This is a genomic window from Xanthobacter wiegelii (assembly GCF_043193855.2).
Taxonomy (GTDB): Bacteria; Pseudomonadota; Alphaproteobacteria; order Rhizobiales; family Xanthobacteraceae; genus Xanthobacter; species Xanthobacter flavus_A.
On the sequence record NZ_CM195529.1, the window covers coordinates 2,037,711 to 2,267,149 of the forward strand.

The following is a 229,439-nucleotide window of genomic DNA, read 5'->3' on the forward strand; positions in this document are numbered from 1 at the left end:
GCTACGACGCCCGGGGCCATGGCGAGAGCGCCGCGCCGGATCAGGTCTATGCCATGGGCGATCTCGGCCGGGATGTGCTGGCCATCATGGACCGCCTCAGTCTCTCCACCGCCGATTTCTGCGGCCTGTCGCTCGGCGGCATGGTGGGCCAGTGGCTGGCGCTGAACGCGCCGCAGCGCCTCACCCGCCTTGTGATCGCCAACACCACCGCCCATGCCGGGCCGGCGCGTTTCTGGGATCATCGCATCAAGGCGGTGCGCAAGGACGGAACCGGGCCGATTGCCGATTCCGTCATCGACAGCTGGTTCACGCCGCAGTTCAAGGCCCAGCGTCCGGCGCGGGTGGCGGAGGTCCGCGCCATGGTCACGGGCACGAACCCCGCCGGCTACATGGGCACCAGCGCCGCCATGCGCGATATGGATTTCCGCGCCGACCTTCCGCGCATCGCCACGCAGACGCTGGTCATCGTCTCGGATGGCGACCGCTCCACGCCGCCGGCCTGGGGCGAGACCATCGCGGGCGCCATTCCCGGCGCGAAGCTGGCGCGGCTGCCCGGCGGGCATCTCTCCGCCATCGAGCAGCCTGAGGCTTTCGCGCGGACCGCTTCTGCATTCCTGGGATAGCCGCGCGCCTGCGCCGCGCCCGCCGGGCGTGACATCGCACGGCGCTTGTGGAAGATGCCGCGCAAAGGCATGGAGGCGCGGCATGGCATCCCTTCACGGCGGTCCGGACCACGATCACGATCATGGCGGCCAAGGCCTAGGGTCCCACGACCACGGCTCCCACGACCACGCGGGTCACGACCATGGCGGACATGCGCACGCCGGACGTGCGCACGGTGGCCATGCCCACGGCCACGGCGGTCACGGCCATTCCCATGCCCCGCCGGATTCGCTCCGCGCCTTCGCCATCGGGGCCGGGCTGAATCTCGGCTTCGTCATCATCGAGGCGGGGTTCGGCTTCTGGTCCGGCTCGCTCGCCCTGCTGGCGGATGCGGGGCACAATCTCTCCGACGTGCTCGGCCTGCTGCTCGCCTGGGGCGCCGCCTGGCTGTCGCGCCGCGCGCCGACGGCGAAGCGCACCTACGGCTATGGCCGCTCGTCCATCCTCGCCGCGCTCGCCAATGCGATGCTCCTGCTGGTCGCCACCGGCGGCATCATTCTGGAAGCCTTCGGCCGCATCTCCCACCCCGAGCCGATCCAGACCGGCGTCGTCATGATGGTGGCGCTGGCGGGCGTGGTCGTGAACATCAGCACGGCGCTGCTGTTCATGGCGGGTCGCAAGGGCGACCTGAACGTGCGTGGGGCCTTCATCCACATGATGGCCGATGGCGCGATCTCGCTCGGAGTGGTGGTCGCGGGCGCGGTGATCGCACTCACCGGCTGGCTGTGGCTCGACCCGGTGGTGTCGCTGGCGATCTCCATCGCCATCATTGCCGGCACCTGGGGGCTGCTGAAGGACAGCGTGAACCTCGCCATGGACATGGTGCCCGAGGGCATCGACCCTGCAGCGGTGGAAGCCTATCTCGCCGGGCGTCCCGGCGTGAGCGAGGTCCACGATCTCCACATCTGGGGCCTCAGCACCACGTCCGTGGCGCTCAGCGCGCATCTGGTCCGGCCGGGCGCCGACCTCGACGACGATTTCCTGTCGGCGACCTGCGAGGGGCTGAAGGCGCGTTTCGGGATCGTCCACCCGGTGCTTCAGGTGGAGCAAGGGCGCATGCAGTGCGCCCTCGCGCCGAAGGACGTGGTGTAGGGGAGGGCGCGGGGATCAGGCGGCCTTCGGCGCCTGCAATCCTTCCAGCGCCTCGCGGGCGATGGGCAGAAGGCCCTCGCCGCCGTGAGCCACATGCTCGGCGATCTTGGTGCGCATGCGCGGGTCCCAGAACTTCCGGATGTGGGTGCGCGTCGCCTCCACCGCCGCCTCGTGCTTCTGCGCGGCGAAGGCGGTGGCGATCTGGTTGGCCATGTAGACGAGCTTTTCGGTCGAGTTATGCGACATGGTCCCGTTCCGATGACGCGGGCGCGATGCGCCCGGGATGGGTGAAAATCTCGAAGCCGTCGTCGCGCACGATGGCGGCAAGGGTGATGCCCGCCGCTTCCGCCGTGCGGATGGCGAGTGAGGTGGGTGCAGACACCGCCGCGATCACACCCACGCCCAGCACCGCCGCCTTCTGCACCATCTCGATGGAGACGCGGCTGGTGAGCAGGAGGAGCCCACGGGCGGTGTCGAAGCCCGCGTCGGAGGCCATCCCGACGAGCTTGTCCAGGGCGTTGTGGCGGCCTACATCCTCGGCGAGGGCGAGGATGCCCCGGCCGGGTTCGAAATAGGCGGCGGCGTGCACCGCGCGGGTCTCCCGGTTCAGCGCCTGGAGGGGGCCGAGGGCGGCCATGGCGCCCAGCACAACGTCGGGCGCGAAGGAGGCCGTGGTCGTGACATGGGCCGCGGGCTTCACCGCCTCGGACAGGCTCTCCACCCCGCACAGGCCGCAGCCGGTGGGGCCGGCGAGCGCGCGCCGCCGGGCGGAGAGATGCTTCATCTTCTCCTCAGCGATCCACATGCGCGCCTCGATGCCCTCATCGACGACGATCACGTCGCGGGAGAGAATCTCCTCCTTCGCCGCGACGATGCCCTCGGTGAGCGCAAATCCCAGCGCGAAGGCGGCGATGTCGGTCGGGCTCGCCATCATCACAGCATGTGTGGTTCCGTTGAAGGTGAGGGCCACCGGCACTTCCTCCGGCACCGCGCGGGTGCCGGCGGAGAGCGCACCGTCCCTGATCTGCACACGCTCCACCCGCCGCGCCGGAGGGGGCGCGGGGAGGTCTGAGGGGAGCGGGCAGGTGGGTTCGTCGGTCATGGTTTCATTCAGATGGGGGCACCTGAGGGCGGCGGGAAGGGGTTGCACTCCGCTTAGCTCCCCTCTCCCCTTGCGGGAGAGGGGCCGGGGGTGAGGGGGGCAGGGTCTTTCCGTCAGCGCTTGATTTTGAGGAGAGGGAGGTTAACCCCTCACCCCGGCCCTCTCCCGCAAGGGGAGAGGGGGCGCGAACGTATGGGGCGGCTCCCTCCCCGGATGGGCGCTGACCTCTCACTCCGCCGCGATGCGGCGGCTCTTGCGGCTGAGGTCCTCGTATTCCTCCTGCCACTGGGTCGGGCCGTTTGAGGGCGAGATCTGCACCGCCGTCACCTTGTATTCCGGGCAATTGGTGGCCCAGTCGGAATAGTCGGTGGTCACCACGTTGGCCTGCGTCACCGGGTGATGGAAGGTGGTGTAGACCACGCCGGGCGAGACGCGATCGGAGATCACCGCACGCAGCGAGGTGGAGCCGGCGCGGCTGTCCAGCTTCACGAAATCGCCGTCGCGGATGCCCCGCAGCTCGGCATCGTGCGGATGGACTTCCAGCACGTCCTCCGAATGCCAGACGGAGTTCTCGGTGCGCCGGGTCTGGGCGCCCACATTGTACTGGCTGAGGATGCGGCCGGTGGTGAGCAGCAGCGGGAAGCGCGGCCCGGTCTTCTCGTCGGTGGGCACGTACTCGGTGAGCATGAACTTGCCCTTGCCGCGCACGAAGCCGCCGATGTGCATGATGGGCGTGCCTTCCGGCGCCTTCTCGTTGCAGGGCCACTGCACCGAGCCCAGCTCGTCGAGCAGCTTGTAGTTGACGCCGGCGAACGAGGGGGTCAGCGCCGCGATCTCGTCCATGATCTCGGACGGATGCTGGTAGTTCATGGGGAAGCCCAGCGCGTTGGAGAGCATCTGGGTGACCTCCCAGTCCGCGTAGCCGTTCTTCGGCGCCATCACCTTGCGGATGCGCTGGATGCGGCGCTCGGCATTGGTGAAGGTGCCGTCCTTCTCGAGGAAGGAGCAGCCCGGCAGGAAGACGTGGGCGTAATTGGCGGTCTCGTTCAGGAACAGGTCCTGCACCACCAGGCACTCCAGCGCGGCAAGGCCGGCCGAGACGTGCTTGGTGTCGGGGTCGGACTGGAGGATGTCCTCGCCCTGCACATACATGCCCTTGTAGGTGCCTTCGACCGCCGCATCGAACATGTTGGGGATGCGCAGGCCCGGCTCCTCGTCGAGCCCGACGCCCCAAAGGGCCTCGAACGCGGCGCGGGTGGCGTCGTCCGAGATGTGGCGGTAGCCCGGCAGCTCGTGCGGGAACGAGCCCATGTCGCACGAGCCCTGCACGTTGTTCTGGCCGCGCAGGGGGTTCACGCCCACGCCGTTGCGGCCGATGTTGCCGGTGGCCATGGCGAGGTTGGCGATGGCGATGACGGTGGTCGAGCCCTGCGAATGCTCGGTCACGCCCAGCCCGTAATAGATCGCGCCGTTGCCGCCGGTGGCATAGAGCCGGGCCGCGCCGCGCACCGCCTCGGCGGAAACGCCGGTATACTTCTCCACCGCCTCGGGGGAGTGGCGCTCCTCGGCAACGAAGGCGGCCCATTCCTGGAACTCGTCCCAGTCGCAGCGCTCGCGCACGAACTGCTCGTTCACCAGCCCTTCGGTGACGATGACATGGGCCATGGCGGTCACGATCGCCACGTTGGTACCCGGGCGCAGCGGCAGGTGGTAGGCCGCCTCGATATGGGGCGAGCGCACCACGTCGGTGCGGCGGGGATCCACCACGATCAGCTTGGCGCCCTGGCGCAGCCGCTTCTTGAGGCGCGAGCCGAACACCGGGTGGCCGTCGGTCGGGTTGGCACCGATGATGAGCACCACGTCGGTTTCTTCGACGCTGTCGAAATCCTGCGTGCCGGCCGAGGTGCCGTAGGTCACGGAGAGGCCGTAGCCGGTGGGCGAGTGGCAGACGCGGGCGCAGGTGTCGACGTTGTTGTTGCCGAAGCCGCCGCGGATCAGCTTCTGGACGAGGTAGGTCTCCTCGTTGGTGCAGCGCGAGGAGGTGATGCCCCCCACCGAGCGCTTGCCATACTTCTCCTGGATGCGCTTGAACTCGGAGGCGGCATAGGCGATGGCCTCCTCATAGCTCACTTCCTTCCACGGCTCGTGGATGGAGGAGCGGATCATGGGCTTCAGGATGCGGTCCTGATGGACCGCATAGCCATAGGCGAAGCGGCCCTTCACGCAGGAATGGCCACGGTTCGCCTTGCCGTCCTTGTAGGGCACCATGCGCACCAGCTCGTCGCCGCGCATCTCGGCCTTGAAGGTGCAGCCGACACCACAATAGGCGCACGTCGTCACCACCGAATGCTCGGGGGTGCCGATGTTGTACATGGCCTTCTCGTTCAGCGTCGCGGTCGGACAGGACTGCACGCAGGCGCCGCAGGAGACGCACTCCGAGGTGAGGAAGCTCTCGTCCATGCCCGGCGAGACGCGGCTGTCGAAGCCACGGCCGGAGATGGTCAGCGCGAACGTGCCCTGCACTTCCTCGCACGCGCGGACGCAGCGGTTGCAGACGATGCACTTCGACTTTTCATAGGTGAAGTAGGGGTTGGACTCGTCCTTCCCGAGCTTCGTGTGGTTCTCGCCCTCGTAGCCGTAGCGCACGTCGCGCAGGCCGACGACGCCGGCCATGTCCTGCAGCTCGCAATCGCCATTGGCGGAGCAGGTCAGGCAGTCCAGCGGGTGGTCGGAGATGTAGAGCTCCATCACCCCCTTGCGGATCTTCTTGAGCCGCTCGGTCTGGGTCTTCACCACGATGCCGTCCGCCACCGGCGTGGTGCAGGAGGCGGGCGTGCCATTGCGGCCCTCGATCTCGACGAGGCACAGGCGGCAGGAGCCGAAGGCGTCGAGCATGTCGGTGGCGCAAAGCTTGGGGATCTGGTTCCCCACCTCCATGGCGGCGCGCATGATGGAGGTGCCTTCCGGCACCTGCACCTTCATGCCGTCTATGGTGAGCGTGACCAGCTTCTCCGACTTGGAAGCCGGCGTGCCGTAGTCGATTTCGTGGACGAGGGACATGTCGTTCCTCCAATTATTCTGCGGCGGCCGGCAGCTTCGGCGTGGCGCCGAAGTCTTCCGGGAAATGGGTGAGGGCGCTGACGACGGGGTAGGGCGTGAAGCCGCCGAGCGCGCAGAGCGAGCCGAGCTTCATGGTGTGGCAGAGGTCTTCCAGCAGGGCGAGATTCTGCTCGCGCTTCTCGCCGGCGACGATCTTGTCGATGGTCTCGACGCCACGGGTGGAGCCGATGCGGCAGGGGGTGCACTTGCCGCAGCTTTCGTGGGCACAGAACTCCATGGCGAACTTGGCCATGTGGGCCATGTCCACCGTGTCGTCGAACACCACGATGCCGCCGTGGCCGATGAGCGCGTCCTTGGCCGCGAAGGCCTCGTAGTCGAACGGCGTGTCGAACTGGTGCACGGGCAGGTAGGCCCCGAGCGGCCCGCCCGCCTGGACCGCCTTCACCGGACGGCCGGACGCCGTGCCGCCGCCGATCTCGTTCACCAGATCGCCCAGCGAGATGCCGAACGCCGTCTCGAACAGGCCGCCATGCTTGATGTTGCCGGCAAGCTGGATGGGCATGGTGCCGCGCGAGCGGCCCATGCCGAAGTCGCGATAGAACTTGCCGCCCTTGTCCAGGATGATCGGCACGGTGGCGAGGGAGACGAGGTTGTTGATGACCGTGGGCTTGCCGAACAGGCCCACATGGGCCGGCAGCGGCGGCTTGGCGCGCACGAGGCCGCGCTTGCCCTCAAGGCTCTCCAGCAGCGAGGTCTCCTCGCCGCACACATAGGCGCCCGCGCCCATGCGCATTTCCATGTCGAAGGAGAGGCCCGAGCCCATGATGTTGTCGCCGAGCAGGCCCGCCATGCGGGCCTTCTCGATTGCCTTCTCCATCACCACGAAGGCGATGGGATATTCCGAGCGGCAATAGACGAAGCCCTTGGTCGCGCCCACGGCGAGGCCGGCAATCGTCATGCCCTCGATGAGGCAGTAGGGGTCCGCCTCCATGATAAGGCGGTCGGCGAAGGTGCCGCTGTCGCCCTCGTCGGCGTTGCAGACGATGTACTTCTGGTCGGCCGGGGCGGCCGCCACCGTGCGCCACTTGATGCCGGTCGGGAAGCCGGCGCCGCCACGGCCGCGCAGGCCGCTCTCGAACACCTCTTCCACGGTTCCGGACGGTCCAAGATCGATGGCGCGCTTCAGGCCACGGTAGCCGCCGTGCGCCTCGTATTCGGTGAGGGAGAGCGGATCGATGATGCCGATGCGGGCGAAGGTGAGGCGCGTCTGCTTCTTCAGCCAGGGCAGCTCATCCACCACGCCGATGCACTTGGGGTGATCGGCGCCGTGCAGGAAGCCGGCGTGCAGCAGCTCATCCACCTCGGCGGGCGTCACCGGGCCATAGCCAATGCGGCCACGCTCGGTCTCGACTTCCACCAGCGGCTCCAGCCAGAACATGCCGCGCGAGCCGTTGCGGGTGATGTCGGCGGTGATGCCGCGGGCGAGGAGGCCGGCCTCAAGTCGCTTGGCGACGCGGTCGGCACCGCATGCGATGGCGGTGGCGTCGTTGGGAACGAAGATGCGGGGGGACTTCATCACACCTCTCCGAAGTGCTTGCCGGCGGCGACGCACTCGGCGATTTCATCGACGGTGGCGCGGTCGAGGCGGCCGACCAACTGCCCGTCCACCAGAGCAGAGGGGGCGCAGGCGCACAGGCCGAGGCAATAGATGGGTTCGAGCGTCACGCGCCCGTCGGCCGAGGTCTCGCCCATGGCGACGCCCAGCTTCTCTTCCGCATAGGCGGTGAGGGCGGTGCTGCCCATGGCCTGGCAGGCCTCGGCGGCGCACAGCTTCACCACTGTGCGGCCCGGCGGCTCGCGGCGGAAGTCGTGATAGAAGGTGAGGACGCCATAGACCTCGGCGCGGGAGAGGTTGAGCGTCTCCGCGATCATCGGCACCACCGGATCGGGCACGAAACCGAACGTCTCCTGCATGGCGTGCAGGATCGGCATGGTGGCGCCGTCGAGATGCTTGTGCTCCGCGATCACCTGCGCTGCGCGCTCGGTGTTCCAATCCTCATAGACCGCCATGGACGTCTCGCTTTCCCCAACTGTCCGAGGCCGCGTTGCCGCCGCTTCGTATTGCTTGGAGGAAAGTGTGTCACACGCGGGCCTTCAATCAAGGCAGCTGTGGGATGTTGCGATAGAACATTTCTATCAAGAGGCTTGCGTTCAAGACCGTCCCTGACCGCATTTCAACGCGCTGGCCTGCGTCAATCCGGTCAGTCTGGGATGGTTCTTGGTATATTGATCGTGTTTTTCTATGCGGACACGATTTTGGGAGCGGCGATTGCCGTCCCTTATTGTTGCATTGCAGCAATGGCTGGATCGGCCAATGTGGCCTGCTCCAGCTTCGGCGCGATGCGGCGGGCTTCCGCAACGAGAGCAGCGGTAATGGGCGTCGTCGGCTCGCGATGGGGCACCACAAGGCCGATGGAATGGGAAATGTCCGGCTCCAGGATCGGGATGGAGCGCACCGTGGAGGTCAGCCCCAGCGAATCCGCCAGCATGGCGGGCATCACGCTCGACCACAGTCCCGTGCGCACGTGGGTGAACAGCACGATCATGGAGTTGGATTCCAGCGTCGGCTTGTGGCTGGCGCCGGCGGCGGCGAGGAGATTGTCCACGATCCGTCGGTTCTGCATGTCAGGGGTGAGAAGGGCGAGCTGCAGCTCGGCCACCTCCGCCCAGGTGACGCTCTCACGGTCCCCGTATTTGGCATCGGCGGCGGTGACGAGGCGGTAGCGCTCGCGATAGAGCGGCACGGTGTTCACCCGGCCGAGCGGCTCGTTGTCGAGATAGGTGAGGCCGGCGTCGATCTCCAAATTCTCGAGGTGGTTCAGGATCTCGATGGAGGTGCGCGAGATCACCGTGAAGCGCACGTCCGGATGGCGCGCGCGGAACGGGGTCGTCAGCGCCGCCACCATGGGCAGAGCGGTGGGAATGGCGGCGATGCGCAGGGGGCCGGCGAGGCCGCGTTTCAGCGCATCGATGTCCTGACGCATGGCGCGGGAATCGGCCACGATGCGCCGCGCCCATTCCAGCGTCCGCTCGCCCTCGGGCGTGAAGCCCATGAAGCGGGAGCCGCGCTGCACCAGCAGCACGCCGAGCGTGTCCTCCAGCTGCTTGATGCCGGCGGAGAGCGTGGGCTGGGTGACGCCGCAGGCCTCGGCCGCCCGGCCGAAGTGGCGTTCACGCGCAAGTGCGATCAGGTATTCGAGCTTGTCTATCATGCCGCCATATCAGTGCGGCGCGGGGGCGTGCGCAAGGCGCCATCGTTGCCGCACCGCAGCGGCTCGACATCTCATCCACTTCAATCGAACACCACCGGCATGGTCGGGGAAGCGGAGCTGCTCTGTCCGGCGGTAACCGGGAGGTGCATTAGATGATTCGCGCAACCCTACTCTCGCGAACGTGACCTTGAGCAGAGGAACCGTCCCCAGCCAATTAAGGTTATATTAGGGATGGCGATGGTGCGGCGGACCATCAGCCGGAATCGGGGAAAGGGAGTCCCGCGATGCCCCGCGTTGCCAATGGTTCCGTTCTGATTTCCGTGGTCGTGATGATGCTTGCCGCGCTGCTGGTGGCGACGCCTACCCTCGCGGTGTTGACGCAGCCGCACGAGCGCCCGGCCGAGACGCCGAGGCCGCCTGTTCAGCACGTGTCCGCCTTCGCCTGAGATCGTACTGCGCTGATGCTTGGCTGAGGCTTGCGGGGCCGCTTTCTTCGGCGCTGCGCCTCAAGCCCGCGAGACAGCCTTGGAGCTGGCGAAGGTGGGGGGTGCCTGCGGCTTCGCGCGTGTCACGCTCCATTCTTTCCCGCGAATGCTGAAATGCGCACGCGGCGCCGTTCTGCGGGGGCCGCGTGACAGAGGGCTTGCGACGCGCGGTCGGGGGCTAGCCGCCGGGCGTTCCTGAAAATGGGTGGAGACATGGCGGTGCGATTGGGGCAAGGCGTACAGCATGTCGGGCTGGCTTGCGCGGGGAAGGGGCTGCGAGCGCTGCTTTCCGCCGTCGCGGTCGGGCTGATGCTGGTTCTGGCTCCGCTCGGCAACGACGCATGGGCTCAGTCGCGCGGGCTGTTCCCGTCCCACGGCGGCTCACCGCTCGGCGACTTCTTCTCAGCCCTGTTCGGCGGACGGCCCTCCTATCGTCCTGTGGAGCAGCCTCGCATCATCGTGACGCCCCGCATCATCTACGGTTCGCCCAGCTATAGCGGCGGCGGCCATGGCTATTGCGTGCGGACCTGCGACGGACGCTATTTCCCGCTTCCCGGTCGCGCGGGGGCGGAGAAGAGCGATCTCGCGCAATGCGCCGCCTTCTGTCCCGCCGCCAACATGACCGTGGTGAGCACGTCTGACCCCGCGCGCGGCATCGATGGCGCTGTCACCCGCGACGGCAAGCCCTATTCGGAGCTGCCCAATGCCTATGTCTTCCGCCAGCGTCTGGTGGAGGGGTGCACCTGCAACGGCAAGGTCGGCGGCCTCACCCATGTCGATGTGATGGCGGATCCCACCCTGAAGCGCGGCGATGTGGTGATGACATCCGAAGGCAGCCGCGTCTTCACCGGTAAAACCAAGGCGCCGCCCTATCGCGCCGCGGATTTCGTCGAGCCGTCCCGCTTCCCCGATCTGCCGCGATCCATGCGGGCGCGGCTCGACGAACTGACGGTGGCCTCGCGATAGGCGCTGCCGCTAGCTCTTGGGCGGCTGGCGTTCGAGGTTCAAGGCGACCGCGGTGCGGATGAGGGCCTTGAACGCTTCGGCATCCACCTCATCGCCCTGGCGGATGTCGATGGCCCGGCGAGTCCCGCCGCCAAGGCTGGCATTGAAGAGCCCGGCGGGATCATCCAGCGCCGCGCCTCTGGCGAAGGTCAGCTTCACATAGGCCTTGTAGACCTCGCCCGTACACAGGATGCCGGCATGTTCCCATGTGGGCACGCCGGCCGGATTGGTGGGCTTCACCCACTTCACCGCTTCGGTCACCTCGGGATCGGCCTCGTGGATCAGGGCGCGCACGCGGGCGAGGACATCGCCGCGCCAGTCCGCGAGCCCGGCGATCTTCTCGTCGATCCGGCCGGTGGGGGAAGCGGCATCACCCATGCGTTCTTCCTGGCTGCCCAAGCGCCGGCCTTGCCGCCCTGACGTTCAGACGGCGGCCCGGCTGCGCGACGATTTGCGATTGCGGCGGACGGCGCCGCCCGCCGAAGCGCTCTCGGCCGCGGCGTCGGCCATGTCGGCGTCGGCCATGTCGGCGTTGGTTATGTCGGCGTCGGTCATGTCGGCGTCGGGGGCCTCTTCCTCGTCTGCGGGCGCGTCTGTCTGGTCCAGAAGCGAACGAATGCGCGCGGCGAGATCGCCGGCGGCACCGTCGGCCACTGCCTGGCGAATGGGCGACCCGTCGCCCTCCATCCGGGCGGTCAAAGCGGCGAGGCGTGCGGCGAGGTCGGCCATGCTTTCGCGCAGGAGCACGTTGTCTGCCGCGTTGGCAGGAGCAATTTCGCTCGCAAGGGGGACGGGAGCCGGCGGGCCGCTATCGGCGCTGCGGCGCTGCACGGCTTCTTCCATGAGGGCATGGTCGGCCTTGAGCATGCGCAAGGCATCTTCCAGCCGCCGGTTCTCGGCCTCGGCCGCGACGAACTCGCTGGCGCGGCGCTGCTCGAAGGCGTGGACCACGGCGCGGTTGGCGTCGAGATCGGTCTCGGCCGTCGCAAGCGACTGGGCCAGCCGGTCGCGTTCGGCCTCAAGGGCGGCGATGGCCTGAGCGCGCGCCTCGCTTTCCGCCACCTTCAGGGCGAGGGCTTCCTGCGCCTCGGTGAGATCGGTCGAAAGCTCGGTCGCCGCCTGGGCGGCGATGGCACGGGCCTCAAGGGTCGCGGCGCGCTCTGCGTCCAGGGTGGCAGAGGTCTCCTCCAGCCGGCGCGTGGTGTCGGACAGGCGGGCGCCCAGGCTCGCCACGTCCGCTTCCAGGGCGGTGATGCGCGTGCGGGCGGCGGCGAGAGCCTCCTCGCGCGCCTTCAACGCCTCGGCCTGCGCGCGCGCATCGCCGGTGAGCGTGCCGTGCGCGGCTTCCAGCGCGGCAAGGGCGGCGACACGATCGGCCAGCGCCTCTTCCAGACGGGCGACCGTCGCCGTGCAGTCGGTGAGCTGGTCCTGCGTCTCGCCCAGCAGCACGTCGCGCTCGGCGCTGGTTGCCTGCAGTAGGGCGTGCTGGGCCTGGAGGGTCTTCAGCTCGCCCTCCAGCTCGAAAGTGCGTTGACGCTGGGTCTCGATGGTGGCGGCATTGGCGACAATGGTGTCGCGCATGGCGTCGGATTGCAGCTCCAGCCGCCGCTGATTGAGCGCGAAGAAGGCGCGCTGCTGGTCCTTGTCGGCCTGCACCTCGAAGATCGAGATGGGAACCGCCGCCTCCACCCGCTTGGTGGTGAGCCGGACGGCCCGGTGCCAGACGGCGGGCAGCACGAGCAGAGCCACGAGCGTGGCGATCAGCACGCCCAGCATGAAGTACATGATCTGCTCGATCACGCGCGCACTCGCCCTTCGCCTAGAGGCACGCCGGCAAGGACACCGCCGTCACCTGAGCCGCGCCTGCCCGTCGGCGGGCGCCAGCGCCATTCATGCCATGGCCCGCGCGCCCGTGCCAGCGCCGTGCGCGGGGGAACTGCTCAGAAGGGGTTCCAGGTGGGGTTGGGGGTGAACTTGAGGTAGCCGAGGTTGGCGCCGAGGCGCACGCCCACGCCCGAGCGGATCGGAACCACCACGATGCCGTCGGCGCCGAGCGCGGTCATGCCGAATCCCGCCACCAGATAGGCCGAGCCGGAGATGCCGCCGAAGCGGCGGAAGATGTCGTCCACGCTCTTCAGATTGTAGACGAGGATCATGGTGCGGGCGCCGTCGCCGCCGAAATCCCAGCCGACGGAGGGGCCCTGCCAGTAGACCTTCATGTCGCCGGCATTGCGGGTGTAGAGCACGCCTTCGCCGTAGCGCAGGCCGCCGATGAACGCGCCGGCGCCTTCCTGCCCGAGGATGTAGCCGTTCGGCTGGCCCCACTGGCCCACCGCCTTCTCGATGGACAGCGCCAGCCCGCGGGAGACGCTGCCGAAGAACGAGTGGCCCTTGCTCACCAGTTCGTTGGTTGAATAGTTCTGTGGCGCCGGCCCCTGTTGTGCGGCGGCCGGGGTGAGCCCGGCGGCGAGCGGCAGGCCAGAGACAACGCCCATTGCGACCGCGAGCGCGCGGGCGGTCTTCAGGAGGCGTGAAGAGAAGCGCACGGAAGCAAAGCGCAAGGGAGAAAAGCGCATGGGGTCTCTCGCGGTGGGCTTCGGCCGAAGGGCTTCAGCAGGCGGGCGGGCGGCGGACTCGCAAACGACGGACATTCGAATCGGCCCGATTATGGCGAGCAGTGTGACCGGGCAAAGGCGCTCGGTCGCTTGTCCCGCGCCGTTGCGCCACAATCACCATCGTCGCTGCGTGTTATCGCGACGTTAATCGGCGGAGTTCGCCCGCGCCGGGCCGCCGGCGCCCCAGGCAATGAAGCCGTGGACCTTGTAGCCGTTTTCTTGATGCCCATAGGTGAGCGGGCTGCCATCCGGGCGGGTCACGCTGCCGCCGGCCGCCGCCACCAAAGCGTGGCCGGCCGCGCTGTCCCATTCCATCACGGTCCCGAGGCGGGGATAAAGGTCCACCTTGCCCTCGGCGAGCAGCCCGAACTTCAGCGCCGAGCCGGCGGGAATGCGCTCGGCCACCGCGTAGCGGCCGATCAGGGCGTCGGTCGCGGGATCGCCATGGGAACGGCTCGCCGCCACCACGATCGGACCTTCGGGCACCCTGCGGCAGCCGATGGGCGTCCAGTCCTGCGCATCCACCGCGGCGCCCGGCGCGCGGATGGCGCGGAAAGCGGCGCCCGGCCGGCCGGCGAACAGCAGCGCCCGCGCCGGGGCATAGACGACGCCGAGCACCGGCGTGCCATCCTCCACCAAAGCGATGTTCACCGTGTACTCGCCGTTGCCGGAGATGAATTCCTTGGTGCCGTCGAGGGGGTCCACCAGCACGAAGCGGTTGCCGCAGTTCACCTGCGCCCCCAGCGCCATGGCCTCCTCTGCCACCACGGGAACGCCGGGCAGGAGGCGGGCCAGCGCGGCGCAGATGATCGCCTCCGCCGCATGGTCGGCCGCCGTCACCGGGCTGAGGTCCGCCTTGTGGCTGGGGTCGATGCCCTCGGCCTCGATGCGCCGGATGGCAACGCCGGCCTCAAGCGCCGCCTCCGCCAGCCCCGCGAGGATGGCGGCATCGGTGGGCGCGGGGGAGCGGGGAGGGCGCTGGGTCATGATGGGTCTCGATCGTCTCGCTTCAGGCGTCTCTAGACGGGCGCGGACCCCATGTCGATGCGGGGCGGCGATGCGGGGGGGCGATGCGGCGGGCGGGCCGGCGCCGCTTGTGGCCCTTCCCGGCAGCGGTGTATCAGGGCCGGCCGTCCTTCGAGACGGATTCGCTGTTCGAGACGCATGCGGTGCCCGGCGCCGTCTCCGTCGCCGCCCCGGGAAACGTCATGTCCGCCGACGCCCCCCGCATTCCGCTTGCCGTTTCCGCCCTCGATCTCGGCGCGCTCCTGTGCTCGCGGGTCTGCCACGACGTCATCAGCCCGGTGGGCGCCATCGTCAACGGCCTCGAGGTGCTCGAGGATGAGAACGCCGCCGACATGCGCGACGTCGCCCTCGACCTCATCGCCAAGAGCGCCCGGCAGGCCTCGGCCCGGCTTCAGTTCACCCGGCTCGCCTTCGGCGCGGCGGGCTCGGCCGGTGCGCGGCTTGATACCGGGGATGCCGAGCAGGTGGTGCGCGGTGTCATCGAGGATCAGCGCACGGCGCTGGAATGGACGCTGCCGCGTGTGCTGCTGCCCAAGAACCGGGTGAAGCTGCTGCTCAACCTCGTGCTGCTGGCCGGCACCACCGTGCCCCGCGGCGGCGTCATCCGCGTCACCGGGGCGGGGGAGGGGGACGACGTGACGTTCGCCCTCGTCTCCACCGGCCAAAGCGCCCGCATTCCGCAGGGGATCGAGGCACTGGCCAACGGCACCCTGCCCGAGGGCGGGCTCGACGCCCATTCCGTGCAGCCCTTCTATGCCGGCCTGCTGGCCAGCGACTGCGGCCTTTCCATCGGCTTCACCCAGGACGGCGATACGGTTACCCTGACCGCTGCCTGATCCTATCCGAGGACGTGGCATGAGCGTTGCCGCCCGGCTTCTCCTGCTTGTCGCGCTGCTCTGCGGCGCGCTGGGGCTGGTGGCTGCGGTGACGGTGGCAGCGACCGGCGTCGCCATGGCCCACGCCGGTTGCCCGCATGAAACGGCGCGGGCGGCTCCGGCGGCGGGAAGCGCGCACACGACCGGTGCCGGTGACGCGACGGTCCATGTCGCGTCGGGACCGTCAGTGGCATCCGCGACGCATCATCCGTCGCCCGCAAAGGCGCGACTGGCTTCGCCGGCTGAATTTCCGATCCATTCCCACGCAGGCGGCCCGTCGATGCCTTCCGGCCCGTCCTGCTGCTCCGGTTCGGGTTGTCTGATGACCTGCCACTGGGTCGTGCCGACGCTCGACCTCGCGCCCGGACCGGACGGTCCCGGCCAACGCGTCGGCTTTGCCCTGTCGGGCGAACGGCCGGCTGTTGGACCCGAGGTCCAGCTCCCGCCCCCGCGACACCAGGCCTGACGGCCACGGTGCCGGCCCCAGGGCGCCGAACACGTGTTCCATCTATGAGGAGAGACCCATGCGGTCCCGCATCTTCGCGGCGCGCCTTGGCGCGGCCGTGCCTTTCACCCTCGTTGCCGCCGTCTGCGCCGGCATCCTGTCCATCGCCCCGGCGGCGGCTCAGTCGGCCATGCCCGGCGGGCACGACATGCACAACATGTCCCCTGCCATCGGCACCCCGGCTGCCGCCGACACGCCCTCCACCGCCGCGTTCAAGACGGCCGGGGCGCGGATGCACAAGGATATGGACATCGCCTATTCCGGCAACGCCGACGTGGATTTCGTGCGCGGCATGATCCCCCACCACGAGGGCGCCGTGGCCATGGCGAAGGTCGAGCTCGCCTTCGGCAAGGATCCCGAGATCCGCAAGCTCGCGGAGGGCATCATCAAGGCGCAGGAGGAGGAGATCGCCTTCATGAAGGCCTGGCTCGCCCGCGCCGAGGCGCGTGCCCCCTCGAAGTAGCCGGCCCCAAACGCATGAGGCCCCGCCGGAGCGGGGCCTCATGTCGAAGCGGGAAGGGGAAAGGGGATCAGACCGCGATGCGCTCGGCGCCGTGCATGGGCTCGCGCAGCACATAGCCACGGCCCCATACGGTCTCGATGTAGTTCTTGCCGGCGGACGCGTTGGCCAGCTTCTTGCGCAGCTTGCAGATGAAGACGTCGATGATCTTGAGCTCGGGCTCGTCCATGCCGCCGTAGAGATGGTTCAGGAACATCTCCTTGGTGAGGGTGGTGCCCTTGCGGAGCGAGAGCAGCTCCAGCATCTGATATTCCTTGCCGGTAAGGTGGACGCGGTTGCCCTCCACCTCGACGGTCTTGGTGTCCAGGTTGACGATGAGATCGCCGGTCTGGATCACCGACTGGGCGTGGCCCTTGGAGCGCCGCACGATGGCGTGGATGCGGGCGACCATCTCGTCCTTGTGGAAGGGCTTGGTGAGGTAGTCGTCGGCGCCGAAGCCGAAGCCCTTCACCTTGTCTTCCGTATTGGCGAGGCCCGAGAGAATGAGGATCGGCGTCTTCACCTTCGCCACGCGAAGGGAGCGCAAGACCTCGAAGCCGGACATGTCGGGCAAATTCAGGTCGAGAAGGATGATGTCGTATTCGTAGACCTTGCCGAGGTCCACGCCTTCCTCACCGAGGTTGGTCGTATAGACGTTGAAGCTCTCGGTCTTCAGCATCAATTCGATGCCTCGGGCCGTAGCACTGTCGTCCTCGATGAGCAAGACGCGCATGGCTATCCCTTTCCTCGCAACTAGCCGAAAGGCGGCGGCGCCGACTTTCGTTGCTCGGCCATCGGGGTGATTCGCGTTACGTGTGTAGAATCGTTAACAGAACTCGATTCCTGACCACAAGAGTCTGCGCAAAAATCTTTGTGCATGGGAGTCAAGACTGACTCCGTTTCAGGCACTTAAGGTTTTTCCACAGGCTCACGCAAACGCCCGACCACCCCTTACCCGAGCCCCTTGATCCGGCGTCCAGCTGATGGCGCGGCGGCGCATCACCCGAACCGTAGCGTCATCATTAACGAAGGCGGTAAACGATTGGTTGCCGCCGGGGCGGTTCGTGCGATTTTCCTGCAACAGCGACGCCGCAGGTAAGGAAAGGGCAACCAGCACAGGACATTCTCATCACCCGGAGGCCCCGGCGCACATGAGCGGGCAGCCTGGCAGAAGCTTGGCAGAAAGCCTGGCAGTCAGCTTGGCAGGCAACATGGGCAATGACCGAAGGGCAGCGTCATAAGTACCGGAGTAGACGCCGATGAAGTCGCGTGACCCCCTGATCCGTGCCAAGCGGTTCCAGATCGACGATGCGCGCCGGCGCCTCGCCCAGATCGACACGATGATTGCCGAGTTCGAGCGCATGGCCCAGGAACTCGACCGTGACATCGCCGCCGAGGAGGCGCGGTCCGGCATTACCGACCCGCGCCATTTCGCCTACCCGCCGCTGGCCCTCGCCGCCCGCAACCGCCGCGACAACCTGCGCCGCTCGGCCGACGACCTCAAGGTGCAGCAGGACGAGGCCAAGGCCACGCTCGCCGAGGCGGAAGCCGACCTCGCCCTCGTGGAGGCGGCCGGCGAGATGGACCGTTCGTCCCGTGTGGACAACGCAACCCGCCGTCCCCCCTTGCGGCCCACCGCGCCGGTGCGGCTCTGAGCGCAGTCCAGCTTGCGTTTCAAGGGGGTAGTGGGGTAACCGTCGCTGCGGTGCGGGAGACGGTTTTTGCCTCCCGCGGCGGATTCCTGCAACCTTAAGGCTTCCATTGGGGACGACCGCTCCGGTAGCTTCTGCACGGCCAAACCCCGAGCACGAGCACTCCGTGACTCCCCACCGCAAAGTCCATGCCCTCGTCGAGGCGGTCGCCGCCGGCGATCTGCGCGCGTTCGAAGAGCTTTACCGGCTGACCAGCCCGAAGCTCTACGGCATCGTGCTGCGCCTGCTGCGCCGGCCGGAACTGGCCGCCGATGCCATGCGGCAGACCTATCGGCGGGTGCGGTCCGAGGCGCATACTTTGCGGGCCAATGAAGATCCCGTCTGCTGGATGGTCTCCATCGCGCGGGGCTGCGCCCTCGACATGGCGTGGCAGAGACCGGTGGGCGACGCCTTCGAACCGTTCGACGCCGCCCAGCGCGGCAGCGACCCTATCGGTTCGCACCATCGCAGCCCGGCCCTGACCCGCCTCCTGACCTGCCTCGGCCGGCTGCCGGAGGAGCGGCGGCGGATGCTGCTGCTCGCCTTCTATGACGGCTGGAGCTACGAGGCGCTGTCGGTCTATTTCGATGCGCCGGCACCGGCCATACGCGCCTGGATGGCCCGCAGCATCCACCAGCTCAACGAGTTCATGGGGCGGCGGTCATGAGCCCGGCCTCGCCGAGCCGCCTGCCGGAGCGCGTGGCGCCCCCGGATGCCGACCGCATCCTCGCCGCCGAATATGTGCTCGGCACGCTGGACAATGACGACCGTCGGCGCGTGCGCGCCCGCTGCGCCGCCGACCCGCAGTTCGCGGGCCTCGTCCGCCTGTGGGAGCGCCGGCTTGCGCCGCTGCATGAACTTGCGGTGCCGGTGATCCCGTCGCCCGAGATCTGGCGGGCCATCGCCTCGGACCTGCGGAGCGCGCCGCCCGCGCTGCGCGGGGCCACCCTGCCGCGCGGGCTGTCACCCTCGCCCGATCCGCCGCGCCGGCCGGCACTGCCGGAAGGCCGACCGCTCCGGTCCGCGGCGGGCACAGGGGAAGGCGCGGTCTCGCGGGTGCGACGGCTGTTCGGCCTCGGCAAAAGCGAACAGCAGGGCCGCGTCGAGCCGTCTCGCGGTGCGGAGAGGGCGTCTCGTCGGCGTTCCTTTCCGCCGCTCGATCCCGTTCCAGCCGCACCGCCCGGCCGGATCACGGAGCCGGACCGTGCGCCCGAGGGGCCGCACCGCGACCTCCGGTCCGCCACCCTCACGCCTCAGGCGGGAGGGCTCGCGCCGCCGCGCCCGACGCTTGCTCCGCCGACCCGGCTGGCGGAGGCGACGGCGCCGCTTCAGCTCGCCCCGCCGCCTCCGCCGCGTCCGCGCCCCACGCCCGAGCCGTTGGCGCCGCCCCCGGCCTTCATGTTCCTTGAGCCCGACCCGCCGCCGGAGCCCATCGCCGAGACACCGTCCGCCGGAAGCGAGCCGCTCGTGGAGGCCGCCTCTGTCCAGCCGGAAGCGGGGGACGGCCAACCGCCGTCCGGGCCGGACGCGGCCGCTCCGGAGGCGTCTGCAGAGCCGCCGGTCCCCGTGGCCCAAGCGGGTGGCGTCGAAGCGGCCGAAGTGCTGGCCCCGCCGGCCGCGCCGCAGGGGGAGCCTGTGGGAACCGCCGAGGCTGTTCCGGCAGCTGAGCTTTCGCTCCCCGCTGAGATTGAGGCCGAGGCGGCGCCCACCGCCATTGACGTTGGCAAGGTCGCAGGTTCAACAGGCGACGAGGAAGGGGAGAGCCAGCCGGAGGCTGCCGGGTCGCCCTCCGCCGAAGCCGTCGATGCGCCTGCGCCCGCCGCCGCGTCCGCTGAGGCGCCCGCAGAGGCGCCATCGATTGAGGCGCCCTCCGCCGATCCTGCCGCCGGCAACAAGGGCGAAGAGGCCCCGCTTCCGGGCTGGGCGACCGAGGTGGCCTCGGGCGAGGTCTCGGCCCTGCCGGACGAGCCGAACGCGCCCACGCGGGTCGTCGTCCGGCACGGTCCCTGGCGCGGCATCGCACTTCTGCTCGCGTTGCTCTGCCTGGGGCTGGGCGGCATCGCGGCCTATCGCGAGTGGGTCTGGCCGGGCGAAGGCTATTGGGTCGCGGTGATGCAGCCTGAGCCCTTGCCGGCGGTGTCGGTGCGGATCGATCCGGACAGCGGCGCCGTGCATGTACGCTCCTTCGCCCCGGCGCCGCCGGAGGGCGAGATCTTCCGGCTGTGGCTCGTGTCGCCCACGTCCGGCGCGCGCCTCATCGGCACCTTTTCCTCCGGCCTGTCGGAGCGCCTGCCCGAGCTTGCTCGACTGGGTCGGAAGGGTCTTGCCGGCACGCAGGTGGTGGTCACGCGCGAGCCGGCGGCCGCTCCGGATCCGTCGAAGGGGCCGGGTGATGCCGTGGTTTACAGGGGGCGGTTGGTCCCGGAATAGGCCGGGTCCCTCCCCGCCGCTTCAGCGCGACGGCCCGGCGGCGATGGCCCCGTGGCCCGGCGTCTCCCGTGGAGCGCTCGGCGCCTCGCCCACCGGCGGAACGGCAACGGCGGTGCGGTTGCGCCCCTGGGCCTTTCCTGAATAGAGGGCGCCATCGGCCGCCACGATGAGGCCGGCGATGGTGTCCGCCCCGCTGCTCCCCGGTACATAGGTCGCGGCCCCGACCGTGAGCGTGACGCCGATGTCGCGCCCCGCGACCTCGCCCAGTTCGGCTTCCACGATCCCGCGCAACCGCTCGGCGATGACGAGCGCAGCCTTGGCGTCGGCACCCGGCAGCAGGATGCAGAATTCCTCGCCGCCGTAGCGACCTGCCACGTCGTTGGTGCGGATGCTCTGCGGCACCAGGGCCGCGAAACGCTGCAGCGCGAGGTCGCCCACGTCGTGGCCGAAGCGGTCGTTGACCGATTTGAAATGGTCGAGGTCGGCCAGCAGCAGCGAGAAGGGCAGGCGCCGAGCCCTGGCGAAGCGCAGCAGTTCCTCGCCACGCTGGAGTACGGAGCGGCGGTTGAGCAGGCCGGTGAGGTCGTCGCGCGAAGCCACCTTTTCAAGCACCATGAACAGGCTGCCGAAAGTCCAGCAGATGGCGAGGCCGAGGCCGACAATGGCGATCAGCACCTCCACAGCGCCGCCATTGCCGGGTAGCGGCATCAGTGCGAACTGGACGCCAACGCCCCGGATCGTGTAGCCGGCGGCCACCACCATCAGCACGATAGACGAAGCGACACGGGAAATGATCGGGCCGCCGCCCGGCACCTGCATCAGGGCGTGTCCCGCCGTTGCGCTCCAGCAGGCAACCAGCAGGGAAATGACGGTCGCGCGGTCGGTGATGTTGTCGCCGCTCCATAGCGACAGGCCGAGCAGGCCTGTGCCCAGCAGCGCCACCGCAGCGACCGTCGCCAGGCGAGGGGGGCGTTCATCGAAGATGCGGATGCCGCTGTAGACGAGGCCCATGCCGACCAGGACGCAGCCATTGCCGATGAGTGCGCTGGCCGGAAGACCGATGCTTGCGCGCGCCGCGAAGAAGACGCAGCCGCAGGTGAGGAAAAGATTCGCGAGCGCCCATATGAAAAGACAGCGCTTCCGCAGCCGCCAGCCGGCCAGAAGTTGCAGGGCTGCCAGCAGCATGCCCACCACGGCCGAGACCGACAGCACAGTCTGGACCTGGAAATCCATATCTGGAGTCGCTCCGGGGGGGCCGTTGGTCCACACGCTGGGGGAAGTACAGGTTGTATGCGCCAATAGCGTGTACTTCGCGTGCGCACAAGCTGGTGATCGTACTATTGTAAGGCTTATTTTTGTTTCTGGACTTCGCCTCCCGCGCTCATGCGTCTCCGGAGCCGTTTTCCTGCCGTCACGCCGTAACGGTGGGCTCGTGCGGCTTTGCACAGGCATTGCCTGGCGGTCGAGGGCGAAGCGGACGGCCGTGCTTCCGGGCCACGCGGCCTTCGTTATGATGCAGCCGCTCGGGGTCGGCGGTGTCGGCCCTTCAGCGATAAGAGCCAGCGAGGACAATATGGCCGACCCGACCCTTCCCCGCCCCGTTGACCGTGCCCTGGACCCGGGCTTCCGCCACGGCCAGTCCACCGAGCCGAACTATTCGGGCGTCACGTCCTTCCTGCGCCGGCGCTATGCCCGCGACGGCGGCGGCGCCGAGGTGGTGGTGTGGGGCGTGCCGCTGGATGTGGCGGTCTCGAACCGGCCGGGCACGCGCTTCGGGCCGAGGGCCATCCGCGCGGCGTCCACGATCCTTGATGGCGATCCCTTCTACCCGTTCGGCTTCGACCCCTTCGAAACGCTGGACGTGTCCGACGGCGGCGACTGCGTGTTCGATTACGGACTGCCGGCCGGCATCCCCGGTGCCATCGCTGCGCAGGCCGCGGCCCATTACGCCCGTGGCAGCCATCTCGTGACCCTCGGCGGGGACCATTTCCTCACCTATCCCATCCTGCGGGCGCTCACCGCCCGTCTCGGCCAGCCCGTGGCGCTGGTGCAGTTCGATGCCCACCAGGACACATGGGACGACAATGGCGACCGGGTCGACCATGGCACCATGATCACCCGTGCGGTGAAGGACGGCTTGATCCGGGTAGACAAATCCATCCAGGTGGGCATCCGCACCCACGCGCCGCGCACCTATGGCATCGAGATCGTCCACGGCAACGTCGCGGGCGAGATGGGGCCGGCGGCGCTGGCACGCCACATCTGCGAGCGGGTTGGGGATGCGCCGGTCTATCTGAGCTTCGATATCGACGCGCTCGATCCGGCGTTTGCGCCGGGCACGGGGACGCCGGTCTGCGGCGGCCTGTCCACGCGGGAGGTGATCGCCTGCCTTCGGCGGCTCGGCGCGCTCGATCTCAAGGGGTTCGATGTGGTGGAGGTCTCTCCGCCCTACGACCATGCGGAGATCACGGCGCTCGCCGGCGCGACGTTGGCCTCGCTCTACCTGTGCCTGCTGGCCGAGCGCAAGGAGGGTGGGCGCTCGCCTGCGCTGTAGCTTCATCCCGCGCGGTGTGCTTGTACCCTTTTGTGGGCGGACGGGATAAGGGAGGACGCTCAGCGCGCGCTGGCTGGATCGGGGGAAGGGAAGAGATGGGAAAGCGGCCAGGCATCTCGGCTTATCTTCTGCCCGCCCTGGGCTTGCTGCTCGCTCTCGTCTTCCTGCTGTGGCCCCAGTTCGGGCCCGGGGCACCGGGCATCCTGCCGGGCGTGCTGGCGGTCGGCTCAGTCGCGCTTCTGTGCGGCTCCGCCTTCTCCGCGGTCGGGCATGCCGACATTGTTGCTGCCCGGCTGGGGCAGCCATGGGGCACGTTGCTGCTCACCCTGTCGGTGACCATCATCGAGGTGTCGGTGATGGCATCCATGATGCTGAACGGCGGAAACAACCCGACGCTTGCCCGGGAGTCCGTGCTGTCGGTGCTGATGATCGTGACCGCCGGCATCGTCGGTCTGTGCCTCCTGCTCGGCAGCATTCGGCACCGCGAGCAGACGATTCAGCAACAGGGGGTGTCGGGCTATCTGTCGGCCATCATCGCGCTCGGCGTGATGCTGCTGATCCTGCCCAATGAGACGCACGCAGGGGCGACGGGTTCCTTCTCCCCTTTCCAGCTCGTCTATATGTCGCTGATCGCTGTCGCGCTCTATGCCGCCTTTCTCTACATGCAGACGGTGCGCTATCGCGAGCATTTCGCCGGGCAGCCGGAAGGCCACAGCGAACCGACGCCGGGCCTCACCAGCTTCCTCGTCGCCATCGGCATGCTGCTGGCAAGCCTCGCCGCGGTGGTGGCGCTCTCCGGCCGGGTCGCCACGACCTTCGAGGATTTCCTGGCCCAGTTCTCGCTTCAGGATCCTGACGCCGTGACCGGTGCGCTGGTCGCGACGCTGATCCTCCTGCCGGAAGGCATCAGCGCGGTGCGCGCCGCCGCGCGCAACCACCTGCAGCACTCGCTCAACATCGCCCTCGGCTCGGCGCTCGCCACAGTGTCGCTGACCATCCCGGCCATGGCCTTCATCAGCGTCATGATCGGACGGCCCATGGTGCTCGGCCTCGACAACGAGGACCGGACGATGTTGCTGCTCACCTTCGTCCTCTCGGTGCTCTCCTTCGGCACCGGAAGGACCAATGCGCTCAATGGCGTGGTCCACCTCATCGTGTTCTGCGTCTATGTGATGCTGCTGTTTGCCCCGTAAAGCGCCGATCCGTCGCGGGCGGCGGTGGACATCGGGCGGGGCGGGTGGCATGTTCCGCGCGACTTGAACGAGGCGCGGGCCGTGAAGAACTTTCTGCTCTACATCTTCACCTGGTGGAACAAGCAGACCGTCGGCACCATGTGGTGGACGAAGCGCTTCGGCGAGTTCGTGGGCGAGGACGAGTTCGGCAATCGGTACTATCGCACCAAGGGCGGCAAGATCGACCCGACGCTCGGCTTCGAGCGGCGCTGGGTGATTTATCCCGGCTATGCGGAAGCCACCACCATCCCGTCGGGTTGGTGGGGCTGGATGCATCACCGCGTCGATACCCCGCCGGTGGATGAGACCTACACGCCGCGCTCCTGGCAGAAGCCGCATCGCCGCAACATGACCGGCACCCCCGGGGCCTATCGTCCCAAGGGCTCGGTGCTGGCTGGTGGCATGCGCCCCCGCGTCACCGGCGACTACAAGGCCTGGACGCCCGGCGAGTAGGCCGTCGCGTCGGCGATCCGCTTATTTCTGCGCAGATCCGGGGGCCAAAGACCGGGCACCTGGCGCTTCCTTCCGGGCGCTTCCTTCCCGGCGCCGCCTTGCCGCCGCCTGAATCGGGCGGTCAGAAGGGGAAAGGGCCGGCCCGCTTCCCGGCCGTCCCTTCTTCATTGCACGGGTCCACAGACTGATGCGCTTCCTCTGCTCCGTTTCCCTGCTGGCCGCCGGCCTGATCGCCGCCGCGATGCCTCAGGCACTGGCGCAGAGCCGTGGCACCATCGAGCAGACGCCGCTTCCCCCGCCCGGGACGATTCCAAACCAGCGTCCGCTGCCCCAGGTGCCGAACAGCGTTCCGGTGATTCCCGCCCCGCAGGCGGCTCCGGCGCAGCGACCCGCAGCTCAGGGCACCATCCAGCGCGGTCCGGCGCCGCCGCCTCCCGCCGCGGCCCAGCAGCCTCCCGCCGTCATGCAGCCGGCCCCTCCCGGGGATGAGGGCGACATGGTGGTGGTGCAGCCGCCGACGCAGAAGATCGCCAACGCCTATGCGGTCTATGCCGGCCTCGACAAGATCACCGGCCGCATCACCTCGTTCGACATCGCCATCGGCGAGACGGCCCAGTTCGGTGCGCTGCAGGTGACGCCACGCGTCTGCTACACTCGGCCCGCCACGGAGACGCAGAACACCACCTCCTTCACCGAGGTGAACGAGGTGACCCTGCAGGGCCAGGCCAAGCGAATCTTCACTGGCTGGATGTTCGCGGCGAGCCCGGGCCTCCACGCCGTGGAGCACCCGATCTACGACGTGTGGCTGATCGGCTGCAAGGCGGCCGCGCCTGTGACGGCACGCGGCCAGCAGTAGAAATCCCCCTCCACCTCAAGCGCGTTCTCCAGCAGCTTGTGATAGTGACGGCGCGGGACCTCCAGCGCCCCGAAGGTCTTCAGGTGCCCCGTGACGAACTGGGTGTCGAGCAGACGGAAGCCACCGGCGATGAGCCGCCCCACCAGATGCACGAGCGCCACCTTGGAGGCGTCCCGCTCGCGGTGGAACATGCTCTCGCCGAAGAAAGCGCCGCCCAGCCGCACGCCGTAAAGCCCGCCCACCAGCTTTCCGTCTTGCCAGGCTTCCACCGTGTGGCAGCGTCCGCGCGCGAACAGTTCGCCATAGAGGCGCCGGATCGGATCGTTGATCCAGGTCTTCTCGCGGCCCTCCTGCGGTTCGGCACAGCCGTCGATCACCGCCTCGAAGTCGCTGTCCACGCGGACCTCGAACCTGTCCGCACGCACCGTCCGGGCGAGTCGGGACGAGACGTGGAAGGCGTCGAGGGGGATGATGCCGCGCCGCTCCGGCTCGATCCAGTAGAGGCCCGGATCATCGGCGCTCTCGGCCATCGGAAAGATGCCGCAGGCATAGGCCTTCAGCAGGACATCAGGCGTGATCTCGACGATCTGGTCGTTCGGCCGGCTCATGGAGGTTCATCCTACCAGCAATTCGAGCGGCCGTATGGCGTGGCGGCGGGTTCGCGCGGTCTGCTTGCGGCTGTTTGCCACGCCTATGGATATCGCTCCGCGTCTCAGCCTCGCTTCAGGAAGTCGCCGATGCGTCGGACCGCCTCCGCCATGTCCGGCCCGGAACCGGCATAGGAGAAGCGCAGGAACTGGCGACCATGAAACGGGTCAAAATCGACACCCGGCGTCGCCGCCACATGGGCCGCGTCGAGGAGGGTCCGCGCGAAGGCGGCCGAATCATCGGTGAAGTCGGACACGTCCGCGTAGAGATAGAAGGCGCCGTCCGCCGGAAGGAAACGCCCGAGGCCGGCGGCGGGCAGCCCTTCGGTGAGGATGCGGCGGTTCTCCACATAGGTCGCCTTCACCCGATCCATCTCGGCCCGCCCCTCAAAGGCGGCATCGGCGGCGATCTGCGACAGGGTGGGGACCGAGATGGAGAAATTCTGCTGAAGCCGCTCCATGGTGCGCGACACGCCGGGCGGCACCACCATCCAGCCCACCCGCCAGCCGGTCATGCAGAAGTATTTGGAGAAGGAGTTGATGACCGTGACGTCGTCGCCGATCTCCACCGCGCTCACGGCTGGAAAGGCATAGTCGAGCCCGTGGTAGATTTCGTCGGAGATGAAGGCCAGGCCGAGGTCGCTGGCGCAGGCGTGCAGCGCAGTGAGGGCGGCCCGGTCCATCATGGTGCCGGTGGGGTTGGCCGGGCTCGCCACCAGCACGCCCTTGAGCGGTGCGGCGCGATGGGCCTCCATCAGGCGCTCGGGGGTGAGGGCGTGGCGATCCTCGGCCCGGGTTTCGATCAGGACCGGCTCGCAGCCAAGCGCAGACAGGACATGGCGGTAGGGCGGATAGCCGGGCGCGGCGATGGCGACGCGGTCGCCCGGCTCGAACAGCGCCAGGAAGGCCAGCACGAAGCCGCCGGACGAGCCATTGGTCACGACAACCCGTTCTGGATCGATGGAAACGCCGTGCTGCTCTCCATAATGCCGCGCGATCCGCGCCCGGAGCGCGGGAATGCCGAGCGCTGCGGTGTAGCCCACCTGTCCGGCGGCGATCGCGGCAGCCGCTGCCTGCCGCGCCACGAGAGGGGCGGGGGCTGCCGGCTGACCGACCTCCAGATGGATCACCTGTCCACCCTGCGCTTCGATGCGGGCGGCATGCTCCATCACGTCCATGACGATGAAGGGCTCGACCGCGCTGCGCCGGGAGAGGAGGGGAAGAACCTGCCGCATTGCCAAAATCCGTTGCGTTCTTGCTGGCGCAAGGCGCGCCGATGCCCGCGCTGCCGTGCTGCCGCCTTATTCTGCCTGTCCCTGAGGCGGGTTCGCCCCAACGTGAAGGCCAGCGGATTGACCTCGGCATGCGCCGAAGCCAGTGTCCGGCAGTCTCGTAGCCTGTGCCTCGGAGCGAGCCAAGGCGGTTCGTCATAGTGATCGGATAACGCCGTGGTCCCTGCGTGAAAGCGGCTTGCGTGGTGGTTGACGGAATGGATCGAGCCAGAGCGGACAAGCAGATCGGATCTGGAAAGCGTGCCGGGCGTGGGCTTCGTGCCGCCGGACGCATGCTTTGCCTTGCCGCCGCGACCGCTTTGCCGCTCCACGCCGCATGGTTCGGCGCGGCGGTGGCGCAGGAACAGGCGCCTCAGAAGGGGCCGCAGACCATCCAGGACACCGAGATCGAGGCGCTGCTGAGGGATTATACCCGGCCCATCATGAAGGCGGCGGGTCTGGCCCAGCAGAATGTCGAGGTGGTGCTCATATCGAGCCGCGCCTTCAATGCGTTCGTGGCGGATGGCCGGCGCATTTTCGTGAATACGGGCGCTCTGGTCGATTCGGTGACGCCCAATCAGATCATCGGCGTGCTGGCCCACGAGACCGGCCACATCGCCGGCGGTCATCTCGCGCGCATGCGCGAGCAGCTGGCCGGCGCCCAGACCATGGCGATCGTCGCCATGCTTCTGGCGGCGGGCGGTGTCGCGGCTGGCGCGACCACCGGTATGAACGGTCGGGATGTGGGCAGCGTCGGCGCGGCGGCGTTGTCGGCCCCGCAGGAAATGATCCGGCGCTCGCTCCTCTCCTACCAGCGCGGCGAGGAAGCGGCGGCCGACCGCTCGGCCGTGAAGTATCTGAATGCCACCGGCCAGTCGGCCAAGGGCATGCTGGAGACGTTCGAGCGCTTCCAGAACGACCAGCTCTTTATCAGCCAGCGCGTCGATCCCTATGTGCTGAGCCACCCCATGGCGCGCGAGCGCATCGGCGCCCTGGAGCAGCTCGCCAAGACGAGCCCCTATTACGACGTGAAGGATCCGCCGGCGCTGCAGGCACGCCATGACATGATGCGCGCGAAGCTCATCGGCTTCATGGAACGTCCCGAGGCGGTGGCCCGGCGCTACCCGCCGTCCGACGGCTCCATGGCGGCGCAGTATGCCCGCGCCATCTCAGCCTACCGTTTCGGCAATGTCGATTCGTCCATCCGCCAGATCGATGCGCTGATCGCCAAGGAGCCCTCCAATCCCTATTTCCAGGAGCTGAAGGGACAGGCTTTGCTGGAGGCCGGGCGGCCGAGCGAGGCGGTCGCACCGCTCCGCAAGGCGGTGCAGATGACCAATGGAGCCCCCCTCATCCGCGCGATGCTGGGGCAGGCTCTGGTGCAGTCCGGCAACCAGAGCTTCACGCAGGAGGCCATCCGCGAACTGGTGCAGGCCACCCAGCGCGATCCCAATTCGCCTTCGGCCTGGCGCTCGCTGGCGCTCGCCTACGGCCGTTCGGGCGATACCGCCAATGCGGACCTCGCGTCCGCGCACTCGTACTTCGCCTCTGGCGACTTCAAGCTGGGCCGTGAACTGGCGGCCCGCGCCCGCACGAAATTTCCGCAGGGCTCGCCCGGCTGGCTCAAGGCCGACGACCTCGTGAATTTCAAACCGCCCGCATCGGCCGCCAACCGGCGCTGATGCTCAAAGACAGCTTTTCACCCAAGGAGCCCCGCATGTTCTCCCCCACGGGCCTGGCCCGAACCGGTTTTCGGCGCCTCGCCGCCCGCCTTTCCGCGCTGGCGCTGGCCGCCCTGCCGGCCGTCCTGCTCGCTGCCAGCCCGGCAGCGGCCTTTACGGACGCGGAAAAGAAGGAACTCGGCGGCATCATCCGCGAGTATCTGATCCAGAACCCGGAGGTGCTCCAGGAAGCCATCTCGGTGCTGGAAAGCCGTCAGATGGTGGCTGACGCCACCCAGCGCAGCAAGGCGGTCGCCGAACTGAAGCCCCTGCTGCTGTCGAGCCCGCGCGGCATCGTCGCGGGCAACCCGCAGGGCGACATCACGCTGGTCGAGTTCTTCGACTACAATTGCGGCTATTGCAAAAAGGCGTTGTCGGACCTTCAGGATCTCATCAAGCAGGACCCCAAGCTCCGCGTGGTGCTTAAGGAGTTCCCGGTGCTCGGCCAGGGCTCGGTTGAAGCCGCGCAGGTCGCCGTGGCCGTGCGCATGGTCGCGCCCGAGAAGTACATGGCCTTCCATCAGGCGATGCTGAACAGCCGCGGCCAGGCGGACCGCGCCAAGGCCCTCGCGGTCGCGAAGGAGGTCGGCATCGACCCGGCGCTGATCCAGAAGCAGGCGACCTCGCCCGAGCTCAACGCCACTCTCGACGAGAGCATGAAGATCGCCGAGGCGCTGTCGCTCAACGGCACGCCGTCCTATGTGGTGGGCGATCAGGTGGTGGTCGGCGCCGTGGGCTTCGACAAGCTCAAGGCCGCCATCGCCGAAGCCCGCACCAAGCAGGCCGGCAAGTAGAAGGGGCGTCACCCGCCCGAGTGCCCGGGGTACGGTCCGGCCTCCCGGGGTCGGCCGTGCTGTGGGCACTCTTTCCATCGGCCGCGCGCACCCCTATAAGGCTGCGACCCGGCCGACAGGAGGCCGGTGGCAGATCACGCACGGATGACAGACACCGTCCACGTCCTGAACGGGCCCAACCTCAACCTGCTCGGTACCCGCGAGCCCGGCATCTATGGCGCGGCGACGCTGGCCGATGTCGAGGCGCTGTGCCGGGCCGAAGGAAAGGCGCTCGGCTTCGATATCGTCTTCCGTCAGACCAATTCGGAAGGCGCGCTGGTGGATTTCATCCAGGCGGCCCGCGGCGCGCGGGGCATCGTCCTCAATGCCGCGGCCTACACCCACACCTCCGTCGCGCTGCGCGACGCGGTGGCTGCGGTTGGGGTGCCGACCATCGAGGTGCATTTGTCGAACGTGTTCGCGCGGGAAGACTTCCGCCACCATTCCTATCTGTCGCCCGTTGCCCGTGGAGTGATCTGCGGCTTCGGACCCCAGAGCTATGTGCTGGGCCTGCGCGCCATCGCCGGCCTGCCGCAGACCCCTTAAGATCCCCCAACGCCCTCGCGCGGCCAGACGGCCGGCCAGAGCCAGGAACATCATGAAGCCCTCCAACCCTCCCATCGACACCGCCATCGTCAAGGAGATCGCCGATCTCCTCTCGGGCAGCGACCTGACCGAGATCGAGGTGGAGCACGAGGGCCTGCGCATCCGCGTGGTGCGCGCGCCCGCCCCTGTTACCATTGCCCAGGGGGCCCCCTACGCCGCGCCTTATCCGGCTGGCGCGCCCGTCGCGGCAGCTGCCCCGGCTGTCGCGGTCGAGGCTCCGGCGGACCTCTCCAAGCATCCCGGCGTCGTTGCCTCTCCCATGGTGGGCACCGCATACCTTGCCGCCGAGCCCGGCGCCGCCCCCTTCATCGAGGTCGGCGCGAGCGTCCGCGAGGGGCAGACCGTGCTCATCGTCGAGGCGATGAAGACCATGAACGCCATCCCCGCGCCGCGCTCCGGCACGGTCACGCGCATCCTCGTGGGCAATGCGCAGCCGGTGGAGTACGGCGAGCCGCTGCTGATCATCGAATGAGCGCGCCCGCGCGGCACGCATACACCGGCACAGACCCACGAGGCAGGCACCCACAAGGTACGCACCGCTGATGTTCAGAAAAATCCTCATCGCCAACCGCGGCGAGATCGCGCTGCGCATCCTGCGCGCCTGCAAGGAGCTGGGCATCGCGACGGTGGCGGTGCATTCCACCGCCGATGCCGACGCCATGCATGTGCGCCTCGCCGACGAGAGCGTGTGCATCGGCCCGCCGCCGGCCCGCGAGAGCTATCTCAACATCCCCTCGCTGCTCGCCGCCTGCGAGATCACCGGGGCGGATGCGGTGCATCCGGGCTACGGCTTTCTCGCCGAGAATGCACGCTTCGCCGAGATCCTCGCCGACCACAACATCCACTTCATCGGCCCCAAGGCGGAACACATCCGCATCATGGGCGACAAGATCGAGGCCAAGAAGACGGCGCAGTCCCTCGGCATCCCCGTTGTGCCGGGCTCCGATGGCGGCATCCACTCGGACGAGGAGGCGCACCGCGTCGCGGCCGGGATCGGCTTTCCGGTTCTGGTGAAGGCGGCCGCCGGCGGTGGCGGGCGTGGCATGAAGGTGGCGATGACCGCCGACGACCTGTCGCAGGCCCTCTCCACCGCCCGCACAGAGGCCAAGGCTGCCTTCGGCGACGATGCGGTCTATCTGGAGAAGTATCTCTCCACCCCGCGCCACATCGAGGTGCAGGTGCTGGGCGACGGCAAGGGCCACGCCATCCACCTCGGCGAGCGCGACTGCTCGCTCCAGCGCCGCCATCAGAAGGTGTGGGAAGAGGCCCCGTCTCCGGTCATCACCGCCGCCCAGCGGGCGGAGATCGGCGAGACCTGCGCCGCTGCCATGCGCAAGCTCGGCTATCTGGGCGTCGGGACCATCGAGTTCCTGTACGAGAATGACCGCTTCTACTTCATCGAGATGAACACCCGCATTCAGGTGGAGCATCCGGTGACGGAGATGGTGACCGGCATCGACCTCATCAACGAGCAGATCCGCGTCGCCGCCGGAGAGCCTCTCACGCTCCAGCAGAGCGATGTGGTGATGGAAGGCCACGCCATCGAGTGCCGCGTGAACGCCGAGCACCCGACCACCTTCCGCCCGTCGCCCGGCAAGATCACGCACTATCACGTGCCCGGCGGCCTCGGCATCCGCGTGGATTCCAACGCCTATCAGGGCTACGTCATCCCGCCCACCTACGACAGCCTCGTCGGTAAGCTCATCGTTCACGGCAAGACGCGCGACGAGTGCCTGCGCCGCCTGCGCCGGGCCCTGGACGAGTTCGTGGTGGACGGCATCGACACCACGCTGCCGCTGTTCCGCACGCTGGTGCGCACCCGCGACGTCGCCGAGGGCCAGTACGACATCCACTGGCTGGAGCATTTCCTGGCCGAGGGCGAGGGCAAGTCCGTCGGCTGAGGCTAGGCGAACTGAGCCCCAACAGATGAAAAAGCCCGGCCAAGTGCCGGGCTTTTTGTCTGGAGAGGTGGGTACCGGTCAGCCGAACTTGGCCGCCCGCTTGAGCTGGGAGGCCGCCGTCGCCAACTCGCGGACCTTGCCAAAGTCACCGGCGCGGATTGCGTCGCTCGGCACGACCCAGGAGCCGCCAACCGCTACCACGTTGGGCAAAGCGAGATAGTCACCCGCATTCGCCGGGCCGATCCCCCCGGTCGGGCAGAAGCGCAGGTGGGGCAGTGGGCCGGCGATCGACTTCAGGAAGGCCGCGCCGCCCGAGGCCTCCGCCGGGAAGAACTTCAGCACCTCGAAACCCAGTTCCGCCAGCCGCATGGCCTCGGAGGCCGTGGCGCAGCCCGCCATGATGGGGATCGGCGCCTCGGTGAAGGCAGAGGTCAGCTCCGGCGTCGTGCCGGGGCTGACGAGGAAGGTGGCGCCCGCCGCGATGGTGGCGTCGATCTGCGCGCGATTGATGACGGTGCCGGCGCCGGCGATGGCGCCCTCCACCTCGGCCGCGATCAGCCGCAGCGCCTCCAGCGCAACCGGCGTGCGCAGCGTGACCTCGATGAGCGGCAGACCGCCCTCCACCAGCGCGCGGGCGAGCGGCACGGCATCCTCAAGGCGCTCGATGACCACGACCGGCACCACCGGGGCCTTGGCGACGAAAGAAAGCGGGCTCGGAAGGCTCATGGGATATCTCCTCTAAATCGGTTGAAGCGCAGTCCGGCTGCCGTGTCGAGCCCCAATCGCCCGGATCATCCCACGTCGAAGGTCACGCCCTGTGCCAGCGGCAGGCTCGAGCCGTAATTGATGGTGTTGGTGGCGCGGCGCATGTAGGCCTTCCAACTGTCGGATCCGGCCTCGCGTCCGCCGCCGGTCTCCTTCTCGCCGCCGAACGCGCCGCCGATCTCCGCGCCCGAGGGGCCGATGTTCACGTTCGCGATGCCGCAATCCGAACCTGCCGCCGAGAGAAAGCGCTCAGCCTCGCGCAGGTCCGTGGTGAAGATGGCGGACGCGAGCCCCTGTGGCACCTCGTTGTTGAGGCGAATGGCGTCGGCGAGGTCGGAGTAGCGCAGCACATAGAGGATGGGCGCGAAGGTTTCCGCCGCCACCGTGTCCGTCTGCGCGGGCATCTCCACCAGCGCCGGGCGAACATAATAGCCATCGAGCGCGAATTCGGCCCCCAGCCGCTCCCCGCCAGTGACGACCCCGCCCACCGCGCGCGCGGCTTCCAGAGCCACCTGCATGGCCTCGAAAGCGCCGGCATCGATGAGCGGACCCACCAGCGTGCCCTCGGCGCGGGGATCGCCCACGCTGACGGAGGCGTAGGCCGACTTCAGCCGGGGCAGGAGCGCGTCATACACGCTGTCGTGCACCATCAGCCGCCGCAGAGTGGTGCAGCGCTGGCCGGCGGTGCCCATGGCCGCGAAGGCGACCGCACGCAGCGTCAGATCGAGGTCCGCCGAGGGGCAGACGATGGCGGCGTTGTTGCCGCCGAGTTCCAGGATCGCCCGTCCGAAGCGCTGCGCCACGCGTGGTCCCACATGGCGGCCCATGGCGCTTGAGCCGGTGGCGGAGATGACGGGCACGCGCGGGTCATCCACCAGCGCCTCGCCGGCCGCGCGGCCCCCCAGCACGAGGGTGGAGAGCCCCTCCGGCACACCACCGAACCGGACGGCGGCGCGGGCGAAGATGGCGTCCACGGCAAGGGCGGTGAGCGGTGTCTTCTCCGACGGCTTCCACACGACGGAATTGCCGCAGACGAGGGCCAGCGCGGCGTTCCATGCCCACACCGCCACGGGGAAATTGAAGGCGGAGATGACGCCCACGACCCCCATGGGGTGCCAGGTCTCCATCATCCGGTGATCCGGCCGCTCGGTGGCGATGGTGAGGCCATGGAGCTGACGGGAGAGGCCGGTGGCGAAGTCGCAGATGTCGATCATCTCCTGCACCTCGCCGAGGCCCTCGGAGGTGATCTTGCCGGCCTCCAGCGTCACCAGCGCGGCGAGGTCCGCCTTGGCGGCGCGCAGTTCCTCGCCGAACAGGCGTATGAGTTCACCCCGTCGCGGCGCAGGTACCATGCGCCATTCCAGAAAGGCGGAATGCGCGCGGCCGATGGCGTCCTGAACCGCTGGAGCGTCCATGTCGGCCACGCGGGCAATGACTTCCCCGGTCAATGGCGTCACCGCCTCCCGCGTGCCCGTGAGGCGATCGTCCGCGATGCCGAGCCGGGCCAGCAAAGCATCCGCATCCGCTGAGATTTCGCCGGTGACGGGAAAGCGCGCCATGGTCGTCTCCTCATTATCGTTTGGCCTGTTCTAGCCGTCCCGAGCGGCGGCGGGAACCATCGTGCGCGGGCGAGGGTTGGGGCGGGAGGAACCGAGGCGCACCCGTGCGCCTCACCATCGCGCGGAGGAAGGAACATGCCCCACGCCAACGACGCCAGCCCCACCAACGCCCAGCCTAGCCAGGCGGCCAACGCGGTTCAGGGTCTCTCCGACACTGAGCTGGACCGCATCCGCTGGCGCGCCCATGCGCTCTGGCGGGAGGATGGCTGTCAGCAGGGTCGCGACCGGGAATATTGGGAGCGCGCGGAGCTGGAGATCCTGAAAGGTCGGCGCTCTTACTGATGGAGGCTTCAAATGCCTGCAAAATCAAAGGCTCAGCAGATGGCAGCGGGCGCCGCTCTCTCCGCCAAGCGGGGTGAGCGCAAGACATCGTCGCTCAAGGGCGCGTCTCGCCAGATGGTGGACTCCATGAGCGAGAAGGAGCTTCATGACCTTGCCGCGACCAAGCAGAAGGGCAAGCCCTCCCATGTCTCCAAAGACTGACCGGTAGGACGCATGGTGCCGCGTGCCTTCTGGAAGGGCTATCTGAAGCTCTCCCTGGTGACCTGCCGGGTGGCCATGACGCCGGCCACATCGGAGCGGGAGAAGGTGCGCTTTCACACGCTGAACCGGGACACGGGCAACCGCATCGTTTCCCGCTACGTGGACGAGAGCTCCGGCAAGCCTGTGTCCGAGGCCGACGAGGGGCGCGGCTACCAGACCGGCGACGACAGCTATGTGCTTGTCGAAGATGAAGAACTCGACGATATCGCGCTGGAGACCACGCGCACCATCGACATCGAGAGCTTCGTCCCCCGCAACACCATCGGCTGGGTCTATCTCGACAAGCCACATTACCTCGTGCCGGACGACGCCGTCGGCGCCGAGGCTTTCTCGGTGATCCGCTCGGCCATGGAGGACACCGGGACGGCGGCGCTGTCGCGCCTCGTGATGTACCGGCGCGAGCGGGGCGTGATGCTGGAGCCGCGCGGCAGCGGGCTCATTCTCTGGACGCTTCGTTATGGCGACGAGGTCCGCGAATTCGACGGCGCGCCGGAGGCCAGGGAGGCGCCGGACAAGGCGGCGCTGGGGTTGGTGAAGAAGCTGATTTCCGAGCGTACGCAAGCCTTTGAGCCGGAGATGGTGCACGATCCCGTGCAGGAGGGGCTGATGGATCTCATCGCCTCAAAGCGCAAGAAGCGTCCGGCGAAGAAGGTTACCAAGCCCGCCCCCGAGGCGCCAACGGGTGGCAATGTGGTGAGCATCATGGATGCGCTGCGCCGCAGCCTTTCGGCTGAGAAGGGCAAGCGGAAGTAAGGGGCCGTTTACTCCGGCAGAGGCACTGCCGCCGCGCGGAAATCTCCCCAAGGGTCATGGCCGAGATTCATTAGTCGCGCCAAGGCGTTGCCCACGGTGAAGTGCTGCGGGCCGATGGCCTCCCCCAATTCCTCCCACGCCAGCGGCATGGACACCGGCGCACCGGGGCGCGCCCGCGTGGAGTACGGCGCCACCGCCGTCGCGCCGCGCTGGTTACGCAAATAATCTATAAGAATCCGGCCCTTACGTTTCGACTTGGTGATGGTGGCGACATAGCGCTCCGGGCTGTCGGCCGCCATCTCCTCCGCCATCTGCTTGGTGAAGGCCTTCAGCCGGGGCCAGTCGGCCTTGGGCTTCAGGGGGGCGCAGACGTGCAGGCCCTTGCCGCCGGAGGTTTTCAGAAAGGCGGAAAGGCCTTTCGCTTCAAGTCGTTGGCGCACCTCCTCTGCCGCGGAGATCACGTCCCGCCATGGCACGTCATCCCCGGGATCGAGGTCCATGGTGAGGAGGTCGGGCCGCTCCCAGTTCGCCAGCGTGGCGCCGAAAGGGTGGATTTCCAGAGCGGCCCCCTGGACCAGGGCGATCAGCCCGTCGAGGTCGCGGATGGCGAGGTAGGGGGCTTCGTCCTTTTCCTTGGGATCGGCGACCTGGAGGATGTTCTTGTCCAGCCCCTTCCACGGATGCTTCTGGAAAAACCGTTGTCCGTCAATGCCTTCCGGACAGCGCACCAATGCCAGCGGGCGGCCGGTCACGAACGGGGCCATGTACCGCCAGACCTGCGCATAATAGTCCGCCAGCCCTTCCTTGGTGAGGCCCACGTCCGGCCAATAGACGCGATCGGGATGGGTGAGACGCACCCGGCGTTGTGGCGCGGCTGGGGCGGAAGTCTTTGTCTCTACAGGGGTTTCTCGGACGATATCGGTCGCCGGCTTGTCCTCCCTGAGGCCGCGGAAGGCGGCGTGGCGCAGGTGGCCGTCGCCGGTCCAGGCGCCGAATTCCACCTCCGCGACATGGAGCGGCTGGACGAAGGTGACGCCCCGCGTCTCCTCCGCGCTCAGCTTGCCGGTGAAGGGAGAAACATCAGTCTTTTCAGAGGCTAGTAGCTTGTAGAGGTCGGCCGCCACGCGCTGGGTGAAGCCGGTTCCGACACGACCGACATGGCGCAGCTTGCCCTTCTCGAACACGCCCAGCACCAGCGAGCCGATGGCAGTGCGCGAGGTGGTGGACGGGACGAAGCCGCCCACCACAAACTCCTGTCTTTCCAGACACTTGGACTTGATCCAGTCACGGGACCGGCCGCTGTGGTAGGGGGCGTTTTTCAGCTTGGAGACCACCCCTTCGAGGCTCAGTCGGCAGGCGTGGGAGAGGACGAGCGCGCCGTCGTCCTCGAAATGGGCGCTGTAGCGCACCTTGTCCCCGTTTTCGCCCACCAGCTTTTCCAGCAAGTCCTTGCGATCCTTGAGGGGAAGGGGTGTCAGATCGTGGCCGTCGAGGTGGAGAAGATCGAAGACATAATAGACGAAGCGGTCGCTGCGGCCCTCCGAGAGATCGGCCTGAAGGGCGGAGAAATCGGTGGCGCCATTGCCGGATTCGACGACGATTTCACCGTCGAAAAGTGCGGTTCGGATGGGGAATCGGGTGAGTTCGGCAGGGATGCCGGTGCCGAATCGATCGGTCCAGTCGAGTCCGGTGCGGGTCAGGAGGCGGACCGCCCCGTTTTCGACCCGCGCCTGGATGCGGTAGCCGTCGAACTTGATCTCGTGGAGGTATCTGGAGCCGGCCGGTGCCTTGGTCGCCAGAGTGGCGAGGGCGGGCGGCACGAAGGCGGGGAGGGGGGCGTTCTTGGCGCCTTTCGGGAGAGCGAGGGACGCGGGCGTGCCGCTCTTCGCACCGGGCGTCTCCGGAGCGGCGCCGGTGGCCTTCGCGGGCGTCTTGCGGGTGCTCTTCGCGGCCGGTCGGGCTGCCGGCTTTTCAGCGCGCTTCCGGGGCGGCGGATCATCCGGTGAGAGGGCGGCCACGTCCCGGCCGGATACGACCGAGAGCGGCTCCTCCTCCAGGATGTCGGGCGCGTCCTCGGGGCGGGCGAAGGCGTCCTCGGCCTTGATGAGGAGCCAGTTCTCGTTCTTCTCGCCGTTGCGCGGCGCCATGCGCACCAGATGCCAGCGGCCGTGCAGCTTCTCGCCGTCGAGGGTGAATTCCATGTGGCCCTTGGCATAGGCCTTGTGCGGATCGCCGATGGGGGTCCAGGTTCCGCGATCCCAGATGATCACGTTGCCCCCGCCATACTGGCCCTTGGGGATGGTGCCCTCGAAGCCGCCGTAGTCCAGCGGGTGGTCCTCCACATGCACGGCGAGGCGCTTCTCGCCGGGCACGAGGCTGGGGCCGCGGGTGACGGCCCAGCTCTTCAGCACGCCGTCCATCTCCAGCCGGAAGTCATAGTGCAGGCGACGGGCCGCATGCTTCTGGATGACGAACACGCCCTCCGGCCGCGTCGCCGCGCCTTTGCCCTTGCGCTTATCGGCGCCGGAGGGCTCGGGGGTGGCGGCGAAGTCGCGCTTGGCGCGGTAGCGGTCAAGGTCGGCCATGGGTCAGCTCGCCTCTCAGCTCGCCTTGCGGGTGGTCTTGCGGGATGGCGCTGGCTTCTCGGCGGCGGCGTTCTTGCCGGCCTTGGCTTTGGCCGGCGCTTTCTTGCCGCTGCCGGAAGCCTTCCCGCTCGCGCCCCCTGTCGCTTTGGCGCTGGCGCGCTCTGTCGCCTTGGCGCTGGCGCGCAGGGCCTCAAGAAGGTCCACCACCTTCTCTTCCTTGCGCGGCGGGGCCTTCGGGAGGGGCTTGCCTTCCATCTTGGCGCGCACCAGCTCTGCCAAGGCGCTCTCGTAGCGGTCCTGATAGGCCATGGGGTCGAATGTGCCGGCCTTGGTCTTGATGATGTGGGTGGCGAGATCGCGCATCTCGGCGGTGATCTTCACCTCCGGCACGTCGGCGAACGCCTCCTGCGCCGAGCGCACCTCGTAATCGAAGGAGAGGGTGGAGGCGAGCAGCGCGCCGCCTTCCTCGGTCGGGCGGATGAGCAGCCGGCGCACGCGGCGGAACAGAAGCGCCTCGCCCAGCGCGGCGACCTTCTGGGCCGCCATCCCGCGCTTGAGGATTTCGAAAACCTCGGCGGCGGCCTCGTCCACCGGAGCGAGGAAATAAGGGCGGTCGAGATAGACCGTATCGATGCCGTCGCAGGGCAGAAAGGCGTCGATGGAAATCGTCTTGTCGTTGTCCGGAAGAACAGCCGCCGCTTCTTCGGGCTCGATGGTGATGTATTCGCCCTTGGAGACTTCGTAGCCGCGCACCTGCGCGTCGTTTTCCACCGGCTCGCCGGTTTCCTCGTCCACATATTGCCGGCGCAGGCGGTGGCCGCTCTTGCGGCTGACCATGTGCAAACTGATGCGCTCGGACGTGGAGGCAGCCGCATAGAGCCCGACAGCGCAGCTCAGCGCGCCGACGGTGAGAAACCCCTTCCAGCTCGCCCGTGGCGCCATCTCGCCCCTCGTTGCAGGCTTCGTCTGTCAGAGCACACCCGCGCGGCGGCGGGGGCAAGGGAAAATGCCATCCCTTGAAGGACAGTCATGGCCCGGCTTGTCCGGGCCATCCACTCCGCCGCCAGAGATCAAGGACCCCGACTGGGCCGTCCCGTGGATCCCCCGGACGAGCCGGGGGATGACACCGGTGCAAATGGAGGCCGAGCCTCAACCGTGCAGCCGCCGCGCGTAGAAGGTCGCCAGCAGCCGGGCTTCGGCTTCGGACCCCGCGCGGATCGGCGCGGAAGCGTCATCCAGCACCCGCCACGTCCAGCGGCGGTCGTGGCAGTCGAGGCGCGCGACGGGCATGCCGTCGCAGATCAGCACCTCGCTGCCTGCCGCCTTTGCGCGCCATTCGAGGATTGGCTCTGAGCCCGGCGGCGCGTGGAAGAAGCTGCCGGCCTCGTGGAGGAAATGGCGGATGGGTCCGCGGCTCGCTGCATCGTGGTGCATCGAAGGTCTCCTTTGCAGAACCAAGTGGCCGCGCCGCCCTTTGGTTCCGTGCGGTCGCGGCAACGCCCTGTGCCGTTGCGGCGCTTTGGCCGCTCTTGGTCTAGAAGAGGTTTCCGGAAGGGAGAGGCGGCATGATCGCGTTCTATGATGCGGGCGAGGTCGAGGCGGCGCTGACCTATGAGCGCCTCGTGCCGGCGCTCCGGGCGGCCTTCGCGGCGGCGGAGGTGGAATCGCCGGTGCGCGGCGTCCATCACGTCGGCACGGACGAGACGCCCGGCCGGCTCCTCACCATGGCGGCGTGGCGGCCCGGCGCGGTGTTCGGCGTGAAGCTGGTGAATGTGTTTCCGGCCAATGGCGCCAAGGGCCTCGGCGCGGTGCACGGGATCTATACCCTGTTCGACGGCACCACCGGCGTGCCCACCGCCGTCATCGAGGCGGATGCGCTCACCAACCGGCGGACGGCCGCGACCTCCGCGCTTGCCTCCACCTTCCTCTCGCGGATGGACAGCCAGACGCTGACCGTGGTCGGAACCGGCAATCTCGCCTTCCAGCTGGCGCAGGGCCATTGCGCCGTGCGGCCTATCCGCCGCGTGCTGGTGTGGGGCCGCGTGCCGGAGCGCGCCGCCGCCATGGCGGATCGGCTGAAGGCACTAGGCCTGCCGGCCGAGCCCGCGCCCGACCTGTCCGCCGCCGTCGCTGCCGCCGATATCATCACGAGCGCCACCACCTCCGACGTGCCGCTGGTGCTGGGGCGGGACGTGCGGCCGGGCACCCATGTGGACCTCGTGGGCGCCTTCACCCCAACCATGCGCGAGAGCGACGATGCGCTCATCCGCGCCAGCGATGTCTATGTGGACACTTATGCCGGCGCCCTCGGCGAGGCCGGCGACCTGCTGCTGCCGGCGGCGGCGGGGGTGTGGTCCACCGATCAGGTGAAGGCCGACCTCTACGAGCTATGCGCCGGCAGGACGGAGGGGCGGACGGACGCGGACGCCATAACGGTCTTCAAGTCCGTGGGCGCGGCCATCGAGGATCTGGTGGCGGCCGAGCTGGTGGCGCGTCGGCGATAGGTTCCGCGGAGGGCCGGGAAAAGCCGGACCCTCCACCAGTTGCTCGGGCGGGACGAAAAGGCCCTCCGGTCCAGCCGGAGGGCGACGCTCAGGTGCCGCTCACTCCGCCGCGGCGGGCGGGGGAGGGGCGACTTCGGGAGCGGGCGTGTAGATCAGGCCGCCGCCGTCGCGGAACTTCTGGGCCATTTCGGCCATGCCCGCGGAGGCGAGGTTGTCGGCCTGGGCGCGGGCGATGTCGCCGGCTTCCAGCTTCAGCTCCTGCGAGATCTTCATGGAGCAGAACTTCGGCCCGCACATGGAGCAGAAGTGCGCCACCTTGGCCCCCTCGGCGGGGAGCGTCTCGTCGTGGAAGCGCTCGGCCGTCTCCGGATCGAGCGACAGCGCGAACTGGTCGCGCCAGCGGAAGCTGAAGCGGGCCCGGGAGAGCGCGTCGTCGCGGATGCGCGCCGCCGGGTGGCCCTTGGCGAGGTCGGCGGCGTGGGCGGCGATCTTGTAGGAGATGACGCCGGTCTTCACGTCGTCGCGGTCGGGCAGGCCGAGATGCTCCTTCGGCGTGACGTAGCAGAGCATCGCCGTGCCGAACCAGCCGATCATCGCCGCGCCGATGGCGGAGGAGATGTGGTCGTAGCCGGGGGAGATGTCCGTCACCAGCGGGCCGAGGGTATAGAACGGCGCCTCGTGGCAGACCTTGAGCTGCTTCTCCACATTCTCGCGGATGAGGTGCAGCGGCACGTGGCCGGGGCCTTCGATCATCACCTGGCAATCATACTTCCAGGCGATCTCGGTGAGCTGGCCAAGGGTTTCAAGTTCCGCAAACTGCGCCGCGTCGTTGGCATCCGCGATGGAGCCGGGGCGCAGGCCGTCGCCGAGGGAGAAGGAGACGTCATACTGGGCGAGGATCTCGCACAGCTCCTCGAAATGCTCGTAGAGGAAGCTCTCGCGGTGATGCGCGAGGCACCACTTGGCCATGATGGAGCCGCCGCGCGAGACGATGCCGGTGACGCGGTTGGCGGTGAGCGGCACGAAGGGCAGGCGCACGCCGGCGTGCACCGTCATGTAGTCCACGCCCTGCTCGGCCTGCTCGATCACCGTGTCGCGGAAGACTTCCCAGGTGAGATCCTCGGCGACGCCGTTCACCTTCTCCAGCGCCTGATAGAGCGGCACGGTGCCAATGGGCACCGGCGAGTTGCGCATGATCCATTCGCGGATGGTGTGGATGTTCTTGCCCGTGGACAGGTCCATCACCGTGTCGGCGCCCCAGCGGGTGGCCCACACCAGCTTGTCCACCTCCTCCGCCACGCCCGAGGTCACGGCGGAATTGCCGATGTTGGCGTTGATCTTGACGAGGAAGTTCCGGCCGATGGCCATCGGCTCGGTTTCGGGGTGGTTGATGTTGGCCGGGATGATGGCGCGGCCGCGCGCCACTTCCTGGCGCACGAATTCCGGCGTGATATCGGCCGGGATGGCGGCGCCGAGGCCCATGGCCTGATGGTGTGGATGGGCGCCGCCGTTCACCTTGGCGAGGTTCTCGCGGGCGGCGACATATTCCATCTCCGGCGTGATGATGCCGGCGCGCGCATAGGCCATCTGCGTCGGGCGCTTGCCCGGCTTGGCGCGCAGCGGCTTGCGGCCGGAGAGATCGAACTGCGGCAAGGTGGAGGACTGGCCGGCCTTCAGGCCATCGTCCTCGGGCCTGAAGGCCCGGCCGTCCACCTCTTCCACATCGCCGCGCTCGCGGATCCACTGGGCGCGCAGCTGCGGCAGGCCCTTGGTGAGGTCGATGACGGACTGCGGATCGGTATAGGGGCCGGAGGTGTCGTACACCTTCACCGGCGGCTCGGACGGATCGGACAGCCCGATCTCGCGCATGGCGACGCGCACGTCCGGCCGGGTGGCGGACACGAACACCTTGCGGGAATGGGGCAGCGGCCCGGTGGTGACTTTCAGGGAGGACGTCGAGGCTTCGTCCAGCATTGCGGATCTCCGTTCAGCTTGCGCTTTCAACGAGAACCGGGGTGTGAGCTAGGAGACGGGTGCGGGACGACGCTGAGCGCCGGTAAGCACAAGTTCCGATCCCTTCGCCGGTATGACCCGGATCAGGTTCGAAGGGTCATCGCGGCGCCGCGGAAGATGAATTCCGCGAACTTGCGATATCTCAGCCCCTTCCGGGGCCCCCCTTGGAACAAGGCCACTGTGATGTATACGAAAGCCCAATGTCAACGCTGCACCGCAGCGAACGCATGGGGGACGGTCACGCCGATGACGGCGAGCGTTACGCCGCGATGTGGGCGTGGTGCAGGCCCACCCGCTCGTGACCGCGCGATGACATCCGCTCGTCCTTGGCCGACCGCTCATGCTTGCGCGGGCGGGCCTCGGCCTTGATCTGGCGGAGCGCCTCGTCGAGCCTCGTGAGGGCGTCGCTGGCGGCGTGCTCCTCGGCGCAGCTGGAACCGGCTTCCCACGCGGCCTCGTTGCGGAAGTCCTCGGCCTGCGCCAGCTGCGCCAGATAGGCGCGAACATCCATCAGTGCGGCCTGGAGGGTGGTCTGCTGGAGGGTGGTCTGGGAACTCATATCGTTTGCCCTTGATCGTCAATCCGAGCGTTAAGTGATGGTCTAATACGGCCGCCGCGTGGCGAAATAGGGGGTGTCCGAAGGTCATACGCAGCGGAAATCACTCACTTTTCCGCTATCTGCCCCTCCCGCCACAGCTTCCCCAGGGGCGGCATGGCATCAGGAAACGGACAACCCTATTCGCGCGCATATGTGGACACCCGCCGCCGGCGGCTGGCTGCCTTGCGGCCCGCGCGCTAGACTGGTTCGGCGAAAGCCTTGTGAGGCTTGAGAGCCCCTCTGCCTTGATCTTGGCCGGACATACCTAATGGAAGCTTACCACCAGCTCCTGCACCGTATTCTCGACGAGGGCGTGCGCAAGGACGACCGCACCGGCACCGGCACGCTCTCCGTGTTCGGCCACCAGATGCGATTCGACCTCGGGGCCGGCTTCCCGCTCGTGACCACCAAGAAGCTGCACCTGAAGTCCATCGTCCACGAGCTTCTGTGGTTCCTCGCCGGCGACACCAACATCCGCTACCTGAAGGAAAACGGCGTCTCCATCTGGGATGAGTGGGCGGATGCCAGCGGCGATCTCGGCCCGGTCTACGGCCACCAGTGGCGCTCCTGGCCGACGCCAGAGGGCGGCGTGATCGACCAGATCGCGCAGGTGGTCTCGGACATCCGCCGCAATCCCGATTCGCGACGCCTCATCGTCACCGCCTGGAATCCGGCGGACGTGGCGAAGATGGCGCTGCCGCCCTGCCACTGCCTGTTCCAGTTCTACGTGCTGGAGGGCAAGCTCTCCTGCCAGCTCTACCAGCGCTCGGCGGACGTGTTCCTCGGCGTGCCGTTCAACATCGCCTCCTATGCCCTGCTCACCCACATGGTGGCGCAGGTGACGGGGCTCGGCGTCGGCGATTTCGTCCATACGCTGGGCGATGCGCACCTCTATGTGAACCATCTCGATCAGGCCCGCGAGCAGCTTTCCCGCACCCCGCGCGCGCTGCCCGTCCTGCGCCTGAACCCGGCGGCGAGGGACCTCTTCGCCTTCCGCTACGAGGACATCGAGATCGTCGGCTACGATCCCCACCCCGCCATCAAGGCCCCGGTGGCGGTGTAGGACGGGCCACGCTGCGGCGTGCGGGCGCCCACTCTCGACCGGCCTCGCCCATCCCCCTCGCTCTCACGAGCCATCATCCCCCGCCTTGTGCGGGGGATCCACCCAACCGCCCGTCGGCTTTGCGGAACCCGCCACCCCAGCGGCGGAGGTGTGGATCGCCCGGACCAGCCGGGCGATGACGGTGAATGCGCAGCGGTAACCCGTGACAGCGATGACGGTCGTCAGACGATCGTGGCATGGCGTGGATTTTGGTCCAGCTCTGGCCCCCACAGCTCGTTTCCCCGTCGGCTGAACGCCATCTCCAGCCGTCATCCCCCGCCGTGCGGACGATCCACCCCGCCGCGCATCCGGGTTTACGGATGCCGCACCCCCACCGGCCGAAGCGTGGATCTCCCGGATCAGCCGGGCGATGGCGGTGAAAAGCTGGGGCGGCGCCGCAGTCTGGCGTAGAGTGCGCCCGGCGCTGGCCCCCGGCTCGCGTGCACGTTCTTCCCTTGCGTGAGATCGTGCCCGCGGTTGGACTCAATAAGGTGCTAGCAGCCGAACACGAGCGGGCCGCGCGCCCGCATCATGAGGGAGGAAGCCATGGCCGGAACGGGTGATCTTCTCGGGCAGCTCATCGGCGCGGCGCTCGGCTCGGGCAGCGTGCGGGGCGGCGGCGCGCAGCAGGCCGGGGGCGGATTGCCGGGCGGCGGTCTTCCGGGCGGCCTCGGCGACATTCTCGGTCAGGTGCCCGGCGGCGGCGGTCGCGGCGCGCCCGGCGGTGGCGGCTCGGGCGGCAGCGGGCCCGGCGGATTGGGTGACATCCTCGGGCAGGTTCTGGGCAGCGGCGGTGCGCGTGGCGGCGGCGCGCCATCCGGCCTTCCGGGCGGCCTTGGCGATATTCTCGGACAGGTGCTCGGCGGCGGGCGGGGCGCGCCCCAAGGCGGCCCCTCGTCCGGCCCCTCGGGCGGCGCCTCGGCGGGTCCCACCGGCGGGCTTGAGGACATTCTCGGCCAGATCCTCGGCGGCGGGGGCCGACCCTCCGGCGGCTCGACGCGGGGGGGCGGCGTTTCCGGCGGCGCGGGCGGTGGGCTCGGCGATATCGCGGCGGACGCCCTCGGCCGCGGCGGCTCGAACCCGACCGGCGGCTACACCCCGCCGGAGATGCCCTCCGATTATCGCCAGCCGCAGCCCTCGCCGCAGCCCGGCCATCAGCCCTCCGCCGCCTCCGGTGGCAGCGACCTGATGAAATACGGCGGCCTCGCCATCATCGGCATGCTGGCCTGGAAGGCCCTGCGCAAATGGCAGGCCGGCTCCGGCGGGCGCTCGGCCTTCTCCTCCGGCTCGCCGGACGCGGCCTTCTCCCCCGCCGCGGCGCCGGGCGGGCCGGAAGCCTTCTCCGGCGTGCTGCTCTCGGCCATGGCCGCCGCCGCGCAGGCGGACGGGGAGATCGACGAGGAAGAGGTCTCGCGCATCGGCGGCGGGCTGGAGCGCATGGGCACCGCCTCGCCGGAGCGCGACGCGCTGATCGCCATCCTCACCACCCCGGTCGATCCCAACGAGGTGGTGGCCGCCGCGACGACGCCCGAGGCGGCGCTCCAGATCTACGCGGCCTCGGCCCTCGCCATCCGTCCGGACAACGACGCCGAGCACGCCTATCTGGACTGGCTTGCGGGTTCGCTCGGCATCGATCCCGGCCTGAAGGCGCAGATCGACGGCGAGCTGAACGCCTGAGCGGGCGAGCCACGCTCAGGCGCCGCGCGGAGTCACGTCGTGCGACCACGCTCAAACGCCGCGCGGGCTTGGCGTGCTCACGCCATCGTGCAGGCGCCGGCCGTAACGCCGCCGCAGGGGGCGGCGTAAGGGGAGGCGGGCGCCGGACGGGCGTCCGCGCAGTTTCGCCGGAAAGGACCCTATGCCCCTGTTTCACGAGCGCTCCGGCCGTTTCAGCCCCGAGAAGACCCTGTTCCTCGTGTCCAGCATCCTGCCCGCCGTCTGGCTGGTGGGTCTTGCCGCCAACGGCCAGCTGGGCGCGCGGCCGTGGACGGAAGCCATCCATTTCACCGGCCTGTGGGCCATCCGCTTCCTGGCCGTGACGCTGGCGGTGACGCCGCTGCGGCGGCTGTTCAACCTGCCGAAGCTCTATTTCGGACGGCGCATCTTCGGCCTTGCCGCGTTGGGCTACGCGGCGCTGCACCTCACGCTCTACATCATCGATCAGGGCTTCGGCCGGGCGCTGAGCGAGATCGTGCTGCGGGTCTATCTCACCATCGGCGCGGTGGCCGTGGCGCTGCTCGTGGCGCTGGGGGCCACCTCCACCGACGGCGCCATCAAGCGCCTCGGCGCGACGCGGTGGAACCGGCTGCACATGGCCGTCTATGCCATCGCGGTGCTGGGCAGCGTACATTTCTTCATGCAGTCGAAGCTGGATGTGACGGAGCCGGTGCTGATGGCGGGCCTGTTCCTGCTGCTCTTCGCCTTCCGCATCGCGGGGCGCGGCGGGAGGAGCGTGACGCCCCTCGGCATGGCCGGGCTCTCAGTGGTCGGGGCGGCGCTCACGGCGGGTGTGGAGATGCTGTGGTACGCGCTGGCGACGCGCGTGGACCCGTGGCTGGTGCTGGACGCGAACTTTACCCTCGATCTCGGCCCCCGCCCGGCGGTGTGGGTGCTGGCGATCGGCCTCGCCGTCGCGGCGCTCGCCGCCGTCAAGCCGCCAGCGCCGCGCCCGTCCCGGCGTGCGATGGCAGGCAAGGCGGAGGGCGCCGGGGCCTGACATGGGAAAGGAAGGGGGGCCCTGAGCCCCCCTTCCTCCCGCTCGACGCCGGGCTCCCGGCGAAGAGCCCGGCGAGGCTCGCAAGGGGCTCCCCTCTCCCCTTGCGGGAGAGGGGTTGGGGGCGAGGGGTGAACGCTTCCAGGGCTTCGGCCTGCGGGCCATACGGCGCTCACCCCGGCCCTCTCCCGCAAGGGGAGAGGGGGCGCGAACGGCGGGTTAGCGCCAGGGCCTCGACCCTGCCCTCACGCCGCCGCGCGTTCCGGCACCGGCAGGCCGAGCCATTCGGTGTAGAAGGCGTCGATGTCCGGCTCGAAATCGTGGATCACCGGATACCAGGGGGTCGGCGCCTCCACGTCATGGAGCGTGCCGCATTCGGGGCAGAAATATTCCCGGATCACCTGCCACGCGGGCGTCGGGGCCATGAGGCGGGGATAGATCTCCTCCATCTTCTGCGGCGTGTCGCGGACATGGACGCGGGCGTGCAGCTTCCAATTCTCCTTCCAGTCGCAGAAATCGTGGCCGCACTCGCAGCGCACGGTCCACTTCTTCGAGACCTTCTGCTGCACGATGAAGAGCTTCGGGCCGAGCGGCAGGATGATCTTCTCATCCCACGGCACGCGCTCCTGAAGGATTTCCACGTAGGTCACGAACCGCTCGGGGTCCTTCGGCGTGGAGAGCATCTGGTGCAGCGTATCTGGGTCGATCTTGCCTTCCACGAGATCGACGATCTTGGCGCGGGTATAGGACATGGTTTCCTCCTGATTGGTTTCATTGCGGCGTCATCCCCCGGCTCGTCGGAAGTCGGCTGTTGCCGACTTCCTCATCGGGGAATGGAACCCGGCAACGGCCGGGTTCCGGGGGATCACGGTGCCGCTCATCGGGCCGCATGGGCCTTGGGCACCGCTCTCGCCGCGGGGTGGATGCCCCGGACGAGCCGGGGCATGACGTCAGATGGAAGGGGAAATGCCCCTCACTCCTCCACGAACTGCACGGTGTGCACGTCCGGCAGTTCGGAGATGTCCATGGAGTAGCGCGAGCCGTAGGTGGGCACGCCGATGTCCTCCTCGTTGAGCACCCAGCTCTCCGGCAGGTCCCAGAAGCTCCGGAACTGCTGCTCGAACCTCGGGCCCAGCTTGAAGGAGGCGGCGAACATCTGCTGCACCTGGGTGCCCGCATCCTTGGCGAGGATCTTCTCGCGCTCGCCCTTCATCCACTCGCGGGTGGGGACGGATTTCGCGATGCGATCCTTGCGGATCTGCGCCCGGGCCGCCTTGGTGGCCGCCTCGTCCACCACCACGAGGCCCTCCGGCCCGGTCTTCACCACCACGCCGTAGACATCGCCGGCGAGGCGCTCCAGCACGTAGCCGCCGTTGATGTCGTCGGCCACGGCCTGCGGCTCGCGGTCGAGCGGATCACCGAAGCCGGGGCCGCCGCGCATGTAGTTGAGGTAGAGGTCGTAGTCGGAGAACATCTCCTCGGTGGTGATGGCCTGCTTGTCGCGCTTGATCTGCGCCTTGGGCAGCATCGCGTCCCAGGTGGGGTTCTCCGGGTCCGTGTCGCCGCCGAGCGGGATGTCGGCGCCGGAGGCGATCAGCTCCTTCAGCCCCGTCTTGTGGGCCGCGAAGCGATAGCCGGAGGCGGCGGGATAGCCGCCCATCAGGCCCCAGTCGGACGAGATGTGGCCGTTGCCCATGAAGAACATGGTCCAGTCCTTGGCGTTCCAGACCATGCGCAGGCTCTCGAAGCCGCAGCCGCCGCGATACTTGCCGGAGCCGCCCGAGGACGCCTTGATCTGCCGGCCGAGATAGATCAGCGGCTCGGCCAGTTCCCAGATCTCCATGTCGCCCATGTCGCCTTCCGGGTTCCAGATGGCGGCGGCGTGGGAGAGGCCGTCCTGCACCGCGGTCGCCCCGGTGCCGTTGGCGGCGCACTCGAACGAGTTCACGGCATGGATCTCGTCATACTGGTTGAAGCCGCCGCCCTGCAGCCAGTTGGAGGTGTTGGCGTTGCCCGCATTCACCTCCTCCAGATAGCCGCGGCCGAAATAGGAGCGCGACAGGCCGCGCCACAGGGCCGTCCAGGCGGACACCAGGAAGTGCCACGAATAGGAGAAGGCGACGCGGCGGTCGTCCGGGTTCATCCAGGTGCCCTTGGGCAGGCGGAACTCGGTGCCGTAGGCGGCGCCGTCATTGATCATCTCGGAGGGGATGAGCGTCTGGGTCATCATCACCCAGATGCCGGAGGTGAAGCTCACCTGATGGGCATTGTAGGTGTGCCAGCCCCAGCGGCTCGCGCCCTCGAAATCCAGCCGCCAGGTGCCGTCCTTGCGGATGGTCATCTCGCAGGGCGCGTGCATGATGGTGTCGAGCTTGGCGAAGTCGGAGGGCACCCGCACGTCCTCATGGGCGTAGGGCACGTCCACGAAGCCCACCTGCCGGTAGGTGCCGGGGATGGTCATGGCCTTGATGCGCGCCTGCAGGCCGAGGCGGCCATGCTCCACCGCCTCGTAGGCGAACTTCCAGTAGGCCTCGATGCCCTCTTCCGCGACCACCTCTTCCACCAGCTTGCGGATCATGTGGCAGCCGGCGATGCGGGTGCGCTCGTCCAGCATCCAGTAGCGGGTGGTGCGCACCATGCGCTGGCTCTCGTGCAGCCAGTCGCGGAACAGCTCGTCATTGGCGCCCACCTTGCGGCAGGTGATGGAATAGCCGTCGCCGAAGCGCTGCACCTGCCCCGTGGCCATGGAGCCCGGCCCCACCGCGCCGGTGTCGATGACGTGGGTGACGCCGCCCACCCAGCCGATCAGCTCGCCTTCCCAGAAAATGGGGACGATGGTGTGGATGTCGCAGGGATGGACGTTACCGATCAGACTGTCGTTGTTGCAGAAGATGTCCCGGTCGTGAACGCCCGGATTGGCCTCCCAATTGTTTTCGATCATGTATTTGATGGCCGCACCCATGGTTCCCACATGGATGATGATGCCGGTGGAGGTGAGAAGGCTGTCGCCCGCCGCATTGTAGAGGGTGAAGCACAGTTCGCCCTCCTGCTCCACGATGGGAGAGGCGGCGATCTTCTTGGCGGTCTCGCGCGCATCCACCACGCCGGCGCGCAGGCGGGAGAACAGCTTGTTGTAGAGGATGGGCTCGCTCTCGCGCAGCTCCAGGGTCTTCAGGCCGGCATAATGGCCGGTGGCCTTGGTGGCCGTCATCAGCCGGTCGCGATGCTCTTTGAGCGTCTCGCCGCCCCGGACGATGCCGCGGGTGGCGCCCTCAAGGCTGGTCTGCTTGACGTTGACGTTCATGGGGTCGTTTCCTCTTGAGATTGTTTGGGTTTGCTCCCCTCTCCCCGTGCGGGAGAGGGCATCTTCCCGTTTCTCCCCTCTCCCCTTGCGGGAGAGGGCATCTTCCCGTTTCTCCCCTCTCCCCTTGCGGGAGAGGGGCTGGGGGTGAGGGGTGGGCGGCGCATTGGCCATGGCAGAGCGCTGCGCGTACTCCCCTCTCCCCTCGCGGGAGAGGGGCCGGGGGTGAGGGGGCGGATGTCGCCCGAGGCTCCGCTGCCGGTTCAACCGGCGAGATACCCCTCACCCCATCCCTCTCCCGCAAGGGGAGAGGGGGCCCACCGCTCTGCTTGAGACGCGCCCGCCCTCACACCTCCTTCAGGTGGAAGAGCCGATGCCCGTCGAGCCAGGTCTCGAAACCGTCGGGCACGACGAAGGTGGTCGCGTCGGATTCGATGATGGCGGGGCCCATGACGCGGTTGCCGGGGCGCAGGGATTCCATCTTGTAGAGCTGCGCATCCACCCACTTCTTCTTGCGATAGAACTTGCGGGTGCCGATCTTTGCGTCTTCCGGCGGGGTCTCGCCCTCTTCCGGCTCCTTCGGGATGCGGGGCTTGGGGATCGGCACCATGCCGCGCATGATGGCGCCCGTCACCGAATAGCCCAGCTCCGGCGAGCGGGCGGACGCCGCATAGACGCGGCCATAGGTGGCGTTGAAGGCATCGGTGAGCTGGTCCCAGTCGCCGGCGGTGGCGGCGGAGGCCATGGGGCTCTCGATCTCCAGATCGTTCAGCTGCCCGCGATACTGCATGCGGTAGCCGGGCTGGAGCGTCACCTGGTCGGCCGAATAGCCGTTCAGCTTGAACTCCTCCAGCACGTTGTGGGTCAGCTCTTCCCACGCCGCCTGAAGGGTCTCGGCCGCCTTCACCTTGTCGGCCTCGGGGGCATCGGGGGGCATGTTGATGTCGAGGGACTTGTCGTAGCGATACTCGAAGTCCGCCGCCGCGCAGCCGAAGGCGGAGAAGCCGGCCGCCCAGGCGGGCACGATCACGTCCTCAAAGCCGAGGCCCTCCGTGTAGCCATAGGTGTGCACCGGGCCGGCGCCGCCGTAGGAGAAGCACACGAAGCTCGCCGGCGAGTAGCCCTTGCCGGAGATCATGGAGCGCAGGTAGTCGCGCAGATCGGAGTCCAGCAGCTCGATGATGCCGGCCGCCGCATCTTCCACCGAGAGGCCGAGCTTGTCGGCGATCTGCACCTTGATGGCATCCACCGAGCGCTGCCGGTCCAGCTTCACCGCGCCGCCAAGGAAGTTGTCGGGGTTCAGATAGCCGAGCACCATGTGGCAGTCGGAGATGGTGACGGTCTCGATGCCGCTCTCCTTCCAGCACACGCCCACCCGGTAGCCGGCCGAATCCGGGCCGAGCTTGATGGCGCGGGTGTAGGGATCGAGCCGGATGAAGGAGCCGGCGCCGGCGCCCACGGAATCCATCGCCACCAGCGGCAGGGAGAGAACCAGCCGGGCCATGTCCGGGTCGTTCTTGATGGTCATCTCGCCCTGGGTGATGAGCGCCACGTCGAACGAGGTGCCGCCGATGTCCGAGCAGGCGATGTTCTTGTAGCCGAGCACTTCACCCAGATACTTCGCGCCGATCACGCCGCCGATGGGGCCGGAGACGATGGTGCGGGCCAGCTCCTTCGCCTTCCAGGAGATGGTGCCGCCATGGGTCGCCATCACGCGGAAGTCGAACTTGGTGCCGCGCTCCTTGAAGGCGTTGGAGATCTTGGAGAGCGTCTGGCGCGAGGGCTCGGCGGCGTAGCCTTCGAGGATGGTGGTGTTGGTGCGGTGGGTTTCCTTGCGCACCGGATAGTAATCGGCCGAGGCGAAGACCGGGATCTTCTTGCCGCTCTTCTCCACTTCCTCCAGCACGATGTCGCGCACGCGGCGCTCGTTCACCGGGTTCTTGTAGGAGTGGAGCAGGGAGATGACGATGCCTTCCACATCGGCGGCGATCAGTTCGCGGGCCGCCGCGCGGGCGCTGTCCTCGCGCAGGGGGATCACCTGCGTGCCCATCATGTCGGTCCGCTCGATCACGCCGCGGGTGAGCTGGCGGGGCACCAGCGGCGGGTCGTAGCGGTGGGTGTTGAGGTGGATGCGGTCCTCATAGGCATAGCCGAGGTGGCTCTGCACCGCGCGGCCCATGCGGTGGAAATCCTCCATGCCGCGATTGACGATGAGGCCGCATTTCAGCCCCTTGCGCTGGACCACGCGATTGAGCATCGCGGTGCCGGAATAGACGCCCGTCTGGAGCTGGGCGAGCGCCTCGTGGAGCGACATGCCCCAGTTGGCGAGCCCGTCCTCAGAGGACGCGATGAGGCCGAGGGCCTCGTTCTGCGGCGTGGACTGGGCCTTGCCGACGACGAAGTCGCCATCCTGGTCCACGAAGAAGGTATCCGTCATGGTGCCGCCGGCGTCGATGCCGAGCACCTGGACGCTGCGCAGGTTTCCCACGGGAACGTTCACGCTCGTTTCCTCCCTGTCTTGCCGGCGTTGGATTTTTCGGTGCCGGCTCGCAGCATGAGGGGCAGGATGCGTGCCAATCACGATCGACTGTATAAATGCGAGGATTCTCCTGATATTTGTGCAATGCGTCATGTAATATGAAAGTCTTCGACTGTCCGATTTCCGGACACTTGTTGTCCGCCGCCCGGTCGTTTCAGACGACGACTGCCGCCGGGTCGCCGGCCGGACTTGCGAGCGGCATGAAAGTGCGCGTATTCTCCGGCCAAAGCCGCCGCCGCCGGCCTCGCTGCCGGCGGTCAGAATGCGGCACTTCAGGGAGTGAACCCGCCTGCGGGCGCTGCGGCCACCGGCCAAGGCCGCCCGCCGGCCAATGGCTCAGGCGGCGCACCACGGGAACGCCGCGCCGCCCGGCCCGGAGGGCAGAGCTGGTGCCACATCGCGAGATTGCGCGCGCCTGGGAGGCGTTTCATCAGGACGGCGCGGCCTCCGCCGTCATCCGCCCGGCGGTGATGGCGTCGTGGCAGCGCTCCCGCCTTCATCTCATCGCCGCCGACCGCGCGGCCGCCCCCCTCGTGAGCGAGGCGGAGCTGTTCCGCCGCCGCCACCAGAACAACCGCCTCGTCACCGCCGCCCGCCTCGCCATGGAGGAGGCGCGCCACCTCCTTTCCGATGCCCATTCCATGCTCATCCTCTCCGATCCGGACGGCACGATCCTGGAGGCGGAGGGCGATGCCCGCGCCCTCGATACCGGGCAGGAGGTGAAGCTCCAGCAGGGCGGCCTGTGGTGTGAGGCCGAGATCGGCACCAACGCCATCGGCACCGCGCTCGCCTGCGGGCGGCCGGTGCAGATCCACGCCGCCGAGCATTTCTGCGCCCCCGTCCAGCGCTGGACCTGCGCGGCGGCCCCGGTGCGCCATCCCCTCGACCGGGAGATCATCGGCGCGGTGGACATTTCCGGCTCCACCGACACCTTCAACCCGCAGAACCTCGCCCATGCGGTGGCCCTCGCCCACCAGATCGAGGCGGTGATCGGCCGGCGCATGGAGATGGAGCACGAGCAGGTGCTGCGCCATTTCCTCTCCAAGCGTTCGCTGTGGCTCACCGAGGAGATCCTCGCCTTCGGCCGCTCCGGCGCGCTCATCTATTCCACCGACCGCGCTCTGAAGGAGGCCGCGCGCCGCTCCGACCGGCTCATCACGGACGGGCGCCTCGCCGCCCTCAAGGATGTGACGCCCGACGCCTGGGCGGAGCGCATCGGCCAGCTTCTGCCCGGGGCCAGCGTCGAGATCGTGCGGGAGGATGGCGAGGAGATCGGCGGCGTGGTGGTGCTCCACGCGGCGCGCCGGCCCAAACCGGCCCAGCGCGATCCCGCCCGGGAGCTGGAGCCCCTCGCATTCGACGCCATCATCGGCGAGAGCGCGCTCATGCAGGAGGTGAAGGCCAAGGCGCGCCGCATGGCGGACAGCGGCCTGCCCATCCTCTTGGAAGGCGAGACCGGCGTGGGCAAGGAGGTGTTCGCCCGCGCCATCCACGGCGTGCGCGCGCCGGCCGGCCCCTTCGTGCCGCTCAATTGCGGCGGCCTGCCGCGCGATCTCATCGCCAGCGAATTGTTCGGCTACGAGAAGGGGGCCTTCACCGGCGCCGACGCGGCCGGCAAGCAGGGCAAGGTGGAGGCGGCGGACGGCGGCCTGCTCTGCCTCGACGAGATCGGCGAGATGCCGCTGGAGCTGCAATCCTATCTGCTGCGCGTGCTGGAAGACGGCGTGGTCTATCGCGTCGGCGGCCACACCGGACGGCGGGTGGACCTGCGCCTCGTCTCCATGACCAACCGCGACCTCACCGGCGAGGTGGCGGCGGGGCGCTTCCGGAAAGACCTGTTCTATCGCATTGCCGCGCTGCGCCTGCGCATCCCCCCGCTACGCGAGCGGGGCGACGACGTGCTCCTCCTGCTCGATCACATCGGCCGCAGCGCCGCCGCCCGCGCCGGCCTCCCGCCCCCGCGCTTCACGGACGCCGCCCGCGCGGCGCTCGCCGCCTATGCCTGGCCGGGCAATGTGCGCGAGCTGCGCAACGTGGTGGAGATGCTCATCGCCATGGGCAGCGCCGACGCGCCCATCGATGTCGGCGACCTGCCGCCGGAAATCGCCACCGCCGCCGAGGCCCCACCCCCGGCCACCGATCTGCGCACCGTGGAGGAAGCCGCCATCCGCGCCGCCGTGGAGGCCTGCGGCGGCAACCTCACCCGCGCCGCCCGCCGCCTCGGCATCGCCCGCTCGACACTCTACATGCGCCTGGCCGCGCTGGAGGCGAAGGGGGAGGGGTAGGGGCAGAGTGGCCGAAGGCCCGTCGCCCCATCACCCCGCCAGCATTCCCATCAATACCTCCAGCGCAGTCTCCGGCGTGGCGCGCGGCCAGTCGGGCATCTGGTGGCGGAAGAAGGTGGTCTGCCTTTTGGCATAGCGGCGGGTGTCGCTCTGGCCCTCGGCGATGGCCTCGGCGAGCGACATTTCCCCCCTGAGATAGCGCGTGAGGGCCGGCGCGCCGTGGGCCTTCAGCACCGTGCGGTCGGGCGCGAGGTTGCGCGCGGCGAGGGTGCGGACCTCCTCCAGCGCACCGGCTTCCATCATGGCCTCGAAGCGGGCATCGATGCGCTGGCGCAGCAGGTCGCGGTCGACCTCCAGCACGATCTTCGCGCAGCGGGCGGCATCAAGCACGGGGGGCTGAGCGTCGCGCTGCCAGTCGGTCAGGGAGCGGCCGGTGGCGTGGATCACCTCCAGCGCGCGCAGCACGCGCTGGCGGTCGTTCACCTTCAGCCGCCCGGCGCTCGCGGGATCGACCGCCGCGAGGCGGGCGTGGAGGGCGGCGCTGTCCAGCGCCTCGGCCGCGCCGCGCACCTCGGCGCGCACGGCTTCGGGAATGGCGGGAATTTCGGCAAGCCCCTGCGTCAGCGCCCGGAAATAGAGCCCCGTGCCGCCCACGAACACCGGCAGACGCCCCGCCGCGCGCGCCTCGCCAAGGGCGCGTTTCGCATCCTCCAGCCAGCGGCCGACGGAATAGTCCGTGTCCGCATCCACATGGCCGTAGAGGCCGTGGGGGACCCGCGCCATTTCCGCGACGGTCGGCCGCGCCGTGAGGACGTGAAGATCGCCATAGACTTGCATGGAATCTGCATTGAGGACGATGCCGCCCGTTCGCTCGGCCACGGCCAGCGCGCGTGCCGACTTGCCGCTGGCGGTCGGACCTGCGATGAGCACCGCCAAAGCTTTTCCCCCGTCGAGCTCAGAAAATTCCATGGCCTACGTCGCGACGCTGATTTCAAACCCATCTGCCCCGGCTTTGACCTACGAGGCAATCCATGCCGCCCTTTCCGTGCTGCCCGAGGCGCAGGATCCGGTGGTCCTGGACGAGGGCGTGGCGGTGGACATCCATTTCGCCCCGGAACTCGCGGCCGATGCCGGCGCGCTGGCGGATGCGGTGCGCGGTGCGCTGAACGGCGCCCCCATCGATGTGGTGGTGCAGCTGGAGACCGGCCGGCGCAAGCGCCTGTTCCTCGCCGACATGGATTCCACCATGATCGGGCAGGAGTGCATCGACGAGCTGGCCGACCTCGTGGGCCTGAAGGCGCATGTCTCCGCCATCACCGAGCGCGCCATGCGCGGCGAGATCGCCTTCGAGCCGGCGCTGCGCGAGCGCGTGGCGCTGCTGCGTGGTCTTTCGGCCAGCGTGGTGGGCGACGTGCTGCGCGAACGCATCACCCTGACCCCCGGCGGGCCGGAGCTGGTGGGCACCATGAAGGCGAACGGCGCCTATGCCGCCCTCGTCTCCGGCGGCTTCACGCTGTTCACCCAGGAGATCGCCGCGCGCATCGGCTTCGACGAGCACCGCGCGAACGAGCTGCTGGTGGAGGCGGGCACGCTGGTGGGCAGTGTGGCCGAGCCCATCCTCGGCCGCGAGGCCAAGCTCGCGACGCTGGTTGACCTGCGCGACCAATTGCACCTCGCCCCCTCCGAGACCATGGCCGTGGGCGACGGCGCCAACGATCTCGCCATGCTGGGCGAGGCGGGCCTCGGCGTCGCCTATCACGCCAAGCCCGCCGTGGCGGCGGCGGCCCATGCCCGTGTCGATCACGGCGACCTCACCGCGCTGCTCTACATGCAGGGCTACAGCCGCAACGAGTTCCGGATCGCCTGAGCGGGCGGGGCTGCCGCCTATTGCGCCGTACCCTGGCCGGCGGCGGTGCCCTGCTGGGTCTGGGCGTTCTGCGAGCGGGGCAGGGGGATGACGCGCACCTTGCGCTGGCCCGGCTGCTCGGAGGCGGGGGCGAGCGGGGCGGCGACGGTGGCGGCCACGGGACCGCCGGCGGCGGCCTCGGCGGCGGCGGTGCTGCCGGCCGGGGGCTTGGCGCCGGCCTTGCCGCCCTTGGTCGGGTCGGCGGGGCGCGGGGCGGACATTTCGCGCGCCTGCTCCTCGGTCACCAGAATGTCGCCCTTGCGCAGGGTGGTCTCGTCCTCAAGCCCCGCGAGCGCCTGCGCCCACGACTGGCCGGCCGGCTTGCACGTGCAGGACGGCACCAGCTCCTTGCGGTAGCGCAGGGCGTTGGGCAGCGACATGTAGGACTGGCCGGAGATGCTCACCGCCGACTTGATATCGCCGCTGAAGGTGAACAGCTGCGCGTCCGAGCCGGGGCACAGCCGCTTGCAGAGCTGGTCGTCCTGCGCGTAGCGGCTGGCGTTGGTGGAATTGGCCATGGGGAAGAAGTAGCCGTCGCACGTCCTGACGCACACGGTGCGCGAGTAATAGGTCTTCGGCGTTTCCAGCGGCATCAGGTCGAGGTCGGGCGAGGATTCCTCGGGCTGGGTCTGCTGGGTGCCGAAGATGGCCTCGAAGAAGTTCTTCGGCCGCGCCGGCTCGTTGGCGCGGCGGGCGGCCTGCACGGCGGCGGTGTATTGCGGGCCGCAATTGTTCTGGGCGAGGGCGATGATGAGCGCCCGGCGCTGGCCGCCGGTGTCGGCACCGCCGCGCTCGAGGCCGGCGATCTGCGACCTGAGGCGCGAGACCTGATCGTCGATCTGGTCGCACTGGGGCGGCCGGGGCGGGCCCTGGAAGATGAGGAAGCCGCGCGGCGCATCGCAGCCCATGCCGCGCGCCTGCGCCGTGAGGCGGTCGAGATCGCCGCGGAGCCTGGCGGCCTGCGCCTGCTGGTTGGCGGCGCCGCCGGCGCTGCGGTCGAGGGCCATCAGGGAGCCTTCGAGCTGCTGGCACGCGGGGCTGCCGGCCTGCGCCAGAGCGGTCCCCGCCGTGGTGACGGCGACCATGAGGCCCAGGGCCAGACGGCGGAGCGAACCCATGGCCAGCCGGCCCGTCGTGCCGCTCGCACCCTTCAGGGCAACCGGGCTTCCGGCGCCGATCCCTCGCGCGGACTCCATCCTCAGCTCTTCTCTCCACTGGCGCCGTGCCGAACCGTGACCGGTCCGGCGCCCCTCTATAACCCCACAGCGCGGGGCAATGGTGACGAAACTGTGGCCCCTCGCCGGAAGGTGAGGGGCCGGTCCTGGCCCGCCGTCAGCCCCGGCCGCGCGAGCGGATGTTGTAGCTGTCGAACGCATATTCCGCGATCTGCCACCACACCAGCTGGTCGGCGCGGATGGCGAGCATGGAGTCGAGCGCCTGCTTGAAGGCCGGGTTGGCTGCGGCAAGCTCGTTGTACAGCTCGTAGGACGCCTTGTAGCCCGCCTCCATGATGGATTGCGGGAAGGGCTTCAGCTCAACCCCCTGCTGCACCAGCCGGCGCAGGGCGGGGGGGTTCACCGAATCGTACTTGGCCAGCATCCAGTTGTTGGCGGCCTCGGCGGCGTTGCGGACGATGGCCTGGTAGTGCTTCGGCAGCGCGTTCCACTGGGCGTTGTTGATGACGAGGTGCAGCATGGCGCCGCCCTCCCACCAGCCGGGGTAGTAGTAATATTTGGCCACCTTCACGAGGCCGAGCTTCTCGTCGTCATAGGGGCCGACGAACTCCGCCGCGTCGATGGAGCCGCGCTCCAGCGCCGGGTAGACGTCGCTCGGGGCGATCTGCTGCGGCACCACGCCGAGCTTCGCCAGCACCTGCCCGCCGATGCCGCCGATGCGGAATTTCAGGCCCTTGAGGTCGGCGACGTCGTTCAGCTCCTTGCGGAAGAAGCCGCCCATCTGGCAGCCCGAATTGCCGAGCGGCATGGAGGTGACATTGTACTTGGCGAGCACGCCGTTGATGATCTCGGCGCCGCCGCCGAAGAACCACCACGAGTGCTGCTGGCGCGAGTTGAAGCCGAACGGCACGCCCGTGCCGAAGGCGAGCGCGGTGTCCTTGCCGGTGTAGAAATAGGTGGCGGTCTGGGCGCACTCCAGCGAGCCGCTGGACACGGCATCGAGCGCCTGCAGGCCCGGCACCAGCTCGCCGGCCGGGAAGGTCTGGATCTGGAAGCGGCCGTCCGTGGCCTCGGCCACGTATTTGGCGAAGATCTGCGCGGTGCCGAAGATGGTGTCGAGGGAGCGCGGGAAGGAGGAGGTGAGGCGCCACTTCACCTCGGGCTGGGTCTGCGCGAGGGCGGGGGCGGCGACCGCGCCGGTGGCGAGCGCGGTGGCGGACGCGCCAATGAAGTGGCGGCGCTTGATCTCCATGGATGTGCTCCTTGGGCCGGTTGATCGGCTCTCTGGCTTGGGGCGAACGCGTGTGGGGCGAAAGGGGTGTCACGCGGCGCGCCGGCCGTCAATGTCGGCGCTGAGTGGCACCATGATATTGCGCCGCTCTTCCGCTCAGGGCGGCGCTTCCCATATGTCGGATGCCCGCGCGTTCGGGCGCCGGGCTGAGGCCGCTTTCCGGGGAGTTCCATGACGCACGCTTTCTCGACCGTCCGTCCCACCGTCACCTGCCGTCTCGGCCGCCTCGCACTTGCGTGCGCGCTCGGCGTCGCGGCGCTCGCGGGCGGGCCGGCGCTGGCGCAGGAGCCCGACCTCATCTTCCGCAAGTCCACGGTCTGGAAGTTCCTGACCCCCGACGACAAGCTCGCCGTCTACGGCATCGACGACCCGGTGGTGAACGGCGTGGCCTGCCACTACACCACGCCCGAGAAGGGCGGCGTGAAGGGCATGGTGGGCCTCGCGGAGGAAGTCTCCGACATTTCCCTCGCCTGCCGGCAGGTGGGGCCGATCTCGTTCAAGTCGAAGTTCGAGCAGGGCGACGTGGTGTTCCGCGAGAGCCGCTCCTTCTTCTTCAAGAAGATGCAGATCGTGCGCGGCTGCGACACCAAACGGAACGTGCTCGTCTATCTCGTCTATTCCGACAAATTGATCGACGGCAGCCCGAAGAACTCCACCTCCACCGTGCCGGTCATGCCCTGGGGTGGCAATGCCGACGTGCCGAAGTGCGCGGACTTCCTGAAGTAGCGGCAGGATGAACGCCGCGCGCCCGGGCCGGAGACCTCTCCGCCCGGACGCGCGGCGCGCTGTTCAGAGGAAGTTCACCTTGCCCGTGCCAATGTCGTACATGGCGGCGGCCGACTTCAGCTTACCGGCGGCGGCCCGCTCCGACAGGATCGGTGCCGCGGTCTGCGCCAGCTTGGCGTTCAGCTTCACGTTCTGGTCGCTGGCGGCGGCGAGCAGATCGGCCGGATTGCTCCGCATGGCCTCATAGACGGCCGGGCGGATGGCGTTGACGAGGCTCGGCAGGTGGCCGGGCGGCAAAGTGTTGTCCTTGATGGACGTGATGGTCGCCTGCACCGCCCCGCACGAGGCGTGGCCGAGGACGAGGATCAGCTTCACGCCGAGCACCGCGGTGGCGAATTCCAGGCTCGCCAGGCCGTTTTCATCGATGAAGTTGCCGGCCACCCGGACGATGAACAGTTCGCCCGGCCCCTGGTCGAACACCAGCTCCGGCACCACCCGCGAATCCGAGCAGGCGACGATGGCCGCGAACGGTGCCTGGCCCATGGCGCGCTTCAGGCGGCCGGCGGAATAGTCCGCCTGCTGGGGCGTGCCGGCGACGTAGCGGGCATTGCCGTCCACCAGGCGCTTCATGGCCTCGTCCGGCGTGACCGGGGTGGCCGTGCCGTAGCCGGACTGGGCGAAGGCGGAGGCGGCGAACAGCGGCGCGGCGGCGAGGGCCAGTCCGCCCGCGAGCCCACCGGCAAGCAGACGACGGCGTCCGATGGATGGTGATGAGCACGTCTCGCACATGGGGCAGTCCTCTCCCGGTCACGGTGTTTCTGGCGTGTTTGGACCGGTCCTCCTGCGTGCCGCAGGGGACAGGCCGGCGCCGACCATAGCCGATCCGGTGCGGAAGACTGAAATACCGCGATCACAAAAAGGGGACCTAAAGCATCGCCATGCAACGGCAATTCGCAGCGGGCGGCCGGGAAGGCCGCCGGCTACCGCGAGCAGGTGATGGCCACCGTCTCCGGGCACAGCGGGCCGATGCAGATGGGGGCCGGCGCGGCGACGCTGGACGGTGTGAAGGCGGAGACGTGCGCCGTCACGCGGCCGAAATCGATGACCTGCGTGTAGGCGTGGGTCCGGCACCAGGCCTCGGCCACCTTCTGCCCGCACGGCGCGCCGGAGGCGAGGCAGGCATCGATGGTGGAACCGTCCGAATTGTCGATTAGGAAGATGCGCGTTTCGGCCCTGGCCGGCGCCACCAGCGACAGGCTCGCCACGGCGACGGCGGCGAGGGTTCGGATCAGCGGCATGGACAGGTCGGAACCTCGTTGAAAGCGCGTGCCTGCGCTTGCGAGCGCCGGGACGACGGGCGGGATGGCTGGATACACGCCGAACCCCCGCCCGGTGCTCCAAGGTCCGGATAGTCTCTCGCGCCGGGGCAGGTCAAGCGAGGGACGATAACGATATCCGGAGGTGCGGGGCCGCGCCGGGCGGCGTGAAACATCTTGACGCGCGACCGCGCCCGAACCATTGTCCCGCGCCATGAACGGCGGTCTCGTCACCATCTGCGCCATTGCGGCGATTATTTGCGGTTAGCCGAAAAGCTGGCCGCGGCCGTCCTTTGCTCATCTTCTTAGACAAGGATCTGGACGCCCCGGCCGGTGGACCGGCTTGGCGCTTGTGCTGCGCCATTCGGGGGAACGATCCATGGAGCTCAGGCTCTACAACACGCTGACCCGCTCGAAGGACCTGCTGCGTCCGCTCGATCCCTTGAACGTGCGCATGTATGTGTGCGGGCCGACGGTCTACGACCATGCCCATATCGGCAATGCCCGCCCGGTCATCGTCTTCGACGTGCTGTTCCGCCTGCTGCGGCGCCTCTATGGCGAAAGCCACGTCAAATACGTCCGCAACATCACGGACGTGGACGACAAGATCAACGCCCGCGCCGCCGACCGCTCCATCTCCATCCGCGACCTGACGGAAGAGACCTACCGCTGGTTCCGCGAGGATACGGCGGCCCTGAACTGCCTGCCGCCCACCGTGGAGCCGCGCGCCACCGAGCATATCGAGGAGATGCGCATCCTCATCGAGCGGCTCGTCGCCTCGGGCCACGCCTATGTGGCGGAGGAGCATGTCCTGTTCAACGTGCCCTCCATGCCGGACTACGGCCGTCTCTCCCGCCGCTCTCTGGACGAGATGATGGCCGGCGCCCGCGTGGACGTCGCCCCCTACAAGCGCGACGCCATGGACTTCGTTCTGTGGAAGCCGAGCGCCGAGGGCGTGCCCGGCTGGCCCTCGCCCTGCGGCATCGCCACCCCCGGCCGGCCCGGCTGGCACATCGAATGCTCGGCCATGAGCTGGAAGCACCTGGGCGAGACCTTCGACATCCACGGCGGCGGCATCGATCTCGTCTTCCCGCACCACGAGAACGAGATCGCGCAGTCGCGCTGCGCCTTCCATTCCGGCGTGATGGCGCAGATGTGGATGCACAACGGCTTCCTGATGCTGGAAGGCGAGAAGATGTCGAAGTCCCTCGGCAACTTCGTCACCATCCGCGAGCTGCTGGACGAGTGGCCGGGCGAGGTGCTGCGCCTCGCCATGCTCTCCACCCACTACCGCCAGCCCATCAACTGGACCCGCCAGGGCCTCGGCTTCGCCGCCAAGACGCTGGACAAATGGTATCGCGTCATCGGCGACGTGGAGGCCGAGACGGGCGAGGCCAACCCCTTCGAGACCGAGATCGCAGATCGCCTCGCCGACGATCTCAACACCCCGTCCGTCATCGCCCATCTGCATCATCTCGCCGAGGTGGCCGAGCACGAGGAGGCGTCCTCCGCTTTGCGCCGCCGCTTCAAGGGCGCGGCGAACCTCCTCGGCCTGCTCGGCGACACCGAAACCGGGTGGCGCGCGCGGCAGAAGGAGGCCATTGCCCTCGATGAGGGGGTGATCGCCGACCTGATCGCCCAGCGCATCGCCGCCCGCAAGGCGAAGGACTTCAAGCGCGCCGACCAGATCCGCGAGGAGCTGGCCGCCAAGGGTATCGTGCTGATGGACAACAAGGACGGAACCACGAGCTGGGAGGTGTCGCGATGAGCGCGATCGCTTTGCGCCCCTACCTCCCGGCCGACGCGCCGGCGCTGGCCGACCTGTTCCGCGCCGCCATCGCCGAGCTGACCGGCGAGGATTACGACAGCGAGCAGCAGGAGGCGTGGGCCGCCAAGGCCGACGACGCGGAGGCCTTTGCCGCCCGCCTCGCCGCGAGCCTCACCCTCGTCGCCCTGCGCGGCAAGGCGGTGGCGGGCTTCGTCTCGCTCAAGGACAATGCCCACATCGAGATGCTTTATGTGGCGCCCGACGCGGTTGGCACGGGCGTCGCCAAGGCCCTGTGCGATGCCGCCGAGACGCTGGCCAAGGCGCGCGGCACCCGCAAGCTGACCGTGGACGCCAGCGACACCGCCCTCGGCTTCTTCCAGAAGCGCGGCTACGTCCCCCAGCGCCGCAACATGGTGCCGCTGGCCGACACCTGGCTCGCCAACACGGCCATGGAGAAGACGCTGGGGGAAGACGATGCCGGCCCCCGGCACTGAGGAGCCGAGCGCTGCGAAATCCTCGCGCGCACGGGCATTGCGCGAGAGCATGACCGATGCCGAGCAGAAGCTGTGGCGACTGCTGCGGGATCGCAGGCTGGAAGGGTCGAAGTTTCGCCGGCAGGTGCCGGTGGGGCCCTACATTGCGGACTTCCTCAGCTTCCAGCACCGGCTGGTGGTGGAAGCGGACGGCAGTCAGCATGCGGAGTCGTCGCGCGACGCGGTACGCGATGCGTATTTTGCGGCCAACGGTTTCCGCGTTCTGCGCTTCTGGAACAACGACATCCTCTTGAGGACGGAGTCTGTTCTGGAAGCAATCTACCAGGCTCTGAGAGCCACCCCTCACCCCCAACCCCTCTCCCGCAAGGGGAGAGGGGAGACAGGGCGGGGCAACCCCTCTCCCCTCGCGGGAGAGGGTGGATCGCGGCGTAGCCGCGAGACGGGTGAGGGGGCTGGGGCCGCGCGAGCAGGCGCCGGACGGGGGAAAGAGAAAACAATGCCGACGAAGGAACGCCTCTATCTCTTCGACACCACCCTGCGCGACGGGGCGCAGACCAATGGCGTCGATTTCACCGTGGCCGACAAGCTCCGGGTGCTCTCCCTGCTGGACCGGCTGGGGATGGACTATGTGGAGGCCGGCTATCCCGGCGCCAATCCCACCGATACCCAGCTGTTCGCGCAGAAGCACGAAGCGAAGGCGCGCGTGACCGCCTTCGGCATGACCAAGCGCCCCGGTCGCTCGGCCTCCAACGATCCCGGCGTGGCGGCGCTGCTGGCGGCCAACGCCGACGCCATCTGCTTCGTCGCCAAATCCTCCGCCTATCAGGTGCGGGTGGCGCTGGAGACCACGAAGGAGGAGAACCTCGCCTCCATCCGCGAGAGCGTCGAGGCGGCGATCGCCGCCGGGCGCGAGGCGCTGGTGGATTGCGAGCATTTCTTCGACGGCTTCAAGGAAGACCCCGACTTCGCCCTCGCCTGCGCCCGCACCGCCTACGAGGCCGGCGCGCGCTGGGTGGTGCTGTGCGACACCAATGGCGGCACGCTGCCCCACGAGGTGGAAGCCATCGTCGCCGAGGTGGTGAAGCTGGTGCCGGGCACGAATGTGGGCATCCACGCGCACAATGACACCGAGCAGGCGGTGGCGAATTCGCTGGCCGCCGTGCGCGCTGGCGCGCGGCAGATCCAGGGCACGCTGAACGGCCTCGGCGAGCGCTGCGGCAATGCCAACCTCTGCTCGCTCATCCCCACACTGCTGCTGAAGAAGGATTTCGCCGAGCGCTTCGACATCGGCGTCGGCGAAGAGGCGCTGGGCGAACTCGTCCATGTCTCCCGCACGCTCGACGAGATGCTGAACCGCGCCCCCGACCGCCACGCGCCCTATGTGGGCGAGAGCGCCTTCGCCACCAAGGCCGGCATCCATGCCTCCGCCATCCTGAAGGACCCCGCCACCTACGAGCATGTCGCGCCGGAAAAGGTGGGCAACCGCCGCCGCGTGATGGTCTCCGACCAGGCCGGCCGCTCCAATGTGCTGTCCGAGCTGGAGCGCCTCGGCGTGCCGGTGGACAAGAAGGACCCGCGCATCGCCCGCCTGCTGGACGAGGTGAAGGAGCGCGAGGCGCTGGGCTATTCCTACGAGGCGGCGGACGCCTCCTTCGCGCTGCTGGCCCGCCGCATGTTGGGCTCGGTGCCCGACTATTTCGCGGTGGAGCGCTTCAAGGTGAACGTGGAGCGCCGCTACAACGCGCAGGGCGAGCTTGTCACCGTGGCCGAGGCCATCGTGAAGGTGAAGGTGGACGACGAGACCATGATCTCCGCCGCCGAGGGCAACGGCCCGGTGAACGCGCTGGACGTGGCCCTGCGCAAGGATCTCGGCAAGTATCAGCCCTTCATCTCCGGCCTCCACCTCACCGACTATCGCGTGCGCGTGCTGAACGGCGGCACGGAGGCGGTGACGCGGGTGCTGATCGAGAGCGCCGACGAGACCGGCGACCGCTGGACCACGGTGGGCGTCTCTCCCAACATCATCGACGCGTCCTTCGAGGCGCTGCTGGATTCCATCACCTGGAAGCTCTTGAAGGAAGGCGCGCCGGCGTAGGTTCCCCGGACAAGCGACGGCATGGCCGGAGGCGTTTTCGGAGCCTTCGTCGGGTCAGCGCATGTCCATTCGCGTGTCATCGCCTGGCTCGTCCGGGCGATCCACCCATCCGTCCGCGCAATGCCCCCATAATCGCCCGGCCCAACCGTGGATCGCCCGGACGAGCCGGGCGATGACAGCGGCGTAACTGCCTCCCCTCTCCCTCAGGGTGGAGAGGGCGAGCAGCCTTGACTACTTCCCCGCCAGCGCCTTCAGCGCCGCGAGCACCGCGTCCGTGTCCGCACCCAGCCGCGGACTGGCGCTTTTCGCCACCTGCCGCACGCCGTCGAGCACGATGGGGCTCGCCACGGCCGGAATGGTGCCGCCGCCGGCCTCGGCCAGGTCCACGCGCAGGCCGCGTGCCTTCACCTGCGGGTCCTCGAACACCTGCGAGACCGTATTGATCGGCCCCGCCGGCACGCCCTTCGCCTCCAGCGCGGCGAGGAGATCGTCGCGGGCGAAGGCCATGGTCAGCGCGGTGAGCTTCGGCACCAGCACGGCGCGGTTGGCGACGCGGGCGGGATTGGTGCGGTAGTCCTCTTCCTGCGCCAGCTCCGGCGCGCCGAGCACGGCGCAGAAGCGGGCGAACTGGCCGTCATTGCCGATGGCGGCGATGAAATAGCCGTCCGCGCAGGGGAAGACCTGATAGGGCACGATGTTGGGATGGGCATTGCCCATGCGCTTTGGGGCCTTGCCGGAGGTGAGATAGTTCATGGCCTGGTTGGCGAGCACGCCCACCTGCGTGTCGAGCAAGGCCATGTCCACATGCCCGCCCGTGCCGGTCTCGTCCCGCCGGCGCAGCGCGGCGAGGATGCCCACGGTGGCATAAAGCCCGGTGAAGATGTCGGCGAAGGCGACGCCCACCTTCTGCGGCTCCCCATCCGGCGCGCCGGTGAGGTCCATGATGCCGCCCATGCCCTGCACGAGGAAGTCATAGCCCGCGCGCGGCGCGTATGGCCCGTCCTGGCCGAAGCCGGTGACGGAGCAATAGACGAGGCGGGGGTTCTCTTTCCTCAGGCTCTCGTAGTCGAGCCCGTACTTCTTCAGGCCGCCGACCTTGAAATTCTCGATCAGCACGTCGCTCTGCCGCGCGAGGTCGCGGATGATGGCCTGTCCCTCTTCCGTCTCGAAATCCACCGCCACCGAGCGCTTGCCGCGATTGGTCGCGTGGAAATAGGCGGCGCCGAGGTCCGCCCCGTCCGCCCCCTTCAGGAAGGGCGGCCCCCAGGTGCGCGTGTCGTCCCCGCCGCCCGGCCGCTCCACCTTGATGACCTCCGCCCCCAGATCGGCCAGCAGTTGCCCGCACCACGGTCCGGCGAGGATGCGGGCGAGTTCGAGGACGCGAAGGCCGGCGAGGGGAGGGGAGGCGGGGGAGGGCATGGGGGAGACTCGTTGTGACGAATGAGCCGGATGACGATGGGGGCGTCGCCGCGTCCGCTGTCATCCCCCGGCTCGTGCGGGGGATCCACTCTGCCGTTTGTCAGGCGGCCGGCCAAGCGGCGTGGTGGATGCCCCGGACGAGCCGGGGCATGACGGTTCTTCTGTGGCTCGCAGGCGCTCTCAAAAGAACGCCTGAATCCCCGTGATCGCGCGGCCGAGGATCAGCGCGTGGATGTCGTGGGTGCCCTCATAGGTGTTCACCGTCTCGAGGTTCGCGGCGTGGCGGATGACATGGTACTCGGCGGCGATGCCGTTTCCGCCATGCATGTCGCGGGCGGTGCGGGCGATGTCCAGCGCCTTGCCGCAATTGTTGCGCTTCAGGAACGAGATGGCCTCGATGGGCAGCGTCCCCTCATCGAACATCCGCCCCGCGCGCAGAGCGAGCTGAAGGCCGAGGGCGATCTCGGTGGCCATGTCCGCCAGCTTCTTCTGCACCAGCTGGGTGGCGGCGAGCGGCTTGCCGAACTGCTTGCGGTCCAGCGTGTACTGGCGGGCCGCCGCGTAGCAGGCTTCCGCCGCGCCCATGGCCCCCCAGCCGATGCCGTAGCGGGCGCGGTTGAGGCAGCCGAAGGGGCCGGGCAGGCCGGCGGCGTTGGGCAGGAGGTTCTCTTCCGGAATCTCCACGTCCTCCAGCACGATCTCGCCGGTGATGGAGGCGCGCAGCGAGAGCTTGCCCTCGATCTTGGGGGTGGAGAAGCCCTTCATGCCGCGCTCCACGACGAAGCCCTTGATGGCATTGTCGTGCGCCGCCGACTTCGCCCACACCACCGCGAGGTCGGCGATGGGCGAATTGGTGATCCACATCTTCGCGCCCTTGAGGCGATAGCCGCCGTCGATCTTCTCGGCGCGGGTGCGCATGCCGGCGGGATCGGAGCCGGCGTCCGGCTCGGTGAGGCCGAAGCAGCCGACCCACTCGCCGGTGGCGAGCTTGGGCAGGTACTTCTTGCGCTGCTCTTCCGTGCCGTAGGCGTAGATGGGGTGCATGACGAGGGAGGACTGCACGCTCATGGCCGAACGGTAGCCACTATCCACCCGCTCCACTTCCCGCGCCGCGAGGCCGTAGGCCACGTAGCCGAGGCCGGCGCCGCCATATTCCGCCGGAATGGTGGGGCCGAGGAGGCCCAGCTCGCCCATCTCGTTCATGATCTCGCGGTCGAAGCGCTCGTCGAGATAGGCGGAGGTCACGCGCGGCAGGAGCTTCTCCTGCGCATAGTCGCGGGCGGTGTCGCGGACGAGGCGCTCGTCCTCGGTGAGCTGGCTGTTGAGATCGAAGGGGTCGGCCCAGTCGAAGGTCGGCTTACCGGATGCGGCCATGTGCGTCTCCCGCGCTCGAAGGCACCGCCGGGTGGCGGTTGGTATTTACATTCCAACCAGTCGGTATATAAATATCCGGCGACAGTCAAGGAACACGACGCTGCAGGATCGAGGCGACCACGAACAGGAGGCGCCGGCCCGCCCGGCCCCCGCCCGGCGGCGCGGACGTCCGCCGAAATCGGCCGCGATGCGCGTGGCGGCGGAAGGCGACGGCGCACGCCTGGGCCGTCCGCCGATGATGAACGACCCGCGCGCGGAAATCCTGCGGCAGGCGGCGCAGATGTTCGCGCAGAAGGGCTATGTGGATAGCTCGCTCAGCGAGGTCGCGCGGTCGCTCAATTACTCAAAGGGCGCCATCTACAATTATTTCTCCTCCAAGCAGGAGATCTATGACGCCATCATCATCTATACGCTCACCGGCCTCAACGACGCGTCAGCAGCAGCGGTGAAGCGGGAGGACACGCCCGCCGAGCAACTGAAGCAGTTCATGGTCGCCCACGCGCGCTTCCTCGCCGACAATTACGACTGCTTCGTCACCATGCTGGTGGGCTTCTCCGGCATGGCCAATACCGGGCTGAAGGACGATGCCCTCGCCTTGCGCGACGCCCATGAGGGCCTTCTGCGCCGGATCATCGCGGATGGGGTCGCGGACGGTTCATTCCGGGAGGTCGGCGCGGCCATGACCGGGCGCGCGGTGCTCTCGCTCTTGAGCTGGATGGTGCGCTGGTTCAAGCCCGGCGGCGGCAAGTCGGCCGAGGAGGTCGCGCTGGAGTATCACGATTTGCTGGTGCGCGGGCTGGTCGCCTGAGGGGGCCTCCATAAAGGGCCGTCTCGGCTTTAATTGCCGTCGTGCTCCGGCTCGACCGGAGCACCCATCTCGACATTCGTCCCGGCGGGTGCATGGGCCCTCCGGTCAAGCCGGAGGGCGACGGTGATGATGGGGGAGGGCGGCGTCGCGATGACTGCGCCCTCGCTCACGCCACGCAGGCGAGGAAGCCCTCTTCCAGCAGGTCGCGCTTGAGCTGGCGGCCGATGAAGACGATGCGGCTGAGGCGCTTCTCGTCGTCCTTCCACGGCCGCTGGTGGTCGCCGTCCAGGATCATGTGGACACCCTGGAAGACGAAGCGATCCGGATCGTCCTTGAAGGAGAGGATGCCCTTCGAGCGCAGGATGTTCGGCCCCTCCACCTGCACGATGTTCTGCACCCAGGGGAAGAACTTGTCCGGGTCCAGCGGCTTGTCGGTGGAGAAGGAGACCGACTGGATCTCCTCGTCATGCACCGCCTTCAGCCCGTGGTGGTGGTGGCCGTGATCGTGGTCGTGGTGATCGTGGCCGCAGTCCGGCCCACAGGCCTCGCCATGCTCGTGGTGGTGATGGTGCTGGTCCTCCTCCAGGAAGGCGGGCTCCAGTTCCAGCACGCGCTCGAGGTCGAAGGCGCCCTGGTTCAGCACCTTGGCGATGTCGATCTCGGACTTCTGGGTGCGGTAGAGCTTGGCATAGGGGTTGATGCCGCGGATGCGGGCTTCCACCGCGTCCAGCTCGGGGCCGGTCACGAGGTCGGTCTTGTTGAGCAGGATCACGTCCGCGAAGGCCACCTGGTTCTTCGCCTCGGGCGCGTCCTTCAGGCGGTCGGAGAGCCACCTGGCGTCGGCGACGGTGACCACGGCATCGAGCTTGGTCTTGGCCTGCACTTCCTCGTCCACGAAGAAGGTCTGCGCGACGGGGGCGGGGTCGGCGAGGCCGGTCGTCTCGACGATGATGCCGTCGAAGCCGCCCTTGCGGCGCAGCAGGCCGTCGATGATGCGGATGAGGTCGCCGCGCACGGTGCAGCAGATGCACCCGTTGTTCATCTCGAACACTTCCTCGTCGGCGCCCACCACGAGGTCGTTGTCGATGCCGATCTCGCCGAACTCGTTGACGATGACGGCGAATTTCTTGCCGTGCGGCTGCGACAGGATGCGGTTGAGCAGCGTGGTCTTGCCGGCGCCCAGATAGCCGGTCAGCACGGTGACGGGGATCTTCTCGGCCTGCGTTTCAGCCATGGCTTCACCTTCATGCAAGCGGCGGCCGAAAGGCCGCCGCCGGGGTGCGGAGCGGCGGCCAGAGGGCCGCCGCCGGAGGGGGCGTGCGCCGCTCAGCTCGACAGGGCAGACGAGAGTTGGCGCACGTTGGATTTCATCATGTCGATGTAGGTGCTCGCGGGGCCTTTGTCATCGGACAGCGCGTCGGAATAAAGCTCGCCGCCCACCTTGGCCCCGCTTTCCTTGGCGATGCGCTGGATCAGGCGCGGGTCGGTGACGTTCTCCACGAACACCGCGGGGATCTTCTGCGCCTTGATCTGGCGGATGATGCGGCCCACGTCCTTGGCCGACGCCTCGCTCTCGGTGGACACGCCCTCGGGCGCGATCAGGACCAGGCCGTAGGCCTCGCCGAAATAGCCGAAGGCGTCGTGGGAGGTGATGATGCGGCGCTGCTCGGCCGGGATCTTGGCCATGGCGGTCTTCACCTCGGCTTCCAGCGCGTCGAGCTTCGCGGTGTAGGCGGCGGCGTTCGCGGTGTAGGCGTCGCGGCCGTCGGGATCAGCGGCGATCAGGCCGTCGCGCACGTTGGCCACATAGACCTTGGCATTGGCGATGGACTGCCAGGCGTGCGGATCGATGCCGCCGTGGTCGTGGGCGTCCTTCTTGTCGTGCTTGTCCTTGCCGTGGGCGTGCTTGTCCTTGCCCGCGGGCTTGTCGTCATCGTCGTCGAAGCCGGTGCGGGGCGTGATGCCCTTGGTGGCGACGACGATGGGCGCCTTGGTGCCGGAGGCCTTGATGAGGCGATCCATCCAGCCCTCGAAGCCGAGGCCGTTCACGAACACCACCTTGGCCGCGGCCACCGCCTTCGCGTCGGCGGGGGTGGGCTGGTAGACGTGGGCGTCGCCGTTGGGGCCGACGATGGTGGTGACGGCCACGCGGTCGCCGCCCACCTCCTTCACGAAATCGCCGAGGATGGAGAAGGACGCCACCACGGGCATCTTCTGGGCGGGGGCCTGCGCGAGCGCCGGGCCGGCCAGCGGCAGGGCCAGTCCGGCCGAGAGGCCGGCGGCGAGGAGGAAACGTCTGGAGATCATGGAAATCCTCATCAGGCTTCGAGGTGACGGCGCGGGACGAGGCGGCCGGCAAGCCCGCCGATCGGCCCGAAAATGACGGCGAACGCATAGGCGAGCCCGGCGACCAGGATGATGGACGGGCCGGACGGCGTGCCGAGGTGGTAGGACACGAGCAGCCCCGCCACGCCCGAGCCGAAGGCGATCAGCGTCGCGGTGGTGACGAGGGCCGTGAGGTCGCGCACGAAGAAGCGCGCGGTCGCCGCCGGCAGCATCATCAGCCCTACCGACAGAAGCGTGCCGAGGGCGTGGAAGCCGCCCACGAGGTTCAGCACCACCAGCGACAGGAAGGCGATGTGGCTGACCCCGCCGCTGCGGCTGACCGAGGCCAGGAAGGTCGGGTCCACGCATTCCAGCACCAGCGGCCGCCACACCACGGCGAGGGTGAGGAGCGTCAGGGTGGTGATGCCCGCGATCAGCATCAGCGTCGCATCGTCGATGCCCAGCACGGTGCCGAACAGAACGTGCAGCAGGTCCACGTTGGAGCCGCGCAGCGAGACGATGAGCACGCCCAGCGCCAGCGAGATGAGATAGAAGGCGGCGAGCGAGGCGTCTTCCTTCATGCCCGTCGCCCGCGCCACCACGCCCGCGCCCACCGCCACCAGAAGGCCCGCCGCGAGGCCGCCCACGGTCATGGCGTAGAGATTGAGGCCGGCGAACAGGAAGCCGATGGCCGCGCCGGGCAGGATGGCATGGGCCATGGCATCGCCCGTCAGCGACATGCGCCGCAGCATCAGGAAGGCGCCCACCGGGCCAGCGCCCAGCGAGAGCGCGAACACGCCGGCGAGTGCCCGCCGCATGAACTCGAACTCCGCGAAGGGAGCGATGAAGGTGTCATAAAGGCTCATCGAACCATCCCGGGCCTCATGCCGCGCGAAGGCGGCCGGCCGGATCAGTCATCGTCATGCCCTTGCGCTTGGCCGGGGAGCCGATCCGGTGGGTTGGAGGAACCGGACCGGCCTCGGACGGAGCCCGTGGTCCCCGGCCAAGCGAAAGAGCAGCGATGATGCGTTCAGAAGACCGGTGTCAGCCGGTCGCGAATGCGTGGTCTGGATCGGACCGGCACGCGGCCGGTCGGCGAATATCTCAGGCGGCGTCGGAACAGGGGACGGCGTCGTCCTTCCACGCCTCGCCCATGCGGCGGGCCTTGAGCAGATTGTCCGGGCCGAGCGCCTCGGCCGTCGGGCCCCAGGCCACCGTGGTGCGGGCCAGCAGCAGGGTCTGCGGGAAGGTCGCGCGCACCAGATCGAAATCATGCAGCACCGCGATCACGGTGCGCTTCTCCCCGTGCCAGCGGCGGACCAGCTCCACGAGGTCCGACACCGTCTTGGCATCGAGGGCGGTGAAGGGTTCGTCGAGCAGGATCACGCGCGCATCCTGCAGCAGCAGGCGGGCGAACAGCGTGCGCTGCATCTGCCCGCCGGAGAGCGTGCCGATGGGCCGGTTCTCGAAGCCTTCGAGGCCGACGGCGGCGATGGCGTGCTCGATCTTCTCGCGATCGGCCCGGCCGATGCCGCCGAACAGGCCGGCGCGCCGCCACAGGCCCATGGACACCATGTCATAGACATGGATGGGGAAGCTGCGGTCGATCTCGGCGCCCTGCGGCAGGTAGGCGATCTCGCGCGGGTCGAGGCCATGGCGGTCGATGGTGCCGCCGAGCGGCTTCAGCGCGCCGCCGATGCCCTTGAGCAGGGTGGACTTGCCGGCGCCGTTGGCGCCGCAGATGGCGAGCAGCGCGCCTTTCTCGACCTCACCGGAGAGGTGATGGACGGCCGGGTGGCGCTCATAGCCGAGGGTGAGGTTGCGGAACGAGATCTGCGCGCTCATGCGCCGCCTCCCGTCACCAGCAGCACGGCGCCCCACATGACGAGGATGAGCACGGACGCGAGCGCGAGCCGTCCCGCGAGCGACATGCGCAGCACCGATGCGCCGAGGCGCACGGGCGGCCTGCGGGAGGCCGGAGACGCCGTGTGCGCGTGGTGGTCGTGCCCGTGGTGGTTATGCGCCGCGCCGGCGTGATCGTGCCCTCCGGCGGCAGCGCCAAGGAGCGTGGCGCGCTCCTGCCGGCCGGTCGCCTCAGGGGCGGGCCGCGTCGCTGCGGAGGGGGAAAGGGACAAGGACATGGCGGCCGGTGCGCTGTTTCCGATGGCCATTTGATACAGTGTATCAGGCGCCCTTGTCCAGCCCGCCGTCCCTCCTCCGCACGCATTTGTGCGGTGCCCCATGGTCAGCGGGGCGCCTACTCCGCCGCTGCGGCGAACGCCCGGAAGCTGCCGAAGCTGGTGATATCCCGCGCCCCGTCGAGGGCCGCCGCCTCGGCGAGGAAGCCGGTGACGCGGCTGCCGTCATCCAGTTCCACCTGGCCGAGGCCAAGCGGCGCAGGGATGGTGGCGAGGAGGCGCCCGACGCCCTCGAAGGGCAGGGACCACACCTCCCCCTCCACCGCCGCGCCGTCCGAGTTCACCCGCACCACGCCGGGGCGCGGCACGGCACCGGGAATGAGCTTCATGCGATAGGCCGGCACCGTCTTGGCGGCCCGCACGAAGCGCGCGCCCATGGCCTTGAGATCGCCGTTCAGCGGCATGCCCGAGAGGTGGGCGCCGAACACGCAGACATCGAGCCGTCCCGGTTCCGTGGCGGGCGCGAGCGGCGGAAGGGCGGGCGCTGGCGCGTGGCCGCAGCCGAGAGGGAGGGTGCCCGCCGCGACGAAGGCCCGGCCCAGCGCCGCCATCTCCGCATCCTTCCCGGCGGGGGCGAGGAGGGTGATGCCATAGGGCACGCCGGCGGCGGTGATCTTGGTCGGCACGGCGATGCCGCACAGATCCATCAGGTTCACGAAATTGGTGTAGGTGCCATTGCGCGAATTGAGGCGGATGGGGTCCGCAATCACCTCTTCCACCGTGTAGGCGGAGGGCGCGGTGGGCAGCAGCAGGCCATCGATGCCGGCGAGGATGGGCGCGGCGCGGGCGCGCAATTCCTTGAGCTTGTACATGGCGCGGAAGGCATCCGCCGCGCTGGCCTTGCCGCCCGGCTCGGTGATGGCCCGCGTCACCGGATGCACCGCTTCGGGATCGGTGGTGAGAAGCTGCTCGGCGACGATCCAGCGTTCGGCCACCCACGGGCCCTCATAGAGCAGCCGCGCGGTCTCGGCGAAGGCGGAGAAATCGATCTCCTTCAGCACCGCGCCCAGCGACGCGAAGCGCGCCAGCGCTTCCTCATAAGCCGCGGCGGACTCGGCGTCGCCGAAGAACTCCCGCTGCGCCTCGGGCAGGATGCCCAGCACCGCCGCGGGCGGGGCGGCGGCGAGGGGCGCCACGGGCAGGTCGCGAGAATAGGCGTCTTCCGCGTCGAAACCGGAGATCACGTTCAGCACCGCCATGGCGTCATCGACGGTGAGGGCGAAGATGGAGATGCAGTCCAGCGTCTTGCAGGCGGGCACGAGGCCGGTGTTGGGCACGAGGCCGAGGGAGGGCTTCAGCCCCACGATGTTGTTCAGCATGGCTGGCACGCGGCCGGAGCCGGCGGTGTCGGTGCCCAGCGACACCGGCACGATGCCCGCCCCCACCGCCACCGCCGAGCCGGAGGAGGAGCCGCCCGGCACCAGCTCCGGATTCACCGAATTGCGCGGGATGCCATAGGGCGACCGCACGCCCACCAGACCGGTGGCGAACTGGTCGAGATTGGTCTTGCCGATGATGAGCGCGCCCGCCGCCTTCAGCCGCGCCACGACGGTGGCGTCGCGCTCCGGCACATAGGCGAAGGCCGGGCAGGCGGCGGTGGTGGGCAGGCCGGCGACGTCGATATTGTCCTTCACCGCCACCGGGATGCCGTAGAGCGGCAGCGCCGTGTTGCCGGCGGCCTCCAGCGCGGCGGCCTCGGCCAGCACGTCGGCTTCCGCGCGCAGGGTGATGAACATGGCCGGGTCGTCATGCACCGCAAGCCGGGCATAGACGCCGCGCACCGTATCCGAGACGGAGCGGAGGCCGGACCTGTGGGCTTCGAGGAGGCTGGCGACGGTCTGCATGATCTACCCTGATGACGGCGCTCCACGCGCCTGATGGCAGGGGTCTAGCAGGAACCGCGCCACTTGTATGCAATTTCTGATAATGTGATGTTTATCAATGTCTTGATATAAATACACTGCGCCCCGCAGCGGCCAGATATGCCGCTGCGGGGCGCAGGAAAGACGTCAGATGCCTCAAAATTAGGCTTAACTTACGGGCGCGTCCCGGTCTGGTCCGTCGGCGAGGGGGTGCGGCCGGGAGGGGCGTCGGGCGAGGTGGTCAGCGGCGGGGGATTGCCGCTCGGTACGGTGATGTTCTCCGGCGCGGTCTCGCTCTGTTCGGGCGTGCCGCGATTGGAAAACATGTTCGCCGCGACCAGCGCGAGGACCAGCACGAATGCCGCGGCGATGAGCATGCCCTGGCGTTGCATGGGGCTCTCCTTTTCGTGGATATCGCCCCCTCAACGCCCCGGCCCCGGTGCCGGGTTCCCTTTTTGCGGTCAGTCCCGGAACACCACGGTGCGGGAACCGTTCAGCAGCACCCGGTCCTGCAGGTGCCAGGAGATGGCCCGCGCCAGCACCCGGCGCTCGATGTCGCGGCCCTTGCGCACCAGGTCGTCGGGCGAATCCTGGTGGGAGATGCGCTCCACGTCCTGCTCGATGATCGGGCCTTCATCGAGGTCGGAGGTCACGTAGTGGGCCGTCGCGCCGATGAGCTTCACCCCGCGCGCATGGGCCTGATGATAGGGCTTGGCGCCCTTGAAGCCCGGCAGGAAGGAGTGGTGGATGTTGATGCACTTGCCCGAGAGCTTGGCGGACAGCCCGTCGGAGAGCACCTGCATGTAGCGCGCGAGCACGGCCAACTCCGAGCCGGACGACTGGAAGACCTCCCAGACCTGCGTTTCCTGCTCCAGCTTCGTGGCCTTGGTCACCGGCAGATGATGGAAGGGGATGCCGTCGAAATCGAGGTGGGCGTAGGTCTCGCGCGGGTGATTGGAGACGATGCCGGCGATCTCCATGGGGATTTCGCCGATGCGCCAGCGATAGAGCAGGTCGGCGAGGCAGTGGTCGAACTTGGAGGCGAGCAGCAGCACCCGGCGCTTCTCGGAAACGGGCCGCAGCGTGAAGCTGAGGGAGAAATTCTGCGCCACCGCCGCAAAGCCGGAGCGGATCTCGGCGAGGCTGGCCTCGCCCTCAACCACGTTGAACACCACGCGCATGAAGAAGCGGCCGGTCTCCGTGTCGTCGAACTGCTGCGCCTCCAGGATGTTGCATCCCTTCTCGAACAGGAAGGTCGAGACGCCGGCGACGATGCCGGGCCGGTTGGGGCAGGAAAAGGCGAGGATGAACGGCGCGTTGGGGCTGGTCATGATGCGTCCTTTATGGCGCCGCGCGTCTCACGCAGCCGGGCGCCGGTCTCGGAGGAATTCGATGCGGAGAGGAGGCGCGCGCCGCGCTGCCGTCAACCTCGGTCGGTGCCTTCGAGCGAAAAGCCGTATTCCGCCGCGCTCGTCGCCAGCCAGCGCAGGAAGGCGGGGGCGAAGGTGTTGCCCACCGCGAAGCGATAGCTGGGCGCGTCGCCCCGCTGCCAGAAGGTGACGCCGACATGGGAGACCGGCGTGGTCGCCGCGTCGCCCGGCCGGAAGGCACGGGGATCGAGATCCACCGCCACGCCCTTCGCCAGCGCCTCGCGCACCTTGGGGCCGGTGATGTCGAGCACGAGGTTGGCGTCGCTCTGGTCTGTCACGGCACCGAGGCCGTCGGCCAGCGCTTCAAGGCGCCGGCGCAGCGTCGCGCCGTCGGAGCCTTCGGCGAAGACGAGCCACTTGCCGGGGCCGGTGCCGACGGCCTCAAGGCCCGCCCCGCTGACGGCCTTCGGCGCATCCACAAGGGGCAGGCCGGACGCGGTGGCGGCGGCGATCAGGTCGGCCGTCTTGCCCTTGCGGGCCATGAGCGTCGCGGCGGCAAGGTTCGCCACGACCTGCGCGCTGACGCCGGTGGCGCCTTGAACGCCATAGTGCCCGGCCGGGACGAGGTGGGCGGGGGAGAGGGCGTTGAACAGGTCAGACACGCTGCTTCTCCCCTTCGGGATCGACAAAGTGGGGAGAGCACACCTCGACCTCGATGTCGCCGCCGCGCACCGGGTCATAGGCGCGCAGCTTCTCGCCGATGCGCTCCGGCCCGCGCTTGAGGAGACCGAGGCCGATGGCGTGGCCGAGGATGGGCGACCAGGCGACGGAGGTCATGTAGCCCTCGTCATTCTCGGTTGTGGGGGCGGCACCGAGCGCCAGGAAATGCGCCCCGGCCTTGAGCCGCGCGCTCCGGTCCACCGGCTTGAAGCCAACGAAGGTCGGCCGGTCGGGATCGAGGAAGGCGGGGCGGCCGGCCATCACCCGGCCGATATAGTCCTTCTTGGTGGAGGCCATGCGCCCGAGGCCGAGGTCGCGGGCGGAGGTCTGCCCGGACAATTCACTGCCGGAGACATGGCCCTTCTCGATGCGCAGCACGGCCAGCGTCTCGACGCCATAGGGCGTGATGCCATAGGGCGCGCCGGCCGTCATGATCGCCCGCATCAGTTTGTCGCCGTGGCGGGCCGGGACCGCGATCTCGTAACCGAGTTCGCCGGAGAAGGAGAGGCGGAAGACGCGCGCCTCGACACCGCCCATCACCGTGGTCTGGAGCGCGCCCATGAAGGGCAGGCCGGAGTTGGAGACATCCGCGCCATCCACCAGCTTCGCCAGCACGTCACGGGAGCGCGGGCCGGAGACGGCGATCTGCGCCCACTGCTCGGTGATGGAGGCGAGGCACACGTCCAGCTCCGGCCACAGCACCTGCAGGCAGAATTCCAGATGCTGGAACACCTTGGCCGCGTTGGCGGTGGTCGTGGTCATCACATAATGGTCGTCGGCGAGGCGGGCGGTGGTGCCGTCGTCCATGACGATCCCGTCCTCGCGCAGCATCACGCCGTAGCGCGCCTTGCCGACGCCGAGGGTGGAGAACATGTTGATGTAGACGCGATCCAGCAGCACGCCCGCATCCGGCCCCTGAAGGTCGATCTTGCCGAAGGTGGAGACGTCGATGACACCGACGCTCTCGCGCGTCGCCTTCACCTCGCGGTTCACGGCCGCCTGCCAGTCCTCGCCCGCCTTGGGGAACCACGCGGCGCGCAGCCACTGGCCGGTCTCGACGAACACCGCGCCCTGTTCTTCCGCCCATTTGTGGGTCGGCGTCGGGCGGGTGGGCTTGAAGTCCACGCCGCGATGGTGGCCGGCGAGCACGCCGAGGGCCACGGGCGTGTAGGGCGGGCGGAACACCGTGGTGCCGGTCTCGGGAATGCCCTTGCCGGTCAGCTCCGCCATGAGCGCGAGGCCCGCCATGTTGGAGGTCTTGCCCTGGTCGGTGGCCATGCCCATCGTGGTGTAGCGCTTGAGCAATTCCACCGCGCGAAAGCCTTCCCGATGGGCGAGGGCCACGTCCTTCGCGGTCACGTCGTTCTGCTGGTCCACGAAGGCGGGACCCTTGGCCTGGACCTGCCAGAAGGCCTTGAGGCCGTTGGGCGCGTCGGCCGCGACGGGGGCCGACGCCGCGACGGGGGCGAAGCCCGCATCCTCGGCCGCTGCGGCGCCCAGCGCGGTGCCGTCCGCGAGGCATTCGGCGAGGGTGAGATGTCCGGCCGCCGCGCCCGCCACCGCCATGCCCACCGGCACGGCGCCGGGCACGAAGGCGGCGATGTCCTCGCGCCAGATGGGCTTGCCGCCCTGGTGGCAGGTGATGTTCACATTGGGCGTCGCACCGCCGGAGACGCCCAGCGCCTCCACCGACAGGGTGCGGATGCCCTTGGGCGTGCGCACCGTGATGCCCGACAGGCATTTGCCCGAGGTGGCGATGATCTCGCTGCCGGCGAGGAGATCCACGCCCAGCGCCTTCGCCCGCGCGGCCAGCGCAGGAGCGACAGCCTCCCGCACGTCGGCGATGGCCTCCAGCTTCACGCCGGCCGCGGCGGCATCGAGCAGCGCGGCGACGGCGTGGTCGTTGTTGGCGAAGCCGGCTGCGCGCGGCCCGGCGCCGACGCCGAAGCGCGTGGCATAGGTGGCGAGCGCCAGCGCCGACATCACGCCCGGCCGGTCGTTGCCGGGGAAGACGATGGGCCGGTCGAACGCGCCGGCCGCGAGCACGGAGCGCTTCGCGATGACGCGCCACAGCCGCTGGCGGGGCTGGAAGGGGGCGGGGATTGCGAGATGGTCGCTCACACGCTCCACCGCGCCGAATTCGCCGCCGTCATAGGCGCCGAACACGGTGGTACGCGGCATGAGGCGCACATTGGGCAGGCTCGAAAGTTCCGCGAGGGCGCGCGCCACGAAATCCGCCGCGCTGCCGCCGTCGATCTCGGCCTGCTCGGACAGGAGCCGGCCGCCGAGGCGGAAATCCTCATCCGCCAGCACCACCCGCGCGCCGGTCCGCCCGGCCGCAAGGGCCGCCGCGAGGCCGGCCGCGCCGGAGCCGATGACCAGCACGTCGCAGAAGTGGGTGGCCTTCTCGTAATGGTCCGGGTCCGCCGCATCGGCGGCGCGGCCGAGGCCGGCGGCGCGGCGGATCATGGGCTCGTAGACCTTCTCCCAGAAGGCGGCGGGCCACATGAAGGTCTTGTAGTAGAAACCCGCGCCGAGGAAGGGCGACACGAGCTGGTTGATGCTGAGCAGGTCGTGGTCGAGGGAGGGCCAGCGGTTCTGGCTGGTGGCCTCCAGCGCCTCGAACAGCTCCACGGTGGTGGCGCGGGTATTGGGCTCGCGCCGGGCACCGGAGCGCAGCTCCACCAGCGCGTTCGGCTCCTCCGAGCCGGCGGTGACGATGCCGCGTGGGCGATGATACTTGAACGAGCGGCCGACGAGCCGCACCCCATTGGCGAGGAGGGCCGAGGCGAGCGTATCGCCGGGATGGCCGGTGTAGCTCTTGCCGTCGAAGCTGAAGGAGAGGGTGCGGCTGCGGTCGATCAGGCCGCCTGCGGAAAGCCGGGTCATTCGGCCGCCTCCGTCGCGGTGAAGCGCGTGGCCGTGAAGCGCACTTCAGTGATGGCGTGGGTGCGGGTGTCGCGCGTGACGGTGAGCCAGCGGCGGCAGCCGCCCGCGTGGTACCACAGTTCGTCCATCACGCCGGCGACGTTGTCGCGCTCATAGACATAAGCGTGGAAGGCGTCCGCATCCGCCGGGTCCGGCCGCTTGGGCGCGGCATCGCCGTGATAGGCGAATTCATGGGACGACCTCGCGCCGCAATAGGGACAGGTGATGCGCATGGGTCAGGTCCGGGTGGAGGGGTGAAGAGCAGTTTGGCTCCCCTCTCCCCTCGCGGGAGAGGGGGTGGGGGTGAGGGGGTTGGGCCTTGACCGGCCACGCCGGTGTTGGGCGCAGAAGCCACCCCTCACCCCAGCCCTCTCCCGCAAGGGGAGAGGGAGCCCGAAAGGCGAGAGCGTGCTCCCAGACGGATTGCACTCGGGGCTGTGCCGTCGCTGGTCCGGGGCGCGAAAATCGAGAAGCGCGCCCATCAGTGCAAGTTCGGCTGGGCGCCGACTCCCTTTTCGTCGATCACATGGCCGGTGCGGAAGCGGTCCAGGCGGAAGGCGGCGTTGAAGCGGTGCGCCTCTTCCTTGGCGATGGTCCAGGCGAAGCACCAGCCGGAGGCGGGCGTCGCCTTGAAGCCCCCGTAGTTCCAGGCGGTGTTGAGGAACAGGCCGGGCAGGGGGCCGACATCGATGATGGGCGAGCCGTCCATGGACATGTCCACGAGGCCGCCCCACGAGCGCAGCATCCTGAGCCGTCCGATGAGCGGCATCAACGCCATGCCGCCCTCGGCCACGTCCTCGACCACCGGCAAATTGCCGCGCTGGGCGTAGGAATTGTAGCCGTCGATGTCGCCGCCGAAGACGAGGCCGCCCTTGTCCGACTGGCTGACGTAGAAATGCCCCATGCCGAAGGTGATGACGCCCGGCACCAGCGGCTTCAGCCCTTCCGAGACGAAGGCCTGCAGCGCGTGGCTCTCGATGGGCAGGCGCAGCCCGAGATGCCTGGTCAGCCGCGAGGTGGAGCCCGCCACCGCAAGCCCCACCTTGCCGGCGCGGATGGGGCCGCGATTGGTCTCCACGCCCACCACCGCGTCACCCTCGCGGATGAAGCCGGTGACCTCGCAATTCTGCACGATGTCCACGCCCAGCCGGTCGGCGGCGCGGGCATAGCCCCACACCACGGCGTCGTGGCGCGCCGTTCCGGCACGGGCCTGCATGAGCCCGCCCTTGATGGGGAAGCGGGAATTGTCGAAATCGAGGAAGGGGCAGAGCGCCTTCACCTGTTCGCGGTCGAGCAGCTCGGAATCCGCACCGGCGAGGCGCATGGCATTGCCGCGCCGGGCGTAGGCGTCGCGCTGGCCGTCCGAGTGGTAGAGATTGATGATCCCGCGCTGGGAGACCATGGCGTTGTAGTTGAGGTCCTGCTCCAGGCCCTCCCACAATTTCATGGACCACTCGTAGAACGGCTCGTTGCCCGGCAGCAGATAATTGGAGCGGATGATGGTGGTGTTGCGCCCCGCATTGCCGGAGCCGATATGCCCCTTCTCCAGCACCGCCACGTTGCGGATGCCGTGCTCCTTGGCGAGGTAATAGGCGGTCGCTAGCCCATGGCCGCCGCCGCCGACGATGATGACGTCATAAGAGGGCTTCGGCACCGCATCGCGCCAGGCGGGCGTCCAGCCCTTCTGGCCGTTGAGCGCGTTGGCGATCAGGCTGAATACGGAATAGCGGGACATTGAACCCCTCGGAACCCTCGGGGGTCCCTCGGCGCGGACGCCGATGCACCCCTTTGGAAAAGATATAGCCTCGCCTGAAACCACAGGTAATATAAATCCTGCTTATTCTGTGGGGATGACGGTGCGGGAGCTGCTGCCGTTCGATCTGAAGGCGCTCGAAATCTTCCTCGCCGTCTGCGAGGCCGGCGCCATGGCGGGGGCGGCGCGACGGCTCGGACTCACCCAGCCGGCGGTGTCGCAGGCGGTGGCGGAGCTGGAGACGCGCATGGGCGTCGCGCTGTTCGACCGCAGCGTCCGGCCGCTGGGGCTGACGGCAGCGGGCGGCGTGCTGCGGCAGAAGGCGAGCGCGCTCCTCTCCGAGGCCCGGCAGATCGTGCCGGCGCTGAAGGAGACCGAGCACGGCCGCCTGCCTTTGATCCGTGCCGGCCTCGTCGATTCTCTCTCCCGTGCGCTCTCCGCGCCCTTGGCCGGGCGGCTGTGCGCGGTGGCGGAGGAGGTGTCGCTGCTCGCCGGCCTCACCGCCGCCCATGCCAGTGCGCTGCTCTCCCGCCAGCTCGATCTGCTGGTGGGCGTGGACGAACTCGCCGACATCGAGGGGCTGGAGCGTTTCCCCCTCCTCACCGAGCCTTATGTGCTGCTGCTGCCCGCCGGAGAGACGGCACCCGAGCGGGTGGAGGAGGTGGCGCGGCTCGCCTTGCGCCTGCCGCTGGTGCGCTTTTCCGCCCGCTCGCGCACCGGCATCGAGGTGGACCGGCACCTGAGGCGCCTCAAGCTCGATCTGCCCCGGCGCCTGGAGTTCGACACGCCGTTCGGCGTCTCCGCCACGGTCGCGGCCGGGGAGGGGTTCGCGGTGACGACACCGCTCTGCCTTTACGAGGCGGGGCTCGACGGCGACCGGCTCCGGTGCGCGCCGCTGCCGGGGCCGGCCTTCTCCCGCAGCCTCACGCTGATCGGCCGGCGGCAGGAACTCGGCCGCCTGCCGCGGGAGGTTGCGGGCTTCTGCCGGCAGACCCTGGAGGATGACGTGTTGCCGGCCCTGCGCGCGGCGCTGCCATGGCTCGGCGAGACGCTGCGATAGATGGCGCGGCTACTTGGCCCTTGCGGTCAAGGTCACGCTTTGTGATGGCTCTCGATGGGCAAAATAAAGTCGAGGGTCCGGCCTCACGTTAAGTTTGTGCGGAAAAGTCCAGCGGGGACGAGGGCCGTGCCCGCTGTCGGCCGATGCCGTTTAATGATACCCCTGCATCCGTTTCGGGAGTTAACGTGAAACGGGGTGGGGACATCATGCGGCTCGGTGGACTTTTATTTGCGGCGGTAATCCTGGCTGGGTCGGCCTCTGCGGCAGGCGCCCAGACCATGAGCTATGCGCAGGCCGGCGCGCTCCTGGCGCGCAGCTGTGGCGCGGACATCAACAAGTTCTGCTCCAATGTGAACCTGGGCGAGGGCAAGCTGCTCGCCTGCATGGACGGCAAGATCAATCAGGTCAGCGCCCAGTGCAAAGCCGACTATGCGATGGCGAAGGCCTCCATCGCCCAGCGGGACGCGGCTCAGGATTCCATCGCCGAGGTCTGCTCGGCGGATACGGCGCGCCTGTGCCCCGGCATGGTGCCGCAGGACGGCAATCTGCTCTCCTGCCTGCTCCAGGCGACGCGCGTGGTGAGCGACAAGTGCAACGCCGCCATCACCAACGCCGGCTACCGCTGAGCGTCCGCTCCACATCCTCGCACTCGAACGAAGGACGCTTCGCGATGACCTCGCCTCTGACCCGCCTCGCGCTGGCCGCGCTGCTCGCCGCCGCCGTGCCGGTCCTCACCCCCGCGCATGCCCAGACCGCCCTCTCCGACAGCCAGATCCTCCAAGGGCTGCAAGGCCTCAGCGAGAAGGCCCCGACCATCACCGCGCAGCAGCTGCGCACCATGGTCCAGACCCACATGGCCCAGAATCCGGGCGAGCAGCTCTCCCGCCCGTCGCTGGCGCTGAAGCTGGACCAGCTGCCGCAGATCAACGTGCAGATCCAGTTCCGCCTCGGCTCGGCGATCATCGAGCCGTCGTCCTACGGCACGCTCGGCGCCATCGCAGATGCCATGCACAATCCGATCCTGCACGGCTATAAATTCCTCGTCACCGGCAACACCGACGTCACCGGCCCGCGCGACGTGAACCTCAAGCTCAGCCAGGCCCGCGCCGACGCGGTGGTGAGCGCGCTGGTCAGCGTGTTCAACATCAATCCCACGCGCCTTGAGGCGGTGGGCCTCGGCGAGGAAGTGCTGCTCGATCCGAAAAGGCCGACCGATCCCATCAACCGGCGCGTCCAGATCTTCACCGTGGGGCGGCTTTCGCCTGGCATGGCCTCGCGCTGAGGCCAGCTCTCATCCGGACGTGACAAAGGCGCCGTCCCCTCGGGGGGCGGCGCCTTTGCCGTTTGAAGCCGCCGGGCCGGACTATTCGGCCGGGGTGGCCATGGCTTCGGCGGTGTGGTCCAGCTGCTCCTCGTGCAGCGCCTTGTCCATGACGATCTGCTTGGCGATGAAGGCGACGAAGAAGACCAGAGCGATGACCGAGAACAGCGGCTCGTATCCGGCGAAGGGGTAGACTTCCGCCATCTCGGTGAGCTTGGCGAGGGAGGTGACGCCCGTGTTCATGGATGATGTCCTTCAAACAGGGTGAAAGGAAAGGCGGGCCCGGCGCGGGCCGGGCTCCGGAAGGCGCGTTGCTCTCACTCTTGGAAAGAGAACGCGTCATCCGATCTGATGGCGATGCAATCAGATCGGCGCGTGCTCTAGAGCTTCGCCTCCTTGCGCTGGATGGTCTCGAAGGCGGCTTCCATGCCGGAATGGTGCGGATAGGTTGCCGGGACGTGCTTGCCGTCGAGACCCTTGACCTCCGCCGCCGCCGGCACGCGCAGCAGGCCGAACATGGCGAGCAGCTTGCCGAGCACCCAGCCGGGGATGAAGCCGAAGCCGATGGCGAAGATGAGCGAGCCGATGATATTGCCCATGGGCGTGATCACCGGCAGGCCCTCGGCATTGGTGCCGAACCAGCCGACCCCCTCGCCGAGCGTCACAAGCGCACCGGCGGACGGCAGCACCGACGGATAGCCCCACAAAGCGAAGCCGGCCACGATGCCGCCGAACAGGCCGCAATAGCCGTGCACCGCGACGGCGCCCACTGCGTCGTCGATCTTGAACTTCCGCTCGACGAAATAGTGCAGCTTGTAGGCCATCACGGTGCCGATGACGGCGATCACCAGCGCAATGATGGGATGGTACAGGTCGTTGCCGGCGCTCGCCGAGATGAGGCCGGTGAGGCCGCCGGAATAGGTCCAGTAGGCATTGCCGTTGGAGATCATGTAGGCCGCGACCATGCCGCCGAACAGGGCAAGCAGGAAGTTCATGGTCACGCCCGACAGGGTGATCGGAACGCCGTAGATGTTGGTGGCGGTGAAGTAGGGCGCGCCGGCGGTGCCCACGTCCACGATCGGGATGTGACAGGCGGCATAGAAGCCCCAGAAGCCCACATAGATCATGAACAGGCCGATGGTGACCAGCCAGGGATTGTGCGCCGGGATTTCCCGCGGCGTGCCGTCCGGAGCGAACTTGCCGATGCGCGGGCCGAGATGGATCAGCACGCCGAGCGTGGCGAAGCCGGCCACCGAGTGCAGCACCGCCGAGCAATACTGGTCATGGAAGCCGAGATATTGCGCCATCCAGCCATTGCCGGCCCAGCCCCACGCCGCCGGGATGACCCAGGCAATGGCGCCCACATAGATGGCGATGATGAAGAAGCCCGACGTCTTGGTGCGCTCGATGAGCGCGCCGGAGACGATGGACGCGGCTGTCATGCCGAACAGGGCGAAGGCCGCCCAGAACACGCCGGAGATGCGGTCCGTCAGGTTCGGCGCGATCTTGGTGGACCACGGCTCGAAGCCGGTGGTGAAGGACAGCGAGGTGGCCGAGATGGGCCAGCCCTGGAAGGCGATGTAGATCCACATGCCGAACAGGAAGAAGGCGAGGCCCACCAGCGGGATCGCCATGGTGTTCTTGAGCAGGGTGTGCTGCACGTTCTTCACGCGGGCGGCGCCCACCTCGTACATGCAGAAGCCCACATGGATGAAGAACATGAGGACGACCGTCAGGAAGTAGTAGAACTCCGTGAATATGGTCGTCAGCGCGGCCAATTGATCCGTCATGAAGATCCCCAACGCTGGTGCCGGAGGTGCGATGATCGCAGGTCCGGGCGATGACAGGCGTGCGGAGCGCTCGGCGCGCACCAGCCCCGTTCACTCTTGAGCAACAAATATGCCAGAGAGGCAGAATCGCCGGGGCACGGCTCGGGGGCGTGGTCAGTGCCTTGAAAAGCAAAGGGTTCATGGGCTTTCGCGCGCGGGAGCGACAACCCTTCCGCCGGATGAGCACCCTGTTGCCGCCGCCGGCGCGCAAGAAATGCTCAGGCCTGACGTAGGGATAGGGCAAGACTGCCTGCGCCGCAGGCGCTGATTTCGTCAATTTAAAAAAACTATTGAAAATCAGAATGTTAAGAATTGATGCCCTGACGAATTCTGCTCAAACTGCGAGCGCGGGTAGGATGTTTATCGCCTCATCTGCCCGTATACGCAGACTTCGCCTATCCTGATGTCCTCGCGCGCGGCGCGGGCAATAGGAGGGTGGAAATGCTCAACAGAAGAGGCTTCATCAACTGCGCCATCTGCGCGGTGACGGGGTTCGCCGCAATTGAGGTCGCCGGCACGCAGGCCATGGCACAGGGACAGGCCGCGCCCGCCGCCGCGCCCACGGGCATCACCCGCAAGGTGCTCGGCCGCACTGATGTGCCGGGGGACAAATACGTCGCCATCCTCATGGAGGCGGAGTTCGATGGTGGCCTCAAGGTGGCGCGCCACACCCATCCCGGCATCGAGAGCACCTATCTCATGGCCGGCGGCGGGGTGCTTTCTGTAAAGGGGCAGGCGGACCGCACCCTGGCGCCCGGCGACGGCTTCCAGATCCCGCCCGAGGTGCCGCACGCCTTCCAGGTCGGGGCGGACAAGACCAAGCTCGCCATCACCTACATCGTCGAGAAGGACAAGCCCCTGTCCACTCCCGCACCGGAGTGACGCTCCCAAAAAATGAGAGCCCGGCGCGGGGAATGCGCCGGGCTCTCGTGGACAATCGACAGGGCAGGGCTCAGATGTCGAGCGTGTTGTCCCGCTCCCACTGGGTGAGGTGACGGGAGAAGGCGTTCCACTCCTCGGTCTTCAGCTTCAGGAAGCCGTCCACGAACGGCTTGCCGAGACGTTCCGTCAGCACCTTGGACTTCTCCAGCGCGCGCATGGCGTCGAGAAGGTTGAGCGGCAGGCGCTTGGCGCCCTTCACCTTGTGGCCCTCGGTGTACATGTTGATGTCGAGGCGCTTGCCCGGATCGCGCTTGTTCGCGATGCCGTCGAGGCCGGCGGCGGCGAGGCCCGCCTGGAGCAAATAGGGGTTGGCCGCGCCGTCGGCGAGGCGGAACTCGAAGCGGCCCGCGTCCGGGATGCGGATCATGTGGGTGCGGTTGTTGCCGGTGTAGGTGACGGTGTTCGGCGCCCAGGTGGCTCCGGAAATGGTGCGCGGGGCGTTGATGCGCTTGTAGGAATTCACCGTCGGGTTGGTGAGGGCGCACAGCGCATCCGCATTGTGGATGAGGCCGCCGATGAAATGGTAGCCGAGTTCGGAGACGCCCAGCTCGCCCTTGGGATCGGAGAAGGCGTTCTTGCCCTTCTGCCACAGCGACACATGGGCATGGCAGCCCGAGCCGGTGAGGTTGATGAAGGGCTTCGGCATGAAGGTGGCGCGCAGGCCGTGCTGCTCCGCGATGGACTTCACCATGTATTTGAAGAAGACGTGGCGGTCGGCGGTCAGCAGCGCGTTGTCGTAGTTCCAGTTCATCTCGAACTGGCCGTTGGCGTCCTCATGGTCGTTCTGGTAGGCGCCCCAGCCGAGCTTCAGCATGGCGTCGCAGATGTCCTTGATGACCTCATAGCGGCGCATCAAGGCGGACTGGTCGTAGCAGGGCTTCTCGGCAGTGTCGGAGGTATCGGAGATGGACTTTCCATCGGGCGTGATGAGGAAGTATTCGCACTCGACGCCGGTCTTCATCTCGTAGCCGAGGGCGGCGGCGGCGGCGAGCTGCCGCTTCAGCACCGTGCGGGGCGCCTGCTCCACTTCCTTGCCGTCCATGTAGAGGTCGGCGGCGAGCCAGCCGATCTCTTCCTTCCACGGCAGCTGGATGAGGCTGGTCGGGTCAGGCACGGCGAAGAGGTCGGGATCGGCCGGAGACATGTCGAGCCAGGTGGCAAAGCCGGCGAAGCCCGCGCCTTCCTTCTGCATGGGGCCGATGGCGGCGGCGGGCACGAGCTTGGCGCGCAGGCCGCCGAACAGGTCCACGTAGGAGATCAGGAAATACTTGATGCCGCGATCCTTCGCGACCTTGGCGAGGTCGATCACCTTGGCGTTTTCAGTCTTGGCGGCGGCAGAAGCGCGGCCTTCGGCCTCGCGGAGCGGAGTGCGGTGGTCCATGCGAAAGTCCCCGGAATTGGAAAGCGGTATTCTTTGAAAAAGGCCGCGCCGGTCGAGCGGCGCGGCCTGAAAGGTCGGATCAGTATCCGCCGGTCTTGCCGGGCACCCAGGAGGTGCCGGCCAGGGGCACGCCGGCCATGGCGGCGGCCTCCACGGTCAGCGCCACGAGGTCTTCCGGCTCCAGATTGTGCAGGTGGCTCTTGCCGCAGGCGCGGGCGATGGTCTGCGCCTCCAGCGTCATCACCGACAGATAGTTGGCGAGGCGGCGGCCGGCCTTGACCGGGTCGAGCCGGGCGGCGAGCACGGGATCCTGCGTGGTGATGCCGGCCGGGTCGCGGCCCTCGTGCCAGTCGTCATAGGCACCGGCGGTGGAGCCCAGAGCCTGGTATTCGTCTTCCCACTGGGGATCGTTGTCGCCGAGCGCGACGAGGGCCGCCGTGCCGATGGCCACCGCGTCGGCGCCGAGCGCCAGCGCCTTGGCCACGTCCGCGCCGGTGCGGATGCCGCCGGAGACGATGAGCTGCACCTTGCGGTGCATGTCCAGGTCCTGCAGCGCCTGCACGGCCGGGCGGATGGCGGCGAGGATCGGGATGCCCACGTGCTCGATGAATACGTCCTGCGTCGCGGCGGTGCCGCCCTGCATGCCGTCGAGCACCACCACGTCGGCGCCCGCCTTCACCGCCAGCGCGGTGTCGTAATAGGGCCGCGAGGCGCCGACCTTCACATAGATCGGCTTCTCCCAGTCGGTGATCTCGCGCAGCTCCTCGATCTTGATCTCGAGATCGTCCGGGCCGGTCCAGTCGGGATGGCGGCAGGCCGAGCGCTGGTCGATGCCCTTGGGCAGGGTGCGCATGGCGGCCACGCGATCGGAAATCTTCTGGCCAAGCAGCATGCCGCCGCCGCCGGGCTTGGCGCCCTGACCGATGACGATCTCGATGGCGTCGGCCTTGCGCAGGTCCACGGGGTTCATGCCGTAGCGGGACGGCAGGTACTGGTAGACGAGGGTCTTGGACTGCCCGCGCTCTTCCGGCGTCATGCCGCCGTCGCCGGTGGTGGTGGAGGTGCCCACCGTGGACGCGCCACGCCCCAGCGCTTCCTTCGCCTGCGCCGAGAGGGCGCCGAAGCTCATGCCGGCGATGGTGACGGGCGTCTTCAGCGTGATCGGCTTCTTGGCGAAGCGGGTGCCGAGGGTGACCTCGGTGCCGCACTTCTCGCGATAGCCCTCCAGCGGGTAGCGCGACATGGAGGCGCCGAGGAACAGGAGGTCGTCGAAATGGGGCAGCTTGCGCTTGGTGCCGCCGCCGCGGATGTCATAGATGCCGGTCGCCGCGGCCCGGCGGATCTCCGCCAGCGTCGCCGGATCGAAGGTGGCGGAGAAGCGCGGCGGGGTACGCGGCGTGTTGTTGTGGGCGGTCATGGGGTCCTCACCCGAGAAAAGCAGTTTGGCGAAGCTCGGCCGGCGCCATGTCCCGTTTTCCTCCCCTCTCCCCTCGCGGGAGAGGGGTTGGGGGTGAGGGGGCAGGGCGGCCGAAGGTCCTCAACACCGGATGAGCGGAGAAACCACCCCTCACCCCGGCCCTCTCCCGCCCGAACTCGGCTGTTGCCGAGTTCGGCTTGCCGAGTCCGAAGTCGGCAACAGCCGACTTCGAGGGGGAGAGGAAGATTAATCGCCTCAGTAGGCGGACGCGTTGTCCACGTGGAAGTTGTAAAGCTGGCGGGCGGAGCCGTAGCGCTTGAACTCCGAGACATCGACCGCGCCTTCGAGGCCGGCGGCCTTCAGCTTCCCGGCCAGCAGCGCCTTGTGCTCGTCCCGCATCTCCTTCTCGATGCAGTCCGCGCCCAGGCTCTTCACCGTGCCGCGCACGAAGAGCTTCGCCTCATAGAGGCTGTCGCCCAGCGCCTCGCCGGCATCGCCCAGCACCACGAGGGAGCCGGACTGCCCCATGAACGCGCTCATGTGGCCGATGGAGCCCTTCACCACGATGTCCACGCCCTTCATGGAGATGCCGCAGCGGGCGGAGGCATTGCCATCCACCACGAGCATGCCGCCATGGGCGGTGGCGCCGGCCGACTGGCTGGCATCGCCGCGCACATGCACGAAGCCGCTCATCATGTTTTCGGCGACGCCCTGACCGGCATTGCCGTGGATGATGACGGAGGCTTCCGCATTCATGCCGGCGCAGTAGTAGCCGACATTGCCCTCGATCTCGACGGTGAGGGGCAGGTTGAGACCCACCGCCACCGCGTGGCGTCCGTTGGGGTTCAGCACCCGCCAGCGGCGGGCGTTGGTCTCGGCGGTGGCCTTGTGGAGGGCCTCGTTCAGCTCGCGCAGCGGCGTCGTGGCGAGGTCGAAGGTCACGTCGGGCGCAATGGCGTTCACTGTGCGCGCTCCCAGAAGTACACGGTGGCGGGCTCGGGCTCGAAAACCTTGGCCTTGGATATGCCGGGCAGGTCGACGAGCGCGCGGTATTCCGAGCCGAAGGCGACATACTGGTCGGTCTCGGCCATCACGGCGGGCTTGCAGGCGATGGGATCACGCAGCACGCCGAAGCCGCTCTCGGTGCCCACCACGAAGGTGAAGAAGCCGTCGAGGTCCCTCAGCCCCGCCTCCAGCGCCTGCCCGAGGGAGGCGCCTTCCCGCATCCGCCAGGTGAGATAGCCGGCGGCCACCTCGCTGTCGTTCTCGGTCTCGATGGCGATGCCCTCGCGCTTCAGCTGTCGGCGCAGGGCATTGTGGTTGGACAGCGAGCCGTTGTGCACGAGGCACTGGTCGGCGCCGGTGGAGAAGGGATGCGCTCCGGCGGTGGTCACCGCGCTCTCGGTGGCCATGCGGGTATGGCCGATGCCGTGGGTGCCGCGCATCTGCGCAAGGCCGAAGGTCTGCGCCACGGAGGAGGGCAGGCCGACCTCCTTGAAGATTTCCATGCGCGAGCCGGTGCCCACCACCGCCACCTCGGGATGGCGCTCGGCGAGGAAGGCGCGCACGGCGGCCTCCCGCACCTGCGGGATTTCCACCACCGCATGGGTGCCGTGAAGGACGAGGCCGGGCATGCCGTTGGCCGGGCCGGAGAGGCCGGCGGCGAGGCCCTCGAAATCATAGCCCCGGGGGGCGCGCAGGGAGAGCTTCACGCTGTCCTTGCCGCCTGCGCCATAGACCGCGAAGCCCGCGCTGTCGGGGCCGCGATCGGTCATCACGCAGAGCATGGACGCGAGCATGGCGCCCAGCTCGCCCTCGAGCTTCGGGTCCTTGAGGAAAAGTCCGACGATGCCGCACATGGCGTTTGATTTTGCTCCATTGCGTGCCGCCGCTGCGGCCTTGTCACAAGGAGTACGCCCGTTCGCCGAAGGCGTCAATTACAAGAGAATATAATTTTCTCTGGAAGAAAACTTTCACGATCGCGACCGCGTGGGGGGCCTCAGTGCCGGTCGCGGCCGTAGACGATGATGGAGAGATAGGTCATGGGCGCCTTGATGAGGTCTTCCGGGCCATGGGCCGCGCCGGAATCGAACATCAGCGCATCGCCGGGGCGCAGGTGATAGGTGCGGTCCGCGTGGCGGTACAGCACCTCGCCGGAGAGCATGTAGATGAACTCCACCCCCGCGTGCCGGAAGCCGGTGTAGGGCGCCGCCTCTTCCGTCAGGGTGATGAGATAGGGCTCCACCACGATGTCGCCGCCGAGGCCGTGGCCCAGCAGTTCATATTGATGGCCGACCTTGGTGCCGCGCCGCTCGATGATGACGCCTTGCGTCGCCCGCACGAACGAGCAGTCGCGCCGCTCCTCGAAGGCGGAAAACAGCGTGGTGAGCGGCACGTTGAGCGCCTTGGAGATGGATTGCAGCGTGGCGAGGGACGGAGAGATCTGCCCGTTCTCGATCTTCGACAGCATGCCCACCGAGATGCCGGCCGCGCCCGCGAGATCGGAAACCGTGAGGTCCAGCTCGCGGCGGATGGAGCGCACCTGCACGCCCAGCGCCTCTTCCAGCGTCACCGCCTCGGCCGCCGGCGCTCCGGAGCCGGTGGCATAATCGGCGGCCTCCTGCTCGGCGCTCTTCACCTCGGCGACGCTCTTCATCTTACGCTCGGCCACGCCAGCCCCCGTCCGTCCCGATGCTCCCGATGGTCGCATGTGCGCCCAGGCGGTGATTTGCCGGCCATTGTGCCATCTTCCGCGCAAGAATGCATCGCACACTTGGCGACTCGCGCCTTGCCGGGCGCTGGCGAAACATGCCGGTTGCCCCGCTTGCGCGCCACGGACACCTCCCGAGAGGTCCCTTGCGCCGACCGGGTCGAATGTCTGGAACGCCTTGTCCCGCAACGAGCCGCAGCCCGCTCCGGCCCCCCTTTTCCACAGCCAGCGCCGCCCGTTTCGCCGCCCGCGCACCGGCTCTGGACACGGCCCGATTTCCTCCCTATACACTCGCCGCTCCGGAAGCGCCGACGGCCTTCCGGACCCGGGCTCCGGCCCGGCGGATGCCCAGGTAGCTCAGTTGGTAGAGCATGCGACTGAAAATCGCAGTGTCGGTGGTTCGATTCCGCCCCTGGGCACCATTTCACGCTCCAATAGCGTCCGACGTGATCCTGCCATCCTGAAAAATCAATAGCTTAACCCGCAATGCCCGTCCGGCATGGTGCGGGAAGGTGCGGTTGCATCCGGCGAATCTGGGGGTAGCTTTGGGGGTATCGGTTCCATACCCCCAGCGGCGATACCCCCACCGATGGCACTTGCCGACCTTGCCATTCGCAATCTCAAGCCCACCGGGAAGCCGTTCAAGGCATCGGACAGCGGTGGGCTGCATCTCCTCGTCAACCCGAACGGCTCGCGCCTCTGGCGGCTGAAGTACCGCTACGATGGCAAGGAGAAGCTCCTCGCCTTGGGCGCGTATCCGATCGTCACGCTCGCCAAGGCGCGCGGGAAGCGGGACGAAGCCAAGGCGCAACTGGCGGACGGCATCGATCCCGCCAAGTCCCGGCGCGAATCGCGCATTGCGGCTGTGGCCACCTCCGGCAACACGTTCCGCCTTGTCGCCAAGGAATATCTCGACAAGCTGCGGCGCGAAGGCCGTGCGCCGGCCACTCTTGATCCTCCCCCGATTTGGCGGGCAGCCTGCGCGACCGCATGTATTCGGAGGGTGTGCAGCTTCTCGCCGAATATGCGCCGGATCCGCTGTTCGACGCCGGCACGCCGCAACGGGCGCCGGCCAAGGTGACCGCCCTCACCGAAGGCATGTTCACCGGCTTCCTCAAGGATGCAGCAGAGACTGGCCGCGCCGCCTTCGCGCGCGTCGGCGCCTTGTGATCAGTGCGCCACATGCCCTCCCGATCGCGCCGACCATCCGTGGACACGCTTCGTTTCAAATTCTAGCCTGCAGTCAAAAGCAATGCTTCACAGGTCTTGACCGGGAACCGGGAAGACTAAGCTGAGGACGTCGAAATGTCTCCGAGCTTGCCTGCCCGCGCGGTGTGTCCTGGCCGTTTCGGCGTTGGTCTTCGGTGCGCTCGTTCTGACCGTTCAGGCACCAAAGGTGCCTGAGTTCAAGGTAGGTTCGATCAAGATTGACCATCCCTGGTCCAGCGCCTCCCCCAGGCGGCGCCACCGTCGCGGCTGGCTATCTGACTCGCTAAAACAGCTGCGCCATTTTCGAAAGACCTATCCTGGCCACCACCCACTTCGCTGGCAAGGTGGAGATCCAAGAAATGGCGATGAAGGGTGGCCAGATGACCATGCACCCCCTAGCCGGAATGCCCTGCAATTCCGGCTGGGGGCAGCGTGGCTATCCCACGACACCCTGGCAGGGGGCCAACCTACTGCCCAAGGCCATCCCGCACCCACTTGGTGGTGAAGCTGGTCTAGGCGGCGGCGTGGAGCTTTTTGTCGGCCGCCTGGGTGTTGAAGGCGGCGATCGCGTCCCTGTGGCACTTCGTGAGGAAGCTGGTGCGTGCCGCGCCGTCAGGGTTTATTGCGGAAGTCGAAGCGGCCGGCCACGCTCTGGCGGACGAAGCCGGCCAGCGAGCCTTCCATCAGCAGCGCGATGCCGAGCCGCGCGCCGACCGCCATGCCGGCTACCGCAAGCGGCCAGGAGAGGGCGAAGAGGGAACCCGCCGTCAGCCCCTGCCCGATGGTGCAGCCGCCGCAGAGAATGCCACCCGCGCCCATGAACACCGCGCCGAGCAGATGCCGCTTCATCTCGCGGGGGTCATCGAAAGCCTCCCAGCGGAATTCGTCCGCCAACCGGGCGGCGGCGAAGGCGCCGAGGGCGACGCCGAAGACGCTGCCGGCGCCGAACTCGGCGAGGCTCGTGGGCTCGAACAGCACGCCGAACAGAGCGCGCGCCACCGGCGAGACGAAGGTGAGGCTCTGTGGCGCGACGGGATGGGCGAATTCGTCCACCAGCCAGGTGGTGGCGAGCCAGCCGGCGACCACGCCGAGGCCCAGCATCACCCCCGCCGTCATCAGCCGTCCGGCACGGCGCAGCCTGCGGTCGGCGAAGGCCGGCGCCACCAGCGCTCCGCCCGCAACGGCGGTAAGGATGCCCCGGACATCGTGCCCGGTGAGGCGCCCCATGATGGAGGGCAGGTCGCTTGCGGTGCCGGCCGGCAGCAAAAGCGCGATGCGTTCCAGCCCATCCACCCGGATGCCGGCGAAGATGCCGCGCAGGGTGGCGTAGGCGACCGCCCCGAACACCAGCAGCACGACGAGGCTGCGCAGGTCGCCCGAGCCCAGGCGCACCAGCGAGCCGAAGGCGCAGGTGCCTACCAGCGCCATGCCGAGGCCGAACAGCACGCCGCCGGTGAGGATGCTGAGCCACGGCAGCGCGGCGGTGACGTAATTGGTGCGGTCCGGGGCAAGAATGCCGGCCATGGCGAGGGCCTGCGTGCCCAGCACGGCGAGGCCGAGGGCGAGCGCGAACACCTTCATGCGGCGCCAGTCATGGCCCACCATGGCGTCTTCCAGCGCGCCGAAAGTGCAGAGGCGGGCGCGGAACACGGCGAAGCCGACCACCCCGCCCACGGCGAGACCGGCGAGCGCGGTCCACCAGGGGCTTGAAACATCCATTGCGCGCCCTCCTCCCTGAGACGGCCGGAGCGGGACTTGTGAAGCGTCCCGTCGCCGGCCCGGCGCATTTTTTTGAGCTTACTTTGCGTCCGATGCAGAGGTGCCGCAATACATGTCGTAGATCACCGAGATGACCCGGCGCACATCATCGTTGGCGAGGCTGTAATAGATGGTCTTGCCGTCGCGCCGCGTGGTGACGAGATCGTCGAGGCGCAGGCGCGCCAGCTGCTGGGAGACGGTGGGCTGGCGCAGCGAGAGGATGTTCTCCAGCTCCGTCACCGAACGCTCGCCCTCCGCCAGCAGGCACAGAAGCAGCAGGCGGTTCTCGTGGGAGAGGGCTTTCAGGAAGTCGCTCGCTTTGCGGGCGTTGCGCATGAGGCGGTCAAGCTCGGGCGAGATCTCCGGGCCTTCCCGCAGCTCGTCCTCAAGTCGCCTGGAAACGATCGACATGTGCCTGCCTTCTCAATCCCGGCGGGGCGACCTCACGGCCGCGCGCCTGCCATCCTGTCCGTCATGGTGTCCTGCATCGAGCCGAGCAGGCCCCAGAACGCTTCATCCGAAGCATAGCCAATAATGCGCCCGACTTCGCGCCCCTCATCCACCAGCACGAAGGTGGGCGTGAAGCGGACCGGGGCAGCCAGAACCACGTCGCCCGGCGTGCCGTTGGAAAGGTCCACGCGCCGGAGCGGCGCGCGCTGCCCCTCTTCGGTCTTCTCGTAGATAGGCGCCACGTCGTGGTCGAACTTCAGGCAATAGGCGCAGCCCTTGCGCTCGAACATCAGCAGCTCGCGCGCCGAGGCAGCAGGCGCGAAGGCCACGGAAAGACCCGCGGCGACGAGGCCGGCCGCGAGCGCGAGGCACGCTGAAGGGCGCATGAATTCACAATCCCGACGTGGATTTCACGAGACATATTATCGCATTCGCATATATCTTGGGCAAGGACCAATCCGCGCACCTCCAAAGACGCGGTTTCCAACGATCGGGGAGGAGTATGTCTCTCGATGTCAGCCTTGCAGGGGCATTCCTTGCCGGCCTGCTCTCGTTCGCCTCGCCGTGCGTGCTGCCGCTGGTGCCGGCCTATCTCGGCTTCCTCGCGGGCGCCGCGACCGAGGACACGGAAGGTACGCCCGCGCGGCGCGGCGTCCTCGGGGCGGCGCTCTTGTTCGTGCTCGGCTTCGCCTCCGTCTTCGTGCTGCTGGGGGCCACGGCATCCTCCCTCGGGCGGGTGCTGATGGAGCACATCGAGACCCTCACGCTGCTCTCCGGCGCGCTGCTGGTGCTGTTCGGCCTGCACATGACGGGGCTGGTGCGCATCCCGCTGCTCTACCGGCAGGCGCGGCTGGAGCCCATGGCGCGGCCGGCGGGGCTCATCGGGCCCTATGTGGTGGGGCTCGCCTTCGGCTTCGGCTGGTCGCCCTGCGTGGGGCCGGTTCTGGCGGCGATCCTCATCGTCGCCGGGGCCGAGGCATCGGTGGGGCGGGGGATGCTCCTGCTGGGCATCTACGCCGCCGGCATCGGCATTCCCTTCCTCATCGCCGCGGCTTTCACCGAGCGATTCCTTGTCTGGACGCGAGCGGCGCGCAGCCGGCTCGGCCTGGTGGAGAAGATCGCGGGCGGGCTGCTCATTCTCACCGGCATCGCCTTCATGACGGGCTTCATGCCGCAGATTGCCCAATGGCTGCTCGACGCCGCGCCCGGCCTCGGCCGCATCGGATAGGAGGACCACCCATGGCACACCCCACGCTCAGCCGCCGGCGCCTCTTGAAGGCCTCCGCCGGCCTCGCGGCCGCGCTCGTTCCCGCCGGGGCGCAGGCCAAGGCGCGCCTCGGCGATGACGGGCTCTATACGGAAGATTGGTATGTGGACGGCTTCCTCGACCTCTCCGAGGATTTCGCCGCCGCGCGCGGGAAGGGGCGGGGATTCGCGCTCCAGTGGAGCCAGCGCGGGTGCATCTATTGCAAGGAACTGCACACCGCCTATTTCGCTGATCCGGCCATCGAGACGCCCATCCGGGAGGCGTTCGACATCGTGCATCTGGATCTGTTCGGCGCGCGGGAGGTGACCTTCCTCGACGGCGCGCGGCTGACCGAGAAGGCGCTCGGCCAGCGCGAGCGCATTCGCGCCACGCCCACCTTCCAGTTCTTCGCGGAGGTGGATGGAAAGCCGAAGGAGGTGGCGCGCATGCCGGGCCTTCTGCCGCGGCCGGAATTCTCCGCCTTGTTCCGCTATGTGGCGGAAGGCGCCTATGCGCGGGAGCCCTTCGATGCGTGGCTCGGCAGGCGGGGCAAGGGCTGAAGACAAAAGGGCGAGGCCGCCGGAGCGGCCCCGCCGGTCGCCTCATTTCGCCGGCTTGTTCACCGGCGAGTTGGGATCGAACAGGTAGGCCACCACGTCCTTCATCTGCTCCTCGCTGAGCACCCCGTTGTGCCCGAAGCGCGGCATGGACGAGCAGGCGAAGACGGCCTGCGCATTGTAGACCTTGGCGTAGGTGGCTTTCGCATCCTCGGCGGAGAATTTGCGCTCCGCGCCGTAGTTGACGAGGCTCGGCCCGAGGGTGCCGTAGCTGACTTCCTTCGGGTCCATCTGGTGGCAGGCGTAGCAATTGCCGCCGCTCACCGTGCCGGGCGGATCGGAAAACTGTCCGCCGCGCCCATTCTGCGCCACCTCGGCGCCCTTCTTCCAGTCGCCGAGCACGCTGCCCTGCGGATACTTCACCGTCTTGGCCTCGCGGGCCATGATCGCCTCCGCCTCTTTGGCGGAGGGCTGGTTGCGCGTGACCGAGCAGATTTCCATGGTCTCGTCCGGCACGAGCCGCGCGGCCCAGCCGTCCGGCAGCTTGGTGAAGCTCTCCTTCACCACCCTGTCCACCACGGCGGGCGGGGCAGGGGGGATCTGCTGCGCGAAAGCGAGCTGCGGGAGAAGAAGCGCCGCGGCGATGATGATTGTCTTCATGGCTCTTCCTCCCCTCAGCGCTTGATGGACGGAACGTTCAGCTCGCCACCGGCCGCCTGCGCCTGCAGGAAGACGGTGAGTGCCGTAACGACTTCCGAGGCATAATCGGGAGCGGGCATGCGCATCTGGCGATAGCAGTCCCACAGCCGGTGCTGCATGGTCCGGAGCGAACTCTGCGAGACGCGGTAGGTGGGCCAGGAGGCCATGGTGAGCTGGGCGTCCTTGCCCGGCTTGTCGAGCTGCGGCAGGCCCTGGAGCCGGATGCGCTTGCCGGGATCGCCGTGGCAGGTGGAGCAGGAGAAGTCGTTGATGGACGAGCGCCGGTAGAACAGCGCCTCGCCGATGCCATAGGCCTCCTTCTCCTTGGCATGGGCAAGCGGGATGTCGATCTTCATGCCGTTCGACTTGTTGGCGATGAAGGCGACAAGATCCTCCATGTCCGAGCCGCGGCCGGGGCCGGAGAAGGGCTTGGCCATGATGGGCTTGATGTCCACGCCCTGGATCTTGTCCATGCACCACAGCAGGCGCTGCTCGAGGTCCATCACCTTCCCGGCGTCCGCGAAATAGCGCGGCAGAGCGGCGTAGGCGCCTTCCAGCTTGCCCGGCCCCTGGCCGAGGTCACAGGTCTCAAGAGAGACGTTCTTGGTGCCGCGCGGATCGGCCCAGATGGCCTCGCCGCGATCCACGGCGAGGTAGCCGGGATTGGCCATGGGATCGTTGATCATGGCGCGGTAGCGCTCGATCTCCTTCTCGCTCGCGTCGTCCTGCGCGCGTGCCGTGACCATGGGTGAGAGCGCCAGGGCGAGGGCGCACAGGCATGTGAGAAACGTGGCTTTGGGTCGCATGTATCCTCCCCAGCGAGACGTCCGGGGCTTGGGGCCTTCTGCGTGATGCCCTTGAGCCGCGGCGATCCACCTGCGACGCTCCATCCCTCATAGATGGATGCGATCAGCGGATAGGAGCTACTTTACATTCAAAAAATTCGATATCACAATATGTGAAATTGATCCCCGGCGACCACCGCCGTCACGGGGACGGAATTCAACAAGAACGACGCCAAAAACCGGCCCTCAAGCGCCGGTCGTGCCAGGAGGAAAACGCATGCCGCCCCACCCCGACGTCACCCTTGTCCCTACGCGCGGCCTCCCGACACGTCGCGGCGCGCTGAAACTCGCGGGTCTCGCCGCCTTCGCCGCAGTGCTGGCGCCGCGCATGGCGCTTGCCACCGAGGCGCAGGTGGCCGACGAAATGAAGAAGCTGTTCGCCGGCAAGACCATGGGCGCGGGCAAGATCAAGCTCGACATGCCCGAGATCGCCGAGAACGGCCTTGTCGTGCCCATCAACATCGATGTGGAAAGCCCGATGACCGAAGCCGACTTCGTGAAGTCGGTCCACGTCTTCGCCGACGGCAATCCGCTGCCGCAGGTGGTGACCTATCACTTCACCCCCGAGAGCGGAAAAGCTTCCGCCTCCACCCGCATGCGCCTCGCCCAGACGCAGAACGTCATCGCCGTGGCGGAGATGTCCAGCGGACAGCTTTATTCGGCCAAGGTGCAGGTGAAAGTCACCATCGGCGGCTGCGGCGGCTGATCCGACAGTCGAATCGCTGATCGAATACAGAAAAGAACAGAACAGGCGTGCGCCATAGCGCCGCCGAGCAAAAACCGGAGGAAACCATGGCCCTCAAGTCCCAGCCGCGCGTGCGCGTGCCCGCCCAGGCCAAGGCGGGCGAGGTCATCGAGATCAAGACGTTGATTTCGCACGAGATGGAAAGCGGCCAGCGCAAGGACGCCGCCGGCAAGACCGTGCCGCGCGACATCATCAACACCTTCCAGGCCGCGTTCAACGGCAAGCCCTTCTTCACCGCGGAGTGGTTCACCTCCATTTCGGCGAACCCCTACCAGTCCTTCTTCTTCAAGGCGAAGGAGAGCGGCGAGTTCACCTTCACCTGGAAGGATGACGCGGGCGCCGAGCAGAAGGCCACCGCGAAGCTCACCGTCGCCTGAGGCGGCGTTCCTCGCATTGTTCCGTTGTCGGTGGACGTGCCATCGGATCTGTTGATCCGGTGGGCGCTCCCGCCATGACCTGAGAAAGCGTGGCCCTCATGATCTCAAGGCGCGATTTTCTGTCCGCCGGAACGGCCCTCGCCGGCCTGCTCGCCGCCTCCGGCACCGGGCTGGCGCAGGCGGTCGGCGCGCAGGCGCTGAGCCAGGCCGACCTCTTGAAGTTCGGCAATGCCGGCACCTTCACCATTCTGCACATCACCGACATCCACGCCCAGCTCGTGCCGCTCTATTTCCGCGAGCCCTCCATCAATCTCGGCGTGGGCGATGCGCGGGGCGTGCCGCCGCACCTCACCGATGCAGCATTCCTCAAGTATTTCGGCCTGAAGGGCGGCACGCGCGACGCCTATTCCCTCACCTCGGAAGACTTCACCCAGCTCGCCCGCACCTACGGCCGCATGGGCGGCGTGGACCGCATCGCCACCCTCGTGAAGGCCATCCGGGCCGAGCGCGGGGCGGACAAGGTGCTGCTGCTGGACGGCGGCGACGGGCTCCAGGGCTCCTGGTCCTCGCTGAAGACGCAGGGCGAGGACATGGTGAAGGTGTTCTCCGCCCTCGGCACGGATGCCATGGTGGGCCACTGGGAGTTCACCTACGGCGCCGACCGCGTCACCGAGATCAAGGAGAAGGCGCCCTTCGCCTTCCTCGCCCAGAATGTGCGCTCCGCCGAATGGCAGGAGCCGGTGTTCGAGGCGGCGAAGACCTTCGAGAAGGGCGGCGCCAAGGTGGCGGTGATCGGCCAGGCCTTCCCCCGCACCCCCATCTCCAATCCGCGCTGGATGATCCCGGACTGGGAGTTCGGCATCCGCGAGGAGGACATGCAGAAGCAGGTGGATGCCGCCCGCGCGGGTGGCGCCGATGCGGTGGTGCTGCTCTCCCACAACGGCTTCGACGTGGACCGCAAGATGGCGTCCCGCGTCTCCGGCATCGACGTGATCCTCACCGCCCACACCCATGATGCCATGCCGCGCGTGGTGGAGGTGGGCAAGACGCTGCTGGTGGCCACCGGCTCCCACGGCAAGTTCGTGTCCCGCCTCGATCTCGACGTGAAGGACAGGAAGGTCACCGGCTATCGCTTCCAGCTCATCCCGGTGTTCTCGGACGTGATTACGCCGGACCCGGAGATGGCGAAGCTCGTCGCCGACATCCGCGCGCCTTATGCGAAGGACCTTTCCCGCGAGCTGGGCCGCGCCGACAGCCTTCTCTACCGTCGGGGCAATTTCAACGGCACGTTCGACGACATGATCTGCGATGCGATCATGAAGGAGCGCGACGCGGAGATCGCCCTCTCCCCCGGATTCCGCTGGGGCGGCACGCTGCTGCCGGGCGATCCCATCACCTTCGATGCCGTGGCCAATGCCACCGCCATCACCTATCCGGCCTGCTACCGCAACACCATGACCGGCCGGCAGCTGAAGGAGGTGCTGGAGGACGTGGCCGACAACATCTTCCATCCCGATCCCTATTTCCAGGGCGGCGGCGACATGGTGCGCGTCGGAGGGGTGGGCTACGCCATCGACGTGTCCAAGGGCTCCGGCCAGCGCATCTCCGACCTCACCTTCCTCAAGACCGGCAAGCCGCTGGAGGCCGACAAGGCCTATACGGTCGCCGGCTGGGCCTCCATTGCCCAGAATGTGGAAGGCCCGCCGGTGTGGGAGTTGGTGGAGCGCTACGTGACCGACACGAAGTCCGTGAAGATCGCCCCCAACGCCTCGGTGAAGGTGACGGGCGCATGAGGCGCACGGCCACGCCGCCGCACGATTCCAATCTAAATATTCAAAGCTACGAATAAGAGAATATCAGGGAGGACGCCATGTCCGACACCAGTCTGCCCCCGACGGAGCGCGCGGCCGGCGCGAAGCCGTCCCTTTCGCGAAGGCGCTTTCTCAACCTTGCCGGCATGGGCGCGGGTGCTGTCGCAGCAGGAGGCGGGGCGGCCCTTGCCGCGCCGGCCGCCGGCACGCCCGATCCCAATATCGTGCCAGTGCCCGACTGGACGAAAACCCTCGGCGCGGCGGTGAACGAGAACCCCTATGGCAAGCCGTCCGTGTTCGAGAAGGACGTGGTGCGCCGGGAGGTGACGTGGCTCACCGCCAGCTCGCAGAGCTCGGTCAGCTTCACCCCGCTCTATGCGCTGGACAGCGTCATCACGCCGAATGGCCTGTGCTTCGTGCGGCATCACGGCGGGCAGGCGGAGATCGAGCCGGACAAATACCGGCTGATGATCCACGGCCTCGTGGACAAGCCCCTCGTCTTCACGCTGGAAGACCTGAAGCGCATGCCCGGCCGGGTGAACCGCGCCTATTTCCTCGAATGCGCGGCGAATTCCGGCATGGAGTGGCGCGGCGCGCAGCTCAATGGCTGCCAGTTCACCCACGGCATGATCCACAACCTGTTCTACACCGGCGTGCCGCTGAAGACGCTGCTGGACATGGCGGGCGTCAATCCCAAGGGCAAATGGGTGCTCGCCGAGGGTGCCGACGCGGCGGTGATGACCCGCTCCATCCCGCTGGAAAAGGCCATGAACGACTGCCTCGTCGCCTTCGGCATGAACGGCGAGGCGCTCAGGCCCGAGCAGGGCTATCCGGTGCGGCTCGTGGTGCCGGGTTGGGAAGGCAATATGTGGGTCAAGTGGCTGCGCCGCCTCAAGGTGGGCGACCAGCCCTGGCAGCAGCGCGAGGAAACGTCGAAATATACCGACCTCCTCGCCGATGGCCGCTCGCGCCGCTTCACCTTCGTGATGGACGCCAAATCCGTGGTGACGAGCCCGAGCCCCCAGGCACCCTTGAAGCACAAGGGGCCGAACGTGCTCTCCGGCATCGCCTGGTCCGGGCGCGGCACCATCACGCGGGTGGATGTTTCCCTCGACGGCGGGCGCAATTGGACGACGGCGCGGATCGACGGGCCGGCCATGCCCATGTCCATGACGCGCTTCTATCTGGATTTCGACTGGGCCGGGCAGGAGCTGATGGTGCAGTCCCGCGCCATGGATGACACCGGCTATGTGCAGCCCACCAAACAGGAATTGCGCGCCGTGCGCGGCACCAACTCGATCTATCACAACAACGGCATCCAGACCTGGCTGGTGCGCTCCAACGGGGAGACGGAAAATGTGGAAGTCGGCTGAGAGGCTGCTCGCCGCCACCCTTCTCGCCGGCGGGCTGGCTGCTGCCGGCATCGCCGTCGCCGATCCCCAGCCGGCCGGAAAGCCCGCCGCGAAGGCGGAGAAGGCCGGCAGCGACAAGGCGCGGCAGGCGGTGAACATGGCCGCCCCGCTCGCCGCGCCAGGGGCCGCCGCGAAGACCATCGCCCTCGGCCGCCCCGCGCTTCACGAGGAGATTGCCGCCTGGAACATCGACGTGCGCGCCGATGGCGAGGGCCTGCCGCCGGGCAAGGGCTCGGTGAAGGAGGGCGAGGAGCTGTTCCTGCAGAACTGCGCCCAGTGCCATGGCGAGTTCGGCGAGGGCGCTGGCCGCTGGCCGGTGCTGGCCGGCGGGCGCGGCACCCTGAAGTCGGAGCGGCCGGAAAAGACCATCGGCTCCTTCTGGCCCTATGCCTCCACGGTCTATGACTACGTGCACCGGGCCATGCCCTTCGGCAGCAACCTCTCGCTCACCCCGGACCAGACCTACGCCATCGTCGCGTATCTTCTAAACCTCAACGATCTCGTCGCCGAGGACTTCGTGCTCTCGAACGAGAACTTCCCCAAGGTGGACCTGCCCAACGAGGCCAATTTCTACGACGACGACCGGGAGACCTCGGAAAAGGCCTTCTGGAAGAAGAACCCCTGCATGAAGGACTGCAGCGGCGAGGTCCATGTCACCGCCCGCGCCCAGATCCTCAACGTGACGCCGGACGGCGATCCGCCCAAGGGCAATCTGGAGTGAGCCGCCCGTCGTAACGCCAAGGAAGGGTCCCGGCCGCTCGTCCGGGACACCACACAGCCCCTCCAACGGAAAGGACGAGGATCGTGCGCATCCCCGTGATGGTCGCCCTCCTGCTCGGCGTCGCCGCTGCCCCGGCGCACGCGGAGCCCGACATCGCCAAGGGCGAGACGGTATTCAAGAAATGCATGGCCTGCCATGCGGTCGGGCCCGACGCCAAGGTGAAGGTCGGCCCGCCGCTCAATGGCATCGTCGGCGCCAAGTGGGCGCACTTCGAGGGCTATGCCTACTCGCAGGACATCAAGGACGGCGCCTCCGCCGGCAAGGTGTGGGACGAGGCCAACCTCGACGCCTACATCGCCAACCCCAAGGCTCTGGCCCCCAAGGGCAAGATGGCCTTTGCCGGGATCAAGAACGAGGACGAGCGCAAGGACTTGATCGCCTTCCTCGCCCAGTTCAACGCCGACGGATCGAAGAAGTAGTACAGTCACCGCCGGCCCCGCGCCGTTGCGGAGTCTGGCCTGCGGGTGGCACATTCCAAAGCACACGGCGCGCCAGACGCCGATGACGGGAGGAAACCATGCCCCAGTTCGACCGCCGGGCCTTCCTCGGCACCATGGCGCTTGCGGGCGCCGCGCCGATCGCGGCCTCAACGTCGGCCCATGCCGCCGTGCAGTCGCTCCAGCTCGCTGACATCAAGAAGGAAGCGGACACCGCCTGCGTCTATCATGTGGACTATGGCGACCATGCCCGCTTCGCCCAGACGCTGAACAACATCAACAACCACTACGCCTCCTATGGCGCCGATCCCTTCGCGCTGCAGATCGTGATGGTGGCCCATGCGGGCGGCATCAAGTTCTTCCTCGACAATCTCAACGGCACCATGTGGGAGAAGGAAACCCTCGATCCCACGCTCAATGAGAAGATCGCCGCGCTCGCCAAGAACGGGCTGAAGGTCTACCTCTGCGCCTACACCTTCGAGCGCAACCATGTGCCCAAGGAGAAGGCGCGCGATGAGGCCTTCATCGCCTTCGTACCCTCCGGCATCGCCACCGCCGGCGCATTGCAGGGCAAGGGGTTCGGCTACCTGAAGGTCGGCTGAAGCCATGACACGCGGCGACGTCTCGCGGCGGGCGCTGCTGGGCGGTTCGGCGCTCGCGGCGGCGCTGCTCTGCGCGCCGCACGTCGCGGCGCAGGCTAGGCCGCGCGTGGTGATCGTGGGCGGCGGCGCCGGCGGGGCGAATGCCGCCCGCGCACTCCTGCGCGACGGCCGCGTGGAGGTCACGCTGGTGGAGCCGGAGCCGCGGTACGTCGCGGTGTTTCACTCCAATCTCTGGCTCGGCGGCTTCATCGATTTCGCCGCGCTGGAATTCGGCTATCAAGGCCTCGCGCGGGCCGGCGTGCGCGTCGTGCCGCAGAGGGCCGACGCCATCGACCGCGAGCGGCGCGAGGTGCGGCTCGCCGATGGCGGGCGCCTTCCCTACGACCGGCTCATTCTCTCGCCCGGCATCGATCTCGACTATGACAGCGTGCCCGGCTGGAGCCGCGCCGCCGAGACGGTGATGCCCCACGCCTGGAAAGGTGGCGCCCAGCTCCGCATTCTCAAGGAAAGGCTGGACGCGGTACCGGACGGCGGCCTCATCGTCATCATCGCCCCGCCCAACCCCTTCCGCTGCCCTCCGGCGCCCTATGAGCGCGCGTCCATGATGGCGCATCGCCTGAAGAGCACGGGGCGCGGCGGGGCGCGCATCGTCATCGTCGACCCGAAGCCGAAATTCTCCATGCAGGGCCTCTTCCAGGAGGGATGGGAGGGGCATTACCCGGGCATGGTGGAATGGATGGCACCGGACATCTCCGATGGCCTCCTGTCGGTGGATCCGGGTACCGGCACGGTCGTCACCGGCTTCGAGACCTATCGCGAGGCGGCGCTCGTGAACGTGATCCCGGCGCAGCAGGCAGGCACCATCGCCCGCAGCGCGGCGCTCGCCGATGCCTCGGGCTGGTGCCCGGTTGAAGCCACCTCCATGGCCTCGGCGATGGACCCGGCCGTCTTCGTCATCGGGGATGCGGCCATCGGCGGCGATATCCCGAAGTCCGCCTTCGCCGCGGGGAGCCAGGCGCAGGTGGCCGCGCGGGCGTTGCTCGCCGGCCTGTTTGGCGAGGCTGTCCCGTCGGCGACCTATGCCAGCACATGCTGGAGCCTCATCACGGCCGACGACGCCGTGAAGGTGAGCGGGCTCTACCGGCCGGTGGACGGGCGCATCCGCGAGTTGGAGGGCACAGTCTCCGGAGCCGGCGAGCCTCCGGCCCTGCGCCGCCGGCAGCAGGAGGAGAATGCGGACTGGTATGGCGCCATGGTCGCCGGGATGTTCGGCTGACGGGAGCCCGCCCGTCGCGCTGCTTGCGCGCATCCCGCTACATCCCCTCCCGAAACTCGAAGCCGTTGTCGAAAGACACCCCGACTTTGGCTCCGGGCGCGAAAAGGAAGCGTTGGTAGACTGACGTGCCCCCCGTTTTTTAGGCCGATGTTGGCTGGAATTTTCCACTTATGATCCCCGGCTCGGGGACGAGGAGAGTTCCATGAAGGCGTCGAAGTTCACAGAGGCGCAGATCGCGTTCGTGCTGAAGCAGGCGGAAGACGGAACACCGGTGGCGGAGGTGTGTCGGAAGGCCGGGATTTCGGACGCGACATTCTACAACTGGCGCAAGAAATACGCCGGCCTCATGCCTTCGGAAATGCGGCGGCTGCGCCAGCTGGAGGATGAGAACGCGAAGTTGAAGCGGATCGTGGCGGACCTGTCGCTGGACAAGGCGATGTTGCAGGACGTGCTGTCAAAAAAGCTCTGAGGCCTGCGCGCAAACGCGAGCTTGTGGACAGGCTGCGCGACGATTGGAAGGTGTCGGCCAGGCGTGCCTGTGCCACCCTGGCGGTCGATCGAGCGCTCTATGCCTACAAGTCGAAGCGAGGCACGCAGGCCGAGCTGAACCAGCGGATCAAGGAGATCTGCGAGACACGCGTGCGCTATGGGTATCGCCGCGTGCACATCCTGTTGCGCCGAGAGGGCTGGGCGGTCAATCCGAAGCGGATCTATCGCCTTTACAAGGACTTGGGTCTTCAGTTGCGGAACAAGGTGCCGAAGCGCCGGGTGAAGGCGAAGCTGCGGGACGACCGTCACCCGGCGACGCGGAGCAACGAGACCTGGGCGATGGACTTCGTCCACGACCAACTCGCCACGGGCCGCAAGATCCGGGTTTTAACCATCGTCGACACCTTCACGCGGTTCTCGCCGGCGGTGGATCCTCGGTTCAGCTATCGGGGTGAGGATGTCGTGCTGACGCTGGAGCGGATCTGCCGGAGCACCGGCTATCCGCAGAGTATCCGGGTGGATCAGGGATCGGAGTTCGTCAGTCGGGATCTCGACCTGTGGGCGTATCAGAAAGGCGTGGTGCTGGACTTCTCGCGGCCCGGCAAGCCGACGGACAACGGCTTCATCGAGTCCTTCAACGGCAAGTTCCGGGCGGAATGCCTGAATACGCACTGGTTCATGAGCCTTGACGACGCGCGGGCGAAAATGGAGGCTTGGCGTAGAGACTACAACGAGGTTCGGCCGCACAGCGCGATCGGCAACAAGCCGCCGATCGCGCTCATGAATGGCTCTCCGGCATCCCCGCCGGCATGAGCCCTAACCCCGGAATTTTCCACCTCCGGATGGCCTAGAAATGGGGAGCGCTTCACCCAACCGCCAGAACGAACTCACCGCTGGATAGAAGTTGGGGGCAACGTCAAGGCCCGCGCCGTTTCGTCGGGCCGTGGCTCGGCGCAGCCCTGCCGCACGATGCCGGGGCGGCGGAGAGACGGGGAGCCGAAGGGGGCGGGCGCGGAATCCGGCATGCGTTGTGCGGTGTCCTGCGGCCGTTCGAAACGGTACGGTCGCACGGACCCGGCCTGCACCGGTTCTCGCCGTGATCCAGGGGGCGCCGCAAGCCTCCCCTCCGTCTTCGCATGGCATGTGAAGGCCAAGCTGACAACCGGCTAGGGATTCTGGGCGTCCTTCGCCATGGATTTTACGGTGAGTTGCGCGGATGGGCCGGGATATTACCCCCGCGCATTTTACCCCCGCGCGCGCAGCTCGCGCCGCAGGATCTTGCCGGTGGCGGTCATGGGCAGGGTGTCGGTGAAGGCCACGTGGCGGGGGTATTCGTGGGCGGACAGGCGCGTCTTCACGAACTCCTGGATCTCCTTCGCCAGCGCTTCGGAGGGGGCGACGCCTGGCTTCGGCACGATCCACGCCTTGACCGCCTCGGTGCGCAGCGGATCGGGCACCCCCACCACCGCCACCAGCGCCACGGCCGGGTGCTTGAGGATGCAGTCCTCGATCTCGCCCGGGCCGATGCGGTAGCCGGCCGAGGTGATGACGTCGTCGGCGCGGCCGACATACCAGAGGTAGCCGTCCTCGTCCTGCCGGCCCATGTCGCCGGTGAGGAGGAAGTCGCCGGCATATTTGTGGGCGGTGGCTTCGGGGTTCTTCCAGTATTCCAGCATCATCACCGGATCGCCGCGGCGGATTCCGATGTGTCCCTCGGTCCCGTGGGGCACGTCCTCGCCCGCGTCGTCCACGATGCGCACGTCATGGCCGGGGATGGCCTTGCCCATGGAGCCGGGGCGGATGGGGAAGAAGCTGGAATTGGAGCCGACCACCAGATTGCATTCGGTCTGGCCGTAGATCTCCCGCGCCTCGACCCCCAGGCGCTCCTGAACGAACGCGCCCAGCTCCGCCCCCAATGTCTCGCCGCCGGTGAGGAGCGAGCGCAGCTTGAGGCCGCTGTGCTTGACGTCCGCCTGACGCAGCAGCTTCAGGGCCGTGGGCGGCAGGAAGACGTTGCGCACATGGTGGTCCGCCATCAGAGCCATGGCGGCGTCGGGATCGAACTTCTTCGCCCGGTGAGCCAGCACCGGCACGCCGAAATAGAGCGAGGGAAACAGCACGTCGAACAGCCCGCCAATCCACGCCCAGTCGGCCGGGGTCCAGTGCAGGTCGCCGGGCTGCGGCATGTATTGGTGGACGAACTCGATGCAGGGCAGGTGCCCCAGCAGCACCCGGTGCCCATGCAGGGCGCCCTTGGGGTTCCCGGTGGTGCCCGAGGTGAAGATGATGATGCCGGGATCGTCCGGCCCCGTATCCACCGGCGTGAAGCGGTCCGAGCCCTGCGCCAGTGCCGCGTCGAAGGAGAGGGCACCGCCCGCGTCCGGGCCGATGACGAAGACATGGGCGAGGTCGGGCAGGTGGTCCCGCACCCGCATCAGCTTGGCGAGGCCGCCGAGATCCGTCACCAGCACCTTCGCGCCGGAGGCAGCGAGGCGGAATTCCAGCGCCTCGTCGCCGAACAGGGTGAAGAGGGGTACCGAGATCATGCCGGCCTTGAAGGCGGCGATATGGGCGATGGCGGTCTCCGGCGCCTGCGGCAGGAACACGGCCACCCGGTCGCCGCGCGCAAGGCCCTTGGCGACGAGCACATTGGCGAAGCGGTTGGTGAGGGCGGTCAGCTCGTCGAAGCTGTAGGAGCGGACGGCGCCCGTCTCCTCGACAAAGATCAGCGCTGGCTTGCCCGAGCCGTCCGCATGGGCATCGGCGCAGGCGACGCCCATGTTGAAGCGCGCCGGCACCTGCCAGGAAAAGGCGCGCTTGAGCCCCGCATAGTCATCGGCCGGAACGAGCATCGTCACCTCCCGCGGCGCCGCTCTGCCGGCGGCTGCGCCTGAAGGAAACGATCGAACGTTTTTTTCCTGCGGAGGTCAAGCGTGGCCCGTCGGCGGGGTCCCCCTCCCCAACCCTCCCCCGCAAGCGGGAGGGGGAGCCTCCTTGGTCAGTAATAGGAGGCGATGGCTTCCACTTCGGCCTTCGAGCCGAACACCAGCGGGATGCGCTGGTGGATGTGGTGGGGGGTGATGTCGAGGATGCGCGTGGTGCCGTCGGTGGCCGCGCCCTTGGCCTGCTCGACGAGGAAGGCGAGGGGGAAGGCCTCGTAGATCAGGCGCAGGCGGCCGTTGTCGTAGCCCTTGCGCTTGTCGCGCGGGTACACATAGACGCCGCCGCGGGTGAAGATGCGGAAGGCGTCGGCCACCATGGAGCCGACCCAGCGCATGTTGAAATCCTTGCCGCGCGGGCCTTCCTTGCCTGCGAGGCAATCGGCGAGATAGCGCTGCATGGGCGCATCCCAGTGCCGGACGTTGGACTGGTTGACGCCGTATTCCTTGGTCTCGGCAGGGATTTCCACGTCGGTGCGCGCCAGCAGGAACTCGCCGGTGCGGCGGTCGTGTACGAACACCTGCGTGCCCGCGCCGAAGGTCGCGACAAGGATGGTCGCCGGGCCATAGGCGAGGAAGCCGGCCGCCACCTGCGCGGAACCCGGCCGCATCACCGCGTCCTCGGGCTTGGCGAGCGTCGAAGCGTCATAGGGCATGATGGAATAGATGGTGCCCACGGAGACGTTGGTGTCGATGTTGGAGGAGCCATCCAGCGGGTCGACCGCCACCACGAGGCTGCCCTGGGGATTGAGCGGGATCAGCTCCTCGCTCTCCTCGGAGGCGAGGAAGGCGGCAGGGGTCGGCAGGAGCTTCTCGCGGATCAGCTCCTCGGCCACCACGTCCAGCTCCTTCTGGGCGTCGCCGCCGGCGTTGGGATCGACGCCGCGGATCTTGGCGAGCCCCTCTTCCAGCGGGCCACGGGCGACGAGATCGGCGATGCCGAGCCCGGCCTCGGCGATGGCGGTCACGGTGGCGGCCACGGCCTGCCGCGACGTGTCGCTTCCTGCCCAATCCGCGAGATAAGTCTTGAGGCTCACCGCAACGCTCACCTTGTGCTCTCCTTTGATCCGGCGGCTGAGCCGACGGCACTCCGACCGGGTTTCGCCTCGCCCGCCTCAGCGGGTGCGAACGATCTCAATACCCACATCTCCAAACACGCCCGTGACGGGCGCGCCGGGCTTGTGAACCACCACGCGCACCTGCTCCACCATGTCGAAATGGTCCAGCAGGCGCGTGGCGATGCGCTCCGCCAGCGTCTCGATGAGGTGGACGGGATCATCCGCCACCACCGCCGCGACCTGCTCGTAGATGCCCTGGTAGGACACGGTCAGGGATGCGTCGTCCGCCCAGGCGGCGGGCCGCGTGTCGAGCCAGCAATCCACGTCGATGATGAAGCGCTGCCCCAGCTCCCGCTCGGCATCGTACACGCCGTGGCGCGCATAGAAGGGCAGGGCCCTCAGGAAGAGCCGGTCGGTGTTGTGGGGGCGGGTGCGGGGCGCGGGGCTTGCGTCGGCCAGGCTGTCCGCCAATGCGGTGGGATCGTCGGAGGTCATATCATCCTCGCGTGGAGGCGCCGTCATGGGCATGCCTCCAGCCTCAAACTCGCTGCCTTCCTATTGGTTTCCCCGGCCGCTTTCAACGGATCTTCACCTCGATGGGGGCGGGGCGCGGCAGGCGCGGCATGGAAGGCGGCACGCCCTCGCGGATCAGCTCGGGGACGAAAGCCAGCGGATTGACCCCCAGCGCCGCATGAAGTCCGGCATAGGAGGCGGTGACGCGCGGGTTCACCTCGGCCACCACCGGACCCTGCGGAGTCTGGATCACGTCGATGCAGACGATGCCGGACAGGCCGGGAATGGCCTCCGACACACGCCGCGCGAGATCGGCGAGCCGGCCGTCCTCGTCCGCGATGCCGCCGACCTGAACCCCTTCAAAGGCGAAGACGCCGACGAGGTGACTGATTCTGAGACGGTTGGCCGCGAGCAGTGTTGCCCCGTCCGGGCGCACCAGCACGCTGAGGCTGGCGAGGGTGCCGTTCAGGAAGGGCTGCACCACGAGGCCGCCGGAGCGGGGCAGGGCCGCCCGGTTCGGCCAGGCGCGCGCGGCCGACCAGCCGGTGCCCTCCTCGGGCCGGGTGACGAGATCGCCATCGAGCCCGGGCGGCAGCGCATCGATGGGGAAGGTCGGGACGTGGGGAATGTCGTGCTCTGCGAGGCGGCGGGCGAGCGCAAGCCGGTTGGAGGTGAGGGCGACGGCCTCGCCGGAGCTGGCAAGCGTCCGGGCGCCGCCCTCGCGCATCAGGCGGGCGAGGCGCGCCAAAATGCCCCCGGCCTCGGGGGCGATGGGCCACACCACGTCCGCATCCTGCGCGAGGCTCGACCAGACGATCCAGGGATCGACGCCCTTGCCCACCGGCACGGCTTCCTCGTTGGGCGGCGGCAGGCGGTCGTCATAGGCGAGCACCACGCTGATGCCAGGCAGTTCCTGCAGATCCGTGACGATGGCATCGCGGATCAGGCGCCCCTCGGCAAGGGCCGCCTCCGGCAGGGGCTTGTCGCGCATGCCGCCGGATGTCACGTACTCGCAAATGAAGACGCGCATGGGGCTCCTCTCGCACAAGCTCAGCCGGACCTCGACATGCAGCTTATCCCCGTCGTTGACCTGAAGGGAGGGGTGGTTGTGCGAGCCCACAGGGGCGAGCGCGAGGCCTATCGTCCCATCCAGACACCGCTCTCGCCCTCCGCATGTCCGGATGATGTGGTGGCGGGGCTGCTCGCGCTCGCGCCGTTCCGCACTCTCTATGTGGCTGATATCGATGCCATAACCGGTGCCGGCGACAATGAAACTGCGATCCGCGACCTCGCCCGGACCTTCCCCGGGCTCGAACTGTGGGTGGATGCCGGCGAAGGCGATCCGGCCCGCATTGCCGCACGCGCCAAAAGCGGCCTCGGCACCGCCATCGTCGGCACTGAGAGCCTCGGGGAGGCGGACGTGGAGGCCGCCCTCGGCGCCGAGGGCGTGATTCTCTCCCTCGACCACGACGCCACCGGGGCGCGCGGGCCGGAGCGCGCGCACAACGATGCGCGCCTGTGGCCGGCGCGCGTGATCGTCATGACGCTCGCCCGCGTTGGCAGCGGCGAGGGGCCGGACATGGCGGCGCTGGACCGCACCGCCCGCCGCGCGGCGGGGCAGGGTGTCGTGCCCGCCCTCTACGCCGCCGGCGGCGTGCGCGGACCGGATGATCTCGCAGCCCTCGCCGAGGCCGGAATCGCCGGCGCGCTGGTGGCGAGCGCCCTTCACGATGGCCGCATCGACCGTGACAGCGCGCGGTTCTGGGCCTGAGGCGCGGCCCGCCCATCGCTTTGCGGCGGTCACCGATGCTTAGGCTTGGGCAAGGTTCACTGTTACCTGCGAGCCACAGTCGCCAGCCGAGGTGCCGCGGCGAAACCGGTTGTCACGGAACTGTATCATCCGCCGCCTAGGCAGGGCCCAGCTTCACGCTCCTCCCGCCCGGAATTGCCTTTCCATGATGATCCGCCTGCCGCTCCATTCGTCCGCAAGCCGCATCGTTCTGGCGCTCGTGTGCTCCGGCGCGGCGGTGCCCGCGCTCGCGGGATCGTTCACGGTGCCGCCGGCCTCCGGCCAGCAGACCGTCTCCGGCAGCGACACCGGCACCATCGATGCGGGCGCGACGCTGAACACGGGCGGGTCCAACTCCATCGTGTGGAACGGCAACGCCACGACGACGCCCGGCGTGGTCATCACCAATTCCGGCACCGTCACTTCCACCGGCCGGACCATCGATACCACGGGCGCCTTCACCGGCACCTTCACGCTGAACAACAATGCCAGCGGTCAGGTCGTCTCCAAGGATGACGCCTTCCGTATCAACGGCCCGCTCGCCAACGGCACGGTGATCGTCAACAACGCCGGCACCATCAGCTCGCAGAACGGGCAGGCGCTCGACTTCGACAAGGCGAACGCGGCCAGCGCCACCATCACCATCGGCAACACCGGCACCATCACCTCGGCCGGCACCGATGCGATCCGCCTCGGCGGCGGCACCATCGACATCACCAATTCCGGGACGATCGAGACCACCTCGTCCGGCAAGCGCGCCATCAAGTTCGACACCGCATCGAGCTTCGACACGCTCAACAGCCTCACCATCACCAACGCGGCGGGCGGCTTCATCACCGGAACGGACGACGCGATCAAGATCTCGTCCACCACCCTGAGCACCGCCGCGCCGGTGATCTCCATCACCAACGCCGGGACGATCCAGTCCACCTCGGGCGGGCAGGGGCTGGATCTCGGCGATATCTATTCGACCAACGCCACGATCACCGTCACCAACCAGAAGACCGGCCTCATCACCGCCGCCGACAATGACGGCATCCAGGGCACCAACGGTCTCACCATCAACAATTACGGGACGATCTCGTCCTATTACGCGGCCGGCACCGCCGACACGCAGAACAATTCCGCCGTCAAGGTGAGCGGCGACGATCAGGGCAAGGCGATCACCCTCACGGTGAACAATTATACCGGCGCCCTCATCACCGGCGCCTACCACGGCATCAAGGCCACCGGCACCGACGACAATCTGATCGTCACCAACAACGGCACCATCGAAGGCCGCAACGGCTCGGGCGTGAATTCCAACGGCACGGGCACGCTGCTCAACTACGGCACGATCTCCGGCACCTTCGATCCCGCCGCGAGCTTCGGCGACGGCGACGGCGTGGATTTCGACCAGGCCGGCACCATCTTCAACTACGGCACCATCGAGGGCCTCGGCTCCAAGGGCATCAAGCCGGGCGAGACCAAGCCCAGCACCTCCGAGGGCATCGCCATCGGCGGCGGCACCATGGTCAACGGCGATGCGGCCCACACCTCGGCGCTGATCTCCGGCGCCAACAACGGCATCCTCATCGACGACAGCAACAGCGGCGATGCCTACGCTGCCGCGACCGTTACCAACTACGGCACCATCCAGGGCCTCGACGGCTACGGCATCCGCTATGTCAATTCCGGCGTCGACCCCACCAAGTCGCTGACCGTGACCAATTACGGCACCATCTCCGGCACCACCTATGCGGTGCAGATGGGCAACGGAAACGATCTGTTCGTCGTCGGCGCCGGCAGCAAGGTGGTCGGCATCGTGGACGCGGAAGGCGGCGTCGACACGCTTTCGCTCAAGACCACGAGCGAGGTCCTCAATTTCGATCTCGGTCAGGTCGGGGACGCTGCGACCTATCGTCATTTCGAGCAGGTGACCACCGACGGCTCGGTCTACCTCTCCGGCACCAGCACCTTCTCCGGCACCATGAACATGGGCAAGAATGGGAGCTTCGGTCTCAACGGCCTCGATGCCCCCGACGCCCACTTCAAGAGTGAGGCCGGTGCCACCGGGCCGCGCGGAATCTGGGGCCATGGCACCATCGGCAGCCTCGACGCGGTGGACCTCATCATCGACCCGTCAACCGGCCCGTCCAACGCGACGGGCACCATCGCCGTGAAGGGCGATGTTTCCCTGACCAACACCAGTTACTGGGCCGACATCAATCCCGATGGCTCCTCCGACCTGATCAAGGTCGACGGCAAGACGACACTCAACGGCACGGACAATCGGGTCTTCGTCATCGGTGATCTCGAATGGGGTGCGCGCTACACCCTCCTGTCGTCCGCGGGCGGGATCAGCGGGACGTTCGGAACGCTCAACACCTACGGACCCACTTATCTCTTCATCGCTCCGGAACTGAGCTACGACGCGACCCACGTCTATCTGGAACTGGAGCGCAACGGCATCGCGTTCGCCGTCTATGCCACGACCCCGAACCAGCGTTCGGTGGCCGGCGCTCTGGAGCGCGCAGGCGTCGGACCGACGAAGACTTCCGCGCTCTACACCGCGTTCGTCACGCAGTCGCTGGGCGACAGCCCGAACCTCGCGCTCTCCCAGCTCTCCGGCGATCTCTACGCCACGCTGCCCGGCCAGTTGGCCAACGAGAACATGATGGTCAACGACCTCATCCTCGGCCGTCTGCGGCAGGCCGGCTACACCGGCGCCAGGGGGGCGGAAGCGGCGCTCGGCGCGGGCGGCCCGGCCCGCGCCTATGCCGATCCGGCGACGCCCGGCGCGCAGGCGTTCAAGGCCATCAAGGCGCCCGAGCCCACGCCGGTGTGGACCACCTGGGCGCAGGGCTACGGCCAGTGGCTGTCCACCTCGGCCAACGGCAATGCCGCGGCGGCCGACACCAATCTCGGCGGCCTGCTCATCGGTGCCGACCTCTCCGCCAGCAATTGGGTGATGGGCCTCGCCGCCGGCTATTCCTCCGCCTCCACGAGCGCGGATGGGGCCTCGGCGGACACCGAGACCTGGCGCATCGCGGCCTATGGCGGCGCCTCCTTCGACGCCGTGAAGCTGCGGGCGGGCGCCAGCTACGGCTGGAGCAGCATCGACCAGAGCCGCTTCGTCGCCCTCACCGGCGAGAGCCCGAAGGCGAGCTACAACGGCTCCGCCGGCAACCTCTTCGCCGAGGCGGGCTACACCTTTGCGTTCGGTGGCGTCGCTCTGGAGCCCTTCGCGGGCATCGGCTGGACCAGCGTCGATCTCGGCAGTTTCATCGAGAACAACGCGCCCGTCGCCGGCCTCGCCTCCACCGGCACGTCGTTCGACACGACCTATTCGACGCTGGGTCTGCGCGTCGCCACCAGCTTCAACGCCTCGGGCCTCGTGGTGACGCCCCACGCCTCGGCCGGCTGGCGCCATGCCTTCGGCGACGTGACGCCCCAGACGGTGCTGAGCTTCATCAACACCGGCACGGCCTTCGGCATCGACGGCCTCGCCATCGCCGAGGACAGCATCGTCGGCTCGGTGGGCATCGATTTCGCCTTCGCCACCGGCGCCACCTTCTCGCTGGGCTACGAGGGCATGGCCGGCGACGGCACCAGCTACAACGCCGGCAAGGCGACGCTGGCGGTGAAGTTCTGAGAACGCCTTTGGGGGACGCGGCGGAGAGCCCCGCCGCGATCTTCCGGCAAGCGTGAACGGCCGCCGGTGGCGCGTCTATCCGACTGTGATCGGAGCCGCCCGCTCCTCGATGAGCGCGGCGAAGATGCTCGCCACGGTCAGATCGGCGCTGGTGCCGGGGTTCAGCCCCCGCGCCTTCAGGCTGGCATCGAAGGCAAGTAGCGCCGCGTGGCGTTCTGACGGCGGAAGGCCTTCGAGCCGCGTCCGCAGCGCCACAGCCTCCAGCCGCACGGCCTCCGCTTGGCCCGGACCGAACTTGCGGGCGATGTGGCTGTCCGGCAGCGTCGCGAGAAAGGCAAGGTCGGCGTCCTCGATGCGCCGTCGCTCCAGCGGCCCGCCGGCAAGCGCGGGAACGCCGAGAGCGAAGATGTCCGCATAGCCGGTCACATATTGCCGGGCGATGGCGTCCCGGTCCGCCGCGAGCGCCATGGCCTCGCGGAGCGTGACGCTGGCCGGCGCCCGGACGTCCGCCTCCGCCGAAGCTCCGAGTCCTCCCGGAGAGGCGGCGGCGATGGCACGGAAGGCCTCCTCCGCATCCGAGATGTTCAATCCCTCCAGCACCTGCGCAAGCCGCGCCTCAAGCGGGCCGCCGCCCTCTGCCGCGACAGCCAGAGGTGCGCACAGCAGGACGATGCCGAGGTTGGTGTTGCAGCCCGCGACCGCGAGGGAGGCCTCCACCGCCGCACGCACCCGTCTGCCGACAGGGCCGGGCGCGGCCAGTGCCGGCGCGGCCGCCTTGGCAGCCGCCTCGAACTGGGCGGTCTCCATGCCGTGCCCCGCGGCGAAGACATGGACGTTGCCCGGCTTCAGGGCCGAAAGCTCGGCGAGGCAGGCGGCGTGAAAGGCCTGCGCCACCTCGTCCGGAGCGAGCGCCCTCATGCGGCGATGGCGGCTGCGCTCACGGGGCGGGTTCCATCACCGCGCCGAGGCCGAAATCGCGCAGCAGGGCCTGTGTGCGCTCGCGCATCCGCGCCTCCGCCACCTCGGGCGTCGGGCCGGTGGCGCGTACCGTGCACAGGGGCGCGCCTTTCAGCACCGAGGCGCCGGCCGGCGGGCGGTCGGCCACGAAATCGGGCCACGCATCCTGCGGCACCACCATGTCGTGCGCCGCATAGATGACGCCGGCAGCGTGGGCCTGCGCAGGGGCGGGCAGCATTTCGGGCAGCTTCCCGCCGCAGGCCGCGAGGTGCAGGCCGAGCAGCGGCGGCAGGGGATCGGTGTCGAAGATGTCGAGGGTGGCGCCGGGGCGAGGGTTCACCTCCACCATGAACCAGCCGTCCGCGTTCACCACAAAGTCCAGAGAGACGAGCCCCACCAGACCGCAGGCGAGCGACACGCTGATCGCGGCCTTGAGCATCTCGCCCGCGAACGGCTCCGGCAGCGCCACGGGCCCCGTGGCGCCGCCATAGCGGAAGGGGTGCTCCTCATCCTGCGCATGCCATTGCCGCGAGGCGCCGATGACGCGGGCGGCGCTGCCATTGGACAGGAGCAGGAGCGAGAGGGACTGCCCGTCCACCTCCCGCTGGAGATAGTGGCCGGCCGCGGGCGGAGAGAGGTCGCCCGGCGCGCGTCGGCGGATGTGCGCGCCGCCAGCCCCGCCGATCTTCTTCTCCAGCACGGGCGCGTCGCCGAACGTGTCGGGAGTGGGCGCTTCGAGCGTGGCGGAGGGAAAGGGAATCCCGAGATGGGCGGCGAGGGCGGCGAGGGCGATGGGGTCCTTCAGCACGCGCACGATGGCCGGCGCGTTGCCAAGGATGGGGTTGCGCTCCGCGATGCGGGTCATGAGGGCGGTGTCGTCCTCCAGCCCGCCGCCGAGCACTACCGGCAGGCCGGTGGGCGCGAGGGAATGCAGCGCCTGGATCAGGTCGTCGCCATCAAAGGCGCATCCGTTCTTCTTGTGCACGCGCACGCAGCGGGCGGTATGGGCACAGGTATCCAGATCGGCGAACAGGTCGAACGAGAGTGCCGCGAAGCCGGCGCGGGCGGCGCTGGCCGCCAGCGGCCGGGCGGAAATGGCGATCAGAGCAATATCCATCTGGATCCCAGCCTGTTGGTTCGGAGCCCACTTGCGGGGCCCTTTATATGGCGCGGCCCTTGGGGTACCGCGCGTCCTCCCGTCCTGTCCGGCGTCGTGCAGACGGACCTCACAGAGCGATCATTTCCGCGCCCTGATTGTTTCCCCGCACGCAATCGAATGACAGGTTTGTGAACGATGCGAAGCGCTCACGCAAGGTGGCCGCCAGTCGCGCCGCCGTCTCCGCGCCATCCACGATGGCAAAGCCGGTCGGCCCCCACGAGCTTTGCCCGACGCCGGGAATGCCTTCCGCCTCGATGGCGGCGATGACCTCGGCCACCTGCGGGCTCAGGAAGCGCCCGCCGCCTTGCGCCGCAGCATAGTGATCGCCCAGCACGCGCTGCCAGTAGCCGATGACGCGGCCGAACCCCACCGCATCCCCCGCCGCGAGCGCCGGCAGGGCCTGGAGCAGCATCAGGTGGCAAAGGACCGCCGCCTGTTCCGCCGGAAAGGGCGGAAGGCTCGCCATGGCCGCCGTCTCCTGCGGGCCGCTGAGCCCCTCGCGGGCGGTATCGAAGACGAGCAGGATGCGCCAGCTCTCCGGCACCGCGAACCGCGCGAGCAGGGGCGGCGGCGCGTTGGCCAGCGGACCGTCGAGCGCCTTGCCGCCGTCGAGGATCACGCCTCCGGCGGCGAACGCCTCCATGCCGATGGCCGAGCGACGGCCCCGGCCGAGCACGCCCGCCACCTCGCGCGGCGTGAAGTCGTGTCCCGAAAGCCGCGCCACGGCGACGCCCACCGCCAGCGCCAGCTGCGTGCCGGAGCCGAGGCCGCCATGGGCCGGCAAGGCGGAGTCCACGTCGATGGCGAAGTGCTCTTCAATGCCGAGCTTGTCGCGCACCAGATCCCGAGCGCGGCCGGCGCGGTCGCTGTCCGGGCCCTCGGCGGTGTCGGCGCTGGCGCGGCGGACCGTGACCTCGGTGGCCGGCCGCTCCAGCGCGATGCCGAGGCTGCCGAAGCGGCGGCCGAGCGATCCGCCGAGATCAAGAAAGCCGAGATGGAGGCGCGCCGGCGCGCGCACCTTCACCCCGGCCGCATGAATGAGATCCACGCGGCGACTCAGCCGGCGAGGGCGGCGCGCAGCCGCTCCGCATGGGCGGCGAGCACGTCGGGCTTCTCCATCGCGCTCGCTGGCGGCTTCATGGGCACGCCGTTGTGACGCGGGATGACGTGGACATGGAGGTGGAACACCACCTGCCCACCGGCCTCCTCGTTGAACTGCTGGATGGTGATTCCATCCGCCTCGAAGGCCTTCATGCCGGCGATGGCCACCTTCTTGGCGATGGTCGCCACATAGGCGAGACCCTCGGGCGCGATGTCGAGGATGTTGCGCGCCGGCGCCTTGGGGATGACCAGCGTGTGGCCGGGGCAGCGCGGCATGATGTCGAGGAAGGCGAGGGCCTTGTCGTCCTCATAGACCTTGTGCGCCGGCAGTTCGCCGCGAAGGATGCGGGCGAAGATGTTCTGCGGATCGTAAGCCGGCGTGGCGGTCATGCGTGTCTCTCCCTGTTGGGGAGGAGATTGCAGGGTGCGGGCGGGGGGTCAAGCCCGCACTCCTCGCAGGCCGACGAAGCCTCAGCCAAACCGGCCGGTGACGTAATCCTGCGTCCGCCTGTCCTGCGGGTGGGTGAAGAGGTCCTGCGTCGGGCCGAATTCCACCATCTCGCCGAGGTACATGAAGCCGGTGAAGTCGGAGATGCGGGCGGCCTGCTGGAGGTTGTGGGTGACAATGGCGAAGGTGTATTGCGCCTTCAGCTCCTCGATGGTTTCCTCGATGCGCGCCGTTGTGATGGGGTCGAGGGCCGAGCACGGCTCGTCGAGCAGGATCACCTCCGGCCTGAGCGCGATGGTGCGGGCGATGCACAGGCGCTGCTGTTGGCCGCCGGAGAGGCCGAGGCCGGTCTGGGGCAGGATGTCCTTCACCTCGTCCCACAGCGCCGCCTTGCGCAGGGCCTCTTCCACCCGGATGTCGAGGTCGGCCGGCGTCAGCTCCTCGTTGATGCGCAGGCCGATGGCCACGTTGTCGTAGATCGACATGGGAAACGGTGTCGGCTTCTGGAACACCATGCCGATGCGCGCCCTGACGCTGGCGGGGTCCATGGCGTCGCCTAGGATGCTCACGCCGTCGAGCAGCACGTCGCCCTCAACAGTCTGGTCGGGGTAGAGCTCGTACATGCGGTTGAAGATGCGCAGCAGGGTCGACTTTCCGCAGCCCGACGGGCCGATGAAGGCGGTGACGCAATGCGCCCTCAGATCGACCGATATGTTCCGCAGCGCGATCGCCTCGCCGTAACGAAAGCTCAGGTTCCGGACGGAGAGCTTGACCGGAGGCAGCATCGCCTGCCGGCTGGCGAAGACCATCGGCGCGGGCAGGCCGGCATGGGCCGAGCCGTCCGGGGGCAGCGACGACGGGGTGTGAATAGACATGGCAGCAATCCTCGACAGGAGCCAATGCCTCCTGCCTAGACCCGCTTCGGCGGGCTGTCCTTGCGCTAGCTCATGCCTGCCCGATGCCACGCGAAAAATCCAGCGGCGGCGCGGCTTTGCCGGGGGCCGGACGCGGGATCTATCCTGTGCCGGCTCACCTTGTGCGCGGCGGCTCGATGGGGCTCAGTTCTGGCCCTGGCTCTGGGTCTGCACGAGCTTCTGAGGCGCGCGGCCGTCGAGGGCGCTGATGCGCTCCTCCACGTCGAGCCCGGTGCTGCGCAGCGCCTGCACGCCCACGGCATCGAGGCCCACCGCGAGGCGCACATAATTCTCCGTGCCGCAGATCTTGCGGCCGGCATCGAACGAGACCCAGCCGATTTTCGGCACATGGGCCTCGGCCCAGTGTCGCACCTCGCCCTCGCCTTCCTCTCCGGTCTCCGGCGCCACATAGCCGGAGATGTGGCGGGCGGGCAGGCCAAGGTGGCGGGCGGCAGCGGTGAAGACATGGGCGATGCTGCCGGCGCAGGCGGTGCCCGCCTTCAGCGCCTCCACGGCGCTCAGGGGATCACCGAGGGTCGGGCCCTCCTGCTCCTCCACCGCCTTGTGGACCTTGACCATGAGGGCGTGGAGCTGGGCCAGCGGGTCGTCCGCGGGGGCGGTGACGGCATCCGCGAGAGCGGCCACGGCCTGATCGACCTCGGTGAGGTCGGTCTGGCGCAGGAACAGGGAGGGCGGGAAGCGCTCCACCGTGCCGCGCACGATGCCGGTCGTGTCCTGCGTCTCGATCTCTCCCTCGGCGCAGACGGTGAGATGGTCCGCCGGCCCGTCCACGGAGAAGGTGTGGCAGAGGTTGCCGAACGCATCCTCCTGCGGGTGCAGGCGGCAATCGGAATTGAGATCCAGCGCCCAGCGCAGGATGAACTGGCCCTCATGGGCGCGCGGGGTCAGGCGCACGGTCACGGCCATGTTGCGGGTGCCGGGCTCGAAGTGCTGGGTGATCTCGTGGCGGATGCGGATGCGCATTGCGGTCGTCCCTGGTGACGGCGCGGCGATAACGGCGCGACACTGGCGCCGCAACGGACATTTCCCCGGCGCGGCCCACCCGCGCCGACGGGGACGTTGAGCGGGCCGCAGCCCGCAAGATCAGGTCAGATACTGCTCGGTGATCTCGGCTGCGAGCTTGTTGTTGTCCGAGATGAACTCGGAAATGAACTCGTGCAGGCCGGTCTGGAAGATGTCGTCGATGGACTTGTTGGTAAGCCGTGCCAACATGGTGCGGGCCTGCCGTTGGGACGGGCCCTGCCGGCCGTAGACCGAGGCGATGTCGTCCAGATTGCGGGCGAGGCTGTCGTAGCAGGCGGCGAGCGAGCGCGGCATCTGCCGGTTCAGGATGAGAAGGTCCGCCACCAGCCACGGCTTCACGCTGTCGCGATAGACCCAGTGGAAGGCGGTGAGGGCCGAGACCGAGCGCAGGATGGAGGCCCACTGGAAATAGTCGAGCGGGCCGCCGACGTGCTCCTTCTCCGGCAGCAGCACATGATACTTCACATCGAGGATGCGGGCGGTGTTGTCAGCGCGCTCGAGCTGGGCGCCGGAGCGGGCGAACCAGTAGCCGTCGTTGCGGAGCATGGTGCGGAAGGTCGCACCGTCGAAGCGCAGCGAGGTCTCCTTCACGAAGGCGAGGAAGCGCGAAAGCTCGTCGCGGGTGAGCGGCCGGTTGGGGAAGTTCCGCAGCTCGATCCAGGCCGAATTGATGACGTCCCACATCTCCGAGGTCAGCGCCGTGCGCACCGAGCGCGCGTTGGTGCGCGCCACCTCGAAGCAGTTGCGGATGGAGGAGGGGTTCTCCGTCTCGAAGGCGAGGAACGAGACCACGTTCTCCTCCTTCGCCTCCTCCAGCGGACCATAGCGCGCGACGAACTCGTCGGCGCAGCCAGCGGTGAGCACGGCCGAACTCCACTCGTTGGTGGAGCCGCCGTAGGTCACGGGCGTGTAGGCGAGGCGCTGGGAGACGTCGAGGATGCGGGCCAGGCAGTCGGCGCGTTCGACGTAGCGGGTCAGCCAGTAGAGGTTGTCGGCGGTGCGGGAAAGCATGGGGAGCCCGTTGCGGAAGGAGAGAGTGCGCGGCGCGGTTCAGCCGCGCTCAGGCGTCCTGCACCCGGAAGGCGTGGCGCCCTCCGGAGGCGGTTCAGGCGGCGGAACCGGGCGGGGCCCCGGCTCCGGCTGTCGCACGGACCGGGAGGGCCGTGCGCGGGGAGAGATCTTGACCGACGATAGCGCTCGCGCGCCGAAAAGCGATAGCGCGGGCGTGCGCGCTCATGCGTCCAGAACCCAGAGCATGGGCGCTCGCGCTCATGCGTCCAGAACCCGAAGCATGGGCACCCGTGCTCATGCGTCCAGTACCCACGTGTCCTTGGTGCCGCCGCCCTGGCTGGAGTTCACCACGAGGGAGCCCTCCTTCATGGCGACGCGGGTGAGGCCGCCGGGGACGATACGCACCTTGTCGGAACCGGAGAGGATGAAGGGGCGCAGGTCCACGTGGCGGGGCGCGATGCCCTTTTCCACCAGCGTCGGGCAGGTGGAGAGCGCCAGCGTCGGCTGGGCGATGAAGTTCGCGGGGTCCGCCTTGAGCTTGTCGCGGAACTTCTCGATCTGCGCCTTGTCGGAGGCGGGGCCCACCAGCATGCCGTAGCCGCCGGAGCCGTGAACTTCCTTCACCACCAGCTCGGGCAAGTGCTCCAGCACATACTTCAGATGGTCCGCCTCGCGGCAGCGCCAGGTCGGCACGTTGGGGAGCAGGGGCTCCTCGCCGAGGTAGAATTTGATGATGTCCGGCATGTAGGAATAGACCGCCTTGTCGTCGGCGACGCCCGTTCCCACGGCGTTGGTCAGGGTGACATTCCCGGCCTGGTAGGCGCTCATCAGCCCCGGAACGCCGAGCACACTGTCGCGGCGGAAGGCGAGGGGATCGAGGAAGTCGTCGTCGAGGCGGCGGTAGATCACGTCCACCCGCTTCGGCCCCTCGGTGGTGCGCATGTAGACCACCCCGTCCTTCACGAACAGGTCGCGGCCCTCGACGAGGTCGACGCCCAGTTTGTCGGCGAGGAAGGAGTGCTCGTAATAGGCCGAATTGTGGATGCCGGGGGTGAGGATCACCACGTTCGGCTCATGCCCGCCGTGGGGCGAGAGCGAGCGCAGGGTGGCGAGGAGGTCGTCGGCGTAATTCTCCACCGGTGCGACGCGGTGCATGGAGAACAACTCGGGGAACAGCCGCAGCATGATCTCCCGGTTCTCCAGCATGTAGGAGACGCCGGAGGGGGTCCGCGCATTGTCTTCCAGCACGTAGAACTTGTCGGGATCGGTGCGGACGATGTCGATGCCGGCGATGTGGACATAGAGGTCGTGGGGCACGCGCTGCCCGTTCATTTCCGGGCGGAAGGCGGGGTTCTGGTAGACGAGGTTCTCCGGCACCACGCCGGCCTTCAGGATTTCCCGCTTCGAGTACACGTCCTTGATGTACATGTTCAGCGCCTTGACGCGCTGCTCGAGCCCGCGCGACAGGCGGGTCCATTCCTCCTTGGTGAGGATGCGGGGCACGATGTCGAACGGGATCAGGCGTTCCTGGGCGTTCTGCTCGCCATAGACCGCGAAGGTGATGCCGATTCGCCGGAAGATGAACTCGGCCTCCTTGCGCCGGTGGTCCAGCACGTCCTGGGGCACTTCGGCCAGCCAGCGCTGGAGGGTCTCGTAGGCCGGCCTCACCGCGCCGTCGGTACTGGACATTTCATCGAACGCATGCGGCATTGGGATCGACACTCCGCGCCCCGGGGGGGCTCCCCGTGAACTTAACAAACATCGTGCCAAAGAAGTGCTAAACGGGAAAGCGCAGCGAAGGCGCCGCTCACGCTTTAAACGTGCATGAATTTTGGGCAATTTAACACCGGCTGGCGCCGGCAAGGGCAGGGAACGAAAACATGGGCGAGGCAGACGACGCGCGATCGGTCACGGCTGCGCTGATCGTGATCGGCGACGAGGTTCTCTCCGGACGGACCAAGGACAAGAACATCGGCCACATCGCCGAACGCCTCACCGACGTGGGCATCGACCTGCGCGAGGTGCGGGTGGTGGCGGACGTGGAAGAGGACATCGTGGCGGCGGTCAATGCCCTGCGCGCCCGCTTCGACTATGTGTTCACCACCGGCGGTATCGGCCCCACCCACGACGACATTACCGCCGACGCCATCGCCAAGGCCTTCGGCGTGTCCATCGATGTCGACCCGCGCGCCCGCGCCATGCTGCTCGAATACATCGCCGAGAAGGATCTGAACGAGGCGCGCCTGCGCATGGCGCGCATTCCCGCCGGCGCGAGCCTGGTGGTGAACGAGGTGTCCAAGGCGCCGGGCTTCCGGATCGAGAATGTCATCGTGATGGCCGGCGTGCCGCGCATCATGCAGTCCATGCTGGAGGCGGTGCTGCCCGACCTGCGCAAGGGCCGGCCCATGCTCTCGCGCACCATCCTCGCCGAGGCGAAGGAGGGCGACATCGCCGCCCCGCTGCGCAAGATCGCCGAGGCCTATCCCGACGCCATCATCGGCTCCTACCCGTTCCGCGACGAGGCGGACGGGCGCTACAAGACCAATCTCGTGGTCCGCGCCCGCGAGGCCGACACGCTGGCCGCCGCCGGCGATGCGGTGGCCCGGATGGTCGAGGACAGCGCCAAGATCTGAGGCATCGAGAGCTGAGGCGTCAACAGCTGAGGCGTCAAGAGCTGAGCCGCTTCAGCCCTTCGCGATTTCCGCCAGCCAGACCTCGCGATACCAGGTGGCGAAGCGGGCGACGCCCTCCTTCAGGGGCGTCCGCGGCGCGAAGTCCACGGCCTGCGCGAGGCTCGTCACGTCGGCGAAGGTGGCCGGGACATCGCCGGCCTGCATGGGCTGGAAATCCAGCTCCGCTTTGCGGCCCAGCGCCGCCTCGATATGGCCGATGAGCGCCATCAGCGGCTCGGGGCTGTGGTTACCCACATTGTAGATGCGATACGGCGCGTTGGAGGTGGCGGGGTCGGGATCGGCCCCGGTCCACGCCGGGTCCGGCGTCGCCGGGGTCGGCAGCAGGGCAACCACGGCATCCACCACATCGTCGATGAAGGTGAAATCCCGCTGCATGTCGCCGTTGTTGAACACCTTGATGGGCCGCCCGTGCCAGATGGCGTCGGTGAACAGGAACACCGCCATGTCCGGCCGACCCCATGGGCCGTAGACGGTGAAGAGGCGCAGCCCGCTCACCGGCAGCCGGTAGAGGTGGGAATAGGCGTGGGCCATCAGCTCGTTCGCCTTCTTGGTGGCGGCATAGAGGCTGATGGGGTGGTCCACCGTCTGCTCCACCCGGAAGGGCAGGTCGGTGTTGGCGCCGTAGACCGAGCTGGACGAGGCATAGACGAGGTGGGCGACGCCGCCGTGCCGGCAGCCCTCCAGCACGTTGCAGAAGCCGACCAGGTTCGAATCGATGTAGGTCTCGGGATGCTCGATGGAGTAGCGCACCCCGGCCTGGGCGGCGAGGTGGACCACATGGGTCGGCTGGTGGCGGGCGAAGAGGTCGGCGGTGGCCGCGCGGTCCGCCAGCGTCAGCCGCTCGAACCGGAAGCCGGGATGGGAGAGGAGGCGCGCGAGCCGGGCCTCCTTGAGGCGCACGTCGTAATAAGCGTTGAGGTCGTCAACCCCGACGACGGAATGCCCCATCGCAAGCAGCCGCTCGGCGACAGCGGCGCCGATGAAGCCGGCCGCGCCGGTAACGAGGATGCTGGCACCCTGCAAGGTCGATATGGTCACGCCCGTCCTATCCTGCCGCGTTGCGCCATCGCGCCTTCCTTAGAGCGATGCCCAAGCTGCATCAACGTGGACAGAGGCAGGAGCATGGCCGACGGCGGGGGAACTGATCTTCCCATCGCCGCCGGCGCTTCAGCGGAAGCGATCGTCCTTCAGCAGGTAGTCGTTGACGTAGCGCGACAGCCCCTGCTCAAGGTCGGTGGTCGGAGAGTTGTAGCCGGCGGACGACAGCTTCTCGAGGTTCGCGCAGGTGTAATACTGGTACTTGCCCTTGAGCTGCTCGGGCAGATCGATGAATTCGACGCGCTCCTCCATCCCCAGGGTCGCGAAGATGATCCTGGCCTTGTCGAGGAAGGACCGGGCGGTGCCGGAGCCCACGTTGTAGATGCCGGAGGTCATGCCCTCCGTGCGCAGGGCCCACAGCGCCACGTCCACGCAATCCTGCACCCAGACGAAGTCGCGCAATTGCGCGCCGTCGGCGTAGGCGGGATTGTCCGAGCGGAACAGGCGCACTGAGCCCTTCGCGCGGATCTGCTCGAACAGCTGCACCGCCACGGAGCGCTGGCCGCCCTTGTGATACTCGTTCGGCCCGTAGACGTTGAAAAACTTGAGCCCGGCCCAGCGCGGCGGCGTCCGCTCGCCACGCCTCACGCGCTCGGCCACGAAGCGGTCGAACACGTTCTTGCTCCACCCGTAGGGATTAAGCGGCCGGAGGGTGGAGAGGTAGGCCTCGCTGCCGTCGTCGACAAAGCCGTTCTCGCCGCCGCCATAGGTCGCGGCCGAGGAGGCATAGACGAGAGGGATGGCGTGCCGGGCCGCCAAGTCCCAGAGGTCAATCGACAGGCGGATGTTGCTTTGGACGATCAGGTCCACGTCCGTCTCGGTGGTCGTCGAGATCGCGCCCATGTGGACGATGCCTTCGATCTTCCCGGCGTTGGCCGCGAGAAAGGCCGAGGCTGCCTCGGGGCGCACGAGGTCCAGCAGCCGCCGCTTGGCGATGTTGCGCCATTTGGTGTCGTCCGCGCCGAGCCAGTCGATGATCACGATCTCCTCGCCGGCGTCGTCGAGCGCGGCAGCGATGTTCGAGCCGATGAAGCCGGCGCCACCGGTAATCACATACATGTCTGGCAATCCTGCAAAATGAACGGAGCCTTCGACCAACTCACCCGCGGTCCTGCGACGCTTGACGCCAATCTAGGGCCTCAGGATCGCGCGCCCGCCGTCATGCGGCTGATGACCTGCGTTGTGCTGCGCCCGGGCACGAGCTCAAAGCGCAGCACCCTGCCGCCGCGCGCCATCACGCTCGCGGCGCCGACGATCTCGGAAACCTCGTAATCCGCCCCCTTCACGAGAACGTCCGGCTGAAGCTCCTCGATGAGCTGCTCCGGCGTGTCCTCGTCGAAGATGACAGCAAGGTCCACCGCGCCGATGGCGGAGATCACCTGCGCGCGGTCCATCTCGCCATTGACGGGGCGGCTCGGCCCCTTGAGGCGCGAGACCGACGCATCCGAATTCACCGCGACGACCAGACGGTCGCAATGGGCGCGCGCGAACTCGATGATGCCGATGTGTCCCACATGGAGAATGTCGAAGCAGCCGTTGGTGAAGCCGACGGACAGGCCGTGCCGCTTCCACGTCTCCACCTGAGCCGCCGCCGCCGCGCGCGAGGCCACCTTCATCGCCGAAGAGGTGACGGCCGTGCGGCTCTGGCGGTCGAGCTCGCTTACAAGCTCCGCGCGGGACACCGTCGCGGTCCCGCGCTTGCCCACGGCCACGCCGGCCGCCGCATTGGCGATATAGGCCGCCTCGTCAAGCGCCCCGCCCGCGCCGACCACCAGCGCCAGGGCCGCGATCACGGTATCGCCCGCGCCCACCACGTCGGCGACTTCCCGGGCCACGGTGGGGATGTGCACAGGTTCGGCGGTCCGCTGCACCAGCGTCATGCCTTTTTCCGAGCGCGTCACCAGAACCGCCCCGATGCCGGTGCGCTCCAGCACCTTGCGGCCGGCGGCAACAGCGCTCTCGTCGCTTTCGCCGGAAATGCCAGTGGCGAGCCAGATCTCCTGGAGGTTGGGCGTCACCAGCGTGGCGCCGTCGTAGCGGGCGAGGTCCGAACTCTTGGGATCGACGATGACCGGCGCCCCGCGCCCGGCCGCGAGCGCCAGCACCTCCCGGATGAGGGTGGGCGTCAGGACGCCCTTCGCATAATCCGAGAGCACCACCAAATCATGATCGGGCAGGGCCGCCGCCACATGGGCGAGGATGGCCGCCTCGACCTCGGCGGGAACCGGCCCGGTCTCCTCGCGGTCTGACCGGAGCATGTGCTGGCCCTGCGCGACAAAGCGGATCTTCTCGGTCGTGGGCCGATCCCCGGAGGCAACGAGCAGGGGGCTGACGCCAGGTGTTTCCTCCAGGATGTGCCGCAGCTCGTGACCGCACCCATCGCTGCCGATCACGCCGACCAGCGTGCATTGTCCGCCGAGCGAGGCGATGTTGCGCGCCACGTTGGCCGAGCCGCCGGCGATGGTGGCGCTGCTGCTGACGGACAGCACGGGCACCGGGCTTTCAGGCGAGATTCGGCGGGCGGCCCCGGTGATGAAGCGGTCGAGCATCACGTCGCCGAGGCACAGCACGCGGACCTGGGAGAATTGGTCGATGATGGACATGCCGTTTCTCTAGCCCACTGACGCGCTTCTCTAAAGCCCCCGGTAATTCCGAGGCCCGTCACGCGTCCGCGGACGATCCCCTTGAGCGCCGGGGTACGGACAGGCTGGAGCGCAGGCATTTGGCGGTTGAGCTTAAGCCGGCCTTCAGGCCGTCTCTGGCTCTCGACGCAGGGCTGCGTCGCGAGACTTGCGTGAACTGCATGCCGTTGTGGCCGGCAAAGCGCTATAGGGAACACGCCCCGCAACCCGCCTTTGTCCCATCATCCCATGAATGTTCCCGCAGGCATCGCCCTGCAACTCAGCGCGACATTCTTCTTTGCCGTGATGTCCGCGCTGGCGCGGGTTCTGGCGGATGAGGTGCCCAGCGGCCAGATCGTCTTCTTCCGCAGCGCGTTCGGCCTGCTGCCCCTCCTCGTCTGGCTTTTGTGGACGCGGCGCCTCGCCCGTGCGCTGGCGACTCGTCAGCCTTTCGGCCACATGATGCGGGGCCTGATCGGCGTCGGCTCAATGTGGCTGAGCTTTGCCGCCCTCGCCTTCATACCGCTCGCGGAAGCCATCGCCTTCACCTACACGACGCCGCTTGTCGTCGTCATCCTGGCCGCCATCCTGCTCGGGGAGCGGGTGCCCGCCTTTCGTTGGGGCGTGCTCGGCATCGGCTTCAGCGGTATCGTGCTGATGCTGTGGCCGTCCTTCTCCCACGCCTCCCTTGGATCGGGGGAGGGGCCTTTGACGGGGGCGATCCTGGCATTGGCGGGGGCCGTGGGCGCGGGATTCGCCCTGACCCAGGTCCGCCAGCTGACCCGGAGCGAAACCGCGGAATCGATTGTTTTCTATTTTTCCATCGTGTCTTCCTGCGTCGGCCTGGCGACGCTGCCGCTCGGCTGGGTGATGCCGGACGCTCGGACGGTTGCGATCCTGATCGGGCTGGGCGTCTCCGGCGGTGTGGCGCAGATCTGCATGACGCTGGCGACGCGCTACGCGCCGGCATCGATCGTGGCACCGCTGAACTACGCGACCTTGCTGTGGGCCACCCTCTTCGGCGTGGCCCTGCTCGGCGAGTGGCCGAGCGGACTGGTCGTGCTGGGCGCCGCCGTGGTGGTGGGGGCTGGCCTCGCGCTCATCTGGCGGGAACGCCGGAGCGGACGAGGCGCATAGATTGCGGCGTGGCGCATCGCCGAACGCATGGCCCCGAAACGCTTGGCCCCCGAAACGCTTGGCTGAGCGCCCTGTCCGCTAATGAAGGATAAGCCAGAGGCCGCCCAGCACCGCTGCCGTCGTGACGACGGCGATCCAATCCATCCGCATGGCCGCTCCAAAACTTCCGACGGAAGCAGCGAATGTGCCGGGGTGGGACGGGCGCGTCGCCACCCAATTGGGGTAGGGGGCTTGGCCGTCGATGCCCGGCCCGCGGGCTCAGGTCATATTCATCAGGCGGCACGCTTGAGGGTGAACGACCGCAGTTGATCAGCCCAGACGCATCGCACGGCTGGAACTTCCGCTGTCGGGTCGATCACGAGCAGTATGGCGATAGGTCCGCGACCGTGCGCCGCTACCTGAGGTCTATCCAAGCCTCAATAGGCGTCATTGCGGAAGACCTCGAGGAAGGTCCGCAGGATGATCCTGAGGTCGAGCCATACCGACCAATTGTTGATGTACCAGAGGTCCATCTCAATGCGGCGTTCCATGAGACCCAGTTCCGGCGTTTCCCCACGCAGGCCCTGCACCTGGGCCCAGCCGGTGATGCCGGGTTTGACATGGTGCCGGAACGCGTAGCCGGAAATCAGCTTGGAATATTCGTCATCGTGCGCAATGGCATGGGGCCGCGGACCGACGATGGACATCTGTCCGAGCAGCACATTCAGCAGCTGCGGCAACTCATCGAGGCTGGAGGCGCGCAGGAAGCGTCCCACCCGCGTCACGCGCTTGTCGTGCCGCTGCGCCTGGACGACCTTGGAGCCGTCTTCCATCACGGTCATGGACCGGAACTTGAAGATCGTGAATTCCCGTCCGCCGAAGCCGTTGCGGCGCTGGCGGAAGATGACCGGTCCACGGCTGTCCAGCTTGATCGCGGTCGCGATGATGGTGAACAAGGGCAGCAGCAGCAGCATCGCAACGCTGGCGACCATGAGATCGAGCGACCGCTTCTGCGCCAGCTCGAAGCGCGAGAGCGGCGCACGCTGAACCTCGATCGCGATGGAGGCGCCGAAATCCACGCGCGGCGCATCCAGAAGCTCGCTCATCACCTCGTCGGGCAGAAGCTTCACCGGCAGCGGCACGGAGCGCAGCTTGGCGCGGACGGCATCGAGGCGCTCGATGTCGCTCCACGGCATGGCGAGGACGATTTCCTCGATGCGGTTCTGCCGGGCGAATTGCAGCGCGCTCTTGAGCGCATCCACGTCTGCGGGCATGAGCGCGCTGCCGTGGATGCCCGGCGCCGGAGTGGAAAGACCGAAACGACGCACCTCGTCGAGGCCGAGACGCATCAGCATCTGGGCGGGCACCACCTTATCCAGCTCGGCGGCATCCCCGATCAGCATCGACGGCCGGCCCCGCACGGCGCCGGTACGGATCGCGCGGCGCAGCCAGATGCCCAGCGCCCAGCGGGAGGCGGGTAGAGCGACGAAGCCGAGCACGGCGAAGATGCCCGTGGACAGGCGTGAGGTCGAGTCGCCCACCTTGAGACAGAAGATGACAGTGGCAACCAGGAAGATCGCGAAGGTCCAGTTCACCACGGCCGCGCGGGTTTCCTCGACGAGCCGGACCATCCGCCATGGCTTGTAAAGCCCGCCGGATACGTTGGTCAGCACGAAGGCCACGGCCGCGAGAATGCCGATCCCCAGCGGCCGCGTGATCTCGAACCCCGCGCTGAACTGGGTGGAGAAAAAGAAATCGACGAGCACGCTGAGACCGAGGATCAGCGCCACGTCCGTCAGCATGAAGAGAGGGGTGACGGAGGCGTAATCGAAACGGGCAACGGTTCCGGAGCCCCGCACCCCGCTCGCCTGGTCAATTCGCACATTGTCCGTGGACAGCGACATTCGTCCCTCAAGTCCGCCTGACCGATGGAGAAGGGGATCGGCCGCTTCCGCAGAACGATACCGCAACCATGATCGCTATTATTCTGCTAACATAGCATTGGGGCGCGCGCGCCACAAGTGAGTATAGGCCAATAAGCCAACCAATGCCAGATGTAATCAATCTGTCGCGAAATGCAAAATTGGCTGAAATGTTTCTCTGTCCCCGTGACGTTGCACCAAAATCACGGATATAAATCTCGATCGATCGAGTAATAAGCAAAGATCGAAAAGCCGTAATTTTGCTTAATGGAAAATCGGAGCAATTAATTACTTCAACAATGGATTGCGAGTATCGATGAGCCTATTTTGTGGGCATTGCTGCATTGCAAGATCGCCTTCCAGTGCTTTTTCCGGGAGGTCCGCCGCGGCTGACGTCGTTCTGTAGGACCTTGCCCCTGCCTGTACCGTCTACGCTTTGGCCGGCCAGGCGCCGCAAATGTGTGCATCCGCGCCAACCGGTTCACCTGCACTTATTATCTCGTGCCGGGCGCTCACGTCATCCCCCGATTGGACGAACGCAGCCTCCGTGAATGTGGCCCGGCTGGCGGACACGGCGTTCATGGCCCCGCCGGCATGCGGAGTGGGCCAACCTGCCGACCGTGTCCCCCGCACCCAACAAGCCAGCCTTCGCGGTCATGCTATTAGGACCCGGGCAAACCTGAAGGTGGGGGCAGGCGATCAGCAGATTCGCTCAGCCAAAGTGATCGCGGGGGAGGTGGCGTCAGGATTATTTGGCTTATGTCGCGAGGGGGCAACACCCGATCCCCCGGCTGCAAGGCAAGGCGATGATCTGTTGGCAACCAAAGAGTATGGATTTTTCGCCATGGGCAAGCGATCGCAAGGTTCTAGAGCCGCCGGCCCAGCCTCCCATCAGGCGGCTTGGTTGGCAGAAGCGACCCCACGGGCCGACGCTTGCGCGAGGTGGATTGACGTCGTGGAGGCGCGGGGCGGTAGCTTAGTAATTATCACAAGGGTGCAAAGGTCGCGCCGGCACGCGCTCTGCTCGAGGTACCCAGCGGGATTGTTGCAGCGCCACACGCCCTGTGGTAAACATGACGTACCTAATTGGAGTGTGGGCGATGGCGAAAGTTTCCAAGATCAAGGCGGCGCTCACCGGCGCTGCAGTTGCGGGCATGGTCCTCGGAACTGTTGTTCCGTCGCAGGCGGCCGGCCTCTGGGGTCAGCGTTTTGCGTCTCTGCGCACCACGCAGACCCAGTCTGTAGGCGGTGGCTGGAAGTGGTCGCTGATCCAGTATCGCGCGATCAAGTATGATCAGCGGATCAGCCGGTTCCTGGGCCGTCAGGTGAGCCCCTTCTGCCGCTTCTTCTGCTGATCTCGGCCTACAGCTGATCATTGGCCCATTTCGTGTTTGTTCCGGCCGGCGAAAGTCGGTCGGTAAAACGTGAAACTGGGCCAATTTTTTTTAGGTGTCCCGGCTAAGCGTGTCTGGGGTGTGCGGCGGTTCGATTGATCGTTTGGGGTTGACCCAGACCCTCGGGAGCATGGCCAAATGAGTGCAAAGCTTCTGCGCGACGAATGCAGGCGTGTCGTCTGTTGCGATGTTAACGGGGCTTAAGCGGCATGCTTCGTATTGACAAGTCTGGTCCGGAAAACTCCCTGCGTATCCAGAACGAGAGCGAGCTCGATCTGGTCTATCTTCTCCAGGTACTCCGGCGCCAAAAGTGGGTCATCGCGACCGTTGCCTGTGCGGTTGTCAGCCTTGCTGCGCTTTATTGCTTCATTGTCACCCCGCAATATACAGCCAGCGCAGAGCTTCTTATCGATACCCAGCAAGCGCGTGGCCTTGAGGTCATGCCTCAGTTGACGGGTATCATGGACTCGGCGGGCATAGATAGCCAAGTCCAGATTCTTCAGTCAGAGCGGATTGCAAAAGCCGTCATCAAGGAGCTGAAGCTCGTCGAAGCCAAGAAGAAGGCCATAGAAGAGAACGGCAGTTCTATTGTTCAGACTGTAGGCGGGTTTCTTTTTCCGTTCCTCGTACGGACCACGCCTCTCAGTGATTACGAGATCGAGCGTGCTCAGGTCGATGACTTCGTCGACCGCCTCAAAGTCAAGCGCGTCGGCATGAGCTATGTGATCGGTATCGACTTCAAGGCTGCCGATCCGGTTATGGCGGCCGATGTCGCCAACCAAGTGGCTGAGGCCTACATTGTCGATCAACTCGAGGCAAAGTATCAGGCAACCCGACGCGCCAGCGTATGGCTTCAGGACCGCATTGCCGAGCTGCGCGACCAGGCGCTCGCCGCTGATCGGGCGGTTCAGGACTTCAAGGCTCGCAATAACATCATCGACACTCAGCGAGGGTTAATCTCCGACCAGCAGATGTCGGAGCTTAACACTCAGCTCATCACCGCTCGTACCGCTGTCGCGGAGGCGCAGGCGCGTTACGAGCGGGTGAACAATATTATCAAGCAGGGCGGCGTGACCGGTACGAGCGACGAAGTCGTTTCCGACGTGCTCAACAATGATGTTATCAGCCGGCTTCGTACTCAGTATCTCGACGCTATAAAACGAGAGGCCGACTGGTCCAAGCGCTATGGGCCCGACCATATCGCAGTTATCAATCTCAACAACGAGATTCGCGGACTTCAGCGTTCGCTCTTCACCGAGCTGTCGCGGATCGCGGAGACCTACAAGTCGGACCTTGAGATCGCCCGCGCCCGCGAGCAGAGCCTCACCAAGAGCCTCGAGCAGCTGATGGCGCAGGCCAAGCTGACGGGGCAGGCGCAGGTTGAGTTGCGCGAGCTGGAGAGCAACGCGCAGTCCTATCGGGCGCTCTATGACAACTTCCTGCAGCGTTTCATGCAGGCGACCCAGCAACAGTCCTTCCCTGTCACCGAAGCCCGTGTCATCACCGATGCCTCGGCGCCGCTCAAGGCGTCCTCGCCCCGCACGCCGCTGATCGTCGCCGGCGGTTTGTTCGCGGGGCTCGTCCTTGGCTTCGGCGTCGGAATGTGGCGCGAGCGGATGAACCGCACCATCCGGCTGCCAGCGGATGTGGAGCGTTACCTGGGCCTCGAATGCCTTGGCGTACTGCCGCTGCTGCCTAGCACGGTGGCGACGCCTGTTCCCGCAGGACAGAGCGCGTTCGACAGTTCCACGGGCATCATGCGGCAGGTGACGTCGGATCCCTTCTCGCGCTTCTCGGAGACCCTGCGCTCGGTGAAGGTGTCGGCGGATGTCTCGATCCATGGCCGTTCGGTGAAGGTCATCGGCATCGTCTCGACGCTTCCGAAGGAAGGCAAGTCCACCGTATCCGCGAACTTCGCCCAGCTGATCGCGCACAGTGGCCAGCGTTGCGTGCTGATCGACGGCGACCTGCGCAATCCCACGCTGACCCGACGCTTGGCGCCCAGCAGCACCGCGGGCCTGTTGGAGCTGGTGTTCGGGAAGGCGTCGCTCGAGGACGTCAGCATCGTCGACCGGATGACCGGGCTGCGGTTCATTCCGGCGGTTGTGCCCGGAGATATCGTCCACACCAACGAGATTCTCGCCTCCGAGCAGATGTCGGCGGTTCTGGACGAACTCAAGCGGGACGTCGACTACATCGTGATCGATTTCCCGCCGCTGGCGCCGGTGGTCGACGTGTTGGCTTCCACCCACATGGTGGATGGTTACGTCTATGTTCTCGATTGGGGCTCCTCGAACCGGGATCTCGTTGCGAATACGCTCCAGAATGCGCCGAAGGTCTATGACAAGGTGCTCGGCTGCCTGCTGAACAAAGTGGACCTGAAGGCGATGCGCAGCCTCGAGGACTACGGAAGCAAGTATTACTACCACAAATATTATGCGAGCTATGGCCGCAACTCCTGACGCGGACGGCGCTGCGCCAGCCGCTGCGGATAACGCGTCCGGTATCGGGCCTTCCGATACGCCGTCGGGCCTTCGGCAGCGGGCGCGCTCACCTGCTGTGATCTATGCCGCACGCCTCCTCGGCGTCGCGCTGGTTGGGGCGACCGTAGTTTGGCTGGTCGCGTCCGTCGGCGTGAAGCGCTTCGATTCTGGCCTGTTTCTGCGCCCCGTGGCCGCCCGGATGATGGCCGGCCAGCCCTATGATCCGGACATCATTTCGGCCATGGAGGCCGACATGTCCGTCGTGCTCACCGATCCCGTCTGCGATTATCAGGCGCTTCAGGATCTCGCCGTGGTGCGTGCCGCCTTTGCCGAAGTCGCGTTCCAGGGCGAGGACGCCGACCTCGCCGACCGGCGGCTCACAGCGGCCACCGAGGCCGCGCGGGCCAGCCTTGCCTGCAGTCCCGGTTCTGCGCGCGCGTGGACCATACTGGCTTGGGTGGAATACATCCGGAACGAGGACACGCCGCTGCTGCACACCTATCTGGCCAAGTCTCACGATTCCGGTCCGTTCGAGGGTTGGGCGCTGGTGCGGCGCATGGAGATTCTGCTGGCGCTCTATCCCGCGCTGGACGCGGCGGAGCTTGCCAATCTCAAGCAGGCGATCAACTGGATGATCACCCTCCAGATGAGCGAGTTCATCGGCGAGCATTATGTCTCGGCGAAGCCGGAGCAGCGCCGGCTGCTGCGAGACATGCTCGCCGCGGCCCCCGAGCGCACCCAGAAGCGGGCGGCGGAAGTCATCCGCAGTGGCGGCGACGATATCGACCTGCCGTTGATCGAGCCCCTGGGGAGCCGGCCGTGGAAGTGACAGACCGGGCCGACGCCCCCGTTGCGTCGGAGCGCCGGCGGCGCTCGAAGCGCTCCCTACCGGATCGGATCGGCTTCTGGTTCTTCCTCGCCATGGTGCTCCTGGCGCCGATACCAGACGGCTCTGTCGCATTGATCTGGATCCAGGTCTGGACGGTTTTTGCGGCCATAGCGGTTCTGCTCCTGAGCTATCGTGATGTCTCCCGCGGGGTCGCCCTGCTGCTCGCCGGTCAGCTTTTGCTGCTGGCCGGCTACGGCGCCGTTGCCCTTCTGCAGTCCGTCTCGCCCGGCCCCGCGCCGCTCGCCATCTGGTCCGAGGCGGGCAAGATCCTCGGCATGGAGATCGCGCCCCTGTCGGGCTCCGTGCGCAACACGCCTCTGCTCTTCCTCGGCCGGCCGTTGCTCGCCGCGCTGGTGCTCACCGCGGCCATGCTGATCGGGCCGGACCGGCACCGCACCGGCGTCGTCCTGAGGGCCATCGTCGGGGCCGCATGCCTCTACGGCTTCATCGGCTTCCTCGGCTTCGTCATCGATTCCGAAAATCTGCGCCCGTTCGATCAGGGCGGCGCGCTCACCACCTTCTTCCTCAACAAGAACACCACGGCGACCTATCTCGGCTCCGCCTTCCTCATCGTGTTCGCCATGCTGCTGCCCAAGGCCCTGAACGCGCTGCGCGAGCACAAGCCGCTCTCCGGCCTGTTTCGTGGCGAGGGCGGCCGCAAGCGCATCATCGCGGCGCTGGCAGGCCTCTTCCTTCTTGTCCTGCTGCCGCTCACGCTGTCGCGCGCCGGCCTGATGCTGACGGTCGTCCTCGCGCTGGCGGCCGTCGCGCTCAAGATCCGGCTCACCGGGCGCGGGATGGTCTGGAAGCTTGTGCTGGGTGTCCTGGTCCTGTTCTCCTTCATCTACGCCCTATCCGGCGAGGGGTGGCGCGAACGTCAGGCGCTGGTGGGCTTCGACAGCCTGGGGCGCCTCGATGCCTATGGCATGATGCTCGATGCCGCCGCCGCCCGGCCCATGCTGGGTTACGGTCTTGGCAGTTTCGCCGAGAGCTTCCCCCAGTTCCGCACCGAACAGCTCGGCACCTCGGCCATGTTCGATATCGGGCACAGCACGCCCATCGAGCTGATCTTCGAGGGCGGCTATCCGCTCGCGCTTCTGGTCCTCGCTTATGTGCTGATCTGCGGCGCGGTGCTGGTGCGCGGCGCGCTCCGGCGGCCGGATGATCCGTATATCCTCGGCGCCCTTCTGGTCGGCACCCTCGGCATGCTCCACACGAGCTTCGACTTCCCGCTGCAGATCCCCGGCTTCCTGATCATCTACCTGACGGTGGTCGGGCTGGGCCTCGCCCGGTCCTTCCTGCCGCGGGAGGAGCGAAAGGTGATGCGCAGGAAGGTCATGCGCCGGCCAACCGGCGCGGCGCAAGCTACGCCCGCGCCCGAGGCGTCGTCTGCCTCGGATGTCGGGGCCGGCCAGACCGCTTGAGTTCCAACCGACTGAGCGGGCCGTGGAGAATTTCCTGCGCCCCGCTCAGTGCCCCAAACCAGACGCCAAATCAGCGCTCCACGAATGCCTTCTCGATCACATAGTGGCCGGGGGCCGACTGGCTGCCCTCGCTGAAGCCGCGCGACTCCAGAAGCTCCACCACGTCCTTCAGCATCTGCGGGCTGCCGCAGAGCATCAGGCGGTCTTCCTCCGGCGAGATCACCGGCAGCCCGAGGTCGGCGAAGAGCTTGCCCGAAGTGATGAGATCGGTGATGCGGCCCTGGTTGCGGAAGGGCTCGCGCGTCACGGTCGGGTAATAGACGAGCTTTTCCCGCACTTCCTCGCCGAGGATCTCGTCGTTAGGCAGAGTCTTGGTCAGGTACTCGTCATAGGCGAGCTCGGCCACGGTGCGGGTGCCGTGGATGAGGATGACCTTCTCGAAGCGGTCGTAGGCGTCCGGGTCCTTCACCACCGAGAGGAAGGGCGCGAGACCCGTACCGGTGGAGAGCAGATACAGGCGCTTGCCGGGCAGGAGGCTGTCCTGCACCAGCGTGCCGGTGGGCTTGCGGCCGACGAGGATCTTGTCGCCCACCTTGAGGTGCTGGAGGCGGGAGGTTAGCGGGCCGTTCTGCACCTTGATGGAGAAGAACTGCAGCTCTTCCTCGTAGTTTGCGCTCGCCATGGAATAGGCGCGCAGCAACGGCTTGCCGTCCACCAGCAGGCCGATCATCGTGAACTGGCCGTTGAGGAAGCGCAGGCCGGGATCGCGGGTGCAGGTGAAGGAGAAGAGGTTGTCGGTCCAGTGGTGGACGCTGGTGACGGTCTCTTCGTTGAAATTGCTCATCTCGAAAGTCCGGTCTCGACAAGGTGCGGCGCGCCGGAATGGCGAAAATCCCGCAATGCTCAAGGGAAGACGGCCGTCACCCTACAGGATGCGGCCGCGCTTCAAAAGTGCGGCGGGTGTCCGCAGTCGCCCCTCGGATCGAGCCCTGTTCAGGCGGTTCCGGCCGCAACGCGCGCCAGATACTGGCCGTAGCTGGACTTGGCGAGGTCGTGCGCCCGCGCTTCCAGGCCCGCCCGATCGATGAAGCCGGCGCGATAGGCCACTTCCTCGGGGGAGGAAATGCGCAGCCCCTGCCGCTTCTCAAGGATCTGGACGAACTGCGCGGCCTCGACGAGGGAATCCGGCGTGCCGGTGTCGAGCCAGGCGAAGCCCCGGCCCATCATGGCGACGTGCAGCGCGCCGAGCTCCAGATAGGCCTTGTTGACGTCGGTGATCTCGATCTCGCCGCGGGGGGAGGGGGCGAGGTCGGCGGCGATGTCCACCACCCGGTTGTCGTAGAAATAAAGGCCGGTCACCGCGAGGTTGGATTTCGGCGCCTTCGGCTTCTCCTCCAGGGAGAGGACCTTTCCGGATGCGTCCATCTCCACCACTCCGTAGCGCTCGGGGTCATGGACCGGATAGCCGAACACCGTCGCGCCCGTCTCCTGCCGCGCCGCGCCGGCCAGCAACTCGGGCAGGCCGTGCCCGAAGAAGAGGTTGTCGCCCAGCACCAGCGCCACGCGGTCGTTGCCCACGAACTCGCGGCCAACGATGAAGGCGTCGGCGAGCCCGCGCGGATGCTCCTGCACCGCATAGGTGAGGTTGATGCCGAACTGGCTGCCGTCCTTCAACAGCGCCTGGAACAGCGCGGAATCGTGCGGCGTGGTGATGATCAGGATGTCCCGGATGCCCGCCATCATCAGCGTGCACAAGGGATAATAGATCATCGGCTTGTCGTAGACCGGCAGTAGCTGCTTGGAGACGACCAGCGTGATGGGATGAAGCCGGGTGCCGGAGCCGCCGGCCAGGATGATACCCTTCACGATGCTTCCTCGGATTGCGGCGCGGGCGTTGCCGGCGCGGAATGTGCGGGCGCCTCCGGCTGGGGCACTTTGGCCAGCAGCGTGTCCACCACCTCGCGGGTGCGTTGCTCCCACGGGGCGGCGCGCACGCCGAAGGCGCGTTCGAACAGGTCGCTGGCCAGCTCGGAATTCTTCGGCCGGCTGGCGGGGGTCGGATAGTCGGCCGTGGTGATGGGCGTCACCTGCGGCTTGCGGCCGGTGTGGGGCTCCGCCGCTGCGACGATGGCGCTGGCGAAGCCGTGCCAGGTGGTCACGCCGCGCCCGGCGAAATGGTAGGTGCCCCAGCGGGCATCGCCGCTCGCGGCCGCGAGAGCTGCGGCCAGCACCGCCTCGGCGAGGTCGCGCGTGGCCGTGGGGCAGCCGTGCTGGTCGGCGACCACGCGCAGCTGGTCGCGCTCGCCGGCGAGGCGCAGCATGGTCTTCAGGAAGTTGTTCCCGTGGACCCCGTAGACCCACGAGGTGCGCACGATCACGTGGCGATCGCAGGCCGCGCGCAGCGCCGCCTCGCCCGCCGCCTTGGTGCGGCCGTAGACGCCGAGCGGCGCCACCTGGTCCGCCTCCACGTAGGCGCCGCGCTTGGTGCCGTCGAACACGTAGTCGGTGGAGACATGGACGAGGGGCGTGCGGTAGCGCGCACAGCGTTCGGCGATGAGGCCGGGCGCGAAGGCATTGATGCGGGCGGCGAGGTCCGGCTCGCTCTCCGCCTTGTCGACGGCGGTGTAGGCCGCGGCGTTGATGAGCGCATCCGGCCGTGCGGCCTCAAGCGCGCGCGCGACGGCGACCGGATCGGAAATATCGAGTTCGGCATGGCCGAGCGCCGTGAGCCCGATGCCGCGCTCGGCGGCCAGCGCCACGGTTTCACGTCCGAGCTGTCCCCCGGCACCGAACAGAAGAATGCGCGTCAAGATGCGAGCCCCAGTTTGGCGCCGGCCGCCGGTGCCTTGTCCAGCCCCAGCCGCTGGCCCTGATAGCGCTGGCGCAGCGGCTCCCACCACGGGCGGTTGGCGAGATACCAGCGGATGGTCTTCTCAAGCCCGGTCTCGAACGTCTCGCGCGGCGACCAGCCGAGCTCGGCGTTCAGCTTGGAGAAGTCGATGGCGTAGCGCGCATCATGGCCGGGCCGGTCGGTGACGAAGCGGATCAGCCCCTCGCGCCTTCCGATGGCGGCATCCGGCACGATATCGTCGAGGATGACGCAGATGGTGCGCACCACGTCGATGTTCCGCCGCTCGCAGGCGCCGCCCACATTGTAGCTCTCGCCGGGGCGGCCCTTGGTGGCGATGAGCACCAGCGCCTCCGCGTGGTCCTCCACGAACAGCCAGTCGCGCACGTTCTCGCCCGTGCCGTAGACCGGCAGCTCGGCCCCTTCCAGCGCGTTCAGCGTGACGAGGGGGATGAGCTTCTCGGGGAAGTGGTACGGCCCGTAATTGTTCGAGCAGTTCGACATCACCGCCGGCAGGCCATAGGTGTGGAACCACGCCCGGACGAGATGGTCGGAGGCCGCCTTGGAGGCGGAGTAGGGCGAATTCGGCTGGTAAGGGGTGTCTTCCCGGAACAGTCCCTCCGCGCCGAGGCTGCCGAACACCTCATCGGTGGAGATGTGATGGAAGCGGAAGGCCTCCTTCTGCGGCCCCGGCAGCGCCCGCCAGTAGCGCAGGGCCTCCTGCAGCATCGTGTAGCTGCCCACCACATTCGTGGAGATGAAGTCGCCCGGCCCGTCAATGGAACGGTCCACATGCGACTCGGCCGCGAGGTGCATCACGAGGTCGGGCTTGAACCCCTCCAGCGCGGAGCGCACCGCGGCGGCATCGCAGATGTCGGCCTGCACGAAGGCGTAAAGCGGGCTGCCCGCGACCGGCGCGAGGGAGGCGAGATTCCCGGCGTAGGTCAGCTTGTCGAAATTGAGGACATGGTGGCCGAGCCCCACGAGGTGCCGCACCACCGCCGAGCCGATGAAGCCGGCCCCTCCCGTCACCAGCACCCGCATCAATCTACCTTTCGCTCGCCGTGCCCTGATAGGCGAACGGGCTGTCGAAATCCTTGAGGCGCGGCAGGATGCGATCCTTGTCCGAGAGGATCTTCTCGCCGTCGCCGCAGGTCCAGTCGATGGCAAGGTCGGGATCATTCCAGATGATTCCGCGCTCGCTCGCCTGATCGTAGCCCGCGTCCACCTTATAGGCGACGCGCGTGCCCGGCGCGAGGGTGCAAAAGCCGTGAGCAAAACCCTGAGGAATGTAGAGCTGCTCGCCCCCCTCGGCGGTGAGCCGCGCCCCCACCCATCGGCCATAGGTCGGCGAGCCTTTGCGCACATCCACCGCAACGTCATAGATGGCGCCGCTCAGCACCCTCACGAGCTTGGCCTGTGCGAAGGGAGGCGCCTGCATGTGCAGGCCACGGATGGTGCCCGTCTCGGCCGACAGCGACTCGTTGTCCTGCACGAAGTCCGCCCCGATGCCGTTGGCGGCGTAGCGCGGCTTCACATAGGTCTCGCAGAAATAGCCGCGGGCGTCGCCGAAGCGGCGCGGCTGGACCAGGACGACATCCGGGATGGCAAGCGGAGTGAATGCGGTCATGGCATGGCTTCTAATGGGTTTTCGGTCGATGGGAAACCTGGGAGAAGTTGGGTCGCAAGGCGGCCGGTAGCCGGGTCGCGGCAGAAGGTCTCAGCCGGGCGACAGCTCACGCCCCACGCTCGAATAGTCGAAGCCGAGCGCGGCCATTTCGTCGGAACGGTAGATGTTCCTGAGGTCCACAACCACCGGCTGACCCATCAGCGCGCGGATGCGCTTCAGGTCGAGGGCGCGGAAGGCGTCCCATTCGGTGACGATGACGAGAGCGTCCGCCCCCGTCGCCGCCTCGTAGGGGCTGTCCACATAGGTGACGTCCGACAGCACCAGCCGGGCCTGTTCGACACCTTCGGGGTCGTGGGCGCGCACGATGGCGCCGGCATCCTGCAGCGCGGTGATGATGGCGATGGAGGGGGCGTCCCGCATGTCGTCGGTATTGGGCTTGAAGGTCAGGCCGAGGATGCCGACGGTCCGCCCGCGCACCGAGCCGCCCAGCGCCTGGATCACCTTGCGGGCCATGGCGCGCTTGCGCTGGTCGTTCACCGCCACCACCGTCTCGACGATGCGGGTGGGGGCGCCGTGATCCTGCGCGGTCTTGATGAGGGCGAGGGTATCCTTGGGGAAGCAGGAGCCGCCATAGCCGGGCCCGGCGTGCAGGAACTTGGAGCCGATCCGGTTGTCGAGGCCGATACCGCGCGCCACGTCCTGGACGTTGCCGCCCACCTTCTCGCACAAATCGGCGATCTCGTTGATGAAGGTGATCTTGGTGGCGAGGAAGGCGTTCGCCGCATACTTCGTGAGCTCCGCCGTGCGGCGGGAGGTGAAGAGCAGGGGCGCCTGATTGAGGTAAAGCGGCCGGTAGAGGTCAGTCATCACCTGCTTCGCGCGCTCGTCCTCGGTCCCGACCACAATGCGGTCCGGCCGCTTGAAATCGGTGATGGCCGCGCCCTCCCGCAGGAATTCGGGATTGGAGACCACGGCGAATTCGGCGTCCGGCCGCAATTCGCGGATGATGCGCTCCACCTCGTCGCCGGTGCCCACCGGGACCGTGGATTTCGTCACCACGACCGTGTAGCGGCGGATGGCCCGGGCGATGTCGCGCGCCGCCTGGTAGACGTAGGACAGGTCCGCATGGCCGTCGCCCCGGCGCGAGGGGGTGCCGACCGCGATGAAGACGGCCTCCGCCTCCTCCAGCGCGCCCGCAAGGTCGGTGGTGAAGAACAGGCGCTCCGCGGCGACATTGGTGGCCACAAGCTCGCTGAGGCCCGGCTCGAAGATTGGGATGTCCCCGGCCTTGAGCGCGGCGATCTTCGCCGTGTCCGTGTCCACGCAGGTGACGCGGTGGCCGAAGTCAGAAAAGCAGGCGCCGGAAACAAGGCCCACATAGCCTGCACCGATCATCGCGACTTGCATGTAGCACCCATGAATCTCAACCTGGAGCGTTACCCCGGACGACGCAACGCCGATATACAGGAGGATGCTGCGGCTTCAATGACAGCCGGCTGACCAATATGGGCTCGCGTCCGCCCTGCCTCTGCGCGATGTGGCAAATTGTCCATCCCCGGAGACAATCCCCGGGCCTTCTTCGCACTGCGGCAAACGCCGCGATATCCTCGCGTCAGGCTGCTGGGAGTAGGGTAATGGCGTTGATGGAAAGCGAGGCCCGCTGGGTGCGGGAATGGCTGTTCGACAAGGCGCTGCCGCTGTGGTGGGAGCGCGGCGCCGACAGCGGGGGCGGCTTCCACGAGAAGATCGGGCTGGACGGCCAGCCTGTTTCCGCCCCGCGCCGGCTGCGGGTCCAGGCCCGGCAGGCCTATGTCTATGCGGAGGCCGGTCGCCTCGGCTGGGACGGTCCATGGCGCGCGGCGGCCGAGCACGGGCTCGGCTTCCTGCTGGCCCGCTACCGCAGGCCGGACGGGTTGTTTCGCACCCTGGTTTCGGCCGAGGGCGCGCCTTTGGACGATACCGTGGATCTCTACGATCAGGCCTTCGTCCTCTTCGCTCTGTCCCAGGCCCATGCGATGGGGCTGGGCGACGGGACGCTGGTGGACACCGCGCGCACGCTGATTGCCACGCTGAAGGCCGAGCGCGGCCATCCCGAGGCCGGGTTCGAGGAGGCGCGGCCCCGCAGCCTGCCGCTACGCTCCAATCCGCACATGCACATGCTCGAGGCGAACCTGTCGTGGGTGGCGGCGGGCATCGACGCGCCGTTCGCCGATGTGGCGCGGGAGATCGTCGCCCTCGCGGCGCGGCGCATGATCGATCCCGAGACCGGCGCCATCGGCGAATATTACGACGGCGACTGGCGGTTCGCGCCCGGGCCCGATGGCGGCGTGCGTGAGCCCGGCCATCAGTTCGAATGGGCCTATCTGCTCGACAGCGCCGGCCCGCTGCTGGGTGAGGACCGGCACGTGGAGAGCCGGCGCCTCTATGCCTTCGGCGATCGCTTCGGCATCGATCCCGCGCGCGGCGCTGCGGTGTTCGCCCTCGATGCGGCGGGCGCCGTCATCGATCCGCGTGCGCGCCTGTGGGCGCAGACGGAGCGCCTGCGCACGGCCCTCGTCTTCGCCGAGGCGGCCGGGGAGGGGGAGCGGGGCCCGTTCATCGCGGCAGCACAGGAGGCCTTCGCGGTCACGCGGTCCTATCTCGATGTCGGGGTGCCGGGCTTGTGGCGCGATCAGCTTCTGGCCGATGGCAGCTTCGTGGAGGAGGCTGCGCCCGCCTCCTCCTTCTACCACATCGTGTCGGCCTTCGCGGTGCTGCTGAGGGTGGGCGGGGCGGCCTGACGGTGCCTCGCCCGAGTTGCCTCAGGCGCGCTGGTAGATGTCCTCGAAGCGATGGATGTCGTCCTCGCCGAGGTAGGAGCCGGTCTGGACCTCGATGAGTTCCAGCGGGATTCGCCCGGGATTGGCGAGCCGGTGGACGCCGCCGATGGGGATGTAGGTCGATTCGTTCTCGTTCACCGTGAACTTGCGTTCCGCGAGCGTCACCTCGGCGGTGCCACGCACCACGATCCAGTGCTCGGCGCGGTGGTGGTGCTTCTGCAGGGAGAGCACGCCGCCCGGTTCCACCACGATCTTCTTCACCTGGAAGCGGTCGCCGCGGCACACGGTCTGGTAGGTGCCCCACGGACGATGGATGGTCAGGTGCTCGTCCACCTCGTTCCGCTTCGCGGCCTTCAGGCGGGAAACCAGCTCCTTCACGTCCTGGCTGCGGTTGGAGGGCATCACCAGCACCGCGTCGTCGGTGGCGACGACGGAAATGCCCTTCAGGCCGATGGCCGTGACCAGCGGCCCCTCGGACCGCACGAAGGAATCATCGCTGTCCAGCATGGTGACGGAGCCGACGCACACATTGCCCCGGTCGTCGGGCGTGCCGATCTCGTGCAGCGCGTCCCAGGAGCCGACATCCGACCAGCCGAAGCTCCCCCTCACCACCGCGGCATGGCGGGTGCGCTCCAGCACGGCAAAGTCGATGGACTTGGCCGGCGCGGCCTTGAAGGCGGCCGGGTCCAGCCGCAGGAAGCCGAGGTCGGAGGTAGCGGCGGCCACCGCTGCGGCGGCGCATTCCGCGATCACCGGCTCGAACGTCTCGGCCTCGCTCAGCAGCAGCCCGGCGGGGAACAGGAAGTTGCCGGAATTCCAGAGATAGCCGGCCTCCACATAGTGCTGCGCGGTGGCACGATCCGGCTTCTCCACGAAGGATTCCACCTCGAATGCCCCGCGCTCGTCTAGTTCCTTGCCGAGCCGGATGTAGCCGTAGCTGGTGCGCGGCTCCGTCGGGGTAATGCCGAAGGTCACGATCTTGCCAAGCCGCGCGGCGTCCGCGCCGATCTCGACCGTGAGCCGGAAGCCCTCGGGATCAAGAACCACGTGGTCGGAGGCGAGCGCGAGCACCAGGGTGTCCGGCCCATAGGTCTGGGCGACGTAGCACGCGGCGGCAATGAGGGCGGGAGCGCTGTCCCGCCGGGCCGGCTCCAGCATGACCGTGGCATTGATGCCGATGGCGGCCGCCTGGCGCTGGGCGAAAAATCGGAATTCCTCATTCGCCACCACAACGGGGTCGGCAAAGAGCGGACTCGGGGACGCGCGCAGCAAGGTGTCCTGGTATAGCGTTTTTGGCCCAGCAAGGGGTAGGAACTGTTTCGGCAGGCTGGTACGCGACAGGGGCCAGAGCCGGGTTCCGGTTCCGCCAGCGAGGATGACTGGCACGATCCGCATGAACTTCGTCGCACCTGCGCTTGCGCTGGCCAAAACACTCATTGCTCGCCTCGTGTTTGATGCCGGCACGTTGTCACAACTAGCTACGTCAGTCACGGCTTTTTGTGCGCAGCAACATAGGCCTCCCCTGCACTTGCAGGTGCCATCGCGCCCTTCAGATGGGAACTCGGATGTGAGGTTCGGCGGGAGTCGTTGCGTTGCACAACGATTTTCGGTTAAGGAAATCGGGACTCTGGCGAGTTCGGCAATGATGATCACAGCCACAGGAGCCGCGTCTTGGCCGAGCACGGGGCAGCCCTCGAAGTGAAGTCCGCGTGGATGCCATTACTGCCCCCCACAACGCCCAGCGGTTCTTCAGCGCGGGCGCCCGACGACCTGCACCCTGCCTATCGGCCAGACATCGACGGACTGCGCGCAATAGCGGTGAGCGCGGTCGTAATCTTCCATGTCTGGCGGGACGCGATGCCCGTCGGCTTCATGGGCGTCGACCTCTTCTTCGTGCTTTCGGGCTTCCTGATTACCAAGATTCTGTGGCGCGAATCGATCGCCGACCGGTTCTCAATCGCCCGGTTCTACGAGCGGCGAATCCGCCGCATCATGCCGGCGCTCCTCGTGATGCTGCTCGCCACCACGGTTGGCGCGTGCTTCGTGCTGCTACCTGTGGACCTCGTGGGCTACGGGAAAAGCGTCGTTGCAACGATCTTCTTTGTCGCGAACATATATTTTTGGAGAGATACGAACTATTTTTCTAGGACGGCTGAAGAAAAGCCTTTGCTCCATATGTGGTCCCTTGGTGTCGAAGAGCAGTTCTATATATTTTTCCCTTTTGTTATATTTTTGCTTGCAAAATTCTGGCGTCGCGGTGCGGTTGCTGCCGTTTTGGTCCTTACCATCGCCTCGTTGGCGCTCAATGTCCTGGCGGTGCGGGCAGGCCTCACCTTTCCGGCATTCTATCTCTTGCCGACGCGCGCATGGGAGATGGGAGCAGGGGCTTTTCTTGCGCTTCTGGCAACCCCCAACCGGCCCCCGCTCTCGCGTCCCCTCATCATCGCCATCGGCGTCGCCGGGCTTGTCATGGTCATCGTGGGGATCGCTCATCGGCTGTCGGCGCTATCCGACATCCCGAATGCGCTCCTTGTGGTTTTCGGTACCTGCATGGTGATCTGGAGCGGCCAGTTTGGAATCGCCGGCGTGGGTCGTCTCCTGGCATTGCGTCCGGTCGTCTTCGTCGGTCTCGTTTCTTACTCGCTCTACCTCTGGCATTGGCCCATCATCGTCTTCGCGAAGTATTACCTCGTCCGCGAAGTCAATCTGATCGAGGGCTCGCTTCTGATCGCTATCATGTTCGCGTGCGCTGTCATTTCCTGGCGCTATGTCGAACGGCCAGTTCGCGATAAGACCTTCCGTGTCCCGACGCTTCTAGTCTGGACCGGTGCAGGCGCGGCCATCAACGTCGGCACCGCTTTGGTTCTTATCGCTTGGCAAGGATTGCCGTGGAGGCTCAACGAGTCGGCGGCACGCATCAATGCTGCCGTCGGGACGACCTTCCGGTGCGCCGTGTCGGATCACGTCGTCGTTGGTTTCTCGCGTGGCTGCAAGCTGAACCTGCCGAGCGGAGATCCCGCAGAGGCCAAGGTGGTGCTGATGGGCAATTCCCACGCCCTTATGTATGCGCCTGTCGTGGGTAGCATCCTTAAGGAGAAGGGGCTCACCGGTCTCCTCGTCATGGCCAATCGCTGCATCCCCTCTGCAACGATCAATTTCAACGAGAATTGCCGTCGTCTCGCCGAGCGTTACATCGAGGATGTCGTTCGTCTCCCGGCAAAGGTCGTGGTCGTCAGCCTGAACTGGAGCCCGGAGACCGACGGTTTCGTCGATCAGTACGGCAAACTATTTGCCGGCACCAAGGAGCAGGCACTGACCGCCGGTGTCTCGGATACCATCGCCCGGTTGGAGAAGGCGGGTAAGGTGGTCGTCCTAGTGGGGCCGATCGCGGTGCCTGGCTGGGACGTGGCGTCTGTCGTCAGTCGCAGCCTGGCATTTGGGCGGCCCCTGGAGCATCCCGATCACATTTCGGTCGCCGATTTTCGGAACCGGTATGCGGGTGTCTTTGAACATTTCGGCGGCGACCCATCCCTGACCCTCGTCCGCCCAGACAAGATACAATGTGACGACGCGCACTGCCATTATGTTCGCGATGGGCGGTCACTGTTCGCCGACAGCAATCATATCGCGCAGGCGGAGCTTCCCTTGTTCAAGGCGGCATTGGCAGACGGAATCAGCGTTGCCGTCCGTTGGGCCGACTCAGGAAGATGATGACTTCCGGGGCACCGGCCTCCTAACGGAAGAGAGTTCTTTTAAGCGGAGGCAAAGGTTTGCTCGCGGGGAGCGGGCGGCAGCCGCTCTGGTACGTGGCTATGAACTGATCGGGTGGATGCCCCCTCCGGCCGGCATCGTAGGATGTCGGCGCATTCAGGGGAGGAGCACATGCTGGATGTTTATGTCCTTGCGATCGACCTGGTGAAGCGGAGCTTCCGCGACTGCGGCACGGATCGGGGCGGAGCGGTTCAATTCAACCGGACGGTGTTGACGTTGCCCCCAACTTCTATCCAGCGGTGAGTTCGTTCTGGCGGTTGGGTGAAGCGCTCCCCATTTCTAGGCCATCCGGAGGTGGAAAATTCCGGGGTTAGGGCTCATGCCGGCGGGGATGCCGGAGAGCCATTCATGAGCGCGATCGGCGGCTTGTTGCCGATCGCGCTGTGCGGCCGAACCTCGTTGTAGTCTCTACGCCAAGCCTCCATTTTCGCCCGCGCGTCGTCAAGGCTCATGAACCAGTGCGTATTCAGGCATTCCGCCCGGAACTTGCCGTTGAAGGACTCGATGAAGCCGTTGTCCGTCGGCTTGCCGGGCCGCGAGAAGTCCAGCACCACGCCTTTCTGATACGCCCACAGGTCGAGATCCCGACTGACGAACTCCGATCCCTGATCCACCCGGATACTCTGCGGATAGCCGGTGCTCCGGCAGATCCGCTCCAGCGTCAGCACGACATCCTCACCCCGATAGCTGAACCGAGGATCCACCGCCGGCGAGAACCGCGTGAAGGTGTCGACGATGGTTAAAACCCGGATCTTGCGGCCCGTGGCGAGTTGGTCGTGGACGAAGTCCATCGCCCAGGTCTCGTTGCTCCGCGTCGCCGGGTGACGGTCGTCCCGCAGCTTCGCCTTCACCCGGCGCTTCGGCACCTTGTTCCGCAACTGAAGACCCAAGTCCTTGTAAAGGCGATAGATCCGCTTCGGATTGACCGCCCAGCCCTCTCGGCGCAACAGGATGTGCACGCGGCGATACCCATAGCGCACGCGTGTCTCGCAGATCTCCTTGATCCGCTGGTTCAGCTCGGCCTGCGTGCCTCGCTTCGACTTGTAGGCATAGAGCGCTCGATCGACCGCCAGGGTGGCACAGGCACGCCTGGCCGACACCTTCCAATCGTCGCGCAGCCTGTCCACAAGCTCGCGTTTGCGCGCAGGCCTCAGAGCTTTTTTGACAGCACGTCCTGCAACATCGCCTTGTCCAGCGACAGGTCCGCCACGATCCGCTTCAACTTCGCGTTCTCATCCTCCAGCTGGCGCAGCCGCCGCATTTCCGAAGGCATGAGGCCGGCGTATTTCTTGCGCCAGTTGTAGAATGTCGCGTCCGAAATCCCGGCCTTCCGACACACCTCCGCCACCGGTGTTCCGTCTTCCGCCTGCTTCAGCACGAACGCGATCTGCGCCTCTGTGAACTTCGACGCCTTCATGGAACTCTCCTCGTCCCCGAGCCGGGGATCATAAGTGGAAAATTCCAGCCAACATCGGCCTAAAAAACGGGGGGCACGTCAATGGATTAGCCAGGAGGGGCAACGTCAGATCACCGCAGACCTGGAAGCTCCGCTTCGCCAGGTCGATCGCGAGGACATGAACATCCGGCATGTGGTCCTCCCCTGAATGCGCCGACAAGGCGCTTCGCCGACATCATACGATGCCGGCTGGAGGGGGCATCCACCACATGAGTTCACTATGGCGCCCCGCACTTCATTGACGTGCGATAGAGCAGGTCGAGCCGGCCGCCCATGTAATACCGAACGATGGGCCCTTCCCCAGCAGAGATGGCAAGGATGCTGCAATCACCTGTCAGGGTAAAGTAGGGAACCGTCCACGCTGAGCGGTAGCTTCCAGACGTCGGCCAGTCCTGCGCGACCCCCGCGAGTCGGGCCACCTCTTCTGGCTTGTCGCTGTTGCGGACCACGAGCCGCACGAGGCGTTCCAATCCACGGTCGTTGACGGCGAACAGGTCAATCCCGTTTGCCTTGGCCAACACCGCAAGCTCCATCAGAGGTTCGAGGGCAAAGGCGTGATATCGCATGGCCCGCTCCCCGCGCCGCGCTTCGCGCGGGAGGGCACCTGTGGCGTCAATTTCGTCGATGCCGCTGCGGGCCTTCGTCATAGCCCACTGGAAAAGCTTGGGTTCATTGGCCGCTATTGCGGTGGCACCAACCGCCGCCGCCGACCAGTAGAGCAGATTGTTCTCGTATCCGGCATCGGTCCTGATGAGGTCGGCGCCAAGTTCGCGAAACCACTTCTCTACTTCCGAGATCTTTTCCGGCGAGAGCTGGGCCGCGTCACGGATGCTTAGAAAGTTGAGCGCCAGCGCGTTCACCAGCCAGCGGCGATAGCCGTAGCCTTGAGCATTGAAGTTTCCGAATAGCGCGCGGTCCTTTGCCCAATGATAGAGAAGGTTGAGCACGCATTCGGCCTGTCCGCTGTCTGCGGACACCAAAGCCGAGGCGGTCTGCCGCGCGACGAGAGCAAGATAGGTTAGCGCCGGCTGTGCGCGCTCCCGGTTGGCTTCTTGCTTATGTTTGTCCACCACCGAGGAGCGCCCATCGACATAATAGCGGACCCCCGAAATATCGTGGATGGGCTCCACCAGTTCGGGGCAGTTTGCGGGCCGGTTGGACGCGGGCGGCTGAAACACCCGCGCGAAGGGGTTCTTCAGATCATCGGCCAAAGCAACAGCCGGGCTCTGGATTGACAGCAGGGCCGCTGCCGTGGCTGCGAGAAGGGGCGGCCAGATCAGGATACGCTGCCCCGGCCCGATGGCTTCTGCGATTGCTGCCGAGCGTTTCGGAAATCGCCAATCAGGAAAAGCACACATGCAATCAGGCCTCCGTGCATACCGACCACTTTCACGATGCCGGTTTGGCAAGTCATCATGAAAAGCATGGCAAAAGCAGAGCAGGCGAGAGTGAGATTGGTGCGTTGCGTGCAATAATTCACAGCTGAGAAAAACAGGCCGACGACGGTCGCCGAGAGGAATATTCCAGGAAATCCTGCATTCAGAAATCCGTCCGACCAAAGGCTCGCGTTTGCATGAACTGTCTGGCCGGGAAAGAAAAGTGCACCAATCGTGTCGTCGGGATTGGCAACAATCGCTGCATCAAAGAATGCGGACAGGATGGAATGCGACCAATACAAGAAGACATTGTCCAGTGCATACGAGAAGTAGAACTCCGTGAGAAGGCCCTGAATAATGAAGGTCCGGCGCACGAATAGGTCATTCAACAACTCGAGCGACGTGCCCGATGCCAGCATGCCGATAACGCTCAAGCTTATAACGCCAACCAGTACCATGCGGACGGCATTTTTGGCGAAATAACTTATAAGAACGAAGGTAGCGATGACGTAAATGGTCGAAAGCAGTGACGATTTCAGCCCACTGATGCTGAATATGTAGAAGGCAAGGCCGGCGCCGATGAAGGAGTAGTGATAGGAACGGTTCGCGAGGCCGTATGAGATGAGGATCGGGCAAAGTACGTTTGCTGCCATGCCGAGGAAGATGCGGTTGTAGCTCGCGTCAGCAAGTCCTTCCTTAAATTGGTCTCGCTGTTCATAAACCTCGGTCAAGGCGTGCATTTGTAGCTTGAAACCATAAGTGAGACTGAGCGCGAGAACGCAAATGCCCGCAAGCCCAACGATCATTAAAATGAAGATGCCCGGCGGCCACTTTATCGCGGGCATCTTCAGCTTGATTTGGATCCCTGCAAGAGCATTCACATAGAGTAGACTGACCAGCATCACCAGCTTCAACGCAATATGGTCGCTCGTCACTTCGGATGTCGCGAAGGTTGTTAGCAACATGCCCGGTATGAACACGATCGTAAAAATCAAAGTGATCGCATAATCAGAAGGTTTGTTGAAGTTTGGCGAAATGGCGGCCGCGGCAATAGCAACAAGAACTGAGTCAATTAAAAGGAAAAATGGATCGTGCTCATAATAGACGAATGACATATAACGAAAGGCGGGACTGATGAAATCCCGGTAGTTAAGCCACAAAATGAACACGTAAATAAATGCAAGGCTGGCGTTGATCAGGCGCGCGGTCGGCAAGCTGCGCGTTACCGGCGCCGCCGAATGTCTGGGTGGATAACGCAAGCCGCGCCGACCGGAGGAAGTTGCTAATGACACGCTCTATTCCTCTGTTCGCGGACGGCCATGATGTGACCTGCGAGGGGCGGTATCGAACCGGTCGCTGTAACCCACCACGACAACATGACCGCGGCAGTGTCTCCTGCGTCAGCTGCAGCAAGGCACCGGATTGCGCAAAACGGTTCTTTCCAAAATACCTGATGAGGCATCGGATGGCTAGACGGCCTCTTTTCGCACTCGTTGGATCATCCAGGCGGCCGGGCTCGCGCATGGGAACCAGCCAGCAGCGCGGAGACGCGTGCCCTTACCAAGTGGGTCTTTGACTCGAGCAGGAGGTAGGACGCATGCGCGGCAATGTAGCATGCCGCGAGGATCACGATCATGAGGCCGACCCCAGAGGCGGAGGGTTGCTGGCGTGCAATGCCTTCGGCATCGAACCCCAGGGGGAGGAACAGGATCACAATGGGATAGTGGATCAAGTAGAGTGAGTAGGACTGTCCGGCGAGGGGCCTTGCGATTGCGGAGGTCCGGAGCATCAGCTTCGCGAACCAGCTTTCTGCGGAAATGTCTCGCACCGATAGAAGCGCGAGGAAGGCGGCGCCCGCGAAGATCAAGTCGCGGACGTAGAAATCGAACGGAAGTGACGGACTGCGTACCACTAAGGCTGCGACGGCCAACGCGCCGAGGCCAAGCGAGACTGGGGGAGACGACAGGCGCGGCAGGAACACCACGGCGCCAAGCACCCAGACCGGAAAATAGGCGAGCACGTTCTTCTCTGTGAAAGCGTCGTTGGCCGCAATAATCGCGATGCAGGCAAGCAGGGCAATTGCGGCTGTGATCCGCGCAAAATGCGAGCCCGCGCCCATCACGAAGACGGCGACGCCCACGATGGCATAGTACCAGAATTCGTTCGCGAGACTCCACAGCGGGACATTGTTACACAGGGGCGCAACGAGAATTTCTTGGGTGAAGAAAATGTTGCCCAGCACCTGGATGGTCGACAGGGTGCAATCGTCCGGTAGATAGCGCGCAGGGGTCACGATGAGCAGCGCAACGCACACGGTCACCACCGGCAGCAGCACCAACCACAGGCGGGTGAGGCGGGCGACTGCATAGGAAGTGAAGCTGAAGTTTTGCCACCCCGAAGCGTGCATGAAGCGGCCGGCGATGACCGCTCCGCTGATCAGGAAGAACATCAGGACGGCTTGATGGGAGAGTCGGGTGATGCCGTAGAAGGCAGCCCAGAAGGTGGATGGATGCGCAATTTCGTGATAATCTACGAAATAGATTTGGCGAATATGGCCGATCACCACCAGAAGGGCTGAGATCCAGCGGACATGGTCCAAGAAAATGGACATCGGCTCCGAGACCTTCACAGGCTTTCGGTCGTCGCCCGGATCGGGGGCCATCGAGACGTCGCCACCTCGCGTCATGATGTTCCTCTGCTTGGCTGCCACCTTGCCGCCCGCCCTCATCGTTTTGCCAAGTTCAGGGCAAGGTTGATGCCAATGGCGCTCACCGCGGCTGTCACGGCACCGAGCGTGCCATAGGGCGGGATCAACGCTGGGGCGAGGCCGAGAGCCACGATTGAACTGAGCAGCTTTGACACAAATAGCGTCTGTGACCGCTGGGTGATAATGAGCCGCGTTTCCTCCGGCTGGTTCGTAACCGTCAGCACGATAAAGAGCGCCCAGCCAATCACTGTGAGCGAAGTTCCGGCAAACTTGTCGCCGTAAAGCAGGTGCAGGATGTCCTGCGAGAAAATGCTGATAAACAAGACGAAGGGGACGGTCAGTATCCAGAGGGTACGCCGCGTCTGTGCGATGGACGCCTTTAGGCCGGCATAGCCGTTCGTCGCGTAGGCCCTGCTGGCACGGGGCTTGTCGATGCTGTCTATAGCGGTGCTTGCGGTCAGTGCGGGCGTCACCAGAGCGCGCGTAACTGAGAAGGCTGCAACCACTTCTGGCCGGGCGAAGAAGCCAACCACCAGAGGAAGAGCAGATGTATAGCTTGCGTGCGCAATGTAGCTCAGGAGATGCCACGCGATCTGGTCGACCCTGCTGCGCCACACGCGAAAGGCAGAAAGGCTCGGTGTTCGAAGGTCATGGCGTACCCTCCAATGACCGTAAGACGCAGCGAGCAGGGCGCCCGCGGCGATGCCAAGCGCGACATACAGCGATGACGGCGCGAACACGTGGCTGGACGCAATGCCGCCCAGATAGAAGATCGCCAGGATGGTGGACATGATGCTGGCGTCGACATAGCGCCCGAGCTGATACATCAGCCGTCGCGCGAACTCATAGACGCCGAGGCCAGGAACGGCGAACAGCGACAATTCGAGCGGCTTCTGCAGCCAGGGCAATATCCCGACACTTTCCACTAAGGCCAGCGCCAGAAGGAGGCTGGCCAGCATGGCCATAACGAAGACGAGGTTGAGATAGGCCCACTGGCACGGGTGTTCCTTGCCCTGTCCCGATGGCTGACCAACGATGAACGGTAGAACGACGAGAGACCGCTGCAGCCCCTGGAGTACCTGCCAGAGCGCGAAGGCCAGGGCAAAAGCCGCGAAATCCTCGATAGGGAGGAGCGAGGCAAGGACGAGAAGCGCGATAAAGTTGCAGCCGGACTGAAGAAGCTGATCGTAGATGGCGCCGATGGTCGGCCGAAACAGCTTCCGGATAAGGTTCTTCATCGCGGGGCCGGCCCCGAGCCGGCGCCAGCTTCCGGTTGATCTGGCTTCTGCGCGAACTCTCGCATCACCTCGTCGAAGGTCGCCACGGTCCGTGGCCAGGAGAACGCCGCGCGGCATGTTTCGAAAGCGTTGTTCTGCAATCTATCCAGCGTTTCAACTTGGTCGATCGCTTCCTCGAGCGCGGCTGGAATTTCAGCGTAGCTTGAGACCGACAGGAAATCCTTTCCAGCCGTGAGAGGAAGGCCGGCCATGGCCTCCGGCACTGCGATAATGGGCACCCGATAGAAGATGTAAGTGAGGATGCGGTGCTTGAAGCCGCCTCCTACGTGATCGGCCACAACCCCCACGCGCATCTCCGACAAAAGTGGGCGCACATCTTTGACGAAACCGTGGAAGGTAACGCGCGGGAACCGATCTCTACACGACGCGAGGTAGGTGTCGGTGGCGGGCCCGACCACATGGAGCCCGATTCCGGAATTGACGATCTCCTCGGCGGCCTGGTCGAGGAATGCGTCGAGCACGATCTGCTTCATGGTCGAGAGACGGCCGCCAAGGACGACGACGTTCCGGGGCATGTCTGCCGTGATCGCGTGGTCGTCGACGATCTCGCCATCATAGCCTGGCAGCAGTTGAAGGGACGTGTGCGGGCCGAACAACCGGTGCATGTCTGCCGCATCTTCGGCGGTTTCGACCGTCACCAGATCGCATTTAGTGACGAGATCACGTTCGAGCAGTCCCGCGCGCCACGCATCGAATTGCGCGGCGGCGCGCTTGACCAAACCGCCCTTGTAGTTTTCGGCGATCTGCTGTCGCAGAATTGTTTCTACATTGTGTGAAACATAGACGAGTGAGGGCCTCTTCTTTCCCATACGTTCAATAAACGCTCGCAGTGGCTGCAGGGCCCATCCAATTGCGATGTAGTCAAAAATCACATAGTCGTAGTCGCACTGCGACAGCAGCTTTTCGGCGGCGCGCAAGATATCCGCGTGGGTGTTAAGCGTGGCGATGCGCGGCTGGAAGGTCGCCACCTGGCGGACAATCGAGGGCGCCGGCGGGACTGGGAATGTGTGCCAGCCGATCCCGGCTTCTTGCCACAGCTCTGGCTTCGAAGAGTCCTTGCGGAAGCAAATCACGTCGAAGCGGGAGGCAAGCTGGCTCCATTCCTTGATGACATTGCCGGTATAGACGGCGCCGCCATATGTAACGGGAAACGGATAGTCGTGAGTTAGGAAGAGGACTTTCAGAGCCATAGTGCTAGGCCTCCACCCGATCGGCGGGTGTCTGGCCGTCAATTGCCCTGTAAAAATCCGCCTCCAGCTTGAGGAAGTGAGACTCCCAGGTCCAGTTTTCCAGCACGAACTCACGCCCCGCCTTGCCGAGCCCTTCGCGGTGGTCCGGGCTTTCGAGGAGTGAAATGACGGCATTCGCGAAGTCGGACGGGCTGTCCGCCACGATCAGGTGGCGGCCTGAGACGCCGCCGATGCCCTCATTCGCGACCGATGTGGCGACCACGGCCTTGGCGCATCCCAAGTATTCGAGCAGCTTGTTCTGCATGCCGCCACCGGCCTGCATGGGATTGATGCAGACGGCGGCCTCGGCAATATTCACCGCGGTGTCTGGAACGGATCCGGTAACCCGGACGCCCTCGAGGCGCTCAAGCTCTCGCACCTCACCTGACGGTTCGCGACCGACGATGTCCAAGGTAACGCCGGGGCGCGCAGCCTTGACCTGGGGCCAGACATGACGCGCGAACCATTGTACGGCCTGAACGTTCGTCGGAGTCCGCATCACGCCCGAGAAGACAAGATGATCTTCCCTCGGCACCACATCCTGCCGCGGACCGAAACGCTGCACGTCCGTCCCGTGGGCGCCGTAGACCCAATTGGAGATGGGGGGGCGGCCCAGGCGCTGGCAGACCTTGGTGATGGCCTCAACATCCTTCGGTCCGATGAGAACCGATTTCGTGAAATCGCGCCATATCCGCGACTCGTAATCGGCAACTAACCGCGACTCCATCTGGTAGAATAGCTTGAGTGCCAGGTTGGGGGCGTTGGCCGCGATACGTTCGGTGTTCAGCGCTTGTGATAATTGAAGTGCGAGAAACGTGGTGTTGCGCTTCCCCTTGGCGTTGACCACTTGGTTAAGCCCCCGCGTCGCCTCAGCGCTGCGGAAATAGTACGTATAGATGATATCGTAATCTTCTTCGCGCGCCGCCTGCCGAAGATCGGCGATCTGGTCGGCATGAGAGAACAGCCCGACCTGAACCGGCGCACCTTGGAGGAGCTTTGCCATACCCCGAGCGATGTGCGCTTTCGAGTGAGGATAGAGCTTCACTCGCCGGCAATGTGCTTCAAGCCAGTCGTGATGCGCCTTCTCCGCCTGGCCGCCGGCTTCGATGGTGTAAAGATCGACGGCATGCCCGCGTGCCTTGAGAAAGGAGAGGAGATGTGCCACCGTGAGCTGGTCGGCATGGCGCATTGGCAGCGGTATGCGACTATAGACGACGGCAATCTTCAAAGGGCGGCTTGCTGCCGCCACATCCATGACCTTGGGGAGGCCGGAAGTTGACCCTTGCACGGATTTCTCCCGAATTTTGAGTCAAATCGAAGAGGTAGCGGCGGGTGGTCCTTGCAGGCGGCCTCGGCGAGAAATGCTCAGGGGAGGCTATTGGTGAACACGACATTGGTGCTGGAGAGGGCCAGGTTTTTGCTTGTGCCGTTCGTATCGATGACGATGTCGAATGCGCCAGCGGTCGCCTCTGCCTCGGAAATCAGAAGCGCCCCCATGCTGGGGAGGTGGGCGATGCCATAGCCGAGGTTCTGACCCACCAGCTTCTCCGGCGCCAGCGCCTTGTCGAAAATCTTCAGGTCGAAGCCCTGGTTCAGGAGCTTGCGGGCGAGGTCTAGGTTGGGGCTCTCGCGCAGGTCATCGCTGTCTGCCTTGAAGGCGAGGCCGATCATCAGCACCTTGGCTTTCGGCGGCAGGTTGGCGATGCAATATTCGAACAGGAAGTGCTTGTGCGCTTCGTTCGAGCGGATCAGCGAATCGACCACATGCGTGGCCGCGCCCACATCCCCCGAGATGTACTGGAGCGCACGCACGTCCTTTGGCAGGCACGAGCCGCCGAAAGGACCGCCGGGCCGCAGGTAATAGGGCGAGATGTTCAGCTTGGTGTCGGAGATGAAAATCTCATGCACTTTCTTGGCGCTGATGCCGAGCTTGACGCACACCCGCCCGATCTCGTTGGCATAGGCCACTTTCAGGGCATGGAAGGTGTTGTCCACGAACTTGGTGAACTCGGCCTCGCGGAACTGGGTGTAGAAGACCGGGGCGTCGAGGCCGGCGTTCATCGCATCCATCTTCGTCGATGGCTTGCCGTCCTTCGTACCGACGACGATCTTGGGCGGATTGAAAAAATCCTTGATCGCGACGGATTCGCGCAGGAATTCGGGATTGTAGACGAGCTCGATCGCCTTCTCCCAGGTCTCGCCGAGAACCGACTTGAAGATCGGCGCGACGAGCTGATCCAGCGTGCCGGGCCGGATGGTGGAGCGGTAGACGACGGTGAGCGGCTCGGCCCGCCCGGCGGTGACGGCACCGGCGATCTGGCGCGACACCTCGGCGATGTAGCTCATATTGTGCGACCCGTCCGGGGCGCTCGGGGTACCTACGCAGACGATGGCGATATCACAATCGTCGAGGCCCGAGGCAACCTTTTGGGTCGCCTTGAGGCGACCGTCCTTCACGGCGTCCGAGATCAACTCGTCGAGGCCCGGCTCGGTGATGGGCGCGAGACCTGCGTTCACCTGCTCGACCTTGGTCTCACTAACATCGACGCCGAGAACCTCATGCCCCTGCGTCGTCAGGCAGCCTGCTGCAGTGAGGCCCACATAGCCCAGACCGAAAATGGCGATACGCATCCAACTCGCCCCCTCAGGAAGTTACCGAGCGCATGAGCGCCACGCTCACCTCGATGTTCCGCGCCAACGGAGACGCCGAGATGAAATTGTTTTTGCGTTCTGCGAAGAGTTTGCCCGCTCGGCATGCCGCGGTCCCGCCAGGAGACGAGCTTGATCTGCTCGGTCCGCGACACGAGAGTGTGGAATTACCAATTTACAACTGATAATGGGCATGCGGCAGGCTAGGCAAACAACGGCAGTTCACAGCGATCAACCTACATACTGCGGCGCAGCAAGACAAGTGCGACAACCGGCCGAGGTGCTCTCGCACGGTGGTCGACGCGACCGATTTAATGTCGGTTGCGGGCGTGGGCACTCGATGCTGCAAAGGGAGGACGAGAGGCTGGACCTCGGCGGTGGCGGCAATTCGCCGCTATGCGGCCGCGAGGATGCCCCCCGACCTCGCTCAGGGATGCGCTTGCCTCAAGCGGTCGAGCACGTCGGACCGCTCCCGAGGGACGAAGACAAAATTGTTGATGTAATCGCTTGACCGATGGCCGCTTACCTGTTTGGCAGCGGTCCCGCACTGCAGGACATTCGTGTCGAAGGTGTCGCCATCACAGAGCTTGTTGCGGTGCAGAAACCAGGGGTGGAAATCCAGGTCTCGAAAAAAAGAGAACGCGCGTGCGATGCCTCCTGGATTATGTCTTTCCTCACATTCGAGAAGCACGATAGGCCGGTTGCGGCTGAGGGTGTAGATCGCACCCTGGAGCACCCGGAACTCATGCCCCTCCACATCGATCTTAACCACCGCGACATCGTCTAGCGAAAACCGGTCAAGTGTCGTGAGCGGAACCTCAATGCCGCGCTGCTCGAAGCCCTCGTTGGCTTCGGCTTCGAGCGATGAGCGTGAATTGATCTCCCGCTTGCCACTGAATGGGATCCAAAGCTTGCCCGAGCCTTCATTGTCAGACAGCGCCACCGCGCGAACCTCGCCCTTGTCGCCAAGTATTTTCGCGAGCGGAGCTGCAAGGTCCGGATTGGCCTCGAAAGCGATGACCTTCCGAAAAAAGGACACAGCATACATCGAGTAAACGCCTTTGTTAGCCCCGATATCCACGAAATCCCTGTTGGGGTCTCCCAAAATCGGGAGCAGGCCAAGCTCCACTTCACCGGTCTTGAGCTGCGAGTGAAGACGTCGTCGTGCAACGAACCGCGGGCCCAGGATCAGCTCCACGATTCCCACAGCGCACTGCTTGAGACCCATCCGACGCTCCTTCGATCCCGCTGTGCTTGGGGACGGACTATAGGGAAGGATCACTTCGAAAACTAGGCGGTGTGAACCGCCCCGGCGTCACCGGAGTGATCCTCCCCCGATTTGGTGGACACGCAAGTTAGCTCTTGCGAGCTTCAGAGGAATGTTCGATGGGCACACGGCGCCGGGTGTTTCCAGAGGCGTTCAAGCGGGAGGCGGTTGACCGGGTGACCTCCAGCGGTCTTCCCGCCGGGCAGGTGGCGCAGGAGCTGGGGCTGCATGAGACGGTGCTGCGACGGTGGGTGTGAGATCTCGCACCACAGGCGTCGGCGCCGGCGCGGCGCCCGTGAACCGCCCCGGGTTTGCCGGAGGCTGTTTGGTGTGAACCACGCCGCCCGTTTCTGCTCGTCGAGCATGGCGTAGTAGCGTTCCTCGGCTTCGGCCGGCGGGATGTTGCCGATGGGCTCCAGCAGCCGGCGATGGTTGAACCAATCGACCCAGGCCAGCGTCGCGAACTCGACGGCCTCGAAGGATCGCCAGAGCCCCCGCCGATGGATGACCTCGTCCTTGTAGAGGCCATTGATCGTCTCGGCGAGAGCGTTGTCGTAGCTGTCACCCACGCTGCCGACGGAGGGCTCAATGCCGGCTTCCGCCAGGCGCTCGGTGTAGCGGATGCTCACGTATTGCGAGCCGCGGTCACTATGGCGCACGAGGCCGCCGCGATGAACGGGCCGTCGCTCATGCAGGGCCTGCTCCAGCGCATCCAGCACGAAGCTGGCATGGGTCACCCGCCAGCCTACGATGCGGCGGGCATAGGCATCGATCACGAAGGCCACGTAGACGAAGCCCGACCAAGTGCTGACATAGGTGAAGTCCGACAGCCACAGCCTGTTCGGTGCCGGGGCATGGAAGACCCGGTTCACATGATCGAGCGGGCATGGCGCGGCCTTGTCCCGCATCGTGGTGCGGACCGGCTTGCCGCGGATCACGCCGGCGAGGCCCATGCCCTGCATCAGCCGCCCGATGGTACAGCGGGCGACATCGACCCCCTCCCGCACCATCTGCCGCCAGACCTTGCGTGCCCCGTACACCTCGAAGTTCTCGGCGAACACGCGCTCGATCTGGGGCCGCAAGGCCGCGTCCCGCCGCGCCCGTACCGAGCACTTCGAGGGATCAAGCCGCGGGGCGACATGCGCATGATAGGTCGATGGGGCGATCGGCAGGACCTTGCAGATCGGCTCGACCCCATACGCACCGCGATGATCGTCGATGAACGCGATCATGTCTTCGACAGGCGGTCGAGCTCCGCCAGCGCGAAATACGCCGACGCCTTGCGCAGGATCTCGTTTGTCTGCCGAAGCTCCCGGTTCTCACGCTCAAGCGCCTTCAGCTTCGCGGCCATGTCCGTCGACACGCTTGCCGGCATCCACCTCGGCCTTCTTCACCCACTCGTTCAGCGAGTGTCCCGAGCAGCCGATCTTCGCCGAGATCGACAGGATCGCCTGCCAGCGGGACGGATACTCATGCGCGTGATCCAGCACCAGCCGCACCGCCCGCTCGCGCACCTCGGAGGAGAACTTGTTCGTCGTCTTGCCCGTCATGGCTCCACCTTCTCAGGAGTTGGAGCCTCCGACAAACCCGGGGCGGTTCACACGTCACGGACACAATACAAGCCACAGGGGGCACCGTCCCCATCAGCTCGCAGACCTACGTGGTCCTGCTTCGAACGGAGAGAATAATTCGACATCTCGGGTTGAGTTGTCGGTATACAAACTTCCATTAATGGCCAGAGATCAAAATTATGTCGAAAATAGCAATAATACAACGAGCAAAACATTTATAAATGAAATAATTTTTATCATAAATAAATCACGGTCTATTCTATCCAAAATATTTTCATGTTTTTTGTAATTAATGATCTCAGGAATTGGATTCATTTCGAGATCTCACTTCATTCTCATGTTATTTAATGACTATTAATTGATGTAATATCATGTTCGGAATCGATTTGTATCGAACTTTCTTCTTCATGTTGGCGGGGACGAATACGTTGATCAATAGAGACTTGAGCATGGTCGCTCGCCGTATGTTGGATTTTTTCAACTATTGCTGCCAATGAGCCCAACTCTAATGTTACGCTGTCAGGAGGAATTCCTCCAGCAAGGCCAATCGAACTTTCATGGGCTTCTGTCGTCCGCTGCGGTCTAGCTTCTCGGGATTTTCGTGCTTTTCGAACTTCGGCGTGGCGTGACGGCTTGGTCCGACGTGCATTTTCCGCGATTAGAGGGACTTCCCAAGCAACGTGACGATCAAGAATTTGGTCGGAATCCTTCACCGTAGTCCTATTTCCATCCTCGTCTATCAGCACCAGATCTGGCCCGTGCAGGCGGTGAATGGCCGCCACAACCTTTTGCCATAGCCCCGAATTCTTCCACCTCTTAAGCCTGTTATAGGCGGTCTTGAAGCTTCCAAACTGATCGGGCAACGAGCGCCAGGAGCGTCCTGAACGAAATCGCCAAAGGACGGCGTCAAAGACGAGTCGATCATCAATTCGGGCGACGCCTCTAGATTTTCGCGGTAGCATCGAGTCGATTAGCGTCCACTCGATATCCGACAAGGCGATAAGTTTTGAGTCGTTATCTGGTCTAGAAATACAATTTGATGAAATTATAGTATCCGTCGAAATGTTGCATAGTAGAACGTATCTCAAATCTTCGCCGCTAAGCGGAAAAGTAAGTTTTTTTTCCTCCATAAAATGCATCATATCACGATTTCTGTCAATAGAAAACGAGTCTGATGATGCCATTCGTCGATCTGAAAAATCCGAAAATCTCTTAAGTCTGTGAATTAATATAAGTGAAATGATATAATGTTCGCTTTGGTTGGGGTAAAATCCTTTAAAATAGCAATTTTCAATTCCAACATCGCCAATTAGTTTGCCCCTTTCGGAATCAGTCATGTTTCTGATTGACGACTCTATGTTTGACCACATTTCGAGCATTTGACATGTTTCAAGTACAACTTCTGGAATGTGGTGATTTTGTTCATCAATATCAGTTAAAAAATCTAACGCCCATAGCTGATCGTATGCGATGGCATCCCGAACAGCTAATGGATCAATCGAAAATTCGCCATTCAATGCAATCTGTGTTTCGGCAAGCATTGTAAGTATAAGTCTCTCGGCCGGGGACAATTTCATGATTATTTCCTGCTTGCGCGACGCTCCGCTCAGTGAACAGATGCGATCGCCGTATCCGGTCGTGACACTGCTTGTCTGCGAGCCTCATAAGGCACGCTGTTCGCATTAATGTCAATGGGTGTCCTCATAATCGAACCTTTTCAGACTGGCTTCGCTGCGGCGGTAATGACCTATAAGTAGATGAAAAATCGAACTTAAGCGGCTTTCTGTTGCACTTGCGGACCAGCCATGCCTACTGCGGCGCACATTTAACGGGACACTTGCAAGCGTCTCATTAGCTTTATGTCAGCTCCAAAAAAACCCCCAACGGGTGTGTTGCGGTGCTATGATAGTGTAGCTCTTGTTCTGGGTGGTACCCGAATGCTGCAATGGAGGGGTGACATGCCGGCGTTCGGCACGAGCATGTCATTTCATGACTCGCCAGTTGTCGACATAAACCGATCGCATTGGCCCGGAACGCCCTTTCGCTTGGGGGCTGGCGGACCCTGGATCGTTCGCTTGATTGTTGTAACGGTGGACTATCGAACGCTGCCGGGCACTTTGCCGACAAGCTTCGGCAAGCCTGCCGTCCACTAGGGTGCTGACTCGTGTCATTCTGGCGAGCTCGACCGGCGTCTGTGCTCTTGCCCGCGTGGGTCAAAAAAGGTGGACCAGGAGTTGGGCAATCTCGGTGCTGGTCCTTGGAGAGTTTGTCTCCTTATCCTGACCGCTCCCTCGCTGATCGTCTCCGCCCCGTTTCTGCTCGGAGCACTACGATCTGATAGACGGTGCGTTGGGGTGGAGCGGGAGACATTGCTCAGCTGTAACGTCAGCGACTTGTTGTGCGAGACAGGTGCCGCACATTTTTTCGCGCTCGTTGCTGGACCTCCGCTCAGTGACGCAGACAGGGGTGATCAATCCCCGTTTGCGACCGGAACACAGGGCGGCCGTGGCCGGGCGAGCCTTGAGAAGAAAACAGAAAGGCGGCAAAGGCGCGAGCCGGAGGGTCTTTTACCGTGCGTCTCACTCACGCGGAACCGTGAACGCACTATGATTCAACACTCCAACAGGCTGTTGAATTCCCTTAAAATGCAGATTGTCCGGCATGATCCTGGAGATCATCTCGATCTGGTATATTGGGGCACGACGTCGAGAGTCTGGCAACCTTGCGGGACGTTGCCGGCATTTGAATGATAGTCGTCCTGAAAGCTCGAGCGAACTTTGGCGCCAATGCTTGATCAGCTTTCGCGGACGGCGATTGCCTTGCCGCTGGCGCCCCATTCCGTCCACGAGCCGTCGTACAGTGCGAGGGGGCGCGCGCCGATCATCTCCAGCGCCACCCAGAGGATGGCCGCGGAGACGCCGGAGCCGCAGGTGGTGATGACGGGGCGCGACAGGTCGAGCCCGGACGCTACAATCGCTTTGCGCAGCTCGTCCGGCGGCAGCAGGCGGCCGTCTTGGACGAGGCCGCCATGAGGAAGGTTGAGGCTGCCGGGCATGTGGCCGGAGGGAAGCCCCTCGCGCGGCTCGGGCGCCTCGCCGTGGAAGCGGGCGGCCTGGCGGGCGTCCAGCACCTGCGCGGAGCCGGTCTTGAGCGCCTGTTCCACGCGATCGATATCGGCGACTTGGGAATGGTCGAAGCGTGGCGTGAATCTCGCCGGCAGGCGGCGTACAGGTCCGTCTTCGAGCGGACGGTCCTCGGCCTTCCACCTGGGCAGGCCGCCATCCAGCAGCTTCACGTCGCGCGCGCCGAAAGTCTGGAATGTCCACCACACGCGCGGGGCCGAGAACAGGCCGAGTGAATCATAGACCACGATGCGCTGGCCATCGCCGATGCCCAGCGCGCCCACGGCTATCGCGAAGCTGTGCGCGTCCGGCAGCATGTGGGGCAGGGGGGTGGAGTGGTCGGCGATCGTGTCGATGTCGAAATGCACCGCGCCGGGAATATGCTCGGCGAGATATTCGGTCGCGCCGCTGCGGCCCGAGCCCGGCATGTGCCACGAGGCATCCACCACCACAAGGTCCGGCGCGCCGAGATTGGCGGCGAGCCATTCCGTGGAGACGAAGGGGCTCTCGGGGGTATCCACCGGCTGGGTCGTCTCGGAGGCAGTGGTCATGTCGATCTCGCGCACTGTCGGGCGGGGCGCGGTTTCCTCGGCCGGATCGCGCCCCGCGTCAAGCGGTCAGACCAGAACGTTCGGCACCTCGGCCTTGCGCTCCAGCCATGCCGGCACCGGCAGGTTTTTGGAGCGCAGGAATTCCGGATTGAACAGCTTCGATTGGTAGCGCGTGCCGTAGTCGCACAGGATGGTCACAATGGTGTGGCCCGGCCCCAGCTCCTTCGCGAGGCGGATGGCGCCGGCGACGTTCACGCCCGAGGAGCCGCCGAGGCATAGGCCCTCGTGCTCCAGGAGGTCGAACACGATGGGCAGCGCCTCCTCGTCCGGGATCTGGAAGGCCGCATCCACCGGCGCATCCACGAGGTTCGCGGTGATGCGCCCCTGCCCGATGCCCTCGGTGATGGAGGAGCCCTCCGCCTTCAGTTCGCCGGTCGTGTAATAGGAATAGAGCGCCGCGCCCATGGGGTCGGCGAGGCCGATCTTGATGTCCTTGTTGCGGGCCTTCAGCGCCATGCCGATGCCGGCCAGCGTGCCGCCGGTGCCCACGGCGCAGATGAAGCCGTCCACCTTGCCCTGGGTCTGCTCCCAGATTTCCGGGCCGGTGGTGTCGATATGGGCTTGGCGGTTCGCCACGTTGTCGAACTGGTTGGCCCAGATGGCACCGTTGGGCTCGGTCTTGGCCAGGGCCTCGGCGAGGCGGCCGGAGACCTTCACGTAATTGTTCGGGTTGGCATAGGCCACGGCCGGGACTTCCACCAGCGTCGCGCCGGCGAGCCGCAGCATGTCCTTCTTCTCTTGGGACTGGGTCTCAGGGATCACGATCACGGTGCGGAAGCCCAGCGGCGCTGCCACCAGCGCGAGCCCGATGCCGGTATTGCCGGCGGTGCCCTCGACGATGACGCCGCCGGGCTTTAGCTCGCCCCGCGCCACTGCGTCCTGGATGATGCCGAGCGCCGCGCGGTCCTTCACCGACTGGCCGGGATTGAGGAACTCCGCCTTGCCGAGGATTTCGCAGCCGGTCTCTTCGGAGGCGCGCTTCAGACGGATAAGAGGTGTGTTTCCAATGGTGTCCACAAGGCCGCTACGGATCATGGAACGAATACCTTCATCGCAATGTGAAATTTAATCGGCCTTATGCTGCCTCGGCTTTTCTCCGACCTCAATAGCGGCGTTGGAAGCCCGGCGCAAACCGATCGGTTGCGCCGGGAACGGTTTCAGCGCGCCGCCGCGTGGGCCTCGGCAGGGGCTGCCTTGCGCACATGTTCGAAGGCGCGCAGGGCGCGGTCCCGGGCGGCGGCGTGGTCCACGAGGGGCTTGGGGTAAGTGTGGCCGAGCCTGATGCCGGCGGCGGCGAGGGTGTCCTGGGGGGCGGTCCACGGCTGGTGGATGAGCTTGGCCGGCAGGCGCTTCAGCTCCGGCACGAAGGTGTGCACATAGGTGCCTTCGGGGTCGAACTTCTCGCCCTGCGTCACCGGATTGAAGATGCGGAAATAGGGCGCGGCATCGAGGCCGGAGCCGGCGACCCACTGCCAGGAGGCGGCGTTGTTGGCCGCGTCGGCATCCACCAGCGTGTCCCAGAACCAGTCCTCGCCCCCGCGCCAATCAATGAGCAGGTGCTTGGCGAGGAAGGAGGCCACCACCATCCGCACCCGGTTGTGCATCCAGCCCGTCTGCCAGAGCTGGCGCATGCCCGCATCCACCAGCGGATAGCCGGTGAGGCCGCGCCGCCACGCCTTCAGTTCGCCGGAGCACTCGCGCCACGGGAAGGCATCGAAGTTCGGCTGGATGTTGCGCTGGGCGATGTCCGGCTCCTCGGCGAGGAGGTGATAGGAAAATTCGCGCCAGTAGAGTTCCGCCTCGAACTTCGCGGCGTCGCTCCCCGGCACCTCGCCCGCATCCACCGCATGACGCACGGCGAAGAGGAGCTGGCGGGGGGAAATCTCGCCGAACCTGAGATGGGGGGACAGGCGGGAGACGTGATCGAGGTCCGGCCGGTCGCGGCCCGTGGCGTAGCCTTTCAGGCCGTCGTCGATGAAGGCGGAAAGCCGCTGCCGCGCCGCCGCCTCGCCCACGTTCCATGCGGCACGGAGCCCGCCGGCCCAGTCCGGCTTTTCGGGCTCCAGCGCGAAGCTCTCCAGCGTGTCGCCCTCCGGCGCACGGGCCACGCCCTTGAGATGCTTCGGAGCGGGTAGGGGCGGGGAGAGATCGCGCTCGCGCAGGGCCGCGCGGTGGAAGGAGGAGAAGGTGCGCGGCATGCGCCCCGATCCGCCCAGCACCGTTCCCGGCGGGTGGAGCAGGTGGGCGCAGAAGCGCAGCACACGCCGATCCTCGGCGTTGAGCCGGGAGGTGATGGCCCGGTCCAGCTTGCCCTCGGCCTCGCCCGGCCGATCATTGAACGCGACCGTGGCCGCGCCCAGCGCAGAGGCCACCTCCGGAACGATGCGGGTGGCCGGACCCTGTCGCAGGATCAACGGAATGCCGTGATGGGAGAGGTCTGCCTTGAGCGTCCTTAGCGATTGGGCGAGCCACCAGCGGGACGCGCCGCCGAGCGGGCGGATGTGGGGGCTATCCTCGTCGAGGACATAGAGCGCGGCGATGGGGGCGCCGGTTTCCGCGAGGGCGTTCAGCGCCGGGTTATCGGCCAGGCGCAGATCGTCGCGGAACCACAGGAGGGATGGAGCGGCTGTCATGACGCACCTTCCTACGCGGACGGGACGAGGGAGGTTCACTCCCTTTTCCCGTCCGGCGCAAGGGGCGCGTTGTTGTTGGGGCGCGTCAGTGGTCCATGTTCACGTCGCGGGTTTCCTTGCCGATCACCAGTGCCGCGAGCGTGAGCAGCGCCATGACGGACAGATAGATGCCCACCCAGAACGGGCTGCCGCCGCCATAGCTCCACAGCGCCACCGCGATGAACGGGGCCACCGCCGCACCGAGGATGGACGAGACGTTGTAGGAAATGCCCGAGCCCGTGTAGCGCACGTTGGCGGGGAACAGCTCCGGCAGCAGCGCGCCCATGGGCCCGAAAGTGAGACCCATCAGCGTGAAGCCGATGACGAGCCACGCCATCACACCCACTGGCCCGGCGGAGAGGATCGGCACCCACAAGAGGCCGAACAGGACGATGGCGGCCGTGATGCCGATGAGCGTGCGGCGGCGGCCCCAGCGGTCGGCCCAGGGGCCGGACACGAGGGTGAAGATGCCGAAGAACACCACGCCGCCGATCATCATCAGAACGAAGGTGCGATAGTCATAGCCGAGCCCTGGCACCGCCGCCGTGGTCGGGGCGCGGCCGTAGCTCAGGGAGAAGGTGGTCATCAGATAGAACAGCACGTAGGTCGCGAGCATGTAGAAGGTGCCAAGGATCAGCTCGCGCCAGTGCGTCTTGAACGCCGCGGCCAGCGGCAGCTTCTGGATGCGGCCATGCTCGACCGCCTTGGCGAAGGCTGGGCTCTCCACCAGCGAGATGCGCACCCACAGGCCGACGATCACCATCACCGCCGAGAACAGGAAGGGCAGGCGCCAGCCCCAGGAGAGGAAGGCGTCGGACGGGCGGGACGGATCTTCCGACGGCATCAGCGCCGCGATGGCGAGGAACAGGCCGTTGGCGATGATGAAGCCGATGGGCGCGCCAAGCTGCGGGAAGGTGCCGTAGACGGCGCGCTTGCCGGCCGGCGCATTCTCGGTGGCGACCAGCGCCGCGCCGCTCCATTCGCCGCCGAGCGCGAAGCCCTGGGCGAGGCGCAGGATGACCAGCAGCAGGGGAGCGAACCAGCCGGCCGTCTGGAAGGTGGGCAGCAGGCCGATGAGGAAGGTGGCGATGCCCATGGTGAGCAGCGCGCCCACCAGCGTGATCTTGCGGCCCTTCTTGTCGCCGAGGTGGCCGAAGAAGATGGCGCCGAGCGGCCGCGCCACCATGGCCGCGCCGAAGATGGCGAACGAGGCGAGGAGCGCCGTGGTGTCGTTGCCGGCCGGGAAGAACAGGTGCGGGAACACCAGCACCGCCGCCGTGGCATAGACATAGAAGTCGTAGAACTCGATGGTGGTGCCGACCAGGCTCGCGAGGATGACGCGCGAGCGGGGATTGACGGCGGGCGCCGCATCGGCGGCGAAGGTCGTGGACATGGGGTACTTTCCAACTGCGCCCCGGGGCGCGGGCCGGGAGCCGCTTGGCGTCGGCTGCGGGGTCCGGCAATTTTATGTCGCGGCTGGATGGGGCAGTGAGCCAACGGCGCGAACGGTTGCCGCCAGTTGATAGATTGTTGCGCGCTATATGACCAGACGGTCTCTATCGCCCTGAGACAAGCCCGCTATGTGGCGGGCGCATACGTCCGGTGTCGCCCTATCCCCTCGGTTGCAGCCCACGCGGATCTCGAACGTGACAATGGGATGGCAAATTTTTGGACAAGCTGTGGATGACGGGCATGCCGGAAAAAATGCGGACTGGCGCGGCCCGATCGACCCGGCGCCGGCCGCGACGCCCCGGCACTACATTGAAATTAAGCGTTTCCTCACCATATGAGACCCAACATCTTGTGCCCTGCGGGTCGATGGAGCACCATTGGTCGTAGTTCGAGGGCACTTCGGGCCACTCTGAGGTGCGTTGACGGACGGCGCGGACTCACACTAGCGTCACGCCTATCAACGACCCACGCCTCGCGTAGCTTATGCGGCATGGGCACCTCACCAGAACCCGAAGTCGGCAGTCCTTGCAAAGGGACGGCGCGCTGCGCCGTACCTGACGGGAAGCTGTCCGCCATATTCGTCCTGTAGACTGATCGGCCCAAGCGAGGCCGAGCCGAAGGAGCACCGGTCATGCGCGTTGAACGCCGCTACACGCAAGAGGGTCGTTCCCCTTACGCGGACATTCCGTTCCGCGAGACCGTGAGCGAGATCAGGAACCCCGACGGCTCGGTGGTCTTCCGCCAGGAGGGCATCGAGGTTCCGGCCCAGTTCTCGCAGGTGGCCTCCGACATTCTGGCGCAGAAATATTTCCGCAAGGCCGGCGTGCCCGCGCGCCTGAAGAAGGTGGAGGAGAATTCCGTCCCCTCCTTCCTGTGGCGTTCCGTAGCCGACCACGAGGCGCTTGCGGGCCTGCCCGAGAAGGAGCGCCTGATCGGCGAGACCTCGGCCAAGCAGGTGTTCGACCGTCTCGCCGGCACCTGGACCTATTGGGGCTGGAAGGGCGGCTATTTCGACAGCGAGGCCGATGCGCAGGCCTTCTTCGACGAGCATTGCTACATGCTCGCCATGCAGATGGCCGCACCCAACTCGCCGCAGTGGTTCAACACCGGCTTGTTCTGGGCCTACGGCATCGATGGGCCGGGGCAGGGCCACTATTATGTGGACTACCAGACCGGCGAGCTGACGGCCTCCACCTCGGCCTATGAGCATCCCCAGCCGCATGCCTGCTTCATCCAGTCCGTCAGCGACGATCTGGTGAGCGACGGCGGCATCATGGACCTGTGGGTGCGTGAGGCGCGCCTGTTCAAGTACGGCTCAGGCACCGGCTCCAACTTCTCCGCGCTGCGCGGCGAGGGCGAGAAGCTCTCCGGCGGCGGCCGGTCGTCCGGTCTCATGAGCTTCCTCAAGATCGGCGACCGGGCTGCGGGCGCCATCAAGTCCGGCGGCACCACCCGCCGCGCCGCCAAGATGGTGGTGGTCGATGCCGACCACCCGGACATCGAGGCCTATGTGGACTGGAAGGTGATCGAGGAGCAGAAGGTCGCCTCCCTCGTCACCGGCTCCAAGCTCAATGCCAAGCACCTCAAGGCCGTGCTCAAGGCCTGCGTGAACTGCGAAGGCAACGGCGACGACTGCTTCGATCCGGAGAAGAACCCGGCCCTCAAGCGCGAGATCAAGGCCGCCCGCAAGGCGTCGGTGGCCGATGCCGCCATCCGCCGGGTGATCCAGTATGCCCGCCAGGGCTACAAGGACATCGACGTCGCCATCTACGACACCGATTGGGACGGCGAGGCCTACATCACCGTCGCCGGCCAGAACTCCAACAATTCCGTTCGCGTCACCGACGACTTCCTGCGCGCGGTCGAGGCCGACGAGGACTGGAACCTCATCCGCCGCACCGACGGCAAGGTGGCGAAGACCGTCAAGGCCCGCGACCTGTGGGAGAAGATCGGCTCGGCCGCGTGGCACTGCGCCGACCCCGGCATCCAGTTCCACACCGCGGTGAACGACTGGCACACCTGCCCGGCGGCCGGCGAGATCCGCGCCTCCAACCCGTGCTCGGAATACATGTTCCTCGACGACACGGCCTGCAATCTCGCCTCGCTGAACCTGCTGCAGTTCCGCGACGCGGAGAAGCGGTTCGACGTGGACAGCTACGAGCACGCGGTGCGGCTGTGGACCGTGGTGCTGGAAATCTCCGTGCTGATGGCGCAGTTCCCCTCGCGCCGCATCGCCGAGCTGTCCTACGAATACCGCACGCTGGGCCTCGGCTACGCCAACATCGGCGGCCTGCTCATGTCGAGCGGCATTCCCTATGACTCGGCCCAGGGCCGCGCCATCTGCGGTGCGCTCTCCGCCATCATGACCGGCGTCTGCTACGCCACCTCCGCCGAGATGGCGAAGGAGCTGGGCACGTTCGCGGCCTATTCGGCCAATGCCCAGTCCATGCTGCGGGTGATCCGCAACCACCGCCGCGCCGCCCATGGCATCGCCGAGGGCTATGAGGGCCTGTCCATCGCCCCGGTGCCGCTCGATCACCTCTCCTGCACGGACACCCGCCTCGTCGCCCGCGCCACCGCGGCCTGGGACAAGGCGCTGGAGCTGGGCGAGAAGTACGGCTACCGCAACGCCCAGGTCTCGGTGATCGCCCCCACCGGCACCATCGGCCTGGTGATGGATTGCGACACCACCGGCATCGAGCCCGACTTCGCGCTGGTGAAGTTCAAGAAGCTGGCTGGCGGCGGCTACTTCAAGATCATCAACCGCGCCGTGCCCGAGGCGCTGCGGACCCTCGGCTACAAGGAAGCCGAGATCGCGGAGATCGAGGCCTATGCGGTGGGCCACGGCTCGCTCGCCAACGCGCCGGCCATCAACCATGGCTCGCTGCGCGCCAAGGGCTTCGATGACGCGGCCATCGCCAAGGCCGAGGCCGCGGTGAAGACGGCGTTCGACATCAAGTTCGCCTTCAACCGCTGGACGTTCGGCGAGGAGTTCCTCGCCAGCGCCCTGAAGGTGCCGGCCGCCCAGCTCGCCGACCCGAAGTTCGACCTGCTCGCCTTCCTCGGCTTCTCCAAGGCTGACATCGACGCCGCGAATGTGCACGTCTGCGGGGCGATGACGCTGGAAGGCGCGCCTTTCCTCAAGCCGCAGCACCTGCCGGTGTTCGACTGCGCCTCCCCGTGCGGCCGCATCGGCAAGCGCTATCTGTCGGTGGAGAGCCACATCCGCATGATGGCGGCGGCGCAGCCCTTCATCACGGGCGCCATCTCCAAGACCATCAACATGCCCAACGACGCCAGCGTCGAGGATTGCAAGGCGGCCTACCTGCTGTCCTGGCGCCTGGCGCTGAAGGCGAACGCGCTCTATCGCGACGGCTCCAAGCTCTCCCAGCCGCTCAACGCCCAGCTGGTGGCGGACGAGGAGGACGAGGACGACGCGCTCGAGGCCGTGCTCGCCCAGCCCAACGCGGCCCGCACCGCGTCGGTCACCGAGAAGATCGTCGAGCGGGTGGTGGAGCGCATCGTCGAGCACCGCGTGCGCGAGCGCGAGAAGATGCCCGACCGCCGCAAGGGCTACACCCAGAAGGCGGTGGTGGGCGGCCACAAGGTTTACCTGCGCACCGGCGAATATGATGACGGCCGCCTCGGCGAGATCTTCATCGACATGCACAAGGAAGGCGCGGCGCTCCGCTCGCTGCTCAACAACTTCGCCATCGCCATCTCGCTCGGCCTCCAGTACGGCGTGCCGCTCGAGGAATATGTGGACGCCTTCACCTTCACCCGCTTCGAGCCCGCCGGCCCGGTGCAGGGCAACGACACCATCAAGTACGCCACCTCCATGCTGGACTACGTGTTCCGCGAACTGGCGGTGAGCTATCTCGGCCGCAACGATCTCGGCCACGTGGACCTCTCCGAGACCGGCTTCGATGCCCTCGGAAAGGGCGTGGACGAGGGCAAGGCGCCGACCAATCCGTCGGCCCGCATCGTCTCCAAGGGCCTCGTGCGCGGCAAGACGGTGAACCTGCTGGTGCCTCAGACGGTCTCCACCGAGCCGCGGTCCGGCACGGACAACGTGACCGTGCTGCGCGCCTCCGGCACCCAGACCCTGGGCGCAACCGCGCTCAAGGCGGACCCCGCCGAGCTGGCCGAAGCCACCCCCGAGGTGGGCGAGCTGGAAGCGGCGGTGGAGAGCCTGATGGAGAAGTCGCTCCCCTGGTCCGCCTCCGCCCGCAAGGCCGAGGCCCGCGCCGAGGCGAAGGCCAAGGGCTACGAGGGCGAAGCCTGCCCCGAGTGCATGAACTTCACCATGGTGCGCAACGGCACCTGCCTGAAGTGCGACACCTGCGGCGGGACCACCGGCTGCAGCTGAACGACTACCGCCCCGAGCTTGGCTCGGGGCGGTGTCCCGGAATTTCGCGCGGCACGCGATGCAGGGATGAAAAGAAAAGCGCTGGAGCACGCACTCCGACGCTTCTGCTTGCAACCTCAACGAAAGACCGATCGCGCCAGATTTCCAGTCGCGGACATGATCGTTGCCCGGGACCTTGGTCCCGGGCATTTTTCGTTCCGTCCCGAAACGGCTATCAGCGCCGGAACACCTGATTGGCGACCCGCACCGCCTGGTCGTTGGGCAGCGGCGAATCCTGGAAGGTCTCCAGCCGGATCTGCACGCGGTTGAAGCGCCCGCGCGGCGAGGTGTGAACGAACCGCTGGAAGGCGACGAGCCCGCCTTGCCCGATCACGTCGCCGCGGGCGAACGGTGTCCATGTTCCATCCGCGGCCTGGTAGCGGACCTTGAGGATCGCCTGGATCGGCTCGCGGAAATCGTCGGCGAACAGCGTTCCCCTGACGCCCACCCGGCCATCGGCCCCCCAGCAGATGATCGCCTTGCCCAGGGGGGCGCCGAACAGGTGCGGGAAGTCGCCGAAATCCGCGTTGTTGGTGTTGATGGAGATCTCCTGGACGCGCGCGACGTTCGATTGGGCGAACATGGTGCAGTCGCCCGCTCCGAAGGCGTGGGCCGCGCCGCCCGTAAACCCCGCAAGAGCCAAGCCGAGACCCGCCGCTGTCAGCAGTCTTGACGAAAAACGTCTCATCATTCCAACGCCCCTCAATAATCCGCCGGCATTTCGTGCGGATTTCCCAAGCGGAAGAAGGCTATGGGGCGGACTTCCCGGGCACAAGACAAAACAAGCGCACAGACATCCCTCGGAGGCGGGAGGTAAAGCGCGTCTCATCTAGCATGTTACCTCCCGCGTGTGCTTGATGATCCGGCTCACTTCCGCGGTGGAAGGGCGCATCGCGGCGGAGGATCGCGGCGGTGGGAGGCAGGGAAGAGGGGCAGACCAAGAGGGGCGGGGCAGACGGAGGCGGGGCAGCCCTCCGTCGCCGCAAAGCGCCCTGTCAGGCGGCGTTCTTGATGGCCAAACCGTCCGCGTAGGACACTTCCTTGTAGTTGGAGACTTCGTCGTACTTCAGCCCCACGTCGGCGAGGGCGTCGAGCTTGGCAGCGGTGTCGAATTTCTTGAGCTTCACCTTGTCCACGTAGAATGTGTCGATCAGCTCGTTGTAGACCGACGTTTCGTCGATGAAGATGGCGAAGATCTTCACGTCGCCGAAGCGGATCAGCAGGCGGTTGCCCTGCGGCAGGTCCGCGATATAGACGAAATACTTGCCCTCGCCATCAAGGGCGGCACCGAGGCTTTCCACCAGCTTGGGCAGGTCCTCGTAGCTGGTGATGGAGCCGGCGAGGAAGCCGATGGCGGGCTTGCCGTCTTCGCTGACCGAGAACACCTCCTTCAGCACCGTTTCCGGGCCGTCATAGGAAATCTCGCCGCGAAAGCCGAAGCGGCCGGCCACGTGGGTGTCGGCGTTCAGCGTCGGCTTCAGGAGCCGGCCCTCGGTGCTCAGCGTGGCAAAGGGCGTGTCAGCAACAGCGGTCATGAAAATGATCCTTGGGTGAGGTCGTGACGGGCGTGCCCCTATGGGCGTGCCCCGGAGAACCCCGTGTGCGCCGGCCATGCGTGGTCGGACCGGGCACGGGGCCCCGGTCTGCCGTGCCCTTTCGGACACGACCTCTGGTCCAGCGGAGGCGATGCGCCTCAATCGCCGGTAATCAATACCTCGGGCATCTCGTTGGGGTCCTCCACGTCCAGACCGTCCTCCTCGGCGAGGGGGACGTTGACGAGGCAGACGTCGCCGTCATCGACGATGATCTCTATGGGGGTGAGAGACTTGCCCTTGCATGGGCCGATGAAGCAGAGGCCGGTGTCGGGGTCGAACTTCGCCTGATGCCGCCCGCAGGCGAGGAAGTTGGCCTCGCGGTCCAGGAACTCGCCCGCATAGGCGTCGAGCCGCTTGCCCTCGTGCGGGCAGACGTTCTCATAAGCATGAAAGCTGTTGCCGCGCCGGAGGATGAAGATCGGCCACGCCGTCTTGTTGCCGTCCTCGTCGAGCCGCGCGAGCACGAAGCCGCGGGCGTCGCCATCCTGGATCTCGTAGGTGGCGCAGACGGCGAAGAGTTCGGTCATTACAACAAAGCTTCCGGTCCGGAGGGGCCGGGATGCTTGAAGCAAGAAACAGGCCGCCGGGATGGAGCCCGGAATGTCGGCTCTGCGACACGGCCGCCGGGCTCAGGCGGCCGTGGGACGTCTTCGCAGACGATCAGTCCACGTCGTCGACGCTCTCCGGGCCGCCACCATATGCGCGCTGGGCGAGGGCTGCCTGCATGAACGGGTCGAGGTCGCCGTCCAGCACTTCCTGCGGCGTGCCGGAGGTGACCCCGGTCCGCAGGTCCTTCACCAACTGGTAGGGCTGGAGCACGTAGGAGCGGATCTGGTGGCCCCAGCCGATGTCGGTCTTGGCCGCCTGTTCGGCCATGGCCTCCGCCTCGCGCTTCTTCAGCTCGAGATCGTAGAGCTTGGCGCGCAGCATGTTCCAGGCCGTGGCGCGGTTCTTGTGCTGGGAGCGGTCGCCCTCGCTCACCACGGCGATGCCGGTGGGAATGTGGGTGAGGCGCACCGCCGATTCCGTCTTGTTCACGTGCTGGCCGCCCGCGCCGCCGGAGCGCATGGTATCGACCCGCACATCGGCTTCCTTGATGTCCACCACGATGCGGTCGTCCACCACGGGATAGACATCCACCGAGGCGAAGGAGGTCTGCCGCCGCGCGTTGGAATCGAACGGGGAAATGCGCACGAGGCGGTGGACGCCGGCTTCGGTCTTCAGCCAGCCGTAGGCGTTGTGGCCCTTCACCTGGATGGTGGCGGACTTCAGGCCGGCCTGCTCGCCCTGGCTCTCGTCCATCAACTCCACCTTGAAGCCGTGGCGCTCGCACCAGCGGCGATACATGCGCAGGAGCATCTCCGCCCAGTCCTGGCTGTCGGTACCGCCCGCGCCGGCGTGGACTTCGAGATAAGTGTCGTTGGAATCGGCCTCGCCCGAGAGCAGGGCCTCCAGCTCGCGCCGGGCCAGTTCTGCCTTCAGACCGTCGAGGGCTCCGGCGGCCTCGGAAATCACGCCCTCGTCGCCTTCCGATTCCCCGAGATCGATCAGTTCGATGTTGTCGGCCAAGTCGCGCTCCACCCGGTCGATGGCGCCGAGGCCGTCCTCCAGGCTGGTGCGCTCCTGCATCAGCTTCTGCGCCCGCTCGGGATCGTCCCAGAGCTTGGGGTCTTCCACGATGGCGTTCAGCTCCGCGAGACGACGGCGCGAGCGATCCACGTCGAGGTGGGACCGCAACAGGTCGAGGGAGGCTTTGATCTCTTCGACTTTTGCGGCGAGTTCCGCGCGCATGGCTCATCTTTCTCCGGCTGAGGGCCGCGGAAAATAGCGGCGGGGCGCGCGGGTGTAAACGCCGGGCCGGCGGATGGGTGTGTGAGGGGCGGAAAGCTTCAGCCCGCGCGCCGCGCGGCGAGCCAGGAGCCGATGTCCGCGGCTTCGATCGGGCGGGCGAACAGGAAGCCTTGGGCCGCATGGCAGCCGAGGAATCGCAGCAGGTCGGCCTGCGCCCGCGTCTCCACGCCTTCCGCCACCACCGTCATGCCGAGGCTGTGGCCGATGCGGATCACCGCCGTCGCCAACGCCTGGGCGTTCTGGTCCTGCTCAAGGGAGAGCATGAAGGAGCGGTCGATCTTCAGCTCCGCGATGGGCAGGCGCGAGAGCGCGCTGAGGCTGGAATAGCCGGTGCCGAAATCGTCCATGGCGATCCGCACGCCGAGGGCCTCAATGGCCCGCGCGGTGGCGAACGAGTTCGGGTGCTGGTCCATCATCACCCGCTCGGTGATCTCGACCCTGAGGTCCGACGGCTTGAGGCTGTACTCGCGCAGCGCGCCCGAGATGAAACCCACGATATCGCCGCTGCGGAAGCTGAGCGGGGAGAGGTTGACCGAGATGTGCGGCACCTCCACCCCTTCCTCGCGCCAGGCGGCGATGCGCTGGCAGGACGCCTCCACCGCCCACTCGTCGATGCTTTCGATGAGCCCATATTCTTCGGCGAGCGGAATGAAGCGGGTGGCGGGGACATCGCCGTGGATCGGATCGGTCCAGCGGGCGAGCGCCTCGACGCCATGAAGCGCGCCGGAGGCGAGCAGCACCTGCGGCTGGTAGACAAGACGCAGGGCGCGATTCTCGATCGCCTCGCGCAGCGCCACCGAGAGCACCAGCCGGTCGAGCACCCGCCGGTTCAGCTCCTCGGTGAAGAAATGAAATTTGCCGCGCCCCTTGCGCTTCGCCTCGTGCAGGGCCGTATCGGCGTGCTTCAGCAGGGTTTCCGCATCCGCACCATGCTCGGGATAGAGTGCGATGCCGACCGAGGCGGACATGGTGAGATGCAGGGCCTGGGCGCTGATAGGCGCCGCCACATATTCCAGCAGCCGGCGGGCGATGCGCGCCGCTTCTTCGGCCGCGCAGTCGTGGACCGTAATGAGGAATTCGTCGCCGCCGGTGCGTCCCACCACATCGCCGGTGCGAAGCTGCGCCTTCAGCCGCCGCGCGACCTCCACCAGAAGCTGGTCGCCGGTGGAGTGGCCGAGTGTCTCGTTCACATCCTTGAAGTGGTCGATGTCCAGGTAGAGCACCGCGACCGGCTGCTCCAACGCGCGCGCCTCGGTCAGCAGTTCCTCGAGCACCGCGTGCAACTGGCGGCGGTTGGCGAGGCCGGTGAGCGAATCCACGTTCGCCAGCATCTCGATGCGCTTTTTGGCCTCGAACCGTTCCATGGCCAGCGCGCAGAGATCGGAACAGGACGAGACCACATTTTCCAGCCACGGCGTCGGGCCACGGCCCTTCGGAAAATAGAAGGCGAATGTCGCTGCCACCTTGCCGTCGCGCAGCTTCACGGGGACCGACCAGCAGCCGGTGATGCCGGCCGGGATGGGCAGGTCGCGGTGATCCTCCCACAGGGGGCTGCTGGCGATATCTTCCACCAGCACCGGGGTGCCCCGGAAGGCGGCCGTGCCGCAGCTGCCGGCGCGCGGACCTATGGCGATGCCCTCCAACGCGGCGGCGAATTCAGCCGGAAGGCTGGGCGCGGCCAGCACGGTCAGCCGGTCATCCGGGGTAATGCCCATGATGGAGCAGAGCACTTCCGGCGCGAGAAGATGCGCCTGTCGGCACAGGACATCCATGATGTCGGCCATGGGCGCATCGGCGGCAAGCGCGCTGAGCACCTGACGCTGAAGGTCCTCGACCAGCCTGGTGTGGGTAATGTCGGCGACGACGACGACAAGCTGTTCCAGATCTCCGGATTGGCGGTCCACGACCGGCGTGACGTTGGCCGACACCCAGACCTCCATTCCCGATTTGCCCTTCAGGGGAACGTCCTCCGAAAGGGCGACGCGGCGGTCCAAGGCGTCCTGGACGTGTTCCGCAAAATCAGCGTTCTCGAGCCGTCCGCAGAACAGCTCGGCCAGCGTAAGGCCCGCAGCGCCATCCGACCCTGCATCAAGCATGTCATGGAATGCCGGGTTACCGTAGATCACCTTGCCGTATGCGTCGGCGACGATCACGCCACGATCGGTCTTCTCGGCCACGGCGGTGAGCGCCGCGAGGCTCTTGTTGTGCGCCGCTCCGTTCAGCATCGGACGCACGAGGGCGACGTAGCAGGTCTCCCGCTTGTGCTGGGCGCGGGTGACGGAGACGATGCCCTCGACCCTTGAGCCATCATCCCGAACGATATCGAGGGCAAGCTCGATGGCCGGGACGACGTCCTTTCCCCGCGACGAAGCATGAGCGCCCGGGATCAGCTCGCCCACGTCGCGACCGATTGCCTCGGCCTGGCTCAATCCCCACAGCCGCTCGGCGTCCGTGTTGATGAAGGTCACGAGGTTGTTCTGGTCGAAGAAGACAACGGCCTCGCGGCCAAGGGCGCGGGCAGCTGCTGGGCGATCCGCCATTTTCCCGTCCATGGCTGAAACTCCCGGCTGGCTTGCCCCCGGCGTCAAGAGGACGCCACCTAGCTGACCACCCCCGAAAAATTCAGCTTACCCAGTGGCATGCTCTAATAGCTTACCTATCTCTGGCGGCTTGTACAGGAACGGTACGACAATGAGGTTAATCTGCGTCAAAAACCGGGCCTGCCCGTGCGGTCTCGTCCGCTTCGATCGTGCGTCGCCGCCCGTTCTGCAATCAGTGCTGGCGCTGCGATGCTCGGCTGAATGATGGCTCTGCGCCTGCTGCATACTGACGCACGGCCAAGCTTAAGCCTGAGGTTTTGAAGGGCCCGCCATGCGCCGGCGGTGCCCGCAGGGACCGGCCTCAGTAGAGGCCGCCCGTCCCGCTCCTGGCCACCGGCGTGACCGGCTCCGGATTGGTGCCGTCGGTGCCCGCATAACCCGCCACCGAATAGCCGTCCGGCGGCGCTGTACCCGGCTTGAAGCCCTCGAGGATCGCGTTGCCGTCGCCGGCGCTGGTGCGCTGGCCGCTCTTGCGATCGATGCGGACGAGCTTGATCCCTGCCGGCACGCGGAAGGGAATGGCCGGGCGATCGGCGATGGCCACCTTCATGAAATCGCGCACGATAGGCGCGGCGACGAGGCCACCCGTCGAGCCCTTGCCCATGGGCCTGGGCTTGTCGTAGCCGAGATAGACGCCAACCACGATTTCCGGCGTGAAGCCGATGAACCAGGCATCCTTCTCGTCATTGGTCGTGCCGGTCTTGCCGGCGATGGGCTTGCCCAGTTCCTTGAGCGCCGTGCCCGTGCCGCGCTGCACCACGCCCTCCATCATGGAGGTGATCTGATAGGCAGTCATCGGGTCGAGCACCACGGGCCGCCGGTCGATCAAAGACGGCTCGGGCTGGTTCTCCCAGGACGTCGCCTCGCAGCCGCGGCATTCGCGCTCGTCATGGCGATAGATGGTGTGGCCGTAGCGGTCCTGGATGCGGTCGATGAGCGATGGGGTCACCTTGCGCCCGCCATTGGCCATCATGGCGTAGGCGCCGGTCATGCGCATGAGCGTGGTCTCGCCCGAGCCCAGTGCCATGGCGAGGTAGGGCGGCATGTCGTCATAGATGCCGAAGCGCTTGGCATATTCGGCGATGATCGGCATGCCCACGTCGTTGGCGAGGCGCACCGTCATGACGTTGCGCGACTGCTCCAGGCCGAAGCGCAGCGTCTGCGGGCCGTAATATTTCTTGGAGTAGTTCTCCGGCCGCCAGGTGTCCTGACCCTGCTGCTCCAACTCGAACGGCGCGTCGATGACGATGGTCGACGGCGTATAGCCGTTGTCGAGGGCGGCTGAATAGACGAGGGGCTTGAACGAGGAGCCGGGCTGCCGCATTGCCTGCGTGGCGCGGTTGAACTGGCTTTCGTCGTAGGAGAAGCCGCCGGAGAGGGCGAGCACACGGCCGGTGGTGGGCTCCATGACCACCATGGCGCCCTCGACGCCGGGCGGCTGGCGCAGGCGCCACTGGCCTCCGGAGCCGCCGAGCGGCTCCACATAAACCACGTCACCGGGCTTCAGCACCTGGCTGATCGGCTTGCGGGTCCATTTCGCGCCCTCGGCCGGGATCAGGCCCACCTCACGCTCGATGGAGCGCTGGCCGGACTTGGTGCGCTGCGGTTGCAATCCGATGCGGGCGTTGTCCTTGCTCACGTCGAGGACAATCGCGAGGCGCCAGGGAATGTCGGTCCATTCCTTCACCTCGCCCACCTTCACACCCCAGTCGTCGCCGGGCAGGAGATCGATGTGGGTGACGGGCTTGCGCCAGCCGCGCTCCTCGTCATAGCGCACCAGCCCGTCGGTGAGGGTCTTCTTGGCCAGCACCTGCAGCTTGGGGTCGAGCGGGGTACGGACGGAGAGGCCGCCTTCGTACAACTTGCGCTCGCCGTAGCGCTCGTAGATCTGCCGGCGCACTTCCTCCGCGTAATATTCGGCGGCGAAGATCTGCGCGCCGGTGGCACGGGGGGTGACGTCCAGCGGAGACTTCTTGGCCGCCTCGCCCTCCTGCGCGGAGACGAAGCCGTTCTCGACCATGCGGTCGATAACCCAGTTGCGGCGATCGGTGGCCCGGTTGCGCTCGCGGAAGGGGTTGTAGTTGGACGGCGCCTTCGGCAGAGCGGCGAGATAGGCGGCCTCCTGCACGTTCAGCTCGTCCACCGACTTGTCGAAATAGACCAGTGCCGCCGCGGCGATGCCGTAGGCGCCCATGCCGAGATAGATCTCGTTGAGATAGAGCTCGAGGATGCGGTCCTTTGAATAGGCGCGCTCGATGCGCAGGGCGAGCAGGGCTTCCTTGATCTTGCGGTCGAGGCTGCGCTCGTTGGTGAGCAGGAAGTTCTTCGCCACCTGCTGGGTGATGGTGGAGGCACCCTGGGCGCGGACGTTCTTGCCGTAGTTCTGGGCGAGATTGAGCGCGGCGCGGAAGATGCCCGTGGGGTCGATGCCGCCGTGCTCGTAGAAATTCTTGTCCTCGGCCGACAGGAAGGCCTCGATCACGGAGCGCGGCACGGACTGGATGGGGATGTAGAGGCGCCGCTGCTTGGCATACTCCGCCACCAGCGCGCCGTCCGCCGCGTGGACGCGGGTCATCACCGGCGGCTCGTAATTCTGCAACTGGGAGTAGTCGGGCAGGTCCTGGGAATATTTCCAGACCAGATATGTCGCGCCAGCCGCGCCCGCCAGCAGAACCAGCGTCGCGAGCGCGAACAGGAAACCCAGGAACCTCAAAATCACCCGCATCTCGCAGCTTCCTCCCGCCGCAACCCGAGGGATGCCCGACGCCCCGCGCCTGAGTGGCGCAGTCGATACCGGATATCACCGCCCTTCGGGCCGCCTTGGCGCAGCCTGCCCAAATCCGACCTGAAACCCATCCTTGCCATAGCCCGCCTTGGCGCGGATGCGAAGCAGCTAGATTGAGGAACCCGCTGCCTCAAGGCAACCGTTCCCGACTGCCCTGCATCGGCCTTGACGTTAAGCCCTGTCTGGAACCGCTTTCGCTGTGGCATCCCGGGGGGACTCGCACGCGCACCGCTATGCGGGCGAAACGTGGCCTCTTCGCGACGGACGGGGAGCTTTCAGTGGACTTGCGTCTGGCTGGCACCCGAAATGAAAAGGGCCGCTCGAGGCGGCCCTTTCACAATCAGGAGACGTTCAGCGCTTTGCGTCCGGATGGCGTCAGCCACCGAACAGCTTGCGCTGCCACCAGCCCGAGCGGGGCTTGGCAGGGGGCTCGCTGGATTCGGCCGGCGCGGCGGGTGCTTCCGGCGCGGGGACGGGCTCTGCAGCAGCGGGGGCAGCCTCGGGCTCGGGCGCAGGGGAGGCCTCCGCAACAGCAGCGGGCGCCGCGGGCTCGGCCGGCGTTTCCGCCACCGGGGCGGCGACGCCGCCGTCCGTCAGGATGATCGGAGCCTTTTCGCGCACGGTGGAGCGCCGGCGCCGACGGGCGGCCTCGGGGCTTTCCGCCTCGGCGATCGGCTCGGGCGCGGCCACGGCGGCAGGCGCTGCGGCGGCCTCGGCCTTGGGCTCCGAAGGGGCCTCGGCGAAAGCCGGCGTGGCGTCGGTGGGCTCGGCAATTGCTGCGGGAGCTTCCGCCGCGGGGGGCTGATCCTCGTCGCTCTCCTCGGAGCCTTCGGCGTCGCCGTCCGCGCTCAGCGGCGCCTCGTCGTCCCGCTCGCGGCGATTGCGACGGCCACCGCGGCGACCCCGGCGACGGCGACGGCGGTCGCCGTTCTCGTCGTCACCACGTTCGCCATCGGCGCGTTCATCCTCGCCGCGCTCCTCGTCGTCGTGCTCGTCGTCATCGCGGGCGTTCTCATCGCGCTGACCATCGGCGGTGCCGTCCTGGGCTTCGGCTGTATCGGCGGAGGCGTCATCCTCCTCCTCGCCCTCGGAACCCTCGGCGCCTTCGCGACCTTCCTCGCGCTCACCCCGCCGCCGGCGGCGGCGGCGGCGGCGCTTGCGGCCGGCATCGTCGGACCGCTCGCCATTGCCTTCGGAGGCCTCGGCCTCGGCCTCGGTCTCGGCTTCCTCGACGATCTCCTCCTCATCCTCCTCGATGAAGTCTTCGTCGGGGAGGATGGAATCAGGCTGCACCACAGAGCTCGGCCGCGGCGCAGCGGGGGCGGGGGCTGCGAGATCGCCCTTCTCGATGATGAAGGGCTGGTGGCCGGTCACGCTCTCGTCCGCCGCGACGGAGAGGGTCACGCTGAAGCGCTCTTCCAGCTCGCGCAGATGGGCGCGCTTCTGGTTGAGCACGTAGAGCGCCACCTCGGTGCGGGTGCGGGCGATGAGATTGTGCGTCTGCGAGCGCAGCAGCTGCTCCTCCATTGCGCGCAGCAGCTGGAGCGAGACGGAGGCCGCCGAGCGCACGTGCCCGGTGCCGCCGCAGTGCGGGCAGACCTCGATGGAGCTTTCCAGCACGCCGGTGCGGATGCGCTGGCGCGACATCTCCAGGAGGCCGAAATGCGAGATGCGGCCGATCTGGATGCGGGCACGGTCGTTCTTGAGGCAATCCTTGAGCTTGCGCTCCACCGCCCGGTTGTTGCGCTTCTCCTCCATGTCGATGAAATCGATCACGATGAGGCCGGCAAGGTCGCGCAGGCGCAACTGTCGGGCGATTTCCTCGGATGCCTCGAGGTTCGTCTTGAGGGCGGTGTCCTCGATATGGTGCTCGCGGGTCGCCCGGCCCGAGTTCACGTCGATGGAGACGAGCGCCTCGGTGGGGTTGATGACGATGTAGCCACCGCTCTTCAACTGCACCACGGGGGAGAACATGGCATCGAGCTGCTGCTCCACGCCGTAACGGGCGAAGATGGGCTGCGGCTCGCGGTAGGGCATCACCGACTTCGTGTGGCTCGGCATGAGCATGCGCATGAAGTCGCGCGCCTCGCGGAAGCCCTCCTCGCCGGCGACGTGAATGTCGTCGATGTCCTTGTTGTAGAGGTCCCGGATGGCGCGCTTGATGAGCGAACCTTCCTCATAGACGAGGCTCGGCGCGGAGGACGAGAGGGTCATCTCCCGCACCGTCTCCCACAGCCGCAGGAGATATTCGAAGTCGCGCTTGATCTCGGTCTTGGTGCGGTTGGCGCCTGCGGTGCGCAGGATGATGCCCATCCCTTCCGGCACCTCCAGGTCCTGCACCACTTCTTTCAGGCGCTTGCGGTCGACCGCATTGGTGATCTTGCGGGAGATACCGCCGCCACGCGCGGTGTTGGGCATCAGCACGGAATAGCGGCCGGCGAGGGAGAGGTAGGTGGTCAGCGCCGCGCCCTTGTTGCCGCGCTCTTCCTTGACCACCTGGACCAGCATCACCTGACGGCGGCGGATGACTTCCTGGATCTTGTAGCTGCGGGCGCGGCGCTGCGGCGCGCGCTCCGGCACCTCCTCGAGGGCGTCGTCGTCGGCGCCGAGGTGCTCGATTTCCTCTTCCTCGTCGATCTGGTCGACATCGCTGTCGTCCTCGTCGTCGTCCTCGTCCTTGTCGCGCTTGCGGTCGTTCCGGCGGCCGCGATGGCGACGGGAGCGTTGCCCATCCTCATAGCGCGTCTCGCGAGCGGAAACCTCCTCGGGCGCCTTGTCTTCCGAGGTCTCCTCGGCTTCCTCGTCGTCCTCGTCCCGATCCGGGTGGTCGTGCCCGTCCTCGTCGTGCTCGGCGTCGTCGTCTTCCTCGTCGTCGTCACCGGCTTCCGTCTCACCGGCCTCGTCATCGCCGGCGGGCGCCGTGTCGCGCACGACAGCGCCACCCTCAAGGATCGGCGCGGAAACGCTCTCGCCCTCGGCGGCCTCGCGGCGGCGCGCGGCTTCTTCCTCGTCCGGCGCCTGTTCCTGGGGAGCGGGCAGGGGGGTGCCGAGGGGCGCGTCGATGGCGGCCTCGGCCACGGCGGCAGCCGCTTCCACCGCCTCGGCGGGGGCGACCAGGGCGCTCATCGGCTCGGCATGGGACTCGGACGGAGCCGACACGGCCTCGGCCAGCGTCTCGGAACCGAACTCGGCGACCGAAGCGGTGGCGGTATCTCCGGCGGGCTCGGCCGGGTCAACGGCCTCGCCGGCCTCGAACGCGACCGCCTCAACCGTCTCGGCAGCGGCGCTGATGCTCTGGTCGGGCTGGGACCGCTTGGCGCGGCTGCGCTCGCGACGGCGATCCTTGAGGTCGGCCTCGTCCTCGGCGAGACGCGCGGCGCGCTCCTCTTCCTCGATCAGGGCGAGGCGGTCGGCGACCGGGATCTGGTAATAATCGGGGTGGATCTCGCTGAAGGCGAGGAAGCCGTGGCGGTTGCCGCCGTACTCGATGAAGGCCGCCTGGAGAGACGGCTCCACGCGCGTCACCTTGGCGAGATAGATATTGCCCCGCAACTGCTTGCGGGATGCGGACTCATAGTCGAACTCTTCGACCCGGTTCCCGCGCACGACCACGACCCGGGTCTCCTCCGGGTGGGTCGCATCGATGAGCATCTTGTTGGCCATGGAAATCTCTCTTCACGGCGCCGGGAGCAATGCTCCGCGACGGCCGCGGCTCGACCCCTTCGGGCGCTGCCGCGACGCCGTTCTGGCGCCGGATGTGATGACGTGAGGAAGAAGGGGAGGCGCAGGTACGCCCAAGCGCGTCGTTCGCACGCTCGGGGGCGGGGCACACGGGAGCGCGCTCAGCGCGCATGTCGTGCGGGAAAAATTCCATGCCCTCGGTTACCCGCTCCTCGATGAAGGGTTCAGGCCGGGGCGGAGGCGGGCGCCTCGTTCCGGCCACGGTACACACTCGCCCGATTCCCCAGATCGTCCCCTCGCGGACCATCGGCGAAACTGGTTGCGAGGCATGCCGCCCGCGCCGTCCGGCGCTTGCCTAAGGGCCCTCGGTGACGGGGGAACGCCCCTGAGGATGCCGCCTTCGGCAATAGGGGATGCCTGAAACCGGGCTCTCGCATGCGCAGCGACCCGCCCGGATTTTCGACACGCCCTGCGGCAGCCGCGGCAACCGGGGCCGAAGAGCCTGTTCCGGAACGCGAACTGTGTACGGTTCCCTTCTTACCCGCCGGACTTCCCGCTTGGCAAGGATCATGCGTTCCGAACCGCGCGCCACGGGGCTATAACGCTGCGTCAACGCATCGTTTACGCGCGCCGCCTTATGCCTGCCCCTCTCTTGTGGCTCGCTTCGAAGCCCGCCCTGGGGGAGGGCGGCGCGAGGGTGGATTTGCGATGATCCGACGCCGGCCCGGCCCCGCCGTCCTGTCTTTTATCCCGGCGCGGAGCCATCTCGGCGCTGCCTGTTTCTTGGTCCTGTTCACTTTTGTGGCGCTCTTCAATGGTGCCGCGCGCGCCGAGGGGGAGGGGCAGGCGCTGGCGCGGGAGGTGCGGCTGGCCGGCGATGCCAAGCGCACGCGGCTCATCGTCGATCTCGATCGCGCCCCTGCTTTCCGGGCTTTCACCCTCGCCAACCCGCCCCGGGTGATTCTCGACCTTTCCGACGTGACGTTCGCCCTGAAGCCGGACGGCAGCCAGATGCGGCGCGGGCTGGTGAGCGCCTACCGATTCGGCGTCTTCGCGCCGGGCAAGGCGCGGATGGTGCTGGAGGCGACAGGCCCCGTCGCCATCGACAAGGCGTTCGTGCTCGATGCCGTGGACGATCAGCCGGCCCGGCTCGTGGTGGATCTGGTGAAGGCTGATCCCGATACCTTTGCCCGCTCCATCGCCACCGAGGCAGAGCAGCGCACCGCTCTACCGGCAGCCCCGGTAGCTCTCCCACCGCCCGGCGATAGCCGTCCGGTCATCGTGATCGATCCTGGACATGGCGGCATCGATTCCGGCACGTCCGGCTATTCGGCCTTCGTCGAGAAGACCATCGTGCTGGAGACCGCTCTCGCGCTGCGTGACCGGCTGGAGAAGGCGGGTGGCTATCGCGTGGTCCTCACGCGCACGACCGACACCTTCGTGCCGCTCGCCGACCGGGTGGCCGTCGCCCGCGCCAACCGGGCCGACCTGTTCATCTCCATCCACGCCGATGCGCTGGCGCGGGGAGATGGCAGGGCGCGGGGTGCCAGCGTCTACACCTTGTCCGAGACGGCAAGCGATACCGAGTCCGCCCATCTGGCGGACAAGGAGAACAAGGCGGACCTCATCGCCGGTGTCGATCTATCCGAAGAAACGGACGAGGTGGCCGGCATCCTCGTGGATCTCGCCTACAGGGAGACGCGCAATTTTTCGGCTTTGTTCGCCCGCAGCCTGGTCGGCAGCATGAAGAGTTCAATCCGCATGCACGGCACGCCGCTGAAGTCCGCCGGCTTCCGGGTGCTCCGCGCCCACGACGTACCGTCCGTGCTGGTGGAGCTTGGCTACATGTCGAGCCCGGACGACCTCAAGCAGCTCACCTCCGAGGCCGGTCGCGACCGCATGGCCGACGCCATCGCGGCGGGTGTCACGCAGTTCTTCGACCGGCGGGGCGCGCCTGCGCCCGCTCGCTAGAACGCACGCCGCCCCGGCTGCAGGCATCGCGCGTGGCTGCGTCTCTTGTCGACAATGGCCCTTGCCCACCGCCCCGGACTGAGTACCATGGAAAAGGGCGGCATCCGGCCAAGGTTCAAAACGATTTAACTCGCCGGCCTGCCACCACGCTCATTGAGCAAAAAGCGGACGAAGACGCCGCATTCCGTGTGGGAGGATTTTTGATGATCGACCGTCGTCGTGGCCTAGCGGCCGCGCTCGCCCTGCCGCTCGCCTTCGCGGCTGCCTTTACCTTCGCCGCGCCGGCCAGCGCCCAGACCAAGCTCAAGTGGGCGCATGTCTACGAGCCGTCCGAGCCGTTCCACACCGCCTCCGTCTGGGCTGCGGGTGAGATCGCCAAGCGCACCAATGGCCGCTACCAGATCGATGTCTATCCCTCCTCGCAGCTGGGCAAGGAGAGCGACATCAACCAGGGCCTGACGCTCGGCACGGTGGACATGATCATCTCCGGCTCGAGCTTCGCCGGAAAGGCCTATCCGCCCATCGGCGTCACCTATTATCCCTATACCTTCCGGGATGCGAACCATCTGCTGGCCTATGCCAAGAGCGATGTCTTCAAGGATCTCGCCAAGGGCTACGAGGACAAGACCGGCAACCACATCGTCGCCGTCACCTATTACGGCGTGCGCCAGTCCACCTCGAACAAGCCGTTCAAGTCCTGCGCCGAGATGAAGGGCCTCAAGATCCGGGTGCCGGACGCCCCGGCCTATCTTGCCATGCCCAAGGCCTGCGGTGCCAACATCACCCCGATCGCCTTCGCCGAGGTCTATCTCGCCCTCCAGAACGGCACGGTGGATGCGCAGGAAAATCCGCTCACCACCATCGAGGCGAAGAAATTCTACGAGGTCCAGAAGAACATCGTGCTGACGGGCCACATCGTGGACCATCTCAACACGATCATCTCCGCCAACCTTTGGAAGAAGCTCTCGCCAGAGGATCAGAAGATCTTCACCGAGGTCACCCAGGAGGCCGCCGCCAAGGCCACGGCCGAGGTGGCGCAGCGGGAGAAGGAACTGCTCGACATCTTCAAGCAGAAGGGCCTGACAGTGGTGGAGGTGGACACGGACGACTTCCGCAACACCGTGATGAAGAACATCACCTTCGAGAGCTTCGGCTATCGCAAGGCCGACTGGGACCGCATCCAGGCCATCAAGAGCAATATGTGAGGCCGGGTGGGAGCGCTCGGCTCCCGCATTGTCAATGCCACGACGTTCGTCATGCCCCGGCTTGTCCGGGGCATCCACGGCGCCGCTCGGTCGGTTTTCGTGCCTGAGGCTCAGCTTTCGCCGAGACGTGGATCCCCCGGACAAGCCGGGGGATGACGACGGAGGGCGGGGCTCCGCTTTCTTGAATTTCCATCCGCGCACTTCTCCCCCATCCCGGACCCCTTCATGGCTCAGGAAGTCCACACCCGCGTTACCGGCGAGGAACTCGCCCATACGTTCGAGCAGCAGGAGGAGGTGGACCTTTCCGGCTACGCCTTCGAAGACTGGATCACCCTCGCCATCTTCTGGATCATGGCCGGGCTGGTGTTCACCCAGTTCTTCACCCGCTACGTGCTCAACGACAGTTTCTCCTGGACCGAGGAATTGGCCACCTACTGCCTCGTGGCGGTGGTGTTCATCGGCGCGGCCATGTGCGTGCGGCTCTCGCGACACATCCAGGTGGACCTCATCTACCGCTTCATCCCGGAGCCGGCGGGACGGGTGCTGTCGCTGTTCGTGGACCTCGTGCGCACCGGCTTCATCGCCTACGGCGTGTGGCTGATGGTGCGCTACATCGCGCTCGTGGGCGACGAGCCCATGGTGATGGTCGATGCGCCCAAGAGCGTCGTCTACTACGCGGTCCTCTTCGGCTTCGTGATGATGCTCATCCGCTCGGTCCAGGTGGCCGTCGGCAACATCCGCCGCGGCTACAGCGTGCTTGAACGCCCCGAGGCGTTCGAAGGCACCTACGATCACAAGGGGGACTGAGCCATGTGGCTGCTCATCGGCGGGTTCCTCGTCCTGATGCTCTGCGGCGTGCCGGTGGCCATCGCCATGGCCGGGGCATCGCTGGTTTACATCCTCGTTTCCGGAACGGTGCCGGACGTTGTCATCGCCCAGCGTATGATCGCCGGCGTGGAGAGCTTCCCGCTGCTGGCGGTGCCGTTCTTCATCCTGGCCGGCAATCTCATGAACATCGCCGGCGTCACCGGGCGCATCTATGCCTTCGCGGTATCGCTGGTGGGTTGGATGCGCGGCGGGCTGGGGCAGGTGAACATCATCGGCTCGGTGATCTTCTCCGGCATGTCCGGGACCGCCATCGCGGATGCGGCCGGGCTCGGCACCATCGAGATCAAGGCCATGAAGGATCATGGCTATTCCACCGAGTTCGCGGTCGGCGTCACCGCCGCCTCGGCGACGCTGGGGCCGATCATTCCGCCCAGCCTGCCGTTCGTCATCTACGGGATGCTGGCCAACGTCTCCATCGGCGCGCTCTTCCTCGGCGGCGTGGTGCCCGGGGTGGTGATGACGCTGCTGATGATGGGGACGGTTGCCTATTTCGCCCGCCGCAACGGCTGGGGCTCGGATGCCGCGTTCAACTGGAGGCAACTGCTCTCGGCCAGCGTCGAGGTGGTGATCGTGCTGGCATTCCCGGCGGCGGTCTATGTGATGATCGCCCTCGGGCTCTCCACCAACCAGGCCGTGCTCATCGCGCTCGCGGTGCTCGTGGCGCTCGACTGGTACTTCGACTTCTCCGCCGTCATGGCGCTGATGACGCCGGTGATCCTCATCGGCGGCATGACGCTCGGCTGGTTCACGCCCACCGAGGCGGCGGTCGCGGCGGTGATCTGGTCGCTCTTCCTCGGCCTCGTGCGCTACCGCTCCATGACGCTGAAGACGCTGGCGAAGGCGACCTTCGACACCATCGAGACGACGGCTTCGGTGCTGTTCATCGTCACCGCGGCGTCCATCTTCGCGTGGCTGCTCACCGCCAGTCAGGCGGCGCAGATGCTCTCCGACGCCATCCTCGGCTTCACCCAGAACAAATGGGTGTTTCTGGCGCTCGCCAACCTGCTGATCCTGTTCGTGGGCTGCTTCATCGACACCATCGCGGCCATCACGATTCTCGTGCCCATCCTCTTGCCCATCGTGCTCAAGCTCGGCATCGACCCGATCCATTTCGGGCTCATCATGACGCTGAACCTGATGATCGGGCTGCTGCACCCGCCGCTGGGCATGGTGCTGTTCGTGCTGGCGCGGGTGGCGAAGCTCTCGGTGGAGCGCACCACCATCGCCATCCTGCCCTGGCTGGTGCCGCTGATGATCGCGCTTCTCGCGATCACCTACATCCCCGGCCTCACCCTCTGGCTGCCCCACGCCATGGGGCTGGGCCGCTGACGAGGGGCTGGGGCGGGTCAGGCGCCCGTCCGTCCCTCGGGGGCGGACGGGGTGATGACGCGGCGGCCTTCCTCGGCCTTGTAATAATACTGGCTCGCCACCAGCCAACCCTTCAACGGTCGGAGGGGTGGTATACAGGTGAGTAGCAAGAGCGGCAGCGTGGTCACGAGGTGAACCCAGTAGGGTGCCTGATAGGCCACCTCCAGCCAGATCGCGAACAGCACCGCCGGCACGCAGGCGAAGCACATGACGAAGAAGGCCGGCCCGTCCGCCGGATCGGCGAAGGAATAGTCGAGGCCGCAGACCTCGCAGGCCGGGGCAATGGTCAGGAAGCCATTGAAAAGGTGGCCCTCGCCGCAGCGGGGGCAGCGGCCTCGCACGCCCGTGGACAGGGGCGAGAGATGCGGCCAATGCTGTTCGTTCATGATATCTCCCGGGCCGGTTGGGGCTTCCGCCCGTCCGGCGTCACGCGGGTCTGGCGATGGTTCGCCGGCGCAGTGTGCTCCCGTGAGGTAAGTTTCCGCGCCCCTACCCGCAAGTGAGAGCGAGTCGCAGCGGCACCAAGCCGCATCCCTGCCGACGCAGGGGGTGACAGGCGGGCGGGCTCCAGCTATTCGGCTTTAAGGAAGGGCGACCCAAGGGAACGCGGCACGAGAAGCGGGGCGGGGCATGGATATCGTTTTCGTCGGTGCCGGGCTCGCCAACTGCCTGCTCGCCGCCCGCATCGCCCAGCGTCGCGGCCGGGTCCGCATGCTGCTGCTGGAGGCGGGCGAGAGCGTCGGCGGCAACCACAGCTGGTCGTACCATTCCAGCGATTTCGAGCGCATGCAGCATGCCTTCCTCAGCCCGTTCCGCGCCCATGTGTGGATGGGCAACGACGTGCATTTCCCCGCCTACTCCCGCATCCTCAAGGGCCACTACGGCACCGTCACGTCCGAGCGCCTGTCGCAGGTGATGCACGAGCGGCTCCATACGTCCATCCGCCTGAACGCCAGGGTCGCCCATGTGGCGGCGGACCACGTCGTTCTCGCCGGCGGAGAGCGGATCGACGCGGGAGCGGTGATCGACGGGCGGGGGCAGGTGCCGTCCCGCCATCTCGACCTCGGGTTCCAGAAATTCATCGGCCAGGAGGTGCAGCTTGCCCGGCCGCATGGCCTCGCCCGGCCCATCATCATGGATGCGCGGGTGGAGCAGATCGACGGCTATCGCTTCGTCTACGTGCTGCCGCTCGATCCGCAGACGCTGCTGATCGAGGATACCTATTATTCCGACGGTCCCGAGCTTCCGGCCGACACCTTGCGGCGCCGCGTCAAGGCCTATGCCGCCGCGCAGGGCTGGGAGATCGAGCATGTGGTGCGCGAGGAGGAGGGCGTCCTGCCCATCGCCCTCGGCGGGGACATCGGTGCCTTTCTGGCCGAGGCGCCGCCCGGGGTGGCGCGCGTCGGGCTGCGCGCCGCGCTGTTCCACCCCACCACGGGCTATTCCCTGCCGGATGCGATGGAACTCGCCGACCTCGTGAGCGAGCTGCCGGACCTCTCCGGCCCGGCCCTTTCCGCCTTCGTGCGCGACTATGCGCGCAAGCGGTGGGACAGCCGCGGCTTTTTCCGGCTGCTCAACAGGATGCTGTTCCGCGCCGCCGCGCCGGATCGCCGCTATGCCATCCTTGAGCGCTTTTATCGCTTGCCCGAAGACCTGATCGCGCGCTTTTACGGGGATCGCCTGACCTTCAAGGACAAGGCACGCATCCTCACGGGCCGCCCACCCGTATCGGTGCTGAAGGCCATTTCCTGCCTGCCCGAGACGAAAGCCGCCACCGGTTCCTGATGATGCTTGATGCCACCACGTCCCCCCGCCGCGCCGCCGTCATCGGGTCCGGCTTCGGCGGTCTCGCCCTTGCCATCCGCCTGCAGGCCGCCGGCATCGCCACCACCGTCTTCGAGCAGCGGGACAAGCCCGGCGGCCGGGCCTATGTCTATGAGGACAAGGGCTTCACCTTCGATGGTGGCCCGACCGTCATCACCGACCCCTCCTGTCTCGAAGAGGTCTACGAGGCCGCGGGCCGGCGCCTCTCCGACTACGTGGACCTGATGCCGGTCTCGCCCTTCTACCGCCTCTTGTGGTCGGACGGCCGGCAGTTCGACTATGTGAACGATCAGGCCGCCCTCGATGCCCAGATCGCCGCCTTCAACCCGGCGGACGTGGAAGGCTACCGGCGCTTCTTCGCTTATTCCAAGGCGGTGTTCGAGGAGGGCTACCTCAAGCTCGGCGCCGTGCCGTTCCTCAGCTTCTCGGACATGATGAAGGCCGGCCCGCAGCTGGCGAAGCTCCAGGCGTGGCGCTCGGTCTATTCCATGGTATCGAGCTTCATCAAGGACGAGCACCTGCGGGAAGCCTTCTCCTTCCACTCGCTGCTGGTGGGCGGAAACCCCTTCTCCACCTCGTCCATCTACGCCCTCATCCATGCGCTGGAGCGCAAATGGGGCGTGTTCTTCCCCCGCGGCGGCACCGGCGCGCTGGTGCGCGGTATGGTGAAGCTGTTCACCGATCTCGGCGGCACGATCCACCTCTCGGCCAAGGTGGACGAGATCGTGGTCGAGGTTGACCGGGCGACCGGCGTGCGCGTCGGCGGCGAAATGCGCCCGTTCGATCTCGTCGCCTCCAACGCGGACGTGGTGCACACCTACGCCCACCTCATGCGCAACAGCGCGCGCGGGAAGGCGGAGGGGGCCAAGCTCGCGAAGAAGCGGCATTCCATGTCGCTGTTCGTCATCTATTTCGGCGCCAACCGCACATGGGATCATCTGCAGCACCACACGGTGCTGTTCGGCCCGCGCTACCGGGGCCTCGTGAACGAGATCTTCAGCGGCCCGGATCTGCCGGAGGATTTCTCCCTCTATCTCCACGCGCCGACCGTGACCGACAAATCGCTGGCGCCCGAGGGCTCCACCGCCTTCTACGTGCTCTCCCCCGTGCCGCACCTCGGCAAGGCTGAGATCGACTGGGACGTGGAAGGGCCGAAGTATCGCGACCGCATCCTCGGCCATCTCGAGCAGCGCCTGCTGCCGGGGCTGAAAGAGAGCCTCGTGACCACGCGCATCCTCACCCCCTTCGGCTTCCGGGACGAGCTTTCGGCCCATCTCGGTTCGGCCTTCTCGGTGGAGCCGATCCTCACCCAGTCGGCGTGGTTCCGGCCGCACAATCGCGACGACAAGATCGGCAACCTCTATTTCGCCGGCGCCGGCACCCATCCGGGCGCGGGCGTTCCGGGGGTGGTGGGCTCGGCCAAGGCGACGGCTGGCCTCATCCTCGAAGACCTCGGTATCGCCGCCCGGTCCCCCGCATGAGCGGGACGGACGCTGCTCCGGACGTGGTGGGCGCGAGCGAGGAGGCCATCGCCAAGGGCTCGAAGAGCTTCGCCGCCGCCGCCCGGCTGTTCTCGCCGCGCATGCGCGAAGATGCGGTGATGCTCTATGCGTGGTGCCGCCACTGCGACGACGTGGTGGACGGGCAGGAGCTTGGCCACGGCCGCATCGCGAGCGCCCAGACGCCGGCCGAGCGGCTCGACGCCTTGTTTGAGGAGACCCGCCGGGCCTATCGCGGCGCGCCGTCTTCCCATCCCGCCTTCGCCGCCTTCGCCGAGGTGGTCCGCCGCAATGACATTCCCGAGCGCCATCCCCTCGATCTGCTCGAGGGCTTCCGCATGGACGTGGAAGGCCGCCGCTACGAGACCCTAGATGACACGCTCACCTACTGCTACCACGTGGCCGGCGTGGTGGGGGTGATGATGGCGCTGATCATGGGCGCGCGGGACGAGGTGGTGCTGGACCGGGCGAGCGACCTCGGCCTCGGCTTCCAGCTCACCAACATTTCCCGCGACGTGATCGAGGATGCCGGCATCGGCCGCATCTATGTGCCGGGCACGTTCCTCGACGTGGAAGGCGTGCCCGAGACGGAGATCGCCGCGCCCGGACACCGCGCCGGCGTCGCCGCCGCCGTCGCGCGGCTCCTGGATGTGGCGGAGCCCTATTACGAGCAGGCGGTGATCGGCATGGGCGCCCTGCCGTTCCGCGCCGCCGCCGCCGTGGGCGCCGCCCGCTGCGTCTACCGCGCCATCGGCACCGAGGTGCGACGGCGCGGGCCGAAGGCGTGGGATGCGCGTGTCTCCACCACCAAGGCGCAGAAGATCGGCTACCTGATGCAGGGCATCGGGCTTGCCCTCTCGACCCGCCGCAGCGGACCGCAGCCGCCGCGCCCGAAGCATTTGTGGACGCGGCCGCGATGACCCATTTCGCCGTCGTCGCCCCGCCGCTGCCGGGGCATTACAACCCATTGCTGGTGCTGGCGCGCGAACTCGGCGCGCGGGGCCATCGCGTCACCTTCGTCCACATGGTGGATGCGGCGCGGCTGGTGAAGGGCAAGGGGGCGGACTTCGCTGCGGTGGGCACGCGCGATTATCCCGCTGGCGCCCTCGACGCCTATGTGAACCGCCTCGCCAAGCCCACGGGGCTGTTCGGCCTTCTCGGTACACTGCGCGCGACCGCCGCCCAGACGGACATGCTGTGCCGCGATCTGCCCGGCGTGCTGCGCGACATCGGTGCTGACGCGGTGATCGCCGACCAGACGGAGGCGGCGGGCACCTTGGTCGCGCGCCACCTGGGCCTGCCCGTGATCTCCACCGCGACCGCGCTGCCGCTCAATCGCGAGGTGGGCGTGCCGCCGCCCTTCGTGCCGTGGCCGTATGAGGAAGGCGAGAAGGCGCTCGTCCGCAACAAGGGCGGCTATCGCGTGACGGATTTCCTCATGTCACCCATGCGCAAGGTGCTGGCGCGGCACGGCGCGACCTTCGGGCTGGATCCGTTCGCCGACGGCGGTTTCTCATCGCTCTTGACCGTGGCGCAGATGCCGAAGGGGCTGGACTTTCCCCGCACCGAGCTCCCCACCACCTTCCATTACGGCTCCCCCTGGCGCGATGCCGCCGCCATCCCGGTAGCCTCCGCACCGCTGCCGGAAGTGGGGGACAAGCCGCTCGTTTTTTGCTCCCTCGGCACCCTGCAGGGCGCCCGGGCCGATCTGTTCCGCAAGGTGGCGCTGGCGGCGCGGGAGGTGGGCGTGCGCCTCCTCATCGCCCATGGCGGGCTTCTGTCGCAGGCCGAGGCCGCGCGGCTCGCTGAGCTTGCAGAGGTGCGCGCGTTCGTCCCCCAGCAGGAGGTGCTGAAGCGATGCGCGGCGGCGGTGCTCCATTGCGGCATGAACACGGTGCTCGATGCCATGGCCGAGGGCGTGCCGCTGGTGGCCATGCCCATCGCCTTCGAGCAGCCGGCCACGGCCGCGCGCCTCGCCTATGCGGGCGTTGCCGAGGTGGTGCCCGCCGGCCGTGCCAGCCAGAAGCGCCTGACCGCCGCGCTGCGGGCCGTGCTGGAGCAGCCACGCTATCGCGAGAACGCCCGGCGGATCGCGGCCGAGATGGCACAGGGGCGCGGCGTGACCGATGCCGCCGATCTCATCGAGGCGGCGGTGGTCAGGCCCGCACTTCTGACCGCCTGAGTCGATAGATCACCTGCCGCCGCAACGGGTGGCCCGGCGGCGTGGACGGCAGGTCGAAATCGCCGCTCTCGTCCCGCGCCATGCCGAGCCGCTCCATCACCGCCCGCGAGCGGAGGTTCGCCGGCACGGTGATGGCGACGATCTCTTCCAGTCCCAGAGACGCGAATCCGAAGTCCAGCGCCGCCCGCGCCGCCTCGGTGGCGTAGCCCTGGCCCCAGAAGGCGGGATCGAACCGCCAGCCGATCTCCACCGCCGGCGTGAAGTGCTCCGTGTAGGGCACATGGACGAGCCCGCAATAGCCGGCGAAGTCGATGACGCCGGGCACCTCCACCACCCACAGTCCGAAGCCGTGCCGCGCGAAATGCGCCTCGGCCCGCTCCGCCACTGCATCGCTGGCGGTTCGGTCGGCGATCGGCATCAGGAATTCCATGGTGCGCGGATCGGACTGCATCGGCCACAGGGCATCGCGGTCGGATGGTCGCCACGGGCGCAGCAGGAGGCGGTGCGTCTTGAGCGTCGGCGCGCTCATGATGGCCGTCTCATGCACCCTCGATCAGCGCGCGCAGGCGGTCGGCGGCTGCGGTGGAGGGAAGGGGGCGGCCTTCCAGGGTCGCCACGGAGCGGATGCCGAGCGCGGAGGTGAGCAGGATTTCATCCGCCGATGCGAGGGCGTCCACCGTCAGCGGCCGCTCCGTCGCTCCGACGGCGAGCAGCACCTCCGCCCGCATGATGCCGGGCAGCACGCCCTCTGACAGGGGCGGCGTCACCAGCGCGCCGTCGATGACCGCGAACAGATTGGCGATGGAGGTCTCGGCCACGCCATCGCGCGTGTTGAGGATCACCGCATCGTCCGCACCGCGTCGCGCGGCCTCCTGACGGGCGAGGATGCCGTCGAGATAGTTCAGCGATTTCACCTGCGCCAGCGGCGAGCGATCGTTGCGGCGTGTGCCCTGCGCGATCACGAGCCGCGCGGGAGGCAAAGGCGGCGAGAGCGGCGCTGCGGTGATGACGAGGGTGGGCTTCGGCTCGGCCGGCGGCAGCACGCCGCGCGGGCCGGGACCCCGGGTGAGGGTGAGGCGCAGCACGCCTTCGCTCAGGCCATTGGCCTCGGCGGTCTGCGCCAGCGCCGCGCCAAGGTCGAGGGCCGGCAACGGTATCCCCAGCACGCCCGCGCCGGCAGCGAGCCGGGCCAGGTGCGCCCCGACACGCAGCACCCTGCCGCCCTTTATCCTCAGCGTCTCGAACAGTCCGTCGCCCAGCGTGAAGCCGCGATCGAACGGGGAGACGGACGCATCTGCCTCCTCCACCAGCCCGGTGCCGAGGAATAGCTTCATGTACCGTCCCCCGAGAGCGCGCGCAGCATGGGCGAGAGCTTGACGAGGCTCTCCTCATATTCGTCCGCCGGATCGGAATCCGCGACGATGCCGCCGCCCGCCTGGGTCAGCAGCGTGTCGCCGCAGCGGGTGATGGTGCGGATGACGATGGAGGAATCCATCGCTCCGTCGAAGCCGATCCACGCCACCGAGCCGCAATAGACCCCGCGCGGGGAGGGCTCCAGCTCGTGGATGATCTCCATGGCGCGGATCTTCGGCGCGCCGGTGATGGAGCCGCCGGGAAAGCAGGCCTTCAGGAGGTCCACCGGGCCGAGACCGGGCTTCAGCCGGCTGTCGATGACCGAGACGAGATGGTGGACGCTGGCGAAGGTCTCCAGCCCGCACAGGACCGGCACCTTCACGCTGCCCACCTCCGACACGCGCGAAAGATCGTTGCGCATCAGGTCCACGATCATCAGGTTTTCCGCACGGTCCTTCACCGAGGCGAGGAGGGCGTCGGCGAGCGCCCTGTCCTCGGCGGGATCGGCGCTGCGGCGGCGGGTGCCCTTGATGGGGCGCGTCTCCACCCGCCCATCGGAGGTGAGGGAGAGGAAGCGCTCGGGGGAGGCGGAAAGCACCGCGAGGTTGTCGCCGGCACGCAGGAAGGCGGCGAAGGGGGACGGGCTCAATGCGCGCAGGCGGGTGTAGAGGGCAAGGTCGGTGAGGCCTTCCGGCACCCTCGCCCGCATCTGGTGCGTGAGGTTGGCCTGGAAGATGTCGCCGGCGCGGATGTACTCGATCACCCGCGCCACTTCCGCCTCCACCTCCGCGCGCGGCTGGTCGGGCGTGAACGTGCCGGTGCGGCTGAAATCGGCGGCGGGCGCCGCTGCGGGCGCGGTGGCCAGCCGGTCGAACAGCTCCTGCGCGCGGCGCTGGGCCCGAGCCTCGGCGGCGTCGCCAGTCTCCGGCCGTCCGTTGGAGACGATGAAGGCGCGCTTTTCCAGCCGGTCGAAGGCAAGGATGGCGTCGTAGAGGCCCATGGCCATTTCCGGCACCGCCGGATCAGCGTTGCGTGGCGGGGGCAGGCGCTCCAGATGCCGGCCGAGCTCATAGCCGAGATAGCCCATGGCCCCGCCGAGGAAGGGCACGGGGGCGGAGGAGGGGCCGAGGCAGGGCGGCAGGTCGCCGGGATTGAGCGCGCGCGCGAGCACGTCGAACGGCGTTCCGGGCACGAAGGCACCGTTCAGCCGGACGCCATCCGCGCCGGAGGTGATGAAGGCATAGGGATCCGCGCCGATATAGGACCAGCGCGCCCGCACGTCGCCCTCCGCCGCGCTGTCGAGAAAGGCGCATTGGGGGGCGTCGGCGAAGGCCTGGAACGCGGCGAACGGGTCGCGGTACGGAATTTCAACGATAAGCACGGGGGCGACCGATTCAGAACGCTTCGGTCCCACCATGGCGCCATGGCGCCTCCGGGGCAATCCGCGCGGGCGAGACGACGCAGGCTCCGCCGCGACGCCCGGCCGCTACGGCCTCCCCCAATCCGCGACTCCAGCCGCGGATGGCGGTGTGTCGGGCCTATCCGAACCCGCTCACGCCGCCTTTGCAAACGGCGGCTGGTCCTCCGGCTGCTCCGCCTGCGTGGCGTTCAGCAGCTTGGACTGGACGATCTCGGCGACCGCGACCAGTTCGGTGCTCCAGGCGAGAGCCGATTGCTGGAGGAAAGCCGCCTCGCGGGTGACGAAGGCGGAGGGGTTCTGCTCGCGCGAGAGCTGGCCGAGAAGCTCCACCTGCTCCTGCACCTGCCGGCCGACGAACTGCTGCAGGTGCGTGCTGACCGCGACCGGGCAGTCGAAGAACAGGTTCTTCCATGCGGTCACCGGCCAAGCCATGGGTGGCGTGGCCGGTGACAGCGCGCGGGCGAGACCCTGGAACATCACTGAGTCGTTCATGTCCATTTCTCCCGTCTGACGATGACCCCCGGACCTGAGCACCCCCCAGCGCCCATTGGAAATACCGTTTCACGGATGTGAGACTTCGGCGTTGCGGAAGGTCAAATGCCTTGCGCGCCGGATCGGGGAAAATCACATTTCCACGCGTCGCCCCTCGGGCGACATCATCATCGCACTCCGCCGGCCCGCTGCCTATGGTTGCGCCAGCCCGGCGAAGGGCGAAACAGGCTTCCGTCAACGCATCGTGATGTCCGCGCTCGGGACGGAGCCACAGGCCGCAAGGTCGGGGAGAAGACAACATGACCCAGTTGCCGCACGGCTTCCGTCAGATCCGCATGGAGCTTGCCCGTGAGAAGGGGCATCCGGACGGCGCCCGCAATCACGGCTACAGCTTCGTGGCGCCCCTCGACAGCGCCGGCCGCATCGATGCGGCGGAGTGGGCGAAGCACCGCGACAGCTGCCGCGTGGTGAAGTTCCGCCCGGACGAGGCGGATGAGGTGGGCCATCTGGTGCGTCGCCCGGGCGGCAGCTGGGCGTTTCGCTATGACATTTCCGGTACGGACGATGACGAGGCCGGCTACCGCTTCGGCGACGAGCGGTTCGAGGTGGGGGAATATGTCTCCGTCCATGAGGACGATGAGATGCACACCTTCCGGGTGGTCTCGGTGATCTGAAGGGGGCAGGCGGTCCGCCCGTCGGGGCGGACCGCGGGTTTGTCAGTAGCTCTTGTATTCGGCCGTGCCCTTGGAGAGGGCAAACTCCTCCTCCGGCGAAAGCACCAGCTTGTGCCGGCCCCAGAGGCCGAAGTAGGCGATGCCGGCCGCGAACCAGATCGCCACGCCGATCACGCCGTTCCGGTAGATGGGATCGGAGAGCTGAAACCAGATGGTGATGATGGCGATCACGATGGTCGCCACCGCGCCGGGGACGCCGAACGGGCTCTTATAGGGCCGCTCGATGTGCGGCATGTTCTTCCGCATGAGGATGAACGATACCGCCTGCATCACGTAGGAGAGCATGGCGCCGAACACCGCCATGTTCAGCAGCGTGCCGCCGATGGCCGCCGCGCCCGCCTCAGCCCCCAGAGCGAACCAGATGCCGAGCATGATGACGAGGCCCACCAGCGCGCCGGCCACCATGGCCACATGCGGGGTCTTGCGCCCGCCATGGGTCACGGACAGGCCGCGCGGGAAGTAGCCGGCGCGGGAGAGCGAATAGATCTGCCGGCCCTGCGCATAGATGATGGTGTGGAACGAGGCGATCAGCCCGATCACCGCCACCAGCGCGAGGAGCTTGGCGAGGCCGTCGCCATAAATGGCCTTGAAGCCGTCCAGCAGTGGCTCCAGCGAGGTGGAGAGGCCGAAGGCGCCGTTGGCCACCGAGGAATTGAGCCACAGAATCATGAAGGCGGAGACGATGAGCGTCGCCATGCCGGCCATGATTCCCCTGGGCATGTCGGTCTTGGGGTCCACCGATTCCTCCGCCGCCAGCGGCAGTTGCTCGATGGCGAGGAACAGCCAGACGGCGAAGGGCAGGGCGGCCAGCGCGCCGCCGATGCCGAAGGGCAGGAAAGGCCCGCCGCCGTTGGGCAGCTCCACCGCCGCGCCGTCCGGCCCGACGCCGATGTTCAGCGCCCAGCGGGAGAAGTTGGCCACCGGAAGGGCGCTGACCCAGAAGGCGACGAGGCAGGCCAGCGCTGCCAGCGTCACCACCAGCGTCACGCGGAAGGAGAGCTCCACGCCGGCGATGTTGAGGCCCACGAAGATGATGTAGCCGAAGATCCAGTAGACCGGCTGGAAGGCGGGCGGGGTGCCGAAGATGGAGCCCATGTAGGAGCCGATGAAGGACACCACCACCGCGGGCGTGATGACATATTCCACGTTCTCGCACAGGCCGGTGACGAAGCCGCCCCACGGCCCCATGGTGGTGCGCGCGAAGGAATAGGCGGCGCCCGTGTGGGGCAGGGCCGGCGACATCTCGGCGATGGAGAAAGTGAGGCCGAGATACATGATGGCGATGATGACCGCCGCGATGAACATGCCGCCCCAGCCGCCCGAGGCAATGCCGAGGTTCCAGCCCGAGAAATGGCCGGAGATGACCGCCCCCACGCCCAGTGCCCAGAGCGACCAGACGCGCGCGTGCCGCTTGAGGGCCCGCTGTTCGAAGTAGGTTACGTCCACCGTGGTGTAGGTGACGCCGGATTTGCTGCCTTCGGCCATGCCCAGCCCTCCGTGCGCGGTCGATCCCGCCAGACCAGGAATAAAAGCAAGTTCAAAGCCAGATCAGTATATTACGTTACGTCAAGTCAGTGTTGGCGCCAGTTTCAGGGGTGGAATTCCCGCTTCGAGCAGCAGATCGCTCTCGTCCTTCAGCTCGACGCCGCTGACCTGCCGCGCGAATGCTTCGCGAACGTGCCAGGCCAGCTTGAAGGCGGCCAGATCATAGGCAAGGCCCTCGGGGCGCACATTGGAGATGCAGTTGCGCTCCGCGTCCGAGCGTCCCGGCCTGGGGCTGAACGTGAGGTAGAGGCCGAGGCTGTCGGGGGAGGAGAGGCCGGGCCGCTCCCCCACCAGGAGCGCCACGGCGCGGGCCTTCAGCAAATGCCCCACCTCGTCGCCCAGGGCCACCCGCGCCTGAGAGGCGATCACCACCGGTGCGGTGGTCCATCCGGCATCGGCGATGCGGCCCTTCAATGCCGCAAGGAAAGGGCGGGTGTGGGCGTGGACGGCGGCGGAGGAGAGCCCGTCCGCCACCACGAGCGCGAGGTCCACCGGCGCGCCTGCCGACGCTGCGAGGCGGGCGCGGCTCCCGTCCGAGAGCCGGCGGCCGAGGTCCGGCCGGCGCAGATAGACGTCGCGGGCCGCCGCCGCGCTTTCTGCGCGCAGGGTGGAAAAGCCGAGGGCGCGAACCTCCTCCTCCACCCGATCCGCATCGAACGGCGTGTGAACGGCATCGCGCGCCTGCGCATGGGCGAGGGCGAAACGGAGCACCTCCTCCGTGGGCAGGCTCGCACCCGTGCGGCCCAGCGCGATCCGGGCCGGCGTGTGGCGCGCGAGCTTCAGCCAGGGGTCGCGCTCGATCATGCGGCGCGCTCCGCCACATAGCCCAGCAGGGGATTGCGGGCGTCGGCCGGCAGCAGGCGCCCGTCCGTGCCGGTGATGTCCATCTTCTCCAGCCACGCCTCGAACTCCGGCGCGCGCTTCAGCCCCAGCACCTCGCGGATGTAGAGCGCATCGTGGAAGGACGTGGATTGGTAGTTCAGCATCACGTCGTCGGCGCCGGGAATGCCCATGATGTAGGTGACGCCCGCCACCCCGAGCAGGGTGAGCAGCGTGTCCATGTCGTCCTGGTCGGCCTCGGCGTGGTTGGTGTAGCAGACGTCCACGCCCAAAGGCACGCCGAGCAGCTTGCCGCAGAAATGATCCTCCAGCCCGGCGCGGATGATCTGCTTGCCGTCATAGAGATATTCCGGGCCGATGAAGCCGACCACCGTGTTCACGAGCAACGGATCGAAGGTGCGGGCGACGCCATAGGCGCGCGCCTCGAGCGTCTGCTGGTCCACCCCGTGATGCGCCCCGGCGGAGAGGGCCGAGCCCTGCCCGGTCTCGAAATACATGGCATTCTGCCCCACCGTGCCGCGCTTCAGCGACCGCGCCGCATCGGTGCCCTCGGCGAGCAGCTTGAGGTCGATGCCGAAGGAGCGGTTCGCGCCCTCCGTCCCGGCGATGGACTGGAACACGAGATCCACCGGCGCACCCCGATCCATGAGCGCGATGGCGGTGGTGATGTGGGTGAGCACGCAGCTTTGGGTGGGGATGTCGAAGCGCGTGATGATCTCGTCCATCAGCTTCAACAGCCGGTCGATTACCGGCACGCTGTCGGAGGCAGGGTTGATGCCGATCACGGCGTCGCCGCAGCCATACAGCAGCCCGTCGAGGATGACGGCGGAGACACCGGCGGCGTCGTCGGTAGGGTGGTTGGGCTGGAGGCGCACCGCCATGGTGCCGGGCAGGCCGATGGTGTTGCGGAAGCGCGTCACCACCTGGCACTTGCGGGCGGCGAGGATCAGATCCTGGTTGCGCATGATCTTGGAGACCGCCGCCGCCATCTCCGGCATCAGGCCGGGGGCAAGCGCGGCCAGAACTTCCGGCGTCGCGGCCGGCGACAGCAGGAAGTCGCGCAGGTCGCCCACCGTCATGGCGGAGACCAGTGCGAAGGCCGCGTTGTCGTGGCTGTCGAGGATGAGGCGGGTCACCTCGTCGCCCTCGTAAGGCACCAGCGGCTCGGCGAGAAAGGTCTTGAGTGGCAGGTCGGCGAGGCACATGCGCGCCGCGACGTTTTCCTCGGCGGTGGCGGCGGCGATACCCGCGAGCATGTCGCCGGAGCGCGGCGGAGTCGCCTTGGCCATCAGGTCCTTGAGGTCGGAGAAGACGAACGACTTCGCTCCGATGCGATGGACATGAGCCATGGCGCGCTCCGATCGGGCGGGCGCGGCGCATCTGCCGCGTCCTCAGGCCCTAGCGATAAGCAACAAATATGCCCTTTGGGAAAGTCCTGTCTATTTCGGCACGCCGTTGATGACGAACAGCGCGTTGAGGAACTGGTCGGGCGGGAACTTGCCGAAACTTTTGGCATAGATGTCGCGGATGCGGTCGGTCCGGTAGAGGTCGGCGAGGGTGGTGTCCACCAGAAGGCGGAACGTCTGGTCGCCGCGGGGCAGCCCCAGCGCATAGGTTTCGAACGTGAAATACTGATCCGAGAGGCTCAGGCGGCTGCCGAACGCGGTGTTGGCGATGAGATAATTGAGGATGCCGCGGTCGCCGAAATAGGCGTCGAGCTTGCCGTCGGCCAGTTGCTTGAGGCCGTCCGGATGGTCCGTCACGGTGACGATGGTGGCGGTGATGCCCATCTGCGAAAGGGTGGCGCGCAGCGTTTCCTCGGTCGTGGTGCCCTTGAGCACGCCGACCTTCTTGCCGCGCAGCTCCTCCAGCCCCTTCACCGCCGAACCGCGCGTAACCACGCCGGCGCCGTCGAGGAACGTGGGCAGGGAGAAATCCACCAGTGCCCGCCGCGACATGGTCATGGATGTGGGCTCGCACAGGATGTCGATCCGCCCGTCGCGCACCGCCTCGAAGCGGTCTTCGGCGGAGACCTTCACATAGTCCACCGCCATGTTCGGCAGTTTGAGGGAGCGCTTGAGGGCGTCCGCCACCTCGCGGCAGAGATCCACGATATAGCCGGAGGGCTGGCCATTGCTGGCCGCATAGGAATAAGGCGGCGCGAACTGGCGATAGCCGATGCGGAAGGGCTCTCCCTTGGTGAGGCGATCCAGCGTCTGCGCGCCGGCCGGAACTGCGAGCGCGGCGAGGAGAAGGGCGGCGACCGTCGCGCCTCGCGCGCCCGTGGTCCTGATGCTGGCGTGAAACGCCGCAGCGATCGCCAAACCGATAATTGCCCCCAGACCCGTCCGCATATCCGCCCCCGTGTCCGCCGCCTCCCGCGGATCCCTTCCGCCGATCTTGCCCGGCCCGCCCGGCGCGGCCAAGGACTTCCGTGCACGGACTGGATAGGTCGGCGCGCATTGTGGCGCGAAAGCAACCCCTCCGCCTTCGCGCGAAGCGTTCGGTCGTCTCCCCTTGCAACTGGCGCCTATTTCACACGCGGCGAGCGAACCGGATGAGGCACCGCATCAACGGCAGAGCGGCGGACCCGCTCCGCGAAGCGCGCCACGGCGTCCTGCTCCAGCGTGCGCTGGATGGCCTTGGCCGCCACCACGCCATCCGCCATGGAGGTGACGCAGCAGGGATGCATGCGCTGGGCGATCTCGCCGATGGCGTAGAGATTGGGAACGGACGTCTCGCAATCGGCGCTGGTCTCGACGAAGCCGCGCACATCCCGCGCAAGATCCAGATGCCGGGCGTAGGGCAGGTACGGCTCCCAGCCGTACAGCACGAGGAACCTGTCGAACCGCTCGCCTGCCACCGCCGGCACCTCGGGCTCCACCGGATAGGCGCCGATCCGTACGTCGGATGGCGGCACCTTCTCCAGAAACTCGCGCCGCGCGCGGATGGTGCGGGCAAACAGGGTGACACGGGTGGCGCCGCGTTTTCTCACGAAGATGTAGTTCTCGAAAGCGTTGTCTCCGCCGCCGAGGATCGCGACCGAGCGACCTTCGAAATCCGCGTTGAAGAGGGTCTGGCCGGGGCCGATGATGACCTCCTCGGACGCGCTGAACCCCCCCTTCACCGGCCGCACGCCGGTTGCAAGGACGCAGGTGCGCCCCATCACCACCTCGCCGGTGGCGGTTGTGACGCGGAAGCCCTCTGGGATCACCTCAAGCTCGCTCACCGCCTCGCCGGTGCGGCAGATGATGTCGTGGTCGCGCATGTGGCGGTCGACTTCGGCGGCAATCTCGATGCCGGTCTTGTCGCGAATGGGCGCGATCCACTGGTTCGGGTACGGATTGTCATTGCCGAGGCCGCCGAGGACGGGGCGGCGCTCGACGATGCACGGGCGGAAGCCGAGCATCTTCAGCCAGAGCGCACAGGACGCCCCCGCCGGCCCCCCGCCGATGATAACCGCGTCGAACATGGACGCCCCCGATCCCGCCTGTGCGCCAACGGGCGCATGCGGCAGCTTATGCGAGGCTGTCGTCCACGGCTAGAAAGCGGGCGGGAAGGCTTAAGCCGGCTGAAGCTGCCTGCGCGCGAGCGTTTCTTCCCACTCCAGCGCCGAACGGACGATGACTTCCAGATCGTCGAACCGGGGTCGCCAGTTGAGTTCGGCCTGGATGCGGCTCGAATCCGCGACCAGGCGGGCGGGGTCGCCCGGCCGGCGCTCGCGCACGATGACCGGGAACTGGACTTTCGACACCCGGCGGACCACATTGAGGACTTCGCGCACCGAAAAGCCGCGACCGTAGCCGCAATTGTAGACGAGGCGTGTCGCGCCAGCCCTCAGCCCATCGAGAGCGGCAAGGTGCGCCGCCACCAGGTCCGCCACATGCACATAGTCGCGGATGCAGGTGCCGTCAGGCGTATCGTAATCCTCGCCGTAGAGATCGACGTGGGGACGACGGCCCGCAACCGCTTCGGCCGCAACCTTGATGAGATGGGTCGCGCGGCGCGAGGACTGGCCGCAGCGGCCCGCCGGATCTGCCCCCGCTACGTTGAAGTAACGCAGCACGGCGTGGGAAAGCGGGTGTGCCGCGGCAATGTCCGTAAGCATCCATTCGGTCGCGAGCTTCGACCGGCCGTATGGGGTGATCGGACGCTTGTCCGCCGTTTCCGGAATGAGGTCGGTGCCGCCCTCGCCATAGACGGCGGCGGTGGAGGAGAAAATCAGGCGTTCCACACCGCTGGTGACTGCGGCTTCGAACAGGGCGCGCGAGCGCACCGTATTGTTCATGTAGTAATCGAGCGGCTGGGCAATGGAATCCACGACGACAATTCGCGCTGCGAAGTGGACGATGTCCCGAATGTCGTGCGCTTTGATCGTAGACCGGACCAGCGCGATGTCCCCGATATCACCGACGACGAGTGTCGCGGCCGACGGGACGGCATGGCGGTGCCCGGTGGAGAGGTCATCCAGCACGACGACGCTTTCGCCCCGATCGACAAGAGCGTGCGCCATGTGGCTGCCAATATAACCAGCACCACCCGTCACCAAAATCGCCATCGTGCTGATCTCCAGCGTTTCGATGTCTTTCCTCCATTCCCTCTGGCGATGCAACAAAAACGTGTTGCGCTGCAGGCTGGGGTGCGGGGGTTGTCCCCATTCCCCACGTCCTTGTTGCACCGCCATCACAACGCAGGGTAAGTCAGCGGATGGCGTCGCAAGTGACGGGGTTTGCGTTTTGATGTGCGGCGTGCCGCAGATAGTACCGAGTGCATCATCCCCGCGTCCGCTTCGCGTCGCGCTGTTCGTGCACGCCTTCTATCCGGACCACCTCTATGGAACCGAGGCCTACACCCTCGCTTTGGCGCGCCAGTTCAAGGCGTTGGGCCATGCCCCGACCGTGGTGACCGCGCGCGGGGCGGGCGAGCAGGGGCAGGCCGAGGAGGTCGTGCGATACGAGGTCGAGGGCATCCCGGTGGTCCGCATCGACCGCAACCGGAGCCCGTCGCGCTCCGCGCGCGAGGACTATGACCATCCCGCGCTCGCCCCGCTGATCGAGCGCATCCTGCGCGATCTGAATCCGGATGTGGTTCATATCGCCCACCTCGCCAATTTCACGGCGACGCTCCCGCATGTGACCGCCCGGATGGGCATTCCGACGTTCGCGACGCTCACGGATTTCTTCAATCTCTGCATCACCACGCGGCTGGAGTTGCCGGACGGGAGGCTCTGTCACGGGCCGAACGCGAGCCGCAGCAATTGCTTGTCCTGCGGCATGCTCGCGCGATCCGTGGAGCGGCCGAGCGCGTTCTGGCGGATCCTCGCGCAGCCTGCCGTCCGCACGGCTGCGGGTGTGACCGCCGCGATGCTTGCGCCAGTCCTGCCCTTTTCCCTCGGCCGCGACGCGCGGGCGGTTCGAGATCGGGCGCAGGTGCTCCGCGTTGCCCTCGCCCACTGCAAGGCCGCCTTCGCGCCCAGCACCTTTCTGGCCGAGCTGTTCGATGCCCATGGGGCGGGACCGCCGCTGTTCCGCTCTCCTTTCGGCGTCGATATCGACCGGACGCCCAAGCCCCCCGCGCCGACCCGGCCGGTGCGCTTCGGCTTCATCGGCCAGCTGGCCTATCACAAGGGCCCGCACCTGCTGCTCCAGGCGTTGCGGGCGCTGCCGCGCGACGCCTTCACCGTCGACATCTGGGGATCGGAGAGCCTGTCGCCGGCCTATGCCCGCGACCTGCGCGCGGTGGCGGAACAGACGGTGCCGCCCTTGCCGGCGCGGTTCCGCGGCACCTTCGCGGAAAGCGAGATGGCGCGGCTTCTGGCCGACGTGGACGTGCTGGTGATGCCCTCCACCTGGTTCGAGAATGCGCCCTTGACCCTCCTCAAGGCCCTCGCCACCCATACCCCGGTGACCGTTTCGGACGTGCCGGGCATGACCGAGTTCGTCGAGGAGGGCGTCAACGGCTTTTCCTTCCCGCGCGGCGATGCGGAAGCGCTCGCCCTCGTGCTCCAACGCTTCGTGGACATGCCTGACCTTGCCGCCAACATGAGCCGGACGACCGCCTACGACCGCACCGAGCGCGACATGGCGCTGGACCTTCTCGCCTTCTACAGCGCCTTCGGCGTCGTGCCGGGCGGAACCGTCGCGGTCTCCGCTTGAGGGGGCTGGCATGAGGATCGCCATCCTCGCGTCCGGCGTCCTGCCGGTGCTCGATGGCGTCACCGTCAGCGTCGATGCCCGGGTCCGCCGGCTGGTGGCGCGCGGCGACGAGGTGCTGCTGCTTGCGCCTGCCGCCGCCGACGGTGCGCGCCCCGCAGGTCTCCCTGAGGCCGTGACTTTCGTGGGCCTGCCGAGCGTGCCCTTCGGCGCGGCGGCTTCCGACCGAAACGTGGTGCCGGCCGCCGCCCGGGAGATCGACCGGGCGCTGGCCGCCTTCCGGCCCGATCTCATCCATGTGGACGAACCCGAACGGCTGGCCCTCGGTCTCCGCCGCATTCCGGGGCAGGCGTTCGCGCGGCGCCACCGGGTTCCGCTGGTCGCCTTCTTCCACACCAATTTTGCCGATTATCTCGGCGCGGAAGGCCGCTACTACGGTCTTGTCGCGCCAGTTCGCGCTGTGGTCTGGCGTGTGGTGGCGCAGCTTTACAATCGCTATGACGCGACCCTTGTCCCGAGCGCGGCCTCGCTCGCGCGGCTCCGGCGCTTCGGCCTCGCGAATGGCCGCGCTGGCCGGTTCAACGGTGCCGACACGCGCGGCTTCCGCCCCGATCTGCGCCAGCCCGGCTATTGGGCCGACCGCTGGGCGCGACCGGACATCGACGGGCGCGTGGTGATGCTGATCGCCGGCCGGCTGACCGCCGACAAGGGGTGGGCGGACTGGCAGCGCGTGCTGCCGGCGCTCGCCGTGCGGCTGGGTGATGCTCTCGCGATCGTGGTCGCGGGGGATGGCGCCCTGCGGGGCGAGGTGGAGCGGCTGGTCGCGCCTCTGCCAGCGGGATGTCTCACGGGTGCGGTGCCCCGCGCGGAGATGGGCGCGCTGCTCGCCAACAGCGACCTCTATGCCACCCTGTCCCGCTTCGAGAACGCCAGCCTTGCGGTCTATGAGGCCCTGGCCAGCGGCCTTCCCGTGCTCGGCCTCGAGGCCGGCGGACTGCCGGGGCAGGTGCGCCACGGCGTCGATGGCCTGTTGTTCAGGCCCGGCGATGCGTCCGGCTTCGTCGGGGGCTTGGCGCGATTGGTGGAGGACGAGGACGCCCGTCGTGCCCTCCGCGAGGGGGCCTTGGCGCAGCGCCCCCTGCTGGACTGGGACAGCGCGTTCGCGGCGTGGCGCGATGCACTCAGCGCGGACGATCCCCCGTAAGCCCCAGAGCCGAGGCTTCTTCGGCCAGCGCCTCAAGCGCCGCGTCGATCTGCTGGGGGCTATGCGCGGCGGAGAGGAAGAAGCGCAGCCGCGCCGAGCGTTCCGGCACCCCCGGCGGCAGCACCGGGAAGGCGTTGATGCCGCGCTCCAGCAGGCGCTGGGCGAGGATCACGGTCTTGATGGTCTCGCCCACCATGATCGGCACGATGCCGGCGCCCCAGGACGGCCCTACATCGAGACCGAGCGCGGCGGCGCCATCGCGGAAGGTCCGGCTGTTGGCCTGGAGGCGCTGAACGCGCTCCGGCTCCTCCAGCATCAGGCCGAGCGCCATGCGCGCGGCTTCCGCCACCGGCACCGGCAGGCCGACGCTGTAGACCATGCCCGGCGCGAACGCCTTGAGATAAGCGACCATCGCGGCCGGCCCGGCGATGTAGCCGCCGCAGCTCACCAGCGATTTCGAAAGCGTGCCGAACCAGATATCCACCGCCCGCGGATCGACGCCCGCATGTTCGGCGATGCCACGTCCCGTCGCGCCGAGCACGCCGAGGCCATGCGCATCGTCGATCATCAGCCAGAAGCCGAACCGCTCCTTCAGCGCCACGAGACGGGCGAGTTCCGGCCCGTCGCCATCCATGGAGAACAGGCCCTCGCTGACGACCAGCACCCGCTCGAACCGGTGGCGCTCGCGCTCCAGCATGGCTTCCAGCGCGTCGAGATCGTTATGGGGAAAGGTGCGGCGGGTGGCCGGCGCATATTGCGCGCCCAGTACCACGGAATTGTGCATGAAAGCGTCGGTGACGACGAGATCCTTCGGCCCCATCAGCGTCGGAAGGACGGCGATGGCTGTCGCGTGGCCGCTCACGAAGGCAATCGCATCCTCGGCCCCGTAAAGGCCGGCCAGCGCCCGCTCCAGCGCCAGATGGGCCGGGCGCTCGCCGGACGAGAGGCGGCTGCCCGACACGCTGGTGCCCCACGTCTCGGCCGCTTCGGCGACGGCGCGGATGATACGCGGATCGCCATTGAGGCCGAGATAATCGTAGCTGGCGAAATTGACGACATCCCGCCCCTCGATGCGGGCGGTGGCGCCGGACCGTCCCTCATGGAGGCGGTGGTAGGGGTTTTTCAGGCCCAGCATGTCGGCCGCCGCCTGCTGCGCGGACAGTTCCTTGTAGCGGGGCAGGTTCTCGAACGAGAGGAGCCTGTCCCGATCCACGAAGGCGGGGGAGGCGGCGGGCGCCGGCACGGCGCTGCCCTCGCGCATCTCGCCGAGGAGACGCGCAAGGTCGTCGTCGGACAGTCCGCGACGCCCGCTCACGGCAGCAGCCTCATGATGCGGTCCCCCTGGCGTCGCGTGAGCCGGCGGCCATTTCCGTCAGGGCTTCGATGGACTTGGCGTCGAGGTCGATGCCGTGCCGGGCCGCGAGGGCGGCCTGCTCGGGGGCGAGCACCACCGCCGGAGCACTTTCGGCCGGCGGCGCGCTCTCGGGAGTCCGGAGGCTGGACAGCGCCACGGCGGCCAGATCGTCGAGCGTGCGCCCGCTGCCGATGGAGAGCAGCGGCAGCTCGAAGCCGAACTTCTTCTCCAGCGTGAGGCGCAGTTCCAGCGCCATCAGCGAATCCATGCCGAGTTCGGAGAGCGCCGCCGTCCCCGTCACGGCCTCCGGCGCGAGGCGGAGGATGCCGGCGACCTCGCGGCCGAGCACGTCGCGCATGAGCGCGCGCGCCTCGACATCGCCGAGGCCGGCAAGCTGCTCCATCAGATCCTCGCCGCTGCCCGCCGCGCCGTCCGCCGTGGTGGAGAACAGGCGGGGGAAGGTGGGCGTGCGCAGCACCGGCAGCTGGCTGGCGATGGCGGTGCGGTTCACCTGCGCGTAGACATTCACCACGTCCGCCGCATCGCCCTGCGCCATCAGCCGGCCGAGAAAGCCCAGCGCCTCGGCGGAGGCGATGCCGGCGACGCCGGTAGCCCGCGTCAGCCTCTGGCCGAGGTCCTGGTCCTTGGCGATGACGCCGGCATCGGAGATCGCGCCCCACGCGACGGCGAGGCCCGGAAGTCCACGCGCGCGGCGGTTGCGCACCACGCCTTCCAGAAAGGCGTTGGCCGCCACGTAGGCGCCCTGTCCGGGACTGCCGATCATGGCCGAGGCGGAGGAATAGACGATGAAATGGTCCACCGGATGCCGTTCGGTGATCCGGTCCAGCGCGAGAACGCCGTCCACCTTCGGCGCCAGAACCGCGTCGAGGCTCTCCGCATCGAGATTGGGGATGGCGCCGTCGCGCAGCACCATCGCGGTGTGGATCACGCTCGAAAGTGGGCCGTGATCGGCCACGAGCCGCTCCACCAGCGCCTCCAGCGCCGCGGGGTCGCGAGCATCCGCCTGCGCGACGACGATCCGAGCGCCGGCCGCGCGGGCGGCCTCGATGCGGGCGAGGTCGCCGGCCGCACGCACGCCCGAGCGGGAGGCGATGGCCACTGTGCCGGCGGTCTGTGCCGCCAGCCACAGGGCCGTCTCCAGCCCGAAGCCGCCGTTGCCGCCTAGCACGAGATGCACGCCGGTGCGCAGGGCCGGCGTTTCCCGCGTATTGGAAACGACACGCCCCGAGCGGGGCGGGCGCACCACGATCTTGCCCACGTGCCGCGCCGCCTGCATCTGGCGGAAGGCATCTTCCGTCGCCGATCCTTCCATGATGCGGTACGGAATCGGCTGGAGCGAGCCGCTCGCAAACGCTTCGCCGATCTCGGCCATCAGCGCCGTTGCCCGCGCCTTGTCGTGGGCGAGCAACTGGTCGAGGTCCACGCCGAAATAGCTGATATTGCGGGCGAAGGGGCGCAATCCCACGGTCGTGTTGGACAGGAAATCGCGCTTGCCCAGCTCGATGAAGCGACCAAACGGCTTCACCAGCTTCAGGCTCGCCGCCATGGCGTCGCCGGCCAGCGAGTTCAGCACGACATCGACCTTGCCGTGATCGCGCGCGATGTCGCGGGCGAAGGCGAGATCGCGGGAGTTGTAGACGGCCTCCACGCCCAGCTCCTTGAGGAGCGCTGCCTTCTCCGGCGTGCCGGCGGTGGCAATCACCCGCGCGCCGCGCGCGAGGGCGATACCCACGGCGGCGAGGCCCACGCCGCCGGCGGCGCCGTGCACCAGCACAGTCTCGCCAGCAGTCAGGCGGGCGCGGTCGATAAGGGCGTACCAGGCCGTGGCGAACACCACCGGCACGGCGGCCGCCGCCTCGAGGGCAAGGGTCTCCGGCACCCTGAAGGCGAACCACGCCGGCACCGTCACATGAGAAGAGAAGGCGTCCGGCGCAAAGCCCATCACGCGGTCCCCGACGGCGTGGTCCGTGACACCGGGACCCACCCGCGTCACCGTGCCGGCCATCTCGAAGCCGAGTGACGCGCCGGTGAGGCCCGGGCCGAGGATGTCATCATCGAGCGCCCCAAGCGCCAGCATCACATCGCGGAAATTCAGGCCGGTCGCGGCCACCTCGATCTCGATCTGCCCCTCTTCGGGGGCGATGCGCGGCTCGGCGCGCCACTCCATGGCCCCGAGCGCGCCCTGGCGGCCTACATGGAGCCGTGTGCGATGGGCGTCGTCGATCGAAATCGCCGCGTGCGCAGGGCCGCGGCGGACCCGGACAGCGTACTCCCCCGTGGGGCGCGAAACCCGTTCCGTCTCCAGACCGGGAGCGTCGATGATGCGGCGGACGCGGCGTGCGGCAGCAGCGTCGAGGGTCCCCACATCGATGACGCGAAGGTCGAGACCGGGCGTTTCGTTCATCGCCACCCGGACGAAGGCCGAGACGGCTACCGCCAGCGGATCCAGCACCTCACCCGGCTGTTGACGGCCCTGCGCGGTGATGACCCACAACCGCGTGTCCGCCGCTGCCGCCCAGGCGATCAGCGCTTTGAGATCGAGCAGGGCGGAAGCCAATGCATCGCGCGGTGTGGCCTCGGCGTCGAAGACCATCGGCAGGACCAGTGCCCGCAGGGTGGTCTCCGGCTCGGGCGGCGTTCCGCCGATGACCCGATCGGCGGCGCTCGCCAACGCCAGTGCGAAGGTCGGGGCGCGATCGCCGACGACCCAGACAGGCGCGCTCACCTCGGGTGGCGGTGCGGGGGCGATGGAAGCGGTGAGCAGGACGGTGCCTGAACCGTCGCTCCGGATGGCATCGACCGCGCCCGCGCGTCGCAGGGCATCTTCCACCAGTTCAGGGGCTGGCCGCTGTCTCGCCGCGGCGGCCTCGGGATCGGGCGCACCCAGCAGAAGGTCGAGGGCCGCGTCGAAGGCCGGGATGGCGACCGTCACCTGCGCACCGGGGCAGCGGGGCACCACGCGCTCAAGCACGTCGACGTCGGCGGTGGTATCGGCAAGGCCGAGCACGAGATCGATCGGCGGGACAGCGGCATCCGGTGCGGCGCCGTCGACCACGGAAAAGGCGTCCATTCCGGGCATGGACGCGAGGCGCTCACACTCGACGGCATTCGCGCCGAAGATCGTCACCTGAGCGCGCCCGTCACGGGCGAACGGAAGCAGGAGGGCGATCAGAGCCGCGCCGGGCCGCGAGCCGGCGACGATCTGGATCGGTCGCGGCGCGCAGGCGGCAATACGTGCCTCGATGGCATCCCGCAACGTTCCGAGCGTCGCGGCGGCGGATACCGACTCCGTCTCGAACTGCTCAGCGAGGTGGGCGGGAAGGTCGGAGCCACCTTCCGAGAGCGAAGCGGGTTGGCTGGCCACGAGATGCGCGGCAAGACGGATCTCGGCGTTCGCCTGAGGAAATCGCTCGGCGAGTGAGCGGAAGATCAACTGGGACGGCGGAGGAGCTGCCTCCTTCAGTTGCCAGCCCGTTTCAGAGTGCTCGGCAAGGCCGCACCCGGCCAGATAGCCCATGAGCACCGCCGAGCGGCCTTCGGAGGCGCGCAAGAGGAGGCCGGTATCGGCTTGGGATGCGCACTCATAAGCGAAGGAGCGCACGAAGGCGCGCAGCAACAGTGCCGCATCGCTCGCCTCGGGCCGCACCTCGATCGCGCGGCCGGGCGGCGTCGCCGCGTCCATGCGCACGGGCTCGATGTCCACGTGGAACTGGCGTTCCTCGTCCGGACGCTGCGACAGTACCACCTCGCGCAGCACGAGATCGGCGACCTCAGCGACGACGCTGTCGTCGGCGGCCAGCAAGGTGAGGTCCACCACCGCGGTAAAGCGGTTCTTGCGCTTGCGGCGCATGATGCTTCGGGTGACCGCTGCGCCCGGCTGCCAGACCCGGAGCGCACCGAGGCGCACCGGCAGGTGGGTGCGCGTCTCGCCCTCCACCACGTCGGCGTCGAGGAACAGCATGTGCAGCGCCGCGTCGAGCGCGGTCGGATCGATCAGCAGCCTGTCTTGATATGCGCCGAGCGGCGGACGGCCCGGCGCGATCTGCGCGATGCCGGAGTCGGCATCGCGGACCACGCGGCGCACGCGGCGGAAGCTTGGTCCGTAGTCGAGGCCACAGCGCATGGCGGCGGCATAGACTTCGTCCTCGCTCACCTGCCAGGCGTCGGAAGGCACCGGCCCGGGCTGGCGGGCGGCCTCACCCACCGCGAGCGACAGCCGGCCGGTAGCGTGCAGCACGAAGGCGCCGCCGGCGAGCCGGTGGCGGGACCAGATCTCACAGGTGCGGGTGGTCGCCTCGAAGCGCGTGGAAACCTCGCGCATGCTGCCTTCGGCAAGGGCGAGAGGACGCAGGATGTCGAAATCGGAAAGCTCCAGCGGGCCTTCGCCGAGTTCCGCGCGGCCGACCGAAAGCATCATCTCGGCGAGCGCAGCTCCGGGGACCACGGCCTCGCCGTCCACCCGATGGTCACCAAGATAGGGCACGATCTCGGCGTCAACCCAGGCATGCCATTCCGGCACGCCCTCGCTCACCTTGAGACCGAGCAGAGGGTGGGGCGCGGGTGCATCGTTGAGTCGTCCGTAGAGGCCGATGGCCTCGGACGTGGTGGGCAGCACATAGTGCTGCCGGTCCCAAGCATAATGCGGCAGGGAGAGGGGCGGGGGAGGGGCGCCGAAGCTCCGTTCCGCATCGGGCTCGAGGCCGCGCGCCGCAAGGCGGGCGACCAGCGCATGCACCGGATCGCCATCGGCCTGGTCGTCCCGCTCGGAAAGGCTGCCAAGGCATTCGGCGGTGACGCCGGCCTCGCGCAAAGTGTCGCCTGTGGGACCGACCAGGATCGGCCGTGCACCGATCTCCACGAAATGGGTGCCGCCCAGTGCCCCGGCGGCCTCGACCGCTGCCGCGAAACGCACCGGCAGGCGGATGTTGTGCCACCAGTATTCGGCGTCGAGGGCGGGTCCGGTGAGGACCGACCCGGTCACGCTCGAGACGAAGGTGGCGCGGGTTTCGCGGGGGGCGAGGCCGGCCAGATCTTCGCGGATGGCCTGTTCGGCCCCGTCCAGGAGGCCGGAATGGAACGGATAGGCGATATCGAGTGCGACGGAGGCGATCCGCTGCAGCCGAGCTGCCTTTTCTGCGAGGGCAATCGAGGTTTCCGGACCGCTCAGCGTCACCGATCCAGGGCCGTTATAGGCCGCGACCACAAGGCCGGGCGCAGCGAGACCGGCGACGAAGGCATCCGCCTGCGCCGGCCCGGCGGCGAGCGCGATCATGCGGCCGAGGCCGGCAACGCTCTCCTGCCGCTGGCTGCGGTGATGGATGAGATGGACGGCCTGCTCCAGGTCGAGCGCTCCGCTCGCCAGCGCCGCGGCGACCTCGCCGACGCTGTGGCCCAGCACCACGTCAGGCACCACGCCCTCGGCCTCCAGCGCGGCCGTGAGTGAGGCCTGGATGGCGAAGAGCAGCGGCTGTGCCACGCTGGTGCGGCCGAGGCGGGTGGCGAGGTCCGGTGCTTCCAGCGCTTCCGCCAGAGACCAGCCGCCGACGTCCCGATAGAGCGCATCGATCGCGGTGAAGGCCGCACGAAAGGCGGGGTTGCGGACGAGCGCTGTCCGCCCCATGCCCACCCATTGCGCGCCATTGCCGCTGTAGACGAAGACCGTCTTGCCGGGGCGCACCTGAACCTTGCCCGTGGCAACGGAGGGGGCCGCCTCTTCCCGGGAAAACCCGCGCAAGGCTGCCGCCATGTCCCTGGCATCGCCCACCGGCAGTGCAAGCCGAAGGTCCATCCGTTCGCGCTGATGGAAGGCGGCGGAGGCGATCGTCGCGGGCGACACATCGCCGGCCTCGATCCGCTCGGCATAGCCGGCAGCAAGCCCCCGTAGCGCTGCCTGGGACCGCGCGGAGAGCAGCAGTAGGCGTGAGTCCGATGCCGTCTGCGGCTGGGGCTCCGTGTCCGGCGCGCGCAGGATCACGTGCGCGTTGGTGCCGCCAAAACCATAGTTGGAAACTCCGGCGAACGGCGTCCGGGCCAGGTCGAGAGCCACCTCTTCTCGCGCCGGCATGAGGTTGAGTGCGGCGAAATCGATGTAGGGGCTCATCTCGTCGAGATAGAGCGTGCGCGGGAGGCGGGCTTCTGCGAGGGCCATGCCCGCCTTGACCAGTCCCGCGAGGCCCGAAACGCATTCGAGATGGCCGATATTGGACTTCACCGAGCCCACGGGCAGCAGCGTCGAGCGGCCCCTGCCAAGCGCGGAGCCAATGGCGCTCGCCTCGATGGGGTCGCCCACCGGCGTGCCGGTGCCGTGCGCCTCGACAAATGCGAGCTGGTCCGGCGTGATGCCGAGCCGCTGGTAGAGCGCGGACATGAGGGCCGCCTGGCCCTCCGCGGACGGCAGCGAAATGCCGGAGGTGCGACCGTCCGAATTGGCAGCGGCGCCGACGATCCCGGTGCGAATCCGCTGGCCGGCCGCGCGGGCATCCGTCGCGCGGCGCAGGACGATGGCGATGGCCCCTTCCGATCGCACGTAGCCGTCTGCGCCCGCGGAGAAGGGGCGGCAGCGACCTGTCGGCGACAGCATCGAGGCGCGCGAGAAGCCGATGAAGGGGGCCGGCGACAGAAGCAGGTTGACGCCCGCGACGACTGCGGTGTCGATCAATCCCGCATCGAGCGCGGCAGCGGCCTGGACCAGCGCTACGAAGGACGACGAGCAAGCGGAGTCCACCGTGAAGCTCGGGCCGCGCCAGTCGAAGATGTAGGAGATCCGGTTCGAGATGATCGACAGGGAATTCCCCGTCATGAAATGGCTCTCGATGGCGGCAGGGTCGCCCGCAGCGCCGGACTGGTAGTCCACGTTCGAAGCGCCGACATAAACGCCGATATCTTGCCCCGCCGTGCGCGAGGGTGGCAGGCCGGCATCCTCCAGCGCTTCGAACACCACCTCCAGCAGCAGCCGTTGCTGCGGGTCGATTTGCTGCGCCTCGCGCGGCGAAATGCCGAACACCGCTGGATCGAAGCCGAAGGGGTCCTCAAGATAGCCGCCCGCGAAGGTGTAGCTGAACCCCGGCTCGGAGCGGCGCGGGTGCAGCGCGCGCTCGATGGGCCAGCGCCCGATCGGAAAGTCGCGGACGGATGACTGCCCGGACTTCAGGAGACGCCACAGCGCATCCGTATTCGCAGCGCCAGGCAGGCGCAGAGCCTGTCCAATGACCGCAAGATCAAAGCCACCCTGACTGGAAATAATCTCAGAACGCAACCCTGTCGTCTCCCGCTGTGCTTTTCGGGTCCGCGCCCGACAATGCCGCCATTGCACTTTCGCGCGGTCAGACGCGGCCCGAAATCACCCGGGGTGGTTCGGACGCCCGACGCGGCGTGTCGTCGAGAGCCCATTCGAGATACTGCCGCGCCGCAGTTGCGACGGGAACCGGTGGCCGCAGGCTTTGAACAAGACGATCCCAGCGGTCCGGGTCGGTGGCGGCAAGAAGGCTTTCGCCCCAGTCCGTCACGTTCCCCACGCCGACATGAAGTCCGTCCACACCGTCGCGCACATGCTCCGCCATGCCACCGATGTTCGAGCACAGGATGGGTCGGCCGAAACGCCGCGCCTCCTGAATCACAACCGGCGAATTCTCCCACCACACCGACGGCATCACAACCCAGTCGATGCGCGACAATCGCCGTTCAAGATCATCGCGATGATAGGCGCCGGGCCAGTGCAGCACGCCCTCCTTCATCAGCGGCTGGCGCAGCGCCTCGATGCGGTCGCGAAAGGCGTCCGACTGCTTCTCGAGGTTGGCTCCGTGAATTTCCACATGCAGCTCGCGCCGCTGGGCGCGGCTGAGGTTGGCGAGGGCAGAGAGGAGCACGTCCACGCCCTTGAATGGCGTCACCTGGCCGAAAAAAGCGAAGCGGTTGCGCCTTTCGTTGTCGGTCAGCGGACGCGGCGGCAGGCGCTTGCCGGATGGCTGGCCGTTCTCGATCACCGCGATGCGCTCTGGCGCAATGCCCCAGTCGATATAGCGCTGGCGCAGGAATTCCGAGGGAGCGATGAACCGGTCCACCATATCGAAGTGTCGGCTGATGAAATGCTTGCGCAGCCAGAAGTCTTCTTCACTGCGCTCGGGAAAGCAGACCGAGCAGGATTCGGCGGAGGCATTGAAGCAAAGCTCGGTGGTTCTGGGCTTCACCATCTGTCCATTATTGTTGCAGATGGCCTGGAATTCATGAAGCGTCAGGATGATCCGCGTGTCCGGACAGATGCGGCGGAGTTCCCGCAGCATTTCCAGGCCCATATGGGCATAGTGGTGGACGAACACCACGTCAGGCTTGAGCCGCTCGATAAAGTTCCGGAACGGACCGGTCACGGCCTGAGGCTGGGACGAGCGGAAAGTGAACCAGTCCCCCATGCCTGTGCGCCAGAGGTATTCGTCCTCGCGCAGCATGGTCACGAGGCCGGTGGCAGTGCCGCCGTGGCGGGCGAGAAGTGCGACCCGCCGCACGGCGCCGCTCTCGCGCAGGGCCGTAAACAATTGATGTGCCGCGACTTCCGCGCCGCCGGCGCTGAAATCAAGATGGCCGTGAGCGATAATGAGGGCTGTGCCGATCATGCCGCGGCTCCCGCATCGGTGACCGAGTGGCGCTCGATGGCAGGGCGCCAGCGTTCCTGATGGAGCCAGGCGTTGAATAGCATCACCCGCATGCGGAAATCACCCGAACCCTGGAGGCCGAAGGACTGGCGCTCGAGATGCGTCAGCGCGATGTCCGGGCACACACCGACAGAGCGGCCGGCCGCCTGCATCTTCAGACACAGGTCGGAATCTTCAAAGTCTCCAATGAGATAGTCTTCGCTGAAGCCGCCGAGCGCCGCCACTTCCGCGCGGTCGCCGAGGAGGCAGGCGCCGGTGGCGGCGGGCCAGGGCACGATTTGTCCCGCCGTGGCGCTCAACGGAGGCAGGCCCTTGCCCGGATGCTGATTCAGCCAGACCCCGTATTTCCCGTTATATTCGAAGACCATACCGTCATGCTGGACGCCGCCCGAGGGAAACAGCAGGCGAGTGCCGAGGAGGCCGTAGTCCGAGTGGTCGTCAAGGCGCCGGCTCAGGTCCTCGAGCCAGCCGGAACGCGTTGGAATGACGTCCGAATTCAGGAAAAGCACCTGCCGCCCCTTCGCCTGCGAGAGGCCCAGATTGCTCGCGCCGGAGAAGCCGCGATTGCGTCCACCCCATACCAGGGTAAGGGGAACGCCGTAGAGCTGCCACCAGGTGTCCAGATTAGCGAAGACGGGCGCGCGGATGGTCGGGTCATCGACCACGTAGATCACCTCGCAACGCTTGCGAATAAAGGGATCTTCGGCGAATTCCAGCAACTGGTGGTCGACGAAATCGTAGCGCCCGTAGAGTGGCACCACGATCGACACCTCGGGCTGAGCAGGCACGATTCCAGCACGTTCCACCCAAGTATTCTTGGGGTGTTCGATGCGGTTTATGAGGGTTTTCAGCACCGCTCCGTCATGCCGGCTGAAACGTGCCGCCATCCGTTCGGGCGGGACCGGAAAGGAGAACGCCCAGCGGGCATACCCGACCGCGTCACGCGGGGCGGGCTCGACGTCCCGCTCGTGGGCGAGGACGAGGGTGTCGCCGTGGCGGGCGATGAGGCGGGCGTGGCGGCCGAAGCCGGCGGGCAGGGCCTGGAGGAAGCCGGCGTCGGCGCAGGCGGCGCCGTAGTCCGCGGCGAAGGCGCTGAAGATGTCCGGGCGATTCCAGCGCTCGGGCGCCTCCAGCGGCTGGCACAGGCCGTTCTCGTCGATCAGGAAGAAGGGACCCTCTCCCAGCGTCCAGCCGACGCAGAGACCGCCGGCGCCGGGCACCGACTTCAGGATCTCCATGTGACCCTGAGGGGCGCCGGGCTCGGTGGAGGGGATGGCGGATCGGACGACGGCGGCAAGGTGCTGCGGCAGGTCGTAGACGACGTCCACCAGCGGCGCCCGGGCCACGGCGTATTCGGCAACGATGCGGCCGAGGTCGCGCTCGCAGCCATCGGCCGGGAAGGCGGTGATCTCACCGCAGCGGTTGTGCTTGCCGGCGCTGGCGACGACGCGGGCGGAGTGGCCGGCCGGCAGGCGATAGGCGAGGAGCAGGCCGTCCACCCGCGCCGGAAATCCGTAGGCGGCGGAGACGTCGGGGCGGGCAACCTGCACGCGCAGCTTGGGTTCGATCACCCCCGCGTCGCTCTCCACACGGAGCGAAGCGTCGCCGCTGACCCAGCCGGTGATGACCAGCAGGTCACGGTCGCGGAACAGGCGGTCGAGACCCGCCCCGTCCGTCGGATGCTCGGCCTTGCCATCGAAGAGGGGCGACCAGATGGGACCGGTCTCAACGGCGGCGGAAGGGGGGGCAGCAGGCATGGGGTGGTCCGGGGGCGGACCCTGGTCCACCGGCGGCGCGTCCGCCTCGATTCGCGCCGCGGGAATCGCCCCAGCCGAAGCAACCTTGCCGCGCTGCAGCAGACTTGCGAGCCAGCCCATCACCTTGCTCCGCCCTGCTTCACCGCAACCGCCGCACGCTCAGGTTTGGGTGCCGAAAAGTTCAATTAACGTTCGGCTAGGGCGGTGTCAAATTCCTGCGGCGGTGCAGCACGGCGGTAGGTTGCTACATCGTTCTCGGTGTCCGGCGGAGCGATCAAGCGCCTATAAATAGGCCGGTTGGAACGTTTTCCCCTATCGAAGGGTAAGGCTATTGCATATCATGTAAGTACTGTTGACGTATTTGCTCGGCTGCGTTTCTTCGATCCTCGCGGACGGAGAAGATTGCGAGGCTGTCAACGCGCTCACGCAGGGTCAGAAACTCCTCGATCGGCCGGTACTGCGGGCGATCAAAATAGTCATGTATCATAATAGTTGTGTCGCTACCGTGCGAAAGCGCACAATCCGCCGCGACGGCAACGCGAAAGCGGCCGTCAATCAAGATCAGGTCGGCGCTCTTCTGTTTCGACGGCCAACCCACGTAATTTTCAATCAGGCGATCTGCCGGCATTTCAATCGGGAAACCCCACGGACCCGTCGGTCCCACATGAACATGCCTCAGATGCAGCCGGCCAGTGTCGATATAAGACCGCAGCGAGAAGCGATCGATGAGATCGCTGCAGAAAGTGAGATCGGTCTCGATCGACGTGACGGTCTGTACGCCCATCCGGCAGGCAAGAACGGTCGAACCCCCGGCTCCGAATTCAAGATAGTCGTTGGAGAGGGATAGACGCGCCTTAAGCGCCTCGATCTCGGCCGGCGAGCCCTCGATATGCTCCTGAGGCCGGAAGTGAACCGCGTCGATCTGCGTCAAACGCTTGACGGGATGCACAAACGCTGCGCGTGGAGGCGCACTGAAGGACTGCGGAACCACATTGAACTCTTCGATCAAAGTGAACTTCCGCCCCGAATTGCCGAGGTCGATGAGCTTCAGTCCCGCCTGCCGCGCGAGGGTCGGCATCAACGCCTCGTAGTGGCCCGACCAGCCCTCGCGCAATCGAGCCGCATAGAAGTCTGCAAATTGGCGCGGAAAGAAGATGAGGGGAAGGAACGCCGCCTGCTTTTCGTCGTCCGGCACGGTAAAGGAGCCGGTTGTCAGCGTCGGCCAGTAGACCCATGCGGCGTCCTGAGGCTGGGAACGCAGATAGCTGGCGCCAAAGGCCCCTGATGTGGCCAATTTACAGAATTCGCGCACTCGGTGCTGCGCAATGTCGGTTGGCCAAACATCGAATTCGAGGCGGATGAAATGGCTATACTGCTCCAGACGGGACACGGCGGCGAGGAGCTTTAGGTCGCAATTTCCTGGAACGACGAAATCGCCCTTGCTGTGCGCGATGCCATCGAAAATGTCTGAGCGCGACAGGATCAACGCACCGGGCAGATCGGGAGCCGTCGACTGCGTTGCGTCGAGGATCGGAACGACATCGGCAAAGCCCGAAAAAACTTCGGCGACCCGCTCCAAATTGGCTACCAGGAACTCGGGGTCAACCTGTGGGTGCGCGTCAAAAAGTACGCAAAGCCGCGCATCACCGCTCATCCTGCCCCCCTTGATGTTTCTCGCCACGCTTTATGAACGAGCGTTGCCGGCTATGCAACCTTACGGAAGGTGGCGCTTGTGCCGCCCTCCAACTTTCTGTACGGCAGCAGACGTGATCAGCACCGCGCCAACGATCGGACGAAGGTCTCGATCTCGGGAACATCGAGCGCAACTTTACGCAGCATCGGGGCGCCGCGCGCATCCAGCGAACTTATCTCATCAATGGATTGGAAAACATAAGGACGGGGATCGCGAGACCAGTCGGTGTGTACAAATGTCCGGCTTTCGGCGAGACTTCCGAGCACTGTGTGGATGTATTGTTCTTCGGGAATTGCTGAAAATTCAAAACTTTCGCGAACATGGTCGTTCGCATGGTAGTGCAACAGGAACTTGTCGATCTGCGCCCGCGACAGACACCACCATGTGCCACCGCCGAACATCAGCTCGATGTTCGCCTTTCCTCTCTGTTGCAACGCTTCGAGACGCTTTAGGCTGGCGAGCTCATGCGTCGTCCATCTCCGATCCAGCGGGGGGACGTGCCGAGGGTTGGTGGCTAGCGAATCGAAGAAATAAAAGCCCCGATATCTCGCGATCCATTCCTCATTTGTGGAACGATAGGTCTGTATCCATTCTGTCGGTTCCGACATGCACCTCAAGAACTCGGAGCGTCCGACCAGTGGGATGGTATCTTCGGTGATGAAGGCAATGCGGTCGTAGTTCTTTGCCCGCAGGGCCTGCTCGATCGTGGTCACGCAGGCGCGGATCGTATTGAATCCTCCCCAGAAGATGGGGAAACGGCGCTCAGCGAGGCGGATGTTCGCGTGGGTCGCCGCAGCATGGCTGTAAGGCGAAATATCTGATTTTGCATCAATGTGAATGTAGAAATCTGCCCAATCAGCAAAATAATCGGCGAGGAGTGCGGCTCCGGTCGCGCTTTTTAAATATCCAAGGCAAATAATTGCGATTTCCATTGTTCTTATCTCGCATCTATATTTTCTACGTGAATTTTCTAGTCACCGAGACCATAAACATTCCAAGCAATAGAATTGCAAGAATGCTCGCATTCAAGATGTTGTGGTCGAGGAATGAGCTCGAATATTCTGCGTAGTAAGCTACTCTGAGGGCGTCAA

At 67.0% G+C, this 229,439-nt stretch carries 190 protein-coding genes, 1 tRNA gene, 3 pseudogenes, 1 riboswitch and 1 other annotated feature (2 of these 196 cut by a window edge); of the genes and pseudogenes, 76 read left to right on the forward strand and 118 right to left on the reverse strand.

From position 1 onward, the window contains the following. Both pcaD and V5F63_RS09430 read left to right on the forward strand, forming a co-directional pair. A protein-coding gene (gene pcaD / locus V5F63_RS09425) for a 3-oxoadipate enol-lactonase (protein WP_394102256.1) crosses the window boundary here: on the forward strand, nt 1-623 show its 3' portion. The gene continues 151 nt to the left of window position 1, outside the view; only the last 623 of its 774 coding nucleotides appear in the window; the start codon falls outside the window, past its left edge; its stop codon occupies nt 621-623. 82 nt (nt 624-705) lie between these two features. Then, a complete protein-coding gene (locus V5F63_RS09430) occupies nt 706-1,755 on the forward strand; it encodes a cation diffusion facilitator family transporter (RefSeq protein WP_394102257.1) in 1,050 nt (349 codons plus the stop codon). 15 nt (nt 1,756-1,770) lie between these two features. Here the strand turns inward: V5F63_RS09430 and V5F63_RS09435 are convergent, their stop codons facing one another. From V5F63_RS09435 to V5F63_RS09460, 6 genes are all read right to left on the reverse strand, one after another. After that, nucleotides 1,771-2,001, reverse strand: a complete 231-nt coding sequence (locus V5F63_RS09435; RefSeq protein WP_168456475.1) for a formate dehydrogenase subunit delta — start codon at nt 1,999-2,001, stop codon at nt 1,771-1,773. Further along, the gene (gene fdhD, locus V5F63_RS09440) at nt 1,991-2,857 is read right to left on the reverse strand and encodes a formate dehydrogenase accessory sulfurtransferase FdhD (protein ID WP_394102258.1); all 867 of its coding nucleotides are present in this window, start codon (nt 2,855-2,857) and stop codon (nt 1,991-1,993) included. The genes V5F63_RS09435 and fdhD overlap by 11 nt, the downstream gene beginning before the upstream one ends. Before the next feature lie 228 nt (nt 2,858-3,085). Next, the gene (gene fdhF, locus V5F63_RS09445) at nt 3,086-5,917 is read right to left on the reverse strand and encodes a formate dehydrogenase subunit alpha (protein WP_394102259.1); all 2,832 of its coding nucleotides are present in this window, start codon (nt 5,915-5,917) and stop codon (nt 3,086-3,088) included. Between the two features lie 13 nt (nt 5,918-5,930). Then, nucleotides 5,931-7,493, reverse strand: a complete 1,563-nt coding sequence (locus tag V5F63_RS09450) for a formate dehydrogenase beta subunit (protein ID WP_209488786.1) — start codon at nt 7,491-7,493, stop codon at nt 5,931-5,933. Further along, a complete protein-coding gene (locus V5F63_RS09455) occupies nt 7,493-7,987 on the reverse strand; it encodes a formate dehydrogenase subunit gamma (RefSeq protein ID WP_209488787.1) in 495 nt (164 codons plus the stop codon). The genes V5F63_RS09450 and V5F63_RS09455 overlap by 1 nt, the downstream gene beginning before the upstream one ends. A 269-nt stretch (nt 7,988-8,256) precedes the next feature. Further along, nucleotides 8,257-9,189, reverse strand: coding sequence for a LysR family transcriptional regulator (locus V5F63_RS09460; protein ID WP_209488788.1), 933 nt, complete (start codon nt 9,187-9,189; stop codon nt 8,257-8,259). A gap of 284 nt (nt 9,190-9,473) precedes the next feature. Between V5F63_RS09460 and V5F63_RS09465 the strand changes: the two genes are divergently transcribed. Continuing rightward, entirely contained in the window at nt 9,474-9,635 is a 162-nt protein-coding gene (locus V5F63_RS09465; protein ID WP_209488789.1) for a hypothetical protein, read from the forward strand. 348 nt (nt 9,636-9,983) lie between these two features. Beyond that, nucleotides 9,984-10,640: a DUF2865 domain-containing protein gene (locus V5F63_RS09470; protein WP_394102260.1), complete on the forward strand. Its 657-nt coding sequence runs from the start codon at nt 9,984-9,986 to the stop codon at nt 10,638-10,640. A 9-nt stretch (nt 10,641-10,649) separates the two neighbouring features. Here the strand turns inward: V5F63_RS09470 and V5F63_RS09475 are convergent, their stop codons facing one another. From V5F63_RS09475 to cysQ, 4 genes are all read right to left on the reverse strand, one after another. Beyond that, on the reverse strand, nt 10,650-11,057 hold the full coding sequence (locus V5F63_RS09475) for a DUF1801 domain-containing protein (RefSeq protein WP_394102261.1): 408 nt from the start codon (nt 11,055-11,057) through the stop codon (nt 10,650-10,652). Nucleotides 11,058-11,102: 45 nt separating this feature from the next. Continuing rightward, the gene (locus V5F63_RS09480; RefSeq protein ID WP_394102262.1) at nt 11,103-12,479 is read right to left on the reverse strand and encodes a coiled-coil domain-containing protein; all 1,377 of its coding nucleotides are present in this window, start codon (nt 12,477-12,479) and stop codon (nt 11,103-11,105) included. A 140-nt stretch (nt 12,480-12,619) separates the two neighbouring features. Next, nucleotides 12,620-13,174 (reverse strand): DUF1134 domain-containing protein, encoded by a 555-nt coding sequence (locus V5F63_RS09485; RefSeq protein WP_394029425.1) that lies wholly within the window; start codon nt 13,172-13,174, stop codon nt 12,620-12,622. Between the two features lie 264 nt (nt 13,175-13,438). Continuing rightward, nucleotides 13,439-14,281 (reverse strand): 3'(2'),5'-bisphosphate nucleotidase CysQ, encoded by an 843-nt coding sequence (gene cysQ / locus V5F63_RS09490; protein ID WP_209488793.1) that lies wholly within the window; start codon nt 14,279-14,281, stop codon nt 13,439-13,441. Nucleotides 14,282-14,502: 221 nt separating this feature from the next. Between cysQ and chpT the strand changes: the two genes are divergently transcribed. The 3 genes from chpT to copM are packed head-to-tail and all read left to right on the forward strand — an operon-like array spanning nt 14,503 to nt 16,163. Further along, nucleotides 14,503-15,156 carry a histidine phosphotransferase ChpT gene (gene chpT / locus V5F63_RS09495; RefSeq protein ID WP_209488794.1) on the forward strand — a complete coding sequence of 218 codons (654 nt, stop codon included), beginning with the start codon at nt 14,503-14,505 and terminating at the stop codon, nt 15,154-15,156. Nucleotides 15,157-15,175: 19 nt separating this feature from the next. Then, complete coding sequence (locus V5F63_RS09500) at nt 15,176-15,661, forward strand: hypothetical protein (protein ID WP_394102263.1); 486 nt, start codon at nt 15,176-15,178, stop codon at nt 15,659-15,661. 58 nt (nt 15,662-15,719) lie between these two features. Continuing rightward, a complete protein-coding gene (gene copM / locus V5F63_RS09505) occupies nt 15,720-16,163 on the forward strand; it encodes a CopM family metallochaperone (protein WP_394102264.1) in 444 nt (147 codons plus the stop codon). Nucleotides 16,164-16,230: 67 nt separating this feature from the next. Here the strand turns inward: copM and ctrA are convergent, their stop codons facing one another. Next, nucleotides 16,231-16,932 (reverse strand): response regulator transcription factor CtrA, encoded by a 702-nt coding sequence (gene ctrA / locus V5F63_RS09510; protein ID WP_024279602.1) that lies wholly within the window; start codon nt 16,930-16,932, stop codon nt 16,231-16,233. 526 nt (nt 16,933-17,458) lie between these two features. Between ctrA and V5F63_RS09515 the strand changes: the two genes are divergently transcribed. The 3 genes from V5F63_RS09515 to V5F63_RS09525 all read left to right on the forward strand — a co-directional run bounded on the left by V5F63_RS09515 (nt 17,459) and on the right by V5F63_RS09525 (nt 20,320). Continuing rightward, entirely contained in the window at nt 17,459-17,854 is a 396-nt protein-coding gene (locus V5F63_RS09515) for a flagellar export protein FliJ (protein ID WP_209488797.1), read from the forward strand. Nucleotides 17,855-18,017: 163 nt separating this feature from the next. After that, nucleotides 18,018-18,557 (forward strand): RNA polymerase sigma factor, encoded by a 540-nt coding sequence (locus V5F63_RS09520; RefSeq protein ID WP_394029316.1) that lies wholly within the window; start codon nt 18,018-18,020, stop codon nt 18,555-18,557. After that, on the forward strand, nt 18,554-20,320 hold the full coding sequence (locus V5F63_RS09525) for a hypothetical protein (RefSeq protein WP_394102265.1): 1,767 nt from the start codon (nt 18,554-18,556) through the stop codon (nt 20,318-20,320). The genes V5F63_RS09520 and V5F63_RS09525 overlap by 4 nt, the downstream gene beginning before the upstream one ends. Nucleotides 20,321-20,341: 21 nt before the next feature. On the opposite strand, the gene V5F63_RS09530 is transcribed toward V5F63_RS09525, so the two are convergent. After that, entirely contained in the window at nt 20,342-21,553 is a 1,212-nt protein-coding gene (locus V5F63_RS09530) for a GGDEF domain-containing protein (protein ID WP_394102266.1), read from the reverse strand. Nucleotides 21,554-21,893: 340 nt separating this feature from the next. On the opposite strand from V5F63_RS09530, the gene speB reads away from it, so the two are divergent. From speB to V5F63_RS09550, 4 genes are all read left to right on the forward strand, one after another. Then, on the forward strand, nt 21,894-22,874 hold the full coding sequence (speB, locus tag V5F63_RS09535) for an agmatinase (RefSeq protein ID WP_209488801.1): 981 nt from the start codon (nt 21,894-21,896) through the stop codon (nt 22,872-22,874). A 95-nt stretch (nt 22,875-22,969) separates the two neighbouring features. Continuing rightward, nucleotides 22,970-24,067 carry a calcium:cation antiporter gene (locus V5F63_RS09540; RefSeq protein ID WP_209488802.1) on the forward strand — a complete coding sequence of 366 codons (1,098 nt, stop codon included), beginning with the start codon at nt 22,970-22,972 and terminating at the stop codon, nt 24,065-24,067. A gap of 81 nt (nt 24,068-24,148) precedes the next feature. Continuing rightward, nucleotides 24,149-24,559 (forward strand): NADH:ubiquinone oxidoreductase subunit NDUFA12, encoded by a 411-nt coding sequence (locus V5F63_RS09545; protein WP_209488803.1) that lies wholly within the window; start codon nt 24,149-24,151, stop codon nt 24,557-24,559. 187 nt (nt 24,560-24,746) lie between these two features. Then, nucleotides 24,747-25,415: a DUF2155 domain-containing protein gene (locus V5F63_RS09550; RefSeq protein WP_394029311.1), complete on the forward strand. Its 669-nt coding sequence runs from the start codon at nt 24,747-24,749 to the stop codon at nt 25,413-25,415. Here V5F63_RS09550 and aat read toward each other — a convergent pair. Both aat and V5F63_RS09560 read right to left on the reverse strand, forming a co-directional pair. After that, nucleotides 25,352-26,023, reverse strand: a complete 672-nt coding sequence (aat, locus tag V5F63_RS09555; protein WP_209488805.1) for a leucyl/phenylalanyl-tRNA--protein transferase — start codon at nt 26,021-26,023, stop codon at nt 25,352-25,354. The genes V5F63_RS09550 and aat overlap by 64 nt on opposite strands. A 104-nt stretch (nt 26,024-26,127) precedes the next feature. Further along, a complete protein-coding gene (locus tag V5F63_RS09560) occupies nt 26,128-27,297 on the reverse strand; it encodes a pyridoxal phosphate-dependent aminotransferase (protein ID WP_394102267.1) in 1,170 nt (389 codons plus the stop codon). A gap of 329 nt (nt 27,298-27,626) precedes the next feature. Between V5F63_RS09560 and V5F63_RS09565 the strand changes: the two genes are divergently transcribed. The 5 genes from V5F63_RS09565 (at nt 27,627) to accC (ending at nt 32,394) form a co-directional block, all read left to right on the forward strand. Continuing rightward, entirely contained in the window at nt 27,627-29,015 is a 1,389-nt protein-coding gene (locus tag V5F63_RS09565; protein WP_394102268.1) for a M48 family metalloprotease, read from the forward strand. Between the two features lie 35 nt (nt 29,016-29,050). Next, nucleotides 29,051-29,848, forward strand: a complete 798-nt coding sequence (locus tag V5F63_RS09570) for a DsbA family protein (protein WP_209488808.1) — start codon at nt 29,051-29,053, stop codon at nt 29,846-29,848. Nucleotides 29,849-29,992: 144 nt separating this feature from the next. Continuing rightward, the gene (gene aroQ, locus V5F63_RS09575) at nt 29,993-30,433 is read left to right on the forward strand and encodes a type II 3-dehydroquinate dehydratase (protein WP_209488809.1); all 441 of its coding nucleotides are present in this window, start codon (nt 29,993-29,995) and stop codon (nt 30,431-30,433) included. A 52-nt stretch (nt 30,434-30,485) separates the two neighbouring features. Next, nucleotides 30,486-30,965 (forward strand): acetyl-CoA carboxylase biotin carboxyl carrier protein, encoded by a 480-nt coding sequence (gene accB, locus V5F63_RS09580; protein ID WP_209488810.1) that lies wholly within the window; start codon nt 30,486-30,488, stop codon nt 30,963-30,965. Nucleotides 30,966-31,035: 70 nt separating this feature from the next. Then, nucleotides 31,036-32,394 carry an acetyl-CoA carboxylase biotin carboxylase subunit gene (accC, locus tag V5F63_RS09585; RefSeq protein WP_209488811.1) on the forward strand — a complete coding sequence of 453 codons (1,359 nt, stop codon included), beginning with the start codon at nt 31,036-31,038 and terminating at the stop codon, nt 32,392-32,394. 78 nt (nt 32,395-32,472) lie between these two features. On the opposite strand, the gene eda is transcribed toward accC, so the two are convergent. Together eda and amaB are read right to left on the reverse strand one after the other, a co-directional pair. Continuing rightward, the gene (eda, locus tag V5F63_RS09590) at nt 32,473-33,120 is read right to left on the reverse strand and encodes a bifunctional 4-hydroxy-2-oxoglutarate aldolase/2-dehydro-3-deoxy-phosphogluconate aldolase (RefSeq protein ID WP_394102269.1); all 648 of its coding nucleotides are present in this window, start codon (nt 33,118-33,120) and stop codon (nt 32,473-32,475) included. 65 nt (nt 33,121-33,185) lie between these two features. Further along, a complete protein-coding gene (gene amaB, locus V5F63_RS09595) occupies nt 33,186-34,718 on the reverse strand; it encodes an L-piperidine-6-carboxylate dehydrogenase (protein ID WP_394102270.1) in 1,533 nt (510 codons plus the stop codon). 135 nt (nt 34,719-34,853) lie between these two features. On the opposite strand from amaB, the gene V5F63_RS09600 reads away from it, so the two are divergent. Genes V5F63_RS09600 through ku (V5F63_RS09610) form a run of 3 tightly spaced genes read left to right on the forward strand, consistent with a single transcriptional unit; the run spans nt 34,854 to nt 36,074 of the window. Then, nucleotides 34,854-35,060 carry a DUF2934 domain-containing protein gene (locus V5F63_RS09600; protein WP_394102271.1) on the forward strand — a complete coding sequence of 69 codons (207 nt, stop codon included), beginning with the start codon at nt 34,854-34,856 and terminating at the stop codon, nt 35,058-35,060. A 12-nt stretch (nt 35,061-35,072) separates the two neighbouring features. Further along, nucleotides 35,073-35,261: a DUF3008 family protein gene (locus V5F63_RS09605; protein WP_394029304.1), complete on the forward strand. Its 189-nt coding sequence runs from the start codon at nt 35,073-35,075 to the stop codon at nt 35,259-35,261. Nucleotides 35,262-35,273: 12 nt separating this feature from the next. Next, entirely contained in the window at nt 35,274-36,074 is an 801-nt protein-coding gene (ku, locus tag V5F63_RS09610; RefSeq protein ID WP_394102272.1) for a non-homologous end joining protein Ku, read from the forward strand. 8 nt (nt 36,075-36,082) lie between these two features. Here the strand turns inward: ku (V5F63_RS09610) and ligD are convergent, their stop codons facing one another. From ligD to V5F63_RS09625, 3 genes are all read right to left on the reverse strand, one after another. Next, nucleotides 36,083-38,659: a DNA ligase D gene (gene ligD / locus V5F63_RS09615; protein WP_394102273.1), complete on the reverse strand. Its 2,577-nt coding sequence runs from the start codon at nt 38,657-38,659 to the stop codon at nt 36,083-36,085. Between the two features lie 15 nt (nt 38,660-38,674). Further along, complete coding sequence (ku, locus tag V5F63_RS09620) at nt 38,675-39,601, reverse strand: non-homologous end joining protein Ku (RefSeq protein WP_394102274.1); 927 nt, start codon at nt 39,599-39,601, stop codon at nt 38,675-38,677. Between the two features lie 207 nt (nt 39,602-39,808). Continuing rightward, nucleotides 39,809-40,093, reverse strand: coding sequence for a hypothetical protein (locus V5F63_RS09625; protein ID WP_209488819.1), 285 nt, complete (start codon nt 40,091-40,093; stop codon nt 39,809-39,811). Between the two features lie 131 nt (nt 40,094-40,224). Between V5F63_RS09625 and lhpI the strand changes: the two genes are divergently transcribed. Continuing rightward, a complete protein-coding gene (lhpI, locus tag V5F63_RS09630) occupies nt 40,225-41,163 on the forward strand; it encodes a bifunctional Delta(1)-pyrroline-2-carboxylate/Delta(1)-piperideine-2-carboxylate reductase (RefSeq protein ID WP_394102275.1) in 939 nt (312 codons plus the stop codon). A gap of 99 nt (nt 41,164-41,262) precedes the next feature. Here lhpI and thiC read toward each other — a convergent pair whose 3' ends face one another. After that, entirely contained in the window at nt 41,263-43,137 is a 1,875-nt protein-coding gene (gene thiC, locus V5F63_RS09635; protein ID WP_394102276.1) for a phosphomethylpyrimidine synthase ThiC, read from the reverse strand. Between the two features lie 81 nt (nt 43,138-43,218). Further along, nucleotides 43,219-43,351: riboswitch (TPP riboswitch) on the reverse strand. 84 nt (nt 43,352-43,435) lie between these two features. After that, nucleotides 43,436-43,735 (reverse strand): hypothetical protein, encoded by a 300-nt coding sequence (locus V5F63_RS09640; RefSeq protein WP_209488822.1) that lies wholly within the window; start codon nt 43,733-43,735, stop codon nt 43,436-43,438. A 307-nt stretch (nt 43,736-44,042) separates the two neighbouring features. Between V5F63_RS09640 and V5F63_RS09645 the strand changes: the two genes are divergently transcribed. The 3 genes from V5F63_RS09645 (at nt 44,043) to msrQ (ending at nt 47,592) form a co-directional block, all read left to right on the forward strand. Further along, nucleotides 44,043-44,837 carry a thymidylate synthase gene (locus V5F63_RS09645; protein ID WP_394102277.1) on the forward strand — a complete coding sequence of 265 codons (795 nt, stop codon included), beginning with the start codon at nt 44,043-44,045 and terminating at the stop codon, nt 44,835-44,837. Between the two features lie 585 nt (nt 44,838-45,422). Next, nucleotides 45,423-46,553 carry a tellurite resistance TerB family protein gene (locus V5F63_RS09650; RefSeq protein ID WP_394102278.1) on the forward strand — a complete coding sequence of 377 codons (1,131 nt, stop codon included), beginning with the start codon at nt 45,423-45,425 and terminating at the stop codon, nt 46,551-46,553. 181 nt (nt 46,554-46,734) lie between these two features. Beyond that, a complete protein-coding gene (gene msrQ, locus V5F63_RS09655; protein ID WP_394102279.1) occupies nt 46,735-47,592 on the forward strand; it encodes a protein-methionine-sulfoxide reductase heme-binding subunit MsrQ in 858 nt (285 codons plus the stop codon). Between the two features lie 242 nt (nt 47,593-47,834). Here msrQ and V5F63_RS09660 read toward each other — a convergent pair whose 3' ends face one another. The 3 genes from V5F63_RS09660 to V5F63_RS09670 all read right to left on the reverse strand — a co-directional run bounded on the left by V5F63_RS09660 (nt 47,835) and on the right by V5F63_RS09670 (nt 53,390). Beyond that, nucleotides 47,835-48,341: an acetone carboxylase subunit gamma gene (locus tag V5F63_RS09660; protein WP_209488826.1), complete on the reverse strand. Its 507-nt coding sequence runs from the start codon at nt 48,339-48,341 to the stop codon at nt 47,835-47,837. A 221-nt stretch (nt 48,342-48,562) separates the two neighbouring features. Next, nucleotides 48,563-50,893 (reverse strand): hydantoinase B/oxoprolinase family protein, encoded by a 2,331-nt coding sequence (locus V5F63_RS09665; RefSeq protein WP_394102280.1) that lies wholly within the window; start codon nt 50,891-50,893, stop codon nt 48,563-48,565. 343 nt (nt 50,894-51,236) lie between these two features. Next, nucleotides 51,237-53,390: a hydantoinase/oxoprolinase family protein gene (locus tag V5F63_RS09670; RefSeq protein WP_394102281.1), complete on the reverse strand. Its 2,154-nt coding sequence runs from the start codon at nt 53,388-53,390 to the stop codon at nt 51,237-51,239. 428 nt (nt 53,391-53,818) lie between these two features. On the opposite strand from V5F63_RS09670, the gene V5F63_RS09675 reads away from it, so the two are divergent. Beyond that, nucleotides 53,819-55,714 (forward strand): sigma-54-dependent Fis family transcriptional regulator, encoded by a 1,896-nt coding sequence (locus V5F63_RS09675; RefSeq protein ID WP_394102282.1) that lies wholly within the window; start codon nt 53,819-53,821, stop codon nt 55,712-55,714. A 30-nt stretch (nt 55,715-55,744) separates the two neighbouring features. Here the strand turns inward: V5F63_RS09675 and miaA are convergent, their stop codons facing one another. After that, nucleotides 55,745-56,683, reverse strand: a complete 939-nt coding sequence (gene miaA, locus V5F63_RS09680; protein ID WP_394102283.1) for a tRNA (adenosine(37)-N6)-dimethylallyltransferase MiaA — start codon at nt 56,681-56,683, stop codon at nt 55,745-55,747. Here miaA and serB point away from each other — a divergent pair. Beyond that, on the forward strand, nt 56,682-57,581 hold the full coding sequence (gene serB, locus V5F63_RS09685; protein WP_209488831.1) for a phosphoserine phosphatase SerB: 900 nt from the start codon (nt 56,682-56,684) through the stop codon (nt 57,579-57,581). The two genes, miaA and serB, sit on opposite strands and share 2 nt — an antisense overlap. A gap of 17 nt (nt 57,582-57,598) precedes the next feature. Here the strand turns inward: serB and V5F63_RS09690 are convergent, their stop codons facing one another. Together V5F63_RS09690 and V5F63_RS09695 are read right to left on the reverse strand one after the other, a co-directional pair. Continuing rightward, a complete protein-coding gene (locus tag V5F63_RS09690) occupies nt 57,599-58,816 on the reverse strand; it encodes a DUF2865 domain-containing protein (protein WP_209488832.1) in 1,218 nt (405 codons plus the stop codon). A gap of 136 nt (nt 58,817-58,952) precedes the next feature. After that, a complete protein-coding gene (locus V5F63_RS09695) occupies nt 58,953-60,041 on the reverse strand; it encodes a TRAP transporter substrate-binding protein (RefSeq protein ID WP_394029423.1) in 1,089 nt (362 codons plus the stop codon). Nucleotides 60,042-60,257: 216 nt separating this feature from the next. On the opposite strand from V5F63_RS09695, the gene V5F63_RS09700 reads away from it, so the two are divergent. Beyond that, complete coding sequence (locus V5F63_RS09700; protein WP_394102284.1) at nt 60,258-60,812, forward strand: CreA family protein; 555 nt, start codon at nt 60,258-60,260, stop codon at nt 60,810-60,812. A gap of 63 nt (nt 60,813-60,875) precedes the next feature. Here V5F63_RS09700 and V5F63_RS09705 read toward each other — a convergent pair whose 3' ends face one another. Both V5F63_RS09705 and V5F63_RS09710 read right to left on the reverse strand, forming a co-directional pair. Next, a complete protein-coding gene (locus V5F63_RS09705) occupies nt 60,876-61,601 on the reverse strand; it encodes a carbonic anhydrase (RefSeq protein WP_209488834.1) in 726 nt (241 codons plus the stop codon). A gap of 191 nt (nt 61,602-61,792) precedes the next feature. Next, nucleotides 61,793-62,110: a hypothetical protein gene (locus V5F63_RS09710; protein ID WP_394102285.1), complete on the reverse strand. Its 318-nt coding sequence runs from the start codon at nt 62,108-62,110 to the stop codon at nt 61,793-61,795. Nucleotides 62,111-62,507: 397 nt separating this feature from the next. On the opposite strand from V5F63_RS09710, the gene cysS reads away from it, so the two are divergent. From cysS to cimA, 4 genes and pseudogenes are all read left to right on the forward strand, one after another. Continuing rightward, a complete protein-coding gene (gene cysS / locus V5F63_RS09715; RefSeq protein WP_394102286.1) occupies nt 62,508-63,896 on the forward strand; it encodes a cysteine--tRNA ligase in 1,389 nt (462 codons plus the stop codon). Continuing rightward, nucleotides 63,893-64,390, forward strand: coding sequence for a GNAT family N-acetyltransferase (locus V5F63_RS09720; protein WP_394102287.1), 498 nt, complete (start codon nt 63,893-63,895; stop codon nt 64,388-64,390). Before cysS ends, V5F63_RS09720 begins: the two co-directional genes overlap by 4 nt. A 49-nt stretch (nt 64,391-64,439) precedes the next feature. Next, nucleotides 64,440-64,661: pseudogene (locus V5F63_RS09725) on the forward strand (endonuclease domain-containing protein); the annotation flags it as partial. A gap of 225 nt (nt 64,662-64,886) precedes the next feature. Beyond that, complete coding sequence (cimA, locus tag V5F63_RS09730; protein WP_394102318.1) at nt 64,887-66,485, forward strand: citramalate synthase; 1,599 nt, start codon at nt 64,887-64,889, stop codon at nt 66,483-66,485. 231 nt (nt 66,486-66,716) lie between these two features. Here cimA and V5F63_RS09735 read toward each other — a convergent pair whose 3' ends face one another. Both V5F63_RS09735 and V5F63_RS09740 read right to left on the reverse strand, forming a co-directional pair. Beyond that, nucleotides 66,717-67,904, reverse strand: a complete 1,188-nt coding sequence (locus V5F63_RS09735) for a CaiB/BaiF CoA transferase family protein (RefSeq protein ID WP_394102288.1) — start codon at nt 67,902-67,904, stop codon at nt 66,717-66,719. Between the two features lie 180 nt (nt 67,905-68,084). Beyond that, nucleotides 68,085-69,278, reverse strand: a complete 1,194-nt coding sequence (locus V5F63_RS09740) for an acyl-CoA dehydrogenase (protein WP_394102289.1) — start codon at nt 69,276-69,278, stop codon at nt 68,085-68,087. A gap of 235 nt (nt 69,279-69,513) precedes the next feature. Here V5F63_RS09740 and V5F63_RS09745 point away from each other — a divergent pair, with 235 nt between their 5' ends. Next, entirely contained in the window at nt 69,514-70,086 is a 573-nt protein-coding gene (locus tag V5F63_RS09745; RefSeq protein ID WP_394102290.1) for a TetR/AcrR family transcriptional regulator, read from the forward strand. Nucleotides 70,087-70,252: 166 nt separating this feature from the next. Here the strand turns inward: V5F63_RS09745 and V5F63_RS09750 are convergent, their stop codons facing one another. The 12 genes from V5F63_RS09750 to V5F63_RS09805 form a co-directional block, all read right to left on the reverse strand. Then, nucleotides 70,253-71,320, reverse strand: coding sequence for a CobW family GTP-binding protein (locus V5F63_RS09750; protein WP_394102291.1), 1,068 nt, complete (start codon nt 71,318-71,320; stop codon nt 70,253-70,255). 92 nt (nt 71,321-71,412) lie between these two features. Then, nucleotides 71,413-72,393 (reverse strand): metal ABC transporter solute-binding protein, Zn/Mn family, encoded by a 981-nt coding sequence (locus V5F63_RS09755; protein WP_209488843.1) that lies wholly within the window; start codon nt 72,391-72,393, stop codon nt 71,413-71,415. Nucleotides 72,394-72,404: 11 nt separating this feature from the next. Beyond that, on the reverse strand, nt 72,405-73,277 hold the full coding sequence (locus V5F63_RS09760; RefSeq protein WP_394029284.1) for a metal ABC transporter permease: 873 nt from the start codon (nt 73,275-73,277) through the stop codon (nt 72,405-72,407). Nucleotides 73,278-73,515: 238 nt separating this feature from the next. Further along, nucleotides 73,516-74,256, reverse strand: coding sequence for a zinc ABC transporter ATP-binding protein AztA (gene aztA / locus V5F63_RS09765; RefSeq protein ID WP_394102292.1), 741 nt, complete (start codon nt 74,254-74,256; stop codon nt 73,516-73,518). Then, nucleotides 74,253-74,552 (reverse strand): hypothetical protein, encoded by a 300-nt coding sequence (locus V5F63_RS09770; RefSeq protein ID WP_209488846.1) that lies wholly within the window; start codon nt 74,550-74,552, stop codon nt 74,253-74,255. The genes aztA and V5F63_RS09770 overlap by 4 nt, the downstream gene beginning before the upstream one ends. Nucleotides 74,553-74,668: 116 nt before the next feature. Further along, nucleotides 74,669-76,453, reverse strand: a complete 1,785-nt coding sequence (gene atzF / locus V5F63_RS09775) for an allophanate hydrolase (RefSeq protein ID WP_394102294.1) — start codon at nt 76,451-76,453, stop codon at nt 74,669-74,671. Between the two features lie 191 nt (nt 76,454-76,644). Further along, nucleotides 76,645-76,863, reverse strand: a complete 219-nt coding sequence (locus tag V5F63_RS09780; RefSeq protein ID WP_209488848.1) for a hypothetical protein — start codon at nt 76,861-76,863, stop codon at nt 76,645-76,647. 69 nt (nt 76,864-76,932) lie between these two features. Continuing rightward, nucleotides 76,933-77,802 carry a formyltetrahydrofolate deformylase gene (gene purU, locus V5F63_RS09785; RefSeq protein WP_394029282.1) on the reverse strand — a complete coding sequence of 290 codons (870 nt, stop codon included), beginning with the start codon at nt 77,800-77,802 and terminating at the stop codon, nt 76,933-76,935. Nucleotides 77,803-77,894: 92 nt separating this feature from the next. Beyond that, the gene (locus V5F63_RS09790; protein WP_394102295.1) at nt 77,895-78,503 is read right to left on the reverse strand and encodes a sarcosine oxidase subunit gamma; all 609 of its coding nucleotides are present in this window, start codon (nt 78,501-78,503) and stop codon (nt 77,895-77,897) included. Then, complete coding sequence (locus V5F63_RS09795; protein ID WP_394102296.1) at nt 78,496-81,450, reverse strand: sarcosine oxidase subunit alpha family protein; 2,955 nt, start codon at nt 81,448-81,450, stop codon at nt 78,496-78,498. The genes V5F63_RS09790 and V5F63_RS09795 overlap by 8 nt, the downstream gene beginning before the upstream one ends. Further along, nucleotides 81,447-81,722 (reverse strand): sarcosine oxidase subunit delta, encoded by a 276-nt coding sequence (locus V5F63_RS09800; RefSeq protein ID WP_209488852.1) that lies wholly within the window; start codon nt 81,720-81,722, stop codon nt 81,447-81,449. The genes V5F63_RS09795 and V5F63_RS09800 overlap by 4 nt, the downstream gene beginning before the upstream one ends. Nucleotides 81,723-81,970: 248 nt before the next feature. Next, on the reverse strand, nt 81,971-83,224 hold the full coding sequence (locus V5F63_RS09805) for a sarcosine oxidase subunit beta family protein (RefSeq protein ID WP_394102297.1): 1,254 nt from the start codon (nt 83,222-83,224) through the stop codon (nt 81,971-81,973). Nucleotides 83,225-83,339: 115 nt separating this feature from the next. Here V5F63_RS09805 and V5F63_RS09810 point away from each other — a divergent pair, with 115 nt between their 5' ends. The 3 genes from V5F63_RS09810 (at nt 83,340) to V5F63_RS09820 (ending at nt 85,584) form a co-directional block, all read left to right on the forward strand. Next, the gene (locus V5F63_RS09810) at nt 83,340-84,302 is read left to right on the forward strand and encodes a LysR family transcriptional regulator (protein ID WP_394102298.1); all 963 of its coding nucleotides are present in this window, start codon (nt 83,340-83,342) and stop codon (nt 84,300-84,302) included. Between the two features lie 278 nt (nt 84,303-84,580). Next, complete coding sequence (locus V5F63_RS09815; protein WP_209488855.1) at nt 84,581-84,928, forward strand: cysteine rich repeat-containing protein; 348 nt, start codon at nt 84,581-84,583, stop codon at nt 84,926-84,928. 44 nt (nt 84,929-84,972) lie between these two features. Then, complete coding sequence (locus V5F63_RS09820) at nt 84,973-85,584, forward strand: OmpA family protein (RefSeq protein WP_394102299.1); 612 nt, start codon at nt 84,973-84,975, stop codon at nt 85,582-85,584. Between the two features lie 81 nt (nt 85,585-85,665). Here the strand turns inward: V5F63_RS09820 and V5F63_RS09825 are convergent, their stop codons facing one another. Both V5F63_RS09825 and V5F63_RS09830 read right to left on the reverse strand, forming a co-directional pair. Continuing rightward, nucleotides 85,666-85,866, reverse strand: a complete 201-nt coding sequence (locus tag V5F63_RS09825; protein WP_394102300.1) for a hypothetical protein — start codon at nt 85,864-85,866, stop codon at nt 85,666-85,668. 137 nt (nt 85,867-86,003) lie between these two features. Next, entirely contained in the window at nt 86,004-87,413 is a 1,410-nt protein-coding gene (locus V5F63_RS09830) for an ammonium transporter (protein ID WP_394029276.1), read from the reverse strand. Nucleotides 87,414-87,893: 480 nt separating this feature from the next. On the opposite strand from V5F63_RS09830, the gene V5F63_RS09835 reads away from it, so the two are divergent. Next, nucleotides 87,894-88,334: a cupin domain-containing protein gene (locus V5F63_RS09835; RefSeq protein ID WP_209488859.1), complete on the forward strand. Its 441-nt coding sequence runs from the start codon at nt 87,894-87,896 to the stop codon at nt 88,332-88,334. A gap of 70 nt (nt 88,335-88,404) precedes the next feature. On the opposite strand, the gene glnT is transcribed toward V5F63_RS09835, so the two are convergent. The 5 genes from glnT to V5F63_RS09860 all read right to left on the reverse strand — a co-directional run bounded on the left by glnT (nt 88,405) and on the right by V5F63_RS09860 (nt 93,848). Continuing rightward, complete coding sequence (glnT, locus tag V5F63_RS09840) at nt 88,405-89,775, reverse strand: type III glutamate--ammonia ligase (protein WP_394102301.1); 1,371 nt, start codon at nt 89,773-89,775, stop codon at nt 88,405-88,407. A gap of 79 nt (nt 89,776-89,854) precedes the next feature. Further along, nucleotides 89,855-91,192: an FMN-binding glutamate synthase family protein gene (locus V5F63_RS09845; protein WP_209488860.1), complete on the reverse strand. Its 1,338-nt coding sequence runs from the start codon at nt 91,190-91,192 to the stop codon at nt 89,855-89,857. 255 nt (nt 91,193-91,447) lie between these two features. Then, nucleotides 91,448-92,155: a protein glxC gene (locus tag V5F63_RS09850; protein WP_209488861.1), complete on the reverse strand. Its 708-nt coding sequence runs from the start codon at nt 92,153-92,155 to the stop codon at nt 91,448-91,450. Next, nucleotides 92,152-93,051: a class II glutamine amidotransferase gene (locus tag V5F63_RS09855; RefSeq protein ID WP_394102302.1), complete on the reverse strand. Its 900-nt coding sequence runs from the start codon at nt 93,049-93,051 to the stop codon at nt 92,152-92,154. The genes V5F63_RS09850 and V5F63_RS09855 overlap by 4 nt, the downstream gene beginning before the upstream one ends. Before the next feature lie 140 nt (nt 93,052-93,191). Further along, nucleotides 93,192-93,848, reverse strand: a complete 657-nt coding sequence (locus V5F63_RS09860; protein ID WP_209490442.1) for a helix-turn-helix domain-containing protein — start codon at nt 93,846-93,848, stop codon at nt 93,192-93,194. Nucleotides 93,849-94,248: 400 nt separating this feature from the next. Here V5F63_RS09860 and V5F63_RS09865 point away from each other — a divergent pair. Together V5F63_RS09865 and V5F63_RS09870 are read left to right on the forward strand one after the other, a co-directional pair. Further along, nucleotides 94,249-94,324, forward strand: a tRNA-Phe gene (locus V5F63_RS09865). A 167-nt stretch (nt 94,325-94,491) separates the two neighbouring features. Beyond that, nucleotides 94,492-94,983 carry an Arm DNA-binding domain-containing protein gene (locus tag V5F63_RS09870; RefSeq protein WP_394102303.1) on the forward strand — a complete coding sequence of 164 codons (492 nt, stop codon included), beginning with the start codon at nt 94,492-94,494 and terminating at the stop codon, nt 94,981-94,983. Nucleotides 94,984-95,723: 740 nt separating this feature from the next. Here the strand turns inward: V5F63_RS09870 and V5F63_RS09875 are convergent. The 3 genes from V5F63_RS09875 to V5F63_RS09885 all read right to left on the reverse strand — a co-directional run bounded on the left by V5F63_RS09875 (nt 95,724) and on the right by V5F63_RS09885 (nt 97,705). Further along, the gene (locus V5F63_RS09875) at nt 95,724-96,830 is read right to left on the reverse strand and encodes a YeeE/YedE family protein (RefSeq protein WP_394102304.1); all 1,107 of its coding nucleotides are present in this window, start codon (nt 96,828-96,830) and stop codon (nt 95,724-95,726) included. A gap of 78 nt (nt 96,831-96,908) precedes the next feature. Continuing rightward, nucleotides 96,909-97,280, reverse strand: coding sequence for an ArsR/SmtB family transcription factor (locus tag V5F63_RS09880; protein ID WP_169123761.1), 372 nt, complete (start codon nt 97,278-97,280; stop codon nt 96,909-96,911). A 32-nt stretch (nt 97,281-97,312) separates the two neighbouring features. Beyond that, nucleotides 97,313-97,705, reverse strand: a complete 393-nt coding sequence (locus V5F63_RS09885) for a thioredoxin fold domain-containing protein (RefSeq protein ID WP_394029271.1) — start codon at nt 97,703-97,705, stop codon at nt 97,313-97,315. 116 nt (nt 97,706-97,821) lie between these two features. Between V5F63_RS09885 and V5F63_RS09890 the strand changes: the two genes are divergently transcribed. Together V5F63_RS09890 and V5F63_RS09895 are read left to right on the forward strand one after the other, a co-directional pair. Then, entirely contained in the window at nt 97,822-98,547 is a 726-nt protein-coding gene (locus V5F63_RS09890) for a cytochrome c biogenesis CcdA family protein (protein ID WP_394102305.1), read from the forward strand. Between the two features lie 11 nt (nt 98,548-98,558). Further along, a complete protein-coding gene (locus V5F63_RS09895; RefSeq protein WP_394102306.1) occupies nt 98,559-99,125 on the forward strand; it encodes a SoxW family protein in 567 nt (188 codons plus the stop codon). A gap of 42 nt (nt 99,126-99,167) precedes the next feature. Here the strand turns inward: V5F63_RS09895 and soxX are convergent, their stop codons facing one another. Both soxX and soxA read right to left on the reverse strand, forming a co-directional pair. Continuing rightward, the gene (gene soxX / locus V5F63_RS09900) at nt 99,168-99,782 is read right to left on the reverse strand and encodes a sulfur oxidation c-type cytochrome SoxX (RefSeq protein WP_394102307.1); all 615 of its coding nucleotides are present in this window, start codon (nt 99,780-99,782) and stop codon (nt 99,168-99,170) included. Between the two features lie 14 nt (nt 99,783-99,796). After that, nucleotides 99,797-100,627 carry a sulfur oxidation c-type cytochrome SoxA gene (gene soxA / locus V5F63_RS09905; protein ID WP_394102308.1) on the reverse strand — a complete coding sequence of 277 codons (831 nt, stop codon included), beginning with the start codon at nt 100,625-100,627 and terminating at the stop codon, nt 99,797-99,799. 256 nt (nt 100,628-100,883) lie between these two features. Between soxA and soxY the strand changes: the two genes are divergently transcribed. The 9 genes from soxY (at nt 100,884) to V5F63_RS09950 (ending at nt 109,409) form a co-directional block, all read left to right on the forward strand. Then, nucleotides 100,884-101,372, forward strand: coding sequence for a thiosulfate oxidation carrier protein SoxY (gene soxY, locus V5F63_RS09910; RefSeq protein ID WP_394029266.1), 489 nt, complete (start codon nt 100,884-100,886; stop codon nt 101,370-101,372). Nucleotides 101,373-101,458: 86 nt separating this feature from the next. After that, nucleotides 101,459-101,788, forward strand: coding sequence for a thiosulfate oxidation carrier complex protein SoxZ (soxZ, locus tag V5F63_RS09915; RefSeq protein ID WP_394102309.1), 330 nt, complete (start codon nt 101,459-101,461; stop codon nt 101,786-101,788). A gap of 98 nt (nt 101,789-101,886) precedes the next feature. Continuing rightward, nucleotides 101,887-103,581 carry a thiosulfohydrolase SoxB gene (gene soxB, locus V5F63_RS09920; RefSeq protein WP_394102319.1) on the forward strand — a complete coding sequence of 565 codons (1,695 nt, stop codon included), beginning with the start codon at nt 101,887-101,889 and terminating at the stop codon, nt 103,579-103,581. A 77-nt stretch (nt 103,582-103,658) separates the two neighbouring features. Beyond that, nucleotides 103,659-104,972 carry a sulfite dehydrogenase gene (gene soxC, locus V5F63_RS09925; protein ID WP_209488872.1) on the forward strand — a complete coding sequence of 438 codons (1,314 nt, stop codon included), beginning with the start codon at nt 103,659-103,661 and terminating at the stop codon, nt 104,970-104,972. Further along, nucleotides 104,956-105,732 (forward strand): c-type cytochrome, encoded by a 777-nt coding sequence (locus tag V5F63_RS09930; protein ID WP_394102310.1) that lies wholly within the window; start codon nt 104,956-104,958, stop codon nt 105,730-105,732. Before soxC ends, V5F63_RS09930 begins: the two co-directional genes overlap by 17 nt. A gap of 98 nt (nt 105,733-105,830) precedes the next feature. Then, on the forward strand, nt 105,831-106,211 hold the full coding sequence (locus V5F63_RS09935; RefSeq protein WP_209490446.1) for a c-type cytochrome: 381 nt from the start codon (nt 105,831-105,833) through the stop codon (nt 106,209-106,211). Nucleotides 106,212-106,309: 98 nt separating this feature from the next. Further along, nucleotides 106,310-106,831, forward strand: coding sequence for a DsrE family protein (locus tag V5F63_RS09940; RefSeq protein ID WP_029555570.1), 522 nt, complete (start codon nt 106,310-106,312; stop codon nt 106,829-106,831). 4 nt (nt 106,832-106,835) lie between these two features. Next, the gene (locus V5F63_RS09945; protein ID WP_394102311.1) at nt 106,836-108,107 is read left to right on the forward strand and encodes an FCSD flavin-binding domain-containing protein; all 1,272 of its coding nucleotides are present in this window, start codon (nt 106,836-106,838) and stop codon (nt 108,105-108,107) included. A 202-nt stretch (nt 108,108-108,309) separates the two neighbouring features. Further along, a protein-coding gene (locus V5F63_RS09950; RefSeq protein WP_394103233.1) for an IS3 family transposase occupies nt 108,310-109,409 on the forward strand; the annotation gives its coding sequence in 2 pieces (ribosomal slippage) (nt 108,310-108,562 and nt 108,562-109,409; 1,101 coding nt in all). A gap of 431 nt (nt 109,410-109,840) precedes the next feature. Here V5F63_RS09950 and V5F63_RS09955 read toward each other — a convergent pair. The 4 genes from V5F63_RS09955 to V5F63_RS09970 form a co-directional block, all read right to left on the reverse strand. Further along, a complete protein-coding gene (locus V5F63_RS09955) occupies nt 109,841-111,448 on the reverse strand; it encodes an acyl-CoA synthetase (RefSeq protein ID WP_394103055.1) in 1,608 nt (535 codons plus the stop codon). A gap of 146 nt (nt 111,449-111,594) precedes the next feature. After that, nucleotides 111,595-112,584, reverse strand: coding sequence for a class 1 fructose-bisphosphatase (locus V5F63_RS09960; RefSeq protein ID WP_209488880.1), 990 nt, complete (start codon nt 112,582-112,584; stop codon nt 111,595-111,597). 66 nt (nt 112,585-112,650) lie between these two features. Beyond that, nucleotides 112,651-113,115, reverse strand: coding sequence for a dihydroneopterin aldolase (folB, locus tag V5F63_RS09965; RefSeq protein ID WP_245327510.1), 465 nt, complete (start codon nt 113,113-113,115; stop codon nt 112,651-112,653). A gap of 55 nt (nt 113,116-113,170) precedes the next feature. Beyond that, nucleotides 113,171-114,136: an ATP-grasp domain-containing protein gene (locus V5F63_RS09970; RefSeq protein ID WP_209488881.1), complete on the reverse strand. Its 966-nt coding sequence runs from the start codon at nt 114,134-114,136 to the stop codon at nt 113,171-113,173. 36 nt (nt 114,137-114,172) lie between these two features. Here V5F63_RS09970 and V5F63_RS09975 point away from each other — a divergent pair, with 36 nt between their 5' ends. After that, nucleotides 114,173-114,877 (forward strand): HisA/HisF-related TIM barrel protein, encoded by a 705-nt coding sequence (locus tag V5F63_RS09975; protein ID WP_394103054.1) that lies wholly within the window; start codon nt 114,173-114,175, stop codon nt 114,875-114,877. 184 nt (nt 114,878-115,061) lie between these two features. After that, a complete protein-coding gene (locus tag V5F63_RS09980) occupies nt 115,062-118,529 on the forward strand; it encodes an autotransporter domain-containing protein (RefSeq protein ID WP_394103053.1) in 3,468 nt (1,155 codons plus the stop codon). A gap of 75 nt (nt 118,530-118,604) precedes the next feature. Here V5F63_RS09980 and V5F63_RS09985 read toward each other — a convergent pair whose 3' ends face one another. The 8 genes from V5F63_RS09985 to V5F63_RS10020 form a co-directional block, all read right to left on the reverse strand. After that, nucleotides 118,605-119,447, reverse strand: a complete 843-nt coding sequence (locus tag V5F63_RS09985) for a triphosphoribosyl-dephospho-CoA synthase (protein ID WP_394103052.1) — start codon at nt 119,445-119,447, stop codon at nt 118,605-118,607. A gap of 19 nt (nt 119,448-119,466) precedes the next feature. Beyond that, nucleotides 119,467-120,603: an ATP-grasp domain-containing protein gene (locus tag V5F63_RS09990; RefSeq protein ID WP_209488885.1), complete on the reverse strand. Its 1,137-nt coding sequence runs from the start codon at nt 120,601-120,603 to the stop codon at nt 119,467-119,469. Between the two features lie 109 nt (nt 120,604-120,712). Beyond that, nucleotides 120,713-121,693, reverse strand: coding sequence for a beta-ribofuranosylaminobenzene 5'-phosphate synthase family protein (locus tag V5F63_RS09995; protein ID WP_394103051.1), 981 nt, complete (start codon nt 121,691-121,693; stop codon nt 120,713-120,715). A gap of 8 nt (nt 121,694-121,701) precedes the next feature. Beyond that, nucleotides 121,702-122,136, reverse strand: a complete 435-nt coding sequence (locus V5F63_RS10000) for an HIT family protein (protein WP_394103050.1) — start codon at nt 122,134-122,136, stop codon at nt 121,702-121,704. 81 nt (nt 122,137-122,217) lie between these two features. Continuing rightward, a complete protein-coding gene (gene pstB, locus V5F63_RS10005; protein WP_394031343.1) occupies nt 122,218-123,003 on the reverse strand; it encodes a phosphate ABC transporter ATP-binding protein PstB in 786 nt (261 codons plus the stop codon). A 249-nt stretch (nt 123,004-123,252) separates the two neighbouring features. Next, entirely contained in the window at nt 123,253-124,092 is an 840-nt protein-coding gene (locus V5F63_RS10010) for a transglutaminase family protein (protein ID WP_209488888.1), read from the reverse strand. Between the two features lie 120 nt (nt 124,093-124,212). Further along, nucleotides 124,213-125,163: an alpha-E domain-containing protein gene (locus V5F63_RS10015; RefSeq protein ID WP_209488889.1), complete on the reverse strand. Its 951-nt coding sequence runs from the start codon at nt 125,161-125,163 to the stop codon at nt 124,213-124,215. A gap of 294 nt (nt 125,164-125,457) precedes the next feature. Next, nucleotides 125,458-126,873, reverse strand: coding sequence for a circularly permuted type 2 ATP-grasp protein (locus V5F63_RS10020; RefSeq protein WP_209488890.1), 1,416 nt, complete (start codon nt 126,871-126,873; stop codon nt 125,458-125,460). Between the two features lie 170 nt (nt 126,874-127,043). Here V5F63_RS10020 and V5F63_RS10025 point away from each other — a divergent pair, with 170 nt between their 5' ends. Then, nucleotides 127,044-127,796, forward strand: a complete 753-nt coding sequence (locus tag V5F63_RS10025; RefSeq protein WP_394103049.1) for a competence/damage-inducible protein A — start codon at nt 127,044-127,046, stop codon at nt 127,794-127,796. Between the two features lie 51 nt (nt 127,797-127,847). Here the strand turns inward: V5F63_RS10025 and V5F63_RS10030 are convergent, their stop codons facing one another. From V5F63_RS10030 to rfaE1, 3 genes are all read right to left on the reverse strand, one after another. Continuing rightward, complete coding sequence (locus V5F63_RS10030) at nt 127,848-128,879, reverse strand: NAD-dependent epimerase (protein ID WP_394103056.1); 1,032 nt, start codon at nt 128,877-128,879, stop codon at nt 127,848-127,850. A 144-nt stretch (nt 128,880-129,023) separates the two neighbouring features. Then, entirely contained in the window at nt 129,024-130,013 is a 990-nt protein-coding gene (gene rfaD, locus V5F63_RS10035; protein ID WP_394103048.1) for an ADP-glyceromanno-heptose 6-epimerase, read from the reverse strand. A gap of 80 nt (nt 130,014-130,093) precedes the next feature. Beyond that, a complete protein-coding gene (gene rfaE1 / locus V5F63_RS10040; protein ID WP_394031298.1) occupies nt 130,094-131,557 on the reverse strand; it encodes a D-glycero-beta-D-manno-heptose-7-phosphate kinase in 1,464 nt (487 codons plus the stop codon). Nucleotides 131,558-131,824: 267 nt separating this feature from the next. Between rfaE1 and V5F63_RS10045 the strand changes: the two genes are divergently transcribed. Further along, nucleotides 131,825-132,712 (forward strand): DMT family transporter, encoded by an 888-nt coding sequence (locus V5F63_RS10045; protein WP_209488894.1) that lies wholly within the window; start codon nt 131,825-131,827, stop codon nt 132,710-132,712. Nucleotides 132,713-133,128: 416 nt separating this feature from the next. Here V5F63_RS10045 and V5F63_RS10050 read toward each other — a convergent pair whose 3' ends face one another. Then, nucleotides 133,129-134,595, reverse strand: coding sequence for an undecaprenyl-phosphate glucose phosphotransferase (locus V5F63_RS10050; protein ID WP_394103047.1), 1,467 nt, complete (start codon nt 134,593-134,595; stop codon nt 133,129-133,131). 1,118 nt (nt 134,596-135,713) lie between these two features. Here V5F63_RS10050 and V5F63_RS10055 point away from each other — a divergent pair. The 4 genes from V5F63_RS10055 to V5F63_RS10070 all read left to right on the forward strand — a co-directional run bounded on the left by V5F63_RS10055 (nt 135,714) and on the right by V5F63_RS10070 (nt 140,803). Beyond that, nucleotides 135,714-135,968, forward strand: a complete 255-nt coding sequence (locus V5F63_RS10055) for a hypothetical protein (protein ID WP_394103046.1) — start codon at nt 135,714-135,716, stop codon at nt 135,966-135,968. Nucleotides 135,969-136,216: 248 nt separating this feature from the next. Next, on the forward strand, nt 136,217-138,469 hold the full coding sequence (locus tag V5F63_RS10060) for a polysaccharide biosynthesis tyrosine autokinase (RefSeq protein ID WP_394103045.1): 2,253 nt from the start codon (nt 136,217-136,219) through the stop codon (nt 138,467-138,469). A gap of 97 nt (nt 138,470-138,566) precedes the next feature. Beyond that, nucleotides 138,567-139,319 carry a hypothetical protein gene (locus tag V5F63_RS10065; RefSeq protein WP_394103044.1) on the forward strand — a complete coding sequence of 251 codons (753 nt, stop codon included), beginning with the start codon at nt 138,567-138,569 and terminating at the stop codon, nt 139,317-139,319. After that, nucleotides 139,310-140,803 (forward strand): O-antigen ligase family protein, encoded by a 1,494-nt coding sequence (locus V5F63_RS10070; protein ID WP_394103043.1) that lies wholly within the window; start codon nt 139,310-139,312, stop codon nt 140,801-140,803. Before V5F63_RS10065 ends, V5F63_RS10070 begins: the two co-directional genes overlap by 10 nt. Nucleotides 140,804-140,873: 70 nt before the next feature. On the opposite strand, the gene V5F63_RS10075 is transcribed toward V5F63_RS10070, so the two are convergent. The 6 genes from V5F63_RS10075 to V5F63_RS10100 form a co-directional block, all read right to left on the reverse strand. Further along, nucleotides 140,874-141,647 carry a ferredoxin--NADP reductase gene (locus V5F63_RS10075; protein ID WP_394103042.1) on the reverse strand — a complete coding sequence of 258 codons (774 nt, stop codon included), beginning with the start codon at nt 141,645-141,647 and terminating at the stop codon, nt 140,874-140,876. 149 nt (nt 141,648-141,796) lie between these two features. Next, entirely contained in the window at nt 141,797-142,669 is an 873-nt protein-coding gene (gene rfbA / locus V5F63_RS10080) for a glucose-1-phosphate thymidylyltransferase RfbA (protein WP_209488906.1), read from the reverse strand. Further along, the gene (rfbD, locus tag V5F63_RS10085; protein ID WP_394103041.1) at nt 142,666-143,613 is read right to left on the reverse strand and encodes a dTDP-4-dehydrorhamnose reductase; all 948 of its coding nucleotides are present in this window, start codon (nt 143,611-143,613) and stop codon (nt 142,666-142,668) included. The genes rfbA and rfbD overlap by 4 nt, the downstream gene beginning before the upstream one ends. Next, nucleotides 143,610-144,695, reverse strand: coding sequence for a dTDP-glucose 4,6-dehydratase (rfbB, locus tag V5F63_RS10090; protein ID WP_394103040.1), 1,086 nt, complete (start codon nt 144,693-144,695; stop codon nt 143,610-143,612). Before rfbB ends, rfbD begins: the two co-directional genes overlap by 4 nt. 4 nt (nt 144,696-144,699) lie before the next feature. Beyond that, nucleotides 144,700-145,281: a dTDP-4-dehydrorhamnose 3,5-epimerase gene (gene rfbC, locus V5F63_RS10095; protein ID WP_394103039.1), complete on the reverse strand. Its 582-nt coding sequence runs from the start codon at nt 145,279-145,281 to the stop codon at nt 144,700-144,702. Nucleotides 145,282-145,371: 90 nt separating this feature from the next. Continuing rightward, nucleotides 145,372-146,688, reverse strand: a complete 1,317-nt coding sequence (locus V5F63_RS10100) for a UDP-glucose dehydrogenase family protein (protein WP_394103038.1) — start codon at nt 146,686-146,688, stop codon at nt 145,372-145,374. Nucleotides 146,689-146,915: 227 nt separating this feature from the next. Here V5F63_RS10100 and V5F63_RS10105 point away from each other — a divergent pair, with 227 nt between their 5' ends. Beyond that, the gene (locus tag V5F63_RS10105) at nt 146,916-148,061 is read left to right on the forward strand and encodes an AGE family epimerase/isomerase (protein WP_394103037.1); all 1,146 of its coding nucleotides are present in this window, start codon (nt 146,916-146,918) and stop codon (nt 148,059-148,061) included. A gap of 21 nt (nt 148,062-148,082) precedes the next feature. Here V5F63_RS10105 and V5F63_RS10110 read toward each other — a convergent pair whose 3' ends face one another. Beyond that, the gene (locus V5F63_RS10110; RefSeq protein ID WP_394103036.1) at nt 148,083-149,537 is read right to left on the reverse strand and encodes a mannose-1-phosphate guanylyltransferase/mannose-6-phosphate isomerase; all 1,455 of its coding nucleotides are present in this window, start codon (nt 149,535-149,537) and stop codon (nt 148,083-148,085) included. 234 nt (nt 149,538-149,771) lie between these two features. On the opposite strand from V5F63_RS10110, the gene V5F63_RS10115 reads away from it, so the two are divergent. Beyond that, on the forward strand, nt 149,772-151,811 hold the full coding sequence (locus V5F63_RS10115) for an acyltransferase family protein (RefSeq protein ID WP_394103035.1): 2,040 nt from the start codon (nt 149,772-149,774) through the stop codon (nt 151,809-151,811). Nucleotides 151,812-151,982: 171 nt separating this feature from the next. Beyond that, nucleotides 151,983-152,114, forward strand: a complete 132-nt coding sequence (locus V5F63_RS10120) for a hypothetical protein (protein ID WP_509210828.1) — start codon at nt 151,983-151,985, stop codon at nt 152,112-152,114. Between the two features lie 74 nt (nt 152,115-152,188). On the opposite strand, the gene V5F63_RS10125 is transcribed toward V5F63_RS10120, so the two are convergent. From V5F63_RS10125 to V5F63_RS10160, 8 genes are all read right to left on the reverse strand, one after another. Continuing rightward, nucleotides 152,189-153,288, reverse strand: a protein-coding gene (locus tag V5F63_RS10125; RefSeq protein ID WP_394103233.1) for an IS3 family transposase whose coding sequence is annotated in 2 segments (ribosomal slippage) — nt 152,189-153,036 and nt 153,036-153,288 — 1,101 coding nt in all. Because the reading frame shifts where the segments join, the coding sequence is not laid out codon by codon here. Between the two features lie 257 nt (nt 153,289-153,545). Next, the gene (locus V5F63_RS10130; RefSeq protein WP_394102583.1) at nt 153,546-154,685 is read right to left on the reverse strand and encodes an alginate lyase family protein; all 1,140 of its coding nucleotides are present in this window, start codon (nt 154,683-154,685) and stop codon (nt 153,546-153,548) included. After that, nucleotides 154,604-155,995, reverse strand: a complete 1,392-nt coding sequence (locus V5F63_RS10135) for a hypothetical protein (protein ID WP_394102670.1) — start codon at nt 155,993-155,995, stop codon at nt 154,604-154,606. Before V5F63_RS10135 ends, V5F63_RS10130 begins: the two co-directional genes overlap by 82 nt. 206 nt (nt 155,996-156,201) lie before the next feature. Then, nucleotides 156,202-157,413 carry an acyltransferase family protein gene (locus tag V5F63_RS10140; protein ID WP_394102584.1) on the reverse strand — a complete coding sequence of 404 codons (1,212 nt, stop codon included), beginning with the start codon at nt 157,411-157,413 and terminating at the stop codon, nt 156,202-156,204. Between the two features lie 14 nt (nt 157,414-157,427). Continuing rightward, nucleotides 157,428-158,648, reverse strand: coding sequence for a hypothetical protein (locus tag V5F63_RS10145; RefSeq protein WP_394102585.1), 1,221 nt, complete (start codon nt 158,646-158,648; stop codon nt 157,428-157,430). Continuing rightward, the gene (locus tag V5F63_RS10150; RefSeq protein WP_394102586.1) at nt 158,645-159,898 is read right to left on the reverse strand and encodes a glycosyltransferase; all 1,254 of its coding nucleotides are present in this window, start codon (nt 159,896-159,898) and stop codon (nt 158,645-158,647) included. The genes V5F63_RS10145 and V5F63_RS10150 overlap by 4 nt, the downstream gene beginning before the upstream one ends. Nucleotides 159,899-159,902: 4 nt before the next feature. Continuing rightward, entirely contained in the window at nt 159,903-161,225 is a 1,323-nt protein-coding gene (locus tag V5F63_RS10155) for a glycosyltransferase (protein ID WP_394102587.1), read from the reverse strand. Nucleotides 161,226-161,302: 77 nt separating this feature from the next. Then, nucleotides 161,303-162,568: a nucleotide sugar dehydrogenase gene (locus tag V5F63_RS10160; RefSeq protein WP_394102588.1), complete on the reverse strand. Its 1,266-nt coding sequence runs from the start codon at nt 162,566-162,568 to the stop codon at nt 161,303-161,305. A 32-nt stretch (nt 162,569-162,600) separates the two neighbouring features. Between V5F63_RS10160 and V5F63_RS10165 the strand changes: the two genes are divergently transcribed. Further along, a complete protein-coding gene (locus V5F63_RS10165) occupies nt 162,601-162,771 on the forward strand; it encodes a hypothetical protein (RefSeq protein WP_394102589.1) in 171 nt (56 codons plus the stop codon). A gap of 242 nt (nt 162,772-163,013) precedes the next feature. Here the strand turns inward: V5F63_RS10165 and V5F63_RS10170 are convergent, their stop codons facing one another. Further along, on the reverse strand, nt 163,014-163,814 hold the full coding sequence (locus tag V5F63_RS10170; RefSeq protein WP_394102590.1) for an FkbM family methyltransferase: 801 nt from the start codon (nt 163,812-163,814) through the stop codon (nt 163,014-163,016). A gap of 158 nt (nt 163,815-163,972) precedes the next feature. Here V5F63_RS10170 and V5F63_RS10175 point away from each other — a divergent pair. Further along, nucleotides 163,973-164,107 (forward strand): annotated as a pseudogene (locus tag V5F63_RS10175) (transposase); the annotation flags it as partial. Nucleotides 164,108-164,191: 84 nt separating this feature from the next. Here V5F63_RS10175 and V5F63_RS10180 read toward each other — a convergent pair. The 6 genes and pseudogenes from V5F63_RS10180 to V5F63_RS10205 form a co-directional block, all read right to left on the reverse strand. Continuing rightward, nucleotides 164,192-165,403 (reverse strand): annotated as a pseudogene (locus tag V5F63_RS10180) (IS3 family transposase); the annotation flags it as partial. Then, nucleotides 165,011-165,127, reverse strand: a sequence feature (AL1L pseudoknot). Its footprint overlaps the pseudogene before it by 117 nt. A gap of 365 nt (nt 165,404-165,768) precedes the next feature. Further along, nucleotides 165,769-167,001, reverse strand: a complete 1,233-nt coding sequence (locus V5F63_RS10185; RefSeq protein WP_394102591.1) for a transposase — start codon at nt 166,999-167,001, stop codon at nt 165,769-165,771. Nucleotides 167,002-168,218: 1,217 nt separating this feature from the next. After that, on the reverse strand, nt 168,219-169,097 hold the full coding sequence (gene sseA, locus V5F63_RS10190; RefSeq protein WP_394102592.1) for a 3-mercaptopyruvate sulfurtransferase: 879 nt from the start codon (nt 169,095-169,097) through the stop codon (nt 168,219-168,221). A 66-nt stretch (nt 169,098-169,163) separates the two neighbouring features. Next, nucleotides 169,164-170,192: a cysteine synthase A gene (locus tag V5F63_RS10195; RefSeq protein WP_394102593.1), complete on the reverse strand. Its 1,029-nt coding sequence runs from the start codon at nt 170,190-170,192 to the stop codon at nt 169,164-169,166. A gap of 122 nt (nt 170,193-170,314) precedes the next feature. Then, nucleotides 170,315-171,790: a cryptochrome/photolyase family protein gene (locus tag V5F63_RS10200; RefSeq protein ID WP_394102594.1), complete on the reverse strand. Its 1,476-nt coding sequence runs from the start codon at nt 171,788-171,790 to the stop codon at nt 170,315-170,317. Between the two features lie 85 nt (nt 171,791-171,875). Continuing rightward, nucleotides 171,876-173,222 carry an MFS transporter gene (locus V5F63_RS10205; RefSeq protein WP_394028496.1) on the reverse strand — a complete coding sequence of 449 codons (1,347 nt, stop codon included), beginning with the start codon at nt 173,220-173,222 and terminating at the stop codon, nt 171,876-171,878. A 690-nt stretch (nt 173,223-173,912) separates the two neighbouring features. Here V5F63_RS10205 and V5F63_RS10210 point away from each other — a divergent pair. Next, nucleotides 173,913-177,650 (forward strand): vitamin B12-dependent ribonucleotide reductase, encoded by a 3,738-nt coding sequence (locus tag V5F63_RS10210; protein WP_394102595.1) that lies wholly within the window; start codon nt 173,913-173,915, stop codon nt 177,648-177,650. Between the two features lie 214 nt (nt 177,651-177,864). Here V5F63_RS10210 and V5F63_RS10215 read toward each other — a convergent pair whose 3' ends face one another. The 7 genes from V5F63_RS10215 to V5F63_RS10245 all read right to left on the reverse strand — a co-directional run bounded on the left by V5F63_RS10215 (nt 177,865) and on the right by V5F63_RS10245 (nt 190,183). After that, nucleotides 177,865-178,272 carry a hypothetical protein gene (locus tag V5F63_RS10215; RefSeq protein ID WP_394102596.1) on the reverse strand — a complete coding sequence of 136 codons (408 nt, stop codon included), beginning with the start codon at nt 178,270-178,272 and terminating at the stop codon, nt 177,865-177,867. A 412-nt stretch (nt 178,273-178,684) separates the two neighbouring features. Beyond that, nucleotides 178,685-179,224, reverse strand: a complete 540-nt coding sequence (locus tag V5F63_RS10220; protein WP_394102597.1) for a hypothetical protein — start codon at nt 179,222-179,224, stop codon at nt 178,685-178,687. A 158-nt stretch (nt 179,225-179,382) separates the two neighbouring features. Next, a complete protein-coding gene (locus V5F63_RS10225; protein WP_394102598.1) occupies nt 179,383-179,811 on the reverse strand; it encodes a Rieske (2Fe-2S) protein in 429 nt (142 codons plus the stop codon). Nucleotides 179,812-179,944: 133 nt separating this feature from the next. Then, on the reverse strand, nt 179,945-181,075 hold the full coding sequence (gene prfB, locus V5F63_RS10230; RefSeq protein ID WP_209488930.1) for a peptide chain release factor 2: 1,131 nt from the start codon (nt 181,073-181,075) through the stop codon (nt 179,945-179,947). Nucleotides 181,076-181,173: 98 nt separating this feature from the next. Beyond that, complete coding sequence (locus V5F63_RS10235) at nt 181,174-183,687, reverse strand: EAL domain-containing protein (protein WP_394102599.1); 2,514 nt, start codon at nt 183,685-183,687, stop codon at nt 181,174-181,176. A 349-nt stretch (nt 183,688-184,036) separates the two neighbouring features. After that, entirely contained in the window at nt 184,037-186,460 is a 2,424-nt protein-coding gene (locus tag V5F63_RS10240) for a penicillin-binding protein 1A (RefSeq protein ID WP_209488932.1), read from the reverse strand. 435 nt (nt 186,461-186,895) lie between these two features. After that, entirely contained in the window at nt 186,896-190,183 is a 3,288-nt protein-coding gene (locus V5F63_RS10245; RefSeq protein WP_394102600.1) for an Rne/Rng family ribonuclease, read from the reverse strand. Nucleotides 190,184-190,984: 801 nt separating this feature from the next. On the opposite strand from V5F63_RS10245, the gene V5F63_RS10250 reads away from it, so the two are divergent. The 4 genes from V5F63_RS10250 to V5F63_RS10265 all read left to right on the forward strand — a co-directional run bounded on the left by V5F63_RS10250 (nt 190,985) and on the right by V5F63_RS10265 (nt 195,594). Further along, on the forward strand, nt 190,985-192,172 hold the full coding sequence (locus V5F63_RS10250) for an N-acetylmuramoyl-L-alanine amidase (protein WP_245327513.1): 1,188 nt from the start codon (nt 190,985-190,987) through the stop codon (nt 192,170-192,172). A 203-nt stretch (nt 192,173-192,375) separates the two neighbouring features. Then, nucleotides 192,376-193,377: a sialic acid TRAP transporter substrate-binding protein SiaP gene (locus V5F63_RS10255; RefSeq protein WP_209488935.1), complete on the forward strand. Its 1,002-nt coding sequence runs from the start codon at nt 192,376-192,378 to the stop codon at nt 193,375-193,377. Nucleotides 193,378-193,602: 225 nt separating this feature from the next. Continuing rightward, nucleotides 193,603-194,184, forward strand: coding sequence for a TRAP transporter small permease (locus V5F63_RS10260; RefSeq protein ID WP_209488936.1), 582 nt, complete (start codon nt 193,603-193,605; stop codon nt 194,182-194,184). Between the two features lie 3 nt (nt 194,185-194,187). After that, complete coding sequence (locus V5F63_RS10265) at nt 194,188-195,594, forward strand: TRAP transporter large permease (protein WP_209488937.1); 1,407 nt, start codon at nt 194,188-194,190, stop codon at nt 195,592-195,594. Nucleotides 195,595-195,611: 17 nt separating this feature from the next. Here V5F63_RS10265 and V5F63_RS10270 read toward each other — a convergent pair whose 3' ends face one another. After that, nucleotides 195,612-196,019, reverse strand: coding sequence for a DUF983 domain-containing protein (locus V5F63_RS10270; protein ID WP_209488938.1), 408 nt, complete (start codon nt 196,017-196,019; stop codon nt 195,612-195,614). Between the two features lie 244 nt (nt 196,020-196,263). On the opposite strand from V5F63_RS10270, the gene crtY reads away from it, so the two are divergent. From crtY to V5F63_RS10290, 4 genes are read left to right on the forward strand one after another with little or no spacing between them, the layout of a single operon-like run. Beyond that, entirely contained in the window at nt 196,264-197,418 is a 1,155-nt protein-coding gene (gene crtY, locus V5F63_RS10275) for a lycopene beta-cyclase CrtY (protein ID WP_209488939.1), read from the forward strand. Then, nucleotides 197,418-198,938 (forward strand): phytoene desaturase, encoded by a 1,521-nt coding sequence (locus tag V5F63_RS10280; RefSeq protein WP_394102601.1) that lies wholly within the window; start codon nt 197,418-197,420, stop codon nt 198,936-198,938. Before crtY ends, V5F63_RS10280 begins: the two co-directional genes overlap by 1 nt. Next, the gene (locus V5F63_RS10285; protein WP_394102602.1) at nt 198,935-199,876 is read left to right on the forward strand and encodes a phytoene/squalene synthase family protein; all 942 of its coding nucleotides are present in this window, start codon (nt 198,935-198,937) and stop codon (nt 199,874-199,876) included. The genes V5F63_RS10280 and V5F63_RS10285 overlap by 4 nt, the downstream gene beginning before the upstream one ends. Further along, nucleotides 199,873-201,138 carry a glycosyltransferase gene (locus V5F63_RS10290; protein ID WP_394102603.1) on the forward strand — a complete coding sequence of 422 codons (1,266 nt, stop codon included), beginning with the start codon at nt 199,873-199,875 and terminating at the stop codon, nt 201,136-201,138. The genes V5F63_RS10285 and V5F63_RS10290 overlap by 4 nt, the downstream gene beginning before the upstream one ends. Here the strand turns inward: V5F63_RS10290 and V5F63_RS10295 are convergent. The 4 genes from V5F63_RS10295 to V5F63_RS10310 all read right to left on the reverse strand — a co-directional run bounded on the left by V5F63_RS10295 (nt 201,113) and on the right by V5F63_RS10310 (nt 204,403). Continuing rightward, nucleotides 201,113-201,667, reverse strand: a complete 555-nt coding sequence (locus V5F63_RS10295) for a GNAT family N-acetyltransferase (protein ID WP_394102604.1) — start codon at nt 201,665-201,667, stop codon at nt 201,113-201,115. The genes V5F63_RS10290 and V5F63_RS10295 overlap by 26 nt on opposite strands. Nucleotides 201,668-201,677: 10 nt before the next feature. Then, on the reverse strand, nt 201,678-202,472 hold the full coding sequence (locus V5F63_RS10300) for an aminotransferase class IV (RefSeq protein WP_394102605.1): 795 nt from the start codon (nt 202,470-202,472) through the stop codon (nt 201,678-201,680). After that, the gene (gene pabB / locus V5F63_RS10305; RefSeq protein WP_394102606.1) at nt 202,469-203,872 is read right to left on the reverse strand and encodes an aminodeoxychorismate synthase component I; all 1,404 of its coding nucleotides are present in this window, start codon (nt 203,870-203,872) and stop codon (nt 202,469-202,471) included. Before pabB ends, V5F63_RS10300 begins: the two co-directional genes overlap by 4 nt. Before the next feature lie 171 nt (nt 203,873-204,043). Further along, nucleotides 204,044-204,403 (reverse strand): hypothetical protein, encoded by a 360-nt coding sequence (locus V5F63_RS10310; protein WP_169121041.1) that lies wholly within the window; start codon nt 204,401-204,403, stop codon nt 204,044-204,046. 299 nt (nt 204,404-204,702) lie between these two features. On the opposite strand from V5F63_RS10310, the gene V5F63_RS10315 reads away from it, so the two are divergent. Beyond that, nucleotides 204,703-205,077: a hypothetical protein gene (locus V5F63_RS10315; protein ID WP_209488946.1), complete on the forward strand. Its 375-nt coding sequence runs from the start codon at nt 204,703-204,705 to the stop codon at nt 205,075-205,077. Nucleotides 205,078-205,119: 42 nt separating this feature from the next. Here V5F63_RS10315 and V5F63_RS10320 read toward each other — a convergent pair whose 3' ends face one another. From V5F63_RS10320 to galE, 6 genes are all read right to left on the reverse strand, one after another. Continuing rightward, nucleotides 205,120-206,622, reverse strand: coding sequence for an amino acid permease (locus tag V5F63_RS10320; RefSeq protein ID WP_394102607.1), 1,503 nt, complete (start codon nt 206,620-206,622; stop codon nt 205,120-205,122). A gap of 81 nt (nt 206,623-206,703) precedes the next feature. Then, complete coding sequence (gene eutC / locus V5F63_RS10325) at nt 206,704-207,486, reverse strand: ethanolamine ammonia-lyase subunit EutC (RefSeq protein ID WP_394102608.1); 783 nt, start codon at nt 207,484-207,486, stop codon at nt 206,704-206,706. Continuing rightward, on the reverse strand, nt 207,483-208,871 hold the full coding sequence (locus V5F63_RS10330) for an ethanolamine ammonia-lyase subunit EutB (RefSeq protein WP_394102609.1): 1,389 nt from the start codon (nt 208,869-208,871) through the stop codon (nt 207,483-207,485). The genes eutC and V5F63_RS10330 overlap by 4 nt, the downstream gene beginning before the upstream one ends. A 90-nt stretch (nt 208,872-208,961) precedes the next feature. Next, nucleotides 208,962-209,846: an amino acid ABC transporter substrate-binding protein gene (locus V5F63_RS10335; protein WP_209488950.1), complete on the reverse strand. Its 885-nt coding sequence runs from the start codon at nt 209,844-209,846 to the stop codon at nt 208,962-208,964. 206 nt (nt 209,847-210,052) lie between these two features. Beyond that, complete coding sequence (locus tag V5F63_RS10340; protein WP_394102610.1) at nt 210,053-210,994, reverse strand: NAD(P)/FAD-dependent oxidoreductase; 942 nt, start codon at nt 210,992-210,994, stop codon at nt 210,053-210,055. Between the two features lie 90 nt (nt 210,995-211,084). Then, complete coding sequence (galE, locus tag V5F63_RS10345; RefSeq protein ID WP_209488952.1) at nt 211,085-212,080, reverse strand: UDP-glucose 4-epimerase GalE; 996 nt, start codon at nt 212,078-212,080, stop codon at nt 211,085-211,087. Nucleotides 212,081-212,327: 247 nt separating this feature from the next. On the opposite strand from galE, the gene V5F63_RS10350 reads away from it, so the two are divergent. Then, complete coding sequence (locus V5F63_RS10350) at nt 212,328-213,677, forward strand: glycosyltransferase (RefSeq protein WP_394102611.1); 1,350 nt, start codon at nt 212,328-212,330, stop codon at nt 213,675-213,677. Between the two features lie 10 nt (nt 213,678-213,687). After that, nucleotides 213,688-214,878, forward strand: a complete 1,191-nt coding sequence (locus tag V5F63_RS10355; RefSeq protein ID WP_394102612.1) for a glycosyltransferase — start codon at nt 213,688-213,690, stop codon at nt 214,876-214,878. Here V5F63_RS10355 and V5F63_RS10360 read toward each other — a convergent pair. The 7 genes from V5F63_RS10360 to V5F63_RS10390 all read right to left on the reverse strand — a co-directional run. Further along, complete coding sequence (locus V5F63_RS10360; protein ID WP_394102613.1) at nt 214,856-216,193, reverse strand: aminotransferase class I/II-fold pyridoxal phosphate-dependent enzyme; 1,338 nt, start codon at nt 216,191-216,193, stop codon at nt 214,856-214,858. The genes V5F63_RS10355 and V5F63_RS10360 overlap by 23 nt on opposite strands. A gap of 10 nt (nt 216,194-216,203) precedes the next feature. Further along, nucleotides 216,204-223,508, reverse strand: coding sequence for an SDR family NAD(P)-dependent oxidoreductase (locus V5F63_RS10365; RefSeq protein ID WP_394102614.1), 7,305 nt, complete (start codon nt 223,506-223,508; stop codon nt 216,204-216,206). A gap of 67 nt (nt 223,509-223,575) precedes the next feature. Continuing rightward, nucleotides 223,576-224,859, reverse strand: a complete 1,284-nt coding sequence (locus V5F63_RS10370; protein ID WP_394102615.1) for a glycosyltransferase family 4 protein — start codon at nt 224,857-224,859, stop codon at nt 223,576-223,578. Beyond that, complete coding sequence (locus V5F63_RS10375) at nt 224,856-226,775, reverse strand: glycosyltransferase family 2 protein (RefSeq protein ID WP_394102616.1); 1,920 nt, start codon at nt 226,773-226,775, stop codon at nt 224,856-224,858. The genes V5F63_RS10370 and V5F63_RS10375 overlap by 4 nt, the downstream gene beginning before the upstream one ends. Nucleotides 226,776-226,983: 208 nt before the next feature. Next, the gene (locus V5F63_RS10380) at nt 226,984-228,309 is read right to left on the reverse strand and encodes a hypothetical protein (RefSeq protein WP_394102617.1); all 1,326 of its coding nucleotides are present in this window, start codon (nt 228,307-228,309) and stop codon (nt 226,984-226,986) included. A gap of 116 nt (nt 228,310-228,425) precedes the next feature. After that, nucleotides 228,426-229,280: a beta-1,6-N-acetylglucosaminyltransferase gene (locus V5F63_RS10385; protein WP_209488960.1), complete on the reverse strand. Its 855-nt coding sequence runs from the start codon at nt 229,278-229,280 to the stop codon at nt 228,426-228,428. 25 nt (nt 229,281-229,305) lie between these two features. Then, on the reverse strand, nt 229,306-229,439 hold the 3' end of the coding sequence (locus V5F63_RS10390) for an ABC transporter permease (RefSeq protein ID WP_394102618.1). 691 nt of this gene lie beyond the right edge of the window; the window shows 134 of its 825 coding nt (coding positions 692-825); the start codon falls outside the window, past its right edge; its stop codon occupies nt 229,306-229,308.

What these genes read in the sequence shown, in the direction of transcription:
- cysS (WP_394102286.1), top strand. Translation starts at nt 62,508, where the DNA reads ATGGAGCTCAGGCTCTACAACACGCTGACCCGCTCGAAGGACCTGCTG.
- ligD (WP_394102273.1), bottom strand. Translation starts at nt 38,659, where the DNA reads ATGGCCGACCTTGACCGCTACCGCGCCAAGCGCGACTTCGCCGCCACC.
- V5F63_RS09755 (WP_209488843.1), bottom strand. Translation starts at nt 72,393, where the DNA reads ATGATCTCCAGACGTTTCCTCCTCGCCGCCGGCCTCTCGGCCGGACTG.
- V5F63_RS10205 (WP_394028496.1), bottom strand. Translation starts at nt 173,222, where the DNA reads ATGTCCACGACCTTCGCCGCCGATGCGGCGCCCGCCGTCAATCCCCGC.
- V5F63_RS10195 (WP_394102593.1), bottom strand. Translation starts at nt 170,192, where the DNA reads ATGATCCGTAGCGGCCTTGTGGACACCATTGGAAACACACCTCTTATC.
- soxB (WP_394102319.1), top strand. Translation starts at nt 101,887, where the DNA reads ATGATCTCAAGGCGCGATTTTCTGTCCGCCGGAACGGCCCTCGCCGGC.
- V5F63_RS10025 (WP_394103049.1), top strand. Translation starts at nt 127,044, where the DNA reads ATGGGCGAGGCAGACGACGCGCGATCGGTCACGGCTGCGCTGATCGTG.
- fdhD (WP_394102258.1), bottom strand. Translation starts at nt 2,857, where the DNA reads ATGACCGACGAACCCACCTGCCCGCTCCCCTCAGACCTCCCCGCGCCC.
- V5F63_RS10105 (WP_394103037.1), top strand. Translation starts at nt 146,916, where the DNA reads ATGGCGTTGATGGAAAGCGAGGCCCGCTGGGTGCGGGAATGGCTGTTC.
- V5F63_RS10015 (WP_209488889.1), bottom strand. Translation starts at nt 125,163, where the DNA reads ATGCTTTCCCGCACCGCCGACAACCTCTACTGGCTGACCCGCTACGTC.
- V5F63_RS10215 (WP_394102596.1), bottom strand. Translation starts at nt 178,272, where the DNA reads ATGTTCGCCCAATCGAACGTCGCGCGCGTCCAGGAGATCTCCATCAAC.
- V5F63_RS10375 (WP_394102616.1), bottom strand. Translation starts at nt 226,775, where the DNA reads ATGGGCTGGCTCGCAAGTCTGCTGCAGCGCGGCAAGGTTGCTTCGGCT.
- V5F63_RS09560 (WP_394102267.1), bottom strand. Translation starts at nt 27,297, where the DNA reads ATGCGGCAGGTTCTTCCCCTCCTCTCCCGGCGCAGCGCGGTCGAGCCC.
- V5F63_RS09705 (WP_209488834.1), bottom strand. Translation starts at nt 61,601, where the DNA reads ATGTGCGAGACGTGCTCATCACCATCCATCGGACGCCGTCGTCTGCTT.
- cimA (WP_394102318.1), top strand. Translation starts at nt 64,887, where the DNA reads ATGCCGACGAAGGAACGCCTCTATCTCTTCGACACCACCCTGCGCGAC.
- V5F63_RS10000 (WP_394103050.1), bottom strand. Translation starts at nt 122,136, where the DNA reads ATGACCGCCACGCCGGCTTACGATCCGCAGAACATCTTCGCCCGCATC.
- V5F63_RS09540 (WP_209488802.1), top strand. Translation starts at nt 22,970, where the DNA reads ATGGGAAAGCGGCCAGGCATCTCGGCTTATCTTCTGCCCGCCCTGGGC.
- V5F63_RS09930 (WP_394102310.1), top strand. Translation starts at nt 104,956, where the DNA reads ATGTGGAAGTCGGCTGAGAGGCTGCTCGCCGCCACCCTTCTCGCCGGC.
- V5F63_RS10130 (WP_394102583.1), bottom strand. Translation starts at nt 154,685, where the DNA reads ATGTGTGCTTTTCCTGATTGGCGATTTCCGAAACGCTCGGCAGCAATC.
- V5F63_RS09750 (WP_394102291.1), bottom strand. Translation starts at nt 71,320, where the DNA reads ATGGCTGAAACGCAGGCCGAGAAGATCCCCGTCACCGTGCTGACCGGC.
- V5F63_RS09830 (WP_394029276.1), bottom strand. Translation starts at nt 87,413, where the DNA reads ATGACGGATCAATTGGCCGCGCTGACGACCATATTCACGGAGTTCTAC.
- V5F63_RS09805 (WP_394102297.1), bottom strand. Translation starts at nt 83,224, where the DNA reads ATGTCCCGCTATTCCGTATTCAGCCTGATCGCCAACGCGCTCAACGGC.
- V5F63_RS09500 (WP_394102263.1), top strand. Translation starts at nt 15,176, where the DNA reads ATGAGCGTTGCCGCCCGGCTTCTCCTGCTTGTCGCGCTGCTCTGCGGC.
- soxA (WP_394102308.1), bottom strand. Translation starts at nt 100,627, where the DNA reads ATGCGACCCAAAGCCACGTTTCTCACATGCCTGTGCGCCCTCGCCCTG.
- V5F63_RS10235 (WP_394102599.1), bottom strand. Translation starts at nt 183,687, where the DNA reads ATGGACGGGAAAATGGCGGATCGCCCAGCAGCTGCCCGCGCCCTTGGC.
- V5F63_RS09860 (WP_209490442.1), bottom strand. Translation starts at nt 93,848, where the DNA reads ATGAAGAGCGTCGCCGAGGTGAAGAGCGCCGAGCAGGAGGCCGCCGAT.
- V5F63_RS09845 (WP_209488860.1), bottom strand. Translation starts at nt 91,192, where the DNA reads ATGACCGCCCACAACAACACGCCGCGTACCCCGCCGCGCTTCTCCGCC.
- ku (WP_394102274.1), bottom strand. Translation starts at nt 39,601, where the DNA reads ATGGCGCCACGGGCGAGCTGGAAGGGGTTTCTCACCGTCGGCGCGCTG.
- soxC (WP_209488872.1), top strand. Translation starts at nt 103,659, where the DNA reads ATGTCCGACACCAGTCTGCCCCCGACGGAGCGCGCGGCCGGCGCGAAG.
- accC (WP_209488811.1), top strand. Translation starts at nt 31,036, where the DNA reads ATGTTCAGAAAAATCCTCATCGCCAACCGCGGCGAGATCGCGCTGCGC.
- V5F63_RS09990 (WP_209488885.1), bottom strand. Translation starts at nt 120,603, where the DNA reads ATGGATATTGCTCTGATCGCCATTTCCGCCCGGCCGCTGGCGGCCAGC.
- accB (WP_209488810.1), top strand. Translation starts at nt 30,486, where the DNA reads ATGAAGCCCTCCAACCCTCCCATCGACACCGCCATCGTCAAGGAGATC.
- V5F63_RS09735 (WP_394102288.1), bottom strand. Translation starts at nt 67,904, where the DNA reads ATGCCCTCCCCCGCCTCCCCTCCCCTCGCCGGCCTTCGCGTCCTCGAA.
- V5F63_RS10295 (WP_394102604.1), bottom strand. Translation starts at nt 201,667, where the DNA reads ATGAGCGCGCCGACGCTCAAGACGCACCGCCTCCTGCTGCGCCCGTGG.
- V5F63_RS09985 (WP_394103052.1), bottom strand. Translation starts at nt 119,447, where the DNA reads ATGAGGGCGCTCGCTCCGGACGAGGTGGCGCAGGCCTTTCACGCCGCC.
- V5F63_RS09690 (WP_209488832.1), bottom strand. Translation starts at nt 58,816, where the DNA reads ATGGAGTCCGCGCGAGGGATCGGCGCCGGAAGCCCGGTTGCCCTGAAG.
- V5F63_RS10370 (WP_394102615.1), bottom strand. Translation starts at nt 224,859, where the DNA reads ATGATCGGCACAGCCCTCATTATCGCTCACGGCCATCTTGATTTCAGC.
- amaB (WP_394102270.1), bottom strand. Translation starts at nt 34,718, where the DNA reads ATGGCGCGCTTTCCCGTCACCGGCGAAATCTCAGCGGATGCGGATGCT.
- atzF (WP_394102294.1), bottom strand. Translation starts at nt 76,453, where the DNA reads ATGCAGACCGTCGCCAGCCTCCTCGAAGCCCACAGGTCCGGCCTCCGC.
- V5F63_RS09625 (WP_209488819.1), bottom strand. Translation starts at nt 40,093, where the DNA reads ATGCACCACGATGCAGCGAGCCGCGGACCCATCCGCCATTTCCTCCAC.
- V5F63_RS10020 (WP_209488890.1), bottom strand. Translation starts at nt 126,873, where the DNA reads ATGCCGCATGCGTTCGATGAAATGTCCAGTACCGACGGCGCGGTGAGG.
- V5F63_RS09435 (WP_168456475.1), bottom strand. Translation starts at nt 2,001, where the DNA reads ATGTCGCATAACTCGACCGAAAAGCTCGTCTACATGGCCAACCAGATC.
- soxY (WP_394029266.1), top strand. Translation starts at nt 100,884, where the DNA reads ATGCCGCCCCACCCCGACGTCACCCTTGTCCCTACGCGCGGCCTCCCG.
- V5F63_RS10120 (WP_509210828.1), top strand. Translation starts at nt 151,983, where the DNA reads ATGCTGGATGTTTATGTCCTTGCGATCGACCTGGTGAAGCGGAGCTTC.
- V5F63_RS09470 (WP_394102260.1), top strand. Translation starts at nt 9,984, where the DNA reads ATGCTGGTTCTGGCTCCGCTCGGCAACGACGCATGGGCTCAGTCGCGC.
- glnT (WP_394102301.1), bottom strand. Translation starts at nt 89,775, where the DNA reads ATGGACCACCGCACTCCGCTCCGCGAGGCCGAAGGCCGCGCTTCTGCC.
- eda (WP_394102269.1), bottom strand. Translation starts at nt 33,120, where the DNA reads ATGAGCCTTCCGAGCCCGCTTTCTTTCGTCGCCAAGGCCCCGGTGGTG.
- V5F63_RS09600 (WP_394102271.1), top strand. Translation starts at nt 34,854, where the DNA reads ATGCCCCACGCCAACGACGCCAGCCCCACCAACGCCCAGCCTAGCCAG.
- sseA (WP_394102592.1), bottom strand. Translation starts at nt 169,097, where the DNA reads ATGACCACTGCCTCCGAGACGACCCAGCCGGTGGATACCCCCGAGAGC.
- thiC (WP_394102276.1), bottom strand. Translation starts at nt 43,137, where the DNA reads ATGCTGGACGAAGCCTCGACGTCCTCCCTGAAAGTCACCACCGGGCCG.
- V5F63_RS10285 (WP_394102602.1), top strand. Translation starts at nt 198,935, where the DNA reads ATGAGCGGGACGGACGCTGCTCCGGACGTGGTGGGCGCGAGCGAGGAG.
- V5F63_RS10340 (WP_394102610.1), bottom strand. Translation starts at nt 210,994, where the DNA reads ATGTTCGACGCGGTTATCATCGGCGGGGGGCCGGCGGGGGCGTCCTGT.
- miaA (WP_394102283.1), bottom strand. Translation starts at nt 56,683, where the DNA reads ATGGAATTTTCTGAGCTCGACGGGGGAAAAGCTTTGGCGGTGCTCATC.
- V5F63_RS09815 (WP_209488855.1), top strand. Translation starts at nt 84,581, where the DNA reads ATGAGCTATGCGCAGGCCGGCGCGCTCCTGGCGCGCAGCTGTGGCGCG.
- fdhF (WP_394102259.1), bottom strand. Translation starts at nt 5,917, where the DNA reads ATGTCCCTCGTCCACGAAATCGACTACGGCACGCCGGCTTCCAAGTCG.
- V5F63_RS09455 (WP_209488787.1), bottom strand. Translation starts at nt 7,987, where the DNA reads ATGGCGGTCTATGAGGATTGGAACACCGAGCGCGCAGCGCAGGTGATC.
- V5F63_RS10170 (WP_394102590.1), bottom strand. Translation starts at nt 163,814, where the DNA reads ATGGGTCTCAAGCAGTGCGCTGTGGGAATCGTGGAGCTGATCCTGGGC.
- V5F63_RS09710 (WP_394102285.1), bottom strand. Translation starts at nt 62,110, where the DNA reads ATGCCGCTGATCCGAACCCTCGCCGCCGTCGCCGTGGCGAGCCTGTCG.
- galE (WP_209488952.1), bottom strand. Translation starts at nt 212,080, where the DNA reads ATGGCGATTTTGGTGACGGGTGGTGCTGGTTATATTGGCAGCCACATG.
- V5F63_RS10050 (WP_394103047.1), bottom strand. Translation starts at nt 134,595, where the DNA reads ATGTCGCTGTCCACGGACAATGTGCGAATTGACCAGGCGAGCGGGGTG.
- V5F63_RS10380 (WP_394102617.1), bottom strand. Translation starts at nt 228,309, where the DNA reads ATGAGCGGTGATGCGCGGCTTTGCGTACTTTTTGACGCGCACCCACAG.
- V5F63_RS10320 (WP_394102607.1), bottom strand. Translation starts at nt 206,622, where the DNA reads ATGGCCGAAGGCAGCAAATCCGGCGTCACCTACACCACGGTGGACGTA.
- copM (WP_394102264.1), top strand. Translation starts at nt 15,720, where the DNA reads ATGCGGTCCCGCATCTTCGCGGCGCGCCTTGGCGCGGCCGTGCCTTTC.
- V5F63_RS10260 (WP_209488936.1), top strand. Translation starts at nt 193,603, where the DNA reads ATGGCTCAGGAAGTCCACACCCGCGTTACCGGCGAGGAACTCGCCCAT.
- V5F63_RS10010 (WP_209488888.1), bottom strand. Translation starts at nt 124,092, where the DNA reads ATGCGCATCCGCATCCGCCACGAGATCACCCAGCACTTCGAGCCCGGC.
- V5F63_RS09855 (WP_394102302.1), bottom strand. Translation starts at nt 93,051, where the DNA reads ATGTGCGGCATCGTCGGACTTTTCCTCAAGGACCCGAAGCTCGAGGGC.
- V5F63_RS10055 (WP_394103046.1), top strand. Translation starts at nt 135,714, where the DNA reads ATGGCGAAAGTTTCCAAGATCAAGGCGGCGCTCACCGGCGCTGCAGTT.
- V5F63_RS09530 (WP_394102266.1), bottom strand. Translation starts at nt 21,553, where the DNA reads ATGGATTTCCAGGTCCAGACTGTGCTGTCGGTCTCGGCCGTGGTGGGC.
- rfbC (WP_394103039.1), bottom strand. Translation starts at nt 145,281, where the DNA reads ATGACCGCATTCACTCCGCTTGCCATCCCGGATGTCGTCCTGGTCCAG.
- V5F63_RS10150 (WP_394102586.1), bottom strand. Translation starts at nt 159,898, where the DNA reads ATGGCTCTGAAAGTCCTCTTCCTAACTCACGACTATCCGTTTCCCGTT.
- V5F63_RS10220 (WP_394102597.1), bottom strand. Translation starts at nt 179,224, where the DNA reads ATGACCGCTGTTGCTGACACGCCCTTTGCCACGCTGAGCACCGAGGGC.
- rfaD (WP_394103048.1), bottom strand. Translation starts at nt 130,013, where the DNA reads ATGTATGTGATTACCGGTGGCGCCGGCTTCATCGGCTCGAACATCGCT.
- cysQ (WP_209488793.1), bottom strand. Translation starts at nt 14,281, where the DNA reads ATGACCCAGCGCCCTCCCCGCTCCCCCGCGCCCACCGATGCCGCCATC.
- V5F63_RS09940 (WP_029555570.1), top strand. Translation starts at nt 106,310, where the DNA reads ATGCCCCAGTTCGACCGCCGGGCCTTCCTCGGCACCATGGCGCTTGCG.
- V5F63_RS09525 (WP_394102265.1), top strand. Translation starts at nt 18,554, where the DNA reads ATGAGCCCGGCCTCGCCGAGCCGCCTGCCGGAGCGCGTGGCGCCCCCG.
- V5F63_RS09895 (WP_394102306.1), top strand. Translation starts at nt 98,559, where the DNA reads ATGGCACACCCCACGCTCAGCCGCCGGCGCCTCTTGAAGGCCTCCGCC.
- V5F63_RS09700 (WP_394102284.1), top strand. Translation starts at nt 60,258, where the DNA reads ATGACGCACGCTTTCTCGACCGTCCGTCCCACCGTCACCTGCCGTCTC.
- V5F63_RS09570 (WP_209488808.1), top strand. Translation starts at nt 29,051, where the DNA reads ATGTTCTCCCCCACGGGCCTGGCCCGAACCGGTTTTCGGCGCCTCGCC.
- V5F63_RS10100 (WP_394103038.1), bottom strand. Translation starts at nt 146,688, where the DNA reads ATGCAAGTCGCGATGATCGGTGCAGGCTATGTGGGCCTTGTTTCCGGC.
- V5F63_RS09980 (WP_394103053.1), top strand. Translation starts at nt 115,062, where the DNA reads ATGATGATCCGCCTGCCGCTCCATTCGTCCGCAAGCCGCATCGTTCTG.
- V5F63_RS10265 (WP_209488937.1), top strand. Translation starts at nt 194,188, where the DNA reads ATGTGGCTGCTCATCGGCGGGTTCCTCGTCCTGATGCTCTGCGGCGTG.
- V5F63_RS09515 (WP_209488797.1), top strand. Translation starts at nt 17,459, where the DNA reads ATGAAGTCGCGTGACCCCCTGATCCGTGCCAAGCGGTTCCAGATCGAC.
- aztA (WP_394102292.1), bottom strand. Translation starts at nt 74,256, where the DNA reads ATGAGCGCGCAGATCTCGTTCCGCAACCTCACCCTCGGCTATGAGCGC.
- rfbB (WP_394103040.1), bottom strand. Translation starts at nt 144,695, where the DNA reads ATGCGGGTGCTGGTGACGGGAGGGGCCGGCTTCATCGGCTCGGCGGTG.
- V5F63_RS09605 (WP_394029304.1), top strand. Translation starts at nt 35,073, where the DNA reads ATGCCTGCAAAATCAAAGGCTCAGCAGATGGCAGCGGGCGCCGCTCTC.
- V5F63_RS09800 (WP_209488852.1), bottom strand. Translation starts at nt 81,722, where the DNA reads ATGCGCATCACCTGTCCCTATTGCGGCGCGAGGTCGTCCCATGAATTC.
- V5F63_RS09760 (WP_394029284.1), bottom strand. Translation starts at nt 73,277, where the DNA reads ATGAGCCTTTATGACACCTTCATCGCTCCCTTCGCGGAGTTCGAGTTC.
- V5F63_RS09650 (WP_394102278.1), top strand. Translation starts at nt 45,423, where the DNA reads ATGGCCGGAACGGGTGATCTTCTCGGGCAGCTCATCGGCGCGGCGCTC.
- prfB (WP_209488930.1), bottom strand. Translation starts at nt 181,075, where the DNA reads ATGCGCGCGGAACTCGCCGCAAAAGTCGAAGAGATCAAAGCCTCCCTC.
- V5F63_RS10165 (WP_394102589.1), top strand. Translation starts at nt 162,601, where the DNA reads ATGAGCGCCACGCTCACCTCGATGTTCCGCGCCAACGGAGACGCCGAG.
- V5F63_RS09835 (WP_209488859.1), top strand. Translation starts at nt 87,894, where the DNA reads ATGCTCAACAGAAGAGGCTTCATCAACTGCGCCATCTGCGCGGTGACG.
- V5F63_RS10255 (WP_209488935.1), top strand. Translation starts at nt 192,376, where the DNA reads ATGATCGACCGTCGTCGTGGCCTAGCGGCCGCGCTCGCCCTGCCGCTC.
- soxZ (WP_394102309.1), top strand. Translation starts at nt 101,459, where the DNA reads ATGGCCCTCAAGTCCCAGCCGCGCGTGCGCGTGCCCGCCCAGGCCAAG.
- V5F63_RS10060 (WP_394103045.1), top strand. Translation starts at nt 136,217, where the DNA reads ATGCTTCGTATTGACAAGTCTGGTCCGGAAAACTCCCTGCGTATCCAG.
- ctrA (WP_024279602.1), bottom strand. Translation starts at nt 16,932, where the DNA reads ATGCGCGTCTTGCTCATCGAGGACGACAGTGCTACGGCCCGAGGCATC.
- V5F63_RS10315 (WP_209488946.1), top strand. Translation starts at nt 204,703, where the DNA reads ATGACCCAGTTGCCGCACGGCTTCCGTCAGATCCGCATGGAGCTTGCC.
- crtY (WP_209488939.1), top strand. Translation starts at nt 196,264, where the DNA reads ATGGATATCGTTTTCGTCGGTGCCGGGCTCGCCAACTGCCTGCTCGCC.
- V5F63_RS10300 (WP_394102605.1), bottom strand. Translation starts at nt 202,472, where the DNA reads ATGAAGCTATTCCTCGGCACCGGGCTGGTGGAGGAGGCAGATGCGTCC.
- V5F63_RS09645 (WP_394102277.1), top strand. Translation starts at nt 44,043, where the DNA reads ATGGAAGCTTACCACCAGCTCCTGCACCGTATTCTCGACGAGGGCGTG.
- aroQ (WP_209488809.1), top strand. Translation starts at nt 29,993, where the DNA reads ATGACAGACACCGTCCACGTCCTGAACGGGCCCAACCTCAACCTGCTC.
- V5F63_RS10290 (WP_394102603.1), top strand. Translation starts at nt 199,873, where the DNA reads ATGACCCATTTCGCCGTCGTCGCCCCGCCGCTGCCGGGGCATTACAAC.
- V5F63_RS10240 (WP_209488932.1), bottom strand. Translation starts at nt 186,460, where the DNA reads ATGCGGGTGATTTTGAGGTTCCTGGGTTTCCTGTTCGCGCTCGCGACG.
- V5F63_RS09465 (WP_209488789.1), top strand. Translation starts at nt 9,474, where the DNA reads ATGCCCCGCGTTGCCAATGGTTCCGTTCTGATTTCCGTGGTCGTGATG.
- V5F63_RS09880 (WP_169123761.1), bottom strand. Translation starts at nt 97,280, where the DNA reads ATGTCGATCGTTTCCAGGCGACTTGAGGACGAGCTGCGGGAAGGCCCG.
- V5F63_RS10355 (WP_394102612.1), top strand. Translation starts at nt 213,688, where the DNA reads ATGAGGATCGCCATCCTCGCGTCCGGCGTCCTGCCGGTGCTCGATGGC.
- purU (WP_394029282.1), bottom strand. Translation starts at nt 77,802, where the DNA reads ATGACCAGCCCCAACGCGCCGTTCATCCTCGCCTTTTCCTGCCCCAAC.
- V5F63_RS09820 (WP_394102299.1), top strand. Translation starts at nt 84,973, where the DNA reads ATGACCTCGCCTCTGACCCGCCTCGCGCTGGCCGCGCTGCTCGCCGCC.
- V5F63_RS10185 (WP_394102591.1), bottom strand. Translation starts at nt 167,001, where the DNA reads ATGAAATTGTCCCCGGCCGAGAGACTTATACTTACAATGCTTGCCGAA.
- V5F63_RS10310 (WP_169121041.1), bottom strand. Translation starts at nt 204,403, where the DNA reads ATGAACGACTCAGTGATGTTCCAGGGTCTCGCCCGCGCGCTGTCACCG.
- V5F63_RS09640 (WP_209488822.1), bottom strand. Translation starts at nt 43,735, where the DNA reads ATGAGTTCCCAGACCACCCTCCAGCAGACCACCCTCCAGGCCGCACTG.
- V5F63_RS10160 (WP_394102588.1), bottom strand. Translation starts at nt 162,568, where the DNA reads ATGCGTATCGCCATTTTCGGTCTGGGCTATGTGGGCCTCACTGCAGCA.
- V5F63_RS09550 (WP_394029311.1), top strand. Translation starts at nt 24,747, where the DNA reads ATGCGCTTCCTCTGCTCCGTTTCCCTGCTGGCCGCCGGCCTGATCGCC.
- V5F63_RS10045 (WP_209488894.1), top strand. Translation starts at nt 131,825, where the DNA reads ATGAATGTTCCCGCAGGCATCGCCCTGCAACTCAGCGCGACATTCTTC.
- V5F63_RS10225 (WP_394102598.1), bottom strand. Translation starts at nt 179,811, where the DNA reads ATGACCGAACTCTTCGCCGTCTGCGCCACCTACGAGATCCAGGATGGC.
- V5F63_RS10280 (WP_394102601.1), top strand. Translation starts at nt 197,418, where the DNA reads ATGATGCTTGATGCCACCACGTCCCCCCGCCGCGCCGCCGTCATCGGG.
- V5F63_RS10110 (WP_394103036.1), bottom strand. Translation starts at nt 149,537, where the DNA reads ATGAGTGTTTTGGCCAGCGCAAGCGCAGGTGCGACGAAGTTCATGCGG.
- msrQ (WP_394102279.1), top strand. Translation starts at nt 46,735, where the DNA reads ATGCCCCTGTTTCACGAGCGCTCCGGCCGTTTCAGCCCCGAGAAGACC.
- V5F63_RS09740 (WP_394102289.1), bottom strand. Translation starts at nt 69,278, where the DNA reads ATGGCCGCATCCGGTAAGCCGACCTTCGACTGGGCCGACCCCTTCGAT.
- V5F63_RS09475 (WP_394102261.1), bottom strand. Translation starts at nt 11,057, where the DNA reads ATGGGTGATGCCGCTTCCCCCACCGGCCGGATCGACGAGAAGATCGCC.
- V5F63_RS09460 (WP_209488788.1), bottom strand. Translation starts at nt 9,189, where the DNA reads ATGATAGACAAGCTCGAATACCTGATCGCACTTGCGCGTGAACGCCAC.
- V5F63_RS09870 (WP_394102303.1), top strand. Translation starts at nt 94,492, where the DNA reads ATGGCACTTGCCGACCTTGCCATTCGCAATCTCAAGCCCACCGGGAAG.
- chpT (WP_209488794.1), top strand. Translation starts at nt 14,503, where the DNA reads ATGTCCGCCGACGCCCCCCGCATTCCGCTTGCCGTTTCCGCCCTCGAT.
- V5F63_RS09660 (WP_209488826.1), bottom strand. Translation starts at nt 48,341, where the DNA reads ATGTCCTATACCCGCGCCAAGATCGTCGATCTCGTGGAAGGCAAGATC.
- V5F63_RS09875 (WP_394102304.1), bottom strand. Translation starts at nt 96,830, where the DNA reads ATGGATGTTTCAAGCCCCTGGTGGACCGCGCTCGCCGGTCTCGCCGTG.
- V5F63_RS09665 (WP_394102280.1), bottom strand. Translation starts at nt 50,893, where the DNA reads ATGAACGTCAACGTCAAGCAGACCAGCCTTGAGGGCGCCACCCGCGGC.
- V5F63_RS10145 (WP_394102585.1), bottom strand. Translation starts at nt 158,648, where the DNA reads ATGAAGAACCTTATCCGGAAGCTGTTTCGGCCGACCATCGGCGCCATC.
- aat (WP_209488805.1), bottom strand. Translation starts at nt 26,023, where the DNA reads ATGAGCCGGCCGAACGACCAGATCGTCGAGATCACGCCTGATGTCCTG.
- V5F63_RS10200 (WP_394102594.1), bottom strand. Translation starts at nt 171,790, where the DNA reads ATGACAGCCGCTCCATCCCTCCTGTGGTTCCGCGACGATCTGCGCCTG.
- V5F63_RS09795 (WP_394102296.1), bottom strand. Translation starts at nt 81,450, where the DNA reads ATGACCCGGCTTTCCGCAGGCGGCCTGATCGACCGCAGCCGCACCCTC.
- V5F63_RS10270 (WP_209488938.1), bottom strand. Translation starts at nt 196,019, where the DNA reads ATGAACGAACAGCATTGGCCGCATCTCTCGCCCCTGTCCACGGGCGTG.
- V5F63_RS09565 (WP_394102268.1), top strand. Translation starts at nt 27,627, where the DNA reads ATGCTTTGCCTTGCCGCCGCGACCGCTTTGCCGCTCCACGCCGCATGG.
- V5F63_RS09430 (WP_394102257.1), top strand. Translation starts at nt 706, where the DNA reads ATGGCATCCCTTCACGGCGGTCCGGACCACGATCACGATCATGGCGGC.
- V5F63_RS09970 (WP_209488881.1), bottom strand. Translation starts at nt 114,136, where the DNA reads ATGCGCGTCTTCATTTGCGAGTACGTGACATCCGGCGGCATGCGCGAC.
- V5F63_RS09485 (WP_394029425.1), bottom strand. Translation starts at nt 13,174, where the DNA reads ATGGGCGTTGTCTCTGGCCTGCCGCTCGCCGCCGGGCTCACCCCGGCC.
- eutC (WP_394102608.1), bottom strand. Translation starts at nt 207,486, where the DNA reads ATGATCGAGCGCGACCCCTGGCTGAAGCTCGCGCGCCACACGCCGGCC.
- V5F63_RS09890 (WP_394102305.1), top strand. Translation starts at nt 97,822, where the DNA reads ATGTCTCTCGATGTCAGCCTTGCAGGGGCATTCCTTGCCGGCCTGCTC.
- V5F63_RS09780 (WP_209488848.1), bottom strand. Translation starts at nt 76,863, where the DNA reads ATGCAACGCCAGGGCATGCTCATCGCCGCGGCATTCGTGCTGGTCCTC.
- V5F63_RS09745 (WP_394102290.1), top strand. Translation starts at nt 69,514, where the DNA reads ATGATGAACGACCCGCGCGCGGAAATCCTGCGGCAGGCGGCGCAGATG.
- V5F63_RS09810 (WP_394102298.1), top strand. Translation starts at nt 83,340, where the DNA reads ATGACGGTGCGGGAGCTGCTGCCGTTCGATCTGAAGGCGCTCGAAATC.
- V5F63_RS09825 (WP_394102300.1), bottom strand. Translation starts at nt 85,866, where the DNA reads ATGAACACGGGCGTCACCTCCCTCGCCAAGCTCACCGAGATGGCGGAA.
- V5F63_RS10330 (WP_394102609.1), bottom strand. Translation starts at nt 208,871, where the DNA reads ATGGCTCATGTCCATCGCATCGGAGCGAAGTCGTTCGTCTTCTCCGAC.
- V5F63_RS09935 (WP_209490446.1), top strand. Translation starts at nt 105,831, where the DNA reads ATGGTCGCCCTCCTGCTCGGCGTCGCCGCTGCCCCGGCGCACGCGGAG.
- V5F63_RS09955 (WP_394103055.1), bottom strand. Translation starts at nt 111,448, where the DNA reads ATGCTCGTTCCGGCCGATGACTATGCGGGGCTCAAGCGCGCCTTTTCC.
- V5F63_RS09885 (WP_394029271.1), bottom strand. Translation starts at nt 97,705, where the DNA reads ATGCGCCCTTCAGCGTGCCTCGCGCTCGCGGCCGGCCTCGTCGCCGCG.
- ku (WP_394102272.1), top strand. Translation starts at nt 35,274, where the DNA reads ATGGTGCCGCGTGCCTTCTGGAAGGGCTATCTGAAGCTCTCCCTGGTG.
- lhpI (WP_394102275.1), top strand. Translation starts at nt 40,225, where the DNA reads ATGATCGCGTTCTATGATGCGGGCGAGGTCGAGGCGGCGCTGACCTAT.
- V5F63_RS10245 (WP_394102600.1), bottom strand. Translation starts at nt 190,183, where the DNA reads ATGGCCAACAAGATGCTCATCGATGCGACCCACCCGGAGGAGACCCGG.
- V5F63_RS09720 (WP_394102287.1), top strand. Translation starts at nt 63,893, where the DNA reads ATGAGCGCGATCGCTTTGCGCCCCTACCTCCCGGCCGACGCGCCGGCG.
- V5F63_RS10210 (WP_394102595.1), top strand. Translation starts at nt 173,913, where the DNA reads ATGCGCGTTGAACGCCGCTACACGCAAGAGGGTCGTTCCCCTTACGCG.
- soxX (WP_394102307.1), bottom strand. Translation starts at nt 99,782, where the DNA reads ATGAAGACAATCATCATCGCCGCGGCGCTTCTTCTCCCGCAGCTCGCT.
- V5F63_RS09975 (WP_394103054.1), top strand. Translation starts at nt 114,173, where the DNA reads ATGCAGCTTATCCCCGTCGTTGACCTGAAGGGAGGGGTGGTTGTGCGA.
- speB (WP_209488801.1), top strand. Translation starts at nt 21,894, where the DNA reads ATGGCCGACCCGACCCTTCCCCGCCCCGTTGACCGTGCCCTGGACCCG.
- rfaE1 (WP_394031298.1), bottom strand. Translation starts at nt 131,557, where the DNA reads ATGTCCATCATCGACCAATTCTCCCAGGTCCGCGTGCTGTGCCTCGGC.
- V5F63_RS10385 (WP_209488960.1), bottom strand. Translation starts at nt 229,280, where the DNA reads ATGGAAATCGCAATTATTTGCCTTGGATATTTAAAAAGCGCGACCGGA.
- V5F63_RS10075 (WP_394103042.1), bottom strand. Translation starts at nt 141,647, where the DNA reads ATGAGCAATTTCAACGAAGAGACCGTCACCAGCGTCCACCACTGGACC.
- pstB (WP_394031343.1), bottom strand. Translation starts at nt 123,003, where the DNA reads ATGGTCTTCGCCAGCCGGCAGGCGATGCTGCCTCCGGTCAAGCTCTCC.
- V5F63_RS09450 (WP_209488786.1), bottom strand. Translation starts at nt 7,493, where the DNA reads ATGAAGTCCCCCCGCATCTTCGTTCCCAACGACGCCACCGCCATCGCA.
- folB (WP_245327510.1), bottom strand. Translation starts at nt 113,115, where the DNA reads ATGACGGCGCCTCCACGCGAGGATGATATGACCTCCGACGATCCCACC.
- serB (WP_209488831.1), top strand. Translation starts at nt 56,682, where the DNA reads ATGGCCTACGTCGCGACGCTGATTTCAAACCCATCTGCCCCGGCTTTG.
- V5F63_RS09770 (WP_209488846.1), bottom strand. Translation starts at nt 74,552, where the DNA reads ATGTCCTTGTCCCTTTCCCCCTCCGCAGCGACGCGGCCCGCCCCTGAG.
- V5F63_RS09945 (WP_394102311.1), top strand. Translation starts at nt 106,836, where the DNA reads ATGACACGCGGCGACGTCTCGCGGCGGGCGCTGCTGGGCGGTTCGGCG.